Origin of the sequence: Janthinobacterium sp. BJB301 (assembly GCF_002735685.1) — a bacterium.
Classification (GTDB): domain Bacteria; phylum Pseudomonadota; class Gammaproteobacteria; order Burkholderiales; family Burkholderiaceae_D; genus Janthinobacterium; species Janthinobacterium lividum.
The window spans coordinates 1,548,189-1,773,074 of sequence record NZ_PDZJ01000001.1 but is presented as its reverse complement, the minus strand read 5'-3'; the positions used below and the strand labels follow the sequence as shown (position 1 = coordinate 1,773,074).

224 protein-coding genes (2 of these 224 running past the window's edge) are annotated in these 224,886 nt (G+C 61.7%); 107 read left to right on the top strand and 117 right to left on the bottom strand.

Annotated elements, in window-relative coordinates; all coding sequences use genetic code 11:
* The 4 genes from CSQ91_RS07805 to CSQ91_RS07790 form a co-directional block, all read left to right on the top strand.
* Nucleotides 1-428 carry the end of an MFS transporter gene (locus CSQ91_RS07805; protein WP_070279770.1) on the top strand. 793 nt of this gene lie to the left of the window's left edge, so 428 of the gene's 1,221 nt are visible here — the last part of the coding sequence; its start codon lies beyond the left edge, outside the window; its stop codon occupies nt 426-428.
* A gap of 29 nt (nt 429-457) precedes the next feature.
* Nucleotides 458-853 carry a DUF5071 domain-containing protein gene (locus CSQ91_RS07800; RefSeq protein WP_180278368.1) on the top strand — a complete coding sequence of 132 codons (396 nt, stop codon included), beginning with the start codon at nt 458-460 and terminating at the stop codon, nt 851-853.
* A 140-nt stretch (nt 854-993) separates the two neighbouring features.
* Complete coding sequence (locus CSQ91_RS07795; protein ID WP_257217253.1) at nt 994-1,863, top strand: hypothetical protein; 870 nt, start codon at nt 994-996, stop codon at nt 1,861-1,863.
* Between the two features lie 129 nt (nt 1,864-1,992).
* Entirely contained in the window at nt 1,993-2,688 is a 696-nt protein-coding gene (locus CSQ91_RS07790) for a CatA-like O-acetyltransferase (protein WP_257217252.1), read from the top strand.
* Here CSQ91_RS07790 and CSQ91_RS07785 read toward each other — a convergent pair.
* Entirely contained in the window at nt 2,685-3,443 is a 759-nt protein-coding gene (locus tag CSQ91_RS07785; RefSeq protein WP_180278367.1) for an AraC family transcriptional regulator, read from the bottom strand. The genes CSQ91_RS07790 and CSQ91_RS07785 overlap by 4 nt on opposite strands.
* 86 nt (nt 3,444-3,529) lie before the next feature.
* On the opposite strand from CSQ91_RS07785, the gene CSQ91_RS07780 reads away from it, so the two are divergent.
* Nucleotides 3,530-4,297, top strand: coding sequence for an alpha/beta fold hydrolase (locus CSQ91_RS07780; RefSeq protein WP_099387884.1), 768 nt, complete (start codon nt 3,530-3,532; stop codon nt 4,295-4,297).
* Here the strand turns inward: CSQ91_RS07780 and CSQ91_RS07775 are convergent, their stop codons facing one another.
* Both CSQ91_RS07775 and CSQ91_RS07770 read right to left on the bottom strand, forming a co-directional pair.
* Nucleotides 4,298-4,939 (bottom strand): LysE family translocator, encoded by a 642-nt coding sequence (locus tag CSQ91_RS07775; protein ID WP_034786115.1) that lies wholly within the window; start codon nt 4,937-4,939, stop codon nt 4,298-4,300.
* A 106-nt stretch (nt 4,940-5,045) separates the two neighbouring features.
* Nucleotides 5,046-6,128 (bottom strand): YeiH family protein, encoded by a 1,083-nt coding sequence (locus CSQ91_RS07770; RefSeq protein WP_099387883.1) that lies wholly within the window; start codon nt 6,126-6,128, stop codon nt 5,046-5,048.
* Between the two features lie 107 nt (nt 6,129-6,235).
* Between CSQ91_RS07770 and CSQ91_RS07765 the strand changes: the two genes are divergently transcribed.
* Genes CSQ91_RS07765 through CSQ91_RS07755 form a run of 3 tightly spaced genes read left to right on the top strand, consistent with a single transcriptional unit; the run spans nt 6,236 to nt 8,297 of the window.
* Entirely contained in the window at nt 6,236-7,138 is a 903-nt protein-coding gene (locus tag CSQ91_RS07765) for a LysR family transcriptional regulator (RefSeq protein ID WP_034786119.1), read from the top strand.
* A gap of 54 nt (nt 7,139-7,192) precedes the next feature.
* Nucleotides 7,193-7,765 (top strand): helix-turn-helix domain-containing protein, encoded by a 573-nt coding sequence (locus tag CSQ91_RS07760; protein ID WP_099387882.1) that lies wholly within the window; start codon nt 7,193-7,195, stop codon nt 7,763-7,765.
* A 7-nt stretch (nt 7,766-7,772) separates the two neighbouring features.
* Entirely contained in the window at nt 7,773-8,297 is a 525-nt protein-coding gene (locus CSQ91_RS07755; RefSeq protein ID WP_099387881.1) for a GNAT family N-acetyltransferase, read from the top strand.
* Between the two features lie 34 nt (nt 8,298-8,331).
* Here the strand turns inward: CSQ91_RS07755 and CSQ91_RS07750 are convergent, their stop codons facing one another.
* Nucleotides 8,332-9,720, bottom strand: a complete 1,389-nt coding sequence (locus CSQ91_RS07750) for a methyl-accepting chemotaxis protein (RefSeq protein ID WP_099387880.1) — start codon at nt 9,718-9,720, stop codon at nt 8,332-8,334.
* Nucleotides 9,721-10,041: 321 nt separating this feature from the next.
* Here CSQ91_RS07750 and CSQ91_RS07745 point away from each other — a divergent pair, with 321 nt between their 5' ends.
* Nucleotides 10,042-10,305, top strand: a complete 264-nt coding sequence (locus CSQ91_RS07745) for a DUF378 domain-containing protein (protein ID WP_218963720.1) — start codon at nt 10,042-10,044, stop codon at nt 10,303-10,305.
* A gap of 170 nt (nt 10,306-10,475) precedes the next feature.
* On the opposite strand, the gene CSQ91_RS07740 is transcribed toward CSQ91_RS07745, so the two are convergent.
* Both CSQ91_RS07740 and CSQ91_RS07735 read right to left on the bottom strand, forming a co-directional pair.
* On the bottom strand, nt 10,476-10,883 hold the full coding sequence (locus CSQ91_RS07740; RefSeq protein ID WP_099387879.1) for a c-type cytochrome: 408 nt from the start codon (nt 10,881-10,883) through the stop codon (nt 10,476-10,478).
* Nucleotides 10,884-11,036: 153 nt separating this feature from the next.
* Nucleotides 11,037-11,915 carry an EamA family transporter gene (locus tag CSQ91_RS07735; protein WP_180278366.1) on the bottom strand — a complete coding sequence of 293 codons (879 nt, stop codon included), beginning with the start codon at nt 11,913-11,915 and terminating at the stop codon, nt 11,037-11,039.
* A 226-nt stretch (nt 11,916-12,141) separates the two neighbouring features.
* On the opposite strand from CSQ91_RS07735, the gene CSQ91_RS07730 reads away from it, so the two are divergent.
* From CSQ91_RS07730 to CSQ91_RS07725, 3 genes are all read left to right on the top strand, one after another.
* Nucleotides 12,142-12,342 (top strand): KTSC domain-containing protein, encoded by a 201-nt coding sequence (locus CSQ91_RS07730; RefSeq protein ID WP_080753603.1) that lies wholly within the window; start codon nt 12,142-12,144, stop codon nt 12,340-12,342.
* Between the two features lie 86 nt (nt 12,343-12,428).
* Nucleotides 12,429-12,878, top strand: a complete 450-nt coding sequence (locus CSQ91_RS28575) for a hypothetical protein (protein WP_143450977.1) — start codon at nt 12,429-12,431, stop codon at nt 12,876-12,878.
* A gap of 256 nt (nt 12,879-13,134) precedes the next feature.
* On the top strand, nt 13,135-13,548 hold the full coding sequence (locus CSQ91_RS07725; protein WP_099387878.1) for a hypothetical protein: 414 nt from the start codon (nt 13,135-13,137) through the stop codon (nt 13,546-13,548).
* A 76-nt stretch (nt 13,549-13,624) separates the two neighbouring features.
* Here CSQ91_RS07725 and CSQ91_RS07720 read toward each other — a convergent pair whose 3' ends face one another.
* Nucleotides 13,625-15,436: a phytase gene (locus tag CSQ91_RS07720; protein WP_257217251.1), complete on the bottom strand. Its 1,812-nt coding sequence runs from the start codon at nt 15,434-15,436 to the stop codon at nt 13,625-13,627.
* A 65-nt stretch (nt 15,437-15,501) separates the two neighbouring features.
* On the bottom strand, nt 15,502-18,039 hold the full coding sequence (locus tag CSQ91_RS07715; protein ID WP_099387877.1) for a TonB-dependent receptor: 2,538 nt from the start codon (nt 18,037-18,039) through the stop codon (nt 15,502-15,504).
* A gap of 306 nt (nt 18,040-18,345) precedes the next feature.
* Between CSQ91_RS07715 and CSQ91_RS07710 the strand changes: the two genes are divergently transcribed.
* The 6 genes from CSQ91_RS07710 to CSQ91_RS07685 all read left to right on the top strand — a co-directional run bounded on the left by CSQ91_RS07710 (nt 18,346) and on the right by CSQ91_RS07685 (nt 25,380).
* Nucleotides 18,346-19,248: a GGDEF domain-containing protein gene (locus CSQ91_RS07710; RefSeq protein ID WP_099387876.1), complete on the top strand. Its 903-nt coding sequence runs from the start codon at nt 18,346-18,348 to the stop codon at nt 19,246-19,248.
* Nucleotides 19,248-20,273: an AraC family transcriptional regulator gene (locus tag CSQ91_RS07705; RefSeq protein ID WP_034785941.1), complete on the top strand. Its 1,026-nt coding sequence runs from the start codon at nt 19,248-19,250 to the stop codon at nt 20,271-20,273. Before CSQ91_RS07710 ends, CSQ91_RS07705 begins: the two co-directional genes overlap by 1 nt.
* Before the next feature lie 264 nt (nt 20,274-20,537).
* The gene (locus CSQ91_RS07700; RefSeq protein ID WP_034785940.1) at nt 20,538-21,932 is read left to right on the top strand and encodes a class I SAM-dependent methyltransferase; all 1,395 of its coding nucleotides are present in this window, start codon (nt 20,538-20,540) and stop codon (nt 21,930-21,932) included.
* A complete protein-coding gene (locus CSQ91_RS07695) occupies nt 21,932-23,275 on the top strand; it encodes a sensor histidine kinase (protein WP_034785939.1) in 1,344 nt (447 codons plus the stop codon). Before CSQ91_RS07700 ends, CSQ91_RS07695 begins: the two co-directional genes overlap by 1 nt.
* A 1-nt stretch (nt 23,276) precedes the next feature.
* Entirely contained in the window at nt 23,277-24,374 is a 1,098-nt protein-coding gene (locus tag CSQ91_RS07690; RefSeq protein WP_099387875.1) for a hybrid sensor histidine kinase/response regulator, read from the top strand.
* Nucleotides 24,367-25,380, top strand: a complete 1,014-nt coding sequence (locus CSQ91_RS07685; RefSeq protein WP_052140444.1) for a response regulator — start codon at nt 24,367-24,369, stop codon at nt 25,378-25,380. Before CSQ91_RS07690 ends, CSQ91_RS07685 begins: the two co-directional genes overlap by 8 nt.
* A gap of 80 nt (nt 25,381-25,460) precedes the next feature.
* Here the strand turns inward: CSQ91_RS07685 and CSQ91_RS07680 are convergent, their stop codons facing one another.
* Entirely contained in the window at nt 25,461-25,988 is a 528-nt protein-coding gene (locus CSQ91_RS07680; protein WP_034785934.1) for an SRPBCC family protein, read from the bottom strand.
* 214 nt (nt 25,989-26,202) lie between these two features.
* On the opposite strand from CSQ91_RS07680, the gene CSQ91_RS07675 reads away from it, so the two are divergent.
* Nucleotides 26,203-26,988: a DNA/RNA non-specific endonuclease gene (locus tag CSQ91_RS07675; RefSeq protein ID WP_070279907.1), complete on the top strand. Its 786-nt coding sequence runs from the start codon at nt 26,203-26,205 to the stop codon at nt 26,986-26,988.
* 21 nt (nt 26,989-27,009) lie between these two features.
* Nucleotides 27,010-27,264: a hypothetical protein gene (locus CSQ91_RS07670; protein ID WP_034785932.1), complete on the top strand. Its 255-nt coding sequence runs from the start codon at nt 27,010-27,012 to the stop codon at nt 27,262-27,264.
* 15 nt (nt 27,265-27,279) lie between these two features.
* Here CSQ91_RS07670 and CSQ91_RS07665 read toward each other — a convergent pair whose 3' ends face one another.
* The 6 genes from CSQ91_RS07665 to CSQ91_RS07640 all read right to left on the bottom strand — a co-directional run bounded on the left by CSQ91_RS07665 (nt 27,280) and on the right by CSQ91_RS07640 (nt 35,441).
* Nucleotides 27,280-29,628, bottom strand: a complete 2,349-nt coding sequence (locus CSQ91_RS07665; RefSeq protein WP_180278365.1) for a M28 family metallopeptidase — start codon at nt 29,626-29,628, stop codon at nt 27,280-27,282.
* 186 nt (nt 29,629-29,814) lie between these two features.
* On the bottom strand, nt 29,815-32,691 hold the full coding sequence (locus CSQ91_RS07660) for a M16 family metallopeptidase (protein ID WP_099387873.1): 2,877 nt from the start codon (nt 32,689-32,691) through the stop codon (nt 29,815-29,817).
* A gap of 76 nt (nt 32,692-32,767) precedes the next feature.
* The gene (locus CSQ91_RS07655) at nt 32,768-33,100 is read right to left on the bottom strand and encodes a type II toxin-antitoxin system RelE/ParE family toxin (protein WP_099387872.1); all 333 of its coding nucleotides are present in this window, start codon (nt 33,098-33,100) and stop codon (nt 32,768-32,770) included.
* A 1-nt stretch (nt 33,101) separates the two neighbouring features.
* Nucleotides 33,102-33,389: a type II toxin-antitoxin system Phd/YefM family antitoxin gene (locus CSQ91_RS07650; protein ID WP_099388606.1), complete on the bottom strand. Its 288-nt coding sequence runs from the start codon at nt 33,387-33,389 to the stop codon at nt 33,102-33,104.
* 71 nt (nt 33,390-33,460) lie between these two features.
* On the bottom strand, nt 33,461-34,447 hold the full coding sequence (locus CSQ91_RS07645) for a sensor domain-containing diguanylate cyclase (protein ID WP_257217250.1): 987 nt from the start codon (nt 34,445-34,447) through the stop codon (nt 33,461-33,463).
* 88 nt (nt 34,448-34,535) lie between these two features.
* Entirely contained in the window at nt 34,536-35,441 is a 906-nt protein-coding gene (locus tag CSQ91_RS07640; RefSeq protein ID WP_099387871.1) for a sensor histidine kinase, read from the bottom strand.
* Between the two features lie 286 nt (nt 35,442-35,727).
* On the opposite strand from CSQ91_RS07640, the gene queE reads away from it, so the two are divergent.
* The 8 genes from queE to CSQ91_RS07600 all read left to right on the top strand — a co-directional run bounded on the left by queE (nt 35,728) and on the right by CSQ91_RS07600 (nt 44,357).
* On the top strand, nt 35,728-36,363 hold the full coding sequence (gene queE / locus CSQ91_RS07635) for a 7-carboxy-7-deazaguanine synthase (RefSeq protein ID WP_034785949.1): 636 nt from the start codon (nt 35,728-35,730) through the stop codon (nt 36,361-36,363).
* Between the two features lie 9 nt (nt 36,364-36,372).
* Nucleotides 36,373-36,819 (top strand): 6-carboxytetrahydropterin synthase QueD, encoded by a 447-nt coding sequence (gene queD / locus CSQ91_RS07630; protein WP_034785919.1) that lies wholly within the window; start codon nt 36,373-36,375, stop codon nt 36,817-36,819.
* Entirely contained in the window at nt 36,812-37,321 is a 510-nt protein-coding gene (tadA, locus tag CSQ91_RS07625) for a tRNA adenosine(34) deaminase TadA (protein WP_034785918.1), read from the top strand. Before queD ends, tadA begins: the two co-directional genes overlap by 8 nt.
* Nucleotides 37,322-37,554: 233 nt before the next feature.
* Nucleotides 37,555-39,918: a TonB-dependent hemoglobin/transferrin/lactoferrin family receptor gene (locus tag CSQ91_RS07620; protein ID WP_070279741.1), complete on the top strand. Its 2,364-nt coding sequence runs from the start codon at nt 37,555-37,557 to the stop codon at nt 39,916-39,918.
* 61 nt (nt 39,919-39,979) lie between these two features.
* On the top strand, nt 39,980-41,137 hold the full coding sequence (locus tag CSQ91_RS07615) for a hemin-degrading factor (RefSeq protein WP_034785915.1): 1,158 nt from the start codon (nt 39,980-39,982) through the stop codon (nt 41,135-41,137).
* Between the two features lie 163 nt (nt 41,138-41,300).
* Entirely contained in the window at nt 41,301-42,218 is a 918-nt protein-coding gene (locus CSQ91_RS07610) for an alpha/beta fold hydrolase (RefSeq protein WP_034785914.1), read from the top strand.
* Between the two features lie 37 nt (nt 42,219-42,255).
* Nucleotides 42,256-43,173: a muramoyltetrapeptide carboxypeptidase gene (gene ldcA, locus CSQ91_RS07605; protein ID WP_099387870.1), complete on the top strand. Its 918-nt coding sequence runs from the start codon at nt 42,256-42,258 to the stop codon at nt 43,171-43,173.
* Between the two features lie 5 nt (nt 43,174-43,178).
* Entirely contained in the window at nt 43,179-44,357 is a 1,179-nt protein-coding gene (locus tag CSQ91_RS07600; protein ID WP_099387869.1) for a DUF418 domain-containing protein, read from the top strand.
* 65 nt (nt 44,358-44,422) lie between these two features.
* On the opposite strand, the gene CSQ91_RS07595 is transcribed toward CSQ91_RS07600, so the two are convergent.
* Both CSQ91_RS07595 and CSQ91_RS07590 read right to left on the bottom strand, forming a co-directional pair.
* Nucleotides 44,423-45,547, bottom strand: a complete 1,125-nt coding sequence (locus tag CSQ91_RS07595) for an OB-fold protein (protein ID WP_099387868.1) — start codon at nt 45,545-45,547, stop codon at nt 44,423-44,425.
* Nucleotides 45,548-45,881: 334 nt separating this feature from the next.
* Nucleotides 45,882-46,598 (bottom strand): SOS response-associated peptidase, encoded by a 717-nt coding sequence (locus tag CSQ91_RS07590; RefSeq protein ID WP_099377233.1) that lies wholly within the window; start codon nt 46,596-46,598, stop codon nt 45,882-45,884.
* 144 nt (nt 46,599-46,742) lie between these two features.
* Between CSQ91_RS07590 and CSQ91_RS07585 the strand changes: the two genes are divergently transcribed.
* On the top strand, nt 46,743-46,964 hold the full coding sequence (locus tag CSQ91_RS07585) for a hypothetical protein (RefSeq protein WP_034785911.1): 222 nt from the start codon (nt 46,743-46,745) through the stop codon (nt 46,962-46,964).
* A gap of 13 nt (nt 46,965-46,977) precedes the next feature.
* Here CSQ91_RS07585 and CSQ91_RS07580 read toward each other — a convergent pair whose 3' ends face one another.
* From CSQ91_RS07580 to CSQ91_RS07550, 7 genes are all read right to left on the bottom strand, one after another.
* On the bottom strand, nt 46,978-47,223 hold the full coding sequence (locus tag CSQ91_RS07580; protein WP_099387867.1) for a hypothetical protein: 246 nt from the start codon (nt 47,221-47,223) through the stop codon (nt 46,978-46,980).
* Between the two features lie 72 nt (nt 47,224-47,295).
* On the bottom strand, nt 47,296-47,736 hold the full coding sequence (locus CSQ91_RS07575; RefSeq protein ID WP_139178977.1) for a hypothetical protein: 441 nt from the start codon (nt 47,734-47,736) through the stop codon (nt 47,296-47,298).
* Nucleotides 47,733-47,939 (bottom strand): hypothetical protein, encoded by a 207-nt coding sequence (locus CSQ91_RS07570; RefSeq protein WP_070259409.1) that lies wholly within the window; start codon nt 47,937-47,939, stop codon nt 47,733-47,735. Before CSQ91_RS07570 ends, CSQ91_RS07575 begins: the two co-directional genes overlap by 4 nt.
* 76 nt (nt 47,940-48,015) lie before the next feature.
* Entirely contained in the window at nt 48,016-48,222 is a 207-nt protein-coding gene (locus tag CSQ91_RS07565) for a hypothetical protein (protein ID WP_143450975.1), read from the bottom strand.
* A 127-nt stretch (nt 48,223-48,349) separates the two neighbouring features.
* Nucleotides 48,350-48,922: a manganese efflux pump MntP gene (gene mntP, locus CSQ91_RS07560; protein ID WP_034785905.1), complete on the bottom strand. Its 573-nt coding sequence runs from the start codon at nt 48,920-48,922 to the stop codon at nt 48,350-48,352.
* A 54-nt stretch (nt 48,923-48,976) separates the two neighbouring features.
* Nucleotides 48,977-49,831: an undecaprenyl-diphosphate phosphatase gene (locus CSQ91_RS07555; RefSeq protein WP_099387865.1), complete on the bottom strand. Its 855-nt coding sequence runs from the start codon at nt 49,829-49,831 to the stop codon at nt 48,977-48,979.
* Nucleotides 49,832-49,907: 76 nt separating this feature from the next.
* Nucleotides 49,908-50,528, bottom strand: a complete 621-nt coding sequence (locus CSQ91_RS07550; RefSeq protein WP_099387864.1) for a LysE family translocator — start codon at nt 50,526-50,528, stop codon at nt 49,908-49,910.
* 172 nt (nt 50,529-50,700) lie between these two features.
* On the opposite strand from CSQ91_RS07550, the gene CSQ91_RS07545 reads away from it, so the two are divergent.
* Nucleotides 50,701-51,594 carry a LysR substrate-binding domain-containing protein gene (locus tag CSQ91_RS07545; protein ID WP_099387863.1) on the top strand — a complete coding sequence of 298 codons (894 nt, stop codon included), beginning with the start codon at nt 50,701-50,703 and terminating at the stop codon, nt 51,592-51,594.
* Nucleotides 51,595-51,603: 9 nt separating this feature from the next.
* Here CSQ91_RS07545 and CSQ91_RS07540 read toward each other — a convergent pair whose 3' ends face one another.
* The 6 genes from CSQ91_RS07540 to CSQ91_RS07515 all read right to left on the bottom strand — a co-directional run bounded on the left by CSQ91_RS07540 (nt 51,604) and on the right by CSQ91_RS07515 (nt 56,562).
* Complete coding sequence (locus tag CSQ91_RS07540) at nt 51,604-52,467, bottom strand: alpha/beta hydrolase (RefSeq protein ID WP_099387862.1); 864 nt, start codon at nt 52,465-52,467, stop codon at nt 51,604-51,606.
* 88 nt (nt 52,468-52,555) lie between these two features.
* Complete coding sequence (locus CSQ91_RS07535; protein WP_143450974.1) at nt 52,556-53,137, bottom strand: hypothetical protein; 582 nt, start codon at nt 53,135-53,137, stop codon at nt 52,556-52,558.
* Between the two features lie 170 nt (nt 53,138-53,307).
* Nucleotides 53,308-53,640 (bottom strand): hypothetical protein, encoded by a 333-nt coding sequence (locus tag CSQ91_RS07530; RefSeq protein ID WP_099387860.1) that lies wholly within the window; start codon nt 53,638-53,640, stop codon nt 53,308-53,310.
* 25 nt (nt 53,641-53,665) lie between these two features.
* Nucleotides 53,666-54,352, bottom strand: a complete 687-nt coding sequence (locus tag CSQ91_RS07525) for a hypothetical protein (RefSeq protein ID WP_099387859.1) — start codon at nt 54,350-54,352, stop codon at nt 53,666-53,668.
* Nucleotides 54,353-54,463: 111 nt separating this feature from the next.
* On the bottom strand, nt 54,464-56,137 hold the full coding sequence (locus tag CSQ91_RS07520) for a DUF6138 family protein (RefSeq protein ID WP_099387858.1): 1,674 nt from the start codon (nt 56,135-56,137) through the stop codon (nt 54,464-54,466).
* Nucleotides 56,138-56,244: 107 nt separating this feature from the next.
* A complete protein-coding gene (locus CSQ91_RS07515) occupies nt 56,245-56,562 on the bottom strand; it encodes a hypothetical protein (RefSeq protein ID WP_092605004.1) in 318 nt (105 codons plus the stop codon).
* A gap of 290 nt (nt 56,563-56,852) precedes the next feature.
* Between CSQ91_RS07515 and CSQ91_RS07510 the strand changes: the two genes are divergently transcribed.
* The 3 genes from CSQ91_RS07510 (at nt 56,853) to CSQ91_RS07500 (ending at nt 59,192) form a co-directional block, all read left to right on the top strand.
* Nucleotides 56,853-57,887 carry a sensor histidine kinase gene (locus CSQ91_RS07510; RefSeq protein ID WP_306508552.1) on the top strand — a complete coding sequence of 345 codons (1,035 nt, stop codon included), beginning with the start codon at nt 56,853-56,855 and terminating at the stop codon, nt 57,885-57,887.
* 48 nt (nt 57,888-57,935) lie between these two features.
* The gene (locus CSQ91_RS07505; RefSeq protein WP_099387857.1) at nt 57,936-58,193 is read left to right on the top strand and encodes a DUF1488 family protein; all 258 of its coding nucleotides are present in this window, start codon (nt 57,936-57,938) and stop codon (nt 58,191-58,193) included.
* Nucleotides 58,194-58,499: 306 nt separating this feature from the next.
* On the top strand, nt 58,500-59,192 hold the full coding sequence (locus CSQ91_RS07500) for a DUF3334 family protein (protein WP_034784631.1): 693 nt from the start codon (nt 58,500-58,502) through the stop codon (nt 59,190-59,192).
* A gap of 57 nt (nt 59,193-59,249) precedes the next feature.
* On the opposite strand, the gene CSQ91_RS07495 is transcribed toward CSQ91_RS07500, so the two are convergent.
* From CSQ91_RS07495 to CSQ91_RS07475, 6 genes are all read right to left on the bottom strand, one after another.
* Complete coding sequence (locus CSQ91_RS07495) at nt 59,250-59,696, bottom strand: GNAT family N-acetyltransferase (RefSeq protein WP_143450973.1); 447 nt, start codon at nt 59,694-59,696, stop codon at nt 59,250-59,252.
* A gap of 63 nt (nt 59,697-59,759) precedes the next feature.
* Complete coding sequence (locus tag CSQ91_RS07490; RefSeq protein WP_099387856.1) at nt 59,760-60,416, bottom strand: hypothetical protein; 657 nt, start codon at nt 60,414-60,416, stop codon at nt 59,760-59,762.
* A gap of 70 nt (nt 60,417-60,486) precedes the next feature.
* Nucleotides 60,487-61,035: a DUF2939 domain-containing protein gene (locus CSQ91_RS07485; protein ID WP_099387855.1), complete on the bottom strand. Its 549-nt coding sequence runs from the start codon at nt 61,033-61,035 to the stop codon at nt 60,487-60,489.
* 135 nt (nt 61,036-61,170) lie between these two features.
* Nucleotides 61,171-62,250, bottom strand: coding sequence for a hypothetical protein (locus CSQ91_RS07480; RefSeq protein WP_143450972.1), 1,080 nt, complete (start codon nt 62,248-62,250; stop codon nt 61,171-61,173).
* A 97-nt stretch (nt 62,251-62,347) separates the two neighbouring features.
* On the bottom strand, nt 62,348-62,566 hold the full coding sequence (locus CSQ91_RS28570; protein WP_143450971.1) for a hypothetical protein: 219 nt from the start codon (nt 62,564-62,566) through the stop codon (nt 62,348-62,350).
* 82 nt (nt 62,567-62,648) lie between these two features.
* A complete protein-coding gene (locus CSQ91_RS07475) occupies nt 62,649-63,908 on the bottom strand; it encodes a hypothetical protein (RefSeq protein ID WP_099387853.1) in 1,260 nt (419 codons plus the stop codon).
* Nucleotides 63,909-64,305: 397 nt separating this feature from the next.
* Here CSQ91_RS07475 and CSQ91_RS07470 point away from each other — a divergent pair, with 397 nt between their 5' ends.
* The 4 genes from CSQ91_RS07470 (at nt 64,306) to CSQ91_RS07455 (ending at nt 68,901) form a co-directional block, all read left to right on the top strand.
* On the top strand, nt 64,306-65,904 hold the full coding sequence (locus CSQ91_RS07470) for an ABC-F family ATPase (RefSeq protein WP_034784627.1): 1,599 nt from the start codon (nt 64,306-64,308) through the stop codon (nt 65,902-65,904).
* A gap of 236 nt (nt 65,905-66,140) precedes the next feature.
* Complete coding sequence (gene nadA, locus CSQ91_RS07465) at nt 66,141-67,274, top strand: quinolinate synthase NadA (RefSeq protein WP_092604999.1); 1,134 nt, start codon at nt 66,141-66,143, stop codon at nt 67,272-67,274.
* The gene (gene nadC / locus CSQ91_RS07460) at nt 67,271-68,137 is read left to right on the top strand and encodes a carboxylating nicotinate-nucleotide diphosphorylase (RefSeq protein WP_070259452.1); all 867 of its coding nucleotides are present in this window, start codon (nt 67,271-67,273) and stop codon (nt 68,135-68,137) included. The genes nadA and nadC overlap by 4 nt, the downstream gene beginning before the upstream one ends.
* A complete protein-coding gene (locus tag CSQ91_RS07455; RefSeq protein WP_099387852.1) occupies nt 68,137-68,901 on the top strand; it encodes a substrate-binding periplasmic protein in 765 nt (254 codons plus the stop codon). The genes nadC and CSQ91_RS07455 overlap by 1 nt, the downstream gene beginning before the upstream one ends.
* 42 nt (nt 68,902-68,943) lie before the next feature.
* Here the strand turns inward: CSQ91_RS07455 and ypfJ are convergent, their stop codons facing one another.
* Nucleotides 68,944-69,834 (bottom strand): KPN_02809 family neutral zinc metallopeptidase, encoded by an 891-nt coding sequence (ypfJ, locus tag CSQ91_RS07450; protein WP_034784624.1) that lies wholly within the window; start codon nt 69,832-69,834, stop codon nt 68,944-68,946.
* Nucleotides 69,835-69,999: 165 nt separating this feature from the next.
* On the opposite strand from ypfJ, the gene CSQ91_RS29145 reads away from it, so the two are divergent.
* Nucleotides 70,000-70,893 (top strand): GNAT family N-acetyltransferase, encoded by an 894-nt coding sequence (locus CSQ91_RS29145; protein ID WP_099387851.1) that lies wholly within the window; start codon nt 70,000-70,002, stop codon nt 70,891-70,893.
* A 9-nt stretch (nt 70,894-70,902) separates the two neighbouring features.
* Here CSQ91_RS29145 and CSQ91_RS07440 read toward each other — a convergent pair whose 3' ends face one another.
* Nucleotides 70,903-71,601: a DAPG hydrolase family protein gene (locus CSQ91_RS07440; RefSeq protein WP_099387850.1), complete on the bottom strand. Its 699-nt coding sequence runs from the start codon at nt 71,599-71,601 to the stop codon at nt 70,903-70,905.
* A 107-nt stretch (nt 71,602-71,708) separates the two neighbouring features.
* Between CSQ91_RS07440 and CSQ91_RS07435 the strand changes: the two genes are divergently transcribed.
* Nucleotides 71,709-72,383, top strand: coding sequence for a TetR/AcrR family transcriptional regulator (locus CSQ91_RS07435; RefSeq protein WP_099387849.1), 675 nt, complete (start codon nt 71,709-71,711; stop codon nt 72,381-72,383).
* Here the strand turns inward: CSQ91_RS07435 and CSQ91_RS07430 are convergent.
* The 7 genes from CSQ91_RS07430 to CSQ91_RS07400 form a co-directional block, all read right to left on the bottom strand.
* Entirely contained in the window at nt 72,346-73,026 is a 681-nt protein-coding gene (locus CSQ91_RS07430; protein WP_099387848.1) for a DNA alkylation repair protein, read from the bottom strand. The genes CSQ91_RS07435 and CSQ91_RS07430 overlap by 38 nt on opposite strands.
* Before the next feature lie 184 nt (nt 73,027-73,210).
* The gene (locus CSQ91_RS07425) at nt 73,211-73,987 is read right to left on the bottom strand and encodes a peptidylprolyl isomerase (RefSeq protein ID WP_034756072.1); all 777 of its coding nucleotides are present in this window, start codon (nt 73,985-73,987) and stop codon (nt 73,211-73,213) included.
* 116 nt (nt 73,988-74,103) lie between these two features.
* On the bottom strand, nt 74,104-74,883 hold the full coding sequence (locus CSQ91_RS07420) for a peptidylprolyl isomerase (RefSeq protein WP_034784620.1): 780 nt from the start codon (nt 74,881-74,883) through the stop codon (nt 74,104-74,106).
* A gap of 113 nt (nt 74,884-74,996) precedes the next feature.
* Nucleotides 74,997-75,299: a BolA family protein gene (locus CSQ91_RS07415; protein WP_225317325.1), complete on the bottom strand. Its 303-nt coding sequence runs from the start codon at nt 75,297-75,299 to the stop codon at nt 74,997-74,999.
* Entirely contained in the window at nt 75,296-75,925 is a 630-nt protein-coding gene (locus CSQ91_RS07410) for a septation protein A (RefSeq protein ID WP_034784619.1), read from the bottom strand. The genes CSQ91_RS07415 and CSQ91_RS07410 overlap by 4 nt, the downstream gene beginning before the upstream one ends.
* 74 nt (nt 75,926-75,999) lie before the next feature.
* Nucleotides 76,000-76,401 carry a peptide-methionine (R)-S-oxide reductase MsrB gene (gene msrB / locus CSQ91_RS07405; protein ID WP_034784618.1) on the bottom strand — a complete coding sequence of 134 codons (402 nt, stop codon included), beginning with the start codon at nt 76,399-76,401 and terminating at the stop codon, nt 76,000-76,002.
* Nucleotides 76,402-76,410: 9 nt separating this feature from the next.
* Nucleotides 76,411-77,889: a protein adenylyltransferase SelO gene (locus CSQ91_RS07400; protein WP_441326561.1), complete on the bottom strand. Its 1,479-nt coding sequence runs from the start codon at nt 77,887-77,889 to the stop codon at nt 76,411-76,413.
* A 225-nt stretch (nt 77,890-78,114) separates the two neighbouring features.
* Here CSQ91_RS07400 and CSQ91_RS07395 point away from each other — a divergent pair, with 225 nt between their 5' ends.
* The gene (locus CSQ91_RS07395; protein ID WP_099387846.1) at nt 78,115-79,767 is read left to right on the top strand and encodes a 3-(methylthio)propionyl-CoA ligase; all 1,653 of its coding nucleotides are present in this window, start codon (nt 78,115-78,117) and stop codon (nt 79,765-79,767) included.
* Nucleotides 79,768-79,773: 6 nt separating this feature from the next.
* Here CSQ91_RS07395 and CSQ91_RS07390 read toward each other — a convergent pair whose 3' ends face one another.
* The 4 genes from CSQ91_RS07390 to CSQ91_RS07375 are packed head-to-tail and all read right to left on the bottom strand — an operon-like array spanning nt 79,774 to nt 84,699.
* The gene (locus CSQ91_RS07390) at nt 79,774-81,300 is read right to left on the bottom strand and encodes a chemotaxis protein CheW (RefSeq protein ID WP_257217249.1); all 1,527 of its coding nucleotides are present in this window, start codon (nt 81,298-81,300) and stop codon (nt 79,774-79,776) included.
* Nucleotides 81,287-81,811, bottom strand: coding sequence for a chemotaxis protein CheD (locus tag CSQ91_RS07385; protein WP_052140344.1), 525 nt, complete (start codon nt 81,809-81,811; stop codon nt 81,287-81,289). The genes CSQ91_RS07390 and CSQ91_RS07385 overlap by 14 nt, the downstream gene beginning before the upstream one ends.
* A complete protein-coding gene (locus tag CSQ91_RS07380) occupies nt 81,808-82,632 on the bottom strand; it encodes a CheR family methyltransferase (protein ID WP_099387845.1) in 825 nt (274 codons plus the stop codon). Before CSQ91_RS07380 ends, CSQ91_RS07385 begins: the two co-directional genes overlap by 4 nt.
* Before the next feature lie 3 nt (nt 82,633-82,635).
* On the bottom strand, nt 82,636-84,699 hold the full coding sequence (locus tag CSQ91_RS07375; RefSeq protein WP_080753571.1) for a methyl-accepting chemotaxis protein: 2,064 nt from the start codon (nt 84,697-84,699) through the stop codon (nt 82,636-82,638).
* A 555-nt stretch (nt 84,700-85,254) separates the two neighbouring features.
* Between CSQ91_RS07375 and CSQ91_RS07370 the strand changes: the two genes are divergently transcribed.
* Nucleotides 85,255-87,342 (top strand): 3-hydroxyacyl-CoA dehydrogenase NAD-binding domain-containing protein, encoded by a 2,088-nt coding sequence (locus CSQ91_RS07370; protein WP_099387844.1) that lies wholly within the window; start codon nt 85,255-85,257, stop codon nt 87,340-87,342.
* Nucleotides 87,343-87,462: 120 nt separating this feature from the next.
* On the opposite strand, the gene CSQ91_RS07365 is transcribed toward CSQ91_RS07370, so the two are convergent.
* The 3 genes from CSQ91_RS07365 to CSQ91_RS07355 all read right to left on the bottom strand — a co-directional run bounded on the left by CSQ91_RS07365 (nt 87,463) and on the right by CSQ91_RS07355 (nt 89,215).
* The gene (locus CSQ91_RS07365; RefSeq protein WP_180276962.1) at nt 87,463-88,311 is read right to left on the bottom strand and encodes an alpha/beta fold hydrolase; all 849 of its coding nucleotides are present in this window, start codon (nt 88,309-88,311) and stop codon (nt 87,463-87,465) included.
* A 107-nt stretch (nt 88,312-88,418) separates the two neighbouring features.
* Nucleotides 88,419-88,817: a VOC family protein gene (locus CSQ91_RS07360; RefSeq protein WP_092604987.1), complete on the bottom strand. Its 399-nt coding sequence runs from the start codon at nt 88,815-88,817 to the stop codon at nt 88,419-88,421.
* A 101-nt stretch (nt 88,818-88,918) separates the two neighbouring features.
* Nucleotides 88,919-89,215: a DUF2798 domain-containing protein gene (locus CSQ91_RS07355; protein ID WP_099387842.1), complete on the bottom strand. Its 297-nt coding sequence runs from the start codon at nt 89,213-89,215 to the stop codon at nt 88,919-88,921.
* 96 nt (nt 89,216-89,311) lie between these two features.
* Between CSQ91_RS07355 and CSQ91_RS07350 the strand changes: the two genes are divergently transcribed.
* Nucleotides 89,312-90,217 (top strand): LysR family transcriptional regulator, encoded by a 906-nt coding sequence (locus CSQ91_RS07350; protein ID WP_034784612.1) that lies wholly within the window; start codon nt 89,312-89,314, stop codon nt 90,215-90,217.
* Here the strand turns inward: CSQ91_RS07350 and CSQ91_RS07345 are convergent.
* A complete protein-coding gene (locus CSQ91_RS07345; RefSeq protein WP_099387841.1) occupies nt 90,214-90,963 on the bottom strand; it encodes a nucleotidyltransferase domain-containing protein in 750 nt (249 codons plus the stop codon). The two genes, CSQ91_RS07350 and CSQ91_RS07345, sit on opposite strands and share 4 nt — an antisense overlap.
* A 193-nt stretch (nt 90,964-91,156) precedes the next feature.
* Between CSQ91_RS07345 and CSQ91_RS07340 the strand changes: the two genes are divergently transcribed.
* Complete coding sequence (locus CSQ91_RS07340) at nt 91,157-91,360, top strand: hypothetical protein (protein WP_034784610.1); 204 nt, start codon at nt 91,157-91,159, stop codon at nt 91,358-91,360.
* A gap of 107 nt (nt 91,361-91,467) precedes the next feature.
* Here CSQ91_RS07340 and CSQ91_RS07335 read toward each other — a convergent pair whose 3' ends face one another.
* Nucleotides 91,468-93,168: an MFS transporter gene (locus CSQ91_RS07335; protein WP_034784609.1), complete on the bottom strand. Its 1,701-nt coding sequence runs from the start codon at nt 93,166-93,168 to the stop codon at nt 91,468-91,470.
* A 229-nt stretch (nt 93,169-93,397) separates the two neighbouring features.
* Between CSQ91_RS07335 and CSQ91_RS07330 the strand changes: the two genes are divergently transcribed.
* The 4 genes from CSQ91_RS07330 to CSQ91_RS07315 all read left to right on the top strand — a co-directional run bounded on the left by CSQ91_RS07330 (nt 93,398) and on the right by CSQ91_RS07315 (nt 96,593).
* Nucleotides 93,398-94,576, top strand: a complete 1,179-nt coding sequence (locus CSQ91_RS07330; protein ID WP_099387840.1) for an acetyl-CoA C-acyltransferase — start codon at nt 93,398-93,400, stop codon at nt 94,574-94,576.
* A gap of 126 nt (nt 94,577-94,702) precedes the next feature.
* On the top strand, nt 94,703-95,005 hold the full coding sequence (locus CSQ91_RS07325) for a Dabb family protein (RefSeq protein WP_058048132.1): 303 nt from the start codon (nt 94,703-94,705) through the stop codon (nt 95,003-95,005).
* A 99-nt stretch (nt 95,006-95,104) separates the two neighbouring features.
* Nucleotides 95,105-96,106 (top strand): NADP-dependent oxidoreductase, encoded by a 1,002-nt coding sequence (locus tag CSQ91_RS07320; RefSeq protein ID WP_099387839.1) that lies wholly within the window; start codon nt 95,105-95,107, stop codon nt 96,104-96,106.
* A gap of 61 nt (nt 96,107-96,167) precedes the next feature.
* Nucleotides 96,168-96,593 (top strand): GNAT family N-acetyltransferase, encoded by a 426-nt coding sequence (locus CSQ91_RS07315; RefSeq protein ID WP_099387838.1) that lies wholly within the window; start codon nt 96,168-96,170, stop codon nt 96,591-96,593.
* A gap of 97 nt (nt 96,594-96,690) precedes the next feature.
* Here CSQ91_RS07315 and CSQ91_RS07310 read toward each other — a convergent pair whose 3' ends face one another.
* From CSQ91_RS07310 to ygfZ, 9 genes are all read right to left on the bottom strand, one after another.
* The gene (locus CSQ91_RS07310; RefSeq protein ID WP_070279901.1) at nt 96,691-97,701 is read right to left on the bottom strand and encodes an ABC transporter permease subunit; all 1,011 of its coding nucleotides are present in this window, start codon (nt 97,699-97,701) and stop codon (nt 96,691-96,693) included.
* Between the two features lie 160 nt (nt 97,702-97,861).
* Nucleotides 97,862-99,361 (bottom strand): sugar ABC transporter ATP-binding protein, encoded by a 1,500-nt coding sequence (locus CSQ91_RS07305; protein WP_034784605.1) that lies wholly within the window; start codon nt 99,359-99,361, stop codon nt 97,862-97,864.
* A gap of 77 nt (nt 99,362-99,438) precedes the next feature.
* A complete protein-coding gene (locus tag CSQ91_RS07300) occupies nt 99,439-100,374 on the bottom strand; it encodes an ABC transporter substrate-binding protein (RefSeq protein WP_077404737.1) in 936 nt (311 codons plus the stop codon).
* Between the two features lie 64 nt (nt 100,375-100,438).
* Nucleotides 100,439-101,389, bottom strand: coding sequence for a transaldolase (gene tal / locus CSQ91_RS07295; RefSeq protein WP_099387837.1), 951 nt, complete (start codon nt 101,387-101,389; stop codon nt 100,439-100,441).
* A gap of 2 nt (nt 101,390-101,391) precedes the next feature.
* Nucleotides 101,392-102,876 (bottom strand): xylulokinase, encoded by a 1,485-nt coding sequence (gene xylB / locus CSQ91_RS07290; RefSeq protein WP_218963744.1) that lies wholly within the window; start codon nt 102,874-102,876, stop codon nt 101,392-101,394.
* Between the two features lie 32 nt (nt 102,877-102,908).
* Nucleotides 102,909-103,916 (bottom strand): LacI family DNA-binding transcriptional regulator, encoded by a 1,008-nt coding sequence (locus CSQ91_RS07285; RefSeq protein ID WP_070279662.1) that lies wholly within the window; start codon nt 103,914-103,916, stop codon nt 102,909-102,911.
* Nucleotides 103,917-104,198: 282 nt separating this feature from the next.
* Nucleotides 104,199-104,936, bottom strand: a complete 738-nt coding sequence (locus tag CSQ91_RS07280) for an NRDE family protein (protein WP_034784601.1) — start codon at nt 104,934-104,936, stop codon at nt 104,199-104,201.
* On the bottom strand, nt 104,927-105,217 hold the full coding sequence (locus CSQ91_RS07275; protein ID WP_034784600.1) for a DUF4936 family protein: 291 nt from the start codon (nt 105,215-105,217) through the stop codon (nt 104,927-104,929). The genes CSQ91_RS07280 and CSQ91_RS07275 overlap by 10 nt, the downstream gene beginning before the upstream one ends.
* Before the next feature lie 7 nt (nt 105,218-105,224).
* Nucleotides 105,225-106,340, bottom strand: coding sequence for a CAF17-like 4Fe-4S cluster assembly/insertion protein YgfZ (gene ygfZ, locus CSQ91_RS07270; RefSeq protein WP_099387835.1), 1,116 nt, complete (start codon nt 106,338-106,340; stop codon nt 105,225-105,227).
* 176 nt (nt 106,341-106,516) lie between these two features.
* On the opposite strand from ygfZ, the gene mltG reads away from it, so the two are divergent.
* The 9 genes from mltG to CSQ91_RS07225 all read left to right on the top strand — a co-directional run bounded on the left by mltG (nt 106,517) and on the right by CSQ91_RS07225 (nt 113,138).
* Entirely contained in the window at nt 106,517-107,503 is a 987-nt protein-coding gene (gene mltG, locus CSQ91_RS07265; protein WP_034784598.1) for an endolytic transglycosylase MltG, read from the top strand.
* Between the two features lie 21 nt (nt 107,504-107,524).
* Nucleotides 107,525-108,166, top strand: a complete 642-nt coding sequence (gene tmk / locus CSQ91_RS07260; RefSeq protein ID WP_099387834.1) for a dTMP kinase — start codon at nt 107,525-107,527, stop codon at nt 108,164-108,166.
* 15 nt (nt 108,167-108,181) lie between these two features.
* A complete protein-coding gene (locus tag CSQ91_RS07255; RefSeq protein ID WP_034784596.1) occupies nt 108,182-109,210 on the top strand; it encodes a DNA polymerase III subunit delta' in 1,029 nt (342 codons plus the stop codon).
* Nucleotides 109,211-109,341: 131 nt separating this feature from the next.
* Nucleotides 109,342-109,728, top strand: a complete 387-nt coding sequence (locus tag CSQ91_RS07250; RefSeq protein WP_099387833.1) for a VOC family protein — start codon at nt 109,342-109,344, stop codon at nt 109,726-109,728.
* Nucleotides 109,729-109,814: 86 nt separating this feature from the next.
* Nucleotides 109,815-110,594, top strand: a complete 780-nt coding sequence (locus CSQ91_RS07245) for a TatD family hydrolase (protein WP_035819052.1) — start codon at nt 109,815-109,817, stop codon at nt 110,592-110,594.
* Nucleotides 110,595-110,610: 16 nt separating this feature from the next.
* A complete protein-coding gene (locus tag CSQ91_RS07240; protein WP_099387832.1) occupies nt 110,611-111,261 on the top strand; it encodes an ankyrin repeat domain-containing protein in 651 nt (216 codons plus the stop codon).
* A 256-nt stretch (nt 111,262-111,517) separates the two neighbouring features.
* A complete protein-coding gene (locus tag CSQ91_RS07235) occupies nt 111,518-112,441 on the top strand; it encodes a methyltransferase domain-containing protein (protein WP_099387831.1) in 924 nt (307 codons plus the stop codon).
* A 100-nt stretch (nt 112,442-112,541) separates the two neighbouring features.
* Entirely contained in the window at nt 112,542-112,790 is a 249-nt protein-coding gene (locus CSQ91_RS07230) for a hypothetical protein (protein ID WP_034784592.1), read from the top strand.
* Between the two features lie 153 nt (nt 112,791-112,943).
* The gene (locus CSQ91_RS07225) at nt 112,944-113,138 is read left to right on the top strand and encodes a hypothetical protein (RefSeq protein WP_070279655.1); all 195 of its coding nucleotides are present in this window, start codon (nt 112,944-112,946) and stop codon (nt 113,136-113,138) included.
* A 66-nt stretch (nt 113,139-113,204) separates the two neighbouring features.
* On the opposite strand, the gene CSQ91_RS07220 is transcribed toward CSQ91_RS07225, so the two are convergent.
* Nucleotides 113,205-114,263: a phospholipase A gene (locus CSQ91_RS07220; RefSeq protein ID WP_034784590.1), complete on the bottom strand. Its 1,059-nt coding sequence runs from the start codon at nt 114,261-114,263 to the stop codon at nt 113,205-113,207.
* 359 nt (nt 114,264-114,622) lie between these two features.
* Here CSQ91_RS07220 and fusA point away from each other — a divergent pair, with 359 nt between their 5' ends.
* Nucleotides 114,623-116,728 carry an elongation factor G gene (fusA, locus tag CSQ91_RS07215; protein WP_099388601.1) on the top strand — a complete coding sequence of 702 codons (2,106 nt, stop codon included), beginning with the start codon at nt 114,623-114,625 and terminating at the stop codon, nt 116,726-116,728.
* Between the two features lie 101 nt (nt 116,729-116,829).
* Here the strand turns inward: fusA and CSQ91_RS07210 are convergent, their stop codons facing one another.
* From CSQ91_RS07210 to CSQ91_RS07195, 4 genes are read right to left on the bottom strand one after another with little or no spacing between them, the layout of a single operon-like run.
* A complete protein-coding gene (locus CSQ91_RS07210) occupies nt 116,830-117,999 on the bottom strand; it encodes an HlyD family secretion protein (RefSeq protein ID WP_099387830.1) in 1,170 nt (389 codons plus the stop codon).
* A 21-nt stretch (nt 118,000-118,020) separates the two neighbouring features.
* A complete protein-coding gene (locus CSQ91_RS07205; RefSeq protein ID WP_099387829.1) occupies nt 118,021-119,469 on the bottom strand; it encodes an efflux transporter outer membrane subunit in 1,449 nt (482 codons plus the stop codon).
* Between the two features lie 17 nt (nt 119,470-119,486).
* Nucleotides 119,487-121,061, bottom strand: a complete 1,575-nt coding sequence (locus CSQ91_RS07200; protein WP_070279649.1) for a DHA2 family efflux MFS transporter permease subunit — start codon at nt 121,059-121,061, stop codon at nt 119,487-119,489.
* Nucleotides 121,058-121,492: a MarR family winged helix-turn-helix transcriptional regulator gene (locus CSQ91_RS07195; RefSeq protein ID WP_070279648.1), complete on the bottom strand. Its 435-nt coding sequence runs from the start codon at nt 121,490-121,492 to the stop codon at nt 121,058-121,060. The genes CSQ91_RS07200 and CSQ91_RS07195 overlap by 4 nt, the downstream gene beginning before the upstream one ends.
* Before the next feature lie 130 nt (nt 121,493-121,622).
* Between CSQ91_RS07195 and CSQ91_RS07190 the strand changes: the two genes are divergently transcribed.
* Together CSQ91_RS07190 and CSQ91_RS07185 are read left to right on the top strand one after the other, a co-directional pair.
* Nucleotides 121,623-122,153, top strand: a complete 531-nt coding sequence (locus CSQ91_RS07190) for an SRPBCC family protein (protein ID WP_099387828.1) — start codon at nt 121,623-121,625, stop codon at nt 122,151-122,153.
* 416 nt (nt 122,154-122,569) lie between these two features.
* Nucleotides 122,570-125,161, top strand: coding sequence for an NACHT domain-containing protein (locus tag CSQ91_RS07185; RefSeq protein ID WP_099387827.1), 2,592 nt, complete (start codon nt 122,570-122,572; stop codon nt 125,159-125,161).
* A gap of 519 nt (nt 125,162-125,680) precedes the next feature.
* On the opposite strand, the gene CSQ91_RS07180 is transcribed toward CSQ91_RS07185, so the two are convergent.
* Complete coding sequence (locus tag CSQ91_RS07180; protein ID WP_099387826.1) at nt 125,681-126,586, bottom strand: alpha/beta hydrolase; 906 nt, start codon at nt 126,584-126,586, stop codon at nt 125,681-125,683.
* A gap of 140 nt (nt 126,587-126,726) precedes the next feature.
* On the opposite strand from CSQ91_RS07180, the gene CSQ91_RS07175 reads away from it, so the two are divergent.
* The gene (locus CSQ91_RS07175; RefSeq protein WP_257217248.1) at nt 126,727-129,927 is read left to right on the top strand and encodes a PAS domain-containing protein; all 3,201 of its coding nucleotides are present in this window, start codon (nt 126,727-126,729) and stop codon (nt 129,925-129,927) included.
* Here CSQ91_RS07175 and CSQ91_RS07170 read toward each other — a convergent pair.
* From CSQ91_RS07170 to CSQ91_RS07155, 4 genes are read right to left on the bottom strand one after another with little or no spacing between them, the layout of a single operon-like run.
* Nucleotides 129,924-132,809 carry a hybrid sensor histidine kinase/response regulator gene (locus tag CSQ91_RS07170; RefSeq protein ID WP_180278363.1) on the bottom strand — a complete coding sequence of 962 codons (2,886 nt, stop codon included), beginning with the start codon at nt 132,807-132,809 and terminating at the stop codon, nt 129,924-129,926. The genes CSQ91_RS07175 and CSQ91_RS07170 overlap by 4 nt on opposite strands.
* Before the next feature lie 7 nt (nt 132,810-132,816).
* Nucleotides 132,817-134,007 carry a hybrid sensor histidine kinase/response regulator gene (locus CSQ91_RS07165; RefSeq protein WP_099387823.1) on the bottom strand — a complete coding sequence of 397 codons (1,191 nt, stop codon included), beginning with the start codon at nt 134,005-134,007 and terminating at the stop codon, nt 132,817-132,819.
* Entirely contained in the window at nt 134,004-134,882 is an 879-nt protein-coding gene (locus tag CSQ91_RS07160) for a CheR family methyltransferase (RefSeq protein ID WP_099387822.1), read from the bottom strand. Before CSQ91_RS07160 ends, CSQ91_RS07165 begins: the two co-directional genes overlap by 4 nt.
* Before the next feature lie 55 nt (nt 134,883-134,937).
* A complete protein-coding gene (locus CSQ91_RS07155) occupies nt 134,938-138,414 on the bottom strand; it encodes a response regulator (protein ID WP_099388600.1) in 3,477 nt (1,158 codons plus the stop codon).
* Between the two features lie 283 nt (nt 138,415-138,697).
* Between CSQ91_RS07155 and CSQ91_RS07150 the strand changes: the two genes are divergently transcribed.
* Nucleotides 138,698-139,150: an Hsp20/alpha crystallin family protein gene (locus CSQ91_RS07150; RefSeq protein WP_099388599.1), complete on the top strand. Its 453-nt coding sequence runs from the start codon at nt 138,698-138,700 to the stop codon at nt 139,148-139,150.
* A 97-nt stretch (nt 139,151-139,247) separates the two neighbouring features.
* On the opposite strand, the gene CSQ91_RS07145 is transcribed toward CSQ91_RS07150, so the two are convergent.
* On the bottom strand, nt 139,248-140,594 hold the full coding sequence (locus CSQ91_RS07145; protein WP_070279896.1) for an MFS transporter: 1,347 nt from the start codon (nt 140,592-140,594) through the stop codon (nt 139,248-139,250).
* A gap of 217 nt (nt 140,595-140,811) precedes the next feature.
* Here CSQ91_RS07145 and cyoA point away from each other — a divergent pair, with 217 nt between their 5' ends.
* From cyoA to CSQ91_RS07110, 7 genes are all read left to right on the top strand, one after another.
* Nucleotides 140,812-141,795, top strand: coding sequence for a ubiquinol oxidase subunit II (cyoA, locus tag CSQ91_RS07140; protein WP_071653323.1), 984 nt, complete (start codon nt 140,812-140,814; stop codon nt 141,793-141,795).
* An 84-nt stretch (nt 141,796-141,879) separates the two neighbouring features.
* Nucleotides 141,880-143,883, top strand: a complete 2,004-nt coding sequence (gene cyoB / locus CSQ91_RS07135; RefSeq protein WP_070253477.1) for a cytochrome o ubiquinol oxidase subunit I — start codon at nt 141,880-141,882, stop codon at nt 143,881-143,883.
* The gene (cyoC, locus tag CSQ91_RS07130) at nt 143,876-144,514 is read left to right on the top strand and encodes a cytochrome o ubiquinol oxidase subunit III (protein WP_034788486.1); all 639 of its coding nucleotides are present in this window, start codon (nt 143,876-143,878) and stop codon (nt 144,512-144,514) included. The genes cyoB and cyoC overlap by 8 nt, the downstream gene beginning before the upstream one ends.
* Nucleotides 144,511-144,897 carry a cytochrome o ubiquinol oxidase subunit IV gene (gene cyoD / locus CSQ91_RS07125; protein WP_034788483.1) on the top strand — a complete coding sequence of 129 codons (387 nt, stop codon included), beginning with the start codon at nt 144,511-144,513 and terminating at the stop codon, nt 144,895-144,897. Before cyoC ends, cyoD begins: the two co-directional genes overlap by 4 nt.
* Entirely contained in the window at nt 144,894-145,742 is an 849-nt protein-coding gene (locus tag CSQ91_RS07120) for an SURF1 family protein (protein WP_099387821.1), read from the top strand. Before cyoD ends, CSQ91_RS07120 begins: the two co-directional genes overlap by 4 nt.
* On the top strand, nt 145,726-147,075 hold the full coding sequence (locus CSQ91_RS07115) for an ATP-binding protein (protein ID WP_034788477.1): 1,350 nt from the start codon (nt 145,726-145,728) through the stop codon (nt 147,073-147,075). Before CSQ91_RS07120 ends, CSQ91_RS07115 begins: the two co-directional genes overlap by 17 nt.
* On the top strand, nt 147,065-147,601 hold the full coding sequence (locus CSQ91_RS07110; RefSeq protein ID WP_034788474.1) for a response regulator transcription factor: 537 nt from the start codon (nt 147,065-147,067) through the stop codon (nt 147,599-147,601). The genes CSQ91_RS07115 and CSQ91_RS07110 overlap by 11 nt, the downstream gene beginning before the upstream one ends.
* A 12-nt stretch (nt 147,602-147,613) precedes the next feature.
* Here the strand turns inward: CSQ91_RS07110 and CSQ91_RS07105 are convergent, their stop codons facing one another.
* From CSQ91_RS07105 to CSQ91_RS07050, 12 genes are all read right to left on the bottom strand, one after another.
* Nucleotides 147,614-148,327: a hypothetical protein gene (locus CSQ91_RS07105; protein ID WP_099387820.1), complete on the bottom strand. Its 714-nt coding sequence runs from the start codon at nt 148,325-148,327 to the stop codon at nt 147,614-147,616.
* A gap of 154 nt (nt 148,328-148,481) precedes the next feature.
* Nucleotides 148,482-149,054: a hypothetical protein gene (locus CSQ91_RS28565; protein WP_143450970.1), complete on the bottom strand. Its 573-nt coding sequence runs from the start codon at nt 149,052-149,054 to the stop codon at nt 148,482-148,484.
* Nucleotides 149,055-149,082: 28 nt separating this feature from the next.
* A complete protein-coding gene (locus CSQ91_RS07095) occupies nt 149,083-149,577 on the bottom strand; it encodes a GNAT family N-acetyltransferase (protein ID WP_099387818.1) in 495 nt (164 codons plus the stop codon).
* Between the two features lie 97 nt (nt 149,578-149,674).
* On the bottom strand, nt 149,675-150,010 hold the full coding sequence (locus tag CSQ91_RS07090; RefSeq protein ID WP_099387817.1) for a hypothetical protein: 336 nt from the start codon (nt 150,008-150,010) through the stop codon (nt 149,675-149,677).
* Nucleotides 150,011-150,033: 23 nt separating this feature from the next.
* Complete coding sequence (locus tag CSQ91_RS07085) at nt 150,034-150,399, bottom strand: hypothetical protein (protein ID WP_099387816.1); 366 nt, start codon at nt 150,397-150,399, stop codon at nt 150,034-150,036.
* 25 nt (nt 150,400-150,424) lie between these two features.
* Nucleotides 150,425-151,228, bottom strand: a complete 804-nt coding sequence (phnE, locus tag CSQ91_RS07080; RefSeq protein ID WP_070279629.1) for a phosphonate ABC transporter, permease protein PhnE — start codon at nt 151,226-151,228, stop codon at nt 150,425-150,427.
* Nucleotides 151,225-152,055, bottom strand: a complete 831-nt coding sequence (locus CSQ91_RS07075; protein ID WP_070279626.1) for a PhnE/PtxC family ABC transporter permease — start codon at nt 152,053-152,055, stop codon at nt 151,225-151,227. Before CSQ91_RS07075 ends, phnE begins: the two co-directional genes overlap by 4 nt.
* Complete coding sequence (locus CSQ91_RS07070) at nt 152,049-152,861, bottom strand: phosphonate ABC transporter ATP-binding protein (protein ID WP_099387815.1); 813 nt, start codon at nt 152,859-152,861, stop codon at nt 152,049-152,051. The genes CSQ91_RS07075 and CSQ91_RS07070 overlap by 7 nt, the downstream gene beginning before the upstream one ends.
* A 128-nt stretch (nt 152,862-152,989) precedes the next feature.
* A complete protein-coding gene (locus CSQ91_RS07065; protein ID WP_170846257.1) occupies nt 152,990-153,880 on the bottom strand; it encodes a putative selenate ABC transporter substrate-binding protein in 891 nt (296 codons plus the stop codon).
* Between the two features lie 26 nt (nt 153,881-153,906).
* The gene (gene selD, locus CSQ91_RS07060) at nt 153,907-154,971 is read right to left on the bottom strand and encodes a selenide, water dikinase SelD (RefSeq protein WP_034788496.1); all 1,065 of its coding nucleotides are present in this window, start codon (nt 154,969-154,971) and stop codon (nt 153,907-153,909) included.
* A gap of 45 nt (nt 154,972-155,016) precedes the next feature.
* Nucleotides 155,017-156,108, bottom strand: a complete 1,092-nt coding sequence (mnmH, locus tag CSQ91_RS07055; protein ID WP_099387814.1) for a tRNA 2-selenouridine(34) synthase MnmH — start codon at nt 156,106-156,108, stop codon at nt 155,017-155,019.
* A gap of 34 nt (nt 156,109-156,142) precedes the next feature.
* Nucleotides 156,143-157,330: an FAD-dependent oxidoreductase gene (locus tag CSQ91_RS07050; protein WP_257217247.1), complete on the bottom strand. Its 1,188-nt coding sequence runs from the start codon at nt 157,328-157,330 to the stop codon at nt 156,143-156,145.
* Between the two features lie 89 nt (nt 157,331-157,419).
* Here CSQ91_RS07050 and CSQ91_RS07045 point away from each other — a divergent pair, with 89 nt between their 5' ends.
* Nucleotides 157,420-158,103 (top strand): TetR/AcrR family transcriptional regulator, encoded by a 684-nt coding sequence (locus CSQ91_RS07045; RefSeq protein WP_070279619.1) that lies wholly within the window; start codon nt 157,420-157,422, stop codon nt 158,101-158,103.
* Here CSQ91_RS07045 and CSQ91_RS07040 read toward each other — a convergent pair.
* Nucleotides 158,100-158,789, bottom strand: coding sequence for an LrgB family protein (locus CSQ91_RS07040; RefSeq protein WP_099387813.1), 690 nt, complete (start codon nt 158,787-158,789; stop codon nt 158,100-158,102). The two genes, CSQ91_RS07045 and CSQ91_RS07040, sit on opposite strands and share 4 nt — an antisense overlap.
* Entirely contained in the window at nt 158,786-159,241 is a 456-nt protein-coding gene (locus CSQ91_RS07035) for a CidA/LrgA family protein (RefSeq protein WP_099387812.1), read from the bottom strand. Before CSQ91_RS07035 ends, CSQ91_RS07040 begins: the two co-directional genes overlap by 4 nt.
* Before the next feature lie 102 nt (nt 159,242-159,343).
* Here CSQ91_RS07035 and CSQ91_RS07030 point away from each other — a divergent pair, with 102 nt between their 5' ends.
* The 7 genes from CSQ91_RS07030 to CSQ91_RS07000 all read left to right on the top strand — a co-directional run bounded on the left by CSQ91_RS07030 (nt 159,344) and on the right by CSQ91_RS07000 (nt 166,795).
* Nucleotides 159,344-160,252: a LysR family transcriptional regulator gene (locus tag CSQ91_RS07030; protein ID WP_070253483.1), complete on the top strand. Its 909-nt coding sequence runs from the start codon at nt 159,344-159,346 to the stop codon at nt 160,250-160,252.
* 25 nt (nt 160,253-160,277) lie between these two features.
* Nucleotides 160,278-161,096, top strand: coding sequence for a glutaminyl-peptide cyclotransferase (locus CSQ91_RS07025; protein ID WP_217494279.1), 819 nt, complete (start codon nt 160,278-160,280; stop codon nt 161,094-161,096).
* A gap of 81 nt (nt 161,097-161,177) precedes the next feature.
* Entirely contained in the window at nt 161,178-162,044 is an 867-nt protein-coding gene (locus tag CSQ91_RS07020; protein WP_218963719.1) for a hypothetical protein, read from the top strand.
* Nucleotides 162,041-162,688, top strand: coding sequence for a hypothetical protein (locus CSQ91_RS07015; protein ID WP_099387811.1), 648 nt, complete (start codon nt 162,041-162,043; stop codon nt 162,686-162,688). Before CSQ91_RS07020 ends, CSQ91_RS07015 begins: the two co-directional genes overlap by 4 nt.
* A gap of 270 nt (nt 162,689-162,958) precedes the next feature.
* Nucleotides 162,959-164,983: a ferritin-like domain-containing protein gene (locus CSQ91_RS07010; RefSeq protein ID WP_099387810.1), complete on the top strand. Its 2,025-nt coding sequence runs from the start codon at nt 162,959-162,961 to the stop codon at nt 164,981-164,983.
* Entirely contained in the window at nt 164,983-165,912 is a 930-nt protein-coding gene (gene bufB / locus CSQ91_RS07005; RefSeq protein WP_257217246.1) for an MNIO family bufferin maturase, read from the top strand. The genes CSQ91_RS07010 and bufB overlap by 1 nt, the downstream gene beginning before the upstream one ends.
* The gene (locus CSQ91_RS07000) at nt 165,902-166,795 is read left to right on the top strand and encodes an HvfC/BufC N-terminal domain-containing protein (protein WP_099387808.1); all 894 of its coding nucleotides are present in this window, start codon (nt 165,902-165,904) and stop codon (nt 166,793-166,795) included. Before bufB ends, CSQ91_RS07000 begins: the two co-directional genes overlap by 11 nt.
* A 50-nt stretch (nt 166,796-166,845) precedes the next feature.
* Here the strand turns inward: CSQ91_RS07000 and CSQ91_RS06995 are convergent, their stop codons facing one another.
* The 8 genes from CSQ91_RS06995 to CSQ91_RS06960 all read right to left on the bottom strand — a co-directional run bounded on the left by CSQ91_RS06995 (nt 166,846) and on the right by CSQ91_RS06960 (nt 172,541).
* A complete protein-coding gene (locus CSQ91_RS06995; protein WP_010398340.1) occupies nt 166,846-167,094 on the bottom strand; it encodes a DUF3297 family protein in 249 nt (82 codons plus the stop codon).
* Nucleotides 167,095-167,185: 91 nt separating this feature from the next.
* Nucleotides 167,186-168,958 (bottom strand): ABC transporter ATP-binding protein, encoded by a 1,773-nt coding sequence (locus CSQ91_RS06990; RefSeq protein WP_099387807.1) that lies wholly within the window; start codon nt 168,956-168,958, stop codon nt 167,186-167,188.
* On the bottom strand, nt 168,955-169,509 hold the full coding sequence (locus tag CSQ91_RS06985; RefSeq protein WP_099387806.1) for a hypothetical protein: 555 nt from the start codon (nt 169,507-169,509) through the stop codon (nt 168,955-168,957). The genes CSQ91_RS06990 and CSQ91_RS06985 overlap by 4 nt, the downstream gene beginning before the upstream one ends.
* On the bottom strand, nt 169,509-170,054 hold the full coding sequence (locus tag CSQ91_RS06980; RefSeq protein WP_099387805.1) for a MauE/DoxX family redox-associated membrane protein: 546 nt from the start codon (nt 170,052-170,054) through the stop codon (nt 169,509-169,511). Before CSQ91_RS06980 ends, CSQ91_RS06985 begins: the two co-directional genes overlap by 1 nt.
* The gene (locus tag CSQ91_RS06975; RefSeq protein ID WP_099387804.1) at nt 170,048-170,914 is read right to left on the bottom strand and encodes an SDH family Clp fold serine proteinase; all 867 of its coding nucleotides are present in this window, start codon (nt 170,912-170,914) and stop codon (nt 170,048-170,050) included. Before CSQ91_RS06975 ends, CSQ91_RS06980 begins: the two co-directional genes overlap by 7 nt.
* A complete protein-coding gene (locus CSQ91_RS06970) occupies nt 170,896-171,909 on the bottom strand; it encodes an ATP-grasp domain-containing protein (protein WP_099387803.1) in 1,014 nt (337 codons plus the stop codon). The genes CSQ91_RS06975 and CSQ91_RS06970 overlap by 19 nt, the downstream gene beginning before the upstream one ends.
* A gap of 68 nt (nt 171,910-171,977) precedes the next feature.
* The gene (locus tag CSQ91_RS06965) at nt 171,978-172,163 is read right to left on the bottom strand and encodes a hypothetical protein (RefSeq protein WP_034786919.1); all 186 of its coding nucleotides are present in this window, start codon (nt 172,161-172,163) and stop codon (nt 171,978-171,980) included.
* A gap of 189 nt (nt 172,164-172,352) precedes the next feature.
* Nucleotides 172,353-172,541 (bottom strand): hypothetical protein, encoded by a 189-nt coding sequence (locus tag CSQ91_RS06960; RefSeq protein ID WP_034786916.1) that lies wholly within the window; start codon nt 172,539-172,541, stop codon nt 172,353-172,355.
* Nucleotides 172,542-172,850: 309 nt separating this feature from the next.
* Between CSQ91_RS06960 and CSQ91_RS06955 the strand changes: the two genes are divergently transcribed.
* The 3 genes from CSQ91_RS06955 to CSQ91_RS06945 all read left to right on the top strand — a co-directional run bounded on the left by CSQ91_RS06955 (nt 172,851) and on the right by CSQ91_RS06945 (nt 175,116).
* Nucleotides 172,851-173,225: a hypothetical protein gene (locus tag CSQ91_RS06955; RefSeq protein ID WP_034786956.1), complete on the top strand. Its 375-nt coding sequence runs from the start codon at nt 172,851-172,853 to the stop codon at nt 173,223-173,225.
* Nucleotides 173,226-173,231: 6 nt separating this feature from the next.
* Nucleotides 173,232-173,561 carry an immunity protein Imm33 domain-containing protein gene (locus tag CSQ91_RS06950; protein WP_070253458.1) on the top strand — a complete coding sequence of 110 codons (330 nt, stop codon included), beginning with the start codon at nt 173,232-173,234 and terminating at the stop codon, nt 173,559-173,561.
* Nucleotides 173,562-173,646: 85 nt separating this feature from the next.
* Nucleotides 173,647-175,116, top strand: a complete 1,470-nt coding sequence (locus CSQ91_RS06945; RefSeq protein ID WP_143450969.1) for a serine hydrolase domain-containing protein — start codon at nt 173,647-173,649, stop codon at nt 175,114-175,116.
* Here CSQ91_RS06945 and CSQ91_RS06940 read toward each other — a convergent pair.
* A complete protein-coding gene (locus tag CSQ91_RS06940; protein ID WP_099387801.1) occupies nt 175,113-175,697 on the bottom strand; it encodes a type 1 glutamine amidotransferase family protein in 585 nt (194 codons plus the stop codon). The two genes, CSQ91_RS06945 and CSQ91_RS06940, sit on opposite strands and share 4 nt — an antisense overlap.
* 377 nt (nt 175,698-176,074) lie before the next feature.
* Entirely contained in the window at nt 176,075-176,848 is a 774-nt protein-coding gene (locus CSQ91_RS06935) for a ferredoxin--NADP reductase (RefSeq protein WP_034786903.1), read from the bottom strand.
* A 341-nt stretch (nt 176,849-177,189) separates the two neighbouring features.
* Between CSQ91_RS06935 and CSQ91_RS06925 the strand changes: the two genes are divergently transcribed.
* Together CSQ91_RS06925 and CSQ91_RS06920 are read left to right on the top strand one after the other, a co-directional pair.
* Nucleotides 177,190-178,728 carry a hypothetical protein gene (locus CSQ91_RS06925; protein ID WP_099387799.1) on the top strand — a complete coding sequence of 513 codons (1,539 nt, stop codon included), beginning with the start codon at nt 177,190-177,192 and terminating at the stop codon, nt 178,726-178,728.
* Between the two features lie 239 nt (nt 178,729-178,967).
* Nucleotides 178,968-180,473 (top strand): anion permease, encoded by a 1,506-nt coding sequence (locus CSQ91_RS06920; protein WP_099387798.1) that lies wholly within the window; start codon nt 178,968-178,970, stop codon nt 180,471-180,473.
* 18 nt (nt 180,474-180,491) lie between these two features.
* Here the strand turns inward: CSQ91_RS06920 and CSQ91_RS06915 are convergent, their stop codons facing one another.
* Nucleotides 180,492-181,139, bottom strand: coding sequence for a hypothetical protein (locus CSQ91_RS06915; protein WP_099387797.1), 648 nt, complete (start codon nt 181,137-181,139; stop codon nt 180,492-180,494).
* A 55-nt stretch (nt 181,140-181,194) separates the two neighbouring features.
* Complete coding sequence (locus tag CSQ91_RS06910; RefSeq protein ID WP_099387796.1) at nt 181,195-182,046, bottom strand: DUF2306 domain-containing protein; 852 nt, start codon at nt 182,044-182,046, stop codon at nt 181,195-181,197.
* A 137-nt stretch (nt 182,047-182,183) separates the two neighbouring features.
* Here CSQ91_RS06910 and CSQ91_RS06905 point away from each other — a divergent pair, with 137 nt between their 5' ends.
* Nucleotides 182,184-183,251: a sensor histidine kinase gene (locus CSQ91_RS06905; protein WP_099387795.1), complete on the top strand. Its 1,068-nt coding sequence runs from the start codon at nt 182,184-182,186 to the stop codon at nt 183,249-183,251.
* On the top strand, nt 183,248-184,018 hold the full coding sequence (locus CSQ91_RS06900; protein ID WP_099387794.1) for a LytR/AlgR family response regulator transcription factor: 771 nt from the start codon (nt 183,248-183,250) through the stop codon (nt 184,016-184,018). Before CSQ91_RS06905 ends, CSQ91_RS06900 begins: the two co-directional genes overlap by 4 nt.
* A 1-nt stretch (nt 184,019) precedes the next feature.
* Here the strand turns inward: CSQ91_RS06900 and CSQ91_RS06895 are convergent, their stop codons facing one another.
* From CSQ91_RS06895 to CSQ91_RS06880, 4 genes are all read right to left on the bottom strand, one after another.
* Nucleotides 184,020-185,027 carry an NADP-dependent oxidoreductase gene (locus CSQ91_RS06895; RefSeq protein ID WP_099387793.1) on the bottom strand — a complete coding sequence of 336 codons (1,008 nt, stop codon included), beginning with the start codon at nt 185,025-185,027 and terminating at the stop codon, nt 184,020-184,022.
* Nucleotides 185,028-185,059: 32 nt separating this feature from the next.
* Entirely contained in the window at nt 185,060-185,869 is an 810-nt protein-coding gene (locus CSQ91_RS06890; RefSeq protein ID WP_099387792.1) for an oxidoreductase, read from the bottom strand.
* A gap of 104 nt (nt 185,870-185,973) precedes the next feature.
* Nucleotides 185,974-186,591: a TetR/AcrR family transcriptional regulator gene (locus CSQ91_RS06885; RefSeq protein WP_099387791.1), complete on the bottom strand. Its 618-nt coding sequence runs from the start codon at nt 186,589-186,591 to the stop codon at nt 185,974-185,976.
* 60 nt (nt 186,592-186,651) lie between these two features.
* Nucleotides 186,652-187,554, bottom strand: a complete 903-nt coding sequence (locus CSQ91_RS06880; protein WP_099387790.1) for a LysR family transcriptional regulator — start codon at nt 187,552-187,554, stop codon at nt 186,652-186,654.
* 148 nt (nt 187,555-187,702) lie between these two features.
* Between CSQ91_RS06880 and CSQ91_RS06875 the strand changes: the two genes are divergently transcribed.
* Nucleotides 187,703-189,109, top strand: coding sequence for an amidohydrolase family protein (locus CSQ91_RS06875; protein WP_099387789.1), 1,407 nt, complete (start codon nt 187,703-187,705; stop codon nt 189,107-189,109).
* A 10-nt stretch (nt 189,110-189,119) separates the two neighbouring features.
* Nucleotides 189,120-189,593: a DMT family transporter gene (locus CSQ91_RS06870; RefSeq protein WP_099388596.1), complete on the top strand. Its 474-nt coding sequence runs from the start codon at nt 189,120-189,122 to the stop codon at nt 189,591-189,593.
* A gap of 28 nt (nt 189,594-189,621) precedes the next feature.
* On the opposite strand, the gene CSQ91_RS29140 is transcribed toward CSQ91_RS06870, so the two are convergent.
* The 6 genes from CSQ91_RS29140 to CSQ91_RS06840 all read right to left on the bottom strand — a co-directional run bounded on the left by CSQ91_RS29140 (nt 189,622) and on the right by CSQ91_RS06840 (nt 195,921).
* Nucleotides 189,622-189,750 carry a hypothetical protein gene (locus CSQ91_RS29140; protein WP_257217245.1) on the bottom strand — a complete coding sequence of 43 codons (129 nt, stop codon included), beginning with the start codon at nt 189,748-189,750 and terminating at the stop codon, nt 189,622-189,624.
* 178 nt (nt 189,751-189,928) lie between these two features.
* A complete protein-coding gene (locus CSQ91_RS06860; protein ID WP_099387787.1) occupies nt 189,929-191,872 on the bottom strand; it encodes a cytochrome c/FTR1 family iron permease in 1,944 nt (647 codons plus the stop codon).
* 147 nt (nt 191,873-192,019) lie between these two features.
* Nucleotides 192,020-192,733 (bottom strand): hypothetical protein, encoded by a 714-nt coding sequence (locus CSQ91_RS28560; protein WP_143450968.1) that lies wholly within the window; start codon nt 192,731-192,733, stop codon nt 192,020-192,022.
* Nucleotides 192,734-192,824: 91 nt separating this feature from the next.
* Entirely contained in the window at nt 192,825-193,859 is a 1,035-nt protein-coding gene (locus tag CSQ91_RS06850) for a zinc-dependent alcohol dehydrogenase (RefSeq protein WP_218963742.1), read from the bottom strand.
* Nucleotides 193,860-194,099: 240 nt separating this feature from the next.
* Entirely contained in the window at nt 194,100-194,597 is a 498-nt protein-coding gene (locus CSQ91_RS06845; protein ID WP_099387785.1) for a MarR family winged helix-turn-helix transcriptional regulator, read from the bottom strand.
* Entirely contained in the window at nt 194,590-195,921 is a 1,332-nt protein-coding gene (locus tag CSQ91_RS06840) for a S41 family peptidase (protein ID WP_099387784.1), read from the bottom strand. Before CSQ91_RS06840 ends, CSQ91_RS06845 begins: the two co-directional genes overlap by 8 nt.
* A gap of 122 nt (nt 195,922-196,043) precedes the next feature.
* Between CSQ91_RS06840 and CSQ91_RS06835 the strand changes: the two genes are divergently transcribed.
* The 3 genes from CSQ91_RS06835 to CSQ91_RS28550 all read left to right on the top strand — a co-directional run bounded on the left by CSQ91_RS06835 (nt 196,044) and on the right by CSQ91_RS28550 (nt 199,331).
* Nucleotides 196,044-196,268 carry a hypothetical protein gene (locus CSQ91_RS06835; protein ID WP_099387783.1) on the top strand — a complete coding sequence of 75 codons (225 nt, stop codon included), beginning with the start codon at nt 196,044-196,046 and terminating at the stop codon, nt 196,266-196,268.
* A gap of 443 nt (nt 196,269-196,711) precedes the next feature.
* A complete protein-coding gene (locus CSQ91_RS28555) occupies nt 196,712-197,878 on the top strand; it encodes a PIN domain-containing protein (RefSeq protein WP_143450967.1) in 1,167 nt (388 codons plus the stop codon).
* A gap of 349 nt (nt 197,879-198,227) precedes the next feature.
* Complete coding sequence (locus CSQ91_RS28550) at nt 198,228-199,331, top strand: hypothetical protein (protein ID WP_143450966.1); 1,104 nt, start codon at nt 198,228-198,230, stop codon at nt 199,329-199,331.
* 235 nt (nt 199,332-199,566) lie between these two features.
* Here the strand turns inward: CSQ91_RS28550 and CSQ91_RS06815 are convergent, their stop codons facing one another.
* Entirely contained in the window at nt 199,567-200,205 is a 639-nt protein-coding gene (locus CSQ91_RS06815; protein WP_099388595.1) for an NAD(P)H-binding protein, read from the bottom strand.
* Between the two features lie 29 nt (nt 200,206-200,234).
* Between CSQ91_RS06815 and CSQ91_RS28545 the strand changes: the two genes are divergently transcribed.
* The 3 genes from CSQ91_RS28545 to CSQ91_RS06800 all read left to right on the top strand — a co-directional run bounded on the left by CSQ91_RS28545 (nt 200,235) and on the right by CSQ91_RS06800 (nt 202,848).
* Nucleotides 200,235-200,480, top strand: coding sequence for a hypothetical protein (locus CSQ91_RS28545; protein ID WP_143450965.1), 246 nt, complete (start codon nt 200,235-200,237; stop codon nt 200,478-200,480).
* A 326-nt stretch (nt 200,481-200,806) separates the two neighbouring features.
* On the top strand, nt 200,807-202,183 hold the full coding sequence (locus tag CSQ91_RS06805; protein WP_257217244.1) for a chitinase: 1,377 nt from the start codon (nt 200,807-200,809) through the stop codon (nt 202,181-202,183).
* Nucleotides 202,184-202,425: 242 nt separating this feature from the next.
* Nucleotides 202,426-202,848: a DUF2061 domain-containing protein gene (locus tag CSQ91_RS06800; protein ID WP_092604921.1), complete on the top strand. Its 423-nt coding sequence runs from the start codon at nt 202,426-202,428 to the stop codon at nt 202,846-202,848.
* A gap of 9 nt (nt 202,849-202,857) precedes the next feature.
* Here the strand turns inward: CSQ91_RS06800 and CSQ91_RS06795 are convergent, their stop codons facing one another.
* Nucleotides 202,858-204,294: an amidase gene (locus tag CSQ91_RS06795; RefSeq protein ID WP_099387778.1), complete on the bottom strand. Its 1,437-nt coding sequence runs from the start codon at nt 204,292-204,294 to the stop codon at nt 202,858-202,860.
* A gap of 101 nt (nt 204,295-204,395) precedes the next feature.
* Between CSQ91_RS06795 and CSQ91_RS06790 the strand changes: the two genes are divergently transcribed.
* The 4 genes from CSQ91_RS06790 to CSQ91_RS06775 all read left to right on the top strand — a co-directional run bounded on the left by CSQ91_RS06790 (nt 204,396) and on the right by CSQ91_RS06775 (nt 209,563).
* On the top strand, nt 204,396-205,292 hold the full coding sequence (locus tag CSQ91_RS06790) for a LysR family transcriptional regulator (protein WP_099387777.1): 897 nt from the start codon (nt 204,396-204,398) through the stop codon (nt 205,290-205,292).
* 210 nt (nt 205,293-205,502) lie between these two features.
* Nucleotides 205,503-207,500, top strand: coding sequence for a c-type cytochrome (locus CSQ91_RS06785; protein WP_099388593.1), 1,998 nt, complete (start codon nt 205,503-205,505; stop codon nt 207,498-207,500).
* A 58-nt stretch (nt 207,501-207,558) separates the two neighbouring features.
* Complete coding sequence (locus CSQ91_RS06780) at nt 207,559-208,344, top strand: class I SAM-dependent methyltransferase (protein WP_034787527.1); 786 nt, start codon at nt 207,559-207,561, stop codon at nt 208,342-208,344.
* Between the two features lie 82 nt (nt 208,345-208,426).
* Nucleotides 208,427-209,563: a catalase family protein gene (locus CSQ91_RS06775; RefSeq protein WP_099387776.1), complete on the top strand. Its 1,137-nt coding sequence runs from the start codon at nt 208,427-208,429 to the stop codon at nt 209,561-209,563.
* A 67-nt stretch (nt 209,564-209,630) separates the two neighbouring features.
* Here CSQ91_RS06775 and CSQ91_RS06770 read toward each other — a convergent pair whose 3' ends face one another.
* Nucleotides 209,631-210,425, bottom strand: coding sequence for an SDR family NAD(P)-dependent oxidoreductase (locus CSQ91_RS06770; protein WP_099387775.1), 795 nt, complete (start codon nt 210,423-210,425; stop codon nt 209,631-209,633).
* A gap of 96 nt (nt 210,426-210,521) precedes the next feature.
* Between CSQ91_RS06770 and CSQ91_RS06765 the strand changes: the two genes are divergently transcribed.
* The 7 genes from CSQ91_RS06765 (at nt 210,522) to CSQ91_RS06735 (ending at nt 215,466) form a co-directional block, all read left to right on the top strand.
* On the top strand, nt 210,522-210,914 hold the full coding sequence (locus tag CSQ91_RS06765) for a MerR family transcriptional regulator (protein ID WP_099387774.1): 393 nt from the start codon (nt 210,522-210,524) through the stop codon (nt 210,912-210,914).
* Nucleotides 210,911-211,564: an SMI1/KNR4 family protein gene (locus CSQ91_RS06760; protein ID WP_099387773.1), complete on the top strand. Its 654-nt coding sequence runs from the start codon at nt 210,911-210,913 to the stop codon at nt 211,562-211,564. The genes CSQ91_RS06765 and CSQ91_RS06760 overlap by 4 nt, the downstream gene beginning before the upstream one ends.
* A 113-nt stretch (nt 211,565-211,677) precedes the next feature.
* Nucleotides 211,678-212,229: a DUF4142 domain-containing protein gene (locus tag CSQ91_RS06755; RefSeq protein WP_180278362.1), complete on the top strand. Its 552-nt coding sequence runs from the start codon at nt 211,678-211,680 to the stop codon at nt 212,227-212,229.
* 103 nt (nt 212,230-212,332) lie between these two features.
* Nucleotides 212,333-212,713 (top strand): hypothetical protein, encoded by a 381-nt coding sequence (locus tag CSQ91_RS06750; protein WP_034787511.1) that lies wholly within the window; start codon nt 212,333-212,335, stop codon nt 212,711-212,713.
* A gap of 14 nt (nt 212,714-212,727) precedes the next feature.
* Nucleotides 212,728-213,159 carry a hypothetical protein gene (locus tag CSQ91_RS06745; protein ID WP_099387771.1) on the top strand — a complete coding sequence of 144 codons (432 nt, stop codon included), beginning with the start codon at nt 212,728-212,730 and terminating at the stop codon, nt 213,157-213,159.
* A gap of 228 nt (nt 213,160-213,387) precedes the next feature.
* Nucleotides 213,388-213,855, top strand: coding sequence for a cache domain-containing protein (locus tag CSQ91_RS06740; protein ID WP_080753727.1), 468 nt, complete (start codon nt 213,388-213,390; stop codon nt 213,853-213,855).
* A 60-nt stretch (nt 213,856-213,915) separates the two neighbouring features.
* Entirely contained in the window at nt 213,916-215,466 is a 1,551-nt protein-coding gene (locus tag CSQ91_RS06735) for a methyl-accepting chemotaxis protein (protein WP_257217243.1), read from the top strand.
* Here the strand turns inward: CSQ91_RS06735 and CSQ91_RS06730 are convergent.
* Both CSQ91_RS06730 and cadR read right to left on the bottom strand, forming a co-directional pair.
* Entirely contained in the window at nt 215,463-216,503 is a 1,041-nt protein-coding gene (locus CSQ91_RS06730) for a hypothetical protein (protein WP_099387769.1), read from the bottom strand. The genes CSQ91_RS06735 and CSQ91_RS06730 overlap by 4 nt on opposite strands.
* 12 nt (nt 216,504-216,515) lie before the next feature.
* The gene (cadR, locus tag CSQ91_RS06725) at nt 216,516-216,947 is read right to left on the bottom strand and encodes a Cd(II)/Pb(II)-responsive transcriptional regulator (RefSeq protein ID WP_099387768.1); all 432 of its coding nucleotides are present in this window, start codon (nt 216,945-216,947) and stop codon (nt 216,516-216,518) included.
* A 98-nt stretch (nt 216,948-217,045) separates the two neighbouring features.
* On the opposite strand from cadR, the gene CSQ91_RS06720 reads away from it, so the two are divergent.
* Both CSQ91_RS06720 and CSQ91_RS06715 read left to right on the top strand, forming a co-directional pair.
* Nucleotides 217,046-219,343 carry a heavy metal translocating P-type ATPase gene (locus CSQ91_RS06720; RefSeq protein ID WP_099387767.1) on the top strand — a complete coding sequence of 766 codons (2,298 nt, stop codon included), beginning with the start codon at nt 217,046-217,048 and terminating at the stop codon, nt 219,341-219,343.
* A gap of 85 nt (nt 219,344-219,428) precedes the next feature.
* A complete protein-coding gene (locus CSQ91_RS06715; RefSeq protein WP_099387766.1) occupies nt 219,429-220,886 on the top strand; it encodes an alpha/beta fold hydrolase in 1,458 nt (485 codons plus the stop codon).
* Between the two features lie 184 nt (nt 220,887-221,070).
* On the opposite strand, the gene CSQ91_RS06710 is transcribed toward CSQ91_RS06715, so the two are convergent.
* Both CSQ91_RS06710 and CSQ91_RS06705 read right to left on the bottom strand, forming a co-directional pair.
* Nucleotides 221,071-222,558: an MFS transporter gene (locus CSQ91_RS06710; RefSeq protein ID WP_275041796.1), complete on the bottom strand. Its 1,488-nt coding sequence runs from the start codon at nt 222,556-222,558 to the stop codon at nt 221,071-221,073.
* 127 nt (nt 222,559-222,685) lie between these two features.
* Nucleotides 222,686-223,270 carry a GNAT family N-acetyltransferase gene (locus CSQ91_RS06705; protein WP_180278361.1) on the bottom strand — a complete coding sequence of 195 codons (585 nt, stop codon included), beginning with the start codon at nt 223,268-223,270 and terminating at the stop codon, nt 222,686-222,688.
* Between the two features lie 97 nt (nt 223,271-223,367).
* Here CSQ91_RS06705 and CSQ91_RS06700 point away from each other — a divergent pair, with 97 nt between their 5' ends.
* The 3 genes from CSQ91_RS06700 to CSQ91_RS06695 all read left to right on the top strand — a co-directional run.
* Nucleotides 223,368-224,249 carry a LysR family transcriptional regulator gene (locus CSQ91_RS06700; protein WP_176375614.1) on the top strand — a complete coding sequence of 294 codons (882 nt, stop codon included), beginning with the start codon at nt 223,368-223,370 and terminating at the stop codon, nt 224,247-224,249.
* A gap of 100 nt (nt 224,250-224,349) precedes the next feature.
* A complete protein-coding gene (locus tag CSQ91_RS29135) occupies nt 224,350-224,481 on the top strand; it encodes a hypothetical protein (RefSeq protein WP_257217242.1) in 132 nt (43 codons plus the stop codon).
* A protein-coding gene (locus tag CSQ91_RS06695; RefSeq protein ID WP_099387763.1) for a hypothetical protein crosses the window boundary here: on the top strand, nt 224,478-224,886 show its 5' portion. It continues 50 nt past the right edge of the window; the window shows 409 of its 459 coding nt (coding positions 1-409); the start codon lies at nt 224,478-224,480; the stop codon falls past the right edge of the window. The genes CSQ91_RS29135 and CSQ91_RS06695 overlap by 4 nt, the downstream gene beginning before the upstream one ends.

Genomic DNA, 224,886 nt, shown 5'->3' with positions numbered 1-224,886 from the left:
CGCTGCTGTTCGTGGGCGGCGCCTTCGGCAAGTTGCTGTGCGGCTACCTGGGTGCGCGCATCGGCATGATGAAGACCGTATGGCTGACGGAATCGATGACCTCGCTGCTGATCGTGGCGGGCCTGTGGCTGCCGCTGGCCGGCATCATGGTCATGCTGCCTTTGCTGGGGCTGGCGCTCAATGGCACCTCGTCCGTGCTGTACGGCGTGGTGCCGGAACTGGCAGAGCCCGGCAAGCGAGAGCATGCGTTCGCGCTGTTCTACACGGGCAGCATCGGCGGTGGGGCGCTGTCGCCCGTGCTGTTCGGCGCGCTGGGCGACCGGACGAGCGTGCCCACAGCCCTGCTGGCGCTGGCAGCCGTATTGCTGCTGACCTTGCCGCTGGCGTGGAAGGTGCAGCGGGGCCTGGCGCACGGTGGCCCCGCATGACACGGATCAACCATACAGGAACGCCTTGCATGCACCTGCCATTGCCGCGCGATAAACACGATACGGAGAATGCGCAAGCCCTCATCGCCTTTAGCTGGGAGGAACTGCGTCCGGCCATGCCGCAGATACTGGAATGGGTGCAAGATGTCAATTGGCCGGTGGCCGGCGTGCTCCTGCCGTACCTGGCCGGCATCGGTGTGCGCCTTGCTCCCTATATAAAAACGGTGCTGGCCGGTAATGACGAACAATGGAAGTATTATGTATTGCAGGGCATCGTGCGCCATTCAAGGGAGCTGGCATTCGAATTGGACGGGGAATTGCAACGCTTCGCCCATGCACCGACAATGGGAGAGCTGGAAGAAGGCGTGGCCGAGGTGGCCCGGGAAATTCTGCAATGCCAGATAATAACTGTGGTCGGCCAGTAATCAGGGTCATTATTGTAAGAAATCAGTATTGAGTGTGCGTGCGTGTGGCCATTCCTGTAATAGATAGGAGACAATCCGGGCCGAATAAATTTCGACCTCCGGGTTGTAAAACCCTCCCTATCATTTAACAGGAAGATTACATGGGCAATTTTAGTATCCCGCAAACCAATAAAGCACTCGCCGTGTATTTTCATGGCAAGACGGTGCCTATGCTGTTTGCGGTATTTGCGGCGATCCTGGCGGCAGTGGCAGGTTTTGTGTTGTACCTGAGCACGACCATGCCTCAGAAAACACTGACCGATACGCAGGCCATGACCTTGCGTAACGGCGCCAAGCTGGGTACGCACAGCAATTTGACTATTTTGTATGGCACGGCAGCTTTTCTATTGCTGCTCGCCGTGCTGGTGCTGGTCATGCGCGCGGTAATGCTCAAGCGGCGGAAAAGCCGTTTTGAATTGCATGAAGACGGTGTGGTGCATGAATTGAACGGCATTCGCAGCTACGCCGCCTTTGCCGATATCGAAGACCTGTATCTGTTTGCCGGCGGTTCCACCGCCATGACAGGCATGATCAATAACCTGGCCTACCGCACGGGCGCCGACCAGCCCTGGATATGGGCTACCGGAGAACTCAAGCGCTTTGACGAGTTCATGGACGAATTTCGCTCCCGTTACCTGGAATACCGCATGCCCGTCTTGAAGCAGCAGCTGGCGGACGGCGAGCGCGTGACTTTCCGCTATATCAGCAGCGGCGACATGTACAAGAAGCGCTTGTTCGGTAATTTCCTGAATTTCAAGACACAGGAACTGGCCTTGTCTGCGCAGGGCTTGCATGTGGACGGCGTCACCTGGCCTGGCGCCAGCCTCAAGTGCATGAATCAGAATGACTGGACCGAGAGACTGACGATCAAGGATGCGGCGGGTACGACAGTATTTTCATGCATCGGCACGGGCATCCTGAGTTTCGACCTGTTCGCCAATATGATAGACGACGAGATTAATCAAGCGTAGTAATTCCGGCGGAAATAAGCCTCCCGATACGGGGAGGCTTGCGACCGGCTTATCCCGGTCGGTGGCCAAATTCAGATAAAGAATGAAGACGCATTTACTGTCGAATAACGAATATTAAAAAAACATTCCATGCGCCTATGGCATGACTTGCCCGCCAGCACTCCCATCGTCTACACTCGCCGCATGAAAAATTTTGAAAAGCGGCGCGACCGCTATGACTTGTTCCGGGCGTTTGACAATCCCCTCGTCAACATCAACTTCCAGCTCGATGTGCCGGATTTCCGGCCCTGGTGCAAGGAACGGAAAATCCCCGTGTTTCACTTTTTCCTGTTTTGCCTGCTCAATACGGTCAGGGACATCGACAACTTCATGTACCGCATCTACCAGGGCGAGGTGATACGGATCGACGATTTCCCCGCCTCGTACACCGTCATCAACGGCGATGAAAACCTCAATTACACGCGCTTCGCGATGACGGACCAGCTTGACCTGTTCATCGCGCGCAGCCTGGAAGCCAAGCGCATTGCCGAAGCCAGTTCCGCACTGATCAATACGGGCGAGGGCGAAAGCGAGCGCGAGCAGCGCAACAATATCTTCATCACCTGTTTGCCATGGCTGGAACTGGCGGCCATCGAGCACCCGATCCACCGCCACCGCGACGCCGACATACCGACCTTTACCTGGGGCAAGTTCGGCCCCGCGCAGGCGGATGGCCGCATGCGGGTGCCGTTTTCCGCGCAAGCCCACCATGGCTTTGTCGATGGCTACCATGTGCAGAAACTGGCGCACGCGTTGGCGCAGCGCATCGCCGCCATCGTCGCCTAGGCCAGATAATCGCTGGGTGCCTGGCCCAGCACGCGGCGGAAGGCGGCCGTGAAGGCGCTGGGGCTGGCATAGCCGAGGTCGAGCGCCACGCGGGTGACGGCTTGCCCGTCCGCCAGCCGCGCGATGGCCGCCAGCAGGCACGCTTGCTGGCGCCACTGGGCAAAGGCCAGCCCCGTCTGGGCGCGGAACTGGCGCGTAAAGGTGCGCCGGCTCATGCCGGCTTGCGCCGCCATCGCATCCAGGCTGCTGTCCAGGCTCGGTTGCCGCAGCATGTCCATGCACAGGTGCGCCAGCCGGGGCTGCTGCGGCAGGGGCGCGCTCAGGGGCAATGGCCTGGCGGCGGCAATTTCATCGAGCAGCAAGGCCATCAGTCGTCCGGCCCGCGATTGTTCCGCATACAAGCCATCGACCGTCACGGCCTCGGCCAGCAGTTGGCGCAGCAGCGGCGAAGCGTCCAGTACCTGGCAGTGGGACGGCAAGCCGCTCTCTGCGATGGCGGGTGCATCGATAAACACGTTGTGCATGGTCACGGCGCCATGCATGCGCATGCCATGGGATAGCTGGGCAGGTACCCAGCAAGCGCGTTGCGGCGGCACCAGCCAGTTGCCTTGCGGCGTGTGCACGCTGATGACACCGCGTGCCGCATACGCAAATTGCCCGCGCGCATGGCTGTGGCTGGGAAACATTGCGCCAGAAGCATAGTCGCGTGCCGTGGCGATCAATGGGCGCGGTACTTCCGTATAAAAATCATCCATGGCCCATACTCTACAGTAGTTGACCTGACATCGAAAGCGGGCCGCTTGACGTCCGCTTACCATCACACTCTTTTTCCGGAGTGAACATGCACAATACCTGTCATCGCGTGGGCCATGGTCCCCACGCCGTCATCGTCCTGCACGGCTGGTTTGGCGACGCCAACGCTTTTTCCCCGATGGAAGCGGGTCTCGACGGCGGCGCTTTCAGCTATGTCTTCATGGACAATCGCGGCTATGGCGGCATGCGTGGCGCAGAGGGTGAGTATTCGATGGACGAGGTCGCCCGCGACGCGCTGGCGCTGGCCGATGCGCTCGGCTTTGCCACCTTCAGCGTGGTAGGCCACTCCATGGGGGGCATGGCGCTGGAACGGCTGGCCTTGCTTGCCCCCTTGCGCCTGCGCAAACTGGTGGCCGTGGCGCCCGTGCCCTGCTGCGGCGTGGCCTTCGATGCGGCCGCCCGCGCGACGTTTCTCGCGGCCGCCGATAGCGTGGCGGCGCGGCGCGCCATCATCGACCGCAGCACGGGCGGGCGCTTGCCAGCCACCTGGCTGGGCTGGAAGGCGCAGTATTCGTGGGAAAGTTCGGATCCAGGGGCGTTTGCCGCGTATTTCCTCGCGTGGAGCGAGACGGATTTCAGTGAAGAAATCAAGGCGGCGCGCGTGGAATTGCCGTTGCTGGCGCTGGTGGGGGAGCATGACCCCCGTTTCGATGCTGCCCTGATGCGCCGCACGTATCTGGCGTGGTACCCGCAAGCCCGGCTGGAGGTGCTGGGCAATGCGGGACACTATCCGATGAATGAAACACCGCTGGCCCTGGCGGCCAGCATCGAGGCGTTTTTGACGGAAAAGAACTAGTTACGCCGCCTTGGCGCGCAGGCGCAGCAGGCTCAGGCCCAGCAAGACGAAGGCGCCGCCCGTGATGCGGTTGAACAGCTTGGCGCGGCCCGGCGTGGCCAGCTGGGTTTTCAGCAGGCGCGCCAGGTTGGCGTAGAACAGGTGGGCCAGCATGGCGCAGGCGACAAACGAAGTCGTCAGCACGGTGAACTGGATGGCCACCGGTTCGCCCGGCGTGATGAATTGCGGGAACAGTGCCGAGAAGAACAGGATCGCTTTCGGATTGGTCAGCGCGACCGTCAAGCCCTGGCGGAAGAGTTTCCAGAACGAGTTAGGATTCGCCGTGCCGGTCACCACGGGCGCATCGGCCACGACGCTGGTCTTGCTGCGCCATTGCTTGATGCCCAGGTACACCAGATACAGGGCGCCAGCCAGTTTCAGCAGCATGAAGGCCGTGGCCGAGGTGGCCAGCACGACGCCCATGCCAGCCATGGCCACGCCGGAAATGATGAACAAGCCAAAACCATTGCCCATGCTGCTGATCATTGCGCGGCGCGGGCCGACGGCGATGGCGTTCGAGATGGCCAGCAAGACGGCCGGGCCGGGAGAAAACGTGACGAGCAGGGCGACGCTGCAGAAAAGCAGCCAGTTCGAGAGATGCATGGGTGTTCCTGGGTGGGGCCGAAGCCGGATTGAGAGTCAAAACACGTATATTGTACGAAGTTTTCGCCTCCCGCGTCTGCGGCCCCGGCTTGTATCAAGCTGCGCCTTAAGCAAACAGGCTGGCGACCATATGGTTGATGGCGGCGCCACCGGCGATGAGCCAGCAGAACAGCAGGCCGGCCAGCAGCAGGGGCTTGATGCCGGCGCGGCGGATGGCCGACATGTGCGTCGTCAAGCCGAGGGCAGCCATGGCCATGGCCAGCAAGACTGTGTCGAGCTCGGTGATGGTGGCGACTGTTCCCGCTGGCAGCAGGCCCAGCGAATTGAATGCCACCACGCCGATAAAGATGAAGGCGAACCAGGGAATGGCCAGCTTGGCCGCCTTGTCGTGGCCGCCGTTGCCACCTTTGGCCTTGCCGCGCGCCAGCACCGCCGACAGGATGACGAGGAAGGGGGCCAGCATCATCACGCGCACCATCTTGGCGATCACGGCCGCATTCGCCGCTTCCTGTCCGATCGACTTTCCAGCCGCCACCACCTGCGCCACTTCATGCACGGTCGAGCCGATGTACACGCCAAAGGCAGATGGTGTTGCCGCCAGCACATGCCAGCCTTGATTCAGCTGGTACAGCAATGGATACAAAAAGATGGCGATGGTGCCGAAGACCACGACGGTCGAGACGGCCACGGTGACATCTTCGCTGCGACCCTTGACGACGGGCTCGGTCGCCATCACGGCCGCCGCGCCGCAGATCGAGCTGCCCGCGCCGATCAAGATCGCGCTGTTGCGTTCCAGCTTGAATACCTTGGTGCCAAGGAACATGGCCAGGCCAAACGTGGACGCCAGCACCAGCGCGTCGATGGCGATGCCGGCCAGGCCCACCTGACCGATATCCTGGAAGGTCAAACGAAAGCCATACAGGATGATGCCGAGTCGTAATAGTGTCTGTTTGGAAAAAGTCACACCCGCGCCGCAGGTGGGCGCCAGGCGGCCATAAACGCTATTGCCGAGCACAATGCCCAGCATGATGGCCAGGGTCAGGGCGCTCATGCCGTGGCTTTGCATCCATTCCAGCTTGCCCAGTTGAATGGCGCCCCAGGCGATCACGCCGCTGAGCAGCAGGCCGGGGAGAAGGCGGCCATAGCGGTCGCTGAAACTTGTTGTGTTGCTTGTTGAGAGGGATGACATGCCGTACTCCGTGGTTCCTGGTTCGTATGGCATGACTGTACAGTTCGCTGATTAAATGGTAAAACGGATTGTTTTTGTATCTTTAACTGATTGAATAGGTAGATAAAATGGCGTTGACCTTGCGGCAACTGCAGATTTTCCTCGCCGTGGCGGATACGGGCAGCACCAGTGCGGCCGGGGAGTTGATTGCGCTGTCGCAATCGGCCACCAGCGCGGCCCTGAATGAACTGGAAGCCTTGTTGGGAGCGCAACTGTTTGACCGTGTGGGCAAGCGTTTGCTGCTCAACGACAATGGCCGCCTGCTGTTGCCGCAGGCGCGGCAGATGCGCGACGGAGCCGCCAGCATCGAGCGCCAGTTCGCGGGCGCTGACCCGTCCGTGCCCGTCAGCCTGCAGATCGGCGCCAGCACCACCATCGGCATCTATTTGCTGCCGCAGATACTGGCGCTGGCGGCGCAGCAATACGGGCGCAGCATTCCGCAAGTGACGATTGCCAACACGGCCGACATCGCCGCCGCCGTGGCGGAGTTCCGTGTCGATATCGGCCTGATCGAAGGGCCGTGCCACGAAGCGGGCTTGCTGGTGGAGCCATGGCTGACGGACCAGATGCTGATCGTGGCCGCGCCCACGCATCCGCTGGCGCAATTGCGCCATCTGCTCAGCTTTACGGAGCTGAACCAGGCGGGCTGGCTGCTGCGCGAAGCGGGCTCGGGCACGCGCGAAGCCGTGGAGCAGGCGCTGGTGCCGTATCTGCACTATCTGCGTGCCGCGGGCGAGTTCAGCAACTCGGAAGCCATCAAATATGGCGCGGCGGCGGGACTGGGCATCGCCTGCCTGTCGCGCGTCGTCGTGGCCGATTTGCTGGCCAGCGGGCAACTGGTAGAACTGGAAACCATGCTGCCGCCGCTGGAGCGCAATTTCTATCTGATCCGCCAGTCCAGGAAAATCCTTTCCCCGCGCCTGGCCGGCTTCCTGGAGCTATGCCGCCACGCCACACGCATGGCGGGCTAGCGGGATCAGGCAAACAGCTTGACTGTTTTCCTTATTGGGAATAAATTCTCAGATATGGAAAATTCAACATTCGTAGAAAGCGATACGGAACAGCGGCTGGCGGCCCGTTTAAAGCAGTTGCGTGTGGAGCGGGGTTGGTCGCTAGACCAGCTGGCCAGTGCCAGCCAGGTCAGCCGCGCCACTCTGTCACGCCTGGAAAATGGCGAGGTCAGCCCGACTACAAGCGTGCTGGGCAAGCTGTGCGCCGCATATGGCTTGGCCATGTCGCGCCTGCTGCGCATGGTAGAAGACGACTTTCCACCCCTGCTGCTGCGGGCCGAGCAAAGCGTGTGGAGCGACCCGGACACGGGCTTTATCCGCCGCTCCGTTTCGCCCCCGTCGCGGGCGCTGGCTGGCGAAGCGCTCGAATGCGAGCTGGGCGCTGGCGTGACGATCGCCTACGCGGCCTCGCCCCGGCCCGGCATGGAACACCATTTGTTGCTGCAGCAAGGCAAGCTGAACGTGACCATCGACGGCCGCTCCCACGATTTACTGGCTGGCGACTGCCTGCGCTACCAGCTGCATGGACCCAGCGCGTTCACAACGCCGCCGGACAGCGGCGCCCGCTATTTTCTCTTTCTTGTCTGAGGTCGCCATGCCCGTATCGCTACGCCATTTTTCATCCACCGATATACGTGACCGCTTGCGGGAACTGGGGGCCTTGCTGCAAAACTGCGTGCACGACGGCGCCAGCATCGGTTTTATCTTGCCCTTCGACACGGTAGCCAGCCAGGCGTTCTGGACGGATAACGTCTTGCCGGCCGTCACGCGCGGCGTGCGCCTGCTGCTGGTGGCCGAGGTGGACGGGCAGGTGGCGGGCGCCGTGCAGCTGGACTGGGACACCAATCCCAACCAGGCACACCGGGCCGAAGTGCGCAAGCTGCTGGTCGCGCCCGCTTTCCGCCGGCGCGGCCTTGCGCGCCAGCTGATGCAGGCGCTGGAAGAACAGGCGCGCCTCTTGCCGCGCAGCCTGCTGACCCTGGACACGCGCAGCAGCGACCACGCGGAACCGCTGTACTTGTCGCTCGGCTATGTGGTGGCCGGCAGCATTCCCGGCTATGCGCTGGCGCCGGCCGGCGACCGGCTGGACCCCACTACGGTCATGTACAAGCAGCTATAGCATATCTGGAGCGGCGTAGCGATGACGGGGGAACTCAGGCTTTCAGCCGCGCTCTAATGCTTGTGGCAGACAGGTTTGCCGGCGCGGAAATGGCGTGCGCAGCCTGTCCGGCTACCAGGCTGATGCCGTGCGTGGCCTGGGCTGACACCTGGTCACGGCTCAGCTTGAAGATGCCCACCGTGCCTGACAGTAGCGTGGCGCGCTGCTGCATGCTGGCCGCCGCCGTCGATGCCTGCTCCACCAGGGCCGCATTTTGCTGCGTCACCTGTTCCATCTGCACGATGGCGGCATTGACTTGTTCGATACCGGACAATTGCTCGCCGCTGGCCATGCTGATCTCGCCCATGATGTCTGTAACGCGGTGCACGCTGGCCACGATCTCGCGCATGGTGGAGCCGGCCGTGTCGACCAGGCGCGCGCCCGCGTCGACCCGCTCGACGGAGTCGCCGATCAGCTGCTTGATTTCTTTTGCCGCGCCGGCAGAACGCTGGGCCAGGGTGCGCACTTCAGCGGCCACGACGGCAAAACCGCGCCCCTGTTCTCCGGCCCGCGCCGCTTCCACGGCTGCATTCAGGGCCAGGATATTCGTCTGGAAGGCGATGGCGTCGATGACGCCGATGATGTCAACGATCTTTTTCGAGGAAGCGTTGATCGAGCTCATGGTATCGACCACTTGCGCCACGACCGTCCCCCCTTTGCCTGCCACAGCGGCGGCCGATTGTGCCAGCTGATTGGCTTGCCGTGCGTTATCGGCATTTTGCTTGACGGTGCCAGTCAGCTCGTCCATCGAGGCGGCCGTACGCTCCAGCGAGCTGGCTTGCGCCTGCGTGCGCTGCGACAAGTCCAGGTTGCCGGCGGCAATTTCTCCCGAGGCGCCCGCGATCTCGTGCGTGCCGCCACGCACCTCGCCCACGATCGTGATCAGGCTGGCATTCATGTCTTTCAGGGCCTGCAGCAGTTGCCCCACTTCATCGCGGGAATCGACGCGGATATGCTCGCTCAAGTCGCCGCCGGCCACCTTGCGCGCCACTTTGACGGCATGCCGCAAGGGACGCAGGATGCCGCTGCTGATGAACCAGGCCGTCACCAGGCTCAACACGCCGCCGACCAGGCCCAGCGCAATGATCAGCACGCTGGTATCGTGCGCGCGGGCCATGGCCGCCTCGGCCGCCGTGCGCATCTGCACCGATTGCGTGGCGATCTGCTGGTCGAGCTCCCGCAGGGCAGGCTGTTCCTGCGTGCTGTTGCGCGTGGCCTGCAATTGCGCGATGCGCGCATAGCGCTGGTTCACGCTGCTGTCGATTTCCCCGCTTACCGCCGACAGCTGCCATGTGCTGATGACCACCACCACGGCCAGTAACAGCGAAGTGAGCAAAAAGCCTGTGGTCAGGCGCACACCGATACGTATGTTTGAAATATTCATGTCCCCTCAGCTGTTGTCCCATGGTGGCCGGTTCCCATGCCTGCGGCATGACGCAGCGCTTGTCCCCTGAAGTTGCCGGGGTGAAATGAGTGTAGCAGCGCGGTACTAAGTAATCTATAAATATTTCCATATTGGAATTAGTCACTGCCTGTTTAGCAACAGCGGCATGGCATGTTGCCAGATAAAATCACCCGCCGTATTGCAGACGCATCCTACCTCCATACCCGGCATCGTCCGACTGGCGCATGGCGGTGCCGCGTCTACACTGTTCCTTGCACGGACCCGGCGGCGGGTCTTTCTTCTTATTCACAGGAGGCTGACATGGCGAATATCCAGGCAGGATCGGACGGTGCGGCAAAGGAGGAAATGTCGGCCAAGCGCCTGAACGTGGTGGACTGGATCTCGATGATCCTGCTGATCGTGGGCGGCTTGAACTGGGCGCTGGTGGGCTTGTTTGATATCGATATCGTGGCCCGCATCCTCGGTGCCATGTCGACGGCGTCGCGCGGCGTGTACGTGCTGGTGGGGCTGGCGGCGCTGTATTCCATCTATCTGTGCGTGCGCAAGCTGCCGGCCAAGCCCTAGAGTCGTCTGCGCGACCATGAGGCGGCGCAGAAGAAGCGCAAGGGCGTGCTGCAAGCGCCGGGAATTTGATCTGGCGTCACGGGCCTGATGCCGCCTTGTGCGCGTGCATGTGTCAGCCTGCGTCCAGGCTGGCGCTCGGCCAGCTTGGACGCTGACGTTATTGCATGTGCTTATTGCATGCGCAGATAGGCGAGCAAGTCGGCCACTTGCTGCGCATTACCGATGCCCCAGAAGCGCATGTTATTGCCGGGAATGAAGTCGCTCGGTGCTTTCAGGAAGCCGGTCAGGTTTTGCTCGGTCCAGACGATATTCGTGTTTTTCATGGCCGCCGAGTATTTATAGTCGGTGGTGGAGCCGGCCTTGCGGCCGATCACGCCCGTCAGCTTGGGGCCGAAGCCGCCGCGCGCCGATGGCCCCACCTGGTGGCAAGAGGCGCACTTGCGAAACGCGGCCTTGCCCGCTTCGGCGTTGCCCGTGAGTGCGGCAGGAGCGGCCGCCTGTGCGGTGACGACTGGCGCCAGCAGCAAGGCTGCGGCGGCGAGAGGGGAGAACCAGCGAAAAAGAAATGGATAGGTCATCGGTGAGGCGGAAGTGCACGATATGGCAAGCAATGACGTATTTTACAGGCGGGCATCAAAACCTGTCCGTCAACGGCGCAGCGATGCCAGGCAGCGGCGCAGGAATAGCTGCAGGAAGCGCGCAGGAATCGATACGGGATGGCCTGAATGCCACTAGCGCTTGCCGCCCTGTGCGCCCAGCGCCGCCATGGCCGACGCAAACACGATGCATGCGATGGCCAGCCACTGGGTCAGGCTCAGTAACTCTCCCAGTACGGCCATGGCAGCCAGCGCGCTGACGGCGGGTGCCGCGCTGCTGAACATGCCGAACACGCCTTGCGGCAAACGGCGAAGGGCAAAGATTTCCAGAGAGTACGGCAGGGCGCTGGACAGCATGGCAATGGCCAGGCCCATTAAGGCAATCGATGGCGCCAGCAAGGCCGTGCCCGAATATGCGACGCCGATAGGCACCGTCACCATGGCCGCCACCGTCATGCCCAAGGCCACAGCCTGGCCGCCTTGCAAGGTGGAGGCGCGCTTGCCGAAGATGATATACAGCGCCCAGCACAGCGCCGCTCCCAGCGCATACGCCACGCCGACAGGGTCCAAGCTGCCCGGACTGCCTTGCAGCGGCAGCAGCAGATACAAGCCGAACACGGCGCACGCCACCGCCAGCAAATCGCGGGGCCGCCGCGACGACAGCATGGCCACGGCCAACGGCCCCGTCACCTCGATGGCGACGGCGATACCGATCGGTATCAGCGCAAACGCCCGGTAAATCAGCAAATTCATCAACCCCAGCACGGAACCATAGACCAGCAAGTTCATCACATCCTTGCGCGTCAGCCGATAGCGCCACGGCCGGAAGATGGCCAGCAGGATCAGCGCCGAAAACCCCACCCGGTACGCCGTAATCCCTTCCACGCCAATGACAGGAAACAGATTCTTCGCAATCGCCGCCCCCAGATTGACGGAAATCTGCCCTCCCAAGACGGCCAGGGAAGGGAGCAGGATGCTGTCGGGGAGGGCGGAGGTCGAGGCGGGGGAGGTCATGGGAAGGTATTCTAATATGCCTGAGGCTGGCAGTCGCTGGCAGATTGGTAAGCCGAGGAAATTTAACGAGGTAGTTGCTGACATGACTGGTGCATCGCGGCTTCTTTTTCTATATCATGTTGCAAAATACGCTACAGTTGTAAAAGTGTTTACTAATGATCGGGAGAAGACGCTCCTAATCGAACAGTCTTTACCATTTTGAGTCTTAACACTTTCGGGAGCTGCCATGCAAATGGTCCGGGTAAATTCCAGCGCCATTGTTGCAATTGGTTACGACGAGCAAGCAGCTCGCATGCGTATCCAATTCCAGCAGGGGCATAGTTATGATTTTTGCCGAGTACCTCCAAATGTGCATGCTGCGTTCATGCGTGCCTACTCCAAGGGTATTTACTACAATGAGCACATCAAAGACCGATACCAATGCTAATCGGAATTTCGACTAAAAGAGTCGGCAATCGGCCAACAGCGGCCGTTCGTGCCAAATCACGAGATACTCTGTTTTAAAGGATAAAGATGGGCGCAACACCTGAACAAATTCACGAAATGTTCTCCTATTGTATGGGTTTTGCTCGAACGATGCTTGAAAATGCCGGGGATTTTTATCCCTTCGGAGCTACTCTAGCGCCCGACGGCGTTGTCGCCGCAATCGGTGGATACAATGGCGAGGAGAGGCCAAATCCAAGAGAGATATATAAACTCTTGAGCGACGCCTTTGTGGCGGGCGCGCTAAATGGGCAATTTGCAGGAGTGGCGCTTGCAGCCAACGTAAACATTCCTGCTCAATATTCTCCCACTGCTCCAGACGGTCTTCGAATACAGCTAGAAAGCTCCGGTTATGCTCGTTACGTCTATGTGCCTTATCGGGTGAAGAAGGAAGGCATATTCAAAAAAAAGATTGTCGTTGAATTCGACGAGCCGTTTAGCGTTGACATTGCAGCGAATTTTTTCGTCAGCACATCGTGAAAAGTGTGCAGCGCTTCGGCTGAAGTAGAACTCAGCCGTCCGCTTTGGGGCGGAAGCGGACATTACAAGTTTTACCTGTTTTACAGAGTAAACGCCTCTTTCTTGCATTCATTGGCATTATTAAAGGTGGTAAAGTTTAATGTCATTGCTGTGCGCATTGACAATAGTTGAATGAATATGGTGAAGACACGGCAATCCTGCATTTCTTGCTGTTTATCGTGCCGTATATTTGCTTGTAACTCAGGAGAAGTATTGAATGACTGTTTTTAGTATCGGCAACACCAATTTTGAAGTGAATGTAGCGAAATCAAGCATTAGTCTGGAAGCGCATGGCAGCGGCATGCTGGAGCTGAATATCGATATCCATGGCGACGATGAGGTGTTTATGCGCTTGACCGAGCCGGAGGATGCGGAATGGTCGTGGGCACTGTATCCGCCGGCCTTTTTCCTGCATGGCTTGCGCATACCGGAAGGGCAGGGAGGAGCGTTTTCGATCGGGATGCTGGATATGCATCCCGAGGCAGAGGAATCGGGTATCTATATGATGGAATATGGTGACGTGTCGGCCGTCAACATCATTGAATTGTCGGCGGATCGACTAGCCGTGTCGGGCATGGTGGACTTGTGCGGCAAGCGCCTGCCATTTCATATCGATATGCCGCGCAGATAGTATCCGGGCCGGGCTCCTCGGAATCGGAATGCGCCCCAGTAGGGCGCATTCCCCCGGCCGGGTCGGCCCCGCCTGATTATTCCAGCTTCAAGGCCTTCGCCACATCCCCCCAAGCCACATACTTGAAGTTCTGCGGTCCGTCCGGCAAGCGCTTGTAGCCGTCCTGGATCACCAGCATGCCTTGCGCATACGCGCCGCCCAGGTTGGCGGAGGTGACGTCGAGGCCGTCCGTTTCGGAGGTGCCGTCGATGCCGGCGGGCAGGTTGAAGCCGACCTTGAAGCGGCCGCGCACCTTGTAGGGCGCTTGCGCGTCGAGCACCACGTAGCTGCTGTCGCCTTGGCTGGAGACGATCAGGTAGCCGGTGTCCGGCTTGGCGCCTGGCTTGCGATAGATGGCCATGCCTTCCACGTCGGCCGTCAGGTTCGCGCCCACGGACAAGACCATGGTCATGGCGTCCGACTTGGCGGCGTCGGCCGAGGTGGTCCAGATGCCGCGCGTTTCCTCGCCCAGGAACAGGCGGGCGTTGGCGTCGTCGGCCACGCAGCCTTCCGGTTGGGTGGCAACCTTGAAGCTGCGCAAAAGGGTGGCGCTGAACTTGTTGCCTTCCAGGCCGATGCTGTACTGCTGGAAGGTGCCGTCCTTGTCGTTGATGAACGCTTGCACGCCGCCGCTGGCCGGTTGATACAAACACATGCCGTAGATGCTTTTCAATCCCGTAGGGAAACGGCCCGCTTCCGCCACGTCGCCGCTGGCATTGATGGTGAACAACATCATGCTGTTGTCGTCGCGCTGGGTGGCCACGGCCAGGTCGACCTTGCTGCCGCCAAGACTGATGTTCTGCCGCACGTCGACGTTGTTCAGGCGACCCACTTCCAGCAGCTGCGTCTGCTTGCCTTGCAGGTCGTAGACCAATAAACCCTGTTTCTTGTTGGTGCCGAGGATGCGTGCGTCGGCGGGGTTGCTGGATAGCCAGATGGCCGGATCGTCGGCCGCGTCGCCCTGGCGCGCCATCGGTTCCGTCTGCGCTTGCGGGGCGATGATGGCCACCGCAGGCTGCGTTTCCGCCTGGCCAGCCCATTTCAAGGGCCGCGCCTGCCAACCATTCTTGCCGCGTAACATCAACGAATTTCCATTGAGTGCCAGCTGGCTGTCGCCCTTGCGCACGTTCAAGGCGACGGCTTGCGGTGACATGGCCGTCCATTGACTTCCCTGATGGGCGAACAGGTGCAGCTTTTCCGCCTTGCCGTCGAGTACTGCCACGCCGCCCGGCAGCACTGCCAGCGCCCCGGCGCCGCCGTCCAGCTGGCCGTACGGCTTGCGCAGGGCGACCACTTCGCGCTTGCCCATGCCTTCGGATTCGGCGTCATACGCCCAGACGCCCATGTTGGCTTCGCTCACCAGCAGGCGCTGGGCGCCATCGTCGGCGCGGCAATGTTTCGCGTGCGGCGGCAAGGCCAGTTTGCGCACCAGGCTGCGCTGTTCTCCCTGCATCACCCACTGTTCCGCTTGCCCATCCTTGCCGATCAAGAACAGATGGGCTAGCTGCTGCGCGTCGCGGTACAGGCACGACGCTTCCACGGAAAAGGTCGGGATGGGGAACGGCGCCAGCTTGACCAGCTTGCCGGCTTGCACATCGACGGATACGGGCAGGGGGCGCTGCGTGTCCGCTTCCAGGAACACGGCCAGCACCTTGTTGCCGTCGATGCGCGTGTCGAGCTGCTTGGCGCGCACGGCGATGCGGTCCTGTTCCTTGCCCGCAGGATCGAACAGGCGCAAGCCGTGCTTGTCCAGGGTCAGCCAGCCGCCGCCGGGCAGGCGGGCCAGTTCTTCCGCTTCCTGTGTGAAGGAGGGGACAGCTTGGGCAGGCGCAGCCTGTGCCGTACCCATGATGCAAAAGGCAGCCAGCAGAGCGCTGCAGAGTATGTTTTTTTTCATGTTATTGGAAATCATCATCAGAAGGCGCTGGCTTTCAGGCTCACTTTAAAGGTGCGGCCATATTGTTCGTTCTGCACGTTGTATTGCTTCGTGCCCTGGTAGACATAGTATTTCTCGTTGTTCAGGTTAGCCGCCTCAAACATCAGCTGGAACTGTTTATTGATCTGGTACGACAGCGAGAAATCGAGCTGTTTCTGGCTGGCGACGATATGGTCCTGGCTTTGGTCGAGGATGTCGCCGCCCATTTCCAGCAGATACGGCGACTTGTAGTTGAGGGCCAGGCGGGCGCTGACCGGGCCCGTTTCATAGCCCAGCATCAAGTTCATTACCTGGTTCGACTGGCCCGGCAGGCGGATGTCGCGGTTCATCTGCTTGTTGCTGGCCTTGTCAAAGCGGCCGATTTGCGCGCTCGAGGTGCTCAGGGTGCCGTTCACGCCGACGAGGAATTTATTGAATGGCGCCGGCAGCATGCGCAGCGGCTGCATGTAGGCCAGTTCGATGCCCTTTACTTTGGCCGCGTCACCGTTCGCATACGAGGTTGCCGTCGTGTAGCCGGCCCACTGTCCCGTGCCGGCCAGGTTCGTCGTATAGGTAAAATTCTTGATGTCCTTGTAGAAGCCGTAGGCCGACATCACGCCGTCATTGCCCAGGACTCTTTCGATACCGAGGTCCAGGTTGTTTGCCTTCAAGGGCTTCAAATCCGGGTTGCCGATCACGGCTTCCGTGTTGCTGGCCAGGCTGATGCCCGGCGCCAGCTGGCTGAAGTTGGCGCGTACGACGGCTTGCGTCCAGGCGGCCCGCACGCTGGTATGTTGATCCAGGTCATAACGGGTTTGCAGGTTTGGCAGCCAGTTGGTGTACGAGCGTTCGCGCGTCAAGGCCGTGGCGACGCCGGCGCTGTCCACTTGCGAGCCGGCCGCCTCAAAGCTGGTGCGCTCGGCGCGCACGCCGCCCAGGATGTGCCAGGCGTCGAAGTCATAGCTGTTCTGCACATACATGGCGTTGATGTCTTCATGCATGCGGTAGTCGTTGATGATGGACTCGGTGGACAGGCGCGCCTTGGCGCGGTCCAGCCCCGCCACGCGGGCGCGGATGAGGGCCGGGTCCAGCGCCACGCCGATGTTGCCCAGGTCGTAGTCGAGATTATGGCCTTGCACGAAGTTGCTCATCGAGGTCGAGCCTGCGCCCCAGTAATTGCCGCTGGAAGCCTTGCTGCTGTTGTACGCCCATTGATCCGTGTCATTGGATTTTTCGCGGCGGCTGACTTTCGCGCCGAACTTCAGGGTGGCGGTGTCGAACTTGCGCGCCAGGTCGATGCGCGCGTGGTGCTCATTGTCCTTCGAGTAGCGCTTTTGCAGGGTGATGGCGTTGAGCGCGTAGCTGGCCGGGTCGTACAGCGAGGCGGGGCCGCTCAATTTCGGTTCCTGCGTGTCCGTGAAGCTGATGCCGGCGAAATTGCTGGTGCCGCGGAAACGGCCATCGTTCAGCGACTCCGGCGTGTCTTCCGTGGCGCGGCTCATGCCGCCTTTCACGTCCAGCGTCCAATCGCCCGATTTCTGCTGCGTGCCCAGGACTAAGGAGCGCACTTGCTGCGTGTACTTGCGCTGGCGGATGCGGCGCTCGGCGCGCGCGCTGGCCGTCTGGCCTTCGGCCAGGCTGCCGCCCGCGATATTGCTGATGGTCAGGCGGTCGCGCACTTCATCGTCGGAAAATTCGCTGACGAAGGAGCGCAGGAACCAGCTGTTGCCCGCTTCGGGACGGTAATCGAGGTTGACGGCCAGCGCGCCGCGCTTGCGCACGGGCAGGTAGTCGCGCAATTCCAGGCCCGACAATTTACCCTTGCTCCAGGCGCCGCCCGTTTCCACGTCGTCCGAGCCGAACGAGCGCTTTTCCGCGCTCAGGCCGGCGGCTACGCCCAGCTTTCCGTCGAGGAAGCGCTGGGCCCACAGGGCGCCGCCGCTGGGGCTGGTCTTGCCCGTCTTTTCATCGTAGCTGGCGCCCACGTTGGCCGACAGCAGCTTGCCCGGCAAGTCGAAGGCGGACAGCGATTTCACCTCGACGGTGGCGCCCAGCGAGTTGGCATCCATTTCCGGCAGCAAGGTCTTCGAGACTTCCAAGGTGCGGATCAGGCCGGCTGGCAGGATGTCCAGCGCCACGGCGCGGCGGCCCGCTTCCGGCGACGGCACCAGCGCGCCGTTGATGGTGACGGCGTTCAGGTCAGGACCCAGGCCGCGCACCGTGATGTAGCGGCCTTCGCCCTGGTCGCGCTGCACGGACACGCCCGGCAAGCGGGCCAGCGCCTCGGCCGCGTTTTTGTCGGGCAAGCCGCCGATATCGTCGCTGCTGATGACGCTGATGATGTTGTCGGCTTTCTCTTGCGCGGCGATGGCGTTGCGCAGGCTGGCGCGCTGGCCGCTGACGACCACGGTGGCGGCCGGCTGGCCGTCCGCATCTTGCGCTTGCGCATGGCTTTGGCCGCTGAAGACGGCCATGATGCCGAGGGCCAGGGCCGTGAGGCGCAGCGGGGAGGGGAACGATGTGTGCATGGTTTTCATGAAGAGCTCGGTTAGGGGGAAGGAACCGGGCGGATTCTAGGCAGCAAATATGACGGTTGCGTGACAGGCAAGGGCTTGCCACCCTGAAAACAACGGCATGCGAACGCTTTCCGGCTGGAATGGCGCTGCCATGAGCTGAAATGACCTGCCAGCGCGGGGCGCATGGGATGCGGCTTGCCAAATCCGCACCAGCGGCATTGCTAATGATGAGCCGTTTGCACCTGCCGCACGGGCGCGGGGCATGTCATCGTGCCGTCATGGGCGGGCGCTATCGTGGCGACAGCACCACTTTTAAAGGTTTCCCACATGCTGCCGTTGCACCGTAACAGCCTGATTGTCGCCGCGCTCGCGTTGCCCCTGTTCTTGTTCCTGTATGCCACACTGGGGCAGCTTAAACCGTTTGCCATCTGGAAGTGGATGGATATCGTCTGCGAAGGCGGCACGGCCGTCATGGCGGGCATCTGGTTCTTGTTTACCCTCAGCAGCCGTCCCCGCGGGCTGGTGACGAGTTTGATCGCGGGTGGCTTGTGCGCCATCATGCTGGGGTCCTGGGCCGATTGCCTCGATGAATTCTTTGCCGTCGATAAGAGCGCCGTGTGGGATAACTGGCTGGAAGCCTTGATTCCGTTTGGCATGCTGGTGCTGACGATCGGCATGTATTACTGGCGCCAGGAACAGTTCCGGTTAAATGAACACCTGCAAAAGCGCGAACGCCTGTTCCGCGACCACCGCGCCTTCGACCGCATCACGCAACTGGCCGACGCCAGCTACCTGCGCACGCAGATGCGCCTGGAGCAGGAGCGCCGTCCCGGCCTCGATTGCGCGCTGGTCTTGCTCGATATCGACAGCTTTCACCTGATTAACCGCGAATACGGCCACCGCGAAGGCGACCGCGTGCTGCAAGCCGTGGGCCACATGCTGCTGCTGAACTTGCGCAATGACGATTTGCTGTGCCGCTATGCGGGCGACCGCTTTGCCGTGCTGATGCCGGGCGTGTCGCGCGAAGATGCGGCCGTGAAGGCGCGCCACCTGTGCGCCATGGTAGGGCAGATGCGCCACCACGCCAACGATAACCGCGAAATCCGCCTGAGCCTGCGGCATGCGTGCGCGTTGACCGATGGCGTGCCGGAAGTGGTCTTGGCCGAGCTGAGCCGGGCCGTGGAAACGCCGCGCTCCGGTGCCGGAATCAGTTCCGCCGCGCCTGCCTGATGCCGCTGAACCAGCAAGGCGACCCCAGCATCGCGGCCCATCACCAGCCGGCGCTGGTGCTCGATTACGCGCGCAGCCGGGAACTGGCCGTGGCGCCGCTGCTCAAGGGCACGGGTCTCGATGGCGGCGCGCTGCCGTCCGAGGAAAGCCAGGTCAGCGCCGCGCAATACCTGCAATTGCTGGCCAACGTGGCGCGCGGCCTGGACAGTGCCGACACCAGCTTCATGCTGGGCCAGCAAATGCTGCCCGGCCATTACGGCGCCGCAAGCCATGCCTTGCTGCAGGCGCAGAATCTGCGCCAGGCCCTGGGCATCCTGTGCGGCTTTCATACCTTGCTGTGTCCGCTGCTGCAGCCGCGCTTGCGCGAAGCGGGCGACATGCATGTGCTGTATTGGGTCGATGCATTCGGCGCGCCGAGCCAGCTGCCTTTTTTGGTGGAAATGCACATGACGGCACTGGCGGCCATGTGCCGCTGGCTGGCCGGGCAGTCCCTGCCGTGGCGCTTCTGCTTCAACCGTGCGCGGCCCCGCCACGTCGAACAGCATGAGGTGCATCTGGGCCAGGCGCTGCGTTTCGATTGCCAGGTCGATGCCATGCTCATCGATTCCAGCTGGCTCGACAAACCCTGGCCGCGCGGCAATGCCACGGCGGCGGCGCTGGCCTTGCGGGCGGCCGCCCTGGCGCCCGTGCCGGCAGCGAGCCTGCTCGGCGCGCTGTACGATTACCTGCTGGCTAATATCCGCTGTGCGCCGACCCTGGAACGCACGGCGCAGGAATTCGGCGTCAGTCCCGCCACCCTGAAACGCCACCTGGCGCGCCATGGCACGCATTTCCAGGCCGAGCTGGACCAGGTGCGCGCGCACAAGGCCATCTACCTGTTCCAGGCCCATGGCTACGATAACGATGCCGTGGCCGCCTACCTTGGCTTTCATGATGCCACCAACTTCCGCCGCTCGTTCAAGCGCTGGACGGGGCAAACGCCGCAACTATTGCGTCACGCGCTGGCACTGTTCGTGGCTGGTTGATCGCCGGCGTTGCGCGCCAGCGCCACGGACAGTCGTTCCTGAGGGAACAATTGCCCGTTCTGCTACATCCATAGTACACTCGATCAGAGAGCGAACAGACGCGCTTTGAGGCGCTCCGGCACGGCGTCAAACGACGCCGCAATACCGTCATCTTGATGGCGGGGCCGGCGGCAGACGACCGGTGTGCCGTGCCTTAACCCAGCCTGGAAACTGGCGTCACCCGTGTGGTGTGCCGGAAACCGGGCAACTTGATAATGCTCAATCGTGTATTCACAATCGCAGATCGATCCAGTCGTCAGTTTCCGCAACACCCAGGGTGAGGCGGTGCGTGGCACGATTTTCAACTTGCAGCGCAATTCGCTGGTCATGGAAATCTATAATCCATACTCGATTGTGCAGGTCAGCGAGGTGCTCAATGACGTGACGGTGCGCATGGGGGCGAAAAACGCCTACGTGGGCAAGGCCGTCGTCATCAGCAGCGTCAACACGGGCCTGACCGCCATCGTTTCCGTGACCCTGATCGACGAGTGGCGCGAGCTGAGCGACGTGGTCGTCGTCAAGGGCGCCGTGCTGAAAGAGTCCAGCGCCTTTGTCGCCGGCTGGGGCGAGCGCTTCCGCATCCGCCGCGATTACCAGATCGTCGTCAACGAAATGCGCGCCTTCCTGTCGGAAGTGGCGCGCTGGGTCGAACAGGTCGACCTGTCCGACTCGCTGCCGAAGGAAAACGGCCGGCTGCGCCCCGATATCTTCGATGAACTGGCCTTGCCGCTGATGGAGCAGACCCAGCTGTACCTTCGCCAGCTCGAGGTGGAAGCCTCGCTGGTCGAGGAAGAGCGGGCGCCGGCGCACCGCGCCTTCGCCCAGGCGGCGCTGCATCCATTGATCCTGCGCGCACCGTTCGTCTTCCGCACGTTTACCAAACCGCTCGGCTATGCGGGCGATTACCAGATGGTCAACCAGCTGCTGGACGATCCGCGCCAGGGCCCGAGCACCTATTTTCAGATCGTCAATGCGGCCTTCCTGCAGGCGGCTGTCGCCACGGCGCACCGCAACCGCATCGATATCCTGACGGAATTCCTGTCGCAGAAGGCGGCCGCGGCGCGCACTGCCGGGCGCGTCTACAAGGTGCTCAACGTGGGCTGCGGCCCGGCCATCGAAGTGCAGCGTTTCCTGGAAACCTGTCCCGATGCGCAATGGCTGGCTTTCGAACTGGTCGACTTCAGCAGCGAGACCCTGGACTGGACGCGCGCGCGCCTGACCACCATCATGCAGCGCACGGGGCGCGTGGTCGAGATCGACTATGTGCACGATTCCGTGCATAACCTGCTCAAGCGCCGCCATGGCTCGGGCATTACGGGCTTGCCCGGCAGTTTCGACGCCGTGTATTGCGCCGGCCTGTTCGACTACCTGTCCGACAAGGTGTGCGCGCGCCTGCTGATGCACTTCGCCTCGCGCGTGGGGCCGGGCGGACGTTTGCTCGTCACCAATGTGCACGCGAACAATCCGGGCAAGTTCGGCATGGAGCATTTGCTGGAGTGGCATTTGATCTATCGCAATGAAGAAGGCCTGTCGGCCTTGCTGCCCGAACATGCAACGGATCCGCTGATCTATGTCGACGCGACGGGCGTGAATGTGTTCGCGGAAGTGAGCATTCCTTGATGGATACTCCAGGCCTGCACGCCGGCTATACGGCCGTATTGCGCGACTTCCGCCTGGAATTCAGCCGCGGCGGGGCGTACACGGGCATCGTGCTGATCCTGCTGGGCATGGGCCTCGATTCGGCCCTGTACCCGGACAAGCAATCGGCGTTTACCAGCGCGCGCATCGTCGTGTCCGTGCTGATCTTTTGCGTCGTGCTGGCCATGCGCACGCGCTGGGCGCAAGACCGCATCCAGGGCCTGACGTTTGTCTGGCTGATCCTGCCGCAAATCATGATCGCCTGGATGATCGCCGTCACGGAAGGCGCCACCTCGATCTATTATGTGGGCATGACCCTGGCCATCTATTCGTCGGGCATCGTGCTGGCTTTCGGCCTGTGGCAAAACATGGTCTTCGGCGCCATCTCCTGCCTGCTGTACGTGGCCGCCTGCGCCTGGCATGCGGGCGGCTTCGACTTGCCGGGTACGTTTGTCGTCAACTGCCTGTTCCTCATCATGTCAGCCAGCATCAGCGCCGTATTTACCTATTTTAATGAGCGCGCCCGCTTCATGCTGTTCCAGCTGAAGGCGGAAGTGGCGCAAAAGAACACGCAGCTGGAAGAAACCAACAAGAGCCTGGCCGATATCAAGGGGCAGATGCTGCAGCAGGAGAAAATGGCCGCCATCGGCACCCTGGCCGCCGGCATGCTGCATGAAGTCAATAACCCCGTGAATTTCTGCATGATGGCCATCGAGGTGGCCATCGAAGACCCGGCCGCCCAGCAAAGCGCACTGGTCAGCGAATGCCTGGCCGACGCCAAGCAGGGCATGCTGCGCGTGCAGCACATCGTGTCCGACTTGAAGACCTTTGCCTACCGCAAGAGCGGCAACCAGCTGGAAACGGGGCATTTCCAGTTCCGCAGCGCGCTCGACGCGGCCATCCGCCTGGTGGGGCATGAAACGAAAAATGTCAGCATCAGCCACGACTTGCCCGTCGACACCCTGGTGCGCGGCGACGAGGCGGCCATCGTGGGCGTGCTGATCAACTTGCTGGGCAATGCCGTGCTGTCCATGCGCAAGGGCAATGCACCGCCGTTCGAGATCCGCATCACGGCCCACTGGGATGAGAACCGCCTGCGCATCAGCGTGCGCGACAACGGCCCTGGCATCGCGCCGGAAAACCTGGCGCGCGTGTTCGAACCGTTCTTTACCACGCGCGAAGTGGGGCAGGGCCTGGGTCTGGGCCTGAGCATCAGCTATGGCGTGATCGAGCGCCACGGCGGCACCCTCAGCGCCGAAAGCGAGCTGGGCGTGTGGGCCAGCATGAATTTCGACTTGCAGCGCTCCGATTGGGAGGGCCGCTAGCATGGATAACGATAGCCGCGCCAGCGTGCTGTACGTGGACGATGAGGCGCTCGCCTGCAAGTATTTCGAGCGCGCCGTCGGTCCACGCTACCGCGTGCTGACGGCGCAGAGCGTCGATGCGGCGCTCGCGCTGCTGCAAGACGAGGCCGGCCAGATCGACGTGCTCGTCACCGATTACCGCATGCCGGACCGCCTGGGCAGCGAATTGCTGCAGGAAGTGGCGCAGCGCTATCCGCACATCGTCTGCATGCTGGTGACCGCGTATGCGGACAAGGACGTGCTGCTCGAACTGATCAACGGCGGCGCGGTGTTCCGCTTGCTGGAAAAGCCGCTCGACTTGCCCGCCATGCAAATGGCGCTGCAACTGGCCGTGCAGACGGGACGCGAGCGCGCCGCGCGCCGCCAGGGCCTGGTGGCGATGGAGGAATCGCTGGCTTTCCTCGCGCATGAATTGAACACCCCGCTGGCGGCCATCGCCAATTTTGCGCGCGGCATCGCGCGGCGCGCGCAGGCGGACGCGGCCCCGCAAGCCGAGATCGGCGAAGCAGCCGCCTTGATGCACGACAATGCGCGCTATTGCCTGTCCGTCCTGGCCAGCTTTATCGACACGGTGCGCCTGGCCAGTGCCGGGCCGGGCATGCAGGGAGGACGCCGCGCCGGCAGCGCGCGCCAGCTGCTGGCCGCCTTGCTCGACAGCTATCCCTTGAGCACGGCCCAGCGCGCCGCCATCACGGTCGAAGTGGGCGACGATTTCTCCATTGCCGAGTCGCCCAATTGCGTTGCGCTGATTTTATCGTCCGTGCTGGCGAATGCCTTGCGCTCGGCCGGCGAGCAAGCCCATCCGGCGATCGGCATCCGCATCGACGCCGGCCGCATCATGGTGCGCGACAATGGCGCCGGCATCGCCCCCGAGATCGTCGAACAGCTGTTGATCGACCCCGTCAGTGCCAGCGGCGGCGAAGGCAAGGGCTGGGGCATGGTGTTTTGTCACCGCATGATGCAGTCGTTTGGCGGCAACCTCGATATCGCCACCGAGTTTGGCACTTCCACCACGGTAACCCTGAATTTTCCAGTACATATAAGGAACGAGCATGATTGACGCCAATCTGCGTTTACCGGCTCAGCGTGAGCCGGCGCAAGGCTTGCCGACGATACTCTATGTCGATGACGAGGCCAACGCCCTCAAATATTTCCAGCGCGCTATCGCGCCGCTGGCCGTCGTGCTGACGGCCACCTCGGTCGAGGAGGGCAAGCGCATCCTCGACGAGCAGGCCGACCGCATCGCCGTGCTGGTGTCGGATCAGCGCATGCCCGGCGCTTATGGCAACGAGCTGTTGTCGTATGCCTGGGACCGCCATCCGCACATCGTGCGCATTTTGACCACCGCGTATTCCGAACTGGAGCACACGGTGGAAGCCGTCAACCAGGGGCAGATCCACCGCTACATCCAGAAGCCATGGGATATCGCGGCCCTGCGCATGGAACTCAAGCAGGCGCTGGAACTGGCGCGCTTGCGCAACGAGCACGCCCAGTTGCTGCGCGAAAAGCTGATGGTGCGCCAGCGGCAAGCCGTCGCCAACCGCATCGGCACCCTCTACGCGCTGTGCGCCAGCCTGGCTGGTCCGGAGCAGCAGTTGCCCGTGGAAGCGTATTTGTCGGCGGCCCTGACGGCCGGCGTCACACCGCCCGAGCCGGACTGGCTGCTGATGGATTATGCCGACCTGGTCAGCTCGGAAGCCTTCCGCGGCACGGCCTTTGCCGCCGCCGTGCGCCAGCAGCTCGACACGCTCGAACGCGACTATCCGGGGCGCGGCGTGGAACAGACGATCGACATGCTGCTGCCCGTGTTTGGCGCGGCGCTGCAAAACCAGGGCGGCACGGCGCTGTTTCTCGATGGCCGGCTGCTGACGGAATTCCTGGAAACGCCGACCACCACGCCCGTCTCGCCCATCCACTCATTCTGGCTGGCCAGCTTGCTGTGGCTGGCGCGGCGCGGCTGGTCCTTGCAGCTCAGCAAGACGGAGCAAGGCTTGCAAGGCAAGGTGGTGCAGGCTGAACCGGCGCTCACGCCAGACCACCTGGCGGCCTGGATCGAGCAATTCTGAGCTAAGCATGCCCCCCGCAAGGGGCGGCGCCAACTAAAACAGGGCCGCGCGGGCCCTGTGTCTGGTGGCGGTGAGCGGGCTTAGCGTTCCGCCGCCGCCTTCAGGTTGTTCAAGCCTTTTTCAAAATCCTTGCCTATCATGGTATCCATGCTGACGAACACCGTCATGACCTTGCTGACGTAAGGGCTGGGGCCCGTCATGGTCCAGTTCACCTTGGTGCCATCGCCTTCGGGCGCCATGGTAAAGGTGGTGGTGTTATGGCTTTCAAACGGCTTGAGGAAGTCCAGCTTGATGACAGTGCGTTCGGGCTGGGCCGCTTCCGTGATTTCCATGCGGCCGGCACCCACCTTGTCATTTCCCGTCCACGCATATTGCGCGCCCAGGCCATTGGCCGGACCCGTAAACGTGCGGCGCATGGCCGGATCGAGCTTTTCCCACGGCGACCAGGCGGCCCAGTAGTGGAAGTCCGTGATCAGGGCGGCGATTTTCTCGGGCGGGGCCTTGATGGTGATTTCGCGCTGGACACTGAAGGTGTCGGGCTTGGTGGTGGCATAGCCGAGGATGGCGGCGACGACGACAACGATCAGCAGCAGGGTTTTTTTGATCATATGCTCTCCAAATCTTGAATGGTCGATGCGAACAAATCAAGGCAATCTTAGCAGATATGAATGGCTGTGCGCGGCCTGTTGGCCTTTATTTGCGCCAGCTCTGCGCAGGACCGCCTGTACGCCTGTTTTTCGCCGCGCACGCCAGATTTGTGCAGCTTGGTGCTGAGGGCCAGCGTCCGCTAGAATGCTGGCCTGCAAGATTTCAGAGGGAAATATGATTCAACGATCGATCGCCAGGCTGACCCTGGCGTGCGGCCTGCTGGCTTCCGCCTTTGCCGCGAACCTGGCGCATGCCGATGCCTGTCCTGCCCATTACGTCGATGGCCGCAAGCCGGAAATCACCAACCCCAAGCTGGACGTGGCCACCAAGGAGCTGTGCTACAACGTGTTTGGCGTGATGCACTCGGGTATCACGCGCACGCCGCTGTGGTCGGCTGAACACTTGACGGCGAACAACCTGGAAGCGGCACAGGATTTGTCGCGCGAAAACTCTTTCCATGCCGAACGCAAGCTGCCCGCCGCCCAGCGCGCGGAACTGGCCGATTATGCGCGCAGCGGCTTCGACCGTGGCCACATGGCGCCCAACGGCGACATGCCGGACCGCCAGAGCCAGCGCGACAGCTTTACCCTCGCCAACATGGTGCCGCAGGATGCGCGCAACAACCGCTATGTGTGGGCCGGCATCGAGGGCGCCGTGCGCAAGATGGCGAAGAAGGAAGGCGACCTGTACGTGATCACGGGCCCGGCTTTTATTGGCGGCAACCTGCGCAAGGTGGGAAGAGTCATTGTGCCCAGCCATCTGTACAAGGCCGTCTACAGCCCGCGCCAGCGCGCCGGCGCCGCCTACTTCATTGAAAACGTCGATACCAAGACGTATGAAGTGTTGAGCATTGCGCAACTGGAAGACAGGATCGGCATCGATCTGTTACCGTCGCTGACGCGGCAGCAAAAGTTGCGCATGCTGAGTTTGCCCAAGGTAAAGAGCAAGTCCAAGAAATAAGACCGTCAAAAAGGAAATCCCATGTGCGCAAAGAAATTCGTCCCGTATGCCAATGAAAGCGATGTGCTGGACATTGGCAGCCTGACTATCGAAAACAGGATCGACCGCATCAGCATCAGCGGCGACATCGACCTGACCCTGGACAAGCCGGGCCTGGCCCTGGCGAAGCAATTGCAAAAACTGCTGGGCGACGTGGTGGCGCAGCTGGAAAAGCAGGAACTGCCTGACCAGCTGCCGCCGCCCGAAGTGACGTCGGTGGCCAATCCCTTCGAGTGACGCTGGCGGGAAAGACTATGGTCCCGCCTTGGCGGCGCGATAGTAGCCCTTCCGGCTGAGCTCCTCCGGCGCGTTCGCCACTTCATACGCGCTCAAGGCGATGGCGATGGCCGAGTATTGCTGCGCCGCGCTGAAAGGCTGCACGCTGTCATAGGTATCGAGTACCGTGTGATGCACGCGCGCATAGTCGAAATCGCCGAGCACGGTAAACTTCGGCGTCGGCACGCCATGCAGGCTGAAGACGGCGTCATCGCTGCCGGCCCGCGCATTCATCGCCTTGCTGGCATCGCGCGGCACGTCGTTGATGGTCGTGGCGAAGCCGAACACGGGGTGGATGTCTTGCAGGGCCTGTTCAACCCGGCCAAACACGGGTTGCCACGCCGAGGGAATCGCAATGCCGTCGATGGCGCCAGGCCGGCCGTCGCGGTTCAGCATCATGACGATATTGTGCAATTCCCCCGCATGCCGCTCGGCGAATGCGAACGAACCCTTGCGGCCGATTTCCTCCGCGCCGAAGGCCGCCAGCATGATGGTGCGGCGCGGCCTGGCATCGGACTTGGCCAGCAGGCGCATCGCCTCCAGCATGGTGGCTACGCCGCCGCCATTGTCGGCCGCGCCCGTGCCGCCATCGTAGCTGTCGAGGTGGGCGCCGATCAGCACGATTTCCTCCGGCTTTTCCGTGCCCGGAATGCGGGCGACGACGTTGTGATACGCCACCGGCCCCGGATAGAACCAGTTGCGGATGTCAAACTCCAGGGTCACGGCTTCACCGCGCGCCACGCGCTGGCGGATGTCGGCATATTGTGGCGCGGCCAGTTTGATGTCAGGCAAGGTCGGCAGGGCCGCCCAGGAGCTGGGCGCGGCGCTGGCGGCATACAGCGGTTCTTCGCCAGACTGGATGGTGCCGAGGGCGCCGGCCTGCATCAGCACCCGGGTGATGGCCCTGGGCTGGTGGACGGTCTTGCCATCGCGCCCGCCACCGCTGTTTTCGCCGCCGGTCAGCACCCATTTTCCCTTGAATTGCGCGGCGCGCTCCAGCGCCTCTTCCAGGGTGGCCGGCCCCACGATTGCCAGGCCTTGCTGCACGCCACGGGTGCCGGCCGTATAGGCGGGCGTCGCCAGGCGCAGGGGCTGCTCCCGGGGCGCCAGCATCTTGCCCGACCAGGGACCGCGGTTGAAGCCGACGGGCATCTGGCCCGCTTCTTCCAGCTCGGCTTGCACACCCCATTGCTGCAGTTGCATGCGCGCCCATTGCGCCGCATGCGTGTAGGCATCGCTGCCGGCCATGCGGCCGCCGAAGCGGTTGCTCAGGATGTCGAGCCAGTCCATTGCGCGCGGTTCGCTGGTGCCCAGCGCCACAATCCGGCGCGCCGTGGCGTCGCCGGACGTCGACGGTGCGGCTCCGATGCTTGCCTCAATACCAGCATCCCTGCCGGACAGCGTGGCGAGGAAGGCGGGCAGCCTGTCTTGCCGGCGCGCCGCCAGCGCCGCGTCCAGCTTTGGGGAACGGTGCAGCTTATCCTGTCGCAGCAGGGTTTCGTAGGCGCGCAGCACGCCCTGCATCCCCGCCAGGTCGCTGGCGCTTTGCTGCCCGGCCTGGTCCGGGTGTTCGATCTGGAAAGCCATCGCGCTGGCCAGGTATTGAAAGACTGTCGCCTCGCGGATGGCGGCCTGGCTGGCGATGGACAGCCAGCTTTCCAGCGCACTGGCCGGTAGCGTGAAGTCGGGAATCGCCTCGATCCATGCGCCCAGCCAGGCGCCGTCGCGCTGTTGCACGGCCAGGGGATCGCGCTGCGCCTCTTGCGCCATCCGCACCACGCGCGCGCGTTCGGCTGGCGTGGAAGGGCCGCGCGCGGCGCCGCTTGCCACTGGCGGCGCGGCCGGCAGTGCCGGCGGCACATAGCGTTCCTTCAGCCGCGTGCCGCTCACGGGCTTGGGTTCGTTCTCATCGGTTTCGACCAGGCGTTCGCCGCTCAGCACGTCGCCTTTGGCTTGCAAGGTCCAGCGGATCGTCACCTCGGTACTGATGTCCTGGCCGTTGCGCCCCGTGCTGACGCGCTTGCCGCCGTGCCTGAAAATGGTGCCGGCGGGGCCAGGCGTACCCTTGACCGTGCGCGGCGGCGTGAGCTGGCCCCCTTCGTCGAGCCACGCGATCGTCGCGCGCCAGCCGGCTTGCTCTTCGGTAATATCGAGGATGCCCGTGTCGATCAGGTCGACCTCGACGCCATTTGTCGTGGTCGTGCCTGTCGCCGTCTGGAATTGCCACTGTCCGGCGAGGGCCGGCGCCTGCGCGTACAGCGCGCCCGGGAGGGCGGCAGCGGCGAGGATGCAAGTGGCGTAAAGGTGGGGATGGAGCAGGTGCATGGCTATCCTTGTCATGGTTTTCACTCGGGAAGAGTCGAAAAACAGTATGCGGATAAGCCGATTGCCAAGATGATACTTTGCGACCAAGGCCGGGATTTGCGGCTTGAAGGCGGGTTTGGCCGCGCCGAATGCCAGATCAACCTCGTTCAATGCAGCTTGCCGGACGAGCTTGATCTGGCGAAACGCTTACTTCGCGAACGCCTGCGCCGCCGGCGTGACGGTGACGGCGGCCGGCTTGATGTTCAGCTTCATCGCGCCGATGACCTTGTCTTCATCGAGCAGCGCCTGCGGCTTGTTGCCGTCGTACTTGATGGGCGAAAACGCGTCGCTGACGAGCTTTTCCTTCAAGCCGGCCGCATCCTTGGCGACGATCACCACGGACAGGTTCTGCGCCGACAGGTGCTGCTTGATGGCGCGGTTGACGTCCGCCACCGTCAGTTTCGACAAGCCATCACGCATCAGCTTGGTGAACTCGGGCGTGCCATACCATTGCGAATCGAGCGCATAGCCCAGCTGCTGGTCCTGTGTCGATGTCATGACGAAGACGTTCTTCATCAGGTAATCGCGGGTGGTGGCGAAATCGTCCTGCGTCAGGCCGTTGTCGACCAGCTTGCCCAATTCCGTCAGGGCCACGCGCAGGGCGAAGTGGGCGTTGTCCGGCGCCACGGGGCGGATCCAGATTTCGAACAGCTGCGCCTTGCGGCCCAGGTTCGGGTTCGGGAAGAACTGGTACATGCCGCGCGGGAAGGCTTCAATGTACGCGTAGTCGCCATAGTTCATGCCGCGGATTTCACGGATGCGCTGATACAGGTAGGAATTCGAGGCGCGGTGTTCGCCCAGCCACGTTTTTGCCAGCCACAGGGCGGGGAAGTCCGGGTGCGTGCGCGTCACCTCCAAAGGCAAGCCGAAGGAAATGGCTGTGGCGCGCGTGTTCTTCTCGATGATTTCCACTTCCAGGCCCTGCGCCTTGCGGCCCGCGGGTTTCACGGTGGCGGGCAAGCCGGGGCCGGCCGGCAAGCTTGCCAGCGCCTGCGTCAGCGAGGCCGTCATGGCATCGGACACATCGCCGGAAATGCCCACCTTGACGGCGCCCTGCGCATACGCGCTCTTCCAGAACTGTTTCACATCGTCGAGGGTGATGGCGTCGATGCCGGCGACCGTGCCCAGCACGGGGTGGCCGTACGGCGTGCCCGCGTAGACATTGGTTTGCAGGCGTTCCTTGGCGAATTCCTCTTCGTTATTGTCCTTCAGGTCCAGCAGCAGCGCATTCTTTTGCGCATCCTTCAGGCGGCGGAAGTCGTCTTCGCGGAAACCGGGCGAGAGCAGCAGGGGCAGGGCGATGGCGTTGAACTGCGTCCAGTTATCCTTGTGGATGGAGCCCGTAAACGTCGTCATTTCCTTGTCCGTCTGCTGGCTGAAACTGCCGGCCAGCGGGAACAGGGCCTGGTTGACCTCGTCGATCTTGCGCTCGGACGAACCAGCGGACGCCACCATGGCGGCCGTCAGCGCGGCCAGGCCTTCCTTGCCTTGCGGATCTTGCGCGGAACCGGCCGTAAACAGCAGCTTGTAGCGGATTTGCGGCAGCGCGGACTTTTGCAGCAGCACGTCGAACTTCGCGTTCGCGGCGGCTGGCAGCAGGCTGGCCAGTGTCGGCGTGGTGGCGATGGCGGCCGCCATCGGCTGGTGCGACAGGGTCGTCACTACCAGCCCGTCGTCCGTCAGGTATTTGCGCGCGGCCGCCTGCAGGTCGGCCGGCGTCAGTGTGTCGATCAGCCGGTAGTACTGGTTGATGGTGGCGTACGAGCGGTCGAAATGCACGAAGGAAGCCAGGGTGCCGGCGATCTGCTCCGTGTTGTCCAGCGAGCGGATCAAGCCGTATTTTTCCGCCGACTTGGCATCCGCCAGGTCTTTTTCGCTCACTGGCGTATCGCGCAGCTGCGCCACGGTAGCCAGGATGGCGTCGCGCACGTAGACGGCATCATCGATGTTTTTCACGCGCGCGCCGAGCACGGCCAGGGTCGGGTCGACCCGCTCCGGCGTCATGTCGAACAATTGGTCGACCTTTTGCTCGTTCTGCACCAGGCGCTTGTACAGCGGCGAGGTGCGGCCGAACGACAGCGACAGCAGGGTCGCCAATGCGGCCTGGTCTTTGTCCTTCACGGAAAACGCGGGCGCGTGGAAGCCGATGGCGACCCACGGCAGGGTCGGCGTGGGCCAGGCCACATGCTTGTAGACGGGGCCGCGCGGCTTTGGTTCCACGGGCACGGCCGCCTGCTGCTTGCCGCGCTGCCAGGCGCTCCAGTACTTTTCCACCAGCGCGATGGCTTGCTGCGGTTCCACGTCGCCGGCGATGATGATGGTGGTGCGCTCGGGACGGTACCAGCGGTCGAAGAAGACCTTCGAGTACGCGTACTGGTTCGGCATGTCTTCGATGTCCTGGATAAAACCCATCGTCGTGTGCTTGTAGGTATGCGTCGTATAGGCGCTGTCGCGCATCACTTCGAACAGTTTCGAGACGGGATTGGCGCTGTTCTTGTTGTATTCGCCCAGCACGGCCCGCGATTCCGTCTTGAACGCGTCTTCCGCATAGTCGAGGTGCTGGAAGCGGTCCGCCTCCACCTTCAGCACGGTTTCCAGGTCCTGCTTGGCAAACGTCGTGTGGTAATTCGTCAGGTCGTCGCTCGTATACGCATTCTGGCGCGCGCCGGCGCGGGTGATGACTTCCTGGTATTTTTCAGGCGGATAAGCCTTGGTGCCGCGGAACATCATGTGCTCGAAAAAGTGGGCAAAGCCGGACTTGCCCGGCTCGACTTCATTGCGCGAGCCCGTCTGCACGGGAATCTGCAGCGAGACCAGGTTGGGGAAGCCGGTCGGCACGATGATGATCTTCAAACCGTTGGCCAGGGTCTTTTCCGTCGCCTTGAACGGCAGCAAATCGGCCTTGCTGGCGGCAGCGCCGTGGGCGGCGGCAGGTTTGACGGGCGCGGCACCCAGGTTCGACGAAGCCATGGCCGACAGGGCCAGGGCGAAAGCGGGTAATAAAACGGGCATGATTCTTGACACGGGGGCTCCTTCTTTTCTTGGAATGTGGAAAGTGCAACGCCGCAGCATAGAATATTCGTGCCGCCCTGCATAGGGGCTAACAGTCGGGCCGCAGTATGCGCGCCGTCAAGTGGGCGAGGAAGTCGCGTTTGGTGGGCAGGAACATGCGGATGTACACGATGCCGTGCGCGCGGTCATGGTGATACACGACGCGGATTTCTTCGCACAGGCGTTGCCGTACATCCATGCCAACTTCGCGGGCGGCTTTGACGGGCGTGCCGCTGTCGGGGAAGGTCTTGAGATCGGCAAATAATTGCCGGAAAGCCGCGATGAACTGGGCATGGGCGGCCGCCGTGTGGCGTGCCTTGAAGTCGCTGCGCAGTTCATTGAAATCGGCTTGCGCGCTTTTCAGCACGACGATGCGCGCCATGTCAGTCCTGATCGAGGCTGGCCAGGAAGTCTTCTTCGGACACCACGTCGCCGCGCGCGATGTCCTGGTTGCCCATGGCGATCAGTTTCATGAATGCATGCTGCTCCTGCATCTGCCGCGCTTGCCGCTTGCCTTCCTGATACGCGTGCATGGACAGCACGACCATCTTCGCTTCGCCATTTTGCGTGATGATGATGGGCTCGTCCTGGCCCGCGTCAAAGCTGTTGACGATCTCGGTGGTATTGGCCTTGAGATAGGAAATCGGCTTGATGCGTTCCTTGAGGTCCATGGTGGCTCCGAATGCGAAAAAAATACGATAGGACCAAATATACACCAAATTTGGTCGTGCTTCCGTGTTGCCTAGGTGAGCGTCGTTTCTGGCAGGCTGATGCGGTTGCGGCCCAGGTGCTTGGCGCGGTACAGGGCGCAGTCGGCCGTGTGGATCAGCTGCCCCAGTTCCGTGCCGGGGCCGGGCAGGGCCGTGGCGGCGCCGATGCTGACGGTGACGCAGGCGCCGTCGGGACGCTTGCGCGGCAGTTGCAGCCGTTCCACGCGCTGGCGGATGCGTTCGGCCACGATGGCCGCGCCCTTGAGCGACTGGTTCGGCAGGATGACGGCAAATTCTTCGCCGCCATAGCGGGCCACCAGATCGTTCGTGCGCATTTCGCTGGCCACGGCGCCGGCCACCTTGCGCAGGCACAGGTCGCCGCCCTGGTGGCCGTGGCTGTCGTTGTATTCCTTGAAATTGTCGACATCGACCATCAGCAGCGACAGGGGCTGGCCTTGCCGCTGGGCGCGCTGCCATTCGGCCAGGATGGTGTCGTCGAAGCAGCGCCGGTTGGCCAGGCCAGTCAGGCCGTCGCGCGTGGCCAGGCGTTCCAGCTCCACATGCGCGCGTTTTTCATCCGTCATGTCGCGCAGGGTTTCGACGACGGCGATCAGTTCGCCGTGATTGCCATAGATGGGGCTGGCATCGACGGCCAGGTAGCGGCGCCGTCCCGTGCGGGGCATGTCGCACCAGTTTTCCGCGCACAGATTGCTGCCCGTGCTGCTGCGGTATTGCTGTTGCGCGTGCAGGGCGCGCATGTCGCCGCCGCGCCCTGCCAGCAGCAGGTCGGCCAGGGTGGGACGCTCGTCGTTGTAGAAGCAGCGGCCCGGTTCGCGCGTGCGCAGCACTTCGGTCGCCGGCACGCCCGTCAGCTGTTCGCAGGCACGGTTCCAGATCATCACCTGGCCATGCACGTCGAGGACAAAGGTGGGCACCACCAGCAATTCCATCATCTTGACGGCGAAACCCTGGGCTGCATCGCAGGGCGATGCGCTGGCATGTGCATGGCTATCCGGCATGTAAGCATCCTTCTCGGGGTGAATGGGGCTGGCTCGCTGGCCATGATGCAGTGTGGAGAGTCGATGGTATTGATATGGAGCAATATTTTCAGCGATGGGCCGTCGCCTTATCGTGGCAGCCTGGCAGCGGCAGCGACACGCGCAAGGTGGTGCCGGCGCCGCTGTGGCTTTCGATGTGCAGGCTGCCGCCGGCGGCGGCCACGCGCTCATGCATGCCGGACAGGCCGCAACCGAGGCGCGGCGGCGAGCCCGACAGCCCGACGCCGTCATCGCTGATGCGGCATGCCAGGGTGGCGCCCGTTTGCTGCAGGCATAGCTGGACATGCGTGGCGCGCGCATGGCGGGCGATGTTCGCCAGCGCTTCCTGCAGCGCGTGGTAGAGCAGGGCGCCATGCGCGCCGCCGGCGGCGGCGTCGAGCCGGTAATCGCAGCTGCAATCGATGCCCGTGGTGCGCTTGAAGTCCGCCAGCAAGCCGTCGCACGCCGCTTGCAGGCCCGCGTCGAGGGCGGGCGGGCGCAGGTCGTGGATGACGCAGCGCAGCGCCGCGATGCTCAGGTCGACATTGCGCGCCATCATGGCCAGTTGCCGTGCCAGCAAGGGCGCCGCGTCATGCGTGCTGGTCTGCAGCATGGCCAGGTCGATTTTCAGGGTCAGCAGGTGCTGGCCCAGGTCGTCGTGGATGTCGCGCCCGATGCGCAGGCGCTCCTGTTCGCGCGCCTTGTTCTGCTCGCCCGCCAGGCGCGCCTGTTCGGTTTCCGCGCGCAGCTGTTCCAGCGCCTGCAGGCGCAGCGCCAGGCGGCGCAGGCGCCACAGCAGCAGCGCCAGCGCACCGAGCAGGACGGCGCAGGCCAGCATCGAAGGGGATGCTGCGTCAGCCTGCAGCATCGGCCCGGCGGCATGGCCGGCGTGCAGGGAAGCGAGTGCAGCGGCCGCCAGACAGGCCAGAATGCTCAGGCGGTACGGCGGACGTATCCAGCGTTGCAGCATGTCCATGCTCCCCAAAAATGTTTTCCATCAGGCAATGCTCTTACAGAAAATATATTAACTTGGGGCTATTTATATTGTCTAAACGCAAAAGCTGCGTCGTTATGCCTGCCTGTGTGGCTTTCTTGCCCCCCGGATGCCGCGGCGGCAGGTGGCAGGCACGGCATTTGCACGGGAAGTGTCGTGGCGGCATATAATAGAGGGTTGTCAATCGGCTTTTGCGGTGACGGCGTAGTGCGCCGGCCTCGATGCGTTCGCCCTGCGCGATGACGCCAGCCAGCTCTTAGGAAATACAGTGACTTATAGCATCAAAGAGATTTTTTACACCCTGCAGGGCGAAGGCGCGCATGCGGGCCGTCCAGCCGTGTTTTGCCGCTTTTCCGGCTGCAATCTGTGGACGGGCCGCGAAAGCGACCGCGCCACGGCCGTGTGCCAGTTCTGCGACACGGATTTCGTCGGCACCGATGGCGAACTGGGCGGCAAGTTCAAGACGCCGCAGGAACTGGCCGCGCTGATCGACAGCCTGTGGCCGGCCAGCTACGCTCCGAGCAAATACGTGGTGTTTACGGGCGGCGAACCGCTGCTGCAACTGGACACGGCGCTGATCGACGCCATGCATGCGGTGGGCTTTACCATCGCCATCGAAACCAACGGCACCTTGCCCGTGCCGGCCGGCGTGGACTGGATCTGCGTCAGCCCGAAGATGGGCTCCACCTTGGTTGTGCACAAGGGTAATGAAATCAAGGTGGTCATTCCCCAGTTCCAGCAAGACCTGGCCGCCTACGAACAACTGGACTTCGAGAACTTCTTCGTGCAAGCGATGGACGGGCCCCTGGCCGCGCACAACATGAAGCTGGCCATCGAGACGTGCAAAAGCAACCCGAAGTGGAAGCTGAGCCTGCAAACCCATAAACTCCTGCAAATACCTTAATCAAATAATATGCTGACTATCACACGCAAGCTCGAATTCGACGCGGGCCACCGCATTCCCGACCACAAAAGCCAGTGCCGCAACCTGCACGGTCACCGCTATACGGTGGAAATCACCCTGGTTGGCCAGGTCATCGAAGCGGAAGGCAATTCCGATAATGGCATGATCATGGATTTTTCCGACGTGAAAACCCTGGCCAAGCAGCACCTGGTCGATGTCTGGGACCATGCCTTCCTCGTGTATGAAAAAGATACGGCCGTGCGCGACTTCCTGGCCAGCCTGCCCGACCATAAAACCGTCGTCATCGACCGCATCCCGACCGTGGAAAACCTGGCGCGCATCGCTTTCGAGATCCTGAAGGCGGCGTTTACCGACCATTTCGGCACGGGCTTGCACCTGCATAAACTGGTGCTGCATGAAACGCCGAATTGCTGGGCAGAAGTGACCGATGACTGAAACGCACGCTAGCGCGCAGGATGCGCGCTATATGCGGCTGGCCCTCGAGCAGGCCCAGCACGCGTGGGACCTGGGCGAAGTGCCCGTCGGCGCCGTCGTCGTCAAGGATGGGGAAGTCATCGCCGTGGGCTACAACCAGCCCATCGGCCGCCACGACCCCACGGCGCATGCGGAAGTGATGGCCCTGCGCGCGGCCGCCGACAAGCTGGGCAACTACCGCTTGCCCGGCTGCGAGCTGTACGTGACCCTGGAGCCGTGCGTGATGTGCTCGGGCGCCATGCTGCATGCGCGCCTGGCGCGCGTCGTGTACGGCGCGGGCGATCCGAAGACGGGCGCCTGCGGTTCCGTGTTGAACCTGTTCGAGCAGCCTGCGTTGAACCACCAGACGGCCATCGAAGGCGGCGTGCTGGCCGACGAGTGCGGCGCTTTCCTCAAGCGCTTCTTTGCCGAGCGCCGCCGCGCGCAGGCGGAAGCGCGCAAGCTGGCCAATCCGCAGGCCTGACGCCAGCCCTGGCAGGGCAGGGCCGCCATCGCCTTGCCCCCATTGCCACCCTTGCCAGCCATTCAGGCTGGCATTTTTTATAACTGTTGCGAAATAACATCTGTCTAGACCATTTCATCATTCTCAAATGAGAATGATTCGTGTTACAGTATTGTTTTCGCCAGCAAACTTCCCTTGCGCATCGTTATCGATCCGGGTTCAAGAGCCAGCCTTTACTCTTAGACCGGATCATCATGACTACTGTGCCTCTGCAGCGCTTCGCTGCGCCCGTTGTATCTTCATCTTGCCTGCCGGCCCGCCGCCACAACCTGGTGCTGCGCGCCGCCTTGCTGGGCCTGTTTGCAGCGCCGCTGCTGCCTGCCGTGGCCCAAACGGCCGCCATCAACGCGGGCACGGCCGCCCAGGAACCGGCCAAGCTGCCTGTCTTCCCGGAAATCGTCGTCAATGCCAAACAGGATTACGAGCGCCGCGCCGGCACCAAGACGGTGATCCGCAGCGACGACCTGGAGCGCCGCAACGTGACGGACATGGCCGGCATCGTGCGCTACCAGCCGCTGATCAGCACGCCAATGGCGGCATCGGGCGCCGGCAGCGTGTGGGATGGTTCGGGCAACACGGGCTACAACATCCGCGGCATGGAAGGCAACCGGGTCAGCCTGGACGTGGATGGCATTTCCCTGCCGGATGCGGCACCGAAGCCGGACGGCACCACCTTGAACGCCTTCGGCACGGGGCGTGACTATTTCGATCCTGAAACTTTCCGCGAGGTGCGCATCGATTCGGGCACGACGGCCGCCAGCGGCGCCAATCCTGGCCTGGGCGGCAGCGTGGCGTTCATCACCAAGTCGCCCGAGGATTACCTGGGCGCAGGCGTGGACCATTATGTGGCGTATAAATACGGCCGTGCCACGGCCGACCGCAGCAATGCGCATACCTTGACGGGTGCCGCCAAGATCGGCGCCAATCTGCAAGGCCTGGCCGTGTATGTGCACCGCGATGGCGAGCAGACGGACAGCCGCGGCAGCGCCCCCGTCAATCCGGACGACTGGCATTCGAACGCCTTGCTGTCCAAGCTGGTGTGGGCCTTGCCGGGCGAACAAAAGCTGGACTTGACGGTCGACATGTTCGAGCGCAAGAACAAGCGCGATCTGCGCAACAAGGTCAGCACGTATTATCCGACGGGCGTGCAGCAGGACTCCACCACCAAGCGCACGCGCGTCAGCCTGGGCCACGATGTGGCGCTGAAGGACTTCGCCCTGTTCGACCGCCTGACGTCGAAGGTGTATCTGCAGAATGCGAAAATCGATGACCAGACGCAAGGCCGCTACACCTTCGGCAGCCCGTCGCAGCGGACCATCGACACCAGCTTCAAGAATGACAGCATCGGCCTGACGTCGGAAGCGTTCAAGCAAGTCAATGCCGACAATGCGCTGCTGTACGGGGTGCAGCTGGAGCAAAGCAAATCGCGCCGTCCATGGGTGGAAGACCGCACCATCATCGCCACGGGCGTACACCAGATCACGCGCAAGAACCGCATGGCCGACATGGACAGCACCAAGCTGGCCCTGTACGTGCGCGACGACCTCAGTTTTAACCTGGGCGGCAAGAAAGCCGTGCTGACGCCGGGCCTGCGCGCCGACTACCGCAAGCTGGAACCGAAAAACCTGCAAAACTATGTGATCGCCGTACCCAATGCCGCCAAGGAAGTGCGCAAGGAAAGCGATACCTATTTCACGCCGAGCCTGAGCCTGTCCGTGGAAGTGCTGCCGCAAATGAATGCCTATGCCACCGTGACGCGCGGCACGCGCCTGCCGACGGCGGCCGAGCGCACGGGCACCTATGATTCCTTCAGCTATACGGGCACGGGCACCGGTTATGCCGTGCTGGGCAATGCGAATCTGCGCAAGGAAACCAGCCAGGCCTACGAGCTGGGCTTGAAGGGCGACATCGTCAAGGGCTTGAGCATGCACGCGTCCGTCTACCAGACGGAATACAAGAACATGATCGAGTATGTGGCGCAGGAAGACGATCCGGTCAATTTCCCCACCATCGTGCAGGGTCTGTTCCGTCCGGAAAACATCGGCGATGCCCGCACCTGGGGCGGCGAGCTGAGCTTGCGCGCGGAGCTGGGTGCCTGGTCGCCTGCCATGCAGGGCTACCGCGTCGACCTGGCCACGGGCGTGGCCAAGGGCCGCTCCTTCAATACCCAGACGGGCCAGAGCGGCGGCCTGGCTTCGGTGGCGCCGCCCAAGACGGCGCTGACCTTCGGCTACGACCATGCGAACCAGCTGTTCGGCCTGGAGCTGACGGCCTTGCATGCCGGCGAGAAACAGGCGCCGAACGACCTGTTGATGGGCACGACCGCGCCGCGTTTCAAGGTGCCGTCGTACACCATCTTCGACCTGTCGACCTACTGGAACGTGCACAAGAACGCCAAGATCATCGTCGGCGTGTACAACTTGACGGACCGCAAGTACTGGGATTACGCCGCTGCGCGCAGCCTGTCCGCCGGCACCACGGTGGCCAGCCGCGCGGAGATCGAGCGCTACGCCAAACCGGGCCGCAACGTCGCCGCCAGCCTCAGCATCAACTATTGATTTTTACCGGGGAGGGGTGCTTGCCCCTCTTTTTTTCCATGTTTGATTGAATGGTCTCTCTATGAAGTTATCCAAACTCGTTCTATCCCTGCTAGGCAGCCTGCTGATCGCAAACGCATACGCGGCCCCAGCCACTTTGGCGGAACGCTGGTCCACCTTGCGCACGGAGCAGCCGAAGCTGCAGATCCGTGACGCGGCGCGCGCGCTGGGCGTGTCCGAAGCGCAATTGCTGGCAACCAACATCGGCAAGGGCGTCACGCGCCTGCAGGCCGACGGCAACCAGCCGCGCGAAATCATGCGCGCCGCGCTGGACCTGGGCATCGTGCAAGCCATCACGCGCAATGAAAATGGCGTGATCGAAACGACGGGCGTCGCCAGCAAATTCAAGCAGGCGGGCGACAAGTCGGAACAGGCCGACGCCAAGCAGGATCCGGAAACGGAAGCGCGCCAGCGCAATATCGCCGGCGGCTACCTGGGCGGCCAGATCGACCTGCGTTTCCACTTTGAAAACTGGAAATACGCATTTGCCGTGGAACAGGCGGGCCGCGATGGCAAGCCGACGCGCAGCCTGCAGTTTTTTGACGCCAACGGCACGGCCGTGCACAAGATATACCTGCGCAACGAGCCGGGCGTGGCTGTCTACGACAAGCTGGTGGCGACGTTCCGCCTGCCGCAGCAAAGCGCGGAGCTGAACGTGCTGGCCGTGGCGCCGAAAGCGGCGGAAAAGCCGGATGCCGAGATCGATGTCAAGGAATTCCAGCTGGCCTGGAAAGACATGACGGACGTGCACCAGTTTGCGCAAATCATGCGTGAATTCCACCTGTCGCGCGAACAGGCCCTGCGCCTGGCGCCGGCCGGCGTGGTCGAGCGCGTGACGCCCGAAGCACTGCGTACCCTGCTGGAAAACGCGGCAAAGGACAAGGTCGCCATCATGGTATTCCTGGGCAACGAAGGCTTGACGCAGATCTACAGCGGCAAGATCGAGAAAACCATGGCCGCCGGCGGCTTCTTCAACGTGCTGGACCCGGACTTCAACCTGCACATCCGCGACACGGCCCTGCGCAGCGGCTGGGTCGTCAAGCGCGGCGGCGTCACCTCCGTCGAGTTCTTCGACAAGGAAGGCACGCAAGTGGTCTCCTTCTTCGGCGTGCGCGAACGGGGCAAACCGCAGCCACAAAGCTGGGTCGACCTGGCCGATTCCTTGCCTAAAGCCAAGTAAGCAGCACCGTTGATTCGTCACCGTTGCCGCGCGCCGTACCGGCGCGGCAACACTTCAGCTGAGTGCCGCGTGCCGGTCTCATGTCTGAAGCACAATAGTGGTATGCTGATTACAAGGCCGCAGCGATCGTGCCTGCGTGCTGGTTCCTGGAAGAGAGGCAATCATGGCAACCATCATGGCGAACGGCCTGAACATAGCTTATGAGAGCCACGGCGACCCCAACGATCCGTGCGTGCTGCTGGTCATGGGCCTGGGCATGCAATTGATTGCCTGGCCGGCGGACTTCGTCGAAGGCATCGTCGAGCAAGGGTTTCGCGTCTTGCGTTTCGACAACCGCGACAGCGGCCTGTCGAGCAAGATGGCGCTGGCGGGCAAACCCTATCTGCCGCTGGCCTATGTGAAAAACCTGGTCGGCTGGCCCCTGAAAACTTCCTACACCCTCAATGACATGGCGGAAGATGCGCTGGGCTTGCTGGCGGCCCTGCGCATTGCCCAGGCGCATGTGATCGGCGTGTCGATGGGCGGCATGATCGCGCAAGTGATGGCGGCGCGCGCGCCGCAGCAGGTGCTCAGTTTGACGTCCATCATGTCGAGCAGCGGCCGGCGCGGCTTGCCCGGCCCCACGCGGGCCGCGCGCAACGCTCTATTGCAACGCCCGAAACGCAACGCCAGCCGTGCCGAACTGATGGCGCACATGGCCGCCACCGTGCGCGTCATCGGCAGTCCCGCCTATCCCGTCTCGGAAAAACTGCTGTACCAGCGCATCGAAGCGGCGCTGCAGCGTGGCAGTTGCCCGGAAGGCGTGGCGCGGCAAATGGTGGCCATCGCCGCCTCGGGCGAACGCACGGCATTGCTGCCGAGCATCAGTTGCCCGTCGCTGGTGATCCATGGCGCGGCCGACCCCCTGATCCCCGTCGCCTGCGGCATCGATACGGCGGCGCTGATCCCGGGCGCCCGGCTGGAAGTCATCGAAGGCATGGGGCACGACATGCCGCCCCAGCTGATCGAGCGCCTGCTCGCCTTGATCGATGTGCATCTGCAAGGTAAGATGGCGCCCCAGATGCGCTCCCAGCCAGCTTGAGCCAGGCGCGCCCACCACTTGACTAGCCGGGCATATTTTGAAGACACCTGAGATTGGCATCGCCATCGTCGCGCCGGGCGGTTATGCGCCCGACGAGGCGGCCTTGGCACGCGGTATCGGCCGCTTGCAGGCGCAAGGCGCCACCGTCCACAATTACTACGATCACGAACATAGATTCCAGCGCTTCGGCGGCACGGATGCGGGCCGCCTGGCGCAGCTCCATGCCGCCGCTGCCGACCCTGCCGTGCAGGTGGTGATCGCCTTGCGCGGCAGTTACGGCATCAGCCGCATCCTGTCCGACATCGATTTCGGCCTCATGGCGGACAGCGGCAAGCTGTTTGTCGGCTACAGCGATTTTACGGCCTTCCACATGGGCTTGATGGCCAAGACGGGCCGCGCCAGCTTTGCCGGTCCCATGATCTGCGACGATTTCATCCGCGACGAGCCCGAGCAATTTACGCTCGATCAGCTGTGGTCGTGCCTGGCCGGCCCCACGCACACGGTCACGGGCACGGCAACGGGCAATCCGCAGGTCGAGCTGAAAGGCAAGCTGTGGGGCGGCAACCTGGCCATGCTCGTGCATCTGCTCGGTACCCCATATTTTCCGGAAATCGACGGCGGCATCCTGTTCCTGGAAGACGTCAACGAACACCCGTACCGGGTAGAACGCATGCTGCTGCAACTGCTGCACGCGGGCGTGATTGGCCGCCAGCAAGCCGTGGTGCTCGGCGATTTTTCCGCGTATAAACTCAGTCCCATGGATAACGGCTACGATTTCGACGCCATGCTGGCCTATGTGCGCCAGCGCCTGCCCGTGCCCGTGCTGACGGGGCTCGAGTTTGGCCACATCCGCCGCCGGGTCACCTTGCCGTTCGGCAGCCAGGCGAGCCTGCAATCGGATGCGTCCGGCTTCAGCCTGCGGGTGACCGATTACCCCACCCTGGCGCGCCCCTGAACTCCATGTCCGCCAGGCCCGGCAGGTTGCTGCAGCTCGATGTGCTGCGCGGCCTTGCCGTGTTCGGCATCTTGCTGGTGAATATATGGGGCTTTGCCTGGGGCACGATTTCCTTGCGCTACGGCACCTTGCCGGCGCAGCCGCCCGTGCTGGACCAGCTCGTCATTTTCGGCGTGGCGGCGCTGGCGCAATTCAAGTTCTATCCCATCTTCGCGTTTCTGTTTGGCGCCGGCTTTGCCTTGCAGACACGTTCCTTGCAACGCCAGCTGGGTAGCTGGGAGCAGGCGCGAGCGGCTTATCGGCGCCGGCTGCGCTGGCTGCTGGCCTTCGGTCTGCTGCACGGTTTCCTCATCTGGAGTGGCGACGTGCTGACCTCGTATGCCGTCGCCGGCATGCTGATCCTGCCCCTGGCATCAGCCAGGCTCAGCCGCGTGCGCAACCGCGCCTGGCTGGTGGCGGCCGGCTTTTTGCTGTTCATGTGCCTGCTCATTCCCTTGGGCCAGCAGGGCGGCGCACCGGACATCGCGCGCGACCTGCACAGTTTTGCGCAGCGTTACGCCATCTACACGCAAGGCGGTGCGTGGGCAGTCGCCAAGCTGCGTGCCAACGATTTCCTCGTCTCCTTGCTGTACGCCGCCGTCATGCTGCCGCATATCATCGTGTTGTTCCTGCTGGGCATCTTGTCCGTGCGTTGTGGCTGGCTGACGCAGCCGCAGCGCCACCAGCGCCTGTGGCGTCGGGTGCTTGCCGTGGGACTGGGCGTGGGCTTGCCGTTCAACCTGCTGGCGGCGGGCGCTGTCGCGTGGCAAGTAGCCGATCCGTATCAAACCGTGTTTGACACGGCCCTGTTCGAAGTGGGCCTGTTTGCCGGCGGCCCCGTGCTGGCGGCCGGCTATGTGGCCGCGCTGATGCTGACCGGTCCTTTCATGCTGCGCTGGCTGGGTGCATGGCTGGCGCCCGTGGGCCGCATGGCGCTGAGCAATTATCTGCTGCAATCCTTGATCGGCACCTGGCTGCTGCAGGGGCCGGGCCTGGGCTGGGGTGCGACACTGCGTCCGGCCGAGATGCTGGGCCTGGCGGTAGTCATCATGGCGGGGCAGGTGCTGCTGAGCCGTTACTGGCTGCGGCATTTTCGCCAGGGGCCGATGGAAACGCTATGGCGGCGCCTGGCGCGGCTGGATTGAACTATATTGCGCCGAAGGGCGGGACAGCGAGGGCGCCCGCGGAAGACGGCAGGCATGGCCTGAACTTATCGGACAACGCGGCAGTCATCCAGCGAAACACCGGGCAATGTCCGTGGCGTAAAGATGCCCTGAACGGTTATCATGTCGCCCTTTGAAATGCGTGCTGCATCGTCCAATGCATCCTTGCTCTGGACGTTACACGCGACAATATGTTGCCAGCCCTGGTCATTGATATCTTTCTGTATGATACCCTCGAGAGTAACTGAGGCGCGGTCATCATGTCCATTGATGCTCTGGACGCGTCCCTTGATCTGCAGGGTTTTGTTGGAATAGGTGCGCAGGAATGCAAATGAATTGGCGATGTATTTTGTCGCTGCATCTTTCGCCGTCATGACCGCAAAAGCTTTCGAGTCAGCTACGGGTCCTTTCGGCCAAAACACGTTTTCCAATGCAGAAATGGAATTCTGATTGGCCGTCGCATTTAATTTAAGCAGGGTAATCGCGTATTTCGCGTGCCGCAGTGTATTTTCGGTAACCATATCGGCTTGATTCGCATTGAGCGCAGAAATCGTCAGCAATTGACCGACATCATTTTTTGCTTGCGAAATGGATGCTCCGACTCCGCGCAGGGAACACGCTGCTACGTTGGCCGCACGTATTTGCGCCAATATCGAGACTTGGTGGAAGTTTTCCGTTTTTTGGGCAATAAGCATCTTGCCATCATCATCCAGCAAATAACGGCATGTGCCGGACGAAGCGCGGCTATCTGCGCCATGTTCATTGGCAATGCTCTGCAATACGTCATCAGACTTCATGTCGCTCGGGCTTTCTGCGCGCTTTGCGGGCGCAGCGCCGGGACCGTCAGCAATTTTCTGTAAAGCCCCCAGGAAATTTGAAATGGGGTTTGAATCGGATTCTATTGCGCTGGCAAATGGAGTGGAGAAAATCAAGGCAAGGCTCAAGGTACTGATTACGGTATTATTTCTCACAGAATAACCTTTTGATACCAATATTTTGGTGAAATGATGGGAATTGGCAGTTGCATAGTTGCCAAACATTTCCACATGGTAACTAAAAATAGTTGAATATACAAGGCGGCTGTATCTCTGAGAACTGGCAGTTATTTTTTTACGGTAATTGGTAATCAGTAAATTGAAGGTGCCCGGCGAAATGAATGTGGCGTCATCCATTGCAGAAAGGGGCAAGAAGAGGAAAATGATGGAATGCTCATCGCGGGAATCTCCGTCGCTGTCAAGCTTTCAACTGCACGGGGATGCAATGACGTGGCCCGCTTCATGCTTCGCCTTGCTGTTTATCACGTCGGAACGCTTGCAAAAAATATGGCGAGCGGATGTGGGCTGTGCTTGAGAAGCGAAACTGTGCGCATGCCCTGGAGCGCGGAGGCAGCGCGCATAGGAAAGCGTGAGCCGCGATACGCACCAGTTGTTGATAGCTGATCTTAATCTTCCGGCGGTCTTGATTCGTAGCCGTTGGTCATTTTCGCAAAAGTCGAGGAGCGGATGCTTAATCCGTACCCCAGTCAAACGCGCCTTGCGCCGCAGCCGGCGGTGGCGGCTTGGGTTTGGCAGACGGCACCAGCGGATTATCGACGGCATGCCATTCGAACAGTTCTACATCCAGCATGCAGGTGCGCGCCAAATGCAGCGCCTGCTCCGGCGTCAGGGCGGGGTCGAGCCAGCGGTGCGCGTCTTCCAGGCTGACGGCGACGGGGCGGCGGTCGTGGATATCGACCATGCCGCCCATGCTGTCGGCCGTCACCAGCACGAAGCCGGCTTCCTCGCGGTTATGCTTGTACGGCCCGAACTGGGCCAGCGCCAGCAGGAACAGGGGCGCGCGGTCCTTGCGGTGGATGTGCCACGGTTGCTTGCTTCCTTTCTCTCCCGTCCATTCATACCAGCCGGAAACGCTGACGATACCGCGCCCCGCGCGCAGCAAGGGCTTCCAGTAGGCGCCAGCGAGTTTTTCCAGACGGGCATTGATGGCGATGGGGATTTTTTTCTTGCCGGGGGCGGGCACGGCTTGCGCGGCCCAAGCGGGGCGGTAGCCCCAGAAGACGTCATCGACCCTGTGGACGCCATCCTGGATATGCAGCACGGGCCGGTAAGTGCCGGGCGACACGTTCAGGTGCGGCTCGGCCTCGCTGTCGAACACCGCGTCGGTCCAGCCGAAGGATGACGCCAGCACGGGCGCCGTGTCATTTTGATCGAGTCGTCCACACATGCTGAAATCATACCCGATCGCCCGGCGCCGCGAGGCAGGCGCGTGCGTGCTTTCTGTGTGTGGTCAAACGTACAGACTGCGGGCGGCTGGTGGCGCACAGTGGAGACCAGTCAGCTTCCTGACGCTTCTTGCACCGGAGGAACTATGTCGTTTGAAAATCCCACCATCCACAAAGGTTTTATTATCAGCGCCACGGCCAGCCAGCGCCGCGATGGCCGCTGGGTCGGCTCGTATGTCAGCCAGAACCAGGCATGCGGCGCGTATGCGGACACCTGCGATTACGACGATTGCAGCAACGAAAAAGAGGCGCAGCAACTGGCGCTGTCCGTCGGCTGGCGCCTGGCCGATGGCGTGCAGGCAGGTTGAGGCAACTTGCCGGTCAGCTCTTTCTCCGCAGGGCCAGCAGCAAGCCGGCCACGGGGAAGAGCAGGACGGTACCCAGCCGTACGGCGGTCAGCGAAGCGGTTTCCACGCCCAGCACATGGGGCAAGGCCAGCAGCAACAGGGGCGCGGGCACGGCGATGGCAAAGAAAAACAGGTACCACGAATAGCCATTCTTCTTGGCTAGCAAAGCGATCAGCGCGCAGCCGACCAGGAAGACCAGCGGTAAATTCACAAATTCCATGGTGTTGAGTTTTTATCCGGGAAAGCGCGTCATTATACGCGTCCCCAAGGTGCCCGGATCGGCTTGCCAGCGTCAATTGCCGACGAAATCCGGCGGCTGCGGCGCCTGTTTTTCGGCGAGCGGCGCATCGGCCGGCAGCAGTGCCTTGATGGCGCCGTTATAGATGAGTTCCTGGGCATACGCCGATGCCTCGATCAAGGCCGCATGCACGGACTTGAAACTGCTTGGCGTTTCGATCAGCACGGGCTTGGCGTACACCTGCTGCGTATCGCCACGCTTGCTAATCAAAATCATGCCCCGGTAACGCCCATCCTTCTCCAGCGCCCCCGCAACATGAAATTCATAGCCCCTGATCTGGTGTTTTTGTTCCTGATCCATGTCTCCCGCCTCCAGACCTGATTGTCCCGGCTTTGGGCTATCAATTCGATTGGAACAGCTGAGTGTTTGATCTAAGTCAATACGTTCACTGCATAGCTTAACGACCGTATCGACGTTTGCCGCAAGCGTCATCATCCAGCGCGAATGGCGCGGATCTGCTGGGCTGTTTCCTCGATCTCCCGATACGCTTCCTGGATATATCCATTGATCGGATGCCCATCCATCCACTCGAAATAGGCGCGCTCGTCGTGTTTGATGGCAAAAGGAACGTGGTGGTCGCGTATCGATTCGGCCGTTTCGCGCACCAGCGAGGCAAAAAGCAGCTCAAGAGTTTCCATGATGGTCACCTTGCTAGACAGGAATGCAGAACATTGAATGTAGCACAAAGCGGGGCGCCGGCTGCGCCGCTTGCCGTCAGGCGTCGCGGAGGATGTCGAGCGCACACTCGGGATAGGCTTGCTCGAACAGGAACTGGTCTTTTTCGTACACGCAAAAGACAGCCGTACGGTTTTCTTCGCCCGTGAAGTAATCGCCATCGACGCACAGTACCGTCATTGCCGGACCGCCACATTTGACGCGTACGGTATCGACTTCCTTGAATTGCTTAGTCGATTGCATCATCGCTGCTTTCAGGCTGTAGGAGCCAAGTTGATTCACGTCATCATACGCCAGCAACAGTGCGCGGCGCGCCCGCCTGGCAGGCCGTCAGCGGCTATCGAGAAGGAAGGCGGGGCCGGCGTGCCGGGGCTCAGGCTGCCGGATGGCCGATATGCTCGTACAGGATCACGCAGCCGATGACGATCAGCACCAGGCCGCCGACCAGTTCGGCGCGCCGGCCCGCTACCGTGCCCAGCACGCGGCCCAGCATCACGCCCAAGGTCACCATGACGAAGGTGGAAAAACCGATGGCGGCGGCCGTCACGACGATGTTGGCGCCCAGCAAGGCCAAGCCCGCACCCACCACCATGGCGTCGATGCTGGTGGCCAGGCCGGTGACGGCCAGCACCCAGAACGAGTGCGACTGTGCTGGCGCTTCTTCCTCATCGCTATCGCTGAGGGCATTGCGTATCATCAGCAAGCCGATGATACCCAGCAGGCTGAAGGCGATCCAGTGGTCCCATGCTTCCACGTACGGCGCGGCCACGCTGCCCAGGGCCCAGCCGATGATGGGCGTGATGGCTTCGATGACGCCAAAGATCAGGCCCGTGCGCAGCGCCTCGCGCCATTGCGGCTTGTGCAGGGCGGCGCCTTTGCCCACGGCCGCCGCGAAGGCATCGGTGGACATTGCAAGCGAGAGGGCGGCGGTGGCGGCGAAATTCATCGTTGGCTTTCAGTAAAACTGGCTGGGATGTGTATAGCTGTAAACCCGGCGATTTTACCCTACGTACAGCACCACCAAGGAGGCCAGCAGGCAATACGCGCCAAAGAAATGCCAGCGGCCCTGTTCCAGCCAGCGCGACAGCCAGCGCAAGGCCAGCAAACCGGCCAGGAAGGACAGCAGCATGCCCAGCAGGCTGGGGCCGAGCAGGTGCAGCAGGCTGTTGCCGTGTTGCAGATGGTCCAGGCTGCCATTAGCCACGGCCTGGTAAAAGCGCCAGCCTTCCTTGGCCAGCACGGCCGGCGTCAGCACGACGGCCAGGGCAAAGCTGAATTCCTCGGCGCGGCGCTGCGGCACGCCCATGGCGATGCCGGCGGAAATGGTGGCGCCCGAGCGGGAAAAGCCGCGGAAAGGCAGGCACAGGCCCTGCACGGCGCCGATCGCCATCGCCTTGCCGATGGACAAGGTGCCATGCTGGCGCGCTTGCTGGCGCGACGACACAATGATCAGCACGCCGGCGGCGGCCAGCGCGGCGGCCATCAGTTTCGCGTTGCCGAACAGGTGTTCGATTTCAAAGCCGGGCGCATCCTTGCTCATGACGTGCGTAATGCCTTTCAGCAAGCCAAAGCCGACGATGCCCGTCAGGGCCGTGGCGGCCACGAGCAGCAGCACATTGCTGCGGAAGGCGGTGGCCGAACTGAAGTAGGTGGCGCGCCAGGATTTCCAGAAATACACGATGACGGCGAACATGGTGCCAGTGTGCAGCATCACCAGCAGCATGGTCAGCTCCGGCGACGTCGGGTCCAAGCCCATCCATTTTTCCGCCATGATGACGTGGGCGGAGCTGGACACGGGCAGCAGCTCGGCGAAGCCCTGGACGATGGAAAGGATTAATAATTGCAAAAAGCTCATGGGTATCTGACTCGGGCGGGAAAAGCAGGGCCGCCGATTTTACCCGCCCGATGTGGCGGGCACGTCCCGCGCCAGATTACAGTTTGTCCATGTTGGCGCAGGCGAGCGCGACGCCCAGCGCCATCAGGACCGCGCCGATCAGCCGGTCGATGGTCCGCTGGTGGCTGACCATGCGCATGCGAAAGCGCGCTTGCGAGAAAAAGACGGCCACCAGGGCGAACCAGGCCAGGTGGATGGCGGACATGCACAGCCCGTAGCCGAACTGGACTGTCAATGACGTGCCGGGCTCCACCACCTGGGTATAGGTGCTGATGACAAACAGGGTCGTTTTCGGGTTCAGGGCATTGGTCAGAAAGCCGTTGAGCAAGATTTGACGCCGTGGCACGCTGGCGCCGCCATGCAGGTCGATGACGAGTCCGGCGCGGTTGGCCCAGGTTTTCCAGCCTATCACGGCCAGGTAGAGGGCGCCGGCCAGCTTGATCGCCGTAAATAGCGCAGGCGAACCGGCGATGAGCAGCGCTACGCCAAACATCGTATAGAACACGTGCACTTGCACGCCCAGCGCGATGCCAAGCGCGGCCAGCAGGCCGGCACGGCGGCCATGCAGATAGCTGTTGCGCGTGACCATCGCGAAATCGGGGCCGGGGACGATGGATGCGAGCAGGGTAATCAGGGCAACGGCAAGCAATGCAATCATGTGTCTTCCTTGGACAGTGGTGGCGCCCGCACGGCCATCGGTGACTATTTCTCGCCTGTGCGGCAAGGGCGCGGCGCGCATGCGGGCTGCCGGAAGACAAATTATCCCTATAATGGCCTTCCATGAAAAACGATGATATCTTGCGGATATGTGTGAGAAAAAGTGACAGATCATGACTAGGCAGGCGGCGCTCGGCACCTTGCGGTTCTTCGAGGCTGCGGCCAGGCTGGGCAGTTTCGTCCAGGCGGCCGCGGAGCTGCACGTCACGCACGGGGCCGTCAGCCGGCAAATCCGCCTGCTGGAAACGTCGCTGGGCACGCCCCTGTTCGAACGCCGCAACCGCGGCGTGTTCCTCCTGCCTGCGGGCGCGCAGCTGCGCGATGCCGTCCAGCAAGCATTCGAGCGGCTCGACGCTGCCCTCGAAGCCGTGCGCCAGCCGGTGCGCCAGGGGCCGCTGGTGGTGTCGTGCGAGCCGACGATCGCGATGAAGTGGCTGATACCGCGCCTCGGCGACTTTTACCAGCGGCATCCCGAGGTGCCGCTGCACCTGTTCGCCTCGGGCGGGCCGGTGGCGTTCCAGCGCGACGCGGTGGACGTGGCGCTGCGCCGCAACGATTTTCTGTGGGATGCGGGCTTGCATGCGGAAAAGGTGTGCGATGAATGGATTGCGCCCGTGTGCGCGCCGGCCCTGCTGGGGCAAGGCCGGCTGGACTTGTCCGCGCAGCGCCTGCTGCACACGGCGTCGCGCCCGGCTGCCTGGGCGCACTGGCGCGCCGCCGTCAAGGACGCCGACGCTGACGGCGGCGGCCAGGGCGACAGCCAGACTTACGAGCACTTCTATCTGAGCCTGCAAGCGGCTTGCGCCGGCCTCGGCGTGGCCATCGGCTCTGTCTTCATGGCGCGCGAAGACCTCGACAGCGGACGCCTGGTCGCGCCCTTCGGGTTCCGGCGCGACGGCAGCGCCTATTTCCTGCTGTCGCCGCTGCCATTCGATGGCGATGCGCGCCGCACCACCTTGCTGCGCTGGCTGCGCGAGCAGATGGGGCAGGCGCTGCCGGCGCCGTAGACGTCCCCCTTATTGCGGCGGCGTGGCCGGCTTGAAGACGCTGCGAAACGCTTTCAGGGCTGCCGGGTGATAGATCGTGCCATGTGTTTCTTCCGGCATCTTTTCCAGGTGCCATTGTAAGCCGCGCGGCGCCTGTTTTTCCAGCACATCGGCCAGGCGCTGCACTTCCACGGCGATGCCCGCTTCGCTGCTGGACGCCAGGTACAGGCTGTGCTTGCCTTGCGTGCCTTTCGCCAGCAGGGCTGCCGCCTGGCGCGGCAGGGCGCCATGATTCCACCACAGGCTGGGGTCGAAGGCCAGGTAATGGTCGAACAGCTGCGGTTCCAGCAGATACGTTTCCACCACGAACAGGCCCCCCAGCGATTCGCCGACGATGGCCGTCTCGCCCGTCGTGCGGTAGCGGCGCTTGATTTCCGGCATCAGCTCATCGCGGATGAAGGTCCGGTAGGCGGACGCGCCGCCCACCACGGGGGCGATCTTGCGGTCTTCCGCATTCCCGGTCGGGCCCGTCAGGTCGCGCCGGCGCTGCGTATTTTGCATGCCGACCAGCATGAAGGGGCGCATCGTGCCATTCGCTACCGACACTTGCAGCAAGCCGGCCACGTGCAAAAAGTCTTCGGCCACGCCGCCGTCGGGCATGTACAGCACGGGCAGCGGTGCGTCGGGCGGCGTATCCCAGGCGCGCGCCATGTAGACATTGATGTGGCGTTTTTCTTTCAGCGCCTGTGAATCGATGCTGAAACTTTCGCCGATGACGAGCGGCGCGGCCGCGCTGGAGGAAGCGGTAGCGGCGGGCGCGGCATTGGCGAGGTGGAAGGGGCTGGACAGCAGCAGGGCGGCGGTGAGGTGTAGTGCAAGGCAAGAGCGGCGCATGTTTTCCTGTAATAAGTAAGTTTGGATCGATGGCATGTACTCGTATAGACATGCCATCAAGCAATTCTATCTTATCTTTGGTACAGCATTACTTGATCGTCAATAGCTTGCGCTCGCGCACGATTCCCGCATTGTCGATCGTGTAGGCGACCAGCAGGGCGCCATCCTCGGCGCAGGCGTGGCAGGTGATCAGGGGCGTGGAAAACAGCACGCTCTGGCCGCCATCGCTGGTGGCCGTGCTGCCGACGAAGTCGGCGGGCGCAAACGGCACAGAGTCTGGATGGGCGGCGGCAAACGCGCGCCAGGCCGGTGTGGCGCGATCTTCCTCGCGCACGGAGTTCTCGTCGACATCGATGGCCGCGCCATCGCTGCCGATCAGCAAGGTGCCTTCATTCGTGTTGGCGCGAAACGGATAGGTGACGGTGGCCAGGGCCGCCTTGCCCAGCGGACGCCAGGCGGAAATGAAGCCGGCATTGTTCGCTTTCACCAGCATCCTGGCGGCGGCGATGGCTTGTGGGCGGGCACCGGAGCGCTGCATGGTGCGCAGCAGGCACACGTCGGGAGCGGTGGTCGATTGTTCGCTGCGGCAAGCCGACAGCGAGCGTTCCTGCCACACGGCGCGCGCGTCGATGGGGCCTGTCGGCTGAGGTTGGGCCTGGGCCGCTTGCATGGCGGCCAAGCCTGAGAAAGCAAGAATAGCGCAGTTCAATACGTGGCGGGAAAATCGTGTGGGCATGGGCGTCTTTCAATAGCGGAAACAAGAGAGCTTCCCATTATAGAAGGGCGCCGGCGTGCCAGCGCGCACGGGATGGCCTTGCTGGCGGCCGGCTTGCGCCTCGATTAACGCTTCCTGGCCGCCGCCTGGCGCAAGGCCTTCGCTTCCAGCTTGTTGGGGATGTGCGGGCGCGTGGCCAGCTCCGTCTTGACGGCGGCGATGGCGGCGCCAAACAGCTGATCGGCTTGCTCGACGCTGGCGCCAGCATAATCCTGCTGGTTGGATTGCGCGGCACGCAGCCGGCGCAGCAGCGCCAGCAATTGCTTGCCGTGCAGGGCAGGCAAATCCAGCGCCAGCACTTGCGCGCCCAGCGTGACCTCCACATGCTCCGGGGCGAGCAGGTGCAGCAATGCCAGGCCTGCGGGCTGGGCGACTGGTGTCAGTTTGGGCTTATCCATCGGCAGTTTATCAATCCGTGAAGGATTACAGATATTCCCAGATTTCATCGAAGGTTTCACGCGCGAAATCGTTGCGCCAGGCTTCCGAGTTCTTTTCGCGGCTGACGGCAAATACGGCGCGCCACGTCTGTTTCGACGAGCTGGTGTAGGTCGCGGCGATCTTTTGCAAGCCAGCCTTGCATTGCTCGACCTTGCAGCCGCTCTTCGCCAGTTGCTGGGCGGCAGGTGCCCATGCCAGCGGTACCTTGACGATCTGGCATTCGAAGCTGACGGCGGCCGTCTGGATGCCGTTTTCCACCGTTACAGGGTCCGCCTTGGTGGCCTGGCAGGCGGCGCCCTTCTTGGCGGCGATGACGTTCGCCGCCAGCAATTCGGCGGCCGGCGTCACGGCCGCGCGCATGGCGGCGGGGAACAGGTCGGCGATCAGCTTGCCCGTTTCCGTTGGGAATTTGGCGTCCGCTGCCTTCATGTCGCTGTACGACGCGTATTCGGCGCTCTGGTGGCCGGCCAGGCGGGTGGGACGCAGGTAGGCGTTGAGCTTGGCGACGCTGGCCTCATCCTGGTTGATGATGGTCTTGATGTACAGGTTGGCCGCATCGAGCGGGGCCAGTTCCGCGGCGTCGGCGGCGATGGCGGGCTGGGCCAGCGCCATGGTGGCGGCAAAGGCGGTCGCGAGCACGGCGATGCGCGATGTTTGTTGTGTTTGGTGCATGTATTTTCTCCACGATTCAATGTCAGGCGCCAAAAGATGCCTTGTGGCAATTTCGGCGCCCGCATTATATATGGTGAAAGTCATAACGTTGCGCACGCAACGTTGTCCACCTCAGGCGGCCGTCTTGCTGGCCGCTTCAAGCAAGGCCAGCAGCAGCTCCTTGCGCCGGCCTTGCGCCTTGCGCGCCTGGGCCGCCAGCTTTTCCAGCTTGCCCCAGACGGGATACAGCATGTGTTCCACCAGATAGCCTTCCAGCCCTTGCAGTTGCTGGCAGAACAGTTCCAGTGTCTCCACATCCTCCAGTTCCGCCTGGATTTTCACCTTTGCGTTATCCGTGCACGCGCGCAGGCACGCCGCCAGCACAGGAGCGGAGGCGGGCGTCACGCCATGTTGTTCGGCGAAGGCCGCCGTGAACTGATCCTGCACGGACTGGTGTTCCTCGTCGACATTGGCCATGTAGTGCTGCACCAGCGGGAAATAGCGAGAGTCGAGCAGGCCTAGCCCAAACACGGCATAGCTGCCGGGCATGCAATTCTTTTCGCCTTCCGTGTCGGCATAGAATTCGAATTGCTCGATGGCTGCGCGCGCATACGCTTCCAGTTGCGGCTGCAGGGCGGGCCAGGCGAGGGTGTTGGCAAAGAAGCGGTGCGTATCGGATTTCGCCAGTCCCTTGGCGGGCAGGTAGGCCTTGACCTTGGATTTGAGCTTGATCTGGTAGCTTTTCGGAAAACCGTTTTGCAGCAAATGCGTGATGAAGGCCAGCGCCTGCCCATACGCGCTTTCCTCTTCCCGGGCGATGGCGATGCTGATCGTGGCAAACACATCGTTGGCGCGGCATTCCAGCAGCGCATTTTTTACGTGGATATCGCCTTCGGGGAAGGTGCCGCTGCCTTCCTTGAGCATGCGCACGGCCCGTTCGCTGCCCAGTTCGCGCGCGCTTTCCAGGAATTCGAGGCCCCTGGACTTGGCGTAGCTCGGTTCGTGGCGCAATATCATCACGGCGCCATACAGCAGCAGATCGATCGCTTGCCGCGCCTGCGCATCGGGCGCCGCGTCCGGCTTCAGGGTGTATTCCGTGCTGCGGTAGGCTGATTGCTGCGCATCATAGAACTGCGGCAGGAACTGCTTTTCCGCCCAGGCCGACACGGCCTGGATGATATCGCTGCGATGTTCGGCCAGCGCTTGCGGCCGCGACTTGTTCAGCTGCTCGATGCGCTCGAATTGTGCGATGGTCCAGGCGATATCGGGCTGCGGAAACAGGCGCGGATCGAGCAATTGGCGCGCCAGGAAGAAAGTTTCCAGCTTTTTCGTCGGCCGGCTGCCGCGCTCGAGTTTTTGCGTGACGTAGCCGTGTATGCGCTCGAGCAAGGCTAGGCGCTTGCCTTCGTTGACGTAGTCGAGCAGGTTCAGGTGCAGCGTGCCCTGTGCTGTCTGGAATTTGCCGCGAAAGCTGAAGCGGTAGTCGATCAGCGCCGTGTCGGCCAGTGTTTCAAGCTTCGCTTGCACCATGGCAACCAGCTGGGGCGCGATACTGTCGCGCACGACGGCTTCATCGAGGCCCGATCGCGTCCTCGGTGCGAACTCATCGGCATTAGTCAGCTGGAAATCGTCGGCCGTGGTGCGTCCGGGTTTGTAGTCGAGCAATAAATCACTGAAGACACCCATCTGCAAGGTGGTGCGATTTACGGCGCTTTCCAGGTCGGTGCGCTTCAGGCGCTCGACAAACCACGCTTCCACGGACGCCATCATTTCCGCCGTTGCCTGTTCTTCTACAAGTGTGCTCATTGACTTCCTTGTGCGTGACATTGGTGCTTGTTGCCGTCACGATCATGTTTAATATAAAGCACTATTTTAGGTGGTCAGGCCTGCCCGGAACAAGGGGCGCACGGCTATCAGGAGGGAGCGCTGAGAAAACGTTCGTCGATTTCGTCGGACTGCGGTCCCACGGTGATCGTGGTGTGCCAGCCGGAAGGCTTTTCGTTGCCATCAAATAAGGCGATGCGTGTATGGACAAACAGCACAGAATAGACGCCGGATTTCATGTCGCGGTTCAAGTCCCAGTGCATCAGTTCGATCGCCTCGCCCATGCGCGGCAGATGGGCGCCCGGCGGTAGCAGAATGTTCTGATTGATGAATTCCCTGCTAGGGCCCGGTTCCTTGTGGCGTGGGTCGATGTAGCGGAACGAGACGCTGGTAACGATGTTGAGCATGCATGACTCCTGCCTGATGATGTATCTGATGACAATAGCACAGGGATCTGGCCGAGGCCTGCGCTGCACGGCGCCAGGCAGGCGGGCGCGAATATGTACGGTAACAGACGGTGTTTGACAGGTCAGTGCGCTAGGCTTGCTTATTCTTAATCATTGAGATTGCCGGAAACGTCATGATGCATTTATTCCTAGCGGAACATCGCGCCGAGCTGGAGCGCCGTTGCCGAGATAAAGTCGCCAGGAGACCATTGCGATTGCCGACCGAACAACAGTTACAACACGGCATACCCATGTTCCTGGATCAGCTGATCCGCACGCTGCAGGCGGAAGAGGCAGGCCAGATGACGCAGAGCCTGGCCATTTCCGGTCCCGCTGGCGGTAGTGCGGCGGGTACATCGGAACTGGCCGGCAGTGCCACCACGCACGGCGGGCAATTGCTGACGCTCGGCTATTCCGTCAGCCAGGTGGTGCACGACTATGGCGACCTGTGCCAATCTGTCAGCGACCTTGCCGTGCTCATGGAGGAACAGTTCGCCGTCGAGGAATTCAGGACGCTGAACCGCTGCCTCGACAACGGCATTGCCGAAGCCGTGTCCGAATTTACCCAGCGGCGCGACGTGCTGATTGCCAATGAACAGGCATTGGCACTGAGCCAGCGCATCGGCTACTTTGCCCATGAACTGCGCAATCACCTGGGAACGGCCAGCCTGGCTGTCGCCGCGCTCAAGCAGGGCGGCATGGGTGTGACGGGCGCGACCGGGGCCGTACTCGAGCGCAGCCTCGTGGGTTTGCGCACCCTGATCGACCGCTCCCTGGCGGAGGTGCGGGTGGAGGCGGGCCTGACCTTGCAGCGTTCGGTTTTCTTCCTGAGTAACTTCATCAATGAACTGCGCTATTCGGCAAGCCTGGAAGCGAACTTGCTGCACTGCACCCTGATTGTGGAAGAGGTCGCTCCCTTGCTGCAGCTCCATGCGGACCAGGATTTGCTGCTCTCCGCCGTGGGAAACCTGCTGCAGAATGCCTTCAAGTTTGGCGTGCCAAATGGCACCGTGGTGCTGCGCGCGTATGCGAATGGCGAACGGATCAGGATCGAGGTGGAAGACAACGGCGCCGGCCTGTCGCCCGAGGCCGCGGATGACATGTTCCTGCCATTTACGCAAGCCGGCGCCAACAAGACTGGACTGGGACTGGGCCTGTCGATTGCCCGGCGCAGCGTGGAAGCGAATGGCGGCAACTTGAGCGTGGAAAGCGTGGTTGGCCATGGTTGCGTCTTCATCATCGACTTGCCACGGCATGTCGATTCTGCCGCTACGTTCGCCGCATGAACGGGCGCCCCCTGCCAGCGCATTCGTCCCACAGCGGGGAGAACTGCCATGCCCTATGAAATCCTGCGCGACAGCATCGCGCTCGAGCAGGCGGGTGACGCCATCCGTTTCCATTTGACCGTTTTCGGGGCGGAAAAGATGTGCCGTATCACCATCACGGCATTGCACAGCCTGGACCAGGGGCAGGGCGGCGACTTGCTGGCCATCTTCGACACCCACCGCCTGCGCATCGGCCAGCGTGCATTCGCCTACCTGAGCCGCGATCTGCTGGTCAGCGGCGTGGTCTTGCGCGCCCTTGATTTTTAGTTACTATTTCCTGTGCTGACGCCAGTGCCCAGGCCGGATATGGTATTTCTGCACAGATCATCAAGTAAATGCAGGTATGGCTGGACGGAAATGTTACATCTGGGTATTCTGCGCATCTGATACTTATTTCTATACGGAAAAAGGTAAGAGGGCGGTTCGTGCCGGCGGCAACGCGGCGCGCGCTGCCACGCAAGGTCAGACATGCAAAGGTGAAGTCGTCCGCTTGCTGAGCGAAACTGTCGTATTTCGGCTCGCGGCGGACAGGGAACAGTGCTGTCATCTTTAAAATAGTAGGAGAGGTTGCTCATGGATGCAGAAAAGGATGTTGTGTACGGTACAGAAGATTTGTTGATGAGTTTGTGCAACTCGGTGGTTCGGGTGCTCAACGTTGCAACGCAAAGCAAGGTCAATTATTCGGGCATGGTGCAGCGCATCACCAAGACGGGCCTGAAGCCGGACATCGGCTGCTTCGTGATGTTCGATGGTGGTTTCACGGGCCTGGTCGTGCTCAATTTTGCCGCCGATACGGCGATGGAAATCTACGAGCGCTACATGTTGCACATGGGTATGCCGAAGTCGGAGCTGGCCAGTTTCTACACGTCGGACGAAGTGTCGAACATCATGGGCGAGCTGATGAACCAGATCGTGGGCGACTTCACGGGCAAGGTGCGGCGCGAACTGCAAACGAATATCACCCAGAGCCAGCCGAAGATGCTGGTGCTGAACAAGCAGGTGATGCTCAGCGTCGACACGCCGCTGGACCGCCCGGAAATGCGCCGCGTCACTTTCTACACGGAAAAGAACAATATTTTCTACCTGGAACTGGCGATCGACCGTACCGAGTTCATCAAATTGCATGATTTCGATTCGCGCGAAGTCGACGCCGACTCGCTGATGGATGGCGAATTCGCGAACCGCGAACGGGACGCCGCCCCGGCGCCTGCAGCGGAACCGGAAGACGACGACAACGCCGACCTGCTCAAGTCCCTGGGCATGTAAGCAGCGGTTGTCGAGTGGCTGGCGGCAGGTTTGCCGCCAGCCATTGTCGTTTACGGCTTACAGGGCCTTGCTCATGAATACCCGGCTCGTGCCTTCCGGGCTGCAGGCGATGTCGCCGAAGCGGCGCCAGCCGCGGCGCTCGTAAAACTCGGGTGCCTGGAAACTGATGGTGTACAGCACCGCCGAAGCGCAGCCTCGCCGGCGTCCTTCCTCTTCGAATTGCGCCAGTATCTGGCTGCCCAGACCCAGCCCGCGCAAGGCGGCGGGCAAATAGAACAGATCGAGAAACAGCAGGCCCAGCGAGGTCCGGCCCATGGCGCCGCCCAGCACCCGTTGGCTGTCGCGGTCGCGCACGACCACGCTCAATACCTGCCTGTCCTGGTATCCCGTGATCGCATCGTTATAGGCATTCAAGCCGTCGAGGATGGTTTGCTCGACCTCCGCATCGATCGTGGCGCTGATGCAGATAGTGTAGGGTAAGTCCTTGTGCGGGTGTGCAGGCATGCTCGAAAGGGGGATAGTCAATAACTGTATAAATATACAGTATTTCACCTTTTCGCGCCTATTTTATTGCGGCAACGTCAAGGTTTCCATCCTGCGCTTGCCGACCATGCCGCTTTGCTGGCTGTCATCGAGCGACCAATATTCGAGCGCATACACATAACTGCCATTGGCGATGGTCAGCGATTCCTTCTGGCGCCCGTTGGGCGCCTTGTAATACAGGCGCCGCGCGGGCCTGCCATCCACCGTCTGCTGGAACGATTGCGGCGAAATGCTGACGCGCTTGCCCGTCTTGCCCGCCATCGACATCGCCGTGATCGTCACGTAAGCCCTGTCCGGGCAGCGGGCCAGCAGGTGTGCGCCGCTCAGGACGGTGGGCTGCGTTTGATCGAGCGGGAAGCCGAACGGCTGCACGCCGATGATGTCCAGGCAATCCATCTGCTGTGCCAGGCCGTTCAAAATGGCCGGGTCGAGCGCGCTGGTATAGTGTTTTTCAGCGGCCTGCGCTTGGCCCAGTGCCAGGCGGCGCTCCAGTTCGGCCAGAGAAATGTCGCTGGGCACGGGCAGCAGGGCGGGGGCGTCAGGATCGGCAGCGCTGGACGTTTCCGCCTGCATGCGCGCGGCGACGGAGTGGCTGCGCTCGGCGCCAGCAATCCCATCCGTGGCATGGGCGGATGGCGCGGCGCAGGCCATAGTCAGCGCCAAGGCGGTGTGTTTCAGCATGAAGTTTCCTGCAATCTGATGTAAATGACCCGCATTGTGTCTCAGATTGCTGGCGCATGCGCGCGCTGTGCTAATGTGCGGCCATCGCCGAGGCAATCTCGATCGAGCTCAGTTTCCAGCCCCACACGCCATGGCGCAGCAGGACCAGCGCGCCTTCCTGCGCATTGCCATCCTTGGCGCGCACGACGAACGTGTTCACGCCGGCATAGCCCGCCGTATAGTCGGCCTTCTTCCGTGCACCATCGGCGGGCGCATCCGGATTCGCTTTCACCTCTGCTTGCGGGCTGACGGCGCTCTTGTTGACCAGCGCGACCACGCCGGCGGGCGAGACCATGGTGTCGACCATCTTGCCCAGCATGGCGTTCGCGATCGACTGTCCCAGGGCGGCCAGCGGGTTGCCGCTGCCGGCTGTCGCCTCGATGCTGCGGGCCATGCTGGCTTCCAGCTGCGTCTTGACGCTGGCGCGAAGGGCGGGGAAGTCCACGTGTGCGGCCAGCGCTTCGGCATTGCGCTCGGCCAGCGCAGTCTTAATCTGGTGCAAGGTGTAGTACGGCGAAGCGTAGACGGTGGTGGCGATGGCAATGATGGCCGCAGCGGCGGCAATGGTAGTTTTTTTCAAGTGATGCCTGTGAGTCCGGTAGGGTTGGGATGCGCCCGCACAATTCCAATGTCTGGTGGCGGGCGAGCACGCAGCCTAACTGCTAACGACGGACAAGGCAATCATGATGCATGGATAATTTTCCATAGCATTGCCCTAGTTTATCGATTGCATGGTTTCTGTATTCAGGTCCTTCTCTAACGAAACGGCGCTTTTGCCTGATTGGTTCGCCAGATCCAGGACCGCCAGGAAGAGGCTGGCCCGGCTTTGATACCGCTGAACATCGGAAATCGCTTCGCTAATAGGATAGACACTCGTGGACTTGTTCATTTTTGAAATAATGACGGTCTTGTCCGAAGATCTGCTTGCCTCCATGGAGTTGATAATGGCCCGCATGGTTTGTTGCGCGAAGAAATTCTTGTCTACGGTTGCCCGCGATCCTTTTAACAGGGTTGATGCCGCACCCAGGTTGGTCTTGGTCATCAGGCCACCGGTGAGCGTGGTGGCTGTGGATAACAGAAGTTCAGTGATGTCCGCAATCGTATCGGTACGCACCCGTCCAGCCAGCAATTCGTTCTTGAATTGCATGTAATTATGGTCGGCGATGGCCATGAAGTCGCGAACTATCCCGTTTCGTATGCGCATTCGGTCTTTTTCCGATGTCTGGTAAACCTTCCCATCGATCGTTTTTACTATTAATTTTTTTTCCTCGATGAGCAAGATTTGCGATGACTTATCCGCTTCAAATTTTCTCAACGTTGATGCAATTTCAGATAGTTTTGTTTTTCTTTCATCAATTTTATCTTGCAGCGCAGCTATCGCGACGTCAGACGGCGGTGTTTTTTTGTTGAGTGCCGAAAATTCCTTTTCCAGGGCTTTCAGACGATTTTCTTCGATAGCCTTATATGTCAAGTGCCGCGAAATATCGGCTTCAATACTGTGCAAGCCATTTGTCAATGAATGAATGTCGACAAGGGCAAGTGATTTGATTCCAATGTCAGCCTTCCTGGCTTCCTCATCTAGATCCTTGCCTTCGAGGCTATCGTAGTTTATGAGTTGCTGATGGAAGTTCGAGCTGGTTAGCTTATCGTTGGGTTTATATTTTTCTGACAGGGAATTCATGTAGCTCGCACTGAAATCAATTTGAGTTGCCTGATCTTGTGGAGTACGTATCATGCCTGCGCAGCCAGCCAGGGAGAGCAACATTGGAAGCGTCAAGAACATATGAAATTTCATATTTCCTCCCAAAAAGTTGAATCAAATATAGAGAATTTACTTCACCGTGTAGGATGATTCCTACTAATTGTAGTTGGTTGAATATCAATAATTCTAATCAATTGTCACTGATTTGTTGTAATTCTGAGTAGGGTTTATGCGGCGGCTGGGCGTCCTGGCAGTCGACGTCGCTTTTCTGGCCGCCCTCATCGATCGTGCGATTGCTGAACGCAAGCTGCTCGGTGAAATGAACCATGACGTTGATACGCCGGCAGCCGCGTGGCAGTTTTTTGAGTCCAGGATGCGCAAGCATCCGGGTGGTAACGACTGAACGCATGCCTGGATCGTGGAGATGCCTGGCATGAGCCGCGGCATGCGCAGCAGTGCCGCGCTGCAGCCGAGGGCCGATGGCGATATTGTCACAGGTCCGACGTTGCGTTTCCCTCGGGAATGACCAGTACGAAATCGTAGCCCTGAATCATGCCTTGGACACTGCTGTCTCCATTCGCCAGAGTTTTCGCCGATCCCAGCAAGGGACGCACGTCGAACAATGACCATTCCTTATGCTCTTTCGCCGCAGCAAAGAAGGGCAATACGCCAGCCATGGAGGACTTGCTATCGACTTTTTCAATTTCTGTGGAGGCCGACCCGCGTCCAATGCCTGCAAATTGCGCCTGCTGGCCTTTGAGAGCCAGCACCAGCACATGCAGCGATTTTTGTCCGCGGCCTTCCGCATATTCCGCCAAATAATTGCCGATCTCCCGGCTGCCGGCACCAAGCGGGTTATAGCCTCGGAAGACATGCACTGCACCGGCTTTCAGCAACATGCGCTGTGCAGGCGCATGCGTCAAATGGCTGGCCACATACTGTTTCATCAGCCTGGCACGTTGTGTATTCGACCCATATCCTTGTCCCGGAGTCATGTTTTTAGTATAAATGCTGCGGCTTTCAATCAATGAATTTAACATCGCCAAGGCGGGCATTTCCTCAGGTGCCGTGAGCAGCTTCTGCAGCGCGAATAATTCTTCCTCTTGGACTTTTACCATGAAAAGCTCTCTCGGGTCTCCGCTCTCCGACGCTCGGCGATAGTTGTCGCTTTCAAGCTTGCGGAAGGCCTCGATTTTTGCTTTCGCCAAAGGATTAAGCGGTTGCTCAGCCATTTGGTCGAGCAAATATTTCGAAGCGCCCATGAGCTCCTGATCCATTCCCACCAATTGGAACGATGGTCCGGCAGCTTTGGCGATACGGGTCAGGAATTGCGCCTCAGCTTGCCACTTGTAAAAAGCAGTGGCGACCGGATATGCCTGATTAAATGCGGCTATGCCGGCGACGCCAGTATTGGACTTCAACGCTTTTTCCAAGGCACCGGCAACAGCCGGCCCATTTTCGACAATCAGCGTCGTAAATCCTTGACCTGCCAATGCTTCAAAATACGCCGCCGAAAAATTCGCAATTTCTGCAATCCCATGGTCCTCACCGATGAGTACGAATTGGCTTTCCAGGCCCGCATTTATTAATGGTGCCGCACCGGAACCAACCATCTTTCCATGGTCGATTGCGATAGTCGTGCGAAGGGCAGCCAGGCGGTCCGGCAAAGAGAGCGGCTTATCCGCCGACAATACAGGCATGGCCAAACTGGCCAGCATGGTAAAAATAATCGTGGAACGAAGTTTTCGCATTATTTTTCTCAAAAGGGTGTTCTGGGCGGCGATTTCAGATTGGCGGCAAGGAGAAACTCGGCAATGCTACGGTAAATCAGGGGACGCGACAACTATCCTGATATAACACGGAGTGAATGATTTTTTGTCAGCGGTTATTAGGCAGGACGCTGCCGCCATCAAGGCGGCAGCGTGGCCGTAATAAAGCGTAACAAGTGGGCCAGGCCCAAGCCCGAACGGTGTAAACCGGCTGACAGCCCGCTGGCCAGCTGCCGGAAACCCGAGGATATGAGCGGTGAAAACAGCCTGCTCAGGCAGCTCACCAGGAGTAGTGGTCAGGATAGTGGTTCATGGTGGTTGCTGTATAATGGGAGAAAAGTACCTAACTACCTGTTTTCACTGGATAAAGACCTCACTAATGCTTTCAACCGCAAATATTACGATGCAGTTTGGCGCCAAGCCATTGTTTGAGAATATCTCCGTCAAGTTCGGCGACGGCAACCGCTATGGTTTGATCGGCGCGAACGGCTGCGGCAAGTCGACGTTCATGAAGATCCTGGGCGGCGACCTGGATCCGTCGGGCGGCAACGTCATGCTCGATACCAACGAACGCCTGGGCAAGCTGCGCCAGGACCAGTTTGCCTTTGAAGACATGCGCGTCCTCGACGTCGTCATGATGGGCCACACGGAAATGTGGGCTGCCATCCAGCAGCGCGACGCGATCTACGCGAACCCGGAAGCGACCGACGACGACTACATGCAGGCCGCCGATCTGGAAGGCAAAGTCTCCGAATACGACGGTTACACGGCTGAATCGCGCGCCGGCGAACTGCTGCTGGGCGCCGGTGTCGCCATCGACCTGCATCAGGGCCCGATGAGCAATGTGTCGCCAGGCTGGAAGCTGCGCGTGCTGCTGGCGCAGGCGCTGTTCTCGAACCCGGACATCCTGCTGCTCGACGAGCCGACGAATAACCTGGACATCAACACGATTCGCTGGCTGGAAGACGTGCTCAACGAGCGCAATTCCACCATGATCATCATTTCCCATGATCGCCACTTCCTGAACCAGGTGTGCACCCACGTGGCCGACATGGACTACGGCACCCTGAAGATTTATCCAGGCAACTACGACGAATACATGTTCGCTTCGACCCAGGCGCGCAACCAGCAGCTGGCCAACAACGCGAAAGCGAAAGACAAGGTTGCCGAGCTGCAGGAATTCGTGCGCCGCTTCGCGGCGAACAAATCGAAGGCCCGCCAGGCCACGTCGCGCGCCAAGCAGATCGAAAAGATCAAGGTCGACGACATCAAGCCATCGTCGCGCGCCTATCCGTTCGTGCGTTTCGACGGCGAAAAGAAATTGCACCGCCTGGCCGTGGAAGTCGAAAACATCTCGAAAGGTTTCGACCGCCAGCTGTTCAAGAATTTCAGCATCATGGTCGAGGCGGGCGAGCGCATCGCCATCATCGGCGCCAACGGTGCCGGCAAGACCACCATGCTGCGTTGCATCGCGGGCGACATCGCCGGCCTGCAGCCTGACCAGGGCCGCGTGAAGTGGGCGGAAAACGCCAACGTCGGCTACATGCCGCAAGACCCGACGGAAGATTTCGCCAAAGACACGAACCTGACCGACTGGATCGGCCAGTGGACAAAAGAGGGCGACGACGACCAGGCCGTGCGTTCCATCCTGGGCCGCTTGCTGTTCGGCGGCGACGATGTGAAAAAGGCCGTCAAGGTACTGTCCGGTGGTGAAAAAGGCCGCATGATGTACGGCAAGCTGATGCTGGGCCGCCACAACGTGCTGATGCTCGATGAGCCGACCAACCACATGGACATGGAATCGATCGAATCGCTGAACATCGCGCTGGAAAAATACGCGGGCACCCTGATCTTCGTGTCGCATGACCGCGAATTCGTCTCTTCGCTGGCCAACCGCATCATCGAGATCAAGGAAGATGAAGTGGTCGATTACCGTGGCAACTATGAGGATTACCTCAAGAGCCAGGGTATTGATTAAACACCTGATCAAACCTACTGCGCGTCGCGCTTTGCGGCCTGTGATGCTCACCGTGCTTCAGCACGGTTGCGCTTCTCGGCCACAAATCGCTGCCGCTCGCTACGGTTTTATCAGGCGTTTGGAAAGCTGGTGGTGTACTCTGGTATCACCACACCGACGCGCCGCGGTCCTTTCGTTCCGGCGCACCTGCTTTATTGCAATCGTGCCGGTCTATCCCGTTTTTGTTTGACACAGCCATGCAAACTTTAGCCATCAAATCCGTCGAGTATGAACATCCACAAGACGGAGCCAGCTGCACTGCCCACGCCTGGGCACGCACGCCAGCGACGCCTTCCCCGGCTGAAAAAGCCGAACTGATCACGCGCATCAAGCGCCTGCTGATCGAGCGCGAAGCCGTGCTCGTTGCCCACTATTACGTTGATGCCGACCTGCAAGACCTGGCGGAAGCCACGGGCGGCTGCGTCTCCGATTCCCTGGAAATGGCCCGCTTCGGGCGCGACCATCCGGCCAAGACCCTGGTCGTGGCCGGCGTGCGCTTCATGGGCGAAACGGCGAAAATCCTCAGTCCCGAAAAAACGGTATTGATGCCCGACCTCGACGCGACCTGTTCGCTCGATCTCGGCTGCCCGGTGGACGAATTCACGGCCTTCTGCGACGCCCATCCGGACCGCACGGTCGTCGTCTACGCCAACACCAGCGCGGCCGTCAAGGCGCGCGCGGACTGGATGGTGACGTCGTCCATCGGCCTCGACATCGTTGCCCACCTGCATGCGCAGGGCAAGAAAATCCTGTGGGCACCCGACAAGCACCTGGGCTCGTATATCCAGAAGCAAACGGGCGCCGACATGCTGCTGTGGCAGGGGTCATGCCTGGTGCACGACGAATTCAAGGGCATCGAACTCGATTTGCTCAAGGAAGAGTATCCGCAAGCCAAAGTCCTCGTGCATCCGGAGTCGCCCGCGAATGTGGTGGCGCTGGCCGACATGGTGGGTTCCACGTCGCAAATGATTGCGGCAGCGCAAACCATGGACACGGACACGTTTATTGTCGCCACCGACAACGGCATCCTGCACAAGATGCGTGCGGCCGCGCCGGGCAAGCGTTTCATCGAAGCGCCCACGGCCGGCAACAGCGCCACCTGCAAAAGCTGCGCGCATTGCCCGTGGATGGCCATGAATGGCTTGCTGAACCTGGCCGAAACGCTGGAAAACATGCACAACGAAATCCACGTCGATCCTGCCGTCGGCCAGCTGGCCGTGCGCTCGATCAACCGCATGCTCGATTTTGCCGCCGCCAAGAAGGCGGGCCTGAAGCCGGGCGCGGACCTGGCAAAAGAAACCACATTGTTCCAAGGAATCGGTCCAGCATGAGTACCCTCGTTAATTCTTTCGCCCCTTTCGATCCCGCCCTGGCGCGCGCATTCGAAGGCAATTTGCTGGCCGCCTTGCTGGAAGACGTGGGCCAGTGCGACCTGACGGGCGAGCTGGTGCCGCCTGACCACATCGTCACGGCCCGTGTCATCGTGCGCGAAGCAGCCGTGCTGTGCGGCGCGCCTTGGTTCGAAGGCATCATGAAAAGCCTGGACCGCAGCATCGACATCGTTTGGCATTACGCCGAAGGCGACATGATGGCGGCCGACAGCGTCGTCTGCACCATCGAAGCGCCTGCACGCGCCTTGCTTACGGCCGAGCGCAGCGCCCTCAATTTCCTGCAACTGCTGTCGGCCGTGGCCACGGCCACGCGCCAGTATGTCGACGTGATCGCCGGCACCAAGGCGTCCATTTTAGATACGCGCAAGACCTTGCCCGGCCTGCGCCTGGCGCAAAAGTATGCGGTGCGCGTCGGTGGCGGCAAGAACCAGCGCCTGGCCCTGTACGACGGCATCCTTATCAAGGAAAACCATATCGCGGCCGCGGGCGGCGTCAGCCAGGCCCTGGAAAACGCGCGCAACCTCGACGCGGGCGTGCCCGTGCAGATCGAGGTGGAAACCCTGGCGCAATTGCAGGAAGCGCTGGATGCGGGCGCCGTCTCCGTCTTGCTCGATAACTTCAGCAACGACATGATGCGCGAGGCCGTGGCCATCACCAAAGGCCGCGCCTTGCTGGAAGCGTCCGGCGGCATCAACTTCGATACCGTGCGCGCGATTGCCGAAACGGGCGTGGACCGCATCTCGATCGGCAGCCTGACCAAGGATGTGCGGGCCACCGATTACTCCTTGCGCATCGTCGGCTGATGAACGGAGCAGGGCGGCGCTTGCTGGCTCTGGCGCTGCTGGCGCCTGCGCTGGCTGTGCCATCGCAGGCGCCAGCTCGGGAATTGCTGGCCGTGGGGGCGCAGTTCGAGCGCGTGTTCGAGTACCAGGACAGCGGTGAATATGGCGGCCTGGGCGCGGAACTGCTGCGCCTGATGGCGGCGCGCACGGGTAACACCGTGCGTTTTCGCATGGTGCCGTGGGCGCGCGCGCAAGCCATGCTGGTGCAGGGCCAGGCCGATATCCTGATCGGCCCCTACAAGACGCCCGAGCGCATCGCCAGCATGGTGTTTTCCGATAAGCCGTTCTACCAGGACCAGATGGTCTTTTATACGCGCCAGGATGCCAGCTTCGGCTGGGATGGCGACTACGCGGTGTTGAAGAACCGCCGGGTGGTGCTGCTCAATGGCTGGGCCTATGGCGCGGACTGGGAGCGCGTGCGGCCCGGCTTGCAGGTCAGCGTGGCCAACAATGTGGAAAATGGCTTGAAGATGCTGGTGCACAACCACGTCGACGTGTTTGTCAGCAACCGCCGCAACACCGATCCCGTGATTGCGCGCCTCGGCTATGGACGCCAGGTGAAACCATTACCCAAAGTCATAGAACTGCAAAACGGCTATTTCGCCTTCCCCCGCTCGCCCACCTTCGACAAGCTGCGCTTGCAGTTCGACCAGGAGCTGAATAACCTGATCGAGACGGGTGAACTGAAAAGACTGGGCAAGCGCTACGACGTCACTGTGCCCTGATGGATACGCATGCCGGCCCGCAGGGCGGCATGCGTGGTGGCACTACAACTGGCGTGCCTCGAACGTATTGCACTGGGAAATCTGGCCGCTTTCGATGCCCTTGGTAAACCAGCGCACGCGCTGCTCCGAGGTGCCATGCGTAAATGAGTCCGGCACGACATGGCCTTGCGACTGGCGCTGCAGCGCATCGTCGCCGATGGCCGTGGCCGCTTTCAGGGCCGCTTCCACATCGCCCTGTTCCAGGATCTTGCGGTCGGCGTTCGCGTGATACGCCCACACGCCGGCAAAGCAGTCGGCCTGCAATTCCAGGCGCACGGACATGGCGTTGGCCTGGCGTTCCGATTGCGTGCGGCGCGCCTTGTCGACCTTCTCGGACAAGCCCAGCAGGTTTTGCACGTGGTGGCCCACTTCATGGGCGATCACATACGCTTCGGCGAATTCACCCGACACCTTGAAGCGCTGCTGCATCAGATTGAAGAAATCGAGATCCAGGTAGACTTTCTGGTCGCCAGGGCAGTAGAAAGGACCGCTGGCGCTCTGGCCCGTGCCGCAAGCGGTCGGCGTGCTGCCGGAAAACAGCACCAGCTTGGGTTTCACATAGCTGCCGCCCTCGGCCTTGAACAGGGCGCCCCACGTGTCTTCCGTATCGGCCAGCACGGTTTTCACGAAGCGGGCCATCTCGTCCGATTCGGGCGGCTGGCGCGCCGGTGCCTGGCTTTGCTGGGTGCTGACCTGGCCGCCACCGCCGCTGAGCAGATTCAGCAAGGTCAAGGGATTGACGCCCAGCACATACGAGCCGACGAGGGCGATGACGATGGTGCCGATGCCGATCGAGCGCCCGCCAAAACCAAAGCCGCCCCCGCCGCCCCCGCCACCGTCTTCGCCACGGCGATCTTCCACATTGTCGCTTTCGCGATTGCCTTCCCATTTCATGATATCTACTCCTGCTGCGATTTGCGATTGATTGGTGACGCCGCAAGATGTCTCTTGCGGTGAATCTGATAACGAATCTTACAATTATCGCAGCAAACCGCGCCGCGACAGGAGCGACAGTGTTACGCTTTGCAACTTTCCAACCACATCACAACAGGTGCATGCATGGCGCTTGCCAACGATACACTCATTTCGGCCACGGCGGTGGTCCAGGCACAACTGGATGCCTATAACGCACACGACGTGCCGGCCTTGCTGGCCATCTATGCCGATGACGCACAGCAATTCCAGCATCCCGATACCTTGCTGGCAACGGGTAGCGCGCAGATCGGCCCCCGCTTCACGGCCCGCTTCGCCGCCAGCAAACCGCATGCGCAGTTGCTGAACCGCATAGCTTGCGGCAAGCTGGTGATCGACCATGAAATCGTCCATGGCGATACGGATGATGGCGTATCGGCGCAGGAACTGGTGGCGACATATGAAGTGACGCACGGTCGCATCAGCCGTGCCTGGTTCAGCTTTGGCGCGTTGACGCGCCTGCGCGTGGCGCAGCCGGCCGATGTGCCGCAAATGAATGCGCTGATCGCCCGTTCCGGCGTGGAGCTGAGCGCGGGGTTTTATACGCAGGAACAGGCCGAGTCCGTGACGCGCCACGTGTTCGGCGTCGATACGCAACTCGTTGCCGACCGGACGTATTTCGTGATCGAACGCGATGGCGCCATGCTGGCCTGCGGCGGATGGAGCCAGCGCGCCACCCTGTATGGCGCCGACCGCGCCAAGAGCGGGCCGGACCCGCTGCTCGATCCGGCCAGCCAGCCGGGCCGCATCCGCGCCTTCTTTGTGGAACCCGCGGCCGCGCGCCAGGGCCTGGGCAGCATGCTGATGCGCCATTGCGAGCGCCAGGCGCTGTCCGCCGGCTTTACCGCCCTGGAACTGGCCGCCACCTTGCCCGGCGTGCCGCTGTACCTGGCCAGCGGCTTTGCCGTCACGGAAGAGTTTCACTTGGACTTGCCCGATGGCATCAAGCTGCCGCTGGCGCGCATGCACAAGCGGCTGTGATGCGGCTCTTTACCACGGCAGCGGCGCTTGCTCTCCGTTGGCGTGTTCGCCGTAGTACAGCGAGGGCAGAAAGCGCGACAGATAGGTAAATTCGCTGTAGCAATGGCGCAGCAAGTTCAGGCCCAGCACGTCGGGCACGTCGCGCACGGGGTTGAGGCTGTTGCGCCCCAGCAGGAAGCGGCTGCGCAGCACGCAGCCCGTGGGCGTATCGCGCGCCAGGTGCAGCATTTCGCCGTCGAGCGGATCGCCGTACGGGTCAAGCACGACGTAATCGCCAAAGCCGATGCGCGCGCAGACGGCGGCCGACAGGGCGCCGCTGTCCTGTGCGTGGCGCAGTTGCTCCGCATCGAACACGTCTTTCGGATCATGGAACTTCAGCTTGGCTTTCACGGGCGGAATGTCGCCCAGGGATTCCACTGCCTCGATCGAGGCGCCGTAGTAACTCTCTCCCTTTTTCCACGCGCCGTTCCAGCCGTGATGGGCCACGTGATCGTGCGGGTGCCACCACTTGATGTGCTGTGTCGTCTCGAAAAACGTAAACCACCAGTCCAGCATGCGCCCGCTGCAGCCGTGCAGCTCGGTGCGCGCCGCCACCAGCAGGCAACCGTCTTGCAGGCGCGTGATGCCCGTTTCCAGGTGCAGGGGGAACGGGTCGAGCAAGTCGCCCGTGTCGGTGATGTTCCATGGGAATTGAATATGCTGCGTCATGTCATTCTCCGTTGTTTGGGTAAAACAATTATATATTAAAGAAACGTATAGCGTTTCCAAAATTGGATTCAGTGTAAAATCGTCCATCGATCAAGCTTGGAGCGGGCATGCGGGAAGATGAGAGCAAGGCTGTGCGTGGACGGGGCCGTCCGGCGCGCCCGCCGGAGGAAGCGCGCGAGGCGGCCGTGCAGGCCGCCACCTGGCTGCTGCTGCACGAAGGCTATGCGGCCACGACCATGGAAGCGGTGGCGCGCCACGCGGGCATGGCAAAGAAGTCGCTGTATCAATATGCGGCCAACCGTGAGGAACTGGTCGCCCTGGTGGTGCGCGGCTGGACGGATGCCTTCCTGCCGGCCATGGCGCAGGATGCGGCCGCGCCTGGCGAAGTGTTGCCTTTATTGAAAGAGATCTTGCAGGCGATGGCGGCGCGCGTGCTGACGGCGGACGCCGTGGGCCTGTTCCGTTTGCTGTGCACGGAGTTTCCCGCCCGCGCCGATCTGCTGGCCGTGTATCAGCGCAACGGCATCGAGCGGGGCACGGCCCTGCTGGCCGAGTGGCTGCAGCGCCAGGCTGCGCGCGGCCATCTGGTGCTGCACGATGGGAAGGAACTGGCCGGCTTGCTGCTGGCCATGGTGATCGCCGAGCCGCTGCGCCAGATGGCGCTGGACTTGCTGGCGCCCGTGCCGTCCTGGGATGCGGCGCCGCGCATCGACGCCGCGCTGCGCCTGCTGGGCGGCTCGGCCTTCAGCGTGGCTGGTGCTTCAGCGCTTCGCGGCGGCTGAGGGGAGAGAGCAGTTGGCGGTGCGCGTTGGCAAATGTAGTCACCGCCTCGGGCGCGTGGCGCGCGTAATCGCGCAAGGCCCAGCCGATGGCCTTGCGGATGAAAAACTCGTTTTCGTGGGCCAGCGCCAGCGCCGCGCCGAATAGCCAGGCCGCATCCGTGTCGGCGCGCCAGCCCAGCTGGTGCAGCATGGCGATGCGGCGCAGCCAGAAATCGTCATGGCGCAAGGCTGCGTCCATGTGCGCATGGCCATCGCCGCCGCGCAGGTGCTCAGCCTGCAGCACGTCGCCGACAATGCCGGCCATGCCGTCGACGCTGTCCCACCACGCGCGCTGGCGCGCCAGGCCAAGCAGGGCGGGGATGTGCTCGATGCCCAGCTGGCGCCAGTGCAGGGCCAGCATGTCGAGCGCCACGTGCTGGTATTCGCGTTCCGGCTGCTGCCACAGCCGTTGCGCGTGATCCAGCAGCGTTGCGGGATCGATGCCCTTCAAACCTGCCAGCAGGCCCTTGGCGGCCATCCGCCGCTGCGGTGCGGCCACGCCCAGGAAGATGAACTGCTCGCGCATGTAGGCCTGCATGGGTGCCGCACGGCCCGGTTCAGCGGCCGCTTCCAGCGCGGCCTTCAGTTCTGTATGTAAATCCATCGCATCTCGCTTTTTTCAGGCGTAAAAAAAGCGCCCCGAAGAGCGCTCTTGTTCAGCCATCCAAACGGCTGATAGAACCGTAGCGAGCGGCAGCGATTTGTGGCCGAGACGCGCAACCGTGCTGGAGCACGGTGAGCATCGCAGGCCGCAAAGCGCGACGCGCAGCAGGTTATATCAGGCGTTTTTATTGGATTTTGGCTTTCTTCATCAGTTCGTCGCGGTAGGCGGCGAGTTTCTTCTGTTGCAGCGACTCGGCCACTTGACCCTTGACTTCTTCCAGTGCCGGCAACTTCGTCGGACGGGTTTCTTCCAGCTTGATCACGTGGAAGCCGAATTGCGATTGCACTGGCGTTTGCGTGACCTGGCCTGGTTTCAGGGCAACCATGGCGTCGGAGAATGGCTTCACGTACGAAGCAGGGCTAGCCCAGTCCAGGTCGCCGCCATTGGCTGCGGAACCGTCTTTCGATACTTTGGCCAGTTCTTCGAACTTGGCGCCGCCTTTCAGCTTGGCGATGATGTCTTTCGCTTCCGCTTCGGTGGCGACCAGGATGTGGCGTGCATGGTATTCCTTGTCGCCCGCTTGTGCCTTGAACTTGTCGTACTCGGCCTTGATTTCAGCGTCCTTGACGGGGTTTTTCTTGACGTAGTCGGCCAGCAGGGCGTTGATGATGATGCTTTGACGGGCATTGTCGATCTGCGACTTGACTTCCGGACGCGTGCCGTAGCCTTGCTTGTCGGCTTCCTGGATCAGCACTTCGCGGCCGATCAGGTCTTTCTTGATGGCTTCGCGCAATTGCGGCGAATCAGCTTGCTTGCCTTGGGCGACGACTTGTTTGACGACCTGGTCAACGCGCGACGATGGGATGGCCTTGCCATTCACGGTGGCCACGTTTTGCGCGAACGCAGGGATCGCTACAACGGCGACCAGGGCTAAGATCAGGCGGGCTGGCTTCAAAATCATGTTCATTCCTAATAAATTTACAAAAACTGATACAAGAGACCGCGACTGCCGTGCAGTTCGCGTTCAGGCGCAGAATACACGACCGGCGCCGAAAAGGGCGCCGGGGAGGTCAGTTCTTATTGAACTTTCGCTTTTTTGATCATTTCTTCCTGATACGCTTGCAATTTCTTTTGCTGCAGCGCTTCGGCGATCTGTGGCTTGACTTCTTCCAGGGTAGGCAGTTTTGCCGCGCGGGTGTCGTCCAGCTTGATCACGTGGAAACCGTTAGGCGTTTGCACCGGGGTGTCGGTAACCTGGCCTTTTTGCAGTTTCACGAAGGCGTCGGAGAATACTTTCGGGAAGGACGATGGCGCTGCCCAGTCCAGGTCGCCGCCGTTGTCGGCCGAACCGCTATCTTTCGATTGCTTGGCCAGGTCTTCGAACTTGGCGCCGCCTTTCAGCTTGGCGATGATGTCTTTCGCTTCAGCTTCGGTGCCCACCAGGATGTGGCGCACGTGGTATTCCTTGTCGCCGGTCTGGGCCACGAAGCGGTCGTATTCCGCCTTGATTTCAGCGTCGTTGACGGGATTCTTTTTCAGGTAGTCGCCGACCAGGGCATTGATGACGATGGCCTGGCGTGCGTTCTCGATTTGCTGCTTGACGGCTGCATCTTTACCGAAACCTTTGTTTTCCGCTTCTTGCATCAGCACTTCACGGCCGATCAAGTCCTTCTTGATCATTTCGCGCAGTTGCGGCGAATCCGGTTGCTGGCCTTGGGCGACGACTTGCTTGACGACTGCATCAACGCGCGACGATGGGATAGGCTTGCCATTAACAACGGCAACATTTTGCGCAAAAACAGGTACCGCGACAACGGCGAGTAGTGCGATCAGCAAGCGGGCTGGCTTAAAAGTCATTATTAAATCCTGTTAGGGAAAGTTTCGTAAAAAACGCATGGAAAGAAAACGCGTGCATGGCGCTTGCAGCAAACGGCATACCAAGTTGCCCCGGTACGCCAAAAACGCCATCCTTACACTACTTCGGATGGCGCCAGTGCCACAATCGCCAATGCATGTATCTCATTATGCATCATATCGTGCACGGAATCATACACCAGTCGATGGCGCATGACGAGCCTGAGCCCCTCAAATTGACTAGAAATAATCCGCAGATTGTAATGGCCTCCGCCGGAGGCGGCGCCCGCATGGCCCCGGTGGCGTGCCGAGTCGTCTTCCAGCACGCATTCCAGAGGGGAAAGTGCCGTTTCCAGGCGGGTACGAATGCGCTGCATGCGCGTTTCCGGCGCGGTGTTTTCGGTGGTGGAGCTCATCATGCGTCTTCCTTGATATGTTTGGCCAGGAACAGGGTTTGCGCCACGATGAAGGCAAAGAAGATGCCCGTCGCGCCAAACGCCTTGAAGCTGACCCAGGCGGCCATGTCGCCCTTGTACAGCACGAAGGCGACGAACAGGTTCAGTGCGCCGATGGCGCCAAAGAAAATGATCCATGCGGCCAGCAACTGGTTCCAGACGGCATCAGGCAACTGCACTTGCGCTTCCATGGTCTTGCGGATCAGGTTTTTCTTGAAACCCACGTAGGCGATCAGGAGTGCCAGGCCGGACAGCCAGTAGATCAGGGTCGGCTTCCATTTCAGGAAGAAATCGTCATGCAGGTAAATGCTGGCGCCGCCGAACACGACAAAGATGAACAGCGACAGCCACAGCATGCCGTCCACCTTGCGCCCTCGCAGCAGCAGATAGCTGACCTGGCAAGCCGTGGCGACGATGCCGACGAGGGTGGCAAGTATCCACGGCGCCTGGTCGGCCTTGATCAGGCCGCCAGACACGAAGCCGGACAAATATTGCTGCACGAAATCGTGCGTGGCCGCTTCATACATGCCGCCCAGTTTAAAAGCGGCAAAGAAGGCGATCAGGGGGAATAGGTCGAATAGAAATTTCATGGCGAGACTTTACACTGGTCTTATTAGAATCATCTTAGGAATGGCTTAGGAGCAATGCCCAAGCCATTGCCAGATCAAGGCTGCGGATCGAAGCGCAAGGAGGCCGAATTGATGCAATAGCGCAAGCCGGTCGGCGGCGGCCCGTCCGGGAAGACGTGGCCCAGGTGGGCGTCGCAGACGGCGCAGACGATTTCCGTGCGCAGCATGCCGTGGCTGCGGTCGACGATTTCCGTCACATTCGCCGGGTCGAGCGCCTGGAAATAGCTGGGCCAGCCGCAGCCCGAGTCGAATTTCGTATCGGAAGCAAACAAGGGCGTGTTGCAGCAGACGCAGGTGTAGATGCCGTGTTCATGGTGGTCCCAGAACTTGCCCGTGAAGGCCCGTTCCGTGGCCGCGTGGCGCGTGACTTCGTATTGCATCGAGTCGAGCATGGCGCGCCATTCGGCGTCGGTTTTTTTGACTTTATTGGTGGTCATAATGACTCCTCAGGATGAGCAACTGACTTCAAGGTGGCTGGCCCAGTCGGGCGGCAGGGCCGCATAGTGCTGGTGTTCGGGCTGTTCGTCAAATGGCTTTTGCAAAACTTCCAGCAATTTCGCCACTTCCGTGTAATCGTGCTGCTGGGCTTTCTCGATGGCCACTTGCGCCAGGTAGTTGCGCAGCACGTATTTCGGGTTAACTTGGTTCATTGCCGCTTGCCGTTCGGCATCAACGCTGTGCTCCTGCAGCAGGCGCGCGCGGTACGCCGCTGCCCACGTATCGAAGGCGGGGCGGTCGATGAACATGTCGCGCAGCACGGTATCGTGCTCGGGGGCGGCTATTTCCAGTGTCGCCAGCGCGCGGAAAAAGTTGGTGAAATCCACGTGGTTGGCTTGCATCAGGGCAAACATGCCGTCGAACAGTTGCGTATCTCCGTCGTGTTGCGTGCGCAAGCCCAGCTTGGCGCGCAGCAAGGCATTCATCTTGTCCGCAAACGCGGGTTGGTAGCTGTCCAGCGCCGCCTGCGCCTCGGCCACTTCACCGATCAGCGGCAGCAGGGCCTGGCCCAGCGCATAGCAGTTCCAGTGGCCCACCTGCGGCTGGTTGGCGTAGGAATAGCGGCCCTGCTGGTCCGTATGGTTGCAGATGTGCTCGGCATCGAACGCTTCCATGAAGCCGAAGGGGCCGTAATCGAGCGTCAAGCCCAGGATCGACATATTGTCCGTGTTCATGACGCCATGCATGAAGCCCACGGCTTGCCATTGCGCAATCATGTGCGCCGTGCGCACGCAGACTTCGGCCAGCAAGGCTTGATATGGATTTGATGCAGCGCGCAAATGGGGATAAAAACCGTCGATGATGTAATCGGCAAGGATTTTCAGTTCTTCCGGCTTCTTGCGGTAAAACCAGTGTTCGAACGAGCCGAAGCGCACAAAGCTGGGTGCCATGCGTGTCACGACGGCTGCAGTCTCGACGGTTTCGCGCATGATGCCTTGCTGCGAACCCATGATGGAGAGCGCGCGCGAGGTGGGAATGCCCAGCGCCGCCATGGCTTCCGAACACAGGAATTCGCGGATGGACGAGCGCAGCACGGCGCGGCCGTCGCCCATGCGCGAATACGGCGTGGCGCCGGCGCCTTTCAGCTGCAGCTCCATCGGGCCGTGTTCGGTGGCGATATCGCCCAGCAGGATGGCGCGGCCATCGCCCAGCTGGCCAGCCCAGACGCCGAACTGGTGGCCTGAATACACAGCCGACAGGGGCAGTGAACGCTCGGCAACCGTATTGCCGCTCAGCAGCGCCACATAGTCGGGCTCGGCCAGGCGCGCGGCATCGAGGCCGATGAGGGCTGCGGCCGGTGCGCTGGCGGCCACGAAATATGGGGCGGGCAGGGGCGTGGGCATCAAGCGCGTATAGAACGCGGGCGGCAAGGCCGCAAAGGCATTATCCAGTGGTAAGGTATGAGCGGTGATGGCAATTCCAGTCAGTAAAATGGACCGGCAAGGTGCGCCAGCCTGGAATGCGATTTTACCGCACAGCGCCAGGGCGCGTGGCGGGCGCTGTCGTGGGGATCAATGCGGCAAAAAACGGAATCAAAAATTCCATGCTGCAATGCAATATCGAAATGCGTTGACGATTTCCGCACGACCGTACGAAACTAAGGAAAATCTTTAACTTCCAACAATAACCGAGTATCCAAACCAGGAGACACGATGTCGGCATTTCCCTTGAGTCCAGTGATGGGCCAGATGATGAATCAGCCCCTGCTGATTTCCAGCATTATCGAGTTTGCAGCGCGTCATTATGGCTGCGGTGAAATCGTGTCGCGCCGGGTGGAAGGCGATCTGCACCGTTATACCTACCGCGATTGCCACCAGCGCACGCGGCGCCTGGCGAATGCCTTGCACGGCCTGGGCATAGGCATGGGCGACCGGGTCGCCACCCTCGCCTGGAATGGCTACCGTCACCTGGAAGCGTACTATGCCGTGTCCGGCTCGGGCGCCGTGCTGCACACCATCAATCCGCGTTTATTTCCCGAGCAGATCGCCTACATCTCGAACCACGCGGAAGACCAGGTGCTGCTGTTCGACCTGACCTTCCTGCCCGTGGTGGAAAAGATCGCCGCCGACTGTACCTTCGTGCGCCATTTCGTGCTGATGTGCGACCGCGACCGCATGCCCGCCAGCAGCAGCATTCCCGACCTGCTGTGCTATGAAGACCTGATCGACACGCATTCCGACGAGTATACCTGGCCCGTGTTCGATGAAAACTCGGCCGCCGCCCTGTGCTATACCTCGGGCACGACGGGCAACCCCAAGGGCGCCCTGTATTCGCACCGCTCGACCGTGCTGCACGCGTATGCTTCGGCCATGCCCAGCGCACTGAACGTGCGCGCCACCGACACGGTCCTGCCAGTCGTGCCCATGTTCCACGTGAACGCCTGGGGCTTGCCGTATTCCGTGCTGCTGTCTGGCGCGCGCATGGTGTTTCCCGGCGCGGCGCTGGACGGCAAGTCGCTATACGAACTGTTCGAATCGGAAAAAGTGACCTTCTCGGCCGGCGTACCCACGGTCTGGCTGGGCCTGCTGAACTATGCCTTGCAGAATGACCTGAAATTTTCCACCTTCCGCCGCACGGTGATCGGCGGCGCGGCGTGCCCGCCAGCCATGATGGATACCCTGATCGACAAGTTCGACGTGGAAGTCATCCATGGCTGGGGCATGACGGAAATGTCGCCGTTAGGCACCACGGGCGGCTTGCAGACCAAGCACCTGGCCATGGACAAGGAAGCGCAGCGCGATATCCTGCACAAGCAGGGCCATGCCATTTACGGCGTGGACATGAAGATCGTCGATGACGATGGCAAGGAATTGCCGTGGGATGGCGTGGCGTACGGCCATTTGCTGGTGAAAGGGCCATGGATCATTTCCGCGTACTACAAGAACGAGGGCGGCGAGGTGCTGCAGGATGGCTGGTTCCCCACGGGCGACGTGGCCACCATCGATGCGGACGGCTACATGCAGATCACGGACCGCAGCAAGGACGTGATCAAGTCGGGTGGCGAATGGATCGGCACCATCGACCTGGAAAACCTGGCCATGGCGCACCCGGCCGTGTTGCAGGTGGCCTGCATCGGCGTGTTCCACCCGAAATGGGACGAGCGTCCTGTGCTCGTCGTGGTGCTGCGCCCCGGCATGACGGTCACGCGCGAAGCGCTGTTGCAATTTTTTGAAGGCAAGATCGCCAAGTGGTGGACGCCCGACGACGTGCTGTTCATCGACGCCTTGCCCATGGGCGCCACGGGCAAGATCCAGAAGAACAAGCTGCGCGAGCAATTCAAGGTGCACAAGCTGCCGGGCTTGTAAAAAAACTTACGCCGCCTGCGGCAGCGCCGAGCCCAGCTTTTCCAGCAGATGGTCGCACTGGAAGACGGACAGGGTCTGGCGCTGTGCATCCGTGCCGATATCGATCATTTCATCCATTTCGCTGCGCAAGTCGTCATGCTCTCCCGTGCGGATGATTTGCGGCGCCGCAAAGCGCTGGCTGTCGGAGATGGTCATGATGTTGTCGACATGGTCGACGAGAAAGCCGTAGCGCTCAGCCCCCCGTTCCACGATCAAAATCTTGCCCGCGCCCGTGTCCTCCAGCGGCGGCATGGCGTACAGCTGGCGCAGGTCGATGATGCTGATCATTTGCTGGCGCAGGTTGAGCATGCCGCGCATGCAGGCCGGCATGCCCGGTGGCGTGGTGATGGCGCCGCTGAAGTCGATGATTTCGCGCACTTGCCCGATTTCCACGGCGAAGCGGGTTTCGACCGTAAATGTGATGTAGACGCGGCGCTGCGCCTTGCGCGTGGCGGCGCTGCCCGCTTCCGTGTCGGTCGGGTACAGGCGCGCGTGGCCGTCGCGCATCTCGACGATCTCCGCCTGCGACAAGATGCCCTTGTGGTCGAGGAAAATGATGTCGCCCAGACCCTCTTTCGTGATGCAGCCGGCAAACATGGCGGCGCGTGCTTTGCTCAGCAGGGGAATCGGCAGCACCTCGTCGCCAAAGAAATGCACGATGCTGTCGACGGAGTCGACGAGGAAGCCCACGGTCGTATCATCGAGGCGCACGACGATGATGCGCTGGTCGCTGGTCGCCGCCGTGCCGGACCCGGCCGCCTGCAGCAGGGCGCCGAAGTCGACGACGGCCACCTGGCTGCCGCGGAAATGCATGCGCCCGAGGCACAGCTCGCTGTTCAGCAGGGAGCTGTGCAGTTCCGGCACGCGGATGATTTCCTGGATGGCCAGCATTTCGAAGGCAAACGTGGCGCCGGCCGCATGGAAGCTGACGCACTGCCGACGTTCGCTTTGCGCATGGTAGCGGGCCGAACTCAGCTTGGCGCCCGTCGCCTGCAGGGCCAGCACATGGGGTACGTTTTCGATGCGCAGCAGGGCATGCGGATCGAGTACCTGCAGCAGGCGCGCACCGCCATCGAGCAGGATCGTGCCGGCGATGACGGCGTGGCTGTCGCCGGCCGCATATTGCAGGGCGCTGCGGGCGCTGGCGGGCACGCGCAGGATTTCACCCGTATCCTGGAAGACGATACCGACCAGCACTTGCTGGAAGTCGAGGATGGCGATCTTGTCCGTGGCCACGGCGCGCGGCGCATCGGCGCGAAACAAGCGCCCCAGGTTGACCACCGGAATGACGCTGCCGCGCAAGGTGAACATGCCTTCCAGGTAGGCGGGCGACAGGGGCAGGGCCGTGACTTTGGCGGGGTAATTGACGACTTCGCGGATGCAGCTGGCGGGCAGGGCGAATTCATCGTCGCCCAGGTGGAAGGAGCCGAACAGCTCGGCGGCCGTTTCTCCATGGGCCTGCGCTTGCAAGCCCGTCGCTTCATGCATATCCATATGCGCCTTCCTTGCGTGGAATTAATTCGGGTTGCGCCACCACATCGGTGACGGCATAGCTGTGGTTGGCGCAATCGATCAGCAACTGGCGCCCGTGGCGTCCGCCCAGCGCGCAAAAACTCACCGACAAGCCGCACTGGTCCAGGTATTTTTGCGCCGCTTCCGCATTTTGCCGGCCTACTTGCAATCTCCCATTGCGCGGGCCAAACATGCTGGCGCCGCCCGCCAGCACCACTTCGATATCGGCGTAATCGGCCTGGCGCACGCCCATCATCCGCAGCAGCGAGGGCACGGCCTGGCTCACATAGCGTGCCCCCAGGCTGCTGTCGGTGCCCGGCGCTTCCGGCAGCAGGCAATGGGCCAGGCCGCAGCAGGGGCCATTCTTCCAGATGAAACCGATGCCGATGCAGGAGCCGAGCAAGGCTTGCAGCTGCTCGCCATGCGTGCCCACGCTGAGTTGCCCCATGCCAACATGGTGCAGCGGCAGGCTAGGGTCGATGATGATGTTCATGCGCTACCCGCCTTATAAATCATGGGAAACTCGAATTGATAGCCGGTACCGAGGCGGGCGATGGTTTCCGACTCGCCCAGGATCAGCCGTCCCTCGTCCTTGAGACTGAGCCGTGCCTGGCGCAGCACGGTTTCCTGGTGCTCGGCATCGAAATAGATCAGCACATTGCGCAGGAACACCAGGTCGAACTGCCGCGCCGGGCGCAATGCTTCCAGCAGATTGTGCTGGGCAAAGCTGACGTGTTGCCGCAATTCCTCGTTGACCCTGACGCCATGCGGCGAGGGCGTGAAATATTTGCGCAGCAAGTCCGGATGCGACAGGCGGATGCGTTCGACGGAGCGGCCGCTGTACTGGCCGGCCCGCGCCGCGCCCAGGATTTGCTGCGAAATGTCGCTGGCCAGGATCTGGTAGCGGAAAGCGGGCGCTTGCAGCCTGAATTGCTCGCACAGCATGGCGATTGAATACAGCTCCTCGCCGCTGGCGGCCGCTGCCGACCAGATGGACAGGCAGCCGTCCGGATGCGCGCGGGCCCAGGCGGGCAGGTAGCGGTCGCGGAAATAATCCCAGATGGACGGCGTGCGGAAGAACAGGGTGTCGTTGGTGGTCACCAGGTCGATGAAATGGGCCACCTCGTCGCGGTCGCTGCTGACGCGCTCCAGGTACGCCTGGTAGCTGTGCAGGGACAGCGCCCGCAGCCGAGGCTGCAAGCGCCGTTCCAGCAAGACGCTCTTGCGCGCCGTCATGGCGATGCCCGTATGCTGGCGCACCAGCGCGATCAGGGTCGTCAGCACCTCGGGCGTCAAGGTGGCCGCATGGCTCATGGCTTACACCACGAAGCCGGAGACAGTCTGGTTCAGGCTGCCAGCGCGCTCGTTCAAACCATCCGTCGAGCGGGCGATGCTGTCGCAGTTGGCGGCCGACTTTTCCGTTTCCTCGGCGATGTACTGGATGGCCGTGGATACTTCGCGCGCCGTCAGCAGCTGTTCATTGGCCGCCTTTGAGATATCGGAAATGGCCAGGGTGGTCTTCGCCACGCCCGAGACGATCTTGTCGAAGGCGTCGCTGGCCTGGCGAGAGATTTCGCTGCCCGTCGAGACGCGCTTGACGGATTCGTTGATCAGCTTGGAAATCTCTTTTGTTGCCTGCGAGGAGCGCTCGGCCAGCTTGCGCACCTCGTCGGCAACGACGGAAAAGCCCAGGCCGTGCTCGCCCGCGCGGGCCGCCTCGATGGCCGCGTTGAAGGCCAGCATGTTTGTCTGGTTGGCGATTTCGCTGATCACCTTGACGATTTCGCCGATGTCTTCCGAGGAGCGGTTGATCAAGTCCATCGCCTCGATCGACTTGGCGACGGCGCGCGCGCCCGCTTCCGCTTCCTGCTGCGTGGCTTTCGCCAGGTAATCGGCGTTCGAGGTGTTTTCCGCGATGGAATTGATGGAGAACGTCAAACCGTCGATGGACGCGTTCATCTCTTCCACCGTGGCGCCCAGCGCCTGCGTGCCCACGGCCACGCCCGTGGCCCGTTCGGCGATCGCGTGCGAGGCGTCGGCAAAGCCGTTGGCGGCCGATACCACGTTGCCGATCACGCCGCGCAAGTCGACGATCATCTTGCTGATGCCGCCGGCCAGCAAGTCGATCGGTTCGTCGCCCTCGGGCACGATATTGCAGGTCAGGTCGCCTTGCGCCGCGCGCGCCACCGATTCAAGCAGGGCATTGACCTTGCGGCTGTCGTTGGCGGCCTTGGACTGGATGCTGTTTTCCAGGTTTACCTGTTCCGTGATGTCGATGGCGAACTTGACCACTTTATACGGCTTGCCGTTCAGGTCCAGGATGGGGTTGTAGGTGGCCTGTATCCACACTACCTTGCCATGGTTGCCCAGGCGCTTGTAGCGGCCCGCGTCGAATTCGCCGCGGTTGAGCTTTTGCCAGAATTTCTTGTACTCGGGGCTGCTCGCATACTCGGGCTCGCAAAACATGCGGTGGTGTTCGCCCTGGATATCGCTCAAGTCGTAGTCCATGACGGCGAGGAAATTGTCGTTTGCGTCCAGCACATTGCCGTGCATGTCGAATTCGATCACGGCCTGCGCCTTGCCGATGGCGCTGACCTTGCCTTCGTATTCGGCATTGCGCATTTTCAGGGCCGTGATGTCGCTGGCGAACTTGACCACCTTGAAGGGCCGGCCTTCCGCATCGAAAATGGGGTTATACGAGGCATTGAGCCAGATTTCGCGGCCGTCCTTGGTGACGCGCTTGTATTCGCCCGAGTCGAACTGGCCTTGCCCCAGCTTCTGCCAGAACTGCGCATAGTCGTCGCTCCTGGCGTAGTCTGGCAGGCAAAACATGCGGTGGTGCTTGCCCTTGATCTCGTCGAGCGTGTAGCCGACGGACTTGAGGAAATTGTCGTTCGCGTCGAGGATGGTGCCGTCGAGCCGGAACTCGATCACGGCCTGGGCCTTGCTGATGGCGTCGATCTTGCCTTCATAATCGGCGTTGCGGCGCTTGCTGGCCGTGATGTCGGTGGCAAACTTGATGACTTTATACGGTTTGCCGTCCGCATCGAGGATGGGATTGTAGGACGCATTGATCCACACTTCGCGCCCATCCTTGGCGCGGCGCTTGTATTCGCCATGGTCGAACTCGCCACGTCCCAGTTTGGCCCAGAAGGTGGCGTATTCGGCCGTTTTCACATAGTCGGGGTCGCAGAAGATGGCATGGTGCTTGCCTTGCACTTCGTCCAGGGTATAGCCGAGGACGCGCAGGAAATTGTCATTCGCATGCAGGATGGTGCCGTCGAGTTCGAATTCGATGACGGCCTGGACACGGTTCAATGCAGTATTTATCGCTTGTAAGTCCAGATCCTGGGAGTGGCTGACATGGCTGGCTGCGTCCATAGTATTTCCTTCGGGGTGAGAAGAGGAATGGGAACGATAAGGCTGCTGTTATTATTTTTTCTGCTATCCATATAAGGCAGCGATGTTATTGCATGGATCGACATCTGGTGATAATCGGTGAGAATGTGCGCGATCAACGGCCGCCAGTGTTTGCCCTGCGGTTTGCCTTATAGTGGATAAATTGTAGAGTATTGATTTGAATCAACAATTTGATTATTCCCCAGCATCTGGCGAAAAACAAGGGGCGGAAATAAATAATGTCAAAACTGTCGTAATTGACCCATGCCCGCATATAACAAAGCCTTTACTTTGCATAATAAAACGCCGTTATTATTATTGTGCTTTTATTATTTAAATGAATATCCAAGTGATAGCTTCTACGGGACCTTGCTGCTTGCAGCAGAATCTTTCCGCAAACGATGTTGTACCATGGCGTACCATGCTGGCGCCGGGCACGCCACGACAAAAATAATACGAGCGTTCTTTTATGCGGTATAGTGAAGCTTCATCCCTTGCAACCACCTCATCGCTGAGCAAAATCAATAAGGAAGAGACATGAGTGCTGAATATCAAGTGAACGGCGCCGTTGCCGTCATTACCCTCGCCAATCCGCCCGTCAATGGACTGGGCCTGGCCACGCGCACGGCCGCCGTGGCCGGCATCCGCCAGGCGCTGGCGGACGAGTCCGTCAAAGCCATCGTCATCACGGGCGCCGGCAAGGCCTTTTCGGGCGGCGCCGATATCAAGGAATTCAATTCGCCCAAGGCGCTCACGGAACCGACTCTCCACACCCTGATCAACGTCGTCGAGCAATCGACCAAGCCGGTCGTGGCGGCCATCCACAGCGTCTGCATGGGTGGCGGCCTGGAGCTGGCGCTGGGCTGCAATTACCGCGTGGCCGCGCCGGGCGCGCAGATGGCCTTGCCGGAAGTCAAACTCGGCATCTTGCCGGGCGCGGGCGGCACGCAGCGCCTGCCGCGCGTGCTGGGCCTGGAAATGGCCCTGAACATGATCGTTTCCGGCACGCCCGTCGCGTCCGAAAAACTGGCCGGCACGGCCCTGTTCGACGAAGTCATCGCGCCCGGCGCGGACTTGCTGGCCGCTGCCGTCGCCTTCGCCACCAAAGTGGGCGACGTGCGCCCGCTGCCGAAAGTGCGCGAGCGCAAGGTCGATTACCCGAACCACGAAGCGTTTTTGCAGTTTTCGCGCAATACCGTGAAAGCCATGTCCGGCCCGTTCCCCGCACCGCTGAAATGCGTCGATGCCGTGGCGGCGGCCGTGACGATGAAATTCGACGAAGGCTTGAAGTACGAGCGCGAACTGTTCATGCAACTGGTGCAGTCGCCGGAATCGAAAGCCCTGCGCCACGCCTTCTTTGCCGAGCGCGTTGCCAGCAAGGTACCCGACGTGCCGGCCGACACCCCCGTGCGCACGATCGCCAGCGCGGCCATCGTCGGCGCCGGCACCATGGGCGGCGGCATCGCCATGAACTTCGCCAACGCGGGCATTCCCGTCATCTTGCTGGAAACGAAGCAGGAAGCGCTGGACAAGGGCCTGGCCACCATCCGCAAGAATTACGAGAACACGGTGAAGAAGGGCAAGCTGACGCAAGAGAAGGCCGAGCAGCGCATCGCACTCGTTAGCGGCACGCTGGCCTATGCGGACATTGCGCAGGCCGACATCGTCATCGAAGCCGTCTTCGAGGAACTGGGCGTGAAGGAAACCGTCTTCAAGCAGCTGGACGCCGTCATGAAGCCGGGCGCCATCCTCGCCTCGAACACCTCGACCCTGGACCTGGACAAGATCGCCGCGTTCACCCAGCGCCCGCAAGACGTGGTCGGCACGCATTTCTTCAGCCCCGCGAATGTCATGAAGCTGCTGGAAATCGTCCGCGGCAAGGAAACGGGCAAGGACGTGCTGGCCACGGCGCTGGCGCTGTCGAAAAAGCTGAAAAAGACGGGCGTCGTCTCGGGCGTGTGCGACGGTTTCATCGGCAACCGCATGATCGAGCAGTACAGCCGCCAGGCCGGTTTCCTGCTGGAAGAAGGCTGTCTGCCGGAACAGGTCGACAAGGCGGTCGAGAAATTCGGCTTCGCCATGGGCCCGTTCCGCATGGGCGACCTGGCCGGCAACGACATCGGCTGGGCCATCCGCAAGCGCCGCTACGTGGAAAAACCGGAAGTGACGTATTCGAAGACGGCCGACCTGCTGTGCGAACTGGGGCGTTATGGCCAGAAGACGGGCGCCGGCTGGTACGACTACAAGCCGGGCGACCGCAAGGCGTATCCGTCGGAACAGGTCAACGCCATGATAGTCCAGCATTCCGCCGACATCGGCGTGGCACGGCGCAAGATCAGCGACCAGGAAATCGTCGAACGCCTCGTGTATGCGCTCGTCAATGAAGGCGCGCGCATCCTGGAAGAGGGCATCGCCCTGCGCGCCTCGGACATCGACATGGTGTATCTGACGGGCTACGGTTTCCCGCTGTTCCGGGGCGGTCCGATGTTCTACGCGGATACGGTCGGCTTGCCGAACGTGCTCGATACGATCGCCGGCTATGCGAAAGGCCGCCACGGCGAAGCGTGGACGCCGGCGCCGCTGCTGGTGAAACTGGCGGGCGAGGGCAGGGGTTTCAACAGCTGATGAGGCACGGTTGAAAAGATGTAGGTCGGATTAGCGAGGCTCCGCCTCGCGTAATCCGACAACATTGTTGGCCGTAGCGGTGTCGGATTACGCGGCATGCCGCTAATCCGACCTACGTTGTTATTTCTTCTTCGCCACCATCTTGACCGCCTCGTTGACGATGACGGGATTGTCCTTCTGGATGTAGTAGCCGGCGCCCGTGATGCGCTCGATGGCTGGCGCGCCGGACAGGCGCTGCCAATCCTTTTCCTGGGCCCGCACGACGTTTTCAAACGAGCCCATTTCCTCGATGCCGAATTTGTCGCGCACCAGCAGCATGGCGGGCACGCGCAGCGGGCTGCTCATGTCGACATGTTGCAGGCACTGCGTCTGCGCATCGAATTCGGCCGATTCCGTACTGTTGAACATCAGCTTGCGCCGCGTCTTGACGAGCATGGCGTAGGTGGACGCGTCTGTCTGCAGGCGGTTCCATTGCTGCGGGTGCGTGGGATCGAGCAAGACTAGGCCGGCCACGTCCTGCGGGTACAGCCTGGCATACACGTACTGGTACAGCCCGCCCAAGCCATGGCCGACCAGCACATACGGCGGTTTCAAGCCCGCTTGCGTCAGCAGGGCACGCTGCTGGGCAGCAATGGTGCAGGGGTCGCGCGGCGTGGTGGTCTTTTTGCTCTCGCCGTAGCCGGGACGGTCGTACACGAGCACGCGGTGCTGCCTGGCCACTTCGGGCACCACCTTGGCCCACACATCCTTGCCGTCGCCCATGGCCGACTGGAAGACCACGGGCAAGCCGCCCTGGCCGCTCAGGGTGTAGGCGATGCTGGCGTCGGGCAGGGCGGCGGTGGCCGGCACGCCTGGCATGACCGGGGTGGATGGCAACAGGGAGCAGCCGGAAAAACAGCCTGCCAGCAGCAAGCCGGCGCTGGAGAGGAGCATGGTGCGCGCGGGGCGGCCGACGAATAGATGATGCATGAATCTCCTTCTTGGTGCACGGACCGGGGGCCAGTATGGCTTGCCAGCCATTATAGGCAAATCGTGCCGAAGTGGAAATGCCGAACAGAGGCGGATTTACCGTCCTGTCAGCCGGCGTCGGCGCGATGGCAGACGGCTTCGATGCGGTTGCCGTCCGGATCGAACAAAAAGGCCGCGTAATAGCTGGCGTGATAGTGGCGCAAGCCGGGCGCGCCCAGGTCGATGCCGCCGTGCGCCAGTCCCGCATGCCAGAACGCTTCCACGGCCGCGCGCGAGGGGGCCTTGAAGCAGCAATGGCGGCGCGGCGCGTCGTCGGGCTTGGGGCCCAGGCGCACGGAAAAATAGCTGCGCTCGGGATGCTCCGCATCGCTGCGCTCGCCGTAGCCTATCCAGGCGTTGGCATGGTCGCTGCCCACCTTGGGCACGTTCAGCGCGGCAAAGATGGCGTCATAGAAGCGCTCGGCGCGCTCCAGATCGCTGACAGTGAGGGAAACGTGATCGAGCATGGGCACTCCGCTGTAAAAACAAGGACGGCCATAGCATAGCCCGGATCAGGGCGGCCGTGGGCGGGAGTGACCGAGTGATACTGCCGGTGGCCGACTGCCGGTTAAGTGCGGCTGGCGCACGCACATGGCGCACCGGCCGGGCAGGCGGGGCAGCTTGGTGACGCCGGGCGCGCCAGGCGGGCCACGATCGTGCGGCTGAACAGCTGCACGCGGGGCGCGAACAGCATCACGGCGCAAAAGGCCACGGGCCAGGCGGCAAAGAACGCGTGGCGCCAGCGGGGCAGGAAGTCGGCCTGCAGGCCGATATTCAGCCAGGTGACCCAGGCGCTCATCAGCAGGGTCATGACCAGCGACATCAGGAAGGCAAATACACAGCGCAAACGCAGGGCTTCGGACATGGCGCACTTTCAAGATATGAGGATATGGCAGCGTAACGACTTGCAGCAATCTATACTAGAGCCATATTTTTAATTTCAAATTCCGAAAATGCAATCATGCTTGATGACTTAGCCCTGTTTGTCGCCATTGTCGAGGCGGGTAGCCTGCATGCGGCGGCCGTGAAGGAAGACTTGCCCGCCGCGACCGTCACGCGCCGGCTGCAAAAGCTGGAAAGCCAGCTCGGCTACCGCTTGCTCAACCGCAGCGCGCGCCGCCTGCAGCCGACGGCGGAGGGCTGGCAATACTACGAGCAGTGCCGCCCCCTCGTGCATGCCTTGCGGCAGGCGACGCAGCAGCTCGACGCCAGCCTGTCGGCCGTTTCGGGCAGCATCCGCGTGCTGGCGCCCGTCAACTTCGCCAGCGGCTTGCTGACGCCGGCCTGGGTCAGTTTCATGCAGAAGTATCCGGATATCCGCCTCGAGCTGGAACTGTCGAACCTGCTGCAAGACCTGGTGGGCAGCGGCGCCGACCTGGCCATCCGCGTGGGCGCGCTCGACGATTCCTCGCTGATGCAGCGCCGGCTGGGCAGTGCCGCGCTGGTGATGGTGGCCGCGCCCGGCTATCTGGCGCGCGCCGGCGTGCCGCGCGACTTGCAGGAATTGGAAAAGCACGAGCTGATCGTGGCCGAGCCGCTGCGCAGCTGGCGGCTGCGGCGGCCCGGCGACGGCGCCGAAATGGTGATCGAACCGCAGGCACGCCTGCGCGTCAACGAGATGCGTTTGGCCGTGGAGATGGCCGACGCGGGCATCGGCATCCTGCTGTGCCCGCTTTTGCAATGCCGCGAGGAAGTGGCCCGGGGCAGCCTCGTGCGCGTCTTGCCCGACTGGATGCCGCAGCCGCGCCATGTGTATGCCGTGTGGACGCAGCGGCGCTACCTGCCGGCCCGCGTGCGCGTGCTGCTCGAGCACCTGGCGGCGTTTGCGGCGGATAATCCCTTGTTGAACGAAGAGCCGGGCGTTTAGCTTGCCTGTTGCTGCGCCAGCCACAGCGTGAACTGGCGCAGCGCTGGCGCAAAGCCGCTGGACGGCGCGGCACCGGGCCTGGCCTGGGCCAGGAAATACGCGATGGGCGCCTGCATGGCGGGAGAGTGCCGCAGCAACAGCGCGACATGCTCGTCCAGGCTGGCGGGCCAGCCTGGATCGCCATCCTGGCGCAGGGTGTTGCAGGAACGGATCAGCTTGCGCGACGCTTCGCGCTGCAGGCGGGCGATGACGGCAGGGTCGCGCTCGTCATCGAGGCGCTGCGCATACTCGTCCAGCACGCGGGCAAAGTCGCCATTCACGGCCAGGGCAATGGCGCGCGAGGGCGCGAACGGCGCAAAGTGCCGCGCCAGGTCTTCGCCCCACAGGCAGCGGCACTGGTGCTTGAGCCAGTAGCCCCAGCTGTACAGGTGTTCGGGCGCCAGTACCTGGGCCCGGTGGCCGATATCGAAATCGATCTTCATGACTTCCCGGTGGCGCGCCTGCAAGGCCAGGCGCAGCGCTTCCAGCGCGCCGGCCTGCTGCGGCGTAGGTGGATGGCGCAGTACCAGGGTCAGGTCGAGGTCGGAGACGCCCGGCGTGGCGTCGCCGCGGGCGACGCTGCCATACAGGTATATGCCGTCCAGCAAGTTACCGGCGTGCGCAGCCAGGCTGGCGCAAACGTCTTGCAGCAAGGCGTCGAAATGCTGCTGCAGTGGGCCGCAGGGGGCGGGAGGAATGGTCGGCATGCCTGGTACGAATCCGCTGGGAGAAACTGCCACCATAGCATGCAGTGGCGGGCGCGCAGGCAATCCTTTCCATTAAGTAATACCGAGCGCTTGTACTTTTCGTCAAGATCGCGTTAAGATAAAGCTGCCCGCTTATCCAGTGGGCAATCTGGTGTTTTTTCGCGCAATCCCGTCCCTATCCATGAGAGTAGCAATGAAATATCTGATCATTCCCTTCTTGCTGGCCATCACTGGCTGCGAAGTACTGTATGACGCAAACCGGGACAAGATCGGCGAGTATTGCAACAGCCTCAATAATTTTGACGACCGGAATGCCTGCCGCAAGCGCAACCAGACCAGCTACCAGGAATACGTGCAGCAGCGCGACCAGCTGAAAAAGGGCAAGAGCGACAAGTAAGTTCGGCAAGTTCGCCGCCGCATACGCCGCATAAAAAAAATGCCGCTGACGAGTCAGCGGCGTTTTGCTTTGCGGACCCCGGCCTTGCGACCGGGGCATGCATCAGATCAGTCGTCGGCGTAGATATTGTTGTCCTTGGTTTCCTTGACGAACAGGGTGCCGATCACGACAGTCGCCAGGGCGACGACGATCGGATACCACAGGCCGTAATAGATATCGCCCTTGAAGGCCACCAGCGCGAAGGCCGTGGTCGGCAGCAGGCCGCCGAACCAGCCGTTACCGATATGGTAGGGCAGGGACATCGAGGTGTAGCGGATACGGGTCGGGAACATTTCCACCAGCATGGCGGCGATCGGGCCATACACCATGGTCACGTACAGCACCAGGATGAACAGCAGCAAGACGACCATCGGCTTGTTGATCTGGTCCGGATCGGCTTTCGCAGGGTAGCCCGCTTCCTTGATGCCGGCGCCCAGTTCTTTCTTCAGCGCCGCTTCGTGGGCCTTGCTTTCCGCATCGAAGTTCAAGCCATCGGCCGTCATGACGGCGTTAAACGACGTGAATTCCTTCGTGCCGATGCGTACCTTGGCGATGCTGCCTGCCGGTGCGTCTTCCTTCGTGTAGTTCACCGAGCTGTTCGACAGGAAGCCCGTGGCGATGTCGCACGACGATGGGAATTTCTTCGTGCCCGTCATGTTGAACTGGAAGTGGCAGGAAGCAGGATCGGCGACCACCACCACTGGCGAGTTCTTCAGTGCCGCTTCCAGCTGCGGATTGGCGAAGTGGGTCAGGCCGTTGAAGATCGGGAAATAGGTCGCAGCGGCGATCAGGCAGCCGCCGAGGATGATGTACTTGCGGCCGATGCGGTCGGACAGGCTGCCGAAGAACAGGAAGAATGGCGTGGCCAGCAGCAGTGCGATGGCGACGAGCACGTTGGCCGTTGCCAGGTCCACTTTCAGGGTCTGGATCATGAAGAACAGGGCGTAGAACTGGCCCGTGTACCAGACGACTGCCTGGCCGGCCGTCAGGCCGATCAGGGCCAGGATGACGATCTTCAGGTTTTTCCACTTGCCGAACGCTTCCGTCAGCGGGGCTTTCGAGGTCTTGCCCTCGGCCTTCATCTTGGCAAACGCCGGCGATTCATTCATGGCCAGGCGGATCCACACGGAAATACCCAGCAGGATGACGGAGACCAGGAAGGGAATGCGCCAGCCCCATGCCTCGAAATCCTTCTCGCCGGTCGCCAGGCGGGTACCCAGGATGACCATCAGCGACAGGAAGAAGCCCAGGGTTGCCGTCGTTTGTATCCACGCCGTGAACGCGCCGCGCTTGCCTTCAGGCGCGTGCTCGGCCACATAGGTGGCTGCGCCGCCGTACTCGCCGCCCAGCGCCAGGCCTTGCAGGATACGCAGGAAGACGAGGATGATCGGTGCCGCGATGCCGATGGAAGCGTGGCCCGGCAGCAAGCCGACGATGAAGGTGGAGCCGCCCATGATCAGGATGGTGATCAGGAAGGTGTACTTGCGACCGATCATGTCGCCCAGGCGGCCGAAGACCAGCGCGCCGAATGGACGCACGATGAAGCCGGCGGCAAAGGCCAGCAGCGCGAAGATGAAGGTGGTGGTAGGGTCGCCGATGAAGAATTGCTTGGCGATGATGGAAGCGAGCGAACCGTACAGGTAAAAATCGTACCATTCAAAGACGGTGCCCAAGGATGATGCAAAGATGACCTTGCGTTCCTCGGGCGTGATCGGAGTGCCTTTGGTGGAAAATTTCCGTACGTCGGCCGAGCCGGATGGTGATGCCATGGTTTGTCTCCCTATGTTTTATAGTGAACTGGTGCCGCGGTCTTTTTGACCATTCTTGCAACAGCTGGAGGCGAGTGTGTTCTCCGAACCTTACGTCATGCTTGCTTGAAACTTACACCAAGCTTACAAATTGATGCGCGCCAGAACTTTGCGAACGATCGTACTTAAATGTGCTATTCTGATTCCGCAGATATTCCACCCCATAATATTCCCCACAAGGAGACACAGCATGAATGAAGCCGTCATCGTATCGACCGCCCGCACGGGCCTGGCCAAGTCCTGGAAGGGCGCGTTCAACATGACGCATGGCGCCACCCTGGGCGGCCACGTGCTGGCGGCCGCCGTCGAGCGCGCGCGCATCGAGGCGGAGGAAGTGGAAGACGTGCTGGTCGGCTGCGCCTTCCCGGAAGGCGCCACCGGCGGCAACATCGCGCGCCAGGTGGCCTTGCGCGGCGGCTGCCCCGTGACCACGGCCGGCATGACCGTCAACCGCTTCTGCTCGTCGGGCTTGCAGGCGATCGCCCTGGCCGCGCAGCGCATCATCGCCGGCGAAGGCGATATCTATGCGGCCGGCGGCGTGGAATCGATTTCCTGCGTGCAAAATGAAATGAATACGCATATGTACCGCGACGTCTGGCTGCAGCAGCACAAGCCGGAAGTGTACTGGCCCATGCTGCAGACGGCCGAAACCGTGGCCAAGCGCTACCAGATCTCGCGCGAACGCCAGGATGTGTATGGCGCGCAAAGCCAGCAGCGCGCCGCCGCGGCCCAGGCGGCCGGCCTGTTCGACGCGGAAATCGTGCCGATGACCACCATCATGGGCGTGGCCGACAAGGCCAGCGGCATGCTGCTGTCGCGCGAAGTGACGATCTCCGCCGATGAAGGCATCCGTGCCGACACGACCTACGACGGCGTGGCGAAGATCCGTCCGGCCATACCGGGCGGCGTCATCAGTGCCGGCAACGCCAGCCAGTTTTCCGATGGCGCGGCGATGGCCATCGTCATGAATGCGAAAGTGGCCGAAGCGAAAGGCTTGCAGCCGCTGGGCATCTTCCGCGGCTTTGCCGTGGCCGGCTGCGAACCCGATGAAATGGGCATCGGTCCCGTGTTTGCCATCCCGAAACTGCTGAAAAAGGCGGGCTTGACTGTCGCCGACATCGGCCTGTGGGAACTCAACGAAGCGTTCGCCGTGCAAGTGCTGTATTGCGCCGACACCCTGGGCATCCCCATGGACCGCCTGAACGTCAACGGCGGCGCGATTGCCGTCGGCCACCCGTATGGCGTGTCGGGCGCCCGCCTGACGGGCCATGCCCTGATCGAAGGCAAGCGCCGTGGCGTCAAATACGTGGTGGTGACCATGTGCATCGGTGGCGGGCAGGGCGCGGCCGGCCTGTTCGAAGTCCTGTAAGGTAGGTTTTATCCAGTCTGCGGGCGGCTTACAAGGCCGCCCGTTTGCATTCCGCGCCCGTTTCCTGCAAGGCGCGCCGATAGCGGGTACAGTAATGCTTCATTAATAAACAACCAGCCTGCCACCATGATCAAGCATATCGTTTTCTGGAAACTGTTAGACCACGCCGAAGGCGCCGACCGCGCCACGAACGCCTTGAAACTGAAAGCCCTGCTCGATTCCTGTTCGGACCTGGTGCCCGGCATCTTGAAATTCGAGGCAGCCGTGGCCCAGCCGGGCCTGGAAGCCACCTACGACATCGTCCTGTACAGCGAGTTCGCCAGCCGCGAAGCGCTCGACGCCTACCAGAACCATCCCGAGCACGTGAAGATCAAGCCGTTCTTTGGGGCCGTGCGGGAAGCACGGCAATGTATGGATTACGAAGTGTGAAAACCCGTTAACCCCAAAGCGAAGGGCTGGGGTCAGACCCTGAGGGGCTGACCCCGGACTTTGCCTCTGGGGTTCATTTGACAAATGACAGGAGCATTCATGACCACCTACCAACGCATCGTCCTCGCCTCGCGTCCCGCTTCCAATGAGGAAGTGCAGCCGGCACATTTTCGTCTGGAAACCAAAGAGATTCCCGCCATCGCCGATGGCCAGTTGCTGGTGCGTAACCAGTATCTGTCCTTGGACCCTTACATGCGCGGGCGCATGAGCGCCAATAAAAGCTATGCGGCGCCGCAGGCGCTCGATGAAACCATGATCGGCGGCACGGTGGGCGTGGTGCTGGAATCGAAGCATCCGAAGTTTGCCGCAGGCGACACCGTCGTGGGGACTTTGGGCTGGACGGAAGTGGCTGTGTCGGACGGCACCATGCTGCGCAAGGTCGACACGACGCATATTCCCGCCTCGGCCTACCTGGGCTCCGTCGGCATGCCGGGCATGACCGCCTGGTATGGATTGAACCAGATCATGGCGCCGAAAGCGGGCGAAACGGTGGTCGTGTCGGCCGCCAGCGGTGCCGTGGGCAGCGTCGTGGGCCAGCTGGCGAAATTGAAAGGCTGCCGCGTGATCGGCATAGCGGGTGGGGCGGAAAAATGCCGCTATGTCGTCGAGGAACTGGGTTTCGATGCCTGCGTCGATTACAAGGCGGGCAATCTTGAGGCCGATCTGGCGGCGGCCACGCCGGACGGCATCGACGCCATCTTTGAAAACGTGGGCGGCGCCATCTTCGATGCGGCCCTGGCGCGCACCAATGCGTTTGGCCGCGTGGCCGTGTGCGGCTGGATCGCCGGCTACAACGGCGAACCGACGCCGCTCGACAATGCGCGCCTGATCCTCACCAACCGCCTCACCGTGCGCGGCTTCATCGTTTCGGAACAGCCGGAATTCTGGCCGCAAGGATTGGCGGAACTGGGAACATTGGTGGCGACGGGCAAGCTGAAATTCCGCGAATCCGTGGCCGATGGCTTGGCCAGCGCGCCGGAAGCGTTCATCGGCCTCTTAAAAGGGCGCAACTTCGGCAAGCAATTGGTGAAACTGGCCTGACCTTCCTTCCGCAAGGCGGGCCGTGCGACAATTGCGGCCCGTCTCTTACTAGCGCATATCCATGACCAATCACACCATCCGCCTCGGCGACTGGGCCACCCTGGGCCCTGACGCCACCGCCATCCGTTTCGAAGTCTTTGTCGATGAACAGAAAGTGCCGGCCGAGATCGAACTCGACGACATGGATGCCGTCTGCCTGCACGCCGTTGCCTACGACGGCGCCGGCAACGCCATCGGTACGGGACGTTTATTGCCAGACGGCCACATCGGCCGCATGGCCGTGCGCCAGCCGGGCCGCGGCACGGGCGTGGGCGGCGCCATTTTGACCTTGCTGATGGACAAAGCCCGCGAACGGGGCGATGCGGCGGTGGTGCTCAATGCGCAAACCGTGGCCGCGCCATTCTATGCGCGCCACGGTTTCGTGCAGCAGGGGGAAGTGTTTGAAGAGGCGGGGATTGCGCATGTGGAGATGCGGCTGGTGTTCTAGGGTGTTGTCGGATTACGCGCGTAGCGCCAATCCGACCTACGACGTCAACGCTAGGTCGGGTTAGCGCGCAGCGCGTAACCCGACACCACCAGCACAATCAGTTCTGCGCGTGGCTCTGGCGCCATTTATCCAGAATCACGGCCAGCACGATCACGACACCTTTCGCCACATACTGCCAGAACGATGACAGGCCCAGAATCGTCAAGCCATTATTCATCACGCCGATGATCAGGGCGCCGATGACGGTGCCCCAGACGGAGCCCACGCCGCCCATCAGGCTGGTGCCGCCCAGCACGACGGCCGCGATGGCGTCCAGCTCATATCCCGTGCCCCAGTTGCCGTTGGCCGCATACAGACGGCTGGCCGACATGGCGCCGCCCAGGCCCGCGAACAGGCCGCTGATCGTGTAGACAAACATCAGCACGAGGCCGACCTTGATGCCCGTCAAGCGTGCCGCCTGGATATTGCCGCCGACAGCGTAGATATGCAGGCCCAGGGTGGTCTTGCGCAGGATGAACCACGTCAGCACGACGACGGCCGCTGCCAGCCAGATCAGCCAGGGCACGGCCAGGAAGCTGCCGTTACCCATCCATTCGAAGCTGGGGATTTCCGTGTTCAGCACGCTGGTGCCGTCGGCGAACAGGTAGGCCGCGCCGCGCAGGGCTGTCATGGTGCCCAAAGTCACCACGAACGGGTTCAGGCCGACGAGGGCTACCAGCACGCCATTGAGCGCGCCCAGCAGCAGACCGACGATGAGGAAGGCGGGAATCGAGAAGCCGGCGAACTGGGCTGACAGCGACATCAGCATGCCTGCCACGGCCGAGACGGCCAGCACGGAGCCGACGGACAAATCGATGCCGCTCGTCAGAATGACGAAGGTCATGCCCGACGCCAGCACGATATTGATCGACACCTGGCGGAAGATGTTCATGGTGTTATTGCTGGTCATGAACGTCGACGTGCCATCGGCCGAGAAGTACACGGTCAGGCCATACATGGCCAGGTAGAGCACCACCAGCACGGGCAGCATGCCCAGGCGGCGCATCAGGTTCGAGGCATTGAAGGGTTCGCCGGCGCGCGCGGCGCCGCGGGTGGTGCTAGTTGTCATCATGAGTCTCCTGAATGATTATTTAAGACGTATTCTTAAAACGCCTGACAAAACCGTAGCGAGCGGATGTGGGTTGTGGTTGAGACGCGGAACTGTGCGGATGCACAGTGAGCATCGGAAACCGCAACCCGCGACGCGCAGTAGGTTTTGACAGGTGTTTTTATGCCGCTTCCAGCTGCGTGGCATAGGCAAGGATGTTTTCCTGCGTAATGTCGTCGCCCGTCACTTCGCCCGTCAGGCGTCCTTCGCACATCACCATCACGCGGTCGCAGATACCGACCAGTTCGGCCAGTTCGCTGGAAATGCACAGCACGGCCGTGCCCGCATCGGCCAGCTGGTGGATGATCTTGTAGATTTCGCTCTTCGCGCCCACGTCCACGCCCCGCGTCGGTTCGTCGAGGATGAGGACCTTGGGCGCGATGGCCAGCCAGCGCGCCAGCAAGACTTTTTGCTGGTTGCCGCCGGAGAGTCCGCCGACGATGCCTTCCGGTCCCGACACTTTCACGTTGAGGTTGGCAATTGCCTCGCGCGTCAGCTGGGTCAGGGCGCCACGGTTGACGACGCCCGCCGTGGAGTGCTTGGAAAGGATGTTCATCGACATGTTTTCCATGGCCGACAATTGCATGAACAGGCCCAGGCTCTTGCGGTCTTCCGGCAGGTAGCCGATGCCGTGGCGGATGGCCGCCAGCGGCCGGTGGATGTGCACTTCCTGGCCGTCGAGCCATACTTGCCCCGATTGCTTCTTGTCGGCGCCAAAGATCAGGCGCGCCAGTTCCGTGCGGCCTGCGCCGACCAGGCCGGCAAGTCCCGTCACTTCACCCGCATGCAGCGCGAACGAGGCGGGCTTGACCTTGCCGCCGCCCACGTTTTCCACGCGCAGGCGCTCGGCGCCCCGCGTGGTGCGCCGCTGGTGCGCATAAAAGTCGTCGGCGGGGCGGCCCACCATCATTTGCACGACTTTCTTTTGATCCAGCTCATCCTTGCCCAGCTCGCCCACATAGGCGCCGTCGCGCAGCACGGTGATGCGGCGCGCCAGGCGTTCCACCTCGGCCATGCGGTGGCTGATGTAGAGCACGGCCAGGCCCTTGTCGCGCTGTTCTTCGATGATGCGGAACAATTGTTCGGTTTCCCGGTCGGACAGGGCGGCAGTGGGCTCGTCCATGATCAGGATGCGGCTTTCGTGCACGAGGGCGCGGGCGATTTCCACCTGCTGCTGCTCGGCGATCGACAGGGTCGAGACCATGGTATCGGCGTCGAAGCGGGAGCCGAGGTCGGCCAGGATGGCATTCGTGCGTGCGCGCATTTCGCCGCCCTTGACGGTCCAGAACGGTCCTTGCGGCTCGCTGCCCATGAAGACGTTCTGCGCCACCGTCATGTTCCTGGCTACGCTCAATTCCTGGTAGATCAGGTTGATGCCCAGCGCGCGTGCCTCGCCAGGGTTGCGGATACGAATCGGCTTGCCGTCGAGGATGATCTCGCCCGCGTCCGGCGTGTACACGCCGGATAAAATCTTCATCAGGGTACTCTTGCCGGCGCCGTTCTCGCCCATCACGGCATGGATTTCGCCGCTGCGCACCGTCAGGTGCACGCCGCGCAGCGCGCGCGTGGCGCCAAAGCGCTTTTCGATGCCGCGCATTTCAAAAATAATATCGTCGCTCATGACTGTCCTTCCTTGCTGGTGAAACTGGCGCCACCTGCCAACTGGCTGGCGGCGCCACGTGGTTCAGGTCAGGCAGATCAGTTCTTTACCCAGCCCGTGTAGGTGGCGACGTTTTCCTTGGTGATGGCCGGGGTCGGCAACAGCACCATGGTCTGTTTCGGCGTGCGGCCGTTCATGATGTCGTAGCCCATCTGCACGGCGTCGGTGGCCATGCGGTACGGGTTTTGTGCCGAGGTGGCGGCAAACAGGCCGGCCTTGTTTTTCAGGGCGTTCTGGCCATCGGGCGCGCCATCGACTGCCGTGATCAGTTTCACGTCCGTGCGCTTCGATTGCTTGATCGCCAGTTCGGCGCCGATACCCGTCGGATCGTTGATGGCGAACACGCCGTCGATCTTCGGATGGGCCGTCAGCAGGTTCGACATCACGGTCATGCCGCCGTCGCGGCTGCCGCCGGCGTTCTGGTTGTCGGACAGGATCTTGATATCCTTGAACGCGGCCAGGGTTTTCTTGCAACCGTTGACGCGGTCGATCACGGACGTGACCGGCGGGCCGTTCAGGATCACCACATTGCCCTTGCCGCCGATCTGCTTGGCCAGGTAGGCGCACGACACGTCGCCGGCCATGGTGTTATCGGACATCACGGTGGCCGAAGCGCCCACGGCGCCCACGTCGACAGCGATCACGACCACGCCCGCATTGCGCGCTTTCTTGATGGCTGGCGCGATGCCCTTGGAATCGACGGCGTTCAGGATGATGATGTCGGTTTTATTGGCGATGAAGTTCTCGATCTGGTCCACCTGGGTGTTCAAGTCATACTTGCTGGACACCGTGGTGACTTTCACGCCAGGGCCGCCCAGCTTTTTCGCGCTTTCTTCCGCGCCGCGGCCAATGGCCACGAAGAACGGGTTGGCCAGGTCGCCCACGCTCACGCCGATCGATTTCAGCGGTTTGTCAGCGGCGAAAGCACCGCAGGCGGCGGACAGCAGCAGGGAGGCGGTAATGACTTTTTTCATGAGGATCTCCAAGGGTTTTTATTGTAAAAACAAACGGTGCTACGGGTAAAAACGGGGTGCAAACTTATTGATTGCGTAACTTCTCGATCATGGCGTCCAGCTTGCCCGCATCGACGGCAAAGCCGCGGATGCCTTCGGCCAGCTTTTCGGTCGCCATCGCGTCGTCGTTCAAGGCGTAGCGGAAAGCCGCTTCGTCATACGTGACGGCCGGTTGTGCCGCGCCCAAGTCGCCGCCCAGAGCGCGTTCGAATGGCGCATCTGCCGCTTCCAGCTTGGCCAGCAGATCCGGGCTGATGGTCAGCAAGTCGCAGCCGGACAGGGCCGTGATCTGCCCCACGTTGCGGAAGCTGGCGCCCATCACTTGCGTGGCGATGCCATGTTGTTTGTAGTAATTGAAGATGCGCGTGACCGACTGTACTCCTGGATCATTGGACAGGCTGCGCGCCGCTTCGTCCCATGCCGCGCCCAGCGATTTTTTATGCCAGTCGTAGATGCGGCCCACAAACGGCGAAATCAGGCGGACTTTCGCGTCGGCGCAGGCGACGGCCTGGCAAAACGCGAACAGCAGGGTCAGGTTGCAAAAGATGCCGTCCTTTTCCAGCTCGCGCGCTGCCTGGATGCCTTCCCAAGTGGCGGCAACCTTGATCAGCACGCGCTCGCGGCTGATGCCGGCTTGCTCGTACAGGGCGATCAGGCGGCGTCCGCGGGCGACGGTGGCGTCGCGGTCAAAGCTCAGGCGGGCATCGACTTCCGTCGACACGCGGCCCGGCACGACCTTTAAAATTTCCAGGCCGAAGCGCACCAGCACCTGGTCGACGATATCGTCCAGCGCAGCGGATTGATGCGCGGCGACCGTGCTTTCCAGCAAGGGCGCGTAATCGGGCTGCAGCACGGCCTTTAAAATCAGCGAGGGATTGGTGGTGGCGTCTTGCGGCGCGAAGCGCGCCAGTTGCAAAAAGTCGCCCGTATCGGCGACGACGGTGCTGGTCTGTTTCAATTGTTGCAGCTGATTCATTACTATTCCTTATCACTGAGTTGGTGCAAGGCTTGCACGGCGGGAAACAGGCTACGGTAGCGACCGTAACGGATGCTCAAGGCTGCGCTGTGCGCGGCATTGGGCAGGAAAGTGTTTTTGATGGGCAAGCCGGTGGACAGCAGCTGGCGCTGGCCGATGGCGGCAAAGCCCAGCTTGGCCGCGCCCAGGCTGGCCGACAGTTCGCTGTTGTGCAGGGTGCGCATTTCGCGTCCCAGCACATTGGCCAGCAGTTGCGCCCAGTACTGGCTGCGCGCGCCGCCGCCCACCAGCATGCAGTGGGGAACGACGGCTCCCGTCGATGTGACGGCGGCCATGGCGTCGCGCAAGGCAAAGGCCACGCCTTCGAGCACGGCGTAGCCGAGCTGCGCCGGCGTACTGTCATGGCCCAGTTGCAAAAAGGCGCCGCGCACTTGCGGGTCGTTATGCGGCGTGCGCTCGCCCGACAGGTACGGCAGGAACAGGGGTGCCGAGGGCGCGACGGGCGCGTCGAGCGGCAAGCCCGCTTCCACCAGCGCCAGCAGGGCTGCCTCGTCGGGCTGGCCCAGAACGCCGGTGACCCAGCGCAGACAGCTGGCGCCCGACAGGATCGCGCCCATCGCATACCAACGTCCGGGCAGGGCGTGGCAAAAGCTGTGCACGCCGCCGGCCGGATTGCCCAGAGGCGCTTCGGTGACGGAAACGATGGCGGCGCTGGTGCCCAGCGAGATAAAACTGTCGCCGCCATTGACGGCGCCGATGCCCACGGCCGAGACGGGGTTGTCGCCGCCACCACCCGCCACCACCACACCCGCCGGCAAGCCCAGCTGGTCGGCGATGGACGCCAGCACGCTGCCCGTGGCGGCGTCGCCTTCGGCCAGCGCCGGCATCTGTTCTGGGTGCAAGCCGCAGGCGGCCAGCATGGGCGTGAACCAGGCACGGTTGGCCTCGTCCAGCCACAGGGTGCCGGCCGCGTCCGACATGTCCGTCAGCTTGATCCCCGTTAATTGCAGGCGCAAATAGTCTTTCGGCGACAGCAAACAGGCGATGGCGGCAAAGGCGGCCGGCTCATGCTTTTGCAGCCACAGCAGTTTTGGTGCCGTCAAGCCCGCCATGGGCAGGCTGCCCGTCACGTCCGCATACGCGGGATAGTCGCGCGCCAGGCTAGCCGCTTCGGCCTCGGCGCGCGCATCGTTCCACAGGATGGCGGGACGGATCACGGTATCGTTAGCATCGAGCAGCACGGCGCCGTGCATCTGGCCCGACAGGCCGATGCAGGCGATGCGGGCATAGTCCTGCGGCCAGCCGGCGCGCAGCTGGCCCAGCGCGTTGACGCAGGCGGCCCACCAGTCCTGCGGCGCCTGTTCGGACCAGCCTGCTTGCGGGCGGCTGGTGTCGATGCGCACGGACGCCTGGCCGCGCACGGCGCCAGTGCTGTCCATCAGCACGGTTTTCAGTTCGGAGGTACCGAGGTCGATACCGAGGGAAATCGCTGGGTGCATGGTGTGTCTATATATAAAGGTCAGGGGCAGCCGCAGGAATTGCGTACGCGCAAGGTTGGCGACAAGCGCTGCACGTGCTGGGCGATGCCCGGATTGGCGATACGGTCGATCAGGAGGTCGACAGCCATGGCGCCCAGCTCTTCGAGCGGCTGCGCCATCACGGTCAGGCGGGGGCTGAAGTAATCGGCCCAGTCGAAATCATCGAAGCCGGCCAGCGCGACGTCTTGCGGTACCGCAATGTGCGCATCGCGCAAGGCATGCATGGTGCCGATGGTCATCAGATTATTGCCGGCAACGATGGCTGTGGGACGCTGTGCGGCGGGCAGGGCCAGCAATTCGCGCGTGGCTGCGCCGCTGCGTTCCAGGTTGGAGTCGCCCGAACGCAGCAGTGCCCCATCGAAGGCAATATTGGCGCGCTGCAAGGCCAGCCGGTAGCCTTCGATACGCTCGTCCGTCGTGGACAGGCCCGGTGCGCCGGCGATGAAACCGATGCGGCGGTGGCCATGGGCCGCGATCAGATGGCTGACCAGCTGGGCCGTCGCTTCGATGTTTTCCACGCCCACCTGGTCGAACGGTTGCGGCGACATGCGGTCGACCAGCACGGAAGCGATCTTGTTGCTGGTCAAATAGTCGAGGGCGCGGTTGTGCGGATCGCCGGATGGCGCCAGCACGATGCCGTCGACCCGGCGCTGGTGCAAGTTCTGCACCACTTTCAACTCTTGCTCGGGATCGTCATGCGTATCGGAAAACAGCATCATCAAGCCGTGGCGCGTGCAGGCAGCCTCGATGGCGCGCACGGTTTCGCTGAAATAATGATTGGTGAAGGCGGAAATGGCTACGCCGATGGTGCCCGAGGAGGAACCGGCCAGCGCGCGCGCCAGCATGTTCGGCACATAGCCGATCTGCTGCATGGCCGCGTTGACGGCGGCGACGGTTTTCGGGCTGACCTTGCGGGTGCCGTTGACTACGTGAGAGACGGTCGACAGCGATACGTCCGCCGCCCGCGCTACATCTTCCATGGTGGCCATGGTGTCTCCTGAGGTTTTTTTATTATTGTGTACTGCGATTGGGTGCGGCTGTGTCGCCGCGATTGAAGCTATCGTAAACAAAAGAAAGCGCTTGCGCAAGCGCTTTCTTTTTTCTGCGGATGGATGGCGGGTGGGTTGCCGATGAGGATAGGGGAAGCTTGCGCAGGTCGGATTAGCGCGCCGGAGGCGCGCGTAATCGGACATCGGGGACGGCGGTGATGCCGGTTGAGGGCGCTGGTGTTGTCGGGTTACGCGCTTGCGCGCTAACCCGACCTACCCGACCTACTGGATCACCAGCTCATGCAGTTCGCCGGGAGAATCCGGGAACAGTTTCACGACGGTGGACGTGCGCGTGCCGTAACCTGGCGTTTCGATGCAGACGGCGGACAGTACGCGCTCGAGGTCGAGCGGCACGCCTGTGTCCGGCAAGCGGAAATCGGGCGCGCGCGTGGTGTCGGCCAGCATGTCGAAATACGCCTCGTCGGGCGCACCCTGGCACAGCAGGCTGGCGAACTGGGCCTTGGTCTTCAAGACCTTCGGCCACGGCGCGTCCAGCAGGGCGTTCGACAGGCCGTAGATGCCCGGCTCCAATGGCTGGCCATTGCGCGCATCGCCATCGCCCCGGTTGGAAAACCAGATCAGGGTGTCCGCGTCGCCCAGCACCAGGTTAAAGCCGTTGTAGGCTGTGCAGCCGGGGCGGATTTGCGCGATGTAATCCTGTGGCGACATATTGCCGGCCAGATAGTCGGCTACCAGGGCGCCGCGCGAGGGGGCGTCCGGGTTGCGGTCTTGCGGGCTGCGGATATTCGTGATGGCGGCAAAGCGCGAGCTGCCGCTGCCGGCCTGGGTGATGCCCATCCAGCTACCGCCCGCCTGCAGGTCGCGGCCCGCATACACTTGCGGGTGCTCGGGCCAGGCGCCGGCGGGGGCGCTGGCGCGTTCATAGAATTCGTCGCGGTTGGCGGCGGCAATCAGCGGGATGTGCGGATTGACTTTCCAGGCAAAAACGATCAGGCACATGGAGGCAAATCCATGAACACTTCCGTATGGCGCGCGCCAGCCGTCAAGGACAGCAATCCCGCTTCGTCGGACGCGCTGGCCAGCAGCTCCGTAAAACCTTCGCCGACGACGGGGTAGATTTCCATCCACGTCTGCAAGCCATCCTTGGCGTCAGGGCGGCGCTTCAATTGCGGCGCCACGCCGGACGCGGCAGCCAGTTTTGCCTGCAAGGCACGGACCCTGGCTTCCAGCGCCTGGGCGTGCTCTTCCTTGACCTGGTAATAAATGTACAAATCTTTCATGGCATTCTCACAAGTCGAGTGCGTCGAGCACGTAAGGCATGGACAGGAACTGCACGTGAGCGCCCTGGGCCGAACCGTAGCGCACGGCGCCGGCGGCACTTGCACCTTCTTCGATCGCCCCCAGCTTCATTTCAACGAGGGCGTCGATGCCGCCATCACCGTTGGGTGCCGCGTTGACGACCATGCCGCAAGGTTGCTCGGGGTCGCTGACGGCAAACAGTTCGCCGCCGGCCACTACCGAGGGATCGGCAATGCTGACGAGGGTGGTGCGGCGCTTGAGCTTGCCCAGGTACTGGCTGCGCGCGACGATTTCCTGGCCCGGGTAGCAGCCTTTCTTGAAATTGACGCCGCCCAGCAGCTCGAAGTTGACCATTTGCGGCACGAACTGCTCTTGCGTGGCGGCCGTGATCTGCGGGATGCCCGCGTGGATTTCCGACAATTGCCAGGCGTCATTGCCGCCCTTGGCCAGCGTTTGCGCCAGCTGCGGCCACACGTCGCGCGCCGTGGCGGCCGACGTCAGCCATTCATAGCGGGCGCTGCCGAAGGCATCGGCCACGCGCAGCAGGGTGCCGGACGCGTGTTCGACCTTGCTGAACGGCGTGGCGGGCAGGGCCGGGAACCAGGCGGACAGGGCCGCGCTGGCTTGTTTGCCGCCCAGGCCCAGGACAACTTGATTGGCTGCATCAAGGGATGCATCGTGCAGCTTGGCCTTGGCGCGCAGCACGAACATCTGCAGACGCTTCTGGATGGCCGGCTGTATGGCGCGCGGCAATTGCAGATAAATGGTGGTGGCGTTGCGCCACATCAGGAAACTGGCCAGCAGCCGGCCTTTCGGCGTGCAGTAGCCGGCCAGGCGCACTTGCTCCTGGTTCAGGTGTTCCACATCGTTGGTCAGCTGGCCGTGCAGGAAACTGGCCGCATCGTCGCCGCTCAAGCCGATCAAGCCCTGGTCCGTGATGGCCGCGACAAAACCTTCTTGCAGCTGGGGCACTGTCAGGGACTGGCCGAAATCATGGATAGGGACGGCGGTGATGGGGGCGGTGCTGTCAGGCGCGCCATCGATGGCAACGGGGCGGGCGCCTTGGGCTGTTAAAAATTGATTCCAGTTATTCATAATTTCCATTAGATCAGCGATTAAGCATTATCATTACGGGTTCATTATAGTGATGTCGCGCAGATTGCGTCGGCAACGGCAAGATTGCCAGTGTTGGCGCCGCTTTGCGCGCACTTGCTTCACAAATGAACGATCATAACAAGCGGACGTTGGCCATCAGCGCCCGCATCACAAGAATCGGAACAATGGCTTTCTTTAAAAAACTTGTAGTCAGTTCAGTCATCGCCGCTATCGGCGTGGGCGGTACTTTTGTGTACTGGGCGCAGCAGCCCATCACCACGGATGGAGAAGCGATTCCGTTTACGATCAGCCCGGGCAGCGGCGCGCATGCGGCCGGCCAGCAGATCGCGGACGCGGGAGTGCCCATCGTGCCCATCCTGTTCAACATGCTGGCGCGCATCGAAGGCAAGACCTCGAAGATCAAGGCCGGTTCCTATGAACTGAAACCGGGCACCACGCCGCAGCGTTTGATCACGCAGCTGGCGCGCGGCGAATTCGCGCAAGAGTCGCTGACCATCATCGAAGGCTGGACCTTCAAACAGATGCGCCTGGCGATGGCCAACCATCCCGGCCTCAAGCACGATACCGCAGGCCTGTCCGACAAGGAACTGATGGCGAAAATCAGCCCGGAATATGTGCACCCGGAAGGTTTATTCTTCCCGGATACGTATCTGTTCGCCAAGGGCGCCAGCGAAATGCAGATTTTCAGGCAGGCGCACACGGCCATGATCGGCCGCCTGTCCGAAGCGTGGGACAAGCGCGATCCCGCCTTGCCATATAAAAACCCGTACGAAGCGCTGATCATGGCTTCCATCGTGGAAAAGGAAACGGGGCAAAAGTCCGAGCGCGCCATGATTGCCGGCGTGTTCGTCAACCGCCTCAAGACGGGCATGCTGCTGCAGACGGACCCGACTGTGATCTATGGCATGGGCGACAACTACCAGGGCAAGATCCGCAAACGCGACCTGGAAGCGGACACCCCGTACAATACCTACACGCGCGGCGGCTTGCCGCCCACGCCGATCGCCCTGGCTGGCGCGCAATCGCTGACGGCGGCGCTGGCGCCGGCCCGCACGCAAGCGCTGTATTTCGTGGCGCGCGGCGACGGCACCAGCCAGTTCTCGGCCAACTTGCCCGACCATAACCGCGCCGTGAATCAATACCAGCGTTAATTATTTCAAACTAGAAGCTTCATGACACCACACTATCAACCCCGCTTCATCACCTTCGAAGGCATCGATGGCGCGGGCAAGTCGACGCATATCGGCTTTGTCACCGACTACCTGCAGCAGCGTGGCGTCAGCCTCGTTTCATCGCGCGAACCGGGCGGCACCAGCCTGGGCGAAAAACTGCGCGAACTGCTGCTGCATGAAAAAATGCACCTGGAAACGGAAGCCTTGCTGATGTTCGCCAGCCGCCGCGAACATATCGCGCAAGTGATCGCGCCAGCCCTCGATCGGGGCGAGTGGGTCATTTCCGACCGCTTCAGCGACGCCAGCTTCGCCTACCAGGGCGGGGGCCGGGGCATGGACTTGCGCAAGATGGAAGCGCTGGAAGCGTGGGTGCACCCGCACTTGCAGCCGGACCTGACGTTCCTGTTCGACGTGCCGCTGGCCGTGGCCCGTGCACGCCTGGACGCCACGCGTGCGCTCGACAAGTTCGAGCAGGAGCAGGCCGATTTCTTTGCCGCCACGCGCAACGAGTATCTGCGCCGCGCGGCCCAGTTCCCGGAACGCTTCCGCATCATCGATTCCACGCAAAGCATTGCCGAAATTCAAGTGCAGCTGGCAAAACTGCTTGATGTATTGCTTGAGCAAAGTATTGCAAGCCACTGATTGACAAGGAATAAAATGAACAGTCCTCTCTATCCGTGGCAACAGGACGCCTGGCAGCAATTGCAAGCCCTGCGACCGCGCATGCCGCACGCCATTTTGTTCCATGGCGCGCAGGGCATCGGCAAGGCCGACTTCATCGAGCATTTCGCGCAGGCATTGCTGTGCGAAGACGTGCGCGCCGACGGCCATGCCTGCGGCGCCTGCGCCTCGTGCGGCTGGTTTAGCCAGGGCAACCATCCCGATTACCGCCGGGTCCGTCCGGAAGCGCTGGAAGACGACGTGGCCGACGACGGCGAAGAGGGCGAAGGCGCGAAGAAAAGCGCCAAGACCAAGACGCCGTCGAAAGACATCAAGATCGAGCAGATCCGCAACCTGGCGGACTTCATGAACATTTCCACGCACCGCCAGGGCTTGCGCGTGGTGGTGCTGTACCCGGCCGAGGCGCTCAACACGCCCGCGTCCAACGCCTTGCTGAAAACCCTGGAAGAGCCGCCGCCGGGCACCTTGTTCTTGCTGGCATCGAACAGCCTGGACCGCTTGCTGCCAACCATCTTGTCGCGCTGCAGGAAATTCGCCTTGCCCATGCCCAGCCACGAGCAGGCCTTGACGTGGCTCAAGCAGCAAGGCTTGAACGATGCGGACAGCTGGCTGCGCGAGCAGGGCGGCGCGCCGCTGGCCGCGCTGGCCCAGTCCGAATCGGGCGGCCGCGAAGAAACGGAACAATTGCTGCAAGTCTTGGCGAACCCTGGCGTGGAAGCGGCCCTGAAAGCGGCGGACAAATTACAGAAGTCTCCGCTGGCACCCTTGGTGGCATCGCTCCAGCGCTGGCTGTACGACGTGTTTTCCGTCAAATTGTCCGGCACCATCCGCTACTACCCGCGCCACCGGCGCGAACTGGAAGCGCTGGCAGGACGCATCAACGTGAGCCGGTTGATGGCTGCGATCAAAGCTGCCAATGAGCGCCGGGCGATTGCCGAGCACCCCTTGTCGCCCAAGCTGTTTTTGGAAGACATGCTGCTCGACTACGCATCCAGTTGTCAATAAAATCAAGTACTTGCGTGGTCAAATTAAAGTAAATTATATATTTCTTGGCCCGGCGGAAGGCTCGCCGCATCGTTTGCCACGCCTGGCCCCCGGTGTTACAGTCAAGGCACTGGACAGCAACGGAGGCGTGCATGAAACGAGTCACTGGCATCGGCGGCATCTTTTTCCACGCGCAAGACCCGGCCGCGCTACGCGCCTGGTACCAGCGCCACCTGGGCCTGGACGTGCAGCCGTGGGGCGGCGCCGCCTTCACCTGGACGGACGCCGATGGCAAGCCCACTGGCGGCACCACTATCTGGTCCGTCGCGGCCAATGACAACGAACAATTCGCGCCCGGTAAGGCGTCCTTCATGATCAACTACCGCGTCGACGACCTCGACGCATTGCTGCAAGCCCTGCGCGACGAGGGCTGCAATGTGCTGGAAAAGGCGCCCGATTCCGAATATGGCCAGTTCGGCTGGGTCATCGATCCCGAGGGCAACAAGGTGGAGCTGTGGCAGCCGCCGAAGGGGCAGTAGGGGGACTGCGCGGGAGCCCCCAGCGGCAGGACGGATTTGCGCCTTCCCCCTGCCAGATTCCGCCCGCTCCGGTACAATCCCGCCTTATGTATATCGATTCCCATTGCCATATCAATTTCCCCGAGCTGGCTGCTCGCATGCCCGAGATTCTGGCCAAGATGGCCGAGAACAAGGTGACACACGCCTTGTGCGTGTCCGTCGACTTGCCGGACTTTCCACAGGTGCTGGCCCTGGCCGAGCAGTATCCGCATATCTTTGCTTCCGTCGGCGTGCATCCCGACTACGAGGACACGCCTGAGCCGTCCGTGGAAGACCTGGTCCGTCTGGCCGACCATCCGAAGATCATCGCCATCGGCGAGACGGGTCTCGACTATTTCCGCCTGACGGGCGACCTGGAGTGGCAGCGCGAGCGTTTCCGCACTCACATCAAAGCTTCAAGAATCACACGCAAGCCCTTGATTATTCACACAAGAGCGGCCAGTGAAGACACCATACGCATCATGCGCGAAGAGGGCGCGGGCGTGTCCGACGGCGGCGTGGCCGGCGTCATGCATTGCTTTACGGAATCCCTGGAAGTGGCGCGCGCCGCCATAGACATGGGTTTCTATATTTCCTTTTCCGGCATCGTCACGTTCAAGAGCGCGAAAGACTTGCAGGCCGTGGCCCTGGAAGTGCCGCTCGAGCGCATCCTCATCGAGACGGATTCGCCGTACCTGGCCCCCGTGCCGTTCCGCGGCCGCATGAACGAACCCGGCTATGTGGCCCACGTGGCGGAATACCTGTCGACCCTGAAAGGCATCCCGCTGGACCAGGTGGCGAAGCAGACGACGGATAATTTCTTCAAGTTATTCAATCAGTTGCCGTAACTTCTTAAGGTCAGACATGATGAAAAAACTCGCGTTCGCGATGCTGTTGTGCTGCGCCACCGCCAGCCAGGCGGCGCCGGAACCGGACGCTTTCTTCCGCGCCGTGTCCGTGAATAATGCCAGCGGCGTGCGCAGCATGCTGGCGGAAGGCATGAATCCGAACCAGCCCGACGCGCAGCGGGGCGACATTCCCCTCGTGCTGGCCTTGCGCGACGATGCGGACCGGGTGTTCCAGGTGCTGCTCGATACGCCCGGCATCGACCTGGAAGCCCGTTCGGCCAATGGCAACACGGCACTGATGATGGCCGCCTACAAGCACAAGCAGGACGCCGTGAACGCCTTGCTGGCCAAGGGCGCCAAGGTCAACCAGAGCGGCTGGACGGCGCTCCATTATGCGGCCTCGGCAGGCGACCTGCCCATCATGAAGATATTGCTCGACCGCGACGCCGTGGTCGATGCGCTTGCGCCCGCCAACGTCACGCCGCTGATGTTTGCCGCCCGCGAAGGACAGGAGGGCGCTGTCAAGCTGCTGCTGTCCTGGGGCGCGGACGCCAGCCTGAAAAGCGGCCATGGCTGGACGGCCGTGCAGTTTGCCCAGGCGGGCGACAAGCCCGGCGTGGTCGCCATCATCGAAGCGGCACAGAAGGCGCGCGCAGCCCGCAAGTGATGTTTTAACTTCAATATTTTCCATGCCAGCGCTGAAACTGGCATGGAATTGCCTCTCACCTCAGCCCTTTGTTCTCCCTGCCGATTAACGATAATGATCGTGTCGCATTAATCAGGAGATACGTCGCATGGGTCATCACATCACCGTCAGGCGCCGGCTGTATTGTCGCCGCCCCTCGCGCAGCCCGTGCGATATCACTGCTTTCTGGAATGACAAAACCGATCGGCCATCGGAGCCAGACTCCAAGAGGACAGACATGCTGAATGAACGAGAAATCGAGAGTTGTTACCTGGGGCAATTTATCCCCGTCCATTACCACCACAATATGTTGATGGACCAGAACCGCATGCACGGGTTCAAGTCGGCGATCGATTACGCGGTAAAACCCGGCATGAAGGTGCTGGAGCTGGGCGGCGGCACGGGCGTGCTGTCGTGGTTTGCGGCCGCGCGCGCCGACAAGGTGTGGTGCGTGGAGTTCAATCCGGACATGGTCAAGGAAGCGCGCAAGATGCTGGCGCTCAATCCCAATGGTGAAAAAGTCGAAGTCGTCCACGCGGACGCCTTCGAATACCTGCCGCCCGAGCCCGTCGATGTGGTCATCTGCGAAATGATCCATGTCGGCATGCTGCGCGAAAAGCAGGTGGAAGTGATCGAATCGTTCAAGCGCCGCTACCTGGCCCGCTTTGGCGGTCTGCTGCCCATCTTCCTGCCCGAAGCCGTCATCATGGCCGTGCAGCCGATGCAGCAGGAATACGATTTCGAGGGTTTTTATGCGCCTATCGTGCAATTCCAGGAAACCACGGCCATCCATCCTGGCGTGCAGGAGCTGGCGCCGCCTTCCGTCTACAGCATCATCGACTTCAGCCAGCCGACGGACAATGTGTTCGGCTTTGATGGCAAGTTTGTCGTCGAGCGCAGCGGCACCCTGAATGCCTTGCGTTTCGTCACCAAGAACATCCTGGCCGTGGTGCCCGAGCGCTCGACCACCATCGACTGGCTGAACCACTACATGTGCTTGCCGCTGGCCACGCCGGTGGCCGTGAAGGCGGGCGACGTGCTGCAAGTGAGCTTCCAGTACCGCGCCGGCGGCTCGATTCCCTCGCTGGAAGCGTCGATCCGCGCCCAGGTGATCTATGACGTGAATCTTCAGCCTGTGGTGCAGAACGCCGTGTATGCATAAGCATCGTTAATTCCAAGGCAACGCCGCAGCGATTTCATCCTGCGGCGTTTGTCCATTCAGGGTATATTTCGTCTTTTACCCACTGGACAGCTTTACTATCATGGAACAGATCGATCAGCGTTACCTCGTGCAACAGAACAAAATCAGCGATGGCGAGACCCGGCCGCCCGTGTTTGCCAAGGTAATGCGCAGCAAGGAAGGCGTGTTTGAAGGCGTGTCCTTCATCAAGTCGAAGGACAAGGCCACCGTCATGACCATCGAAGATGCCAACCAGGCCATCAAATGGGCCACCAGCAAGAAGCCGAACGCGCATGAATACATCACGAAAGTGATTTGCGTCGGCCAGTAAGTCCCCGTTCATTCCCGTTTTTGCACCGTTCATCCCCGCAGCGCGCAGTTCATCGCATGGCCGTTGCCGCCGTCGCTGCGCTTTCATATAGTGCTGTCACGGTAGCGGGGCAAGCACGGCTTGCTCCGCACATTTCATTCTAGGGGGAACGCGATGCTGGGATTCGTGCTGTGGCTGCTGCTCTTGCTGGTGTGCTGGCCCCTGGCCTTGCTGGCCCTCGTGCTGTATCCGCTGGCCTGGCTGCTGTTGCTGCCATTCCGCTTGATCGGCATCGGCGTGGAAGGCGTGTTCGAATTGCTGCGCGCCATCGTCATGCTGCCGGCGCGCGTGCTGGGCGGCGGCCGGTGATAAACCCGATATTTCCCATAAAAAATGGCGCCATTGGCGCCATTTTTGTTTGCGGTACTGCCTGGCTTACAGGTCGACCATGAAACCGGCGCCGATCGATTTCTGCGAATAGTTGTAGTCGATCAAGCTCTGGCCATAGCCGGAGAACAGTTGCAGATAGCCTTTCAGGTTGGCCTTCAATGGGAAGGCCCAGCTGGCCTGCATGGAACCATGCTTCTTGCTGAAATTGCGGCGGGCCGTCACGGCATACTCGTGGCCCTTGTTGCGGTAGCTGACGCGCAAGTCGCCATGCCCCATGTAATCGGTGATGTCGATATTGTCATTGTCGGTCTTGCCATTGTCGAGGCGGTGCCAGACGCGCGTCGTGACGGCCAGGTTGTCCTTCTCCATGCCCAGCTCGGCATACACGCGGTTCCAGCTGCGCGACAGGGTCGACGTCTGTCCGTTGGACTGGTGCACGAGGCCGAAGTTCAGGTAATTGAATTCCACGCCCGCGAAATTCTTGTTGATCGGCAAGATCAGCATCAACTCAGGCTGGTAATTGGTCTCGCGGAAAGGACTCGATGCCTTGCGGTTATACGCCTGCCAGAAACTTTGCTGCGTGTAGCCGAACCACATGTCGATGGGCGTGCCGGCGATGTCTTCCAGCAGCTTCATCTTGAAGCTGAGCTGGAATGTCAATTCCACATGCTGGCTCTTGATGCCGGCGGGCGTGAAATCCTGGAACGGTTCGTCGTTCGAAGCGTCGCTGTAATTGGCCAGCAGCAGATAGGTATCGCGGTGCGGGCGGAAGTTGAACAGGCCGCGCTTGGACGCTTCGTTCAGTTCCCACGATTGCTGCGTGCGCGAAATCGGCGCTTCCGGTGGCGCTGCGCCAGCCTGCGCGATGGCGGGAATGGCGGCGTTGACGGCGTCCGGCGTGGCCACGCCCGGCGGACTGACTGGCGTGAGGGGCGCGACCTCGGCAGCGGCAGCCAGGGTCACTGCCGCGGTGACGGGATCGCCGCCGGCGGCGATGGTGGCCTTTTCCGCCGCCTTGGCCAGGGTGTCGAAGCAGCCCAGGCGGGCACTGGCGTCACCGAGGACGGCGCAACGCTGCATTTGCTGTTCCAGTTCGCCGGCCATGGCCAGCGCCGGCGATGCCAGCAGGGAGGAAAGGATTATTTTTCTTAGTTGGATAGTCATAAGCTGAGTAGGGCATGTCGTTCGGTGCGCACCTGGGCTGCATGCCGGCGGCGTCGCCTTGCATGGCAGGATGCCATGCGTATTGATTTTTATTAATCTTTGTTGAATTAAAGTTCAAAAATTAATGTCTGGGAAGTATAGCCGAATCCGCAATTAGCCTCCGCGTCGCAGACGTGCGCGGGCCTGCTGGTGTTGTGCGCTTGGTAAACGGTACGCTGCCGTGCCGCCCAAATCGATGTCTGCTACACTGGAAAACCGGCGCAAACCCAGTGATGCCGGGGCTAGCCATGGAGATTGTGATGACCCGCAAAACACCTATCGAGCGCTACCGCAACATCGGCATCAGCGCCCATATCGACGCCGGCAAGACCACCACCACCGAGCGCATCCTGTTTTATACGGGGGTCAATCACAAGATCGGCGAAGTGCATAACGGTGCCGCCACCATGGACTGGATGGAGCAGGAACAGGAACGGGGCATCACCATCACCTCGGCCGCCACCACGGCCTTCTGGAAAGGCATGGCCGGCAATTTCCCCGAACACCGGATCAATATCATCGATACGCCGGGCCACGTGGACTTCACGATTGAAGTCGAGCGCTCGATGCGTGTGCTCGACGGCGCCGTGATGGTCTACGATGCTGTCGGCGGCGTGCAGCCGCAATCGGAAACCGTCTGGCGGCAAGCGAATAAATACCATGTGCCGCGCATCGCCTTCATCAACAAGATGGACCGGGTGGGCGCGGACTTTTTGCGCGTGCGCAAGCAGATCGCCGAGCGCCTGAAGGGCGTGGCCGTGCCCATCCAGCTGCCCATTGGCGCCGAAGACCATTTCACGGGCGTGATCGACCTGCTGAAAATGCGCGCCATCACCTGGGACGACGCCAGCCAGGGCGTGCAGTTCAGCTATGGCGAGATTCCCGCGGAACTACAGGCGCAGGCGCAGGAGTGGCATGACCACATGGTCGAGAACGCGGCCGAAGCCACGCTGGAGATGACGGAACGTTACCTGAATGGCGACACGTTTACGGAAGCCGAGCTCAAGCAAGCCTTGCGCGCGCGCACCATCCGCAACGAGATCGTGCCCATGCTGTGCGGCAGCGCCTTCAAGAACAAGGGCGTGCAGGCGATGCTTGACGCCGTCATCGAATACCTGCCGTCACCGATGGAAGTGCCGCCCATCATGGGCCATGACGAGCACGACAACGAGGTGGAGCGCCACCCGACGGACGACGAGCATTTCTCGGCCCTGGCCTTCAAGATCATGACGGACCCGTTCGTGGGGCAGCTGACCTTCTTCCGCGTGTATTCGGGCGTGGTGAATTCGGGCGACATGGTCTACAACCCCACCAAGAGCGCGCGCGAACGGCTGGGGCGCATCCTGCAGATGCACGCGAACGAGCGCAAGGAAATCAAGGAAGTGTATGCGGGCGACATCGCCGCCGCCGTGGGCCTGAAAGCCGTCACCACGGGCGACACCCTGTGCGCCATCGATCACATCATCGTGCTGGAAAAAATGATCTTCCCGGAACCCGTGATTTCCCAGGCTGTCGAACCCAAGACCAAGCCTGACCAGGAAAAGATGGGCATCGCCCTGAACCGCCTGGCGCAGGAAGATCCGTCGTTCAGGGTCCATACGGATGAAGAGTCGGGCCAGACCATCATGTCGGGCATGGGCGAATTGCACCTGGAAATCCTGGTCGACCGCATGCGCCGCGAATTCGGCGTGGAAGCCAATGTTGGCAAACCGCAGGTGGCGTACCGGGAAACCATCACGCGCGCGGTGGAAGACGTGGAGGGCAAGTTCGTCAAGCAATCGGGCGGACGGGGCCAGTACGGCCACGTGGTGCTCAAACTGGAACCCCTGCCGCCAGGCACCGGCTACCAGTTTGTCGACGCCATCAAGGGTGGCGTGGTGCCGCGCGAATTCATCCCGGCCGTCGACAAGGGCATCGCCGAAACCCTCAAGTCGGGCGTGCTGGCCGGCTATCCGGTCGTCGACGTCAAGGCCACGTTGACGTTCGGCTCCTACCACGACGTCGATTCGAACGAAAACGCTTTCCGCATGGCCGGCTCCATCGCCTTCAAGGATGGCATGCGCAAAGCGTCGCCCGTGCTGCTGGAACCGATGATGCAGGTGGAGGCGGAAACGCCGGAAGAATTCATGGGCAACGTCATGGGCGACCTGACGGCCCGCCGCGGCATGGTGCAGGGCGTCCACGACATCCCAGGCGGCGCGGGGCGCATCGTCAAGGCCCTGGTGCCGCTGGCCGAAATGTTCGGTTACTCGACAACCTTGCGTTCGCTGACCCAGGGCCGCGCCACCTACACGATGGAATTCAAGCACTATGCGGCCGTGCCCAAGCATATACTCGACCAGGTGGCGGCGGGTAAAGCCAAGTAGGTCGGATTAGCGGGGCAAAACCCCGCGTAATCCGACAACATTGTTGGCCCAGGCCGTTGGTGGTGTCGGCTTACGCGCGTTGCGCTAACCCGACCTACGCATCAATTCAGAAGATTCTGCGCAATGATCGCATCGGCCATCTTCTCCGCCTCGTCCACCGGCTGTTCCAGCGCTTTGGTCGTGTAGACGGTGGAGGCCACCATCGGCTGGTCCAACGTCGCGCCTTCGCCATGGCTGGTATCGACCGTCACCGTGGTCGACAGGCCGATGCGCAGCGGGTGGGCGGCCAGTTCCCTGGCATCGAGCGTGACGCGCACGGGCACGCGCTGCACCACCTTGATCCAGTTGCCCGTGGCGTTTTGCGCCGGCAACAGGGAAAACGCACTGCCCGTGCCGGCCGACATGCCCAGCACCTTGCCGTGGTACACCACCTTGCTGCCATACAAGTCCGTTTCGATGGTGGCCGCCTGGCCCACGCGGATATTGCGCAATTCGGATTCCTTGAAGTTGGCATCGACCCATAACTGGTCCAGCGGGACGATGGACATCAGGGGCGTGCCCGGCGTCACGTGCGTGCCCAGCTGTACGCTGCGCTTGGCGACATAGCCCGAGACGGGCGCGACCACGGCATTGCGGCGCACGGCCAGCCACGCCTGCAGCACGTCGCTCCGGGCCGACAGGACGGCCGGATGGCTGGCCAGGTTCACGCCGGCCACGCCCGATTTGGCGGATTCGGCCTGGCGCTGGGCCACCGTCAAGGCCGCTTTCGCGTCGTCGACGGCCTGTTTCGCATGGGCCAGGTCTTCGCCCGAGATCGTCTGGTCCGCCGCCAGCGGCGCGCGGCGCGCCAGGTTGCCTTGCGCCGTGGCCAGCGCCAGGCGGCGCTGCCCGATGACGGCGTCGTATTGCGCCACATTGGCATAGCGCTCGCGCTCCTGGCGCACGACGTTGCCCAGCCGTGCCTCGGCCTGGCTCAGGGCCAGCTCCGCATCGATGGCGTTCAGGGTGATCAGGGGCGCGCCCGCCTTGACCATTTGCGTCTCGTCGGCGCGGATGGCGTCGACATTGCCCGTCACTTGCGCGGACAGGGTGACCAGGTTGCCGCCCACATAGGCGTTGTCCGTCACTTCTTCCTTGGCCAGCACCAGCTGGTAATACGCGCCCCAGGCCGCGCCAGCCGCGAGAAAGGCGGCCGTGATGGCGATGAGGACGGCCTTGCGCTTGCCGGGCTGTTCCGTTTGGGTGGTGGTGGCTGTGGTATCGCTGCTCATGATGTATTCCGTAATCGATGGTTATTGTTTGGCCGTGGCGTTGGCGGAAAAGTCGCTGCCGCCCCGGTAGCCGCCGCCCAGGGCCACGGTCAGGTTGATTTCCGCGTTCTGGCGCTGGTTTTGCAGCTGCATGCCCAGGTCGACCTGGCCGCGCACGGTCATTTCCGCATTCAGCTGGGTGGCGCGGTCGGCCAGACCTTGCTTGAGTCGCGCATTCGCATTGCGCAACTGCGCTTCGCTGGCGCGCAGGTTTTCCTGCTGCAGGCGCAGCTGGTTTTCCACGCCCTGCACCCTGGCGCCCGCCTGCGCCACGTCGCGCACGACATTGAAGACGCTCTGGTTGTAGTCGGCGATGAGTTCATTGCGCTGGCTGCGCGCGCCGCCGAGCTGCGCCTGCAAGCGGCCGCTGTCGAACAGGGGCAAGGACAGCGCCGGGCCGATGAACAGGGTGCGGCTGCCGGACTGCAGCAGCTTGCCCAGTGTTATCGCATCCAGGCCAAACGAGGCGCTCAGGTCGATATCGGGGTAGAACGACGCCTGCGCCGCTTCGATATTGCTCATGGCTGCCTGCACCCGCCAGCGCGCCGCCTGCAAGTCGGGCCGGCGCGCCAGCAATTCCATGCCCAGCTTGCCGGGCAGGGCGTGCGGCAGCGCCTGTGCTTCTTTCGGCTGCAGGCTGGCCAGGGCCGAGGCATCCGCACCCAAGGATGTTCCCAACAGCGCGCGCAAGGCTTCCCGTTCCGTGACGACTTGCGTTTCCAGCAGCGCGATCTGCTGCTGCAGCAAGCTCAAACGCGTTTGCGCGGACAAATGGTCGTCGCTGACACCGAGGCCGTTGGCGATGCGCTTTTCCTTGTCCAGCACCAGTTGCTGCTGCAATTTGACCAGCGCATGCAGGTTATCCATGCGGCCCCAGCTATTTTGCATGCTGAAGTAGTGGCGGGCGATCTCGGCGGCCAGCATCTGTTCCGCCATCGCGTATTCGGCGCGGCGCGCGTTGACTTCGCCCAGGCTGGCCGCGATCTGCGCCTTGTGCTTGCCCCACCAGTCGAGGTCGTAGTGGGCTTGCACGCCCATGGTGATTTCATTGTAGTAATTGCCGCCGATGGGAGCAGGCATCAGGCCGTTGCCCGAATAGCGCTGGCGGCTGGCATTCGCGCCCAGGTCGATCCTGGGGCCGCGCTCCGCATGTTGCGCGTCAAATGCGGACAGGGCCGAGCCGATGCGGGCATTCGCCACGTCCAGGCCGGGGCTGGCGGACAGGGCGTGCTCGATCAGCTGGTCCAGCTGATCGTCCTGGAACTGGCGCCACCATTGGGCGGCGGGCCAGCCTTCGCTGGCCAGGTGGATGTCGGCCGCCAGCTGTATCGTAGCCAGGTCTTGCTGCGGCAACTGCTGCGTGTCGGGCGGGATGCTGGCGCAGCCGGCCAGGGCCAAACTGAGCGCCAATATGCGCAGGGAGAGTTTCATAGGTGTATGCATGAGGGTTATTCCATGGCCGCGTGGTCGACCACGACGGGCGCATTCTTCTTCGGGGGTTTGATCAGGAGCAAGAGCGGCAGCACGAGGATGGTCAGCCACATCATCAGCCAGAAGTCGTCGAGGTAGGCGATCATCGACGCCTGCCGCGTGATTTCGCCATTCAGCGCCGCCATGCCGGAAGCCGTACCCAAGTTGTAGACGCTGGCGATGGCGGGGTCATGCAGGGCCGGGTTGGCGATATTGATGTGTTCCGTCAAGGACGCATGGGCGATCTGCGTATTGCGCACCAACAAGGTTTGCACGAGGGCGATGCCGATGCTGCTGCCGATATTGCGTACCAGGCTGTAGATGGCCGTGCCTTCCGCCCGCATCTGCGGCGACAGGGTGGCAAACGTGGCCGCGCTCAGGGGCACGAAGACGAGGCCCAGGCCGATGCCCTGGATGATGCCGTTCCACACGACGGTCTTCGGCACCAGGTCCAGGGTGAAATTGGCCATCTGCCACAGCGAGAACGCGGTGATCGAAAAGCCCACGCCCAGCAGGATGCGCGTGTCTATCCGGCCCGTCAGTTTGCCGACTATCAGCATGGCCAGCATCGTGCCCAGCCCGCTGGGCGCCGTCACGAGGCCGGCAATCGCCGCCGGGTAGTTCATCAAGCCTTGCAGCATCGACGGCGTCAGCGCGCGGGTAGCGAACAGCACCATGCCGACGATGAAGATGAACAGCAAGCCGCTCACATAGTTCGAGTTCTTCAGCAGGCGGTAGTCGAGGAAGGACTTGCCGGCCGGGCGCAAGGCCGTATGGGCGATAAAGTAGCACAAGCTCATGGCCAGCACGATGGCTTCGATCCACGTTTCCGTGGAAGAAAACCAGTCGTTCTGCTCGCCCCGGTCCAGCAGCATCTGCAGCGCGCCGATCGACAGGCTCAAGGTGGCAAAACCGAACATGTCAAAGTTCATGCGGCGGTTCGGCGGGTCCTTGCGGATGTAGCGCCAGATGCCATAGAAGGCCATGGCGCCGATGGGGATATTGATGAAGAAGACCCAGCGCCAGCTGTAGCTGTCTGTCAGCCAGCCGCCCAAGGTCGGTCCCAGGATGGGGCCGATCATCACGCCCATGCCCCAGATGGCCATGGCCGAGCCGTGCTTTTCGCGCGGATTGATGTCGAGCAGCACCGCCTGCGACAGCGGCACCAGCGCCGCGCCGAATACGCCTTGCAGCAAACGGGCCGCGACGATCTCGGACAGGGTGGCGGACAAGCCGCACAGCACGGAGGCGAGCGTAAAGCCGGCCACGGAAACGAGAAAGGTGTTCTTCTGGCCAAAACGGTCGCACAGCCAGCCCGTCAGGGGCGTGGCGATGGCGGCGGCAACGATGAAGGAGGTGAGTACCCAGGTAATCTGGTCTTGCGAGGCGGACAGGCTGCCTTGCATGTGGGGCAGGGCGACGTTGGCGATGGTGCCGTCAAGCGCCTGGATGATGGTGGCGAGCATGATCGAAATCGTGATCATGCGCCGGTTCAGGGTGGGGTCCTGTGAAGCGGGCAGCGCCGGTGTGGCGCCGGCTGTGGCCGAACTCATGCGGATTTCTCCGTGGCCGCCTGTAACGCTTCCAGCAGTTCGGTGGCGGCCCGCAGTTGATCGGGATCAATTCCCTGCAGCAGTTCCTTGCGGAAGCCATCCGCTTCCTTGCGCACGGTGTCATACACCTGCAGGCCCGCCTCGGTCAGCACGACGAGTTTCACGCGGCGGTCCGTTTCCGATGGCTGGCGCTGCACGAAGCCCGATTTCACGAGCCGGTCCAGCATCGACACCATGGTGGGGTTTTCCACGCCCAATTGATGGGCCAGCTCGCTTTGCGACGGCGGCTGGGGCGACTTGGCGATCATGGCGATGCACATCCAGCTCGCTTGCCCCAGGTCCAGGTCTTTCAGGCGCCGGTCGATGGCATGGCGCCAGCCGCGCGCCGTCTTGTGGAGGGCGGCGGAAAAGCGCTCTTCGATAGAAGTCATAAGGTAAGTCGTCTAATAGTTAGGTTTCTAATGAATATTCTAGCATGCGCGTTTGGCAGGCGTACAGGCCTTCCCGTTTATCGGCGCCGCTGGTACATTAGTGCCAGACCATCATCCTCAGGAGAGCGCCATGACCACCGCAGAACAGAAGCAGGACGGACAGCACCGCGACAGCAGCGACTTTGTCATCACGCAAACTTTCGACGCGCCGCGCGAACTGGTGTTTCAATCGTGGGTGGAGCCGGAGCGCCTGGCCCAATGGTGGGGTCCCGTCGGCTTCGAATTGAGCGTGCTGGCGCTGGATCTCAAACCGGGCGGAGTCTTCCACTACGGCATGCGCGCCGACAATGGCTATGAGATGTGGGGCAAGTTCACTTACCAGTCCATTGAAGCGCCGGAACGCATCGTGTCGATCCTGTCGTTTGCCGACAAGCAGGGCAATGCCGTGCAGCATCCGGTCAGCGCTACCTGGCCTTTGGAATCGTTCAATACCATGACGCTTACCGAAGAGAATGGCAAGACGACGATGACCTTGCGGTCCACGCCGCACAAGGCGACGGATGAGCAGCATGAGACTTTCAAGCAGGGGTTTGAGTCGATGAAGGAGGGGTTCAAGGCGACCTTTGGCCAGTTGGCACAGTACCTGGCGCGGGTTCAGTGATCGTATTGTTTTGAACGGCGGGCCAGAGCCGCGGGCCTGAGAAAATGCCCATGGCTGCGTTGCTTGGGCTCGCCGTACATGCGTACTGTCTTCGCCCGCGCGCCTTGCCCTGGCCATTTTTCAGGCTCGCTGGGCCCGGGGAGCCTGGGTTTGAGGGGGAGCCTACTCGGCTTGACGATGTTCTCTGGTTGTGTAGCACTTGAAATGACGTAGAACAGGTCTTGTTTCAAACGGGTAGAGATCGTATCTCAGCCATTAGGCTGAACGATTGCTTACAACTTAGCGATACATCTAAAAGAGCCAGGATCGTAAATATGCCAGACTTGCGGGTACCTCAAACGTTTCTAATGTGTTAAATTTTAATCTATTCGTTATATTTTTAAAATTCTCAATAACCTACCAATATATAGGAATATATGGCTGCCAAAGAACCTAAAAGATCTAGACTTCCTAGTATTCCGGTATCGGCAGATACTACTGAGGAAATAAAAATAAAGATGACGGCGGAAGAATTGCCGCACGCTATAGGCGCGCTATTTGAACTAAACAATTATCAAGTTGAGTATGGAAAAAAAATTCACGGATCTGAAATAGACATAATTGCTACATCAATAACTGATTTTCTTGCGCCGGTGGTTTATATTGAGGCAACAGTTCAATATGTCGATGTAATAAAGTATGGGAAGGATCTTACAAAATTTTCTCTCGTAAGAACTATGGATCAATCATGCAAGTGCATATCTATATCAACAGCGGGTTTTACTCCTGATGTAGAGGAGCGAGCTGCACAAACAAATATACTCACACAGACATATGATCAAATTTTTTCGAAATTTGAGAATTTTTCTTCATACATTAATCAAGTTTTAGGAAATTCCGCTGTTCAGCAATTAGTTAGCACTTATGAGGAGCCTTATTTCAAGGATGCAAGTGGTGAAGTTCTTGCAAGTGACTGGTTAACGCAGTGGCGGGATGGAAAAACAGATAAATCAAACTGGTTAGTTATTTTAGGTGAATACGGCACTGGAAAGACTGCGTTAACGTTAAAGTTACAATTCGATTGGATAAAGAATTATAAGGAAAATCCTAAGTCCCCCATAATAATTAGGATTGAGCTTCGGAACTTTAACAAGCAATTCGATGCGCGTTCGTTAATACACCATTTTTTGGATAATAACAAACTTGGACATCTTCCGATTGACTTCGTATTCCATTTAATTAGAAGTCGCCGTATACTTTTGATACTTGATGGATATGACGAAATGGCTCAGTTTCTTAATGCACGTGAGCGACGATCTTGTTTAGGTGCCTTAGCCGAATTGGCATCGGAGGGGGCAAAAGGAATATTGACAAGTCGCCCAAACTACTTCACGGAATCGGAGGAGTTGAATGTTTTTGAAGCATTGTACTCAACGATTGAGAAAAACAAATATTATGTTAGTCAAATTGATAAGATATACATTGCTGGCGAAAAATCGATCGACTCATTATTGAATTCCTATCTAATTAATAGAAATGAACGGTATTTGCGTGACCTTAGTCAAGAACAGACAATCGCATTAGTTCAGCGCAAACTTTCAGGAGATCCTGCCGGTCAAAAAATCGTACTGGATTTGCTTAAGAAAGTATTTCGCGAAGAACGGGATGGTCGCAGACAATTATCAGGAAAGCCAGTAATTATTTCTTATCTTCTTGAACTCATAGAGGAACTCAGGAATGACGAGGGTGATCAGAATTTAGAAGTGTTAACTGAGTGGCAAATATACAAATTAATTGTTGATAGATTAATGTTACGTGATTTGCAGCGATCTCCCATGCTCGACCCTCAACTTCGTCGTGAAGGACTTCAGAGGGTTGCCATTCGTCTTTCAGGCCGTTCCGCGACTACAGGAACGGAAGAAATATTTCTTGAGATAATTGACGATTTATTTAAAGTAGAGCTTCGTCGTATGTCTGCGGAGGAGAGACGGTCTCGTAGAGATACATTGTTTCAGGACATCAGAAGTTCATCTACGCTTACCAGGGTAGAGGGTGCAACTGGATGGATATTCTCGCACGCATCCCTACGTGAGTATCTTGTAGCAGAAGCTGCAGTTGCAAGTGTCTTGAGTCGAAACCCAATTGAAATTGATTTTCCGATTTCGATGGCAATGAGATCTTTTGTATCTTCTCTTTCGCTAAAAAATGCTCAGTCTTACATTGAAACGCTGAGTGAGCTTTGGATGGCGAGGTCAAACTATTCGTTGGGTGGCTATATATCTCTTAGTTGGGATTTATTTAAAGTCAGTGGAGGTGGAATGCCTCAAAGTTTAAAAAGAATTACCGGAAGTACTTATAATTTTCGCTCATCCACATTAAAGAATATAGACTTTACAAAACTTGACTTTGGATGTGCCCCGATTCTTTTAAATATGTCTGACTGTGATTTGGTTGAAATTTCATTCAAGGAAATAAATTTATCTGGAAGCAGCTTTAATGGGTCGACGTTAGATCAAGTTTCTTATGCTTCATGCGATCTTTCGAACTGCAATTTCAGAGGTGCTTTTTTATTTGAGTGCGATTTTGGAGATTCAATAGTGAGCGGTTCTGATTTTACCGACTTGGATAAGGACTCTAGTTTTACAGTAAAGATCGGAGTAAATATAGCAATTCTAAATGGAAAGTCTGCCGTTGGTTACCTTAATTTCAATGGAGGGATTACCGATAGCATTGAACCATATTATATATTGGAGCATCATCCAAAATTTTCAATTGTGATAAAAATATGTGAACATATTACTGAGCAAAAAAATAGCCAGCTTCGTGGGCTGACTCAGCGAGGTGTCGCAACTAATGATCCAAATTTCGCGCGCGATTTTGTGGATTATTTGAAGCAAAATGGACTTATTGCTGTCGATAAAAAGGACCTTGTTTCAGCTACCACTGCAGGACGGGCACAGTTGACTCGATTGGTTGATCATAAGGAAATGCCAAGCATAATTGAAAAATTTCTTTTTGGGTCACGTTGATTTAAAATGGTTATTTAAATTGGGTTTATAAATTAAATTAAATTAAATTAAATTTTAATATCTAAAAATCCTTTTCCGTCTTGAATTCCATAAATGATGTAATTTTCCGGATGCATTTTTTCGATAGATTTTTAAAATTCGCAGTAATCATGTGCCTATTTTAAAAATGGTGTAAATTATTTTTATGATGATTGAATGGCTGGATTTTATGTTGGTTTATTCTCAAGCTGAGCTATAGTTTTAGATGGCGTCAGATAGTGCTGCGTCTTGATGGTTTGTTGTTGGGATGAATGCTAAAAAAAGAAATTTAGTGTCAACTCTAAACTTTAATGTCGAGTCAAATACAGATTCCAGGTAATTAAGCACTCGGATGGTGTGCGTGTTGTAGTATTTTAATGGCTGTTTCTGGATTGTTGTTGTCGCGCGAATGCATAGATCAATCCGCCTTCTAGTGACTGGATGTAAGTGGAAAAGGTTATGGCGAAATAGACGGAAAACAGGGAAATGCGACGATGCGTTTCATTTCGGGTCCATCCCCAACATCCCCCGAATCACCGGCAAAATCATCCCCCAGGCATTCGACGTCGCCGCAATCTCGTCATAATGGCTGGCCCCAGGCAAGATCAGCACTTCCGCATGGTCGCCGGCCAGCTGGGCCTTGGCCGCGTAGTCGTGCGCGACTCTGGGTGGGGAGATGGTGTCGAGCTCGCCTGTGATCAGGACGGTGCGGCTGCCGTTGGGCATCAGGTCGGCTGCGTTGGTGTCGCTGTAGATGTCGGGGCGCTCGGTGCTGGCGCTGCCTGCCAGCTGGGCGATGTCGCGCTCGCAGCTGGTCTTGATCAATTCCTTTTCATGGCGCAGGTCGGCCAGGCCGCCCAGGCTGACGATGTTATTCACTGGCAGGAACTTGTCGCGGTACAGGGGGCTGGTCTTGGGCAGCTTTTCCCGTCCGGCGATCCACTGCACCAGCTGGCCGCCGGCCGAGTGGCCCATGGCGACGATGCGGTTCACGTCCAGCTGGTACCGGGGCGCGTGCTGCTGCAGGCTGTCGAGCGCCGCGTGCATGTCTTCGTAGGTGCCAGGATAGCCGCCGCCCGGCTCGTCGACCCGGCGGTACTCCACATTCCATACGGCGATACCTTGCGCCACGAGGGCGCCGGCCACGTTGCGCATCTGCTTGATGCCGCCGAAGGCCACCGTCCAGCAACCGCCATGCACGAGCACGACGACGGGGAACGGTCCGCTGCCTTCGGGCCGGAACAGCTGCACGTACTGCGATGGCGCGGGGCCATACGCGATCTGCGCCGTAGGCGGGGGGCCGTTCAGGGCCAGGTAGTCGTCCAGGCTCATGGGGGCGGCGACGGCGCCGTGGGCTGAGGCGAGCAGGGCGGTGGCGATCAGGGAGGACGGCAAGGAGGTAGGCATGCTGGGATTCGCTTGAGAAGAGAGCAACACTTTAGCATAGGGCCGCGTGGGTGCAGAGATCAAGCGGTGCGCTGTTTTCCTCCTGCAAGAGGGGTGCCCCATGGTATATTTCGGGCATCAGTTTTCCCCTTATCGACACGGTGCACGCAAACAACATTCTTTCCTTGCTGGACGCCGAGCATACTGCGCTGGGCAGCATCGCGGCAGGCGCCAACCTGGCCCATGCATTGGAGCATTTGTTGCAGGCGCTGCAAGACCTGGCCGACGGCGGCGCGCATGCCTGCCTGGTGCTCATCGACGAAGCCGACCGCTTTTGCGGCTTGTCCGCGCCCAGCCTGCCACAAGACCTGTGCCTGGCCTTGCGCCACGGCGGCGACCAACCATCCCCGTTCGGCACGGCCGCCTTTTCCGGCGCACCCGTGTATTGCGGCGACATCACGCGCGACGTGAACTGGAGCGCGGGACGCAAGGAAGCCATGCTGCACGGCTACCGCGCCTGCTGGGTCGCCCCCGTGTTTGGCGCCAAGGGGCATATCCTGGGCGTGCTGGGCCTGTTTTTCCAGGCGCCATGCCATCCCACGCAACCCGAGATCGAATTGCTGGCGCTGGCCGCGCGCGTGGCCGCGCATGTCATCGAACGGGGCCAGCTGGAACAATCGCTGCACGACAGCCGCGAACATTTCCATTACGCCATCGAACTGAACACGCAAGTGCTGTGGACGGCAGACGTCGACGGCAAGCTCGATTATGTGGCGCAGCGCTGGCGCGAATGGACGGGTGGCAACGGCCTGGGCACCAGTTGGCTGGATGCCATCCACCCCGAGGACGTGCCCCATTCCCTGGCGGCCTGGAGCGAAGCGGTGGGCAGTGGCCAACCTTTCGACCAGGAAATGCGCGTGCGCCGGCAGGACGGCCAGTACCGCTGGATGCATTCGCGCGCGTATTGCCGGCAAGACGAGCGCGGCCAGCCCGTGAAATGGTACGGCTCGTGCGAGGATATCGACGAGCACTGGCAGGCGCGCAATGCCTTGCTCGACAGCGAAGCGCAGTTCCGTTCGCTCGCCTCCACCATGCCGAACCAGGCTTGGCTGGCGCATGGCAGCGGCGCCACCTACTGGGTCAACGAGCAGGTCTGCGACTACACGGGGCAATCGCTGAAGTCGCTGGTCACCAGCGGTTTTCGCCATTGCGTGCATCCGGACGACATGCTGTCCACCCAGCAGAGCTGGGACCGGGCCGTCGCTACCGCCAGCGCCTATGAACACGAGTTCCGCATGCGCCGTGCCAGCGACGGCGCCTACCGCTGGTTCCTGGCGCGCGCCTTGCCGCTGTTCGACGAGGCGGGCACGGTGCTGCGCTGGGTAGGCACGAATACGGACGTGCAGGAACAGAAGAACGTGCTGGAAAAGATGGCTTACCTGAATTCCTCGCTTGAAGTGGAAATGGCCAACCGCACTGCCGACCGCGACCGCATGTGGCGGCTGTCGACCGACATCATGCTGGTGGCGGACCTGGCCGGCATGATCATCGCCGTCAATCCCGCCTGGAGCCAGATCCTGGACCGGCCGGAAATCGAGTCGCTGGGCATGGATTTCATCAGCCTCGTGCATCCCGACGACCGCATGGCCGCCTTGAAGGACTTGTCGCGCCTGGCCCATGGCGCGCCCACCTTGCGCATGGAAAACCGCTACCGGCGCCGCGATGGCGGCTACCGCTGGATTTCCTGGACGGCCGTGCCGGCGCAAAAGCTGATCCACGCCATCGGCCGCGACGTCACCGATGAAAAAGAGGCGCGGCTGGCACTGGTGCGCAGCGAGCAAGCCTTATTGCAGGCGCAAAAGCTGGAATCGATCGGCAAGCTGACGGGCGGCGTGGCCCACGATTTCAACAACGTGCTGCAAATTATCTCGGGCAATTTGCAGTTGCTGAAACTGACGGTGGCCGACAATCCGCAGGCGGCCAGGCGCCTCGCTTCGGCTGCCTCAGCTGTCGAGCGGGGCGCCAAGCTGTCGTCGCAATTGCTGGCCTTTGCGCGGCGTCAACCTTTGCGGCCGCTGGTGACGGACCTGGGGCGTTTGCTGCGCCGCATGCATGAGCTGATCCGCCGCGCCCTAGGCGAGGCGATTACCGAGGAAACCTTCATCAGCGAAGGCTTGTGGCATACCCTGGTCGACCCGAACCAGATGGAAAACGTGCTGCTGAACATGGCCATCAACGCGCGCGACGCGATGCAGAAGGGCGGGCGCCTGACTTTTACCTTGAGCAATGTCACGCTCGATGCAGCCTACGCCAGCCGGCATGCGGACGTGCTGGAGGGGCAATACGTGCTGCTGACCATTACCGACACGGGCCACGGCATGGCGCGCGACGTGATCGACCAGATATTCGAGCCGTTCTTCACCACCAAGCGCGAAGGCGAGGGCACGGGCCTGGGCCTGTCCATGGCCTACGGTTTCATCCGCCAGAGCGCGGGCCACATCAAGGTGCACAGCGCGCCGGGCGCCGGCACGACGTTCAAGATTTACCTGCCCCGATCGCTGGAAACGCTGGCCGAGCCGCCACCTGGCCTGACGGGCCCCGTGCTGGGCGGCAGCGAGACCATCCTCGTGGTGGAAGACGATGCACCTGTGCAGCATACCGTGGTCGACATGCTGCGCGGCCTCGGCTACGACGTGCTGCATGCGGACGATGGCGCCTCGGCGCTGGCCCTGCTGGGCACGGGCGTGGCCATCGACCTGCTGTTTACGGACGTGGTCATGCCGGGCCCCGTCAGCAGCAAGGAGCTGGCGCAGCAGGCCAAATTGCTGCTGCCGGAGCTGGCCATCCTGTTTACCTCGGGTTACACGCACAATGCCATCATGCAGGGCGGGCGGCTGGACCCGGGCGTGGAGCTGTTGAGCAAGCCCTACCAGCGCGAAGACCTGGCGCGGCGCATCCGCCATTTGCTGGCCGACCGCCGCCTGGTGGGCGCGCCCGACCCGTCCGGGCGGCGCATCCTGCTGGTGGAAGATAATGACGATGCACGCGAAATGACGACGGAAATGCTCAATATGCTGGGCCACACCGTGCACGGCGTGTCCAGCGCGGAGGAAGCCTTGCCCCTGCTGGCCTTGCCGGGCCTGGACGTGCTGGTGACGGACATCAGCCTGCCCACCATGTCGGGCCTGGAACTGGCGCGCCATGCGCGCGCGCACTGGCCGCAGCTGGACGTGGTGTTTGCTTCCGGCCACGACTGGGGCGCCAGCCTGATGCAGGACGCCAGCGCGCGCTTCCTGCGCAAACCGTTTGGCCTGGAAGAGCTGGCCGGCGCACTGAAGGCGCGCCGGCTCGACGTTTATTAGGCTGGCGGCAGCAAGGCTTGCTGCAATTGCTCGACGGTAAATGGTTTCACCAGGAAGCGCGCCTGCGGGTCCAGCACGCCGGAATTGGCTGGCGCATGGCCGGTGGAAAACACCACTTCCAGCTGCGGATGGTCGCGCGCCGCAACCTCGGCCAGCTCGACGCCCGACATCTGCGGCAGGCTGATATCGGTCAGCAACAGCTCCAGTCCTGGCGTGCCCAGCAGGGGCAAGGCTTCCTCGGCCGTGCCCACGGCCAGCACCGTGTGTCCCAGCATGTCCAGCAGCTCGCCCGTCATGGCGCGCGCGTCCGCATTGTCTTCCACCAATAGGATATGTCGCGCCTCCGATTGCGCGGGCGTGGGAGACTGCGGCGCCAGCTGCGCGCGGTACTGGTGCAGGGCCGTCACGTGGCGGCCATTGGCCAGCAAGTGACGGATGCGCCGCGCCAGGTCTTCGCGCCGGTAGGGTTTACTCAACAATTCGACGCCCGGTTCCAGCCGGCCTCCCTGCATCATGGCGTCCTGCGTGTAGCCCGAGGTAAACAGCACGGCCAGCTGCGGCAGCAGCACGCGGGCCTGGCGCGCCAGTGCCGTGCTGGCCACCTTGCCCGGCATCACCACGTCCGTAAACAGCAAGTCGATGGGGACGCCGCTGCCGATGATGGCCAGCGCGCTTTCGCCGTCGCTGGCGCGCAGCACGACATAGCCGAGGCCGCGCAGCATGTCCACCACCGTCGTCTGCACCTGCACGTCGTCTTCCACGACAAGGATGGTTTCCTTGCCGCCCAGCACGGGGCCGCCCAGTTGCAGCGGCAGTTCCGTTTCCGCTTCAAGCGAACGCGGCAGATAGATGCGGAAGGTGCTGCCATGGCCCGGTAAACTGTCCACCGTCAGGTGGCCGCCGCTCTGGCGCAGGAAACCGTAGGCCATGGACAGGCCCAGTCCCGTGCCTTCGCCTTCCTTTTTTGTGGTGAAGAATGGTTCGAAAATCTTGTCCAGCAGTTCCGCTGGAATGCCCGTGCCCGTATCCGAGACGGCCAGCTGCACGTAGTCGCCGGGCGTCACGTCCGCATGGCGGGCCGCGTAGTCGTTGCCCAGCACGCAGTTGCTCAGTTCGATGGTCAGCTGGCCCTGGCCATCCATGGCGTCGCGCGCATTGATGGCCAGGTTGAGGATAACGTTTTCCAGCTGGTGCGGGTCGACCAGGGCGCGCCAGCAATTGTCGGCCAGCAGCAAGCGCGTTTCGATGGTCTCACCGGTGGCGCGCCGCAGCAGCTCTTCCGTTGCGCGCAGCAGTTGCGCCAGGTCCGTCACCAGCGGTTTCAATGGCTGGCGCCGCGCAAAGGCCAGCAACTGGGCCGACAGCTTGGCACCCCGTTCCACGGCGGCCGAGGCGCTGGCGATGCGCTTGGCGGCCAGCGGGTCGTCGTCCAGGCCCAGCTGCAGCAGTTGCAGATTGCCGGAGATAATTTGCAGGACGTTATTGAAATCATGGGCCACGCCGCCCGTCAGCTTGCCCAGCGCTTCGAGTTTTTGCGATTGCAGCAGGGCCATTTCGCTGTGGCGCAACGATTCCTGCATGCTGTGCAAGGTGTTTTGCGCCTCTTTTTCCAGGGTGACATGGCGCCCCGTGGCAAACACCAGGTCGCCTTCGGGCGCCGCCACCCACGACAGCCAGCGGTGGCCGCCATCGCGGTGCCGGTAGCGGTTTTCAAAGCTGGGCATGGATTCCTTGCCGACCTGCAGCAAGGCCTGGCGCGTGGCGGCGGCGTCCTCGGGCAGCACGAAATCGAAGATGCTGCGGCCCAGCATTTCCTCGGGCAGCCAGCCCAGGATGGCGCCGGCGGCCGGGTTGACGGCGGCGAAGCAGCCTTCGGCATCGATGGCCACCATCAGGTCTTGCGCGCTGCGCCATAGCCGTTCGCGCTCGCTGTTGCGCGCGGCCAGGTCCGCTTCCAGCTTCTTTTCCACCGTGATGTCGCGCGCGCTGCAATACACCTTGTCGCCTTCGGGCACGGCCACCCACGACAGCCAGTGCCAGCCGCCCAGCTTGTGGCGGTAGCGGTTTTCGAAGCGCAAGGCAGGCTGGCCCTGGTTGGCCGCCTCCCAGGCCGCATGCGTGCGCGGCAAGTCTTCGGGATGGATCAGTTCCAGGAACTTCGTCGTGCGGATTTCCTCTGCCGACCAGCCCAGGGTGGCTTGCCAGGCGGGGTTCGAATGTTCGAAATAGCCGTCGAGGTTGAGCACGCCCAGCAAATCGGGGCTGACGTTCCAGGTGCGGCCGAACTCGCGCGTGCGTTCGGCCACTTGCGTTTCCATGCTGGCACTGAGGGTGCGCAGCCGCGCTTCCGCCTGGGCCCGCAAAATGGTCGACCAGACCCGTTCCGACACTTGCACGGCCAGTTCGATTTCGTCCGCATGCCACAGGCGCGCCGTGCGGCTGTGCACGACGAACAGGGCAGCCAGCTGGCCATCCTTGGCAATGGGAATGTTGAGGAAGGCACGGATGCCCAGGCGCGCAAACGTGGCCAGTGCGGCCGGCATGGCCGTGCGCGGGTCGCTTGCCACATCGCTCACGGCCAGCGCCTGGCCCGCGCCGAGCGCCTCGTCCAGGCCTGCCGCGTAATCGCCGAGGAAATACTCGCCGGCGGCGCCCGGCGCCAGGCCATCGCTCCACGCATGCTGGAGGGTGGGGCACTGCAGTGCCTGGTCGATATCGAAACAGGCCACTTGCTGGGCGCCCAGGCGCTGCCCCAGCAGCTGCGCCGATAGGGAAAGGATCTCGCCCGTGTCTTGCAGCAGGCGCAGCCGGCGCTCCAGTTGCAGCAAAAAGGCGACGCCGCTGGCGCCGGCCTGGCTGCTGGTGGCAGGGGAGGTGGTCATGCGGGCCTCAGCTTCCGGCCAGCGGCAGGGTGACGCTGAACAGCGCGCCATTGCCGGGCTGGCTTTGCAGGGTGATGGCGCCGCCGTGCGCATCGACCAGCTGTTTGGTGATGAACAGGCCCAGGCCCAGGCCGCCAGTGCGGTCCTGGTGGATGACGCGTTCGAAGGCATCGAAAATGCGTTCCTGGTCGCGCGCGTTGATGCCGATGCCATGGTCGCGCACTTCGATGACGGCGCTGTTCTGCGTGTGCGCCAGGCTGATTTCCACAGGCTGGCCCTGGCCGTAGCGCACGGCATTGCTGATCAGGTTGACAACAATCTGCTCGACGCGGAAGGCATCCCAGAAACCCTGGATGGGTTCGAAGGCCAGCACTTCCAGCACGCTGCCCGTCGTGGCCGCATACGGCACCAGGTCGTCCGCCACCCGGCGCACGAGGCTGGTCAGGTCGACGGCTTCGCGGCGGATCGACAGCTTGCCGCTGGTGATGCGCGAGACGTCGAGCATGTCGTCGATCAGGCGCACCATGCTGCGGATTTGCCGCCCGTCGCGCGCCACCATCTTGCCCAGCTTTTCCGGTTCGAAGGCGGCCAGGTTGCCCCGTTCCAGGTTGACGGTGCGCATCTGCGTCTCGAGGAACAGCGTGTTCAGGGGCGTGCGCAGTTCGTGCGCCACCATGGACATGAATTCGTCGCGCAGGCGCAGCGAGCGCTGCAGTTCCGCCTGGGTGGCGCGCAATTCCTTCAGCAAGGCTTCCTGCTGCTGGCGGCTGTACTCGAGCGCCTGCACCTGGCGCCGCGTTTCGCTGCGCTGCTGGTGCAGGGCAACGAACACATTGACCTTGCTTTGCACGGCATTGATGTCGAGCGGTTTGTGCAGGAAGTCGACGGCGCCGCTTTCATAGCCCTGGAAGGAAAAATTCATTTCCTTGCCGGCCGCCGTGACGAAGACGATGGGGATATGGCGCGTTTTTTCCGTGCCGCGCATCAATTGCGCCAGCTCAAAGCCATCCATTTCCGGCATCTGCACGTCGAGGATGGCCAGCGCGAAATCGTGCTCCAGCAGCAGGGCCAGCGCTTCTTCGCCCGAGGATGCCTGGTAGACGCTGCGGTCGCTCTCGCGGATCAGCGCATTGAGCGCGCGCAAGTTTTCCGGCAAATCGTCGACGATCAGCAGTTTGGTGCTTGTTTCATTCATCATGTTTCATTCCTGGCATGGCTTTGCCGTCCAGCGTAGTGGGAAGCAGCGTGCGACGGCGCACGCTTGCGGTAGAGCTTTTCGGGACCCGGCAATGGCTCGAAGTCGGCGGCAAAGCGGGTGAAATGCGTGCTTTCCTTGCTGCCCAGGCCCAGGAAACCCCGGTGGCACAGCGAGTCGTGGAACAGGCCCAGGGCCCGTTCCTGCAAGGTTTTGTTGAAGTAAATCAGCACGTTACGACAGCAAATCAATTGCGTTTCAATAAAAACACTGTCCGTGGACAGGCTGTGGTCGGCAAAGTTGATCCTGCCGAGCAGGTGCTGCTGGAAACGCGCAGTGACATGCTCGACCGTGTAATAGTCGGCCAGCTGGCCCAGGCCGCCGGCAGCCAGGTAGTTGGCGCCATATTCATCGAGCCGGTGCAGCGGATAGACGCCGCGCGCTGCCGTGGCCAGTGCTTGCGGATTGATGTCCGTGGCGTAAATCGTGCTGCGTTCAAGCAAGCCTTCCTCGTGCAGCACGATGGCCAGCGACAGCGCCTCTTCGCCCGTGCAGCAGCCGGCCACCCAGATCGTCGGCGACGGGTAGGTTTTCAGTACGGGCACGACCTGTTCGCGCAAGGCAAGAAAAAACGCCGGGTCGCGGAACATTTGCGTGACCGGTACAGTCAAAATCTGCAGCAGCTTGCCAAAGGCGGTCGCATCGCCGAGCACCAGCTGTTGCAATGCAGGCAAGTCGGCGCAATGGAAGCGTTCGAGCGCCTGATTCAGGCGGCGCCGCTGCGAGGGCAGCGAGTAGTCGCGAAAATCATAGCTGTAGCGCTGATAGATCGCTTCCATCAGCGCCTGCAGTTGCGCATCCGTGTAACGCAGCGACATCAGTGATGCTCCAATCGATGGCGCAGCAGAGGCCGGTGGCGCAGGCGATGTTGCATCAGATGCGTTCCATCTTCGGCATCCATACGCGCAGCAGTGAATACAGGCGGTCCAGGTCGATTGGCTTGGCCAGGTAATCGGAGGCGCCCGCCTGCAGGCATTCTTCCTGGTCATTCTTCATGGCCTTGGCGGTAATCGCGATGATGGGCAGCTTGTTGTAGCGGCCGTCGGCGCGTATCAAGCGCGTCGCCTCCAGGCCATCCATGCCCGGCATCATGACATCCATCAACACGAGGTCGATATCGTCCACGCTGTTGAGCTTGCTGATGGCTTCGAAGCCGTTGCGGCCGATTTCCACCACCACGCCTTTCTGTTCCAGCGCATTCGTCAGGGCGAAGATATTGCGCACGTCGTCGTCCACCAGCAAAATCTTGCGCCCTTCAAAGACGCGTTCGCGGCTGCGCACCTGCTGCAGCATGCCCTGGCGCTCGCTCGACAGTTCGGACTCCACCTTGTGCAGGAAGAGGGTGACTTCGTCGAGCAGGCGCTCGGGCGAGCGGGCGCCCTTGATGATGATGGAACGCGAATACTTCATCAGGTCCGCTTCTTCTTCGCGGCTCAGGTTGCGGCCCGTGTAGACGATGACGGGCGGGAACGAGCACAGCTCTTCATGTTCCATGCGTTCGAGCAATTCGTTGCCCTGGATATCGGGCAGCTTCAAGTCGATGATCATGCAGTCGAAAATCTGCGTTTTCAGCAATTCCAGCGCTTGCTCGCCCAGGGCTACTGCCGTAATTTCCACGTCGTCGTCGCTGATCAGGTGCACCACGCTTTCACGCTGGCGTTCGTCGTCCTCGACCAGCAGGATGCGCTTCATTTTTTGCGTGAATTTCGATTCGAGCTTGCGGAACACTTCCTTCAACTGCTCGCGCGTGCGCGGCTTGGTGGCGTAGCCGATGGCGCCCAGCTGCATGGCTTCCTGGATCTGGTCGTTGCCGGAGACGATGTGCACGGGAATGTGGCGCGTCAGCGGGTTTTCCTTCAGCTGCTGCAAGACCAGCAAGCCCGGACGGTCCGGCAAGCCCATGTCTAGCAGGATGGCGTCGGGCAGGAATTCTTCCGCCAGGCGCAAGCCTTCGTCGGCGCCATGCGCCACCAGGCAGCGGTATTGCATTTCATGCGCGAGGTCGAACAGGATGCCGGCAAACGACGGCTCATCCTCGATCACCAGCACGGAACGCTGGCCGGTCTTGGCAGCCGGCACGCTATTCCTGTCATCCTGGAAGGTGGGCAGCGGGACTGGCTTGGCGGCGGGCGCCGCCTTGGGCGCGGCGGCCGCGGAGGGTGCTTGCGGCGCGGCCGTGGGTACGGCCGCCGCTACCACCGCGTGTTCCGGCATGGCGGCCGGCAGCACGAGGGTAAACGTGCTGCCCTGGCCTGGCGTGCTGGCCAGTTCGATGCTGCCGCCCAGCAAGGCTGCCAGGTCGCGCGAAATCGACAGGCCCAGGCCCGTGCCGCCATAGCGGCGGCTGGTGGTGCCGTCGGCCTGGTGGAAGGCGTCGAAAATCTTGTGCTGCTGGTCGCCGGCGATGCCGATGCCCGTATCCTGCACCTGGAAGCGCACCTGACCGGCCGCAGCGGTGCTTACGTGCAGCGATACCGTGCCCGCATCGGTGAATTTGATGGCGTTCGACAGCAGGTTTTTCAGGATTTGCTCGAGGCGCTGGCGGTCGCTGACGAATGACGGCGGAGCGTCCGGCGCCACCTTGACGTCAAAAACCAGTTTCTTTTGCTGCGCCTGGGCGCCAAACAGCATCCTCATGCTGCTGAGCAGCTCGTCGAAGGGCACGGTTTCCGGCGTCAGCTCCAGCTTGCCCGCCTCGACCTTGGAAATGTCGAGGATATCGTTGATAAGGGTGAGTAAGTCGTTGCCGGCCGAATAAATGGTTTGCGCAAACGTCACTTGCTCCGGCGTCAGGTTGCCGCTGGTATTGTCCGATAGCAGCTTCGACAGGATGAGCGAGCTGTTCAGCGGCGTGCGCAGCTCATGCGACATGTTCGCGAGGAATTCGGATTTATAACGGCTGGCCCGCTGCAATTCTTCCGCGCGGGCCTCCAGCTGGGCATGCGCCTCGCCGATGGCCATGTTTTTCTGGTCCAGCGACAGCGCCTGCACGGCCAGCTGCTCGTTCGACTGCTCCAGCGCCGCCTTTTGCTCTTCCAGGTGGGCTTGCGACTGTTCCAGCACGCGCGACTGCTCGCCCAGCTCTTCATTGGCCGTGCGCAGTTCTTCCTGCTGCACTTCCAGTTCTTCATTCAGTTGCTGGGTTTCTTCCAGCACATTTTGCAGGCGCTGGCGGTACAGGGCAGCTTCCAGCGAGGTGCCGACATTCGCGGCAATCAGGTTCAGCCATTCCTTGGCGCGGGCACTGACGGGATGCGTAAAGCCCAGTTCGATGACGCCGTTGACGGCGCCTTCATTGTTGACTGGTGTCAAGACCAGTTCCAGCGGCGTGCCGCGGCCCAGGCTTGACGTCACGGTCAGGTAATCGTCGGGCACTTGCCGTATATGCTTGAGGCGTTTTTCGCGCGCCGTCTCGCCCACCAGGCCTTCGCCCAGCTTGAAGACTTGCTTGTCCTTCACGCCCTGGTCGTTGAAGCCGTACACGGCCGTGCGGCGCAGGCTGCCATCCTCGTCGACGACGTACAGGGTGGCGATGGCCACGTCGAGGCGGTGCGCCAGGAAGTCCAGCACGTGGCGTCCCAGCTGCGGCAAGCCCAGCTGGCCGCTCGTATGCGCCGCCAGTTCCGTCTGCCCCGTGCGCAGCCAGGCTTGTTCCTGCAGCACGTCGTTGTCCTTGCCGCGCTGTTCGAGCGCATCGTTGTAGATATCGGACAGGCGCAGCAGTTCGCGCCGTCCCAGATAGGCCAGCAGGCCCGACAGTCCCAGGCTGAGGATGAGGAATACGACCACGGCCAGCATGGTGCGGCTTTCGGCCGTATCGGCCCGTTCCTGGCGCAGCCGCTGTTCCATCGACAGGAAGGCGAGGAATTCGCGGCGGATTTCGTCAAATTCCAGCTTGCCTTCTCCCTGGCGCACGCGCGCGAGGAATTCCTGGTTGCTGCGGCGCTGGGCGATCACGCCTTCGGCGTAATCGAGCCACTGGCCTTGCAGCGCGCGGATGCGGCGCAAGCGGTCCACCTGGATGGGACTGTCGGATACCAGTTCCAGCAGGGTGGTCATTTCGACGGCGATCTTCGCCTTGCCCGATTTATATGGCGCCAAAAACGTTTCGTCGCCCGTCAGCAAGTAGCCGCGCATGCCCGTTTCCAGGTCGACCGACAACTTCATGACTTCATTTGCATTGCCGATCACCCGTTCGGAATGCTCGACCGAGCGCAGGGCCGAGAGCAGGTAAGCGATGAGGGCGACAAACACGAGGGCCGTGATGACCCCGATGACCAGCGGCAAGGTGACATTGCGGGCGAGGATGCGGCGAAAGCTGAAGGAATCGATCGGGGTCTTGGTATTCATCATGTCCGTAAAGGCTGTCGCGAAAAAATCAATTTTAATTGAAATGCAAGCTTTCTGGTGGTCAAGCATAGCGTGCGCTAGCATAACAGCCTTGGGGACAATTTCCGACTTACAAGACTGTGCAAAGCGTGGTAGCGCACGGATGAAAGTCAAGGAAAAATCAAGTTGGCCTCGATTGAGACAGATCAACGAGATTGGCTGTTGCCATCCTAAGATGCAGGAGGTGGTGGCGTTCTTGCGGACGGCCGCCGTGTGCAAGCCAGAGCCCATGCAGGAGGACATCATGGCCAATCATTTGATACAGCGCGATGCGCTCAATCCCTTGGGGCGTTTTGACCCGTTCAGCGACATGGAAGACATGATGCGCGACTTTTTGTTGCCCGCCTTGCGCGCGCGCGACGTGGGCAATGGACGCATGCGTATCGACATTGCCGAAACCGAGCAAGCTTACCTGGTGCAGGCGGACATTCCAGGCGTCAACAAGGAAGACATCAAGGTCTCCATCGACGGCAACCGCGTCTCCATCAGCGCCGAACTCAAGAATGAAAGGGTGACGCGCGACGGCGGAGGCAAGGTCGTGCGCAGTGAACGCGAGTACGGCCAGCAATACCGTAGCTTCGTGCTGCAGCATGAAGTGGACGAGGCCTGCGCGCAGGCCCGCTATGAAAATGGCGTGTTGCTGCTCGATTTGCCGAAGAAGGAAGGCACGGGCGGGCGGCAGCTGGCGATACAGTAACACGGGCCGGGGCATGAAAAAACGCCGGACGGAGCCGGCGTTTTTTTGGAGGGCTGGGTGGCAGCGCGCTGCCACCCGGTTTGCCTCTATATATATGTCAGTCGCGGATTTCCAGCGCCCGGTTCAGGCTCAGGGCGGCCAGCGAGGCGACGGCGCCTGACAGCAGGTAGAAGCTGACATAGGCGAGGCCGAAGTTGGCCGACAGGCCCAGCGCCACCAGCGGGGCGAAGCCGGCGCCGACCAGCCAGGCCAGGTCGGACGTCAATGCCGCGCCCGTGTAGCGGAAGCGGGCAGGGAAGTTGGCCGTCACGGCGCCGGCTGCCTGGCCGTAGGACAAACCCAGCAGGCTGAAGCCAACAAGGATGAAGACATCCTGGCCGAAGTTGCCGCCACCCATCAGGGTCGGCACGAAGGCGCTGAATATGGCGATCAGCACGGCCAGCACGCCCAGGGTAGTGCGGCGGCCCACCTTATCGGCCAGCAAGCCGGAAATCACCACGCCGATGGCAGCCAGCACGGCGCCCATCATTTGCACTTGCAGGAAGTCAGAAGCGGAACGCGTCTGGTAGACGGAAATCCACGACAGCGGGAACACGGTCACCAGGTGGAACAGGGCGTAGCTGGCCAGCGCGGCGAGGGCGCCGATCAGCACGTTGCGGCCCTGGCCGCGGCTCATTTCAAACACGCTCACGGGCTGCAGTTCGCGTTCGTCCAGCAGGCGCGCATATTCATTCGTCGACACCAGGCGCAAGCGGGCAAACAGGGCCACCACGTTGATGGCGAACGCCACATAGAACGGATAGCGCCAGCCCCAGTCGAGGAAGTCTTCATCCGTCAGGGTGGTCAGCATGAACCAGAACAGGCCGGCGGCGATCAGGAAGCCGGTGGGCGCACCCAGCTGGCCCAGCATGGCGTACCAGCCGCGCTTGTTTTCCGGTGCGTTCAGGGCCAGCAGCGATGGCAGGCCATCCCACGAGCCGCCCAGCGCCACGCCCTGGCCGATGCGCAGCACGGACAGCCAGATGATGGCGGCAAAGCCCAGGTGCGAATAGGTTGGCAGGAAGGCGATGCCGGCCGTCGACACGCCCAGCAGGAAGAGGGCGATCGTCAGCTTGGCGCTGCGTCCCATGCGGCGCTGGATCTCCATGAAGATCACGGTGCCGAAGGGACGGGCGATGAAGGCGAACGAGAAAATCAGGAACGCATATAAGGTACCTTCCAGGCGTTCTTCAAATGGGAAGAAGACGCGCGGAAACACCAGCACCGAGGCGATGGCGTAGACAAAGAAGTCAAAGTATTCGGAAGCGCGGCCGATGATTACGCCGACGGCGATCTCACCAGGGTCGATATGCGATTCGACCGTGCCGGCCCCGCGTGCGTCGCGCAGGGAGTGGGGGGAAAAGTCGGCGGGTACATCCCCGCTGTGTGTGCGCGTGCTGGACATGATGATCGTCTCCAATATAGTTTCGAGTTCGGCCAACGCGTAACTTACTCCGGGTGTCTCACGCCCGGAGTAGGACTATTCATCAGGTAGCCGTAGGAAAACTCCGCGTCTACGCAGTGAAAGTCCGAGCAAGGGGTAGGACAAAACGTCCAATTGCCAACGCGCTCCAGTGAGAATACAGTACCATATCTTCATCCCCTGTACTGGACTTTCCTGTATGTTTTCATTAAAAGTTCGTCGCGGACTGCTTCTTTTACCTCTCGCATTGTTGGCTGGTTGCAATACGGTGGTACTGAATGCGTCTGGTGACATCGCAGTTCAGCAAGGCAATTTGATTGTCATCTCGACATTGCTGATGCTGTTGATTATCGTTCCGGTAATCGCCCTGACCCTGCTTTTCGCATGGCGCTATAGAAAAAACAACACCGCGGCCAAATACGAGCCGGACTGGGACCACTCGACTCGCCTCGAGCTGATCATCTGGGGCGCGCCCCTGCTGATCATCATCGTGCTGGGCCTGCTGACCTGGATCAGCACCCACACCCTCGATCCTTATCGTCCGCTGAGCCGTATCGACGCTAACCGTCCGATTCCTGCCAGCCACAAGCCGATGATCGTCGAAGTGGTGGCGCTGGACTGGAAATGGCTGTTCATCTATCCGGAGCAAGGCATCGCTTCCGTGAATGAACTGTACGCGCCCGTCGATCGTCCGATCCGCTTCAAGATCACCGCGTCGTCCGTCATGAACTCGTTCTTCATCCCCGCACTGGCAGGTCAGATCTACGCCATGCCGGGCATGGAAACGCAGTTGAATGCCGTCATCAACAAGCCTGGCGTCTACAAGGGCTTCTCCGCCAACTACAGCGGTGCCGGTTTCTCGGGCATGCGCTTCAAGTTCCACGGCGTGAATGATGCGGACTTCGACAAATGGGTGGCATCGGCACGTGCCGGTGGCGGCGCGCTGAACCGCGACGACTACCTGTCGCTGGCCCAGCCTAGCGAACGCGACCCGGTTCGCCGCTACAGCGCCGTACCTAGCGATCTGTACAAGGCAATCCTGAACCGCACCATCGTTTCCGACGCCCTGTGCGTGACGCCGGTCGAGCCATACAAATTGACGATGGCAAATAGCCCGGTAGCGGCCGTAACGGCAGTAGTCGCTAGCGATGCAGTAGTTGAAAAGGGCGTTCAAGCCAAGTAACGACTGCATGAATCCCGCAGCGCATTGCGCTGCAGATACTGGCGCCGCTTGCCTGGCGCCTCCCTTTTTTCTCTGAGAGTAACAATGCTAGACCATATTGATCTGACGAAGCTTATATTCGGCCGTCTGACTTGGGATGCAATTCCATTTCACGAACCTATCCTGCTGGTGACCTTTGCCATGGTTGCCCTGGGCGGTATCGCACTCGTTGCGGCACTGACGTATTTCCGCGTCTGGGGTACCCTGTGGCGCGACTGGATCACCAGTATCGACCATAAAAAAATCGGTATCATGTACATGATCCTGGGCCTCGTCATGCTGCTGCGCGGCTTTGCCGATGCGCTCATGATGCGCACCCAGCAGGCTGTCGCCTTTGGCGACAATGCCGGCTTCCTGCCACCGCATCACTACGACCAGATCTTCACCGCCCACGGCGTGATCATGATCTTCTTCGTCGCGATGCCTTTCGTGACGGGTCTGATGAACTACGTGGTGCCGCTGCAAATCGGCGCGCGCGACGTGGCTTTCCCATTCCTTAACAACTTCAGCTTCTGGATGACCACCATGGGCGCCGCCCTGGTCATGGCTTCGCTGTTCGTCGGCGAATTCGCCCGTACGGGCTGGCTGGCGTATCCACCGCTGTCGGGCATCGTCGGCAGTCCGGACGTGGGGGTAGACTATTACATCTGGTCCTTGCAGATTGCCGGGGTCGGGACACTATTGTCCGGTGTCAACCTGATCGCCACCATCGTCAAGATGCGCGCGCCAGGCATGACCTGGATGAAAATGCCCGTCTTCACCTGGACCGCACTGTGCACCAACATCCTGATCGTCGCCGCTTTCCCGGTGCTGACGGCTGTGCTGGCCATGCTGTCGCTGGACCGCGTTGCAGGCTTTAACTTCTTCACGACGGAACTGGGCGGCAACGCCATGATGTACGTCAACCTGATCTGGATCTGGGGCCACCCAGAGGTGTACATCCTGATCCTGCCACTGTTCGGCGTGTTCTCGGAAGTCGTCGCCACGTTCAGCAGCAAGCGTCTGTTCGGCTACGCCTCGATGGTGTACGCCACCTGCGTCATCATGATCCTGTCGTACCTGGTATGGCTGCATCACTTCTTCACCATGGGTTCGGGCGCCAGCGTCAACTCCTTCTTCGGCATCACGACGATGATCATTTCGATCCCGACGGGTGCGAAGATCTTCAACTGGCTGTTTACCATGTACCGCGGCCGTATCCGCTTCGAACTGCCCATGCTATGGACGATCGGCTTCATGGTCACCTTCACCATCGGCGGCATGACCGGCGTGCTGCTGGCCGTACCACCAGCTGACTTCGTATTGCATAACAGCCTGTTCCTGATCGCCCACTTCCATAACGTGATTATCGGCGGCGTGGTCTTCGGTGTATTCGCTGCGATCAACTACTGGTACCCGAAAGCCTTCGGCTACAAGCTCGACGCGTTCTGGGGCAAGTGCTCGTTCTGGTTCTGGTTCGTCGGCTTCTACCTGGCCTTCATGCCGCTGTACGTGCTGGGCCTGATGGGCGTGACCCGTCGTGTCAACCACTTTGAAGATCCATCGCTGCAAATCTGGACCATCATCGCCTGGTTTGGCGCCGTCTCGATCGCACTGGGTATCGCTTCCATGCTGATCCAGTTCTATGTCAGCTACCGCAACCGTCACGCCCTGCGCGACGTGACCGGCGACCCATGGGGCGGCCGTACGCTGGAATGGTCGACGTCGTCGCCACCGCCAGACTATAATTTCGCCTTCACGCCACAAGTGCACGAACTCGATGCATGGACTGACATGAAGAAACACGGTTACCAGCGTCCGACGTCCGGTTTCACGAAGATCCACATGCCGAAGAACACCTGGGCTGGTTTCGTGATCGCCGCACTGTCCGCACTGGTCGGTTTTGGCCTGATCTGGCAAATGTGGCTCGTCGCCAGCATTGGCTTCGTGATCATGATGGTCACCATCATCGTCCATACCTTTAACTACAAGCGCGATTACTACATTCCTGCGGAAGAAGTGGTCCGTACCGAAGACGCTTATACTAAATTGCTGAGCAGCCATGTCTGATACCATCGCCCATAACACCGGCGCCGCTGGCGCCGCACCAAGCACGCGCAGCTACTTTGTGCGCGAGCACCACCCGGAAAACGGCAGCCTGCTGGGTTTCTGGCTCTACCTGATGAGCGATTGCCTGATCTTCGCCTGTCTGTTCGCCACGTACGCCGTGGTCGGCCGCAGCTACGCGGACGGCCCGACGGGCGCCGCGCTGTTCGACCTGCCGCTGGTGGCCGTCAACACGGCCATGCTGCTGCTGTCGTCGATCACCTACGGTTTCGCCATGCTGGCCATGCAGCGCAAGCAATTGCGCAGCACCCTGGTCTGGCTGGGCATCACGGGCCTGTTCGGCCTGGCCTTCCTGTCGCTGGAAATGTATGAATTCATTCATCTGATCCACGAAGGCGCCGGTCCGCAGCGCAGCGCGTTCCTGTCGTCGTTCTTTGCACTGGTCGGTACCCACGGCTTGCACGTGACGTTCGGCGTGATCTGGCTCGTGACCTTGATGTTCCAGTTGAACAAGCATGGTCTGACCCCGGAAAACGGCCGTCGCATGATGTGTCTGTCGCTGTTCTGGCACTTCCTGGACGTCATCTGGATCGGCGTCTTCACCTTTGTCTACCTGATGGGAGTGCTGCCATGAGCGACCACCACACACACGGCGATAGCCACCACCATGACAACCACGATCATGGCAGCCTGAAAAGCTATGCCATCGGCTTCATCCTGTCGGTGATCCTGACGGCCATTCCTTTCTGGCTGGTGATGACGAAAGCCATCACCAACTCGGGCACCATGGGCCTGGTCCTGCTGGCGTTCGCGGCTGTTCAAGTGGTCGTGCACATGGTGTACTTCCTGCACATGAACACCAAGTCCGAAGGCGGCTGGAACATGATGGCGCTGATCTTCACGATCATGATCGTGGGCATTGCCATGGCCGGTTCCCTGTGGGTCATGTACCACATGAACCACAACATGATGCCGGATCTGATGCCTGAGTACATGCATACGAAAACGGCTCCATGATGAGTAATACGCGCCCAAGCAACACCGGGCGCGCCCCTGGCGCCGCATCGCAAGATGCCGCGCCAGGCCCACGCGGCATGGTCGTGCGGTATGCACTGGCCTTGCTGGCGGGGATCTTGTTTGCCGGTTTCTGTGCCCTGGGCACCTGGCAAGTCAAGCGCCTCTTCTGGAAGCTTGACCTGATCGAGCGCGTCGAACAACGCGTACATGCGCCCGCAACGGACGCACCTGGACCCGCAGCCTGGGCCAGTGTCACGCAGCAAACGGATGAATACCGCCATGTGCGACTCTCCGGAACGTATCTCCCCATTTTCAATACCCTGGTGCAGGCAACGACGGCACTGGGCAGCGGTTATTGGCTGATCACGCCATTGCGCCTGGCTGATGGCAGCACCGTGCTGGTCAACCGGGGCTTCGTGCCGAAACGCGAAGGCATCGCCGCCAGCACCCCGGCCGGCATCGTGCACGTCGACGGCTTGCTGCGCGTCAGCGAGACGGGCGGCGGTTTCCTGCGCGAAAACAGTCCTGCCACGCAGCATTGGTATTCGCGCGACGTGGCCGCCATCGGCGCCTCGCACATGCTGACCAATGTGGCGCCATATTTTGTCGATGCGAAGGAAAAATCGGAAACGGCCAGCGACGCCCCCGTGGGCGGCCTGACCGTGATTTCCTTCCACAACAACCATTTGGTTTACGCCTTGACGTGGTTTGCGCTGGCCCTGATGGTGGCCGGCATCACGTGGTGGATCGTGCGCGAAGACAAGCGCCGCCGCGCACGCAAGGCTGGCTTGTCCCAACAGCACCTTGATCAATCGCAAGAAAGCGACCATGCCGGGCAGGATTGAGATCCTGCCCAACCGCGAAGTCTTAGAGCGCGGTGCGGTGGCGGCCGAGATGGAACATCCGGCCGGCCACCAGAACATGAAGCTGCTGATCCAGCTGCGCTGGCTGGCCGTGATCGGCCAGATCAGCACGATCTTCGGCGTGGGCGTCGGGCTGGGCATCGCCTTGCCCGTGCCTTATATGCTCGAAGTGCTGTCCTGCCTCATCGCCTTCAATCTGGCCAGCCTCTTGCGCTGGCACGAACGACAGCCCGTCTCCAACACGGCCCTGTTCCTCGCTCTGCTGGTCGACGTCACCGTGCTGACGGCCCAGCTCTACCTGAGCGGCGGCATCAGCAACCCGTTCGCCTTCCTGTACTTACTGCAAGTCATCCTCAGCGCCGTCCTGCTGGAAGTGTGGTCGACGTGGATCATGGTGGCCATTACCAGCCTGTGCCTGGCCGGCCTGGCCTTGCTGCCCGGCCCCTTGATCTTGCCGATCGACCCCGAGCGGGGCTTTTCCAGCCTGTACGTGCAAGGCTTGCTGATCTGCTTCATTTTGAACGCCGCCTTGCTGGTGGTGTTCATCACGCGCATCAACCGCAACCAGCGCGCCGGCGACGCCAAGGTGGCCGACCTGCGCCAGCGCGCGGCGGAAGAGGAGCACATCATCCGCATGGGCCTGCTGGCCTCGGGCGCCGCGCACGAGCTGGGCACGCCGCTGGCGACCCTGTCCGTCATCCTCGGCGACTGGCGCCGCATGCCGGAGCTGAGCAAGAACAGCGAATTGCTGGAAGAAATCACGGAAATGCAGGCGCAGTTGCAGCGTTGCAAGAGCATCGTCAGCGGCATCTTGCTGTCGGCGGGCGAGGCGCGCGGCGAATCGTCCGTGAAAACGACGATCAATACCTTCCTCAACGACCTGGTCGACGAGTGGCGCACCAGCCGCCCGATCCAGGATTTCGAGTACGATAACCGCATCGAGCACGACGTGCCCGTCGTCTTCGATTCGACCCTGAAACAAACTATCTGCAATGTGCTCGACAATGCGCTGGAAGCGTCGCCCGAGTGGCTGCGCTTCGAAGCGACGCGCGAAGCGGACGCCTTGCACCTGGTCATTACCGATGCGGGTCCCGGCTTTGAGCCATCGATGCTGACGCACCTGGGCAAACCGTACCAAAGCAGCAAGGGCAAGCCCGGCGGCGGCCTCGGGCTGTTCCTGGTGGTCAATGTCGCGCGTACCCTGGGCGGCACGGTGACGGCGCGCAACAGGGTGCAGGGCGGGGCGGTGGTGCACCTGGCCTTGCCGCTGGCGGCCATCAAACTGGAAAGAGAAAGCGACCACCATGCAGGATGACCGTCTGTTACTGATCGTGGAAGACGACGCCGCGTTTGCCCGCACCCTGGGCCGCTCGTTCGAGCGGCGCGGCTACCAGGTCATCCTGGCCACCAATTTCGATGAAGCGAGCGCCTTGCTCGAGCAGCATTGCCCCGACTACGCCGTCGTCGATCTGAAGTTGAATGGCAATACATCGGGTCTGGCCTGCGTGCAGATGCTGCACCAGCACGACCCGGAAATGCTGATCGTCGTGCTGACGGGTTACGCCAGCATCGGCACGGCCGTCGAAGCCATCAAGCTGGGCGCCTGCCAGTACCTGGCGAAACCGTCGAACACGGACGACATCGAAGCGGCCTTCGGCCATGTGGCCGGCAACGCCGATATCGAACTGACCAACCGCGCCACCAACATCAAGACCCTGGAATGGGAACGCATCCACGAAATGCTGGCCGAGACGGATTTCAATATCTCGGAAACGGCAAGACGGCTGGGCATGCACCGGCGCACCCTGGCCCGCAAGCTGGAAAAGCAGCGGGTCAAATAGCCCCAGCGCGGCCTAATCGTTGTCGAATGTCAATTCGAGCACGCTGTCATCGCTCCAGTCCTGCTCCCGCAGCGGCGGCGTAAACGACGAGCCGCTGAAGGGCACGGGCGCGCTCTTGCCGTTGAAACTGACCGTTGCCGCCGTGATGCGCCGCGGCTCGGAAAAGCTGTAGGTTCCCTTTTGCGACACGAAATTGCACGGGCCGCCCAATGCGCTCATTGTCGTGCGCATGGCGAAAGGCAAGGTTTCCTTGTCGATGGCCCAATGCACTTCGCACGCCAGCCGCAAGTCGCCCAGACGGCGCAGCGTGTCGCTGGTTTCGGCGCTCCTGACGTACGGTATCCACCTGACCGACCCCGCCTTGCGGTTCACGGTCAACTCGGCCTTCTCATACAGCGGACCCGGCTCGACGGGTAAGCTGAAGATATTGCGCTCCCCTAGCGGTATCGCCATGCCGGCCTCGTCGCTTTCCAGCCGCAGCGCGATGGCGTGCATGTCGACATCGGCACGGCGCGGTTCCAGGATGAAGCGCAATTCGGCGCCAGGCGCGAGCGCATGTTTTTCCTCGAAGCGCTTGACGCCCTTGAGCATGGCACTGTAGGGCTTCCAGTCCGGATCCCGGATGCCTTTGACGTTGACGGACGCCGCCGCATCCTGCCCGGATGGTTCCACGGCCTGATCGGTATCCGCATACGCCTGCACCGCTGCGCCGTATAAACACAGCAAAAGACCAGCTCTTTGAATTGCATGCATACGCCATCTTTCTACTTATCAATGAAAACGTGAGTGTAAAAAAAACACAGATGCGGGCAGGTTTTTAAGATGGACTGTCAATCGGGATGAATGGACTGCTTGAAACCGCTGTTTTGCAGCTGAGTAATCAATGATGGATGGCCGTCACGGCGAAGCCCGACGTGACCAGCACTTCATGTTCATATGCACCCAGATGGCCATAATGACCTTGTGGACTCAGATAGCCGGCGATATGCACGCGAGGCTGCTCATGTGTTGAATTGGGCGCCGTGAGGCCGACCTCCCGCCAGGCAACGCCGCCGAAGGAGTCCAGCCACCAAGCGCCGGCGCCGGCATCGGCCGCTTGGAAAACGCTCCTTTCGAAGCCCCGCGACCAGATGCCTTCGCGCTCGACGGGAAGGTAGCCATAGCCTGCCATGATCGCGTCCCGTCCGGAAGGATGATCGCGCCAATAGCGCTGGCCATTCGTGTAGGCATCGCGCATGGCGGCTGATTGCGTCACAATCCCGCCCGATGGATGAATCAAACCTTGAAAGAACCACTGCGCATATTCGGCTTGCAGCGCGGGGGATTGTTTATCCGCTGCCTGCGTCTGAGCGAAAGCGCTGGCGTAGTCAAGAACGACGGCGGGAATGTCGGCTGCGCTCGCCTGTCCGGCAAGTACACTGAAGATCAGGAATGTAGAAATTGCTCGTCTCATCGCGTTTCATCTTTCCGTTTGTTAATACCTATGCGGGATTCCGCCACGCCATCTTCTGCACCCGGATATGCGGATGGCTTTCCAGCGCTTCCCATTCCGGTAAAAAGACAAAGCCCTGTTTCTGGTAAAACGCGGCCGCGCGGGTGTTCTCCGGCGCCACGTCGAGCACCAGCCGCCCGTGGCCGTTGCCGACGGCGCATTGTTTCACGGCATCGACCAGTCCTTGCGCCACGGCCAGGCCCCGATACTCGGGATGTACCCACATGGCGATCAGATGACACTCGCCATCGCCGGCCACCACTTGCGCGGCCAGGCCGATGGGCTGTGCTCCATGGAAGGCAAGGAAAAACGTGCGCTGCGGCGTGCTGACGGCGCGTTGCTGCCAGTCCTCATCGGAAAAGCCGGCCGCGCTGGCGTGGCTGGCGCCGAAAGCGGTGGGGGCGTCGAGCAGGGCGGCCAGGCGGGTGGCTTTCAGCGCCGGCCAGTCGCTGGCGATGGTGGGGCGGATGATAATGTTGTTCAAACCTTCAGGATTCCTTCTACGACAAGGTCAGTGATTAATGTATTTGGCAATATTGACAGTATCGCTGCTCCGTTTGCAGACGCTCCCACTATTTTGCTCACGCCGGGTTGTATATCCTCCCGGACAGTTCCAGCAGCGCCTTGGCCTGGGCTACCACCAGCAAACCCGCCCGGTAAAAGGCGTCTGAGGAGGAGTTGACGTCGTCGACCAGCACTTCCATGATCCATATGCCGCTGCTTGCCAGGTACTGGGGAAAAGCATCGTTCATGCCCTCGTGCAAGCCTTGCAGGATGGCGGCCTGGTATTCCTCGGGACACGCCACCTTCCAATGGATGCCTGCTACCTGATTGTCATGAAATTGAATGCGCAATCCTGCCGCGCGGAAGCGTCCGCCCAGGTGCTGGCTGAACCAGGCGAGGTGTTCTATCTGCAAGGGAGTCTTGCTTCGCGGACTCGTCACGACTGGTCCCACACTTCAATGCTCAGCAGTTGCCCGCGTTCGCACGCGGCGATACGCTGCGGATGCACGGTGATGCTGCCGGGCCAGCCCGTCAGCGTATCTTGCGGAAATTCACCTTCCTGCGCCTCGGCAATGCCCGCCTGCAGCAGGGGAACGATGACGTCGGCCGAAGCCGTGTAGCGGTTGGGAAAGCCGTTGAAGGCCAGCTGGGTCGCCTTGCCTTGTGCGCACAATTGCGCGATCCAGTCGGCGCCGAACAGGCCTGCTTCCCAGGTGGCAAGAAATGCGTCCTTGTTGACTTTCGTCATGTCGGCCATCTGTTCCGGCGTTTCTGTCGAGATAATGGTCCACCAGCCTGACATGGGCGTTCCTTGTGAAAAGTTAAATTTAACGGGTCATGGCGCGGCGCAGCAGGTAGCTGAGGCCATCGACGGCGGCCACCATCAGCAGCATGGCGATGATGACGGTGGCGGCGTTCTGCATCTGGAACAGCGACAGATGGTATTTCAGCATCTGCCCCAGGCCGCCCGCACCGACGACGCCGAGGATGGCGGCGGCGCGGATATTGTTTTCCCAGCGGTACAGGGTGTAGGACATCATTTGCGGGCTGCATTGCGGCAAGGTCGCGTACAGGAAGGCCACGGCGGGGCGCGCGCCGTTGATGCGCAAGGTGGCCGCCGGCAGGGGCGGGCAATTCTCGAAGGCGTCGGCAAACAAGCGGCCCAGCACGCCCACCGTGTGCAGGGCCAGCGCCAGGGTGCCGGCGAACGGGCCCAGGCCGGCGGCGATCAGCAGGATCGACGCCCACACCAGTTCCGGGATAGAGCGCAGCACATTCAACACGCCACGCGTCGCGTTGCGCGCCACATTGCCGAAACGCCCGCTGGCGGGCAGGGCCAGCAGCGCGCCCAGTACTGCCGCGATCACCGTGCCGATGGCCGACATGGCCAGGGTCTCGAACGTGGCGACGCCGACCTTCATGAGGAAGGGGCTGGCCAGTTCGGGTGGGGCGAAACCGTGCAGGAAGTCGGCGCTCGTGCGCACGGCGTCGGCGCTGAAGAACTCGCCCCATTTCAGGGGCAGGGTGGCGAAGCTGGCAATGACCAGCAGCACCAAGCCGGCCAGCAAGGCCCAGGTCGACCAGCGCACGGGAGCAGGCGCGGGCAGCGCGGCGAAATGCTGATGCTTCATGCCAGCCTCCGGCGCAGCATGGCGGACACGGCGTCGGCGCCCGCCACCAGCAGCACGAAGACCATCAGCATGGTGGCCAGTTCACTGCCCGCCATCATCTTCATCGACTCATCCATGCGCTGGCCCAGGCCGCCCGCGCCGACAAATCCCATGACGACGGAGCCGCGGATCGCGCATTCCCAGCGGTAAATCGTGTACGACACCAGTTCGGCGGCCGACTCGGGCAAGGCGCCGTACAGCAAGGCCTTCAATCTGCCGCTGCCATTGTGAAGCAGGGCGTTGCAGGCGGACGCATCCGACGATTCAAGGATTTCCGCGTACACCTTGCCCAGCATGCCGCAATAGGTGAGGGCAATGGCGATGACGCCCGCCGTCGGACCCAAGCCAACTATGCGCACCAGCAACAAGGCCCAGACCAGTTCCGGCACGCTGCGCAGCAGCACCAGCAGCGCGCGCACGCAATGGCGCAAGGCGGCGGCAAGCGGTGAAACGGTACCACTGCCGATGCGCGAAATCGACAGGCGCTCCGTCACCAGCAGGGTCAGCGGGATGGCACCCAGCATGGCCAGCGCCATGCCGGCCGTGGCCATGGCAATGGTTTCCCAGCTGGACACCGCCACCAGTTGCAGGAATTCCAGCGAGTGGGCCGGCGGCACGAAGCTGGCAAGGAATTGCCAGGTGGCTGCCAGGCTTTGCGCATCCCATAAGATCCACGGCTTGAACTCGGCCTGCACCAGCATCGGCCACAGCACGAGCAGCACGATGGCGGCGCCGGTCAGGCGGCCGCGCCAGGCGGGGTCGCGGGGGATGGCGGTGCTCTTCAGCAAAGGGGCCTCGCGGCATCCAGATTCGTTTCCACGGCCTCGAACTGCGGCGCGGGATCGGCCTTGTTGCGGTACAGCTCGGCGATCATGGCGTCGCTGACCTGGGCGCCAGGCAGGTCGAAGACGATCTTGCCATCGCGCAGGGCGACGATGCGCGTAAAGCAGGCGCGGGCGATTTCCACCTGGTGCAGGCTGCAGATCAGCGTGGCGTTGCGCGCCTGCGCTTCGGCCTGCAGCACATGGATTGTCTGCAAAGCGAGTGTGGGGTCGAGCGCGGACAAGGGTTCGTCGACGAGGAAGACTTCCGCATCCGACACCAGCGCGCGCGCCATGCCGCAGCGCTGGCGTTCGCCGCCGGACAGGCGGTCGACACGCGCATACAGTTTGTCCTGCAGGTTGAACTTGCCCAGGGCTACCCACGCGGCGCGCGGGTCGACTGGCGCCAGCAGCGAACGGATGGCCGTCCACAAGCTCCATTGCGGCAAGCGTCCCGCCAGCACGGCGTTGACGACGCGCTGGCGCGGCGGCAAGGGTGGCGTTTGCGGCGCCAGGAACAGGCGCGCGCGCAAGGCATGTCGCTCGGCGCTGCCGATTTGCCAGGGAGAAGTACCGAGGATGTCCAAGGTGCCGGATTCGGGACGCAGCGCGCACGCCAGCGTGTGCAGCAGGCTGGTCTTGCCGGCGCCAGACGGGCCGATCAGGGCGATCTGTTCACCCTGGGCCACGTCCAGGTCCAGGTCGCGCAGGGCCAGCGCATTGCCGACGGCGCCCGCGTGTTGGACGCTGACCTTGTGAAGTTGGAATGTCATGCTTGAGAAATCAGTAGGTCGGATTAGGCCGCAGGCCGTAATCCGACAACATTGTTGGCATTATTGCCTGTGTCGGATTACGCGGCTTCGCCGCTAATCCGACCTACGGTAAAACGCGTCGATGCAAGTTACTTCAACAACTTCGCATCGCGCGCGGCCGCTTCGATATCCTTGTAGTTCTCGGCCTTGGTCGGGATGAACTTGGTGGCGCGTTGCAGTTCGAGGATTTCCTTGCCTTCGGCCGTCGCTGGGTCCAGCGCCAGGAAGGCGTCCGTCAGCTTTTTGCGCACGACGGGGTTCATGTCGGCGCGCACGCTCCAGTTATAGTCGTAGTAGCCCGGTGTCGTGTAGAACACGCGCACCTTGCTTGGATCGACTTTTTTCGCTTCCACCAGTTTTTCCCATACGGAAATGTTCAAGGTACCCGCATCGACCTTGCCGCCGGCCACTGCCGCCACGGTGGCGTCATGCGCGCCGGAAAACGCGATGCGCTTCATGTCCGTGTCCGGATTGATCTTGGCGGCCAGCAGGTAGTAGCGCGGCATCAAGTGGCCGGACGTCGACGATTCCGAGCCGAAGGTGAAATTCTTGCCTTTCAGGTCGGACAACTGGTTGATGTCCTTGCTGGTGGTCACAAACACGGAGCGGAACTTCGTGTCTTCTTCGCGCTGCACCAGCGGGACGATCTTGCCGCCGCTGCGCACGTTCGCTTGCACGAAGGTAAAACCGCCGAACCAGACCATGTCGAGCTTGTTATTGATCAAGCCTTCCACAGAGGCAGCGTAATCGGTGACAGGCGTGAATTCCACCTTCATGCCCAGCTTTTTCTCCAGATAGCTGCCCAGCGGCTTGAACTTGCGCTGCAATTCCGTCGGCGCTTCATCGGGAATGGCGGACACGCGCAACACTTGCTGCGCCTGCGCCAGGCCGCTGTGGATGGCCAGGGTGGCGGCGACGGTGGCCAGGATGGCGGGGAATTTGGAAAATGAGTTGGAAAATGAGTTGGAGAATGTGGTCATGGGACTGCCTTTGCAAAAAATATTCATTAGATTACGGAAACCCCGGTCGTACCTTCCTGCATCTCGCCGATGACGACGGCGTCGGCAAAGCCTTCGGCGCGGAAAATCGCCAGCACTTGTTCGACGGCTTCCGGCGCACAGGCTACCAGTAGGGGGCCGGCCGTTTGCGGGTCCGTCAGGATCGCCTTGTCGATGGCGCTCAGGCTGTCGTCCAGCGCCACTTGCGCGCCGTAGCCCTGCCAGTTGCGGCCGGAGGCGCCCGTGATGTTGCCATTTTGCGCCAGTTGCTGCACTTGCGGCAGCAGCGGCACGGAAGCCATGGCAATGCGCGCCTGCAACTTGGCGCCGCGCGCCAGTTCCAGCGTATGGCCCAGCAAGCCGAAGCCCGTCACGTCCGTCAGCGCATGCACGCCGTCCAGCAGGGCCAGCTTCTTGCCCGGGGTATTCAATTTGGTGGTGTTGGCTATCAGCGAGGCGTAACCGCCCGCATCGAGTGCATTCTTCTTCAGCGCGGCCGACAAGATGCCCACGCCGATCGGCTTGCCCAGCACCAGTTTATCGCCGGCGCGCGCGCCCGCGTTGCGTTTTACCTGCGAGGGATGGACCAGGCCCAGCACGACCAGGCCATAGATCGGTTCGACGGAATCGATGGTGTGGCCGCCCGCGATGGGGATGCCGGCCTGGGCGCAGATGGTTTCGCCGCCTTTCAAGATGAGGCCGATGGTTTCCACGGGCAGCTTGTTGATCGGCATGCCGACCAGGGCCAGCGCCATGATGGGCGTGCCGCCCATGGCGTATACGTCGGAAATGGCATTGGTGGCGGCGATGCGGCCGAAGTCGAACGGGTCGTCGACGATGGGCATAAAGAAATCCGTCGTGGCGATCAGCGCCTGCTCGTCGTTGAGCTGGTAGACGGCCGCGTCATCCGAGGTTTCTATGCCGACCAGCAATTCCTTCGGCAGGGGAAAGCCGCCGCTGCCCTTTAAAATGTCGGCCAGCACGCCCGGCGCAATCTTGCAGCCGCAGCCGCCGCCATGGGCAAATTCGGTCAATCGAATGGGGGTATTGGATGGTGCTGCGGTATCGGACATGGTCGTCATCCTGCTGGAAAAGGTCATTAAAAGCTGCGCCGGCGCTTACGCGGCGCTGGCGGGACGGTGTTCGCCGACGATAGCACATAATGCGCGCGCGGCTTGCTCAAAGGCATGTTCTGAAATATCGGGCAAGACTAGCGGCGTTGCCTGGGCGTAGCGGCTGAAGTTGCGGGCGATCGATTGACGGTAGACGGGGTCGTAATGCTGCACCAGCAGTTCTTCCACCAGCTCGGCCATGCGGCCAGCCGTGGCCAGCTGCTGCCAGTGGGCAATTTTTTCCTTGCCGTGCAGCTGCGTCAACAGGGCCAGCTGCACGTTCAGGCGCGCCGGGTCGCCGACGAAATGCGCATAGTCCTGCATCAGCAATTGCACGCGCTCCCCGATGTCCAGGCGCACGTCCGTGCAATCAGCCGCGCGCATCTTGTCCATCAGCGCATCGGGCACGCGCAAACGGCCTACCTTCTTGCTTTCGGACTCGATGAAGACGGGCAGCGTCGGGTCAAAATGGCGCAACTGCTGCCACAGCGCGCTTTCAAACGCTTTTTGCGATGGCTGGTCTTCCTCCGGCAAGCCGCCCAGCACGGAGCCGCGGTGGGCCGCCAGGTCTTCCAGATCGATCACTTGCGCGCCTTGCCTGTCCAGTACTTGCAGCAAACGGCTCTTGCCGCTGCCCGTGGGGCCGCACAGCACGTTGATGAAGTCGAAACGTTCGGGCAGGGTGGCCAGCTCGGCGTTCACGTGGCGCCGGTAATCCTTGTAGCCGCCCTCGAGCTGCGTGACGGGCCAGCCGATGCGCGCCAGGATGTGCGCCATGGCGCCGCTGCGGTTGCCGCCGCGCCAGCAGTAAACCAGTGGCTTCCAATGCTGCGGGTGGCCGAGAAAACCGTCTTCGATATGCCGCGCGATGTTCTTGGCGATCAGTGCCGCGCCCAGCTTCTTCGCTTCGAAGGCACTGGTCTGCTTATATAAGGTGCCCACGCGCACGCGCTGCTCGTCGTCCAGCACGGGCAGGTTGATGGCGCCCGGCAAGTGGTCTTCCGCGAATTCGGACGGGCTGCGCACGTCGATGATGGCATCGAACTCGCTCAAGCTGGGCAGGATGTCGCTGAAAGGCTGAACTGCAGGGTATTTCATCGTAGCGCGGCTGCTTGGAATGGGGAAAGACGTATTATCCCCGATAAACGCCGCTGGCGTGGGGCTCAGGCGCCGCTGCCTGCACTTCGCGCGCCGGGCCGCTGTCTTGTATGCCGGCAAAGAACCGCACCAGGCTGTGCGGCGCGTCGTCGGCAAAGCACAGGCGAAGGATGCGCTCGGACTCGGCCGCCGCCGCGCTGCTGCGCGCAAACAGCGCCGTTTCATAAGCCAGCAGGGCCGTTTCCATGTCGTCCGGCTGCGCGGCAAGCCCCTGCGCCAGTTCGGCGCCATCGAACATGGCGAGATTCGCCCCTTCGCCGGCCGGCGCCATCAGATGGGCTGCGTCGCCCAGCAAGGTCGCGCCCGCCACGCGCTGCCAGCGGTGATCGACGGGCAGCAAGTGCACGGGACGGGGCACGGGCGGCGTGTCGGCGTCCGTGATCAGGGCCGTCAGCGCCGGCGCCCAGCCGGAAAATTGCGCGGCGATGCGGGCCCGGGCGGCGGCGGGATTGGCAAAATCGATGTCAGCCAGCCAGGCTTCCGGTTTGCTCAGGGCCACGTAGGCATGCAGCACGCCATCGGCTTCGCGGTGGGCCTGGATGCCCTTGCCGGGCGCCAGCGCGAACAGGGCGCCGGCGCCCACGGCGTGCGCGCTGGCCGGGTGGCGGCGGTCGCTGTCGAGCAGATACGTTTCAATGAAGGCAATGCCGCTATACGCGGGCTGGGCGCTGGAGAGCAGAGGCCGCACCTTCGACCAGGCACCGTCCGCACCGACCAGCAGGTCGGCGGTGGCCGTGGCACCATTCGCAAAACGCAGCCTGTGCCGGCCACCATCCAGTGTCGCCACGCCTGTCAGCTTATGTCCCCAGCGCACCGTGCCGGCGGGCAGGGACTCGAGCAGGATGCGGCGCAGCTCGCCGCGCGGCACTTCGGGACGGCCACCCGTGCCATCGTCCCCTTCGTCGAGCAAGACCGTCCCGTGCTGGTCGAGCACGCGGCTCGCTTCGCCGCCTGTATGGATGAGGGTGCGGAAGACCTCATGCAGGCCGGCCGCCCGCAGCGCTTGCTGGCCCGTGTCCTCGTGGATGTCGAGCATACCGCCCTGGCGGCGCGCCTGCGGCGAAGCGTCCGCTTCATAGATGGCGGCGGCGATGCCGTGGACGTGCAGCACGCGGGCGAGCATCAGCCCGCCCAGCCCCGCGCCGATGATGGCGATATGCATGGTGATCCTTGAAGGTGGTTTTAAAATGGAACTGGAACTATGTTCCACAAGAATTTTGCGGCATGCCGGCATCTGTGTCAAGATAGGCGATGTCCCATACCGTAACGCCCCCACCACGACGCGCCGACTCGCTGACGCGCGAGACCATCATCGACGCCGCCATTGACCTGCTCGACACGGCGGGCGAGGGCGGCCTGACGTTCCGCGCCCTGGCCGCGCGCCTGGCGACGGGGGCGGGCGCCATTTACTGGCATGTTGCCGACAAGGATGATTTGTTCACGGCCGCCAGCGACGCCATCGTCGCCCGCGCCATGGATGCCGTTCTACAGTGCGAGACGCCGCAGGCGGGCATCCGCGCCGTGGCGCTGGCCATGTTCGAGGCGATGGATGCGCATCCCTGGCTGGGCTCGGCCTTGTCGCGCGCGCCGGGCCAGCTGCCTACCGTGCGCATCCTGGAACGCCTGGGGCGGCAGGTGGATGCGCTGGGCGTGCCGCAGGATCAGCAATGGCTGGCGGCATGCACGCTGCTCAATTATCTGCTGGGCGTGAGCGGGCAGAATGCGGCCAATGCCGCCATCGCCCGGGAAAAAGGCCTGGAGCGCGCGCATTTCCTCGACACCATGGCGGGCGCCTGGTCACGCCTCGACGCGCAGGCGTTTCCATTTGCCCGCAAGGTGGTGGGGCAGCTGCGCGCGCACGACGACCGCGAGGATTTCCTGGCAGGAATCGACCTGATCGTGCATGGCATGCAGGCGCTGCAAGCTGGCCGCTAGCCCAGCAGATGCCCCAGCAGCGGCGCCAGCAGCACCGTCACGACGCCCGAGAAAATCATCGTCAGGCTGGCCACGGCGCCTTCTTCCGTGCCGACCCGGCGCGCCACCGACAAGCCAAAGCCGTGCGCCGCCGCGCCATACGGGGCGCCACGGGCGATGCGCATGCGCAAGGGCAGCAGTTTTAAGAGCGGTTTGCCCAGCATCAGGCCGAACAAACCCGTCATCACCACGAAGATACCCGTCAGCTGGGCCGAGCCGCCCATGTGGCGCGACGCTTCCAGCGCGAACGGCGTCGACACGGAGCGCGCCAGCAGGCTGCGCGCCATGTCGCCATGCACGCCCAGAACACTGTCCAGCAGCAGGGTGGCGGCGACCGATGCCACGATGCCGGCGCAGCTGCCCAGGCTCAAGGCCAGCCAGTGCTTGCGGATCAGCTTGCGCTCCTGGAAGATGGGCAGCGCAAACGCGATGGTGGCCGGCCCCAGCAGCCACGGCAGCCAGCGCGTTTCGCCGAAATACGTGGCGAACGGCGTCGAGGTCGCCTGCACGATGACGATGAGTATTGCCGAGGTGCAGATGGCGGGCGTCAGCAGGAAATGCGGATGGCGGCGGTGCAGCGCCTGGTTGGCGTAGAACAAGACCAGGGTCAGCAGCAGGAACAGCAGGGACAGGAGCAAGGTGCTCATGCTGCCGCCCTGGCTGCGCGCTGGCGCAGCAGTTTTTGCAGGCGCAGCTTGCGTTCATAGCGGCACACCCATTCCACGGTGAAGGCCGTGGCCAGCATCACGCTGGCAAAGCCCAGGCCGATGTTTACGAACAGCATCAAGCCCTGCGACTTTAACAGCTGCGTAAATTGCACCACGGACACAACCAGCGGAATGAAGAACAGCAGCATGTTGGCCAGCAGCCAGTTCGCGCCCAGTTCGATGGCGGCAGGCCGCACCCAGCCCGCCAGCAGCAGGGCCACCAGCACGAACAGGCCCACCACGCCGCCGGAAAACGGCAAGTGCAGTGCGGAAGCGGCCTCGTCGGCCAGCCACCAGGCGGCGATCAGCACGCCCACTTGCCACACGGTCTGCGCGGGCTGGCGCCAGGCGGGAACGGAGGGCAGGGCGGCGGGATAGGGGACGGCTTTCACGGCAGGCTTTCAAACGGCAGGGGAAGGTTTCATTGTAGGGAAGCCACATCAAAAGATAAAATGACTTAAACTTATGATTATCATTCGATATTGGAATGCATCATGGATATCCGCTCCCTGCGCTACTTCGTCGAAGTGGTGGAACAGAACAGTTTTACGCGGGCGGCCGCCAGGCTGCACGTCACGCAGCCCACCGTCAGCAAGATGGTCCAACAGCTGGAACAGTCGCTGGACCTGGCCTTGCTGGACCGTGCCGGTAAACGTTTTACCCTGACGGACGCGGGCAAGGTGGTGCTGGCGCGCGCGCATACATTGCTGGCCCTGCACGCGGAACTGAAGGTGGAATTGCGCGACCTACAAGAGCTGGAGCGGGGCGAGTTGCGGGTGGGCGTGTCGCCGCAGACGCATTCCACCCTGGCGCCGTGGCTGGCCGAGTACCACCAGCGCTATCCGGGCATCGAGCTGAAAATGTATGAAAGCGGCACGCAAGCCATCGAGCGCGACTTGCGCACCGGCATGGTGGAGCTAGGCACCATGCTCGATTACCCGGGCAATGCGGCCACGTGGCAGGATTTCGAGGCCTTGCCCCTCGTGCGCTCGCCGCTGTGCCTGCTGGCCGCGCCCGGTTCGCCGTGGCAGGGACGCTCTTCCGTGGCCCTGGCCGAGCTGGCCGACAGTCCCTTCATCTTTTACGGTGCCGCCTTCGCCTTGAATGACATCGTGCTCGATGCCTGCCAGCGGGCCGGATTCGCGCCGCGCATCACGGGCCGCAGCGGCCAGTGGGATTTCATCGCCTCGCTGGTCCGCCTGGGCGTGGGCATCTGCCTGTTGCCGAAGATGTATTGCGACACGCTCGAGCCAGCGCAGTTTGCCGTGATTCCCTTGGACGGTCCGCCCGTGGAATGGAATCTGATGCTGGCCTGGCGCCGCGGCGGTCGGCTGTCTTTCGCTGCCCGCGCCTGGCTGGAGCTCGTCAGGGCGCGCATGGCGCAGCCCGGGCGATTACAATAGGCGCTCGCCAACCACCGCCAAGAATATGAAGAATATCGGTAAAACAAGTCTGAAACGCACGGCAGGCTCGCTGCTGCTGGGATTGTTGTGCACCGTCGGCCTGATGAGCGAGATGGGTTATGCCCAGGCCGCCATTCCCGTGTATGGCTATTTCGTCAAGAATACCTATCCGCACGACCCCAAGGCGTTTACCCAGGGCTTGCTGTTCAAGGATGGCCATCTGTATGAAAGCACGGGCCAGAATGGCCAGTCTTCCTTGCGCAAGGTGGAATTGACGACTGGCAAGGTGCTGCAGAAAAGCATGCTCGATAAAAAAGTATTCGGCGAAGGCATCACGGACGTGGGCGATGAAATCCTTGGCCTGACGTGGATGTCGCAGACCGGTTATGTGTTTGACCAGAAAACGTTCAAGCTGAAACGCACATTCAGCTACCAGGGCGAAGGCTGGGGCCTGGCCAGCGACAGCCAATTTGTCTACATGAGCGACGGCAGTTCCGCCATCCGCGTGCTGAACCCGAAAACCCTGGCCGAAGTCCGCCGCTTCGAGGTGAAGGCGGAAGGCCGTCCCATCGAGCGCCTGAATGAACTGGAAATGGTCGACGGCGAGCTGTACGCGAACGTGTGGGGCGCGGACGTGATCGCCCGCATCGACCCGGCCAGCGGCAAAGTGGTCGGCTGGATCGACCTGACGGGCTTGCTGCCGCCCGCGCAGCGGGGCACGGCCAATCCCGACGCCGTGCTCAACGGCATCGCCTGGGATGCGCGCGGCAAGCGCTTGTTTGTCACGGGGAAGCTGTGGCCCAAGCTGTTCGAGATCGAACTGATCGAAATCCAGCGCCGTTGATGTTTCCTATCGGACAGTGTTGCTGACGAGGAATCGTCTATGATGCTGTTCCTTCGCCCAGTGCGACCCTTGCAGGATGCCATGCCGTTCCTACCTCTGTTGCTACCTTTATGCCGCCTGGCGGCCGCCGCCAGCTTGCTTGCCGCCGTCCTGCCTGCCGCGCAGGCGCAAACACCATACGTGCCGGTGATGCAGCAATACGGCGACTTTGTCGTCACGCGCGACCGCCACGACCCGCTCGTCAACTTGTCTTTCCGTAAGCACGGCTATTGGCCCGGCGGCGCGCGCGAAGTGGTGGAAGTGCGTCCCCTCAAGGCCAGGCGCGAAGGCCAGCCCATGCTGCTGGCCTTTACCAAGGGCTATACGGGCCAGGGCACGATATTGATCGGCGTGCAGAACGGCGAACCGCTGATGCGCCCCGTCAGTCCCATGCAGCGCGACGACATGGTGCGCACGGAGCGCGACCCCGAATGGGGCGTGCCGCAGCCGGGCCGCAGCGAAATACTGCTGTTCGCCCGCGATGGCCGGGCGCTCGATACGGACACGGGCGAGCTGCTGTGGTTTGACGTGCCGGGCATCGTCACGGGCGATTACGCGCCCGCCATGCTGGTCTCCGTCTCGCCCGACGGGCGGCGCGGCGCCTATCTGACGAATGCGCTGACGAAGGTGGGGATTATCGTTGCCACGCGCGACGACGGCGTGGCAGGCGTGCTGGCCTTGCCGCCCGACACCTATCAACGGTGGCTGAAGCCCTTGTCGCAGGCTGCTGCCGAGCAGGCGGGCGCCGCCATCAAGGCGCGCCAGGGCCGCACGGATTCGAACCGCATCCGGCGCGAGCTGGAACTGGCCTGGTTCGGCCAGCAATTTCAATGGAAACAGGGCAAGAACGGCTTACAGGTGACGGGGCTGGGCCTCATTTCCGCGCCGCCGGAAGGAAAACAGCCATGACAATACCCAAACTCCTCGCCGGCTGCCTCGCCGCCTCCCTGCTGGCCGGCTGCGTGCATGGCGAAATGTTCCCCAAGGATTATCTGGCGCAAGATATCGACAAGCAACAAGCCTTGCTGGAACTGGACGTGGTCTTCGGCAAAGAGCCCGATGACAAGCTGACGTCGCGCGTAACGGCCCGCAATACCGTGGAATACACGGGCGCGCCGCACATCGTCGTGCCGTTTTACCAGAAGGGACTCGGCTTCGACCAGGGTTTTGCCGGCACGTATATCTTTGCCGTCGTGTATCCCGTTGCCAAGGTCGAGACGGCCACGGCCCGCAGCCGCGTCTTCGGCCAGAAACTTGAGGGCCAGCAGCCGGGCAGCCCGCGCTACCGCTTCCGCGTGCCGGGCAAGGCGCAATGGAACAGCAATGAAACCTTCATGCTGAGTTTTGAGCGCAAGGGCCGTCGCGAGGAAATCACTTTCCGCTTCAGCAACGAGCAAAGCTGCCCGTCCGCCTTCCTGGCCACCACGCCAAAATATGGCTTCCCCATCAAGGTCGTCGCCACCTTCAAGGAAGATAAAGGCTGCCTGAAAGTGTGCGACAGCCGCGACCAGTGGCCCGGCTTTTGCGCCTTCCAGCCGCCGCCCGGCGCCTGACTATCAGCATGCAAGCCACGCGCCGGCGCTTGCCGGTGCGGCGCTTATACACGCGCAGGTTTTGCCGATTCTATTCAATTGTCATCGAATGGCCGCTGAAAACGCCTATTTTCATGGCCCAGGGCTGACTGCCTTACCCCAAGGCCAGCGCATAAATCTTGCCGCAAAAGTATCTTTCTCAGGCGTATGATTTCCTTGCCGTGAACAGCGCACGCAGATGGCGCGGACCGGCCCGATATCCGAAACGCATCCTTCCTGTGGAGATACAGAATGAAAATGCCCGTTTTAGGAAGCACCCAGGCTCCCATCACCAGGCGCCCGCTCGACATGCTGGACACCGACACGGCCGCCGTGCGCGCCATCGCCCAGGCGGCCGTCAGCGTCGAGCTGTTCACCATTCCCCTGTACATGGCCACCATGTACTCGATCCACGGCACGCACCAGATCAACTCGAAAGGCATCACCTACTATGAGGGCCGCCAGTGGCCGGGCATGGGCACCACGGCCCGGCCCGAGCTGAAGGAGCAAAAGGCCTTCAACATCATCTTCAGCGTCTTCATCCAGGAAATGCTGCACCTGCAGATGGCGGCCAACCTGGCCACGGCCATCGGCACGGCGCCATGCTTTACGGGCTCGGAGCTGCAATCGCAGGATCATGGCTGGACCTGCTATGGCAAGGATTGCACGGTGATCCCGCACATCGTCGACCTGCAGGACACGTCCGGCTACCGCCACGTGCGCGTCAACCTGGAAGAGCTGAACAGCAACCAGTGCGACCTGTTCCTCGCCATCGAGCAACCCGAGGAGCAGGCACGCGCCCAGCTGGCCGAGTTCGACAAGCACAACCACACCAAATATTTCCCCGAGGTACCGTTCGTGGGCTGGACGCCGGGCAAGCACGTGCATGATCTGCCCCTGTTCGGCACCATCGGCTACATGTATGAATGCTATGCGCGCTACATCAGCATCGAATATGCGGATGGCCAGACCCTGTGGCAAAAGCTGTTCGTCAACGGTTCGGTGCAGCAAGACATGTTCAACAGCCAGGTCCAGGGCCATGCGCGGGCGGAATTTCCCAAATTCGATACCTGCTTCGGCCCGCAGGACCAGGATGGCGGCCAGACGGGCTCGTTCAACAAGGCCATCGACATGATGGCGGCCATCACGGACCAGGGCGAGGGCAGCGAAGCGGCCATCCAGCGCTACCGCCGCGATGCGGCACTGCGCCTGAAGGCCGTGCAGCCCGACTACCGCGAAGACCTGGATGCCTTGAAGTGCGATTATCCGTCCTACGCGAACAATGGCAAGGATGCCGAATCGCGCGACGCGCAGGCGCGCCACGACAGCGCCCCGTTCGACCACTACGAGCGTTTCGGCCAGGTCAAGGCGATGCTGCCCGTGACTACCTGGGCCAGCTGGCACAAGCAGGGCCAGCAGTGGAGCGCGGCCATGCTGACCAACGAACGCTACAACCCGGCCAGCGCGCCGCAGAATATCCCCGCGCCGGCGGCCGTGGCGGGCGCCCTGAACCGCCTGAAGGACGCCAGCGGTACCCTGGAGATGCTGAGCACGGTGGCCACGGGCGCCATCTACGGCATCACTTCCGTGCTGGACAAGTACTGGCAGAACCAGCAACTGGACTTTCCATATCCGTCGATGGTGGGCGCGGGCGACCGCATGGCCATCTGCTGGGCCGTGCTGGGCCAGGCGCCGAACCTGGCGACGGGCGTGCCGCTGGCCGAGAAAAGCGTGCTGTACCACGCCTGCCAGGGCATGCACCTGGAAGGCGAGGCCTCATCCACCTGCGCCGCGCTGGCTGTCTATCATACCTGCCGCGGTTCCAACGGCTGCCATGCCCAGGGCGGCTGCGGCTTTGCCCAGGCCGACACGGGCGGCTCGTCCTGCGGCCACTCGGTCAAGCTTGCCGCCTCGCCGGGCACGCCATGCTATGTGCCGCCACCGCCGCCGCAGCCCGATAAGGTCTACAGCGCGCCCAGCGACAACAAATGCGGCGGCTTCGGCGGCTGCGCCGTGCCGATTTCGGCCTCGCAGCTGTATCCGAACACGACGGGCAAGGAACCGCCCGAGCCCGCCACGATGACCCTGTACGATTTCGGACCCGCGCCCGAGCACCGCAGCATTCCGCTGGGCCAGAGCATGAGCTTTGCGCTGGGCGACAATGTCTACGACAAGGCCTGGGAAGCCTACGGCAAGGTGATGGCGGCGCGCGGCACGCCGGTGGGGGCGCCGCCGGTGCCTACCGACCTGCGCCTGGCCTTGCCGCCGTCGACCTGATGCGGCACGCCATGCACGCGGTGGCGCCACGCCTGGGCTTGCCGAACCTGGGCCTGGGCGTGGGGCTGCGCCCGCCGCACTATGCGCACATCCTGCGCCACGGGCCGCAGGTGGACTGGTTCGAGATCATCAGCGAGAACTTCATCGACAACCACGGCTATGCGCGCCATGTGCTGGAGCAGGTGGCGGCGCAGGTGCCCATCGTCATGCATGGCGTCTCGCTGTCGATCGGCAGCAGCGATCCGCTCAATCTCGGCTACCTGCGCAAGCTGCGCCAGCTGGCCGGCGAGATCCGGCCCGCGTGGATTTCCGACCACCTGTGCTGGACGGGTGCCGCCTCGCTCAACAGCCACGACTTGCTGCCGCTGCCGCTGGACGAGGCCAGCCTGCGCCACGTGGCGGGGCGCGTGCGGCAGGTGCAGGAATTCCTGGGCCGTCCGCTGGTCCTGGAAAACCCCAGCAGCTACGTGGAATTTGCCCAGTCCAGCATGCCGGAATGGGAATTCCTGGGCCGCCTGGCCGAAGACACGGGCTGCGGAGTCTTGCTCGACGTCAACAATGTCCACGTCAGCGCGCATAACCACGGCTATGATGCGGCCCACTACATCCGCCAGTTGCCGCACGCGCACATCGTGCAGATCCACCTGGCCGGCCCCACCGTGTGCGGCGCCGTGCTGATCGATACCCATGATGCCCCCGTGCCGGCTGCCGTGTGGCGCCTGTACGCGCTGGCGCAGCAGCTGACGGGCGGCGTGTCGGCCCTGCTGGAATGGGATGCGGAGATTCCCCCGTACCCGGAGCTGCTGGCCGAGCTCCACAAGGCGCGCGCGGCCGAGCGGGGAGAATTCGCGGATGTGGCACCAGTCACGGCTGCCGCCGCCGTCTCTGCGCCGCTGGGCTTTCACCTGGAGGCGGCCCATGCCCCGTAGCACCGCAGCAGGCGAATCTGGCGAGGCCCGCGCACCGCTGGCGCAATTGCAGGCATGGTTCCTGACGGCGATGACGGCGCCGGGCGGCGCGGCGCGCGGCGTCCAGCTGGCCAGCGAGCGCCATGGCTTGACGCAGGAGCAAGTATTGAAACGGGCCAGGGGCGGGCCGGCGCCGCTGCACATCCATGCGGACGGCTATGTGCAGCGCCTGCTCGAATGCCTGCAAGCCGACTATCCCGTGTTGCGCAAGGTTATGGGTGACGAGCTGTTCGCCTTCTTTGCCCGCGCCTATGTCTGGCGCCACCCGTCCGCATCCGCGACCTTGTATGACCTGGGCGCCGGCTTTGCCGATTTTCTCGCCGCCAGCCAGCATGCCGCCGGCGCGCAGGGCGCCGCCTTGCGCTTTCCCGTCGAACTGGCGCAGCTGGAACGGGCGCGCAGCGAAGCGGGCAGGGCGCCCGGCCTGGAAAAGCTGGCGCCGCCCATGCTGCCGTGCGGATTGGACTTGCTATTGGGAAATGCACCGGCTTGGCGCCTAGCGCCGTGCACGCGGCTGCTGGCCCTGTCGTTCCCCTTGTCCGACTACTGGCAACAGGCGCAGGCCGCGCCGGACGACGCCGTGCCGGCCCAGCCTGGTGCCAGGTCCGCCTTTGTCGCCATTTCGCGCATGCATTACCGGCTTGCCATGCAGGAATTGCAGCCCTGGCAGTTTTATTGTCTGCAAGCGCTGGCCGGCGGCGCGCCGCTGGCACAGTGCGCGGGGCAGGCGGCGCGGGCTAGCGGCAGGGCGCCGGACGAGGTGCTGGCCGACGCCATGCTGTGGCTGCCGCTGGCGGCCGCGGCCGGGCTGGTCACCATCGATGTATGCGCAGAAAGCGGCTGACGCAAAAAAGGCCGATGAAAATCGGCCTCGATGACAACTGAATGTGTTGCTTAACGGTAAAACGCTTCGACTTTGCCCTTCAGCTTGATCTGCAGCGGACGGCCGCGGCGGTCGAGGGACTTGGTGGAAGCGACCTTGATCCAGCGTTCGCTGATGCAATATTCTTCCACGTCAAGACGCTCCTTGTCGTTGAAGCGGATGCCGACGTCGTTCTCGAACACGGCTGCAACGTGGTAAGGGCTGCTAGGGTCGATCGACAGGCGATCGGGCAATGGGGGTAAGGTGGTGGTATCGTTCATGGGCGTAATTATCGCCCAGAATGCCGATCCAGACAACGGGGTGCGCATGCTTATTCAGGCAAGTCGGACAGTGCCAGCGCACGCCTCCGCCTTACAGCGTTGCCGCACTAGCATGCAACTGCTGGAATTGCGACAGCTGCTGCTGCATCAGCCGTGCATACTGGCCGCCCGCGCGCAGCAGCTCGGCGTGCGTGCCTTGCTGGCATATCCGGCCCTTGTCCATGACGATGATGCGGTCCGCTTTGACGATGGTGGAAAAGCGGTGGGCGATGATGATGGTGGTGCGCCCTTGCATCAGGGTGTCGAGGGCGAGCTGCACCTGCTGTTCGCTGGCGGCGTCGAGCGCGCTGGTGGCTTCGTCCAGGATGAGTATCTTCGGCGCGCGCAGGATGGCGCGGGCGATCGCGATGCGTTGTTTCTGTCCGCCGGACAATTGCACGCCCCGTTCTCCCACCAGGGTCTCGTAGCCGTCAGGGAAGGCCGCGATGAAATCGTGGGCGTGCGCCAGGCGCGCCGCGGCCAGCATCTCGTCGCGCGTCACCTGGCGGTCTGGCACGGCAAAGGCGATATTGTCCGCGATGCTGCCGGAAAACAGGGCAGGTTCCTGTTCCACCACGGCCATCTGGCGCCGCAGCTGCGTGACGCCCAGCATGCCTGCATCGATGCCGTCGAACTGCAGGCTGCCCGCGTCAAGCTGGTAGTGGCCCAGCACCAGGCTGGCGATGGTGGACTTGCCCGCGCCCGAGGCGCCCACCAGGGCAATTTTTTCGCCCGCCCGTATCGAGAGGCTGACGCCGTCGAGGGCCGTGACCTGCGTGCGCTCGGGATACGAAAAGCGCGCGTCGCGCAGCGCGATGTGGCCGGCCAGCGGCGGTTGCGGCGGCGCCTCGGGCACGGCGCGGTGGCTGCGCAGGATCTCGAAGATGCGGTCGGTCGAACCCATGGTGCGCATCCATGTGTTCCAGAATTCGCTGATGGAGCCGGCCGTGTCCGTCACCATGCTGGCATAGATGACAAAGGCCGTCAGCTCTCCCACGCTCAAACGGCCCTGGCCGATCAGGTGGGCGCCGAAGCACAGGGTGGTCAGCAGGGCAACGAAGGCCAGCAAGCCCTGCGCGCCCTGGAACACGGCCAGCAGCCGCGTGCCGGCCAGGGACACCTCCAGCAGTTGCCGCATGGCTTGCGCATAGCGGGCCATGGCGCCGCCTTGCTGGTTGAATGCCTGCACCAGGCGCGCATGGGCAAAGTATTCCTGCGCCACCTTGCCGCTGGCGGCCAGGGTGGCGGAAATGGCCCGCGAACGCTGCCGGTAATTGCTGCCTGATAACTTGCCGAGATACAGGCTGATGGGGATGAACAGGGCCAGCGGCAGGCTCAGCATGGGTGACAGATGCAGCAGCATGGCGATGCCGCCCAGAAAGACGCATAGCGAGCGCAGGGCATTGGCCGCGCCGATGGTCAGGCTTTCATGCAGGGCCGACACGTCGGATGTCAGCCGGCTGTTCAGTTCGCCGCCATGGTGCTTGTCGAAGAAGGCGATGGGCTGGTTGATCACCACGTCAAACAGGCGCCGGCGCACGCCCATGACGATCATGTGGCCGCCCGATTGCAGCAAATAGAAGCGCGCGGTCGTGATCAGCGCATACAGCAGGCTGACGGCCAGCATGGCGGCGACCATGCCCGGCGTGACGCCGCGCCGGGTCAGTTCCGCCACGTTGTCGATGAAATACGCGATGGCTTGCGGAAAGGCCAGCTGCGCGCCCACGGTAAGGGCCATGCACACCAGGCCGGCGGCGACGCGCCAGCGCACGGGATACAGCAGGCGCAGGCGTTCAAGATGCGGGCCGACATTCAGATGGCTCATGCGGCGCGCTCCTGTGCCGTCTCGTCAGCCAGTTGCTCGACGAGGGCCAGCCAGTCTTCATCGCCGATCAGGCCGGCCGCTTCCACGCTGCCCTGGTGATTGACGAATACATAGGAAGGCGAGCTCATTAGCGGATTCACGCGCCGGTAGTCGCGCAGCGTCAGCCGTGCCGTGGCCGCCCGCAAGGTGTTGCCGGGCAAAAAGGCGCGCAGGCGGCGGACTGGCTCTTCGCTGAGCAGCCACAGGGCCAGGCCCGCTTCCCGCGCCAGCGGCAGCAACTGTTCGATGCCGGCCAGCTTTTCCCCGCATTTCGGACAGCGGCTGGCCAGGAACAGCAGCACGGCCGCCTGGCCGCCGGCGCCCGGCTGGAAATGCGCGCCGCCAGCCAGCGGACGGGCTTGCACGGCAGGCAGGGGCTGGCCCCGCTCCAGCGCCGTGGGCGTGATGCGTTCGCGGCGGCTGGCGCGCAGCACGGCCAGGCTGAGCCAGATATTGCCAGCGAGGGCAAACGCCAGCGCCGCCAGCACCAGTTGCAAGGTCGTGGAATCCATCAGTCTGCCTTTGCCAAAGTGGCGATCTCGTGCAGGGAAATCGTGGCCACGCACACGATGGCTGCCAGGCCGGCGGCCAATATGGAGGTGGCGACGGGCAAGTCCGGTTCCTGCGCCAGCGCAAAGTAGGCGCCGTTGATGCCGACCGCCAGCATGTTGCGCAGCAGGTCGTATTGCGACACGGGCCGTGCCGCTTCGCCAAAGCAGCTGCAGCGCACCACGCTGTGCGTGAAGTAGCGGTAAGTCAATATGACGGTGAGCGTGCTGAGCAGCAATAGCGACAGCAGCATCGGTGTGTGGGTACCGCCGGCCAGCAGCCAGCCGGCCAGCAGCAGTTCTGTCATCACCAGGGCTGGCGCAGCGAATTGGGCTGCGGTGGGCGGCATGCCGAACGAGGTGGCCAGGTTGGCGCGAAAGTCTCCGTAGCTGCGCAGCTTGCCCACGCTGGCCGCCAGCAGCAGCAAGGCGATACAGTAGCGCGCGGTATCGGCCAATAATGCGGCCAATAACGCTGGCAAGGATGGGGCCAAAAGCGGGGTCAGCATTGTGTGCTCCACACGGGCGCGAAGCCGCCCGGACGCTGGCGCCGCAGCTGCACGCCGTCGCGCGACGCCAGCAGGGCATCGTTCCACGGCTCGTCGGGCGCGCTGCGCAAGGCGCCGCCTATGCTTGCCTGCAATTGCGTCGAGATGGCCCAGCCCAGCCTTTCGACGTGGATATCGCGCGCCATGTTCAGGCCCAGCTGGGCAAGCTCTTCGCGCGTCAAGGCATAGTTGTGCGAGTGATAACCCGTCACCAGTTGCGCGACGATGGCGCGCCGCGCCTCTTGTGTGGCATCGGGCAATTGCCAGGCCAGTAATTCCTCGCCGATCTGCGCCAGCTCCAGGGTGGTGCGGTAGAAGGCCGTCAGGGAAGGGGGAAAGATGCTGCCGCACAGCAGGGACAGCGATTGCTGGCGCGCCTCGCTGGCATCGACGCCAAACCACTGCTGCGCCATGTCGCCGAACACCTTGATGTCCAGGCTGGACATCGAGCCGCCGTCGGCGCCATCGAGCTGCGGGTCGATGGGCGAGAACAGGGCCAGGTCGCCCGCGATGATTTCATCGGCGCCCAGGGCCAGCAGGGTGGCGGCCGACTGGCAGTGGAAGGGCACGATAAAGCTCAGGTGGCGTGCATGCTGGCGCAGCAGGATGGCGATGCGGCGCGCCGCGTTGACGATGCCGCCGCGGCCGTGCAGCACCACGTCGAGGCGCGCCACGGGGCCGATGCCCTGGCACAGCTCGTACAGGGCGGGCAGCAGCTCCATGTCCAGGTGCGAGGCGGCCAGGACGATGGCCCGGCTGTCGCGCGCAAGTTCCAGTTCGCGCAGCCGGACGGGAATCTGGTTCAGGTCTGGCTGCGGCATACGACTCCTTCGATCAGGGTTGCGGCCACGCTTTCCAGCATGGGCAAGGCTGGCACCAGTTGTTGTACATACAAAAATTGACCAACAGGATTGTTTTCCAGGAAAACATACTCGCAGTCGGGCGTGACGATGAGATCGAGCGCGCCATATTCGAGGCCATAGCTGTGCACGAAAGCGAGGCAGCGCTGCTGTATTTCCGCCGGCAAGGTGCATGCTTCATAGCGGATGGGGGCCGACATGTCGCGCGAGTCGATGGCCGTGCGCGCGTCGTCCTGGGAATACAGGCGCGCGGCAAACAGTTGCTTGCCGATCACGGTGATCCGCAGTTCGTATTGCTTGGCGATATATTCCTGGAACTGGCAGCTCAGTTCGCTGACGGCGTCCAGGCTATCGAGCATGGCATCGTCGACGATGGTGGTGCCGATGCCGGCGCTGACCCTGTCAACGTCCTCGACCGCTTCGGCGGCCAGGCTGGGCGTCGACATGCTCTTGAAAATGATGGGCCCTTTGATGGCAGCGCGGAAAGCGCGCACGTCGTCGGGCACGTTGGTGATCACGGTGGCGGGCACGCGAAAGCCCATGCGCGCGGCCCGCGCAAGCTGTTCGCCTTTCCATTGGGCGCCGCGCAGGGCCAGCGGATGGCTGAGCCAGTAGCAATCGAGCCCGTACAGCACGCTGAAGATGGCTTGTTCCGTTTCCAGCTGCGCGTAGGCGCGCTCCTGCAGCGTCAGGTCGGCGCTGGCGTAGGCGTAGTCGGCCGCCTTGCGCAGCCAGACGGCGCCCACTTGCTGCAGGTCAAGCCAGTCGCCATCGGGCAAGTGGCGCAGGCGCGCGCTGGCGCGGCCGTCTTGCAGGCGCTGGCACAGCTGGTAATCGCGGGGAAAGGCGTCGAGATCGATACGGAAGGGGGCATGGCCGCGGGCGGCGAGGATGGCTTCGACCAGGTCGGCGTGCAGATCGCCGCTATGGCTGATAATCAAAACCTTTTTGTGCATGTCGTGGGCTTGCGGTAAAGGAAGGTGAAAAAGCCTTGCCGTGGCAAGGCTTTCAGCTGGCGAACGTATCAGCAGAACTCGCCGCCGTCACTCGAACCGATACGCGAATAGCGGTATTGCTCCTCGCTGTCGACAGCCGTGCAGCCGGCCACGGCGACGCCATCGCGTACTTTCCAGAGCGCAGGATGCGCTGGCTTTTCTTCTTCCTTTTTTTCCGCCAGTTTGAATGCGAACAGTTTGGTTTCTTTGTGCATGAGATCCTCTATTAATGGTGGCGTTCCGATTTTTACCGATAAATACTTATTTTAAAAAATGGAAACTTTAATTGAAAGGTGTTTGCATATGCATTGCGCGCGGGATAGCCGCGCCGCACGGCGCCAATTTGAATACGGGGGAATATATGAAACCCCCACGCCGGGCGGGGGGTTATGGCGTGCCGGGTATCAGCAATACTGGCCGCTGTCGTTGGGCTTGAGGCGCGAAGAGTCGCGATATTGATCATGGGTGCCAACGGCGGTGCAGCCGGCCACGGCGACGCCGTCGCGTACCTTCCAGGCGGTGGCGGGCGCTTCCTGTTTTTGTACCTGTTTTTCAGCCAGTTTGAATGCGAACAATTTGGTTTGGTTTTGCATTGTACTATCCTCTTGTGATGGTTAAGTACTGCTTGCGCTGTATGCCATGGTATATGGCCATTCGATATTAGCGCTGGAATAAATAAGCGTCAACTTGAAAATCAATCGTATCCACGGTTATATTTTTCAAATACTCACCAAATATCACGCGAGCCATTTATGTTATTGCAGTGCGATAAATAATAAGCGCGGCACTTTAAATAATCGGTACGGTGCTCAATTATTGATGGCAAACGGATCGAGCATTCCCGCGGCGACGCACTATAATGGCGCCTGTTGAATGGATAAGGCACAACGTACTCTATGGAAATGGCCATCACAGACAGCCTGCGGCAGCTGGCATACGCGCAGGCCGCCGCCTTCGTGCAGACGCTGGACGGGCGCGATCCTGTTGCACTGCAGCGCGACTGGGGCTTGTCGCCGGGCGTGGCCGACGAGATCATCGAGATGCTCGACAGTTATTTTGCGGCTAGCCAGACATTGTCCCTGGCGCCGCTGGCGCAAGCCTTCGTGCCGGGCAAGGGTGGCCGTCCCGCCGTCGATGTATATGCCACCGACGCCGGACCGCTGGGCCTGGAATGCCTGCTGCTGGCCGACGGCAAGCCGGGCGAAGCGACCTTGCACCTGGAAATGTCCGGCCACGACGGCGCGCTGCGCCTGCATTACCACTACATCGGATCCTGAAACACCATGACTGAACTGATCAGCGAAACACAACGGCGCATCTGCGACAAATTCGGCTTGCCGGCCCAGGCGCCCGAGCCCATGGTGGCCCTGGCCATCGCCAGCCTGGCGCAGTCGCCCATCTACGGCACGCGCATCGCGCTGCCGGAAAACGGCACCATCAGCTGGTTCATCCATTGCGGTGAGCACGACGATGCCAGCGGCTTTTACCAGCCCCTGCATGCGGACCACCTGCACGAACTGCTGCCGCAGGTGGTCGACTACCTGGCCTTGCCCAGCGGCGCCAAGTTCATTCTCGACCGGGAAGGGTATGAAGACGTGTGGCTGGAAGAGTAACTTTCTGAACGGCAAGATTGTCGTTGACGTTGATAAATAGGTATGGGATGCTGCGCTTCCGTTTTCTCCTGTCGAAAGCCGCATCTTGAACCCACGCCTCCCGTCTGTCCTGCTCCTCATGGCGCTTGCCGCCGTCCCCGTTGGCGCCGTGGCTGCAACTGCCGCCAGCCAGTCGAAGGTGTCCAACGCGGAACAGGAGATTGCCGCCTTCGTGCGCAGCGAAATGCAGGAGCGCCAGATTCCGGGGCTGCAACTGGCCGTGATACAAGGTGGCAAGGTTGTACTGGCGCGCAATTTTGGACTGTCCAGCCTGCAATACCAGGTGCCGGTGACGGACGCCAGCCTGTTTTCCATCAATTCGGCAACGAAAGCGTTTGCCGGCGTGGCCGTCATGCAGCTGGTGCAGCAGGGCAAGATCGACCTGGCTGCGACTATCGGCCAGTATCTGACGGGCCTGCCTTCAGCCTGGCAAGCCGTGACGGTGACGCAATTGCTCAACCATACCTCGGGCTTGCCCGATGTGCTGGACCAGCGCAGCGGCAATCTGGTGGGGCCGCAGCCGGACGACGCCGATGCGGCGTGGACAGCCGTGCAGGCGCTGCCCGTGGAAGCCAAGCCCGGCGAGCGCTACCGCTACAACCAGACCAATTACGTGTTGCTGGCGCAATTGATCGAACGGCAAGGCGGCCAGCCTTTTACCGCCTTCGTCCAGCGCGGGCAGTTTGACGTGGCGGGCATGCCGCACAGCGGCTTTGGCGACGCGAAGGACGTGGTCGTCAACAAGGCCAGTTCCTACGTGCTGGACAGGGGTGGCAAGGGCTACCGCAATGTGATCGAAGATTTTCCCGTGTTCATGCGCGCCGGCGCCGGCATCAACAGCAATGCGGGCGAACTGGCGAACTGGCTCATCGCGCTGCAGTCGGGGCGCCTGCTGGCGTCCGCCAGCGTGGAACGGCTGTGGCAGCCGACCAGCTTGAATGATGGCAAGCCGGCGCCGTGGGCGCTGGGCTGGCCCACCATCGGCCGCGATGGACACCGTGCCGTGGCCGGCATCGGCGGCGCCCGCTCAGCCTTTTATGTGTATCCGAACGATGGCCTGGCCGTCGTTATCCTGAGCAACCTGGCCGGCGCCCAGCCGGAACAGCTGATCGATACCGTCGCCGGCTTTTATCTTCCCGCCCTGCGCCAGCAGCGCGGCGGCGCGTATGCCGCGCACCTGCTGCGCAACAAAGCGGCCAGCGCTGGTTTCGATGGACTGGACAAGAAACTGGCGGCCATCCGGCGCCAGCATGGGCTGTCTGCGCCCACCGACGATGACTTGAATGCCTGGGGCTACCGTCTGCTGCGGCGGCAGCAGCCGAAACAGGCGGTAGCCGTCTTCCAGCTCGGCGTGCAACTGTACCCGCAAGGGGCAAATGGCCACGACAGCCTGGCCGAAGCATACGAGGCGGACGGCGCCAAGGCGCTGGCCATCACGCATTACCGCCGTTCGCTGGAGCTGGATCCGGGCAACACGCACGCTGTGGCGCGCCTGCGCGTGCTGGATGCCAACTAGCGCACTGCCTGGGCTGCCTTGCCGTGCTCGGCGCCGTGCATGGCCAGGTAAGCCGCCAGGTTGTCATCAGCTATGCCCAGGGCGCGCAAGACCTCGGCCGTAAAGCTGACGGGCGCCGTGCCGGGCGCCGTGATGACGCGCTGGTCGGCCACGGCCCACGGCACATCCTGGTACAGGGCGGCGCCCGCATAGCCGGTATCCTTCAGGTTGTCGGCGGAATTGGAGGTGTGGCGCACAGTGTCGAGCACGCCCGCCTGCGCCAGCACGCGCGTGCCGTCGCAAATGCCGGCCAGCACGATATTCCTGTCGCGGGCCGCGCGCAGCAAGGGGGAGAGGTCGGGCGCCTTGCCGCTTTGCCAGTGGCTGCCGCCACATACCATCAGCAAATCGAGTTCATCGAGCACAATCTCTTCCAGCGCCAGTTGCGGCGTGACCAGCATGCCGCCGGATGAGGTGACGGGCAAGCCGCCGGGCGTGGCGAACTGCGTGTAAAAGCCGTAGTACAGGCGCGCCGTGGAATTGATCAGGGCGGTTTCCCAATCGGCAAAGTTCTCGGTCAGAATGGTGATGGCACGTGTCATGAAAAGTCCTGTCGCAGGTGGAGATATCGATAGTACAGGCTGGCTAGCCTGCTGGTGCCGAAAGCATAATGAAAAGCACTGACAATTTCTGTCAGGAGCGAGCGTGACTGATGCGCCGCCATCAGGGGGCATGTTTATTTTGGCATGCGGCCGAATCCCGATGCGGTTTTACAGGCCACGTTTGCGACAGATCAAGCAAGGTCAAGACCGACCGTGCGTCCTCGCTGCTGTTCGTTTCCAGCCATGGACAGAAAGCCTTTACGTCCTTGCGGCGCTTCATGAATGGCTGCGGTAGCCGCCGCCAATGAAAAGGCCCGGCGCCGCCGCAGGAAGCGGCGGGGCCGGGCCCCTGGGGTATTGCGGATGACTTTTGCGGATTACTTCTCGGCGAACGCGCGCTCGACAACGAAGTCGCCTGGCGTCGAGGTATTGCCTTCCTTGAAGCCACGCGCTTCCAGCATTTCCTTCAGGTCGCGCAGCATGTCCGAGCTGCCGCAGATCATCACGCGGTCTTCGGCAGGGTTCAGCGCCGGCACGCCCAGATCTTCGGCCAGCTTGCCGTTTTCGATCAGTTCGGTGATGCGGCCCATGTTGCGGAAGTCTTCGCGCGTCACGGTAGGGTAGTAGCGCAGCTTGTCGCTGACCATTTCGCCCAGGAACTCATGCTGCGGCAGATGTTCTTCCAGCAAGTCGTGGTAAGCCAATTCATCGACCTGGCGCACGCCGTGCACGAGGATCAGCTGGTCGAAGCGCTCGTAGATGTCCGGATCGCGCACGATGCTGAGGAAAGGCGCCAGGCCCGTGCCCGTCGACAACATGTACAGGCGCTTGCCTGGCAGCAGGTAGTCGGACACCAGGGTGCCCGTCGGCTTGCGGCCGACGATGACCGTGTCGCCCACTTGCAAGTGCTGCAAGCGCGACGTCAATGGACCGCCCGGCACCTTGATGCTGAAAAATTCCAGGTGGTCTTCATAATTGGCGCTGGCGATACTATAGGCACGCAGCAAGGGCTTGCCATCGACGCGCAGGCCGATCATGGTGAAATGGCCATTCGAGAAACGCAGCGACGGGTCGCGCGTGGTGGTAAAGGAGAACAGGGTATCCGTCCAGTGGTGCACGCTTAAAACGCGCTCTTCATTCATCGAACTCATAGTATTTGTTGGCTGGTCAAAAAAATGGTTAGTTGCTGGCAACTGCTGGCAAAAGTGAAACCCTGTGTAGGCCCAGACGCTATTGTACCGGCCTCCACACGAAATTGTTACCGTCTATCGCCGCCATTGCTGCCGCAAGCGGTGCCAACATTATAGTGCGGTTGGCAAGATTGGGCTGAAATACCCCTTGAAACAGGCGGGTGACAGGCAGAGTCTTGACCTGGCTCAGTTTTCTGGCGGTCAGGCGGAACTCCGCCGCCCATGCCAATCTTGCAAATTTATTGACTTCAGGAAAGATGGTTGCATTATAATATCTAAACGTCAATACACCGCCTAATATCATGACACTGGATGAAGAGAAGCAAATAGCCGAAATTAAAAAGCTCAGGGTTGAACGCCTGAAAACCATCAGTGGTTTATGTGCCGGTCTGAGCTCTACTTTTGGCCTGGTTGCCGTCTTTATCTATTGTTTCTTCGTGATTGGTTTTTTTCCATCCGGGTTAAGTGTTGGCGATACATTATTCTTTATTTTTGTCATGCTGGCTTTTTCCTGTATCGGTGCCTTATCGGTCATCATGGGGTTCTTGCCTTTTGTTCCGTGGGCTACACAAAAAATACTCCCATCCGGGAAGTTAAAGAGTACCGCATACCTGCTTGGTCTTTGGCTGCTTTCCCTGCTGCTGGTTATGGTTTTCTTTGAGGCTTTGAACAACGGCGCCGGCTCCGCCAGTCGATGCCAATTTGTCGTGTCAAGTATCGTAGCAGTGGTTCTCATTGGCGTGTACTGGTACCTGGCTCGCAAATTGACGGAAGATGGCTGGTTTGCCGTTGCCTACGTTATGCCATTGATTGCTTCCACGTCCATGTTGGGATATATTGCCGCCCTAAACAAGCCTGATGCGGGCAGTGGAGTTTTTAACTTCCTGGCAATACCCTTGGTGTTGCTATTTTCAGGAATGTTTTTAAGTCTTGGCGTCGCGATGTTTTCCACATCCGTACCGCTTCCGCCCCCCATTCCGCCCGTTCCACCCGTTCCGCCCGGCCCCGCCACGGCCAACCTCAGCGCCAGCTCCCGGAGCGCTTTTGCCAGTATTTCAGTGGGAATCCTGTTTGCCTATATTCCATTGCTGGCAGGCCAGCATAGTTTTAATTATGTGATGAGTGGCCTCGGGTTGCGCTCCGATGCCGTATTGATCGTCAATAAAACGAATTTCGCCACGATGCAAGCTGCAGCCGATGCCAAGGGGGTGTTGCTGCATAGTTGCAAAATGGATGGCGACAGCTTTTCGATCAGTAATGTCCGGGTTCTGTGGCATGGGGTTGGCCTGCGCAGCTATATCGAACTGAAAGGGACTGCTGCCGCCGATACAACAGATACGCGGATTGAGTTGGATAGCGCCGGCGTCAAGGTTTCAAGAGGGGGAAAAGAGGCAGTTTGCCAGGAGCTGAAAAACGGGATCTATTTCAGCTCTGGAAAAGAGACGTTCGAAGAAGGGCAGTGGGCTATTTCAAAATCGTACGTCGATAAATTCATGCCGCAGGCAAAAAAAGGCGAAGAGAAAAAAGTAGTTATCGTGGGCTTTGCCGACCCGATGCCTCGCGAAAAGGAAGGTAATTTCGTTTTGGCGCACAAAAGAGCATGCACCGTGTTCCATCAACTGGTACGCGACACATCGATCAGCGAGGCGGATGCATTGATTGACATACGCCTGGATCGCGATGGCATCAGCGGCTGCGGCGAGATGAAGGACTCGCTCAAGCAACGCGCATGTTTTGAGCAAGGCCGCCGTGTCGAACTTCAGGTTCTGACAGGCGTGGAGAAAGTTTCGCGTGCCGGTACTGCCGATGCGAAAACGGCTTGCGGCGCGCCAGCACATTGACGCTTGGCGAGAGGCGCTTTTGTTGCGCATGCCGCTCCCAGATCAACGATTTGAAAGTTAGTTGAAGCAGGCGGCGTGACGGGGCGGGGCCGCGTCAGCCTTGCGTGTATGATATTGCCGAACAGAATTGTTGGGCATCTGTCATCTTGCGGGCGCGCTTCTTGTGCCTACCGGCCCATGAATCTGCGTGCACGATTCCGACCGCGAGGATGCCTGACCCACAGCGAAAGGTAATAAAGATGTATAAAACAGTGCGCGACCTGTTCCTGCATTTCAAGGAAGCCGTCCCATTCCGCCTCGTCCCCGCCCTGATCTGCACAGCCTTGCTGTTGAGCATGCTATTGCTGCCGGCGCCGGACGGCTTGACGCCCAAAGCCTGGGGCCTGGTGGCGATTTTCCTCACCACCATCCTGGCGATCATTCTGAAGGTCATGCCGATCGGCGTGATGGCGATGATGGCCATCGTCATCGTTTCATTGTCGCAAGTGACGTCGACCTCGTCCAAGGGCGCCATCACGGATGCGCTCAGCAGTTTCTCGAATCCATTGATCTGGCTGATCGTCGTGGCGATCCTGATTTCGCGCGGCCTGAAAAAGACGGGGCTGGGCAGCCGCATCGGCCTGCTGTTCATTTCCCTGCTGGGCAAGCGCACCATGGGCATCGGCTATGGCCTGGCGATCTGCGAACTGGTGCTGGCGCCATTTACACCGAGTAACACGGCACGTGGCGGCGGCATCGTCCACCCCGTCATGAAATCGATCGCCAACGCCTTCGACTCGGACCCGGCCAAGGGCACGGAAAAGAAAGTCGGCACCTATCTGGCCCTCGTCAACTACCACGCCAATCCGATCACCTCGGCGATGTTCCTCACGGCTACGGCGCCGAACCCGCTGGTGGTCGACTTTGTGGCCAAGGCCAGCGGCCAGAGTTTTCACCTGACGTGGACCACCTGGGCCCTGTGCATGCTGCTGCCGGGCCTGGTCTGCCTGCTGGTCATGCCGCTGATTATTTATTGGCTGTCGCCGCCGGAACTGAAAGCCACGCCCGACGCCGTCACCTACGCCAAGGCGGAACTGAAAAGCATGGGCCCGCTGTCGCCGTCGGAAAAAGTCATGCTGGGGACCTTCGCCCTGTTGCTGCTGCTGTGGGCAAACGTGCCCGCCATGCTGTTCGGTCCCGCGTTTTCGCTCGATGCGACGGTGGTCGCCTTTGTCGGCCTGTTTGTACTCATCATTACCGGCACCATCGACTGGGACGACGTGCTGTCGGAAAAGAGCGCCTGGGACACCCTCGTGTGGTTCGGCGCGCTCGTCATGATGGCCGAGCAGCTGAACAAGACGGGCGTGATCGCCTGGTTTTCGGCCGGCATGAAGGCCTCCATCGTCGCCAGCGGCATGGACTGGCTGCCGATTGCCGCCGTCCTGGTGCTGGTGTTTGTCTTTTCGCATTACTTCTTCGCCAGCACGACGGCCCACATCAGCGCCATGCTGCTGGCCTTCCTGACGGTGGGCCTGCACCTGATCCCGGCCGAATACCACGTGCCCTTCATGCTGATGATGACGGCCGGCTCGGCCATCATGATGACCCTGACGCACTATGCGACGGGCACCTCGCCCATCATCTTCGGCAGCGGCTTCGTGACGATGGGCAACTGGTGGCGCGTCGGCTTCATCATGTGCGTGGTGGAACTGCTGATCTTTGCCATCGTCGGCACGACCTGGTGGAAGGTGCTCGGCTACTGGTAAAGCCGGCTGCAACTGCCGCTATAGCTGGCGCGCCAGCTGCCGCACCGTTGCCAGGCAGTGCGCCAGCTCGCCGCCGATGGCACGTTTCCACAGGGCGGCCGCTGGCGACCACGCCTGTTTCGCCAGCAAGCCCCTGAATTCCTCCTGCTGCGCCGGCGGCAAGCCGCCAAACTGGCGCAGCTCCAGCGAGCGGGGCTGGCCATGGCGGCGCGCCGGGTCGCTTTCTTCCAGCGCATCATGCAGGCTGCCGGGGCGGTGCGGTACGCCGGCCTCGTCCACATACGCCAGCTGCACGTCGGGCGCATCCGCCACGTCGTAGCCGACGTCGCGGCAGGGCTCGTCGATCAGCTGGGCAATATTGTAGATCGTCAAGACTTGCGCGGACCGCACCACGTCCGTCAGGTCGTGCACGTCGACGCCGGCGTCCAGCAGGCGCTGCAGGGCAGGGGAGTTGATGAAGGGAAAGCCGGATTCGCCCAGCGTGCGCCAGTGTTCCAGCCATTGCGGCTGCGGCATGGACTCGTCGACCACGTCGGACCACAGGCCGCGCAACAGCAACTGTTGCAGCAAGGGGCCATATTCCTTGCGCTGCGCCGTGTCCGCCAAGGCCTGCGCCTGGCTATCCGTCCAACCCAGTTTCTGCAAGCGTTGCGAGATCGATGTCATTGCCGTCCTTTCATGAATGAGCGGCATGATAACTGCTGCGGCCGCTGCAGGCGATTCAGCCGTGCATGCGCGGCAGCCACATGCCCATCGCGGCCACGGCGATGCCCGCGCTCATCGCCACCGTCAGCAGTGCCAGCACGGCCGCCATGCCCAGGCGCAGCATCGCGTTGCCGCCGTCGCGGCAGCGCAGATAGGCTTCCAGCACGGCCAGCGGCAGCAGATACTGGGCAAAGGCGAGGAAGCTGAGGAATGGCCCCGTGAAGCTTGCAGGGTCGAAACCCGCCGGGCCGCCATTGACTGCCAGCCAGCACATCAGTCCCACGCGGAAGAACCACACGCCGCTCACGGCCAGGAACAGCCGCAGCGCCCAGCGCCGGTGCGCCGCGAACTCGCGCTGCCACGCGTTCTTCAAGGCCAGGCCCGCGAAGACCAGCACCAGCACGGCATTGAGGCTGATGCCCAGGTGCTGCGTCGTATCGCCCACGGCGCCGCGCCACCACAGCATATACAGTCCGGACAAGGCAGCCAGCACGGCGCCGGCCAGGTAGACTCTGCCGTTCCAGCGGTGCAGGCGGGGCGCGTGGCGGCGCACGTGCGGCACCAGTTGCAGCGCGCCGCCCAGCATGAGGATGGCTGCCAGCAGCAGGTGCACGCCGGTGGCCACATTGCCCACGCCATCGCCGGGCACGTGGCCATGCGTCATGACGGCATTCCAGCCCGGAAAATCGCCGCGCGCCGCGGCGGTGCCATACAGGGCGATGATGTAGGCGGCAAAGAACAGTTGGCCGATGACGGTGGCGAGGAACCAGAAGCGGGTAGAGGCGGACAGGGCCGTGGCCGCCCATCGGTGCGATGACGCCAGGCGCGGCGAGGGCAGGGGGCTGGTGGTGGAACTGGCGGATGGCATCGGTATCTCCTGGCGGCATGAACGAAGCATCAAGATAGGCGGCCGCTTCCCGGGCGGGCGGGAACAGGCGGGGACGGTGCGACGAACGGCGGTTTTCAGGGCTTGAACGGCGGCCGCTTCCCGCGTATGGTGACGCCATGAGGCCTGCCCCTGTCACCATCCGCCGCGCCCAAGCGTTCTTGCCGACCGCGCGGCAGGCGCTCGTCGTGACGGTCTTCACCTTGCTGCTGTCGTGGCTGCTGCATCTGCTCAGCGGCACGCCGTATCTTGGCGTCTTTGGCCGCATCGGCTTCATTGGCGCGGCGCTGCTGTTGGCGTACTCGGCGGCGGGAGCCTTGCGGCCGCGCTGGCTGTCGCTGGCGGCGGCGCGCCTGGGCGCGGTGGTGCTGATGGCGCCCGTGGCCGCCCTGGTCACGGCGCTGGCCACGCAGCGCGGCCAGTTCCTTGCCTATCTCGCGCAAACGCAAACCCTTGTCGGCCATTTCCTGATGGTCGTGCTGGCTGTCGTCTTCGGCGTGCTGTTTTCCCTGCTGGCCATGCGCAGCGAACGGCGCGAGCGCGAACGGGCCGACCGCCTGCAGGCCGAACTGGAGAAAAACAACCTGGAGCGTGAATTGCTGGACGCGCGCCTGCGCCTCTTGCAGGCGCAGATCGAGCCGCATTTCCTGTTCAATACCCTGGCCAATGTGGAAGCGCTGGTGGCGTCCGGCTCGCCCAACGCGGGGCCCGTGCTGGGCCACCTGATCGCCTATCTGCGCGCCGCCATGCCGCGCCTGAACGATGAGGCCGCCACCCTGGAGCAGGAATTGCAGCTGGTGCGCGCCTACCTGGAACTGATGCGGGTGCGCATGCCGGACCGCCTGCAGTTCGAGGTAGCCCACGTCGCCCAGGCGGCCGGCCTGCGCTTTCCACCCATGGCGTTGCTGACCCTGGTGGAAAACGCCGTGCGCCACGGCATCGATCCCGCTACGGCGGGCGGACGCATCGCCGTGGGCGCGACGGTGGAGGGGGCCGGCGGCAAGAGCTGCGTCTGGGTCAGCGATACGGGCGTGGGCATGGCCGAGACGGCGCAGCCTGGCACCGGCCTGAACAATGTGCGCAGCCGCCTGCAAGCCGTGTATGGCGCCAGCGCCCGGCTGGAACTGCACGCGCTCGACCCGCATGGCGTGCGTGCCGAGCTGCATTTTTCTGGAGGACAGCCTTGAACACCATTTCCGCGCTGATTGCCGACGACGAACCGCTGCTGCGCGAACGCCTGCGCAGCCACCTGGCCACCCTGTGGCCCGCCTTGTCCGTGATCGGCGATGCGCGCAACGGCGCCGAAGCGCTTGAATTGTTTGAGCTGCATCAACCCGACATTGTCTTTCTCGACATCCGCATGCCGGGATTGGACGGCATCGCCACGGCGCGCGCGCTGGCCCGCCGCGCGCAAATCGTGTTCGTCACCGCGTATGACCAGTACGCATTGCAAGCGTTCGAGCAGGGCGCCATCGATTACCTGGTGAAACCCGTCGATCCGGCCCGCCTGGCCGACACCGTGCAGCGTTTACAACGCCAGTTGCCCGGCCCACCGGCCGATGGCGGTGCGTTCGATGCCATGCTGGACCAGCTGGCCAGCCGCCTGGGAGGACGCGCCGCGCCGCCGGCCCGGTTGCAATGGATCAAGGCATCCGTGGGCAGCAGCGTGCGCCTGATTCCCGTCGAGCAAGTGCGTTATCTGCGGGCCGAAGAGAAATACACGCTGGTGGCGTGGGAAGAGGGCGAAGCCCTGATACGCACCAGCATCAAGGAACTGGGCGAACAACTGGACCCGGCACGCTTCGTGCAAATACACCGCGCCGTCATCGTCAACCTGGCGTATGTCAGCCAGGTAACGCGGGGCGTGAATGAAACGGCGCAGCTGCACTTGCGCGGCAGCGAGGAAACCTTGCCCGTCAGCCGCAGCTATCTGCAGCATTTCCGGCAGATGTGAATCAAGGCGCGGGAAGTTGCACCACCACCTTGCCGCGCGCGCGTCCCTGCGCCAGGTAAGCCAGCGCCTGTTTCGCCTCACGGAAAGGAAACACCTGGTCGATGACGGGACGGATGCTTCCCCCTTCGATCAAGGCGGCGATCTGCGCCAGCTGGCCGCCGTCGGGACGCACGAAGTGGAAGGCATAGCTGGCGCCGCGCCGCCTCGCCAGGCCGATGATCTTGCGGCTGAGCAAACCAAACACCAGTTTCAGCACCACGTTCATGCCACGCGCACGGGCGAAAGCGGCGTCCGGCGGGCCGATCAGCGAGACGACATGGCTGCCGGGCTTGACGATGCGCAAGGCCTTTTCCAGCCCGTCGCCGCGCACCGTGCCCAGCACGGCGTCGTAATCGCGCAGCACGTCCTCGAACGGCTGCTTCTTGTAATCGACCACGTCATCGGCGCCCAGGCCGCGCACCAGCTCCACGTTCGCCGTGCTGGTGGTCGTGCCCACGCGGGCGCCCAGGTGCCTGGCCAGCTGGATCGCAAACGTGCCGATGCCGCCGGAACCGGCCGGAATGAATACTTTCTGGCCCGGCTGGAGCTGCATGCGCTCATGCATGGCTTGCCACGCCGTCAAGCCCACCATGGGAATCGAGGCCGCCTGCACGAAATCGAGGTTGACAGGCTTGAGGGCGGCCGCCTGTTCGGGCACCACGGCAAATTCGGCCAGGCTGCCGTCTGGCGTGTCAAAAATACTGGCATACACGGCGTCGCCCACCTTGAAGCGCGTGACGGAGCTGCCCACGGCCACGACCACGCCGGCCAGGTCGCTGCCCAGGGTGGCAGGCAAGCGCAGTTTCAATATCGGCTTGAAGTCGCCCTTGGGAATCAGGTTGTCGATGGGGTTCAAGCCCACGGCGTGCACCTGCACCAGCAATTCGCCGGGACCGGGAATGGGGCGGGGCAGTTCGGCAAACTCCACGTGATCAAGGCCGCCGTATTGTTTGAGTTGCAATGCTTGCATGGTGTTCTCTCTGAAGGCTGAAAAGGGGGCGATCAAGCCAGGCGCAGGTCCTTGCGCAAGCCGGCGTCCATCAGGGCGGCGGGCATGAAACGGCGCATCAGGCGCAGGCGCGCCGCAAGCGGCCCGGCCGTGTAGCGCAGCTTGGGCTGGCGTGCCTGCGCCGCCGCCAATACCGTGTCGGCCACGACGCCTGGGTCATCGGCGCCGGCCATCAGCGCTTGCAGCCGGCGCGTGACGGCCGCGCTGACTTGCCGGTAGGCGGACAGCGGCGTATCGGGCGCCAGCAGATTGGCTTCGAACGTGGTTTTCGTGTAGGCCGGTTCGATGACGCTGGCGCGGATGCCCCAGCCGCGCACTTCATGGTCGAGCGATTCCGTGTAGCCCTCAATGGCGTGCTTGGTGGCGGAATACAGCGCGCCGTAAGGCATGGGCAAAAAGCCCACGACGGAACCGATATTGAGGATGCGCCCGCCGCCTTGGGCCCGCATGTGCGGCAGCACGGCCAGGGTCATGCGCAGCACGCCATAGAAGTTCGTGTCGAAGATGGCTTGCGCCTGCGCCATGCTGCTTTCCTCGGCGCCCGCCGGGGCCACGCCGAAACCGGCGTTATTGACCAGCAGGTCGATGCGGCCTTCGCGCTGCATCACCTCGGCCACGGCTGCGGCGACAGACGCATCGCTGGTGACGTCGAGCGCCAGCATCGCATGGCCGACTCCGGCCGTTTGTGCGCCGCGCCGGCTGGTGCCGTACACCGTGTAGCCCGCTTGCGCCAGACGCTGGGCCGTGGCCGCGCCGATGCCGGACGAGGCGCCGGTGACCAGGGCAATCTTGTGGTTTTTCATGGCAGTTCCTTCAGTGATTGACAGTTTGTGATATGAAATATGACGATCATCATATTTTTGTTGAAAAAAAAGCCCGGGACGGATCAACGCCACGGGCAGGACAATTAACTGGTCGCTTGAAACTGCGCCAGGGTGGCCGCGCACAGCGCGTCCGACAGGGCCGGTTCGTCGACGGCACGGGCGAGGATGGTGGTGCCGATCAGGGCGCACACCGTCGCCATGGCCTGCGCATGCGCTTCGGGCTGGCCCCAGTTCGGCAACTGGCGCGCGAACAGGTCGATCATTTCCTTGATATGGATGGTGGCGGCACGCCGCACCTCGGGCGCCTGGCGCGGCATTTCCGAGCCCAGCGCCGACACGGGGCAGCCAACCTCGATGGCGGCGATGTGTCCGGGCGACAGATACGCGGCCATCATGGCCTGAAGGGCCTGGCCGGGAGGGGCGGCAGCTGCCACCCTGGCCGCCAGCGCCACCGCTTCGGCTCCCGCGCGGTCGCCCGCTTCGGCCAGCAGCGCGTCGCGCGAGGCGAAGTGGGCATAGAAGCCGCCGTGCGTCAGGCCCGCTTCCTTCATGATGTCGGCCACGCCCGTGCCCGCATAACCGCTGCGGCGGATGGCGCGCGTGGCCACCTCGACGATGCGTTCGTGGGTGGCTTCCTTGCGGCTTTGCGCCATAATTTTGGCCGCTGACTTGTTGGGTAAGTTCTGCATGATGATCATCATATCGTAATTTCCAACTCCGTGCACGCGATGCGCTGCGCCTGCAGGCGGCGCTCGGCGCGGTCAAATCAGGCTGGCGTTGCTGAACAGTTCTGTCGTCCAGTCGGTGAAGGCCCGCATTGCCGGGGAGAGAAAGCGGTGGTGGGGATAGAGCAGCGATACCGGCACAGGTGCCGGCCGCCTGTCGGCCAGCACCTCGACCAATGCTCCAGCCTGCAAATGGTCGCGCACCAGGATCTCGGCCAGCTGCATCAAGCCGTGGCCGTCGAGGCCCAGTTTGATGTACAGCCCGGTCTCGTTGACTGCGGCCGTGCCAGGGACAGGCACCGCGACGCGGACGCCATCGTCGATGAAATGCAGATCGCTCCCCCGCCGCGCCGTGCTGGAAAAGTAGTGGATGGCCCGGTGGCTTGCCAAATCCTCCGGGAGCGCGGGAACACCGTGTTCGGCCAGGTAGGACGGCGCCGCGCAGGTGATCCAGCGCAGCTCGCCCAAGCGGCGCGCGACCAGCGTCGAGTCTTCCAGACTGCCGGTGCGGATGACGCAATCGACTCCCTCCTGTATCAAGTCGACCTGGCGATCATTGACGCCGATCATCAGGTAGATATCCGGGTAGCGCTGCTGAAATTGCCGCAACTGCGGCAGGATCACGGCATGGGCGATGCCGCCCGGCATATCCACGCGCAGCCGTCCTTGCGGGCGCTCGCCCGGGCCTTGCAGGCTGGCTTCGGTGTCGTCGATGAGGTCGAGTATTTCGCGGCAGCGGTGGAAGTAGCGCTCGCCTTCGGGTGTCAGGCTGAGGTTTCGTGTGGAACGGTTCAGCAGGCGCGTCTGCAAATGTTTTTCCAGCCGCTTGATGATGCCGGTGACCGACGATGCGGGCAAGCCCAGGGTCTCTGCCGCGCGCACAAAACTCCTGCTCTCGACCACGCGAAGGAATACCTGCATTGCTTGTACGCGATCCATGTCTTGTCCGTGTGATGCTAAAGGAAATGGCACTATAACCCAACATTGTTCGGATTTTCCGCATGATGAAAACGCCCGGCGCTACTTTTTCCGCCTGCTTGACTGCACTAGACTGCGTGCAACCCATTACCTATCGCAGGACTCAACCATGCTTGAACAAGATACTCAATTGCCGGCTCTGCTGGCGCCACTGGCCCCACTGGCCCCAGCCCCCCGCAAGATGCTGATACGCGGCGCGACGATCATCAGCATGGATGGCAATGTCGGCAATTTGCCCAAGGGCGACATCCTGATTGCCGACGGCGCCATTGCCGCCATCGGCGTGCACCTGGAGGCCGACGGTGCCGAGGTGATCGATGCCGCGGAGATGATCGCCATTCCGGGCATGGTCGATACCCATCGGCACTCCTGGGAAGGCCAGCTGCGCCGCATCAATCCGAATGCGGCAACGCTCGAGGACTATTGCAACGCCACCCATTTCTCGTTTGCCAAATACTACCGGCCGCGCGACATTTACCTGGGCAACCTGCTCACGGCATTGGGCTGCATCGATGCCGGCATCACGACCGTGATCGACAACTCCCACAACAGCCGCACCGCGGCGCACTCCGACGCGGCCGTCGAAGCATTGCTCGATACGGGTATCCGTGCCGTGCATGCATCCGGCGCGCCCGTATCGGGCGACTGGGATGAGGCGCATTGGCCGGGCAACCTCGCACGCCTGCAGGCCAAGTATTTTGCCAATCCCGACAGCCTGGTGACGCTGGCCATGATGGCGCAGCTGGAACCGGAGCAGTGGGCCATCGCGCGGGCACTGGGCATTCCCATCGTGACCGAGCTTTTTGGTGGTGGCATGGCAGCCGAACTCGAAGGCCTGCACCAGCAGGGGCTGCTTGGCAACGACAACATTTTCAACCACTGCACCTGCCTGCCGGAATCCGGCTGGAAAATCTTGCGCGAGGCAGGCGTGCGCGTCAACGTATGCCCGCGCTCGGATGCCCACTACGGTATCGAGGATGGCATGAACGCCTGGCAGGCGGCGTTCCAGCACGGCATACGCCCCGGCCTCAGTGTCGACAACGAGACCTCGTACAGCGGCGACATGTTCATGGAGATGCGCGTGGCGTTCTACCTGCAGCGGGTCTTGGGGCATACCCAGCGCCTGCATGGGCACCACCATGCGGCGGCGCCCACCGATGCGTTCCGCTTGCTGGAGGCGGCCACGATCGACGGCGCCGCGTGTGCGGGGCTGGAACAACGCATCGGCAGCCTGGCGCCAGGCAAGCAGGCCGACCTGGTATTGATACGCACCGGAGACCTCAACCTCTACCCGGTCAACAACGCCATCGGTACCGTGGTGCACGCGGCAGAGCGCAGCAATATCGATACCGTCATCATCAACGGGCGCGTGCGCAAACGCGGTGGCGTCGTACTGGGCGTGGATCAGGCAAGGCTGCGCTCCGCGATCGACGAATCCTGCGCTCACCTGTTCAATGCCGCCGGTTACCAGCCCGACCTGTTTGCTGAATCGTTCGCGCCGATCCACCATGCGTAAGCAGCGCCTGATGAACGCGCTACTGTTACCCATCGCTTTCGGCGCGGGCATCGCCATTGCCTTGCAAACCACTTTGAATGGCCAGCTTGCGCGGGGCATCGGTGGAGACTCCCTGACGGCGGCGCTGGTGTCCTTCACCATCGGCGCGCTGTGTCTGGCTGTGATCGCCTTGCTGCGCGGTGGCAGCGTGGCGTCACTGGCGGAAGTTCCCGCTCGGCCCCTCTGGAGCCTGTTGGGTGGCATGCTGGGTGCCGGCGCCTTGCTGTGTAACGTCCTGCTGGCACCGCGCATCGGCTTGACCTTGCTGGTGGGACTGGCCGTGGTCGGCCAGCTCACGTCATCGCTGGTCATCGATCACTTCGCTTTGCTCGGTGCAACGGCACGCCCGATTTCGCCCGGAAAACTGATGGGCTACCTGCTGATGATCTCCGGTTTGGCAGTGCTGGTGTTCGGAGACCGCGTGTCGAAAGCCCTGTCCGGATGAAAGCGGTACCATCCACGCAAGGGCGACGTCAGGAAATGGTCCGCAATGTCCTGGCCGTGGCCACCTCGACGATGCGTTCGTGGGTGGCTTCCTTGCGGTTTGGCGCCGAGGGTTGGGCAGTTGAGTTGTTGCGCAAGTTCCGCATGATGGTCATCATATTCTATTCAGGATGTCTTGCCGGGCAAAGGAAAACGGCGGCGCATCCTTGCCTGGCCCGCCGCCCGTCTTGACGATGTTGGCGATGAAAGTGGGACCGATGGCGGGGGAGGGATGGCGCGCCTGAACAGGCGCGCCGTGGCCGGCACGGGCAGCTTGCCCGCGCCGGCTCTACAAGGTCAAGCCAGCTTGCGCTTGCCCGCAGAAACGCGGTTCCAGCCATAGCCAACGACGATGATGGCCAGGATGGCAGCCTGCGCCAGCAAGGTTTCCAGGGTCGGCAGGATGCCCAGCAGGTCGACGCGGATGAAATCGACGGGACTCACGCCGATCCAGCCCGCTTCCTGCAGCGCGGCCACGCCTTTGCCCATCAAAATCACGGCCAGCACGGCCACGAAGGCGGACGTCCACGAGAAGAATTTGCCGATCGGCATGCGCGCGCTGGTGCGCAGCAAGGCCCAGGCGATCACGACCAGCAGCACGATGGCCACGAGGAAGCCGCCCAGCAGGGCGCCGCCATTGCCGTCCGCCGCCAGGGCGGAATAGAACAGCACGGTTTCAAAGACTTCGCGGTAGACGGCGATGAAGGCCAGGGCGAACAGGCCCCAGGCGGAGCGCCGCGTCATGGCCGCCGTGAGTTTCTCGTGCAGGTATTCCTGCCAGCGTCCGGCACTGCTCTTCTGGTGCATCCACAAGCCCACGCTGAGCAGTACCAGGGCCGCGAACACGGAACCGAGGCCTTCGCTCACTTCGCGGCTGGCGCCGCTGATGGTCACCAGATACGTTGCCGCCACCCATGTCAGGCCGCCCGCCACCAGCGCGCTGGCCCAGCCCGCATGCACATAGGGCAGCACGTCGTTGCGCTTGGCCTTGCGCAGGAAGGCGATGATGCCGATGACGATCAGCAGCGCTTCCACGCCTTCGCGCAGCAAGATCGTCAGGGCGCCGACAAAGGTCGTCATCGGGTCGGCCTTGGCGTCGCCCAGTTCCGCTTCCACGTGGGTAAACAGTTGCTGCAGCTTTTCGCCGGCCGCGTCGGCGTCGGCCACCGTGCCCTTGGCCACGGCGGAGCGGTAAGCCAGCATGCCGTTTTCCACGGCCAGCAGCAGGGATTTATTGCGCGCGCCCACCATCGGCTCGATCGGCTCGAAACCGTCCAGGTAGGCCGACAGGCCCAGGCGCGTGGCGCCCGCGCGGTCGCCCGCATGCATGGCCTCCAGGCTTTCCGCCAGGCGTAAACGCGACAGGGCCAGGCCGGCCGGCTTGTGCGCCTCGGCCTTGCCAGGGTTGCTGCGCAAGTACGCCGTCAAGGCTTGCGCCTCGTCCGCGCCCAGCTTGGCGGCAACGGCTTCCTGCGTCAGGGTCGTCACGGCAGCCAGATCCGCGTACAGGTTCTTGCTGCGCGGATCATCCTGCCACAGCTTTTCTCCGCGCGCGCTGGCCGCCGCATCGTGCGACATCCCGCCGACATAGAACGCCAGGTCCCAGCGCTCGTTCTCGGACAGCTGGCCAAAACTGGCCATCGAGGTGCCGGCCACGCCTTGCGAAATGACCTGGTACAGCGCCATCAGGCTGCGCGACTGCGCCCGTTCGCCATCCGTGAAGGCGATCGGCTTCGGTTCCAGGCTGGCCGCCAGCGGACCGTCGCCGCCGCCGGCCACGCCGTGGCAGGATGCGCACTGGGCCGCATACAGGGCGGCGCCGCGCGCCAGATTGGGCAGCACTTTCGGCGCCACGGGAATCGGGTAAGCGGCAATCAGCAAGCCGTTCGCATGGTGCGCCAGGCGCTTGACTTCCGCGCCATCCGCCTTGGCGACGACGGCTTTGCGCAGGTCGGCGATGGCGGCGGCGATGGCCGCTTGCGAAGCGTGCGCGGGCAGGGCGGCGATCTGCGTCGTCGCGTTGTCCGTAAAATCGAGCATTTCCGCGTATTCCGCCTCGCTGACCACTTTGCCGTGTTCGACAGCGCCGCTGTAATCGACGGCAACATAGTCGATCAATTGCCATAACTGCTTGGCGCCGGCGCCCTGGTCGGCCACTTGCGCTTGCGCGCCTCCGGCCAGCAACACGCTGGCGGCCACGAGTGGATAGCAGACGAGCCATTTCTTGATAGAACTGAACATGATTCTCATTCTCATTTGTCGTTAACCCGGCGACTATAGGACAGACCGTGCGGGGTGTCAACGGCGCACGGGCGTGCGCGTACTGTCCCGGTCATTATTCTTGACCAGGGCAACGTGCCGGGAGAATGGAAAGACGGGGAAAGAAAGCTATTGCGTCGATGCCGGTTTGGCGTACAGGCCCCTGGCCAGGCCATGGTCCGGATCGTCCACTTTCAGGCCGCCCTTGACCACGCGCAAGGACAGCTTCTGGAATGCCTGGCCTCTCAACCACTGGGGGTCGGTAACGGCGAATGCGGCGATGCGTTCCTGCGCGCGCATGGGCGGCACGGCCAGCCATTGATAGTCGGCTTTTGAACCCTGGCGGCGCAAGCCGGCGCGCACCCAGCGTTCCGACGCCGGCATGCGGACGATGGCGTCGCCGTTCGCCACGCTGACGGCCGTGGCCGTCTTGCCGCTTTGCGCTTCGAACTTCACTTCCACGCCGGCCATCGGCCCCAACCGGGGGAAGCCGACGATGGCCACCCACAGGCCCGCTTCGGCGGGTTTCTGGATGCGCATTTCCGATTCCTCGAACACGCGAAACTGCGGCTCCTTGCCGCCGTTGCCCGCCACCAGGGTCACCACGTCGCCGGCAACGCGCCACTCGCCGCTGGCTTGCTCGTCGGTATTGCCATAGCTGAGCATCCATTCGAACTTGCCGTCCTTTTTCAGCAGCAGTTCGGAACCCGTTTCCATGACGCCTTGCAGGTAATAGTGTCCGGGCAGCGTAGCCGCAGCCGGCTCGGCCGCGCTGGCCGCCCCAGCCGAAAAGGACAAGGCGAGGGCGGCGCCGGCCAGCAGGCCGGAGAGGGATTTCTTCATCGGTGTGTCCTCGGTGTTCTGTATGAGATGCCATCATAGCAACGGCAATTAAATTGCCGTCGCACGACACACCGCGCTGCCCGCCTGGCGTTCAGTTGCCGCTGAAATCGAGCACCACGCGCGAGGCAACCTTGCCATGTTCCAGCCGGCTGAAGATCTCGTTGATGGCCGACAGCGGCTGCAATTCCACGCCGGCCTTGACCTTGCCCGTGGCGGCGAAGGCGAGCGCCTCGGCCATGTCCTGGCGCGTGCCCACAAAAGAGCCGCGTATCGTCACGCAATTGGCGACCACGTCGAACAGCGGCGTGGGGAAGTCGCCCGGCGGCAAGCCGACCAATACGCAGGTGCCGCGCTTGCGCGTCATCGCCACGCCTTGCTGGAAGGCATCGATCGACGGTGCCGTGATCAGCACGCCGTGGGCGCCGCCCCCGGTCGCTTCGCGCAAGGCCGCGACCGGGTCGCCCTGGCGCGCATTGATGGTCACTTCGGCGCCCAGGGCGCGCGCGTGCTCCAGCTTGCCTTCATCGATGTCGACGGCCGCCACGCGCAAGCCCATGGCCACCGCATATTCGATGGCCAGGTGGCCCAGTCCGCCGATGCCGGACACGGCCAGCCACTGGCCCGGTCGCGCCCCCGTTTCCTTGATGCCCTTGTAACTGGTCACGCCGGCGCAGATGATGGGCGCCGCTTGCACGGCAGAAAGACCCGCCGGAATGTGCGCGACGTAGCGCGGGTCGGCCAGGATGTACTCGGCGAAGCCGCCATTTTTGGTATAGCCGCCGAACTGCGCCTCGGCGCACACGGTTTCCCAGGCTGCCAGGCAATGTTCGCAATGGCCGCAAGCCGAGTACAACCAGGGCACGCCGACCCGTTCGCCCAGCTGCACTTCGGTCACGCCCGTGCCCACGGCCACCACCAGGCCGATGCCTTCGTGGCCGGGAATGAATGGCGGCGTCGGCTTGACGGGCCAGTCTCCGCGCGCGGCATGCAAGTCCGTGTGGCAGACGCCGCAAGCTTCCGTCTTGACGAGGATCTGGCCGGGGCCTGGCACCGGCACGGGAACGTCGCGCAGCACCAGCGGCTGGCCCAGTTGTTCGACAACGGCGGCTTTCATGGTAGTGGGGATCATGTTATTCCTTGTGAAGTTGGTCATGCGTAAGGCAGGGCGCAGGCGCGAGCGCCAAGCTGGGAACAAGGCACGTGTGGTGGATTGTTGCGCCAGCCTAGCGCTCTGCCATGGTCTGTTCGACAGAGCCTTGCGAATGATCATATTCTGCTGCACACGGTAGGAAAATTGATTGATCTACATCAATGTATTCCGGCAGGAAGGCGATGCGTGCGCCAGCAGCCTTACTTCAGGGCATGGTCAGACCGGAGAATTGATGCGTTTCTCCAGCGGCCTCTCCTTGAGCGCATCGGCGGCCCGATCCACGAATTGCCTGACGTCCCCCACCTCGGCAAACAAGCCGGCATAGGCTGCCCGAATCAGCACCGTGCACTGCTCGAATTTCGCAAGCTGCGACAAGCCTTCATCGGTGGGCATGAATATTCGTCGCCGGGCATCATTGTCATCGCTCCGATACTGTATCAGGCCCAGACGGAGCAGCTTGGGTATCTTTTGCATGACCAGCTGGTGCGAATGTCCGAGTTCGCGCGCCAGATCCGAGGCGGAGGCCGTGCCGAGCGTTGCAAGAACAGTCATCAGCGAACACGAACGAACCGGGATCACGATCCCGATGGTATCGAAGACAGTCTGGGATTGCTCAGCGATCAGGACGCTCAGCCGTTCGACCGCGCGGCCGAGAAACACGGCGTCATCGATCTCGGCCGGATGATGTGTCCCCTCAGGTGTGCCCTTAATCAAGGCGCTGGTACCGCTGGATACTGCCGTCCTTGTTCACGCGTTCCAGCGCCGTCACTTTTCCGCGCGAAACATTCAAGCGGTATCGAAAATCGGACACGCCTTCCACCGCGAACAGGTCGGGACCGATCGGCTCCAGGGCGACGCGGAACCGGTCGCGCCAGATATAGTAGAGTGTGCCATTCTCCAGGATGATCTGGCGGCCTTCATATTTTCCGGCGGCTTTCGTCAACATCCCGGCATCGACGTGCGGGCGCTCGATGGCTGCCGTCAAGCTTGGGAGCAGCCAGGCAAATTCGGTTCGCCTGGCGTCATCGGTCTTCGCCAGATTTTCAAGCGCCAGCTTGTGCGCCAGAGGCAGTGCGCGGATGGACGGGCTTGGGATATCGGGTTGTACGCCGGCTCCTTCGAAATCGCCATGGTCCACGGGATCCTGGATCTGGCCGATCGGTACTTGCACGAAAAAATCGTCGTTGAGCGGCTTGCGTGCAACCGGATGCGCGCCGCCGGCGGTCCGCTCCCCGATCAGTGTCGCTCGCCCGAGCTTCTTCATCGCATAGGAAAACCATTCTGCGGAGGAAAACGACGTGGAGCCGGTCAGGATATAGACCGGCTTGTCCACCATGCGCTTGCCGGGCAGCCCCGGCAGCACCCATTGCCCGCGCTGGATACGCTTGCCATCCTCATTATAGTAATAGTCGAAGAGAAGCTGGTCTTTCTCGCTGGAGAAGAAATAGCTCGCCAGAAATTGCGCCATTTCCAGATGTCCGCCATTGTTATAGCGCAAATCGATGATGAGGGCATCCGTATTGCCGACGAAGCGCATGACGGACGCGGCCGTATCATAGGCAAGTTCCGGATCGGCAAAATAGCTGAATCGTATATAGCCGATATTTCCCTTCAGGCGAGCGACCTCATCGAAACCGAAATTGCTCTCCTCCAGCGTACTCAATTCTTCTTTTCGTATCTTGGCCTTGAGCGCCGGATTGGCCTTCGCCTTGAATGCCGCGATCCATTTTGCGTCGGCCCCCACGAAGAAATGCAGGTCGCCGCTGACTTTGAGGAGATCGTCGGTCAGCTTGCTCGCAAACTCTGCCTTCGTGGCCGCGGAATCATAATCTCCCTTTTTCAGACGCTCCTGAAGCACCGGCGCAATTTTTCTTGCGATGTCGGGAAACGGGTAGTTCGCCTTCAAGGCGCTATCGAGGGAGGCGATGATCGCCCCCTTTTCATCTCGTGAAATGCCAGGTTCCTCGGCAAAAGCGCCCGATGTGCACACTATGGACAGCGCCGATAGCGTTTGAAGCAGATATAAGTGATAGCGCATTTTAACGTTACTCCTCGGTGAAACCCGATCATACAATATGTTGTGCAATATGTTGTAGAAAAATAAGCATCATCGATTTGCAGAGCCCCCAATGGTGCGGCTGCCTGACAACGCATGCTCCAATGCCGCTTGCGAAGTACTGCGGCAAGGAAATGCAGTGCAGGGCGCTGGACCAGAAACGCTACTTCCGCTCCAGGGGCATCGTGGTGCCGGAAGTCGATGTATGGCGGGTGCCGTTTTGTACAAACATGCTGCGCGCTGCGCAGGTCGCGTTTCAGGCGCTTTCCGGCCATTGCATGGACGGCTTGCAGACCTGGTGCAACAACAATCTCGCGTCGTCTACCTGACGACTGCACCGGGGTTGCCACAAGTGTTGGACGATTGTCTGTTCTGACAGTTACTCCACCTTGATTGACGGGGGAGGAGGGACGTGACATGGCAAATTTTGACGCTAATTCACTGCAGATACTTGAGCAAACTGAGGATGAATTCCGCAATCAATACTGGATTATTCGAAACTCTAGGCGGACCCACTGGCGGGCTGTCAATTGCACTAGGATGCTCGGTGATTTTATGTACATGCTTGGAGTGCCAAAATGGGTCGTCCAGCAGGCTCGATATTGTCTGCGCTTACGTATTTGTGATCGGTGCTTTAAGGACAACGTTCGATGCCATGGTTTTTGTGAGCGTGCCAAGCGCGGCGATTTTAATAGCTAATTTTTATATTTCTGGTATACCCTATAGTTCAGATTTAAGAAAAACCACTACGCCCATATAAAAGGATTTTGAAATGCCAAAAGGATTGCCGACTGCTTCAGAATTAATCGAACATAGGAAAGTAAAATTTTTCTCAATTGATACTGATATCATCCAGTCGCTGGGATATAAGTTCGGGGATGGTGCATTATTAGCATTGCATCTTCAACGTCCGAAATGGATTAGCATATGTCTAACCGAGGTTGTACAGCGCGAAGTAATGAATCACAGAATGGAACCGATTAGTCTAGCTCTTAATGAGCTTGGTTCTGCGCTGAATAAGGTTAAAAGGTTGTGCAGTCATGAATTAAAAATATCCGAAAGGGAAATAAATGAGGCAAAGCTGGAATATGTTTTACGTGAAAAGTTTGAAAATGAATTTTCGGAATTTGTAGAAAGACTAGATGGAGTTGTGCTTAAACTTGATGGCGCAGACTTAGCAAGAAGAATGTTCGATAAGTATTTTTCTTCACAGGCTCCTTTTGAGTCGCGAAAAGAGAAAAAATCAGAATTCCCGGATGCCGCTGCGTTATTAATTTTGGAGGATTTTGCTAGAGACAAAAATAGTCATGGCATAATAATTTCGAGGGATATCGGTTGGTTGAATTTTTCCAGCCAATCTGATTTTCTTTACTGCGTAAAATCGCTTGAGGAATTTGTTGCCCTGTTCGAATCGAAAAGTGAAAATGCAGATAAAGTAAAAGAAAAAGTAAAAAATTCTCTTCTCGATAAGACGAGCGATGTTTATTCTCAGCTTGAGTACGTTATTGCTCGGCATTTGGAGAATGCTTATTGGAGAATGGGCGATATCTATAGTAGCTATAACCTAAGGGTTGAAGGCGAGGTTAATGCGATAAGTGTTGAAGATAGCCACTTTAATCATGACGAAGTTGGTTTATGGTTTGTAGAACATGACCCGTCCCTTTGTACCGTGGAACTCAATATTTCTGTCGAAGTTTCTCTAGATGTAAATGTCGAATTTTATCAATCCGATACTATTGATCATGACGAATTTAATGTCGGGTCAGTTGAGGTTCAAAGGAGTGCTGAGGTGGATGTTGAAGTTTTTTTAATCTGTAAGGGACAACTTTTAGATGATCCAATGGAGGAATGGAATATAGATTTTGGCGTTTCTGGTGGTGACTGTACTGTGGATGTAGGGGATGTGCAGCCCAATTTCGATTCGGATTATGATGATTGAAATCTTGCCACATGATGCAAATATGACAACCAACTAAATTGGTGGTGGATGCACTTACGATTATAAAAAAGTGTCTTCCACTTCGATCCTATATGTTACTTACGTCCCAAGTCTTTTGTTCACCGAACCTGCAAATCATTGGTTTTTAACGGTTTTGTTCCTATTTGTCTTCTATCCCGTTCATGAACCGGGTCTTGATCGAATTGCCATGTCGCGCGTGTTGCATCAATCTCAGCATCAAGGAGACCAGTGATGAAATAAAGTTATTAAGGAGGTAAGGTAGTAGGTAATTGTTTTTTCATGCGATGCATAATAATTTTTTATAATATAATTTATATACTGAATAAAAATGGATATTCTAGAACCATCGGAAGTTTCTGAGAGTCAAAAGATCAGAGTAGATAGAAAGATCAATTCATTTAACGCGGAAATGGATAATTTTGTAAAAAATCAGGCAAAAGATAAAATTAGAAAAAGAAAACTGTTATTTAAGAGAATGGGAATTTTGCTTGCAGGGTCATTTGTTGGTGGATTGTTAATTCTATCTTCTTTTAAGGAGTTGCTAATAACTGACTATATACTGTCAAATTGGCAGCTAATTTCAGGAAACCTAATAATTTTAGGAGCGCTATTTTATGTAATAGTAGAAAATGCAGGATCGACCGCTAATTTTAGTGATGTAGATTTGCGTCAAGGGGATTTTTCTCCTGCTGCTGCGTGGCCGTTCCCTACGAGAAGAACGCCGGATGGTGGGAGGGATGAAGATGAAGATCACGAGGAGGATGAAGAGGATGAAGAGGATGAAGATGGCGAAGATGGCGAAGATGTAGATTTTCTCATTCATGAAGAAAATAGATTTGGTGCTTATTCTCAAAAAGAAGGTCGAGATCAGTTTAGAGATTATTTTGAAAAGGTATCTCGACTATTGCAACAAAAATCATTCATGGCTGAATCAAAAGCATCGCTATTGCTCGACAAAGGTAGCACATATACATTGTGGGGGATCTTGTTTTTCATTGCCTCGATAATAACATGGCAAGCATTGTCCTGGGTGCATGGCTTTAAGGTGGAATTTATATATGGCATTGCTTCCTCTTCAGGACTTTTTATTTTCATTGAAATAATAAGTGGCTGGTATTTAAAGCAGTATCGTCATTACGTCGATACTTCCACATACTTGTTGAAAATAAAATCAATGTTCGATAAATTTATGCTGGTATACCTTTCTCAACATTCTTTAAAAGACGATGACACAGCAGGCAGAGCGCGCGCCAATAAAGCGTTGCTGGCAATGTTAGAAAAGGAAATTAGATGGCCAAATGCGTACATGCTTCAAAGAGCTGACGCAAACTTTGCAATTGAGGCTGTAGAGACTCTCTCGAAGTTGAGCAAGAGAATCTTGTCAACGAAGAAGAAGATGAAAAAGAAGGATGCTGCGCGAGAGAAGGAGTGACTATCTCGGTATTTTGAAGGGGGCAGCGACTACCTATACGTGGTCGCTGGCAGTGCTAGAAACAAGTACCGTCAGTACCGTGCACTTCCGCTCATAATTTGACATAATATAAATTATGCGAAGTTATGAAGGGATTTGAGAAAACCCCCATTTTGCCAACTCCCCAATCGCAAATGCGATTTCCGCCAATTTGCGCATCGCTGTCGTGGTCGCTGGATATCTTCGCTTGGACAAGCTACATGAAATACGGCTTGTCCCCGTCCGTGTTCGGTTTGTTCACGCCCAGGTTGGCGTGCAGGTGCAAGTCTGGCGCTTCGATGATGCTGGCGATCAGGTTTGCCACGCTCCTGCGCGACACCACGGTGCCGTTGAATGGCGCGTGGCGCGGCGTCAGTTCGTAGTCGACTTCGTCTTCGTCCGTCATCCAGGCTGGACGCACGATGGTGTATGCCAGGCTGGATGCTTCGATGGCGTCGGCGGCGCGGCGGAATGGTTTCAGGTGTTCCGCCAGCCTGGCGTTGTTCCATGCGCCGAATTTTCCGGGAACTTCATCGTAGATGCCCATCGACAGGACGAAAACCAGGCGCCCGACACTAGATGCCCGCATGGCGGCAATGATGCTGTTGGCCTGGGCTTCCATGTCGTCGCCCACCAGATTGGCGTAGACCAGGTCGTGACCGGGCATCGTTTGCCGCAGCAATGGCTGGTCCAGCACGTCGCCGGCCAGCACCGTGCCGTTGGCCGGGACTGGCGTAGGCAGTTTGCCGGGATTGCGCAACAACAGCGTCAAGGCGATGTCTTCACGGCCCGCCAAGGCACGGATGACCCACTGCGCCACCTGTCCGCCTGCACCCAGTATCAGTATCTTTTTCATTATTTCCGCTTTCGTCATGACACGCTGCCATGCAGGAAGTTACAGGTTTTCTTTCAGGAGCGGAACATGGAACCCTTGAAAAAGAGACATTGCCTGATGAGGCGCGCGGGCTTAGCGCCTTGCCTGGTGATAAATTATTGCCCGTGGCAAGTATTTCCAATGCCAGCAATATCAATGAAATCAGGCATTTGCCGCCCATTTTGCATGAGAAGTCTCAACACTCGCATACCCCACGCTGGACTACCGCCTGTTGCAGCGCCAGACGGTGGCCTTGACGCAGATGCTGCTGGACCTGTCGCGCGTGCCGTACGCCGATTTGCGCCAGGAAACCGCGCCAGACCTTGCCCCGCATGCTCCTCCCTTCCCCGCCCTGCTCCCGGCGACATTCCGGACACCATACCAGCACACTGGAAAACAGGCACTGGTATGGCTCGCATCGCCCATCTCATGGGGCAATGCCACAACTGGTATTGTGATCTTGCGCAATGAATAAAACCAGTTGACTACCACCTGCAATGCTTGCACTCTGAAAAATCGGGCGGTGTCCAGCCGCCCGGCCATACTAAAAACACACAAGGAGATGCAAGTGAACCGGACAGTCATGAATACCCTCATCCTTACCCTCTTCGGCGGTACCCTGGCGGCCTGCGGTGGCGGCAGCGGCGACGGATCCAGCGCAGGCGCAAGCCAGTTGCTGGCCGGCGCGACCGCAGCGGTGGCCTGCTACACGCCGTGGAACAGCGGCACCGCCTACAACGGCGGCGGCCAGGCCAGCTACAACAACGTCAATTACACGGCCAACTGGTGGACGCAAGGCAATAACCCGTCGACCAGCAGCGGCGGCGCCGGCAGCGGCCAGCCCTGGACGGCGGTGGGAGACTGCGGCACGCCGACGCCGACGCCGACTCCTACCCCGACACCCACGCCTACCCCAACACCTACGCCGACTCCCACCCCGACACCGACACCGACACCGACGCCAACACCTACTCCAACGCCGACCCCGACACCAACGCCAACGCCAACGCCCACCGGCCTGGCCAAGCACGCACTGATCGGCTACTGGCACAACTTCACCAACCCCAGCGGCGCCACGTATCCGATCAGCCAGGTCAGCGATGACTGGGACGTGATCGTCGTCTCCTTCGGCGACAACGCGGGCGGCGGCAATGTCAGCCTGACCATCGATCCGGGCGCGGGCACGGAAGCGCAATTCATCGCCGACGTGGCTGCCAAGCGCGCGAAAGGCAAGAAAGTCATCCTGTCGCTGGGCGGACAGAACGGGTCCGTTTCCGTCGGCAATACGGCCGAAGCCACCAATTTCACCAACAGCCTGTACGCCATCATCACCAAGTATGGCTTCGACGGCATCGACCTGGACCTGGAAAACGGCGTGGCGCAAGGCGCGGCCATCCAGACCTATCTGCCGATCGCCGTGAAAAACCTGAAAACCAAGGTCGGCAGCAGCTTCTACCTGTCGATGGCGCCCGAATGGGTGTACGTGGAGGGGGGATACACGAGCTATGGCAGCATCTGGGGCGCCTACATTCCCATCATCAATGCCTTGCGCAGCGAGTTGACGGTGCTGCACCCGCAGTACTACAACAATGGCGACATCTACACGCCGTACGCCACGGGCGCCATCAAGGCGGGCTCGGCCGACCAGCTGGTGGCCACGGCGCGCATGCTGATCGAGGGGTTCAATTACGGCGGCAATACCTTCGCCGGCCTGCGACCGGACCAGGTGGGCTTCGGCGTGCCGTCGGGGCGCAGTTCGGCCGGTTCGGGATTCACGACGAATGCCGACGTCAGCAATGCCCTGAATTGCCTGACGCGCCTGCTCAACTGCGGCACCATCAAGCCGCTGCAGGCGTATCCGGACTTCCGCGGCGTGATGACGTGGTCGATCAACTGGGACCGCCACGACAACTATAATTTCTCCGTGCCGACGAAGAATGTACTGAAAACCCTGCCGTAACAGCCTTTGCCCGACTGCGCATGGGAGCCTTGCTGCTCACATGCGCAGCACATGCCCTGGCGAAGCATCTCCCCTCCCCCGCGCGTGCCTGACGCCATCCATAATCCAGTAAGGACAATTGATATTTCTCAATTCATAGTCTTAATCTATGGATTCAGTTGAAATATTTTACTTCCTTTTGTAAATGAGAATCGTTACTATCTACATCAAGGATAAGCGAATTCAACAGAGAGGAGCATCCCTTGTTTACAGCCATCAAAACATTCAGCCAGGTCTGCACGCATATGTCGATCGCCTTCGGTCTCGCCTACTTGCTGACGGGATCCCTGGCAATCGGTGGCTTGGCCGCAATCATCGAACCGGTCATTAATGTTGCCCTGCTGCCATGGCACGAAAAAGCCTGGCACGCGATCCGTCGCCGCTACGCCGCCAGCCGCCTGGGCATTGCCGCCCTGGCCGGCGAAAAGCTCAGCCAGACAGCCCTGCACATGGGCGTGGCCTTCGGCGTCATGTACTGGGCCACGGGTTCCATGGCCTTTGGCGGATTGCTGGCCGTGGTCGAGCCGATCTGCAACGTAATCGTCCTGCCCTTCCACGACCGGCTGTGGGAAAAGGTCCGCTTTCGCCTGGAAAGCCGCGGTGCGGCCCGCCTCGCCGCGCTGTAATCCCCCTCCTTAATTACCTGCCCACACGGGCGGCCGCCTTTGCACCCACGGCGCCGCCCGCTCCAGCTGGCCAGCCAGGCGCAGCAGCACGCCATCCTTGGCGTAGCCGGCCATGAACTGCATGCCGATCGGCAAACCGTCATCCGACATGCCCAAAGGCACGGACATTGCCGGCAAGCCCGCCACGTTCGCCAGCGGCGTGTACGGCGAATGCTCGAACAGGCGCGCCGTCCAGCCAATACCGTCAAGCTGTTCCTCCTTTTCGCCATAGCGGCCCAGCTGCCACGGTACATCCGGCATGGTCGGCGTCAGCAAGACGTCGTACTGCCCGAACAAGGCGCCAGCCTGGCGCGTGACGGTGTTGCGCACGTCGAGGGCCGCCACGAAATCGACGGCAGAGATCGTTTGGCCATGGCGGTAACAGGCCAGGGTCGCCGGTTCCAGGGTATCGAGCGACACGGCGCGCCCGCTCTCTTGCGCCAGGGCATCGATCCACGGCACCAGGTTGGCGCACCAGATACTGGCATTGGCGTGCACAAACGCTTGCCACGACACGCCCAGCGCAGGCGACACCTCTTCCACGTGATGGCCCAGGCTTTCCAGCAGGCGCATGGTAGTGTCCAGTGCGGCATCGATGGCGTGCACAGGATGGGCGCCATTGCAGGCGGCGCGCTGCACGGCGATGCGCAGTTTGCCCGGCGCCGCGCTCACCTGCGACAGCCAGCTGTGGCCCTGTGCACTGGTCACATACGGCTCGCCCACCATCACGCCCTGTACGGCATCGAGCAAGGCGGCGCTGTCGCGCACCGTGCGGCTCACGCCCAGCTGCACGCCCAGGCCACTGAAGATCTCGTCCATGGCGGGGCCGTTCGAGACGCGGCCCCGGCTCGGTTTGAAGCCGAACAGGCCCGTCGACGCGGCCGGTACGCGGATGGAACCGGCCGCATCCGTCGCATGGGCCAGCGGCACGATGCCGGCTGCCACGGCCGCCGCCGCGCCGCCGCTGGAGCCGCCGGCGCTCAATGCCAAATTCCAGGGATTGCGCGTGGCGCCGTACAGCACGGGTTCCGTGGTGGTGGCAAAGGCCATTTCGGGCGTGCTCGTGCGGCCGAACGTCGCCAAGCCGGCGGCGCGGAACTGCGTCATCAGGTGGGAATCGAGCACGGCGACATGGCCGGCGCCCAGGCGGCTGCCCGCTTCGCTGCGCTGGCCGGCCATGGTGACGGCCACGTCCTTGATCAGGAAGGGCACGCCGGCGAACGGCGCTGCGCTGTCGATGGCAGTCAAATCCGCCGGCCACAGCTCGACCACGGCGTTGATCTGCGGGTTGACGGCGGCGCAGGCGCGTACGGCCACGTCGTGCAATTCGGCGGCCGAGACGTCGCCGTCGCGCAGCAGCTGGGCCAATCCCAGACCATCAAAGCTTGTATATTCATGGAGTTGCATCAGTTTATTCCTGTAATGGATGAAGTATGGATATCACAGGAACTACTCTAGGGCTTGCGCTATCATAGTGGAAATGAATAGTTGATATAGAAGGTATAGCCATGAACAATTTGCGTAAAATGGACTTGAACCTGCTGCTGACCCTGAATGCGCTGTTGATCGAGCGCAATGTCACGCGGGCGGCGGCGCGGCTGCACTTGAGCCAGCCGTCCGTCAGCGTGCAGCTGGGCAAACTGCGTGCCGCCTTCGACGATCCACTGCTGTTGCCCGGCCCGCGCGGCATGCTGCCCACGGCGCGGGCGCTGGCCCTGTTCGCGCCCTTGCAAGCCGTGCTGGCCCAGTTGGAACAAGTCTTGCAGCCGGAATCGGCGTTCGAGCCAGCCACGGCCGAGGTGCGCTGGAACCTGGCGGCGGCCGACGCCACCGAGTATGCGATCCTGCTGCCGATGCTGCCAGCCCTGCGCGCGCAGGCGCCGTTGTCGCGCATGGCCGTCTTCGAAGCCGTGCCGGCGCGCATGGCGCAAGACCTGGAAAGCGGCCAGGTCGACCTGGGTTTCCTGGCGCAGGAAGAAGCGCCACCCGGCTTGCGCCATCGCACCCTGTTCACCGAGCACTATGTGCTGGCGGGCCGCCGCGACCACCCGCTGCTGCAGACGCCGCCCGACCTCGAGCAGTTTTGCGCGCTGGAATTCATCGTCGTCTCGCCCAATGGCGGGGGCTTCCGCAGCAACGTCGATACGGCCCTGGAAACGCTGGGGCGCACGCGCAAGGTGGTGCTGTCCGTGCCGCATTTCCTCATCGTGCCTCCCCTGCTGGCCGCATCCGACATGGTGGCCTTGCTGCCGTCGCGCCTGCTGAAGAATGCGCTGGGCGCCTTGCGCACATGCGAGCCGCCCGTCAGCCTGCCCGACTACGAGATGGCCATGGTCTGGCACGAGCGCATGCACCTGGACCCGGCGCACCGCTGGCTGCGTGAGCGCATCATGGCCAGCTTGTAAGTTGGCCTACACGATTTTCCATCTCAAAACACTAGGCAAAATTACCTAGTCGATCGAAAGAAACTCCCAATGTTCGCCGTGGTGACGACTGCGTAAGCTTGCGCGTAATAATAAAGGGTCACCATGAACGCCATTTCCATCCTGCATCGCGGCTCGCGCCGCCCTCCCGCCGTCTTCTTTCCGATCACTACCTGGCTGCTGCTCCTGGGCATGCTGGCCTTCTGCGCCGGCGCCTGGGCCGCGCCTGCGCCCACGGCGTCGGCCGAGCTGATCAAGCGCGGCGAGTATGTCGCCCGACTGGGCGACTGCGTGGCCTGCCACACCAGCCCGAACGGCGCCGCCATGGCCGGCGGCCTGGAGCTCAAAACGCCGTTCGGCACCATCTACAGCACGAATATCACGCCGGACGCGAAGACAGGCCTGGGCACGTACACCTTTGCGCAATTCGACCGCGCCATGCGCAAGGGCGTGGCGGCGGACGGGCACAACCTGTATCCGGCCATGCCCTACCCTTCCTACGCGAAGATCACGCCCGACGACATGCAGGCGCTGTACGCCTATTTGCAGCGCGGCGTGGCGCCCGTGGCGCAGCAAAACCGCGAAACGGACATGAAATGGCCGTTCAGCATGCGCTGGGGCCTGTCGCTGTGGAACGCCGTCTTCCTCGACGACGCGCCGTTCAAGCCCGACAGCGCCAAGTCGGCCATGTGGAACCGGGGCAGCTATCTGGCCCAGGGTCTCGGCCATTGCGGCTCCTGCCACACGCCGCGCGGCGTGGCCTTCCAGGAAAAGACCATGGGCCAGGATGGCAGCGGCGGCAAGCACTACCTGTCCGGCTTCACCTTCGACGGCTGGCATGCGGTGAACCTGCGCAGCCTGTGGACACCGGGCGACATCGTGCAATTGCTCAAGACGGGCCGCAACAGCTTCGGCACGGCGGCCGGCAGCATGACGGAAGTCATCACGCACAGCACGCAGTACTTCACGGATGGCGACCTCGATGCGCTGGCGCATTACCTGCACAGTTTGCCGGCCAAGAATGGGGCGGCCGCGCCGCCAAAGAAAACGGCGCCCCTCGTGGCGGCCAGCAACGACGCCCTGTACAACACGCGCGGCGGCCTCGGCTACCTGCAGTTTTGCGCCACCTGCCACCGCCGCGACGGCCGCGGCGTGGAAAACATCTTCCCGCCGCTGGCGCAGAACGACTCGGTGCAGTCGAAGGATGCCACCTCCGTCATCCATATCGCGCTGACGGGCTGGCAGTCGGCCGTCACGCAGCATTCGCCCCGCTCCTTCGGCATGCCCGCGTATGACCGCCTGTCGGACACGGAACTGGCGGAAATCCTCACCTTTGTGCGCGGCAAGTGGGGCAATCAAGGCGCGCCCGTCACGCCTGCGCAGATCGCCAAAGTGCGCAAGGAGCTCAAGCTCAAGGCGCCGGACGCGGGCGGCTTCGTCACGCCCCGCTTCGCCGCCCTGACGGCCGATCCGAATGCCAGCCAGCTGATCCATGGCATGCAGCTGATGACGGAAACGCGCGCGCGCCTGCCGCAAAACGTGGGCAACGACCTCAATTGCAGCAGTTGCCACCTGAATGGCGGCACCGTTGCCAACGGTTCGCCCTTCCTCGGCATTTCCGCCTTCTTCCCGTCAGAAGCGCCGCGCGCGGGCAAGATCATCAGCCTGGGCGAGCGCATCAATGGCTGCTTCCGCCGCTCCATGCACGGCCAGCCGCTGCCCGTGGACGGCCCCGACCTGCAGGCGATGGTCGCCTATATCGACTGGATGAAGGGCGCCACGCAGGCGAATGACAAGGTGGCGGGACGCGGCGTGGCGAAGATCGACCGCAATCTGCTGCCCGATCCCGTGCATGGCAAAAAAGTATATGCCGAGCAATGCGCCGTCTGTCATGGCGCGAATGGCGAGGGCATCAAGGGCGCCAATGGCGTGGTGGCCTTCCCGCCGCTGTGGGGCGACCGTTCCTTCAATATCGGTGCCGGCATGGCCCGCACTTACACGGCGGCCGGCTTCGTTAAGGCCAACATGGTGATGGGCCACGGCCAGAAATTCCCGCTGGGGCAAGGCAATCTGTCCGACCAGGATGCCGTCGACGTGGCCGAATATTTTACGCATATGCCGCGCCCGGACTTCCCCGACAAGGTCAAGGATTGGCCGAAGGGCGGCAAGCCCAGGGATGCGCGCTACTGAGGCGCCATCCAGTGCGGAATCTGCTACGCTCATGCCACGACCATCCGAGGAGTCTTGCATGAGCAGCAATATCCATCACGCGGCAGCCGGCGGTTACGCCACGGCGGCCGCCAGCTACGTCAAGGGCCGGCCCGATTATCCGCCGGAAGTGTCGGCCTGGCTGAAGGATAGCCTGGGCCTGGGGCCGGGCACAACCGTACTGGACCTGGGCGCCGGCACGGGCAAGTTCACGCCGCGCCTGCTGGACACGGGCGCCACGGTCATCGCCGTGGAACCCGTGCCGGCCATGCTGGCGACATTGTCCGCAACCTTGCCGCAAGTCCAGGCCCTGGCAGGCACGGCAACGGTCATTCCCCTGCCCGACGCCTCGGTCGATGCCGTGGTTTGCGCGCAAGCCTTCCACTGGTTCGCCACCTCTGCGGCGCTCGACGAGATATTGCGCGTGCTCAAGCCTGGCGGCAGGCTGGGCCTGGTGTGGAATCTGCGCGACGCCAGCGTGCCCTGGGTGGCCAGCCTGGACGCCATCGTCAACCGTGTCGAGGGCGACACGCCCCGCTACTACACGGGCGCCTGGCGCCACGTCTTCCCCCACGCGGGGTTGACACACTTGCAGGAAACACAATTTTCCCAGGAGCATACGGGCACGGCCGAAGACGTGCTGTTCAACCGCGTGCGCTCCACCAGTTTTATTGCCGCCTTGCCGCCGCAGGAACGCCAGCGCATCGACGACGAGATTCGCCAGATGATCGCCTCGGAGCCGGCCTTGCGCGGGCGGGACAGCATCAGCGTGCCCTACCGGACGGCCGCTTTCGTGGCGCAAAAGGCGGCATCGGCAGGTATTTAGGGGCCAGTGTATGCCAGCAAACAGAAGGATGTGGCGTTGGCGGCAATGATGGGGGCACACTCACCCATCACAAGGAAAAGCCATGTTCGCCATTCCACGCCCGCCCCTGCCCTACGAGCCGCGCTACGAGTTTGAAGAGGACGGCGAGCAGGAGACGTGCGCGCAGCTGCTGCAGACCCTGCACGGCATTTCCGCCACTACCTATGCCGACTCGGGCCATGCCACGCGCAGCGTGCATGCGAAAAGCCACGGCTTGCTGCGCGCCCGCCTGCAGGTACTCGATGGCCTGGCGCCCGAGCTGGCGCAAGGCCTGTTCGCCACGCCGGCCAGCTACGATGTGCTCATGCGCATCTCCACCATCCCTGGCGACATGCTTGACGACAAGGTGTCCGTGCCGCGTGGCATGGCCATCAAAGTGATCGGCGTACCTGGCACGCAGTTGTCCAGCCTGGAGCCGGACGATGGCACGGAGCCCGCCAGCACGCAGGATTTCGTGCTCGTCAACGGTCCCGCCTTCCTCGCACCCAGCGCGAAAAAGTTCCTCGGCAGCCTGAAGCTGCTGGCCAGCACCACGGATAAAGTCCCGCGCCTGAAACAGGCGCTGTCGACCGTACTGCAGGGAGCGGAAAAGGCGCTCGAAGCCGTGGGTGGCGAAAGCGCTACGCTGAAAAGCCTGGGTGGCCATCCGGAAACCCATGTGCTGGGCGAAACCTACTATAGCCAGGCGCCCATTTTATATGGCGTCTACATGGCCAAGGTGGCGCTGGTGCCCGTGTTGCCGGAACTGTCAGCCCTGAAAGGTGCGCCTGTCGACCTGGATGGCAAGCCGAATGGCTTGCGCGACGCCGTCGTGGCCTACTTTGCCCGCCATGCGGCCACCTGGGAAGTGCGTATCCAGCTGTGCCGCGACATCGCCAGCATGCCGCTGGAAGACGCCTCCGTCGCCTGGTCCGAGGCAGACAGCCCGTATCTGCCCGTGGCGCGCATCACGGCCCAGCCGCAGGCGGGCTGGAGCGAAGCCCTGTCGCGTGCCGTCGATGACGGCATGGCCTTCAGCCCCTGGCATGGCCTGCTGGCGCACCGGCCGCTCGGTTCCATCATGCGCGTGCGCAAGGCTGCGTATGCGATGTCTGCGCGTTTCCGCTTCGAGCGCACGGGCAAGGTCGCGCGCGAACCGCGCAACCTCGACGACGTTTTTGTCAATGACGCCATCAAATAGGCACCATGCGCAGCGGCAAGCCATGCTGACCGCGCCAGCCATGTCCGCCACCATGGCCTTCTGAAGCCTACGCCGCCTTCGGCTTGAGCATGCCTTCCACGATCCCCAGCACGGTCTGGCGCGGCAGCAAGCGCGGCAGCCAGGCCAGCAGCCGGTTCGGCCTGCCTGCCACATGGCTGCTGCGGCCCCGGTCCAGCGCGCGCAGCGCTTCATCGACGACGGTTTGAGGATCCATACGCTTGCCCACGGCCGCTTCGGGTGCCGCCACCACGTCGAAAAAGGCCGTTTCCGTGGCGCCCGGGCACAGGGCCAGCACGCGCACGCCGCGGCTGCGATTTTCGGCCCACAGGGCTTCCGAAAACGACAGCACGAAAGCCTTGCTGGCGCCATACACGGCCATGTAGGGATCGGGCTGCAGGGCCGCCGTGGACGCCACATTGATGATGGCGCCACGCCCTTGGGCCAGCATGTGCGGCAAGGCGCAGTGCGTCAGTTCCATGAGGGCCGTGCAATTGACGGCCACCTCAAGCCCCTGGCGCGCCAGATCGATGCTTTCGAAGCGGCCGTGCGTGGCGAAACCCGCATTATTGATCAGTACATCGGGCGCCATGCCCAGCGCGCAGCCTTGCGCGTGGGCGTTCTGTGCGGCGCCGGGCAGGCCCATGTCGGCCACCAGCGCATGCGCGCGGATGCCGTGGCGCTGGGAAAGTTCCTTGGCCAGGCTGTCGAGCACGGCGCCGGAACGGGCCAGCAGCAGCAAATGGGCGCCGCGCGCGGCCAGGGTTTCCGCGAAGACGCGGCCAATGCCGGACGAGGCACCCGTGATCAGCACGGTCTGGTTGGTGAAATTGAATGCGGTCATGGCAATTGAATCGTAGTGAAGGGAAATTCACTGTAAACTGTCGACCTTAGTCCACGGTCAAGCGTGGAACGCAAATGAGTAGAAAGTCAAAAAACTATGCGCATCGGAGAAATCACCCGTCTGACGGGCGTGAGCAAGGACACGGTGCGTTTTTACGAGCGCCAGGGTCTGCTGGATGAAGCGCCGCAGCCGGGCTTGACGAATAATTACAAGGAATATTCGGCGCAGGCGCTGCGGCGCATCGAGCTGATCGGCCACGCCAAGGCGCTAGGCTTTACCTTGAAGGAAATCGCCGAAGTCATTGCTGTATGGCAGGAAAACGCGCTCGATACGGCCACCAAACGAGCGATGCTGGAAACGAAAATTGCCCAGATCGATGACAAGGCCCGCTCGATGGCCGTGCTGCGCGCCGGCCTCGCCGATGCGCTGGCCAAGGTGGAGACGGGCTGCGACGATGCGGCGCCAGTACATAATAAGGATAATCAATGAGCAACTACTACATGCAATACCGCCACCTGGCACTGCAAGGCGCCAAGCCCGCCCCCACGGCGCAGCAGATCGCCGCCATCGAAGCCTTGCTGGAAGCGCCCTTGCCGCCCGCCTTCCTCGCATTCTTGCAAGTGGCCAATGGCGCTTATTTTGATTACACCTGCGATGTGCCGGACGGCAATGGCGGCGTGGAAAAAATGGGCTTCAATACCTTCTTCAGCGCCGACGAAGGCGATTTCTGCGATGAAACTCTGGTGGGCGAAATCCGCTCCGAGCGCGAGAATACGGACATGCCGGTGCGCATCCTGCCATTTGCCCGCGATGGCGGCAATTCCATGGTCTACCTGGACCTGACGGAGGAAGGCGGCGGCCGGGTACTGGCCTATGTGCAGGAGTTGCCAGACTGGACGGGCAAGCGGGCCCACGGAATGATGGAGCTGGCGCCATCCTTCGACGCCTGGCTGGACAGCCTGTACATCGACCGCGACACGGTGCTCGACGAACTCGAACACAGCGTCTCGGAACCCTCCCACCTGGACGCGATGGCAGAATGGCTCGATATCGGCATGCCCGCCTGGCGCCGCGATGCGGGCATTGCCGCTTTGTTTGCTCTCAAACAAGTCGAATTGTGCGCTAACGAACAGGACTAGTCCTACGGGCATGGTCGTGACTGTCCTATGGGTGTGCGCAGGCTGCGGGCTTAACATTGTCATCAGCTTGCAGAAAAAACCACGCATGCACTCATGATATGAAAGGATTTCCCATGCCTATCTCTACCACCAGTTCGCGTACTCCTTCCCTGAAAAGCGTGGCCATCGGCGCCGCCGTGGCGCTCTTGAGCGGCATCGCCATCAACAGCATCGCCGCTGCCGCGCCGGGCGCGTACGACAAGCAATTCCTCAGCAAGGCCGCCGATGCTGGCAGCACAGAAATTGCTGCCAGCAAAGTGGCGCAAAGCAAGAGCAGCAATGGGGAGGTGAAGAAATTCGCCGACGCCATGCTCACCGACCACACGAAAGTGGCTGAGGAGCTGAAACAGCTGGCCAGCAGCAAGCAAATCGAAGTCAGCGACCAGCCCGGTGCCAAACACAAGGCGCAGATCGACAGGCTGAGCCGCCTGGAAGGCCAGCCTTTCGACAAGGAATATGCGGCCAGCATCGGCGTGGCCGCGCACAAGGAAGCCGTGAAACTGTTTACGGACGCCAGCCAGAAAGCCAGCGATCCCGACATCAAGGCCTTTGCCGTCAAAACCTTGCCAGCGCTGCAACATCACCTGGAAATGGCGAACGCCCTGCAGGCGACGTTGGCGAAATAGACAGCCATACGCGGGGAAATACTTGCAGTACGTGCTGTACAGCAAGTATTTCCGCTCTTGACATACAATGCGGCAACTTCGTTTTTGGCCATGCCATGACCTCATGCAGCTACTCAAGAAAACCGGCCTGATCGCCGCCGCCTTCCTGCTCATCATTGTGTTGGCAGGTTGGCTCTTCATCAAGGTGAGCGCGGCGCGCAACGCCACCGTCTATGCACAGCAGTGGAACGATCAGGGCACGTGCGTGATCAAGACCTATGTGCCGCACTACGGCAACGGCGTGCCGCAGAATATCGTGCGCGCCCTCAGCACATCCACCTTTTTCCGCGTGTATCACAAGGATGGCACCCTGCTGGAAAGCACGGAATGGGTGCTGGACATGCATGAAGACGGCATCCTCGACCATGCCCGCTGGGGCCAGAACCGCGCCATCTACCCGACCGACCTCGGGTATGAAGGCTGGACCTTGCCCGAGTGCGCGTAAAAGGGGGAGCCATCATGCAACAGCAAAAAGGATTGCGCGGCCCCTGGAGCGACGCCCCCTACCTTCCCACCTTGCACCATTTCCTCGGCCCTTTCGACGTGTATGACCGCGAAGAAACCCTGGGCGTGGAGCTGAATGCCTGGGACATGAACGATCCCGCCCAGCGCGCGGCGCTGATACGGCGCGACATCACGTCGCAATACAAGGAACTCGGCTACCGTCACCGCCACGCGCTGGTGGCTGTGCTGGCGCAGGCCTTGCAAGACCCTGCTTACGATTTCCAGGCCATCCTCGAACATGACCCCGAAAGCACGCATGCGCTGCCGGCCCGGTGGGACGAGATGGACGACCCGCGCGCCTTCTTTGCCGATATCTACCGCCTGGTGACGCAGGACTGGCGCGACGACCTGGCGCGCGCGGCGGCGGAAGACCCGGCCGGCCGGTAGCGCGGCGCAGGCACCACACTAGCGTATCGATAGCCTTCAGCACCGTTTCTCCTCTGAAAACAGCGTTTTTGCAAGCTGCACGCAGCGTTGCAAAAACGCCCCACGCAAAAAAAAACTGTTGCACCAGCGCATGCCCGCTGGCATCGCGCTACCATGAACCATCAGCACTTTCCCTACCGCACCGGTTCCCCGCCGGCGTCCCTCTGCCGCAATGTGAAGGAGATTTTCATGCCCAAGTTCGCCCCTGCCATTTGCCTGCCGCTCATGCTTGCCGCCGCTACCTTGCCTGGTATCGCCAGTGCTGCGGAAGGCGGCGCCACGCGCCCCGATGCCGAAGCCATGGTCAAGAAAGGCGTGGCCTACATCAAGAGCGCTGGCGACGCCAAGGCGTATGGCGAAATCACGGCCAAGTCGCCGCAATTCATCCTGCACGACCTGTACCTGGTCGTCTATAAACTCGACGGCACGGTCGTCGCGCATGGCGCCAACCCGAAAATGGTGGGCAAGAACCTGATCGAATTGAAGGATATCGATGGCAAGGCTTTCGTCAAGGAACGAGTCGACTTGGCCAAGAGCAAGGGCACGTTCTGGCAGGAATACAAATTCACGAATCCGGAAACCAAGAAAATCGAGCCGAAAGTGATGTATTGCGAAAAGCTGGCCGAGACCGTCGTCTGCGGCGGCATCTACCTGTAGCCGGCCGCCGCGCCGCCAGCGCCGGGATGGTTTTCCGATCTCTTGACGATAGGGCTTCCGATGAAAATCGCACAGAAGATGTTGATCGTCCCGGTGGTCGCGCTGGCTTGCCTGCTGGCCATGGGGGCCTTGTCCTACTTCGCCATGCAGCAGAACGAGCAGCGCATGCGCGAATTGAAAGACGTCACCCTGACGGCCGAACGGCTTGCGAACCAGCAAGCCATTGCCCTGGGCCAGGTGCACGCCGACGTGTACGCGAAGATTGCCATCGCGGCCAGCCTGTCGGACGAACAGTTCAAGCAATTCGGCGCACAAACGGATGACCAGCTGAACGCCATTGCGCAAGGCTTGAAGGAACTGCAGAAATTCTCGGGCGCCGCCACGGAAGCGGGCCAGGCGCTGCCGGGCATCGAGCGCTACCGTGCCAGCGTGGCGCAGGCGCTGGACCTGGCGTCCATGGACCCGAATACGGGCGTGGCCGCGATGCAAAATGCCGCCGGGCACTACCAGCAAGTGCGCGGGCAGTTGCGCCAGGTGCTGCTCAACCTCGATCACCGCACAGTCGATGCGTTGCAGGACACCAAGAATGCGGGCCAGCGTGCCGGCTGGCTGTCGCTGGGTACCATGGTCATCGGCTTTGCCCTGCTGGCCCTGATCGCCACGTGGGTGGCGCGCTCCGTGGTGCGGCCCATCGATGATGCTTGCCGCGCCGCCGAATCGCTGGCCGCCGGCGACCTGACCACGCGCATCGAGGCGCAGGGTGACGACGAGGTGGGCAAGCTGTCACGCGCCCTGGCCACCGTGCTGAAAAACTGGAACACCTTATTGGGCGACATCCGCCAGGCGGGCTCCACCATCACAGTAGAGGCGAGTGAAATCGCGCTCGGCAATGCCGACTTGTCGGCCCGCACCGAGTCGCAAGCCCATTCCTTGCAGGAAACGGCCACGTCCATGCATGCCTTGACCGATACCGTGCGCGAGAATGCCAGTCACGCGCACCAGGCCAACCAGATGGTGCTGTCGACCTCGAACGTGGCGCTGGAAGGCGGCCGCGTCGTGGGCCAGGTGGTCGAAACGATGGGCTCGATCAAGGCCAGTTCCGGGCGCATTGTCGATATCATCGCCGTCATCGACGGCATCGCGTTCCAGACGAATATCCTCGCCTTGAACGCGGCCGTGGAAGCGGCGCGCGCAGGCGAACAGGGGCGCGGCTTTGCCGTCGTCGCCACCGAGGTACGGGGCCTGGCGCAGCGTTCGGCCACGGCGGCGCGTGAAATCAAGCAGCTGATCGAGGATTCCGTTGCCAGGATAGAAACGGGCAGCGAACTGGCCGACAGCGCCGGGCGCACCATGGGAGATATCGTCGCCTCCGTCCAGCAAGTGACGGAAATCATGAACGACATCACGGCGGCCAGCCAGCGCCAGAGCAAGGGCATCGAGGAAGTCAACAATGCCATCACGGAAATGGACGAATTGACCCAGCGTAATGCCGCCCTCGTCGAGCAATCGGCCGCCGCCGCGCAAAGCATGCAGGACCAGGCGCACGATCTATTGCGCGTGGTCGACGCCTTCCGGCTGGGTGATGGTGGCCCGCCCTTGCTGACGCGTTAGCGCGGTGACTGCATGGCCGCTGCGGCGCAGTCGAGCATCCGCTTGCCTGCCGCCACCAGTGCCGGATCGTCCTCATCCTGCAGCAGCGTCCCCACGACGCTCTGGTCGATAACGCTGCCCTGCATGGCTGCCAGGCGTGCCACACGGTCCTGCGTGGCGCCATCGCCAATCGTACGGGCACTGAAGCTGTACAGGCCGGCGATTTCGCGTTGGTGCAGCCATTGCATCAATTGCACCAGGCGCGCCTGCTCCACATAGCTCAGTTCGCTCACCTTTCGCTCAGCCAAGGCGTAATACACTTCCAGGCGCGCCATCCAGTTGCCCTGTGCGGCAGCCGCAAGCAGCTGATCCCAGGCGGCGCCCGCGTGCAGCACGGGCAGCGGCTGCAGCTGATAGGCTCGCAAGGCTTGCTGCTGCGGCAATGCGCCGTAGGCCGTGGGCGCCTTGCAGACAAACTGGCGCACATCGGGGCCGCCTTGCCGCAAGCCGCTGGCGATATGCCGCTGGATCTTGTCGCCGATGGACAGCAGGCGCCTGGCGTGTTCCTGCATGGACCACTCCGGCGGCAGTTTGCCCAGCCAAGCCAGCGCATCGTCATTGGCCCGGACCGCCCGCTCGTAGGCTACCGCCTTGGCCTGTTGATCTTTCTCTCTGGCCAGTTTGAGCGCATCCTGCTCTTCATCATAGCGGCTCGTGGTTTTGGCCAGTTGCATGCATTGCTGGAAGGCGTCAGGGGCGCCCTGCCAGCATTCGGCGGGAACCTTCAGTTGCCAGCGCATGCTGACAGTTTTCAGAATATAGGTGTCTTCCCCCTCCTCCCCCTTGACATAGGCACGGCCGTCCGCCTTGGTCACGCCTTTCGTCAGCTGCTTGCCGCCAAGCGTGCTCCAGGTGTACGGATCATCGTTTTGCGGCACGCCGGGCACGGCGTACAAAGTCAGGTAGTGGCCGGCTGCGGCAGGTGCATCGGCGGCATGGCTCAGCGGCGACAGCAGGGATAAGGTTAATAAAGTTTTTTTAGGCAACAGTTTCAACATGAAGCAATCGGTTCAATGAAGTTCGGTATGGCAGGCGCAGTCGTTGCCGCTGGCCGCCTCGGACAGGTTTTGCAAAATCGCGCAGTCTTGCGACGGCTGCGGCTGGTCGCACTGATGGCGCAAGGTCACCAGTTGCTGCTGCAGGGTTTGCAGGTTCGCCATCTGTTCGGCAATGCGCAGAATATGGTGGTCGAGCAATTCATTGACGCTCTGACAACCTTCGGCCGGATTGTTCTTAAATTCCAGCAAGGCACGGATATCCGTCAAGCCGATCTGCAGGGAGCGGCAATGGCGGATGAATTGTAGCCGTTCCTGGTGTTCTTCCCGGTACTCGCGGTAGCCGGCGCTGTTGCGTCCCGGTTCCTGCAGCAAGCCCGCCTTTTCATAGTAACGCACGGTTTCCACGTCACAATCTGTCCGTTTGGCCAGTTCTCCGATACGCATGGCATCCTCTTTTCATTCTTTCATGCAAATTCTGCTTGACCCTGTAGCGGCTACAGGGTTTCTAATGGAAGCATACACGAAACCGGAAGGATGATGCGATGCCGCACGATAGCCATAACCACGCACCTGACCACGAGCATAAGCATGACCACAAGCATGCGCACGAACCCAGCCCTGCGCCCAAGGCGGCCAGCTGCTGTTCCAGCCAGCATGCGTGCTCGTCCACGCCTGCCGCCCCAACCGGCCCAGTCCTGCCCAGCACGCCCATCGCCGGCGCCAACACGGCCAAATACCGCATTGCCAACATGGATTGCCCCACGGAAGAGCGGTTGATCCGCAACAAGCTGGGCAATATGACGGGCGTCGTGGGCCTCGATTTCAACCTGATGAACCGCGTGCTGGACGTGCACCACACCCTGCCTACACTGGCCACGGTGGAAGCGGCGCTGCACGGCATCGGCATGCAGGCGATTCCCATGAAGGCGGACGCGGCAGTCAGGCGCGATCCGAATGAAGGCAACCTCAGCAGCTTGCAAAAAGGCTTGCTGGTCGTCTCCGGCCTGGCCGCTGCCGGCGCCGAAGCGCTGGCGTGGACCACGCATGAAGACAGTTCGCCCCTCGTCATCGCCCTGGCCCTGCTGTCGATCGCCACGGGCGGCTGGCCGACCCTGAAAAAGGGCTGGATTGCCCTGAAAACACTCACCCTGAACATCAATTTCCTGATGAGCCTGGCGGTCTTTGGCGCCATCGCCATCGGCCAGTGGCCGGAAGCGGCCATGGTCATCTTCCTTTTCGCCATCGCCGAGCTGATCGAAGGCTTGTCCCTGAACCGCGCGCGCAACGCCGTGCACAGCCTGATGCAACTGGCGCCCGACACGGCGACCGTTGCCGACGCCAGCGGCGCCTGGCAGCCAGTTGCTGTCGCCACGGTGGCCATCGGCACGCTGATGCGCGTGAAGCCGGGCGAACGCATCGCCCTCGACGGCATCGTGCAAAGCGGCGAATCGTCCGTCAACCAGGCGCCGATCACCGGTGAAAGCATGCCGGTGGACAAGGCCGTGGGCGACGTCGTGTACGCGGGCACCATCAATGAACGGGGCTTGCTTGACGTTACCGTCACGGCCAACAGCGGCAACAGCACCCTGGCGAAAATCGTCAAGGTGATCGAGGAAACGCAAGGAAAACAGGCGCCCACGCAGCGCTTTGTCGACAATTTCGCCCGTTACTACACGCCGGCCGTGGTCGTGTTCGCCATCCTGGTCGCCGTACTGCCGCCTTTGCTTTTTGGCGCGCCCTTCATGGCCTGGGTATATAAGGCGCTGGTGATGCTGGTGATCGCCTGCCCGTGCGCGCTCGTCATTTCCACGCCCGTCACCGTCGTCAGCGGCCTGACGGCGGCCGCGCGGCGCGGCATTCTGGTCAAAGGCGGGCAATTCCTGGAAACGGGCTACCGCATCAAGGCCATCGCCGTCGACAAGACGGGCACCTTGACCATGGGCAAACCGGCCGTCACGGATGTGGTGGCATTGGAAGGCAGTGACCGCGACGCCATCTTGCTGCTGGCCGCCAGTCTGGACGCCAATTCGGCCCACCCGCTGGCCGCCGCCATCGTCAAGGCGGGCCCGCCCGCTGGCAGCCATTTGCCCGTGACCCAGTTTGCCGCCCTGCATGGACGCGGCGTGCAAGGCACGATCGCCGGCCAGACCTATTATCTGGGCAATGCGCGCCTGATGACGGAATTGAATGTCCTGACGCCGGCATTGCAAGACGTCCTGGCGCGGCTGGAACAGCAAGCCTACACGGCCATGGTGCTGGCCACGCCGGACGGCGCGCTGGGCGTCATCGCCGTGGCCGACGTGCTGCGCCCCACGGCGGCGTCCGCCATCGCCAGATTGAATGCGCTGGGCGTCACCACCGTGATGCTGACGGGCGACAATCTGCTGACGGCGCAGCGCATCGGTGCCGAAGTGGGCGTCAGCCTGGTCAAGGCGGAACTGCTGCCGGAAAACAAGCTCGATGAAATCAAGGCCTTGCAGCAGCAGTTCGGCGTGGTCGCCATGCTGGGCGACGGCGTCAACGACGCCCCGGCCCTGGCGCAGGCCGACATCGGCTTCGCCATGGGCGCGGCCGGCAGCGATACGGCCATCGAAACGGCGGACGTGGCCCTGATGGATGACGAGCTGGGCAAATTGCCCGAATTCATCAGCCTGAGCCAGCGCACGCGCAGCATCCTCGTGCAAAACATCAGCTTTGCCATCGGCATCAAGGCCGTGTTCTTTGGCCTGGCCCTGGCCGGCATGGCGACCCTGTGGATGGCCGTGTTCGCCGACGTTGGCGCCAGCCTGCTGGTGGTGGCGAACGGCCTCAGGCTGCTGCGCGGCAGTAAAGCCAAATAAATCCACGTGGAAAACTTTCCATCTGGACAATTGCTGTAAAAAACGCTACTTTGGCGGCTGATCTCCATCTCTGCCAAAGTAGCCGATGACCTTTCTTCCCCGCCTGACCCCGCTGGCTACCGCGCTCGCCTCCCTTATTGCCAGCGCATCATTGCATGCCGAACCGATGTTCTTCACGCCCTGTTCCGATACGGCCGCCCCCGGCAGTCTGTGTTCGGGCTTGAACGTGCCTGGCAGCTACGACGCCCAGGGCCACGGCATCGGTGATCCGGACGCCATGCACGTTTTTGTGCGCAAGTTTGCGGCCGATGTGCCTGTCGGCAAGGCCGCCAAGGGCACCCTGTGGCTGGTGGCGGGCGGCCCCGGCGAATCGGGCGCTTCGTTCTACAACTTGCTGCCCACCTTGCGCCGCAGCTTTCCCGGCTTTGAATTCCTCATCCCCGACCACCGCGGCACGGGCAATTCTTCTCGCCTGTGCAAGGTGGAAGAGTCGGAACAGAGTCCCGGCGGCCGCGCGCTGGCTGGCGCCGAATGGGGCAGATGCTTTGCCGGCATCAACTTGATGCCGGAATACGCGGGCCAGTTTTCCATCACGATGGCGGCACGCGACTTGCAAGCCCTGATCGAAGGCGAACGCAAGGCCAAGGGCAAACAGCCGCCCGTGTATGTATACGGTGTGTCGTATGGCACGCAACTGGTCTTGCGCGCCTTGCAACTGGGACCATTGCCCGTCAAGGGCGTCATCCTCGACTCGCTGGTGCCGCCGCAAACGGATGCGCGCTGGGACTTGAGCCAGCGTTCGCACGTGGTCAACACGGTCGGCATGCAGGTGCTGGCCCGCTGCGACGCGGACCCGGCCTGCCATGCGGCGATTGCCGAGCCGGCCGCAACCTTGTACCGCCGCGTGCTGGACAAGACGCAAGCGGATCCCGCCCTGCTGGCGAAGATTCCCGGCAAGAACCTGAAAAATTTCCTGGGCGGCATGCTCGACGTGCCGGCCGCCCGCGCCCGCATCCCGTATCTGCTGCGCGAGCTGGACCAGGGCAAGGAAACGGAACTGGCGTCCGCGCGCGCCACGTTGACGCAGGCGGCGGCCAGCCTGGGCAGCTATTCCCAGTCGCCGCTGTCGATTCCTCTGGTCAGTATCATCAGTAATTCGGAAAACAATCTGCAGCCTTCGTTGCGCCCCGGCTGGGCCGCCACCGACATCGACCGCGACGAGGCGGACTTGCTGTTTACCAGTCCCCTGCCCCGCATCCTGCTGGGCGGCGGCTTGCCCACCTACCCGCGCGATGCCTTTTTCGGCACCTTGCCGGCGAAAGTGCCGCCGACTCTGGTGCTGCAGGGAACCCTGGACCCGAAAACGCCATACGCGGGCGCGCAGGCGCAGGTACAGGCTTTGACGCAGAGCAAGGCCGGCAAGGTGGCCCTGTCCACCGTGCACGACGCCCCGCATTTCCTGTTATGGACGGCGCCCGCCTGCTTTGCACAGGCCAGTACCCGCTTTATCGCTGGCAAGCAGGCGCAGGATTGCACGCTGTAATTCCCACCAACTAATCTGCTGACCTCGCCCGCCATCGCGCGCACCTACTTCGACAGCATCACGGCACCGGCCAAGGATTTTACCTTGGTGAAACGCGCCGGACACGACCCCAACCAGGCCGTGCACGACGCCCAATGGACGGTCTTGCGCGACAAGGTGGCGCCGCAGCTGGTGCGCTGAACCATCAAATCGCGCAGACCGCGCGGCGCGCCCGCAGATGCAGATGGCGGATGGTGGCGGCTGCCAGCATCAAAATGGCAGACGCCGTGGCCAGCACGACAATAAACGCCTTGTCAAAGGCCGAGCGGGCCAGTTCCGACACTTGCAAGCCCAGTTCGGCCGGCAATTGCTCGGCGGCCAGCAGCGCCGCATCGAGGGTGTCATGGGCATTCGGCAACAGGCCCGCGCTTTCCGGGATGACCAGGGTGGCGCTGTAGACGGCCGACAAGATGGTGCCCAGCACGGTCACGCCGATCACGGCGCCCAGCTCATACGAGACTTCCTCGATCGAGGCGGCCATGCCCGCTTGCTGTGGCGCCACGTTCAGCATGACGGCGCTGGACGCGGCCGTCATGACGGCGCCCAGGCCCAGACCCAGGATCACCAGGCTGGCCACTTGGGCCGAAACGGCGGCGTCATGCAGCACCAGATACGATGCCATGCCGATACCGGACAGCAGCAGCGAACCCCACAGTACCTTGGCCTTGTCGGCGCGTGGCAGCATGAAACCCGTCAATGGCCCGGCAAACACGGACGCCAGCGGCAGCGGCAACAGCAGCAAGCCCGCTTCCAGCGGCGACAATTCACGCACCAGCTGCATGTGCTGGCTCAGCGCCAGTTCCATGCCGATCAGGGCGGCGGACGCCACCATGGCGGCGGCCACGGCGCTGGAAAACGGCAGTTCGCGGAACAGGGCGAAGTCGATCAGCGGCTTGGCCTGGCGCTTCTGGCGGCGCACGAATTTCAGCATGAAGAAGGCGCCCACGGCAAACGAGGCGGCGGCCAGCGCATACGACGGCTGCGACTTGCCCAGCTCCTTGATCGCATATACGCCACCAAGCAGGCCCATCATGATTTGCAGCGAGCCCTTCAGATCCCACGGCTTGTCGCGGTTACCGGCCCGTTTCGGCAGCACGACGGCGGCCAGCACCAGGGTCAGCAGTACGATGGGCACGTTGATCAGGAAGACGGAACCCCACCAGTAATGTTCCATCAGGAAACCACCGAGCACGGGGCCAAACGCGGCGCCGCCGGAAGCGATGGCCGCCCACACGCCGATGGCGAACGAGCGCTCGCGGTTGTCCGTAAAGGTCAGGCGGATGATGGACAAGGTGGCCGGCATCATCAAGGCGGCGCCGATGGCCAGCAGCACGCGGGCAAAGATCAGCCACTCCGGCGCGGGCGAAAACGCGGCGCACAGCGAGGCGATGCCGAACACGGCCAGGCCGGCAAGGAAAACGGGTTTGTGGCTCAAGCGGTCACCGAGGGTGCCGAGGCCGGGCAGCAGACCGGAGACGACCAGCGCGTACACGTTGATGATCCACAGTTTTTGCGAAGAAGTCGCTTGCAAGTCGCGCGTCAGCGCAGGCAAGGCTGTGTAGAGCACGGTCATGTCGACCACGATCAGGAACAAGGCGCTGGAGACGATGGCCAGCGTCAGCCATTTTTTCATTGGATGCATAAACAACTCATGGATTTAGTATAACTTTTAACAACTATCGGTTTGGATGAATTTGGTGCTGCGCAAATATTTACGTTCCAGGCTGCCACGGGCCTGGGCTTGGCGGGGGCGGCGGGCGTCAGCCACGGTCGCCATCCTTGTCATCCACGGCGGCGGTTACCGCTGGCACGTCGAGTTCGCGCAGCATGACGACGGACACTTGCTTGAAGCCGCGGCCCTGGAAGAATTGTTGCGCCGTCAGGTTGTGCGCGCCGCATTCGAGGAACAGACGGGCGATGCCGTGGCTGCGCAGCTCGCCGGCTACCCACTCCACCAGCTGGCTGCCGATGCCGCTGCCGCGCACGGAGGGCAGCAAGACCAGGTCGTCCAGCGCGGCGAACGATTTCGAGGCGCGCTGGCGCGTGTCTATCGAGACGAGTGCCATGCCGACGATATCGTCGCCGGAAGTAGCGACAGCCAGCAGGGTCGAATCGCCATGTGCCCAGTCATGCGACAGGGCGGCGCGGATTTCGCCACGGATCACTTCAGGCAAGTCCGCGCGCCAGTTGCCGGGCGCATCGGCGCGCTCGCCCTGCAGCTCCGAATGGGAGATATAGTCGGCGCTGACGTTATCAAGGTAGAGCTTGCACAGCGCATCTTCGGCGGTGGCGTCGTGACACCAGCTGAAGCTGATGGCGGGGGTATGGGCTTGAGCGTTTTTCATGGCGGATCTCGTGTTGTTGAAAATGTAAATGCATTTTATGTCGCCCCTGAATGGCATTCAAGTTAAAATCCATCTGTAAAACAGATAGGTGAATGCCATGCAATGGACTTTGGAACAAATGCGCTACTTCGAGGCGGCCGTCGCGGCCGGGTCTTTCTCGGGCGCGGCGCGCCGGCTGGGCCGCGCGCAATCGGTGGTCAGCACCTCGATCGGCTTGCTGGAAGCGGAATTCGGCGTGGAACTGTTCGACCGTTCGCGCCGCAGCGCCGTGCTGACGGAAGCGGGCAAGGTGATGCACCTGGAAGCGTGCGAATTGCTGCGCCAGGCCGAGCGATTGCAACTGCGGGCGCAGCTCTTGAGCGAGGCGCCCGAAGCCCAGCTGACCCTGGCCCTGGACGAAGCCCTGCCCTACCTGGCCATCGGCACCCTGGTGAAGGAATTGGCGGCGCGCTACCCGGCGCTGGAACTGGTGATGCTCAACGCCACGGCGTCCGAGGTGGCGCAATACGTGGAGCAGCAGCAAGCCGACGTGGCTTTTCACTTCGACCGCGGCCCCATCTCCCCCGTGCTGGAACAGCAGCACATCGGCAGCGTGGCGCAAGGCGTGTTCGTGGCCAAAGGCCATGCGATGGCCCACGGCCAGGAAGTGAGCCGCAACGAGCTGACCCGCTACCGCCAGCTGATCATGGACTCCGAGCTGAACCGCGAACACGCCTTCAGCCCCGCCGTCTGGTTTTCCGACAGTTTTTACAGCATCGCGGAAATGGTGGCGGACGAGCTGGGCTGGGCGATTCTGCCCCTGAACATCGCCAACTACGACAATTACAAAGGGTATCTGCAGGAAGTGCCGTGCCCTGCCCTGGCTTTGTCGCGCCTGCCCGTGCGGCGACTGTCGATTCATGGCAAAAAACTCAGCGAGACGAGTTTGTGGCTGACGACGAGGCTGGCGGAGTTGCTGGCGGATGGGCCGCGGGGCTAAGGCGTGCTGCGGTCGTCCTGGTCATTAAATGAAGGAAAAGCTGGCGCGGGCATTTCGATGGCATGAGAATATAGCCAAAAGATGAAACAAAGGAAACAGCATGGATTTCAATTGGCACGGCGGCGATGGCGCCGCCAAAACCATGGGCGATGTCGCCGATGAATGGACGCGTCGGCATCATCCAGCCGGTGATGCGCAAATAAACACAATAAGTACTGAAAGAATTACATGATGCACTCAACCGTCGTCAACAACTGGTTCAGCATGGCGAAAGACGATGCCGTGGAGATTGATCCCGACGACATCAATCACGAAGCGATGACCAATATGTGGAGCTTTTCGCCCACGGACGAGGAAACGCCGCAGATTCATGCGGCCGATATCGTTGCCTTCATGGAAGAATTGATCGCGGCCCGCAGCAGCGCGCTCGTTGGCGAGGAGATGCTGTTCTATTGCTGGCACGATGCGCAATGCCGCCAGTTGCGCTTCAGCCTGGTGTCGCGCTCGCATGGCCGGTTGCCGTTTCGCTGCGAGGTGCGCGAAACGCAGGATTTGTCTCTGATCGCCGACCGGGTGGTGAACGGGGATTGGCGCAACGAAGATTTCATGCAGGCCCCGTCGGAGGAAGGCGATGAGC

Coding starts and splice junctions, on each gene's coding strand:
- CSQ91_RS07800 (WP_180278368.1), top strand. CDS start 458: ATGCACCTGCCATTGCCGCGCGATAAACACGATACGGAGAATGCGCAA.
- CSQ91_RS07795 (WP_257217253.1), top strand. CDS start 994: ATGGGCAATTTTAGTATCCCGCAAACCAATAAAGCACTCGCCGTGTAT.
- CSQ91_RS07790 (WP_257217252.1), top strand. CDS start 1,993: ATGCGCCTATGGCATGACTTGCCCGCCAGCACTCCCATCGTCTACACT.
- CSQ91_RS07785 (WP_180278367.1), bottom strand. CDS start 3,443: ATGGATGATTTTTATACGGAAGTACCGCGCCCATTGATCGCCACGGCA.
- CSQ91_RS07780 (WP_099387884.1), top strand. CDS start 3,530: ATGCACAATACCTGTCATCGCGTGGGCCATGGTCCCCACGCCGTCATC.
- CSQ91_RS07775 (WP_034786115.1), bottom strand. CDS start 4,939: ATGCATCTCTCGAACTGGCTGCTTTTCTGCAGCGTCGCCCTGCTCGTC.
- CSQ91_RS07770 (WP_099387883.1), bottom strand. CDS start 6,128: ATGTCATCCCTCTCAACAAGCAACACAACAAGTTTCAGCGACCGCTAT.
- CSQ91_RS07765 (WP_034786119.1), top strand. CDS start 6,236: ATGGCGTTGACCTTGCGGCAACTGCAGATTTTCCTCGCCGTGGCGGAT.
- CSQ91_RS07760 (WP_099387882.1), top strand. CDS start 7,193: ATGGAAAATTCAACATTCGTAGAAAGCGATACGGAACAGCGGCTGGCG.
- CSQ91_RS07755 (WP_099387881.1), top strand. CDS start 7,773: ATGCCCGTATCGCTACGCCATTTTTCATCCACCGATATACGTGACCGC.
- CSQ91_RS07750 (WP_099387880.1), bottom strand. CDS start 9,720: ATGAATATTTCAAACATACGTATCGGTGTGCGCCTGACCACAGGCTTT.
- CSQ91_RS07745 (WP_218963720.1), top strand. CDS start 10,042: ATGGCGAATATCCAGGCAGGATCGGACGGTGCGGCAAAGGAGGAAATG.
- CSQ91_RS07740 (WP_099387879.1), bottom strand. CDS start 10,883: ATGACCTATCCATTTCTTTTTCGCTGGTTCTCCCCTCTCGCCGCCGCA.
- CSQ91_RS07735 (WP_180278366.1), bottom strand. CDS start 11,915: ATGACCTCCCCCGCCTCGACCTCCGCCCTCCCCGACAGCATCCTGCTC.
- CSQ91_RS07730 (WP_080753603.1), top strand. CDS start 12,142: ATGCAAATGGTCCGGGTAAATTCCAGCGCCATTGTTGCAATTGGTTAC.
- CSQ91_RS28575 (WP_143450977.1), top strand. CDS start 12,429: ATGGGCGCAACACCTGAACAAATTCACGAAATGTTCTCCTATTGTATG.
- CSQ91_RS07725 (WP_099387878.1), top strand. CDS start 13,135: ATGACTGTTTTTAGTATCGGCAACACCAATTTTGAAGTGAATGTAGCG.
- CSQ91_RS07720 (WP_257217251.1), bottom strand. CDS start 15,436: ATGGGTACGGCACAGGCTGCGCCTGCCCAAGCTGTCCCCTCCTTCACA.
- CSQ91_RS07715 (WP_099387877.1), bottom strand. CDS start 18,039: ATGAAAACCATGCACACATCGTTCCCCTCCCCGCTGCGCCTCACGGCC.
- CSQ91_RS07710 (WP_099387876.1), top strand. CDS start 18,346: ATGCTGCCGTTGCACCGTAACAGCCTGATTGTCGCCGCGCTCGCGTTG.
- CSQ91_RS07705 (WP_034785941.1), top strand. CDS start 19,248: ATGCCGCTGAACCAGCAAGGCGACCCCAGCATCGCGGCCCATCACCAG.
- CSQ91_RS07695 (WP_034785939.1), top strand. CDS start 21,932: ATGGATACTCCAGGCCTGCACGCCGGCTATACGGCCGTATTGCGCGAC.
- CSQ91_RS07690 (WP_099387875.1), top strand. CDS start 23,277: ATGGATAACGATAGCCGCGCCAGCGTGCTGTACGTGGACGATGAGGCG.
- CSQ91_RS07685 (WP_052140444.1), top strand. CDS start 24,367: ATGATTGACGCCAATCTGCGTTTACCGGCTCAGCGTGAGCCGGCGCAA.
- CSQ91_RS07680 (WP_034785934.1), bottom strand. CDS start 25,988: ATGATCAAAAAAACCCTGCTGCTGATCGTTGTCGTCGTCGCCGCCATC.
- CSQ91_RS07675 (WP_070279907.1), top strand. CDS start 26,203: ATGATTCAACGATCGATCGCCAGGCTGACCCTGGCGTGCGGCCTGCTG.
- CSQ91_RS07670 (WP_034785932.1), top strand. CDS start 27,010: ATGTGCGCAAAGAAATTCGTCCCGTATGCCAATGAAAGCGATGTGCTG.
- CSQ91_RS07665 (WP_180278365.1), bottom strand. CDS start 29,628: ATGCACCTGCTCCATCCCCACCTTTACGCCACTTGCATCCTCGCCGCT.
- CSQ91_RS07655 (WP_099387872.1), bottom strand. CDS start 33,100: ATGGCGCGCATCGTCGTGCTGAAAAGCGCGCAAGCCGATTTCAATGAA.
- CSQ91_RS07650 (WP_099388606.1), bottom strand. CDS start 33,389: ATGGACCTCAAGGAACGCATCAAGCCGATTTCCTATCTCAAGGCCAAT.
- CSQ91_RS07645 (WP_257217250.1), bottom strand. CDS start 34,447: ATGCCGGATAGCCATGCACATGCCAGCGCATCGCCCTGCGATGCAGCC.
- CSQ91_RS07640 (WP_099387871.1), bottom strand. CDS start 35,441: ATGGACATGCTGCAACGCTGGATACGTCCGCCGTACCGCCTGAGCATT.
- queD (WP_034785919.1), top strand. CDS start 36,373: ATGCTGACTATCACACGCAAGCTCGAATTCGACGCGGGCCACCGCATT.
- tadA (WP_034785918.1), top strand. CDS start 36,812: ATGACTGAAACGCACGCTAGCGCGCAGGATGCGCGCTATATGCGGCTG.
- CSQ91_RS07620 (WP_070279741.1), top strand. CDS start 37,555: ATGACTACTGTGCCTCTGCAGCGCTTCGCTGCGCCCGTTGTATCTTCA.
- CSQ91_RS07615 (WP_034785915.1), top strand. CDS start 39,980: ATGAAGTTATCCAAACTCGTTCTATCCCTGCTAGGCAGCCTGCTGATC.
- CSQ91_RS07610 (WP_034785914.1), top strand. CDS start 41,301: ATGGCAACCATCATGGCGAACGGCCTGAACATAGCTTATGAGAGCCAC.
- CSQ91_RS07600 (WP_099387869.1), top strand. CDS start 43,179: ATGTCCGCCAGGCCCGGCAGGTTGCTGCAGCTCGATGTGCTGCGCGGC.
- CSQ91_RS07595 (WP_099387868.1), bottom strand. CDS start 45,547: ATGGATGACGCCACATTCATTTCGCCGGGCACCTTCAATTTACTGATT.
- CSQ91_RS07590 (WP_099377233.1), bottom strand. CDS start 46,598: ATGTGTGGACGACTCGATCAAAATGACACGGCGCCCGTGCTGGCGTCA.
- CSQ91_RS07585 (WP_034785911.1), top strand. CDS start 46,743: ATGTCGTTTGAAAATCCCACCATCCACAAAGGTTTTATTATCAGCGCC.
- CSQ91_RS07580 (WP_099387867.1), bottom strand. CDS start 47,223: ATGGAATTTGTGAATTTACCGCTGGTCTTCCTGGTCGGCTGCGCGCTG.
- CSQ91_RS07575 (WP_139178977.1), bottom strand. CDS start 47,736: ATGATGACGCTTGCGGCAAACGTCGATACGGTCGTTAAGCTATGCAGT.
- CSQ91_RS07570 (WP_070259409.1), bottom strand. CDS start 47,939: ATGGAAACTCTTGAGCTGCTTTTTGCCTCGCTGGTGCGCGAAACGGCC.
- CSQ91_RS07565 (WP_143450975.1), bottom strand. CDS start 48,222: ATGATGCAATCGACTAAGCAATTCAAGGAAGTCGATACCGTACGCGTC.
- mntP (WP_034785905.1), bottom strand. CDS start 48,922: ATGAATTTCGCCGCCACCGCCGCCCTCTCGCTTGCAATGTCCACCGAT.
- CSQ91_RS07555 (WP_099387865.1), bottom strand. CDS start 49,831: ATGAGCTTTTTGCAATTATTAATCCTTTCCATCGTCCAGGGCTTCGCC.
- CSQ91_RS07550 (WP_099387864.1), bottom strand. CDS start 50,528: ATGATTGCATTGCTTGCCGTTGCCCTGATTACCCTGCTCGCATCCATC.
- CSQ91_RS07545 (WP_099387863.1), top strand. CDS start 50,701: ATGACTAGGCAGGCGGCGCTCGGCACCTTGCGGTTCTTCGAGGCTGCG.
- CSQ91_RS07540 (WP_099387862.1), bottom strand. CDS start 52,467: ATGCGCCGCTCTTGCCTTGCACTACACCTCACCGCCGCCCTGCTGCTG.
- CSQ91_RS07535 (WP_143450974.1), bottom strand. CDS start 53,137: ATGCAAGCGGCCCAGGCCCAACCTCAGCCGACAGGCCCCATCGACGCG.
- CSQ91_RS07530 (WP_099387860.1), bottom strand. CDS start 53,640: ATGGATAAGCCCAAACTGACACCAGTCGCCCAGCCCGCAGGCCTGGCA.
- CSQ91_RS07525 (WP_099387859.1), bottom strand. CDS start 54,352: ATGCACCAAACACAACAAACATCGCGCATCGCCGTGCTCGCGACCGCC.
- CSQ91_RS07520 (WP_099387858.1), bottom strand. CDS start 56,137: ATGAGCACACTTGTAGAAGAACAGGCAACGGCGGAAATGATGGCGTCC.
- CSQ91_RS07515 (WP_092605004.1), bottom strand. CDS start 56,562: ATGCTCAACATCGTTACCAGCGTCTCGTTCCGCTACATCGACCCACGC.
- CSQ91_RS07510 (WP_306508552.1), top strand. CDS start 56,853: ATGTTCCTGGATCAGCTGATCCGCACGCTGCAGGCGGAAGAGGCAGGC.
- CSQ91_RS07505 (WP_099387857.1), top strand. CDS start 57,936: ATGCCCTATGAAATCCTGCGCGACAGCATCGCGCTCGAGCAGGCGGGT.
- CSQ91_RS07500 (WP_034784631.1), top strand. CDS start 58,500: ATGGATGCAGAAAAGGATGTTGTGTACGGTACAGAAGATTTGTTGATG.
- CSQ91_RS07495 (WP_143450973.1), bottom strand. CDS start 59,696: ATGCCTGCACACCCGCACAAGGACTTACCCTACACTATCTGCATCAGC.
- CSQ91_RS07490 (WP_099387856.1), bottom strand. CDS start 60,416: ATGCTGAAACACACCGCCTTGGCGCTGACTATGGCCTGCGCCGCGCCA.
- CSQ91_RS07480 (WP_143450972.1), bottom strand. CDS start 62,250: ATGAAATTTCATATGTTCTTGACGCTTCCAATGTTGCTCTCCCTGGCT.
- CSQ91_RS28570 (WP_143450971.1), bottom strand. CDS start 62,566: ATGCGTTCAGTCGTTACCACCCGGATGCTTGCGCATCCTGGACTCAAA.
- CSQ91_RS07475 (WP_099387853.1), bottom strand. CDS start 63,908: ATGCGAAAACTTCGTTCCACGATTATTTTTACCATGCTGGCCAGTTTG.
- CSQ91_RS07470 (WP_034784627.1), top strand. CDS start 64,306: ATGCTTTCAACCGCAAATATTACGATGCAGTTTGGCGCCAAGCCATTG.
- nadA (WP_092604999.1), top strand. CDS start 66,141: ATGCAAACTTTAGCCATCAAATCCGTCGAGTATGAACATCCACAAGAC.
- nadC (WP_070259452.1), top strand. CDS start 67,271: ATGAGTACCCTCGTTAATTCTTTCGCCCCTTTCGATCCCGCCCTGGCG.
- CSQ91_RS07455 (WP_099387852.1), top strand. CDS start 68,137: ATGAACGGAGCAGGGCGGCGCTTGCTGGCTCTGGCGCTGCTGGCGCCT.
- ypfJ (WP_034784624.1), bottom strand. CDS start 69,834: ATGAAATGGGAAGGCAATCGCGAAAGCGACAATGTGGAAGATCGCCGT.
- CSQ91_RS29145 (WP_099387851.1), top strand. CDS start 70,000: ATGGCGCTTGCCAACGATACACTCATTTCGGCCACGGCGGTGGTCCAG.
- CSQ91_RS07440 (WP_099387850.1), bottom strand. CDS start 71,601: ATGACGCAGCATATTCAATTCCCATGGAACATCACCGACACGGGCGAC.
- CSQ91_RS07435 (WP_099387849.1), top strand. CDS start 71,709: ATGCGGGAAGATGAGAGCAAGGCTGTGCGTGGACGGGGCCGTCCGGCG.
- CSQ91_RS07430 (WP_099387848.1), bottom strand. CDS start 73,026: ATGGATTTACATACAGAACTGAAGGCCGCGCTGGAAGCGGCCGCTGAA.
- CSQ91_RS07425 (WP_034756072.1), bottom strand. CDS start 73,987: ATGATTTTGAAGCCAGCCCGCCTGATCTTAGCCCTGGTCGCCGTTGTA.
- CSQ91_RS07420 (WP_034784620.1), bottom strand. CDS start 74,883: ATGACTTTTAAGCCAGCCCGCTTGCTGATCGCACTACTCGCCGTTGTC.
- CSQ91_RS07415 (WP_225317325.1), bottom strand. CDS start 75,299: ATGATGAGCTCCACCACCGAAAACACCGCGCCGGAAACGCGCATGCAG.
- CSQ91_RS07410 (WP_034784619.1), bottom strand. CDS start 75,925: ATGAAATTTCTATTCGACCTATTCCCCCTGATCGCCTTCTTTGCCGCT.
- msrB (WP_034784618.1), bottom strand. CDS start 76,401: ATGACCACCAATAAAGTCAAAAAAACCGACGCCGAATGGCGCGCCATG.
- CSQ91_RS07395 (WP_099387846.1), top strand. CDS start 78,115: ATGTCGGCATTTCCCTTGAGTCCAGTGATGGGCCAGATGATGAATCAG.
- CSQ91_RS07390 (WP_257217249.1), bottom strand. CDS start 81,300: ATGGATATGCATGAAGCGACGGGCTTGCAAGCGCAGGCCCATGGAGAA.
- CSQ91_RS07385 (WP_052140344.1), bottom strand. CDS start 81,811: ATGAACATCATCATCGACCCTAGCCTGCCGCTGCACCATGTTGGCATG.
- CSQ91_RS07380 (WP_099387845.1), bottom strand. CDS start 82,632: ATGAGCCATGCGGCCACCTTGACGCCCGAGGTGCTGACGACCCTGATC.
- CSQ91_RS07375 (WP_080753571.1), bottom strand. CDS start 84,699: ATGGACGCAGCCAGCCATGTCAGCCACTCCCAGGATCTGGACTTACAA.
- CSQ91_RS07370 (WP_099387844.1), top strand. CDS start 85,255: ATGAGTGCTGAATATCAAGTGAACGGCGCCGTTGCCGTCATTACCCTC.
- CSQ91_RS07365 (WP_180276962.1), bottom strand. CDS start 88,311: ATGCATCATCTATTCGTCGGCCGCCCCGCGCGCACCATGCTCCTCTCC.
- CSQ91_RS07360 (WP_092604987.1), bottom strand. CDS start 88,817: ATGCTCGATCACGTTTCCCTCACTGTCAGCGATCTGGAGCGCGCCGAG.
- CSQ91_RS07355 (WP_099387842.1), bottom strand. CDS start 89,215: ATGTCCGAAGCCCTGCGTTTGCGCTGTGTATTTGCCTTCCTGATGTCG.
- CSQ91_RS07350 (WP_034784612.1), top strand. CDS start 89,312: ATGCTTGATGACTTAGCCCTGTTTGTCGCCATTGTCGAGGCGGGTAGC.
- CSQ91_RS07345 (WP_099387841.1), bottom strand. CDS start 90,963: ATGCCGACCATTCCTCCCGCCCCCTGCGGCCCACTGCAGCAGCATTTC.
- CSQ91_RS07340 (WP_034784610.1), top strand. CDS start 91,157: ATGAAATATCTGATCATTCCCTTCTTGCTGGCCATCACTGGCTGCGAA.
- CSQ91_RS07335 (WP_034784609.1), bottom strand. CDS start 93,168: ATGGCATCACCATCCGGCTCGGCCGACGTACGGAAATTTTCCACCAAA.
- CSQ91_RS07330 (WP_099387840.1), top strand. CDS start 93,398: ATGAATGAAGCCGTCATCGTATCGACCGCCCGCACGGGCCTGGCCAAG.
- CSQ91_RS07325 (WP_058048132.1), top strand. CDS start 94,703: ATGATCAAGCATATCGTTTTCTGGAAACTGTTAGACCACGCCGAAGGC.
- CSQ91_RS07320 (WP_099387839.1), top strand. CDS start 95,105: ATGACCACCTACCAACGCATCGTCCTCGCCTCGCGTCCCGCTTCCAAT.
- CSQ91_RS07315 (WP_099387838.1), top strand. CDS start 96,168: ATGACCAATCACACCATCCGCCTCGGCGACTGGGCCACCCTGGGCCCT.
- CSQ91_RS07310 (WP_070279901.1), bottom strand. CDS start 97,701: ATGACAACTAGCACCACCCGCGGCGCCGCGCGCGCCGGCGAACCCTTC.
- CSQ91_RS07305 (WP_034784605.1), bottom strand. CDS start 99,361: ATGAGCGACGATATTATTTTTGAAATGCGCGGCATCGAAAAGCGCTTT.
- CSQ91_RS07300 (WP_077404737.1), bottom strand. CDS start 100,374: ATGAAAAAAGTCATTACCGCCTCCCTGCTGCTGTCCGCCGCCTGCGGT.
- tal (WP_099387837.1), bottom strand. CDS start 101,389: ATGAATCAGCTGCAACAATTGAAACAGACCAGCACCGTCGTCGCCGAT.
- CSQ91_RS07285 (WP_070279662.1), bottom strand. CDS start 103,916: ATGGCCACCATGGAAGATGTAGCGCGGGCGGCGGACGTATCGCTGTCG.
- CSQ91_RS07280 (WP_034784601.1), bottom strand. CDS start 104,936: ATGTGCCTGATCGTTTTTGCCTGGAAAGTCAATCCGCACATCCCGCTG.
- CSQ91_RS07275 (WP_034784600.1), bottom strand. CDS start 105,217: ATGAAAGATTTGTACATTTATTACCAGGTCAAGGAAGAGCACGCCCAG.
- ygfZ (WP_099387835.1), bottom strand. CDS start 106,340: ATGGAAATTATGAATAACTGGAATCAATTTTTAACAGCCCAAGGCGCC.
- mltG (WP_034784598.1), top strand. CDS start 106,517: ATGGCTTTCTTTAAAAAACTTGTAGTCAGTTCAGTCATCGCCGCTATC.
- tmk (WP_099387834.1), top strand. CDS start 107,525: ATGACACCACACTATCAACCCCGCTTCATCACCTTCGAAGGCATCGAT.
- CSQ91_RS07255 (WP_034784596.1), top strand. CDS start 108,182: ATGAACAGTCCTCTCTATCCGTGGCAACAGGACGCCTGGCAGCAATTG.
- CSQ91_RS07250 (WP_099387833.1), top strand. CDS start 109,342: ATGAAACGAGTCACTGGCATCGGCGGCATCTTTTTCCACGCGCAAGAC.
- CSQ91_RS07245 (WP_035819052.1), top strand. CDS start 109,815: ATGTATATCGATTCCCATTGCCATATCAATTTCCCCGAGCTGGCTGCT.
- CSQ91_RS07240 (WP_099387832.1), top strand. CDS start 110,611: ATGATGAAAAAACTCGCGTTCGCGATGCTGTTGTGCTGCGCCACCGCC.
- CSQ91_RS07235 (WP_099387831.1), top strand. CDS start 111,518: ATGCTGAATGAACGAGAAATCGAGAGTTGTTACCTGGGGCAATTTATC.
- CSQ91_RS07230 (WP_034784592.1), top strand. CDS start 112,542: ATGGAACAGATCGATCAGCGTTACCTCGTGCAACAGAACAAAATCAGC.
- CSQ91_RS07225 (WP_070279655.1), top strand. CDS start 112,944: ATGCTGGGATTCGTGCTGTGGCTGCTGCTCTTGCTGGTGTGCTGGCCC.
- CSQ91_RS07220 (WP_034784590.1), bottom strand. CDS start 114,263: ATGGCCGGCGAACTGGAACAGCAAATGCAGCGTTGCGCCGTCCTCGGT.
- fusA (WP_099388601.1), top strand. CDS start 114,623: ATGACCCGCAAAACACCTATCGAGCGCTACCGCAACATCGGCATCAGC.
- CSQ91_RS07210 (WP_099387830.1), bottom strand. CDS start 117,999: ATGAGCAGCGATACCACAGCCACCACCACCCAAACGGAACAGCCCGGC.
- CSQ91_RS07205 (WP_099387829.1), bottom strand. CDS start 119,469: ATGAAACTCTCCCTGCGCATATTGGCGCTCAGTTTGGCCCTGGCCGGC.
- CSQ91_RS07200 (WP_070279649.1), bottom strand. CDS start 121,061: ATGAGTTCGGCCACAGCCGGCGCCACACCGGCGCTGCCCGCTTCACAG.
- CSQ91_RS07195 (WP_070279648.1), bottom strand. CDS start 121,492: ATGACTTCTATCGAAGAGCGCTTTTCCGCCGCCCTCCACAAGACGGCG.
- CSQ91_RS07190 (WP_099387828.1), top strand. CDS start 121,623: ATGACCACCGCAGAACAGAAGCAGGACGGACAGCACCGCGACAGCAGC.
- CSQ91_RS07185 (WP_099387827.1), top strand. CDS start 122,570: ATGGCTGCCAAAGAACCTAAAAGATCTAGACTTCCTAGTATTCCGGTA.
- CSQ91_RS07180 (WP_099387826.1), bottom strand. CDS start 126,586: ATGCCTACCTCCTTGCCGTCCTCCCTGATCGCCACCGCCCTGCTCGCC.
- CSQ91_RS07170 (WP_180278363.1), bottom strand. CDS start 132,809: ATGACCACCTCCCCTGCCACCAGCAGCCAGGCCGGCGCCAGCGGCGTC.
- CSQ91_RS07165 (WP_099387823.1), bottom strand. CDS start 134,007: ATGATGAATGAAACAAGCACCAAACTGCTGATCGTCGACGATTTGCCG.
- CSQ91_RS07160 (WP_099387822.1), bottom strand. CDS start 134,882: ATGTCGCTGCGTTACACGGATGCGCAACTGCAGGCGCTGATGGAAGCG.
- CSQ91_RS07155 (WP_099388600.1), bottom strand. CDS start 138,414: ATGAATACCAAGACCCCGATCGATTCCTTCAGCTTTCGCCGCATCCTC.
- CSQ91_RS07150 (WP_099388599.1), top strand. CDS start 138,698: ATGGCCAATCATTTGATACAGCGCGATGCGCTCAATCCCTTGGGGCGT.
- CSQ91_RS07145 (WP_070279896.1), bottom strand. CDS start 140,594: ATGTCCAGCACGCGCACACACAGCGGGGATGTACCCGCCGACTTTTCC.
- cyoA (WP_071653323.1), top strand. CDS start 140,812: ATGTTTTCATTAAAAGTTCGTCGCGGACTGCTTCTTTTACCTCTCGCA.
- cyoB (WP_070253477.1), top strand. CDS start 141,880: ATGCTAGACCATATTGATCTGACGAAGCTTATATTCGGCCGTCTGACT.
- cyoC (WP_034788486.1), top strand. CDS start 143,876: ATGTCTGATACCATCGCCCATAACACCGGCGCCGCTGGCGCCGCACCA.
- cyoD (WP_034788483.1), top strand. CDS start 144,511: ATGAGCGACCACCACACACACGGCGATAGCCACCACCATGACAACCAC.
- CSQ91_RS07120 (WP_099387821.1), top strand. CDS start 144,894: ATGATGAGTAATACGCGCCCAAGCAACACCGGGCGCGCCCCTGGCGCC.
- CSQ91_RS07115 (WP_034788477.1), top strand. CDS start 145,726: ATGCCGGGCAGGATTGAGATCCTGCCCAACCGCGAAGTCTTAGAGCGC.
- CSQ91_RS07110 (WP_034788474.1), top strand. CDS start 147,065: ATGCAGGATGACCGTCTGTTACTGATCGTGGAAGACGACGCCGCGTTT.
- CSQ91_RS28565 (WP_143450970.1), bottom strand. CDS start 149,054: ATGAGACGAGCAATTTCTACATTCCTGATCTTCAGTGTACTTGCCGGA.
- CSQ91_RS07085 (WP_099387816.1), bottom strand. CDS start 150,399: ATGTCAGGCTGGTGGACCATTATCTCGACAGAAACGCCGGAACAGATG.
- phnE (WP_070279629.1), bottom strand. CDS start 151,228: ATGAAGCATCAGCATTTCGCCGCGCTGCCCGCGCCTGCTCCCGTGCGC.
- CSQ91_RS07070 (WP_099387815.1), bottom strand. CDS start 152,861: ATGACATTCCAACTTCACAAGGTCAGCGTCCAACACGCGGGCGCCGTC.
- CSQ91_RS07065 (WP_170846257.1), bottom strand. CDS start 153,880: ATGACCACATTCTCCAACTCATTTTCCAACTCATTTTCCAAATTCCCC.
- selD (WP_034788496.1), bottom strand. CDS start 154,971: ATGTCCGATACCGCAGCACCATCCAATACCCCCATTCGATTGACCGAA.
- mnmH (WP_099387814.1), bottom strand. CDS start 156,108: ATGAAATACCCTGCAGTTCAGCCTTTCAGCGACATCCTGCCCAGCTTG.
- CSQ91_RS07050 (WP_257217247.1), bottom strand. CDS start 157,330: ATGCATATCGCCATCATCGGCGCGGGGCTGGGCGGGCTGATGCTCGCC.
- CSQ91_RS07045 (WP_070279619.1), top strand. CDS start 157,420: ATGTCCCATACCGTAACGCCCCCACCACGACGCGCCGACTCGCTGACG.
- CSQ91_RS07040 (WP_099387813.1), bottom strand. CDS start 158,789: ATGAGCACCTTGCTCCTGTCCCTGCTGTTCCTGCTGCTGACCCTGGTC.
- CSQ91_RS07030 (WP_070253483.1), top strand. CDS start 159,344: ATGGATATCCGCTCCCTGCGCTACTTCGTCGAAGTGGTGGAACAGAAC.
- CSQ91_RS07025 (WP_217494279.1), top strand. CDS start 160,278: ATGAAGAATATCGGTAAAACAAGTCTGAAACGCACGGCAGGCTCGCTG.
- CSQ91_RS07020 (WP_218963719.1), top strand. CDS start 161,178: ATGCCGTTCCTACCTCTGTTGCTACCTTTATGCCGCCTGGCGGCCGCC.
- CSQ91_RS07015 (WP_099387811.1), top strand. CDS start 162,041: ATGACAATACCCAAACTCCTCGCCGGCTGCCTCGCCGCCTCCCTGCTG.
- CSQ91_RS07010 (WP_099387810.1), top strand. CDS start 162,959: ATGAAAATGCCCGTTTTAGGAAGCACCCAGGCTCCCATCACCAGGCGC.
- bufB (WP_257217246.1), top strand. CDS start 164,983: ATGCGGCACGCCATGCACGCGGTGGCGCCACGCCTGGGCTTGCCGAAC.
- CSQ91_RS07000 (WP_099387808.1), top strand. CDS start 165,902: ATGCCCCGTAGCACCGCAGCAGGCGAATCTGGCGAGGCCCGCGCACCG.
- CSQ91_RS06995 (WP_010398340.1), bottom strand. CDS start 167,094: ATGAACGATACCACCACCTTACCCCCATTGCCCGATCGCCTGTCGATC.
- CSQ91_RS06990 (WP_099387807.1), bottom strand. CDS start 168,958: ATGAGCCATCTGAATGTCGGCCCGCATCTTGAACGCCTGCGCCTGCTG.
- CSQ91_RS06985 (WP_099387806.1), bottom strand. CDS start 169,509: ATGGATTCCACGACCTTGCAACTGGTGCTGGCGGCGCTGGCGTTTGCC.
- CSQ91_RS06980 (WP_099387805.1), bottom strand. CDS start 170,054: ATGCTGACCCCGCTTTTGGCCCCATCCTTGCCAGCGTTATTGGCCGCA.
- CSQ91_RS06975 (WP_099387804.1), bottom strand. CDS start 170,914: ATGCCGCAGCCAGACCTGAACCAGATTCCCGTCCGGCTGCGCGAACTG.
- CSQ91_RS06970 (WP_099387803.1), bottom strand. CDS start 171,909: ATGCACAAAAAGGTTTTGATTATCAGCCATAGCGGCGATCTGCACGCC.
- CSQ91_RS06965 (WP_034786919.1), bottom strand. CDS start 172,163: ATGCACAAAGAAACCAAACTGTTCGCATTCAAACTGGCGGAAAAAAAG.
- CSQ91_RS06960 (WP_034786916.1), bottom strand. CDS start 172,541: ATGCAAAACCAAACCAAATTGTTCGCATTCAAACTGGCTGAAAAACAG.
- CSQ91_RS06955 (WP_034786956.1), top strand. CDS start 172,851: ATGGCCATCACAGACAGCCTGCGGCAGCTGGCATACGCGCAGGCCGCC.
- CSQ91_RS06950 (WP_070253458.1), top strand. CDS start 173,232: ATGACTGAACTGATCAGCGAAACACAACGGCGCATCTGCGACAAATTC.
- CSQ91_RS06940 (WP_099387801.1), bottom strand. CDS start 175,697: ATGACACGTGCCATCACCATTCTGACCGAGAACTTTGCCGATTGGGAA.
- CSQ91_RS06935 (WP_034786903.1), bottom strand. CDS start 176,848: ATGAGTTCGATGAATGAAGAGCGCGTTTTAAGCGTGCACCACTGGACG.
- CSQ91_RS06925 (WP_099387799.1), top strand. CDS start 177,190: ATGACACTGGATGAAGAGAAGCAAATAGCCGAAATTAAAAAGCTCAGG.
- CSQ91_RS06920 (WP_099387798.1), top strand. CDS start 178,968: ATGTATAAAACAGTGCGCGACCTGTTCCTGCATTTCAAGGAAGCCGTC.
- CSQ91_RS06915 (WP_099387797.1), bottom strand. CDS start 181,139: ATGACATCGATCTCGCAACGCTTGCAGAAACTGGGTTGGACGGATAGC.
- CSQ91_RS06910 (WP_099387796.1), bottom strand. CDS start 182,046: ATGCCATCCGCCAGTTCCACCACCAGCCCCCTGCCCTCGCCGCGCCTG.
- CSQ91_RS06905 (WP_099387795.1), top strand. CDS start 182,184: ATGAGGCCTGCCCCTGTCACCATCCGCCGCGCCCAAGCGTTCTTGCCG.
- CSQ91_RS06895 (WP_099387793.1), bottom strand. CDS start 185,027: ATGCAAGCATTGCAACTCAAACAATACGGCGGCCTTGATCACGTGGAG.
- CSQ91_RS06890 (WP_099387792.1), bottom strand. CDS start 185,869: ATGAAAAACCACAAGATTGCCCTGGTCACCGGCGCCTCGTCCGGCATC.
- CSQ91_RS06885 (WP_099387791.1), bottom strand. CDS start 186,591: ATGATGATCATCATGCAGAACTTACCCAACAAGTCAGCGGCCAAAATT.
- CSQ91_RS06880 (WP_099387790.1), bottom strand. CDS start 187,554: ATGGATCGCGTACAAGCAATGCAGGTATTCCTTCGCGTGGTCGAGAGC.
- CSQ91_RS06875 (WP_099387789.1), top strand. CDS start 187,703: ATGCTTGAACAAGATACTCAATTGCCGGCTCTGCTGGCGCCACTGGCC.
- CSQ91_RS06870 (WP_099388596.1), top strand. CDS start 189,120: ATGAACGCGCTACTGTTACCCATCGCTTTCGGCGCGGGCATCGCCATT.
- CSQ91_RS29140 (WP_257217245.1), bottom strand. CDS start 189,750: ATGATGACCATCATGCGGAACTTGCGCAACAACTCAACTGCCCAACCC.
- CSQ91_RS06860 (WP_099387787.1), bottom strand. CDS start 191,872: ATGTTCAGTTCTATCAAGAAATGGCTCGTCTGCTATCCACTCGTGGCC.
- CSQ91_RS28560 (WP_143450968.1), bottom strand. CDS start 192,733: ATGAAGAAATCCCTCTCCGGCCTGCTGGCCGGCGCCGCCCTCGCCTTG.
- CSQ91_RS06840 (WP_099387784.1), bottom strand. CDS start 195,921: ATGCGCTATCACTTATATCTGCTTCAAACGCTATCGGCGCTGTCCATA.
- CSQ91_RS06835 (WP_099387783.1), top strand. CDS start 196,044: ATGCCGCTTGCGAAGTACTGCGGCAAGGAAATGCAGTGCAGGGCGCTG.
- CSQ91_RS28555 (WP_143450967.1), top strand. CDS start 196,712: ATGCCAAAAGGATTGCCGACTGCTTCAGAATTAATCGAACATAGGAAA.
- CSQ91_RS28550 (WP_143450966.1), top strand. CDS start 198,228: ATGGATATTCTAGAACCATCGGAAGTTTCTGAGAGTCAAAAGATCAGA.
- CSQ91_RS06815 (WP_099388595.1), bottom strand. CDS start 200,205: ATGAAAAAGATACTGATACTGGGTGCAGGCGGACAGGTGGCGCAGTGG.
- CSQ91_RS28545 (WP_143450965.1), top strand. CDS start 200,235: ATGCAGGAAGTTACAGGTTTTCTTTCAGGAGCGGAACATGGAACCCTT.
- CSQ91_RS06805 (WP_257217244.1), top strand. CDS start 200,807: ATGAATACCCTCATCCTTACCCTCTTCGGCGGTACCCTGGCGGCCTGC.
- CSQ91_RS06795 (WP_099387778.1), bottom strand. CDS start 204,294: ATGCAACTCCATGAATATACAAGCTTTGATGGTCTGGGATTGGCCCAG.
- CSQ91_RS06790 (WP_099387777.1), top strand. CDS start 204,396: ATGAACAATTTGCGTAAAATGGACTTGAACCTGCTGCTGACCCTGAAT.
- CSQ91_RS06785 (WP_099388593.1), top strand. CDS start 205,503: ATGCTGGCCTTCTGCGCCGGCGCCTGGGCCGCGCCTGCGCCCACGGCG.
- CSQ91_RS06780 (WP_034787527.1), top strand. CDS start 207,559: ATGAGCAGCAATATCCATCACGCGGCAGCCGGCGGTTACGCCACGGCG.
- CSQ91_RS06775 (WP_099387776.1), top strand. CDS start 208,427: ATGTTCGCCATTCCACGCCCGCCCCTGCCCTACGAGCCGCGCTACGAG.
- CSQ91_RS06770 (WP_099387775.1), bottom strand. CDS start 210,425: ATGACCGCATTCAATTTCACCAACCAGACCGTGCTGATCACGGGTGCC.
- CSQ91_RS06765 (WP_099387774.1), top strand. CDS start 210,522: ATGCGCATCGGAGAAATCACCCGTCTGACGGGCGTGAGCAAGGACACG.
- CSQ91_RS06760 (WP_099387773.1), top strand. CDS start 210,911: ATGAGCAACTACTACATGCAATACCGCCACCTGGCACTGCAAGGCGCC.
- CSQ91_RS06755 (WP_180278362.1), top strand. CDS start 211,678: ATGCCTATCTCTACCACCAGTTCGCGTACTCCTTCCCTGAAAAGCGTG.
- CSQ91_RS06750 (WP_034787511.1), top strand. CDS start 212,333: ATGCAGCTACTCAAGAAAACCGGCCTGATCGCCGCCGCCTTCCTGCTC.
- CSQ91_RS06745 (WP_099387771.1), top strand. CDS start 212,728: ATGCAACAGCAAAAAGGATTGCGCGGCCCCTGGAGCGACGCCCCCTAC.
- CSQ91_RS06740 (WP_080753727.1), top strand. CDS start 213,388: ATGCCCAAGTTCGCCCCTGCCATTTGCCTGCCGCTCATGCTTGCCGCC.
- CSQ91_RS06735 (WP_257217243.1), top strand. CDS start 213,916: ATGAAAATCGCACAGAAGATGTTGATCGTCCCGGTGGTCGCGCTGGCT.
- CSQ91_RS06730 (WP_099387769.1), bottom strand. CDS start 216,503: ATGTTGAAACTGTTGCCTAAAAAAACTTTATTAACCTTATCCCTGCTG.
- cadR (WP_099387768.1), bottom strand. CDS start 216,947: ATGCGTATCGGAGAACTGGCCAAACGGACAGATTGTGACGTGGAAACC.
- CSQ91_RS06720 (WP_099387767.1), top strand. CDS start 217,046: ATGCCGCACGATAGCCATAACCACGCACCTGACCACGAGCATAAGCAT.
- CSQ91_RS06715 (WP_099387766.1), top strand. CDS start 219,429: ATGACCTTTCTTCCCCGCCTGACCCCGCTGGCTACCGCGCTCGCCTCC.
- CSQ91_RS06710 (WP_275041796.1), bottom strand. CDS start 222,558: ATGAAAAAATGGCTGACGCTGGCCATCGTCTCCAGCGCCTTGTTCCTG.
- CSQ91_RS06705 (WP_180278361.1), bottom strand. CDS start 223,270: ATGAAAAACGCTCAAGCCCATACCCCCGCCATCAGCTTCAGCTGGTGT.
- CSQ91_RS06700 (WP_176375614.1), top strand. CDS start 223,368: ATGCAATGGACTTTGGAACAAATGCGCTACTTCGAGGCGGCCGTCGCG.
- CSQ91_RS29135 (WP_257217242.1), top strand. CDS start 224,350: ATGGATTTCAATTGGCACGGCGGCGATGGCGCCGCCAAAACCATGGGC.